The 224,236-nt window shown below is 67.7% G+C and carries 206 protein-coding genes, 6 tRNA genes, 3 rRNA genes and 9 pseudogenes (1 of these 224 cut by a window edge); 145 read left to right on the forward strand and 79 right to left on the reverse strand.

What is annotated here, in order from left to right; all coding sequences use genetic code 11:
• Both CSW62_RS00005 and CSW62_RS00010 read left to right on the forward strand, forming a co-directional pair.
• Positions 1-375, forward strand: a pseudogene (locus tag CSW62_RS00005) (tryptophan--tRNA ligase); the annotation flags it as partial.
• A gap of 47 nt (positions 376-422) precedes the next feature.
• A complete protein-coding gene (locus CSW62_RS00010; RefSeq protein ID WP_233206580.1) occupies positions 423-809 on the forward strand; it encodes a universal stress protein in 387 nt (128 codons plus the stop codon).
• Between the two features lie 156 nt (positions 810-965).
• Here CSW62_RS00010 and CSW62_RS00015 read toward each other — a convergent pair whose 3' ends face one another.
• The gene (locus tag CSW62_RS00015; protein ID WP_099575198.1) at positions 966-2,234 is read right to left on the reverse strand and encodes a cytochrome P450; all 1,269 of its coding nucleotides are present in this window, start codon (positions 2,232-2,234) and stop codon (positions 966-968) included.
• 145 nt (positions 2,235-2,379) lie between these two features.
• Here CSW62_RS00015 and CSW62_RS00020 point away from each other — a divergent pair, with 145 nt between their 5' ends.
• From CSW62_RS00020 to trmB, 14 genes and pseudogenes are all read left to right on the forward strand, one after another.
• Positions 2,380-2,958, forward strand: a complete 579-nt coding sequence (locus tag CSW62_RS00020; RefSeq protein ID WP_099575199.1) for a NifU family protein — start codon at positions 2,380-2,382, stop codon at positions 2,956-2,958.
• A gap of 80 nt (positions 2,959-3,038) precedes the next feature.
• Complete coding sequence (locus CSW62_RS00025; RefSeq protein ID WP_099575200.1) at positions 3,039-3,626, forward strand: malonic semialdehyde reductase; 588 nt, start codon at positions 3,039-3,041, stop codon at positions 3,624-3,626.
• Between the two features lie 75 nt (positions 3,627-3,701).
• A pseudogene (locus tag CSW62_RS00030) lies at positions 3,702-4,344 on the forward strand (DUF1131 family protein).
• 3 nt (positions 4,345-4,347) lie between these two features.
• Positions 4,348-4,993, forward strand: a pseudogene (gene tsaB / locus CSW62_RS00035) (tRNA (adenosine(37)-N6)-threonylcarbamoyltransferase complex dimerization subunit type 1 TsaB).
• Positions 4,990-5,442: a ribosomal protein S18-alanine N-acetyltransferase gene (gene rimI / locus CSW62_RS00040; protein WP_099575201.1), complete on the forward strand. Its 453-nt coding sequence runs from the start codon at positions 4,990-4,992 to the stop codon at positions 5,440-5,442. The pseudogene tsaB and the gene rimI overlap by 4 nt, the downstream one beginning before the upstream one ends.
• Before the next feature lie 43 nt (positions 5,443-5,485).
• On the forward strand, positions 5,486-5,893 hold the full coding sequence (locus CSW62_RS00045; protein WP_099575202.1) for a Fur family transcriptional regulator: 408 nt from the start codon (positions 5,486-5,488) through the stop codon (positions 5,891-5,893).
• Between the two features lie 63 nt (positions 5,894-5,956).
• Complete coding sequence (miaB, locus tag CSW62_RS00050) at positions 5,957-7,309, forward strand: tRNA (N6-isopentenyl adenosine(37)-C2)-methylthiotransferase MiaB (protein ID WP_099575203.1); 1,353 nt, start codon at positions 5,957-5,959, stop codon at positions 7,307-7,309.
• Positions 7,306-8,250 (forward strand): PhoH family protein, encoded by a 945-nt coding sequence (locus CSW62_RS00055; RefSeq protein WP_199170474.1) that lies wholly within the window; start codon positions 7,306-7,308, stop codon positions 8,248-8,250. The genes miaB and CSW62_RS00055 overlap by 4 nt, the downstream gene beginning before the upstream one ends.
• A gap of 36 nt (positions 8,251-8,286) precedes the next feature.
• Positions 8,287-8,754, forward strand: coding sequence for an rRNA maturation RNase YbeY (gene ybeY / locus CSW62_RS00060; RefSeq protein WP_199170695.1), 468 nt, complete (start codon positions 8,287-8,289; stop codon positions 8,752-8,754).
• An 8-nt stretch (positions 8,755-8,762) separates the two neighbouring features.
• Entirely contained in the window at positions 8,763-9,668 is a 906-nt protein-coding gene (locus CSW62_RS00065; RefSeq protein WP_099575206.1) for a hemolysin family protein, read from the forward strand.
• Positions 9,665-11,257, forward strand: a complete 1,593-nt coding sequence (gene lnt, locus CSW62_RS00070; protein WP_099575207.1) for an apolipoprotein N-acyltransferase — start codon at positions 9,665-9,667, stop codon at positions 11,255-11,257. Before CSW62_RS00065 ends, lnt begins: the two co-directional genes overlap by 4 nt.
• 34 nt (positions 11,258-11,291) lie before the next feature.
• A complete protein-coding gene (locus CSW62_RS00075) occupies positions 11,292-11,729 on the forward strand; it encodes a helix-turn-helix domain-containing protein (protein ID WP_099575208.1) in 438 nt (145 codons plus the stop codon).
• Between the two features lie 113 nt (positions 11,730-11,842).
• Positions 11,843-13,066, forward strand: coding sequence for a methionine adenosyltransferase (gene metK / locus CSW62_RS00080; RefSeq protein ID WP_099575209.1), 1,224 nt, complete (start codon positions 11,843-11,845; stop codon positions 13,064-13,066).
• A 202-nt stretch (positions 13,067-13,268) separates the two neighbouring features.
• On the forward strand, positions 13,269-13,949 hold the full coding sequence (gene trmB / locus CSW62_RS00085) for a tRNA (guanosine(46)-N7)-methyltransferase TrmB (protein WP_099575210.1): 681 nt from the start codon (positions 13,269-13,271) through the stop codon (positions 13,947-13,949).
• Here the strand turns inward: trmB and CSW62_RS00090 are convergent.
• The gene (locus CSW62_RS00090) at positions 13,939-14,349 is read right to left on the reverse strand and encodes a DUF5990 family protein (protein WP_099575211.1); all 411 of its coding nucleotides are present in this window, start codon (positions 14,347-14,349) and stop codon (positions 13,939-13,941) included. The two genes, trmB and CSW62_RS00090, sit on opposite strands and share 11 nt — an antisense overlap.
• 67 nt (positions 14,350-14,416) lie before the next feature.
• Entirely contained in the window at positions 14,417-14,950 is a 534-nt protein-coding gene (gene ppa, locus CSW62_RS00095; protein WP_013077233.1) for an inorganic diphosphatase, read from the reverse strand.
• A 249-nt stretch (positions 14,951-15,199) separates the two neighbouring features.
• Here ppa and rimP point away from each other — a divergent pair, with 249 nt between their 5' ends.
• The 8 genes from rimP to CSW62_RS00135 all read left to right on the forward strand — a co-directional run bounded on the left by rimP (position 15,200) and on the right by CSW62_RS00135 (position 24,096).
• A complete protein-coding gene (gene rimP / locus CSW62_RS00100) occupies positions 15,200-15,775 on the forward strand; it encodes a ribosome maturation factor RimP (protein ID WP_099575212.1) in 576 nt (191 codons plus the stop codon).
• Positions 15,776-15,777: 2 nt separating this feature from the next.
• Positions 15,778-17,466, forward strand: a complete 1,689-nt coding sequence (nusA, locus tag CSW62_RS00105) for a transcription termination factor NusA (RefSeq protein ID WP_099575213.1) — start codon at positions 15,778-15,780, stop codon at positions 17,464-17,466.
• A 98-nt stretch (positions 17,467-17,564) separates the two neighbouring features.
• Positions 17,565-18,212: an RNA-binding protein gene (locus tag CSW62_RS00110; RefSeq protein ID WP_099575214.1), complete on the forward strand. Its 648-nt coding sequence runs from the start codon at positions 17,565-17,567 to the stop codon at positions 18,210-18,212.
• A 295-nt stretch (positions 18,213-18,507) separates the two neighbouring features.
• The gene (infB, locus tag CSW62_RS00115) at positions 18,508-21,621 is read left to right on the forward strand and encodes a translation initiation factor IF-2 (protein WP_099575215.1); all 3,114 of its coding nucleotides are present in this window, start codon (positions 18,508-18,510) and stop codon (positions 21,619-21,621) included.
• Between the two features lie 116 nt (positions 21,622-21,737).
• Entirely contained in the window at positions 21,738-22,253 is a 516-nt protein-coding gene (locus tag CSW62_RS00120; protein ID WP_099575216.1) for a DUF2939 domain-containing protein, read from the forward strand.
• Positions 22,250-22,816 (forward strand): hypothetical protein, encoded by a 567-nt coding sequence (locus tag CSW62_RS00125; protein ID WP_099575217.1) that lies wholly within the window; start codon positions 22,250-22,252, stop codon positions 22,814-22,816. Before CSW62_RS00120 ends, CSW62_RS00125 begins: the two co-directional genes overlap by 4 nt.
• A 95-nt stretch (positions 22,817-22,911) precedes the next feature.
• Positions 22,912-23,268, forward strand: a complete 357-nt coding sequence (locus CSW62_RS00130; protein ID WP_099575218.1) for a YciI family protein — start codon at positions 22,912-22,914, stop codon at positions 23,266-23,268.
• 42 nt (positions 23,269-23,310) lie between these two features.
• The gene (locus tag CSW62_RS00135; RefSeq protein ID WP_099575219.1) at positions 23,311-24,096 is read left to right on the forward strand and encodes a dienelactone hydrolase family protein; all 786 of its coding nucleotides are present in this window, start codon (positions 23,311-23,313) and stop codon (positions 24,094-24,096) included.
• A 56-nt stretch (positions 24,097-24,152) separates the two neighbouring features.
• On the opposite strand, the gene CSW62_RS00140 is transcribed toward CSW62_RS00135, so the two are convergent.
• The gene (locus CSW62_RS00140) at positions 24,153-24,536 is read right to left on the reverse strand and encodes a DUF2237 family protein (RefSeq protein ID WP_099575220.1); all 384 of its coding nucleotides are present in this window, start codon (positions 24,534-24,536) and stop codon (positions 24,153-24,155) included.
• Positions 24,537-24,655: 119 nt separating this feature from the next.
• On the opposite strand from CSW62_RS00140, the gene CSW62_RS00145 reads away from it, so the two are divergent.
• Positions 24,656-25,552 carry a CoA ester lyase gene (locus CSW62_RS00145; protein ID WP_255408318.1) on the forward strand — a complete coding sequence of 299 codons (897 nt, stop codon included), beginning with the start codon at positions 24,656-24,658 and terminating at the stop codon, positions 25,550-25,552.
• 10 nt (positions 25,553-25,562) lie between these two features.
• Positions 25,563-26,567, forward strand: coding sequence for a hypothetical protein (locus CSW62_RS00150; protein WP_199170476.1), 1,005 nt, complete (start codon positions 25,563-25,565; stop codon positions 26,565-26,567).
• On the opposite strand, the gene CSW62_RS00155 is transcribed toward CSW62_RS00150, so the two are convergent.
• Both CSW62_RS00155 and CSW62_RS00160 read right to left on the reverse strand, forming a co-directional pair.
• Complete coding sequence (locus CSW62_RS00155) at positions 26,564-26,989, reverse strand: HIT domain-containing protein (RefSeq protein ID WP_099575222.1); 426 nt, start codon at positions 26,987-26,989, stop codon at positions 26,564-26,566. The genes CSW62_RS00150 and CSW62_RS00155 overlap by 4 nt on opposite strands.
• Positions 26,982-28,028 carry a MaoC family dehydratase gene (locus CSW62_RS00160; RefSeq protein ID WP_099575223.1) on the reverse strand — a complete coding sequence of 349 codons (1,047 nt, stop codon included), beginning with the start codon at positions 28,026-28,028 and terminating at the stop codon, positions 26,982-26,984. Before CSW62_RS00160 ends, CSW62_RS00155 begins: the two co-directional genes overlap by 8 nt.
• 135 nt (positions 28,029-28,163) lie before the next feature.
• Between CSW62_RS00160 and mdh the strand changes: the two genes are divergently transcribed.
• Positions 28,164-29,126 (forward strand): malate dehydrogenase, encoded by a 963-nt coding sequence (gene mdh, locus CSW62_RS00165; protein WP_099575224.1) that lies wholly within the window; start codon positions 28,164-28,166, stop codon positions 29,124-29,126.
• Between the two features lie 65 nt (positions 29,127-29,191).
• On the opposite strand, the gene CSW62_RS00170 is transcribed toward mdh, so the two are convergent.
• Positions 29,192-29,623, reverse strand: a complete 432-nt coding sequence (locus CSW62_RS00170) for a CBS domain-containing protein (protein ID WP_099575225.1) — start codon at positions 29,621-29,623, stop codon at positions 29,192-29,194.
• 120 nt (positions 29,624-29,743) lie between these two features.
• Between CSW62_RS00170 and CSW62_RS00175 the strand changes: the two genes are divergently transcribed.
• The 5 genes from CSW62_RS00175 (at position 29,744) to CSW62_RS00195 (ending at position 33,777) form a co-directional block, all read left to right on the forward strand.
• Positions 29,744-30,250 (forward strand): DUF1993 family protein, encoded by a 507-nt coding sequence (locus CSW62_RS00175; protein WP_099575226.1) that lies wholly within the window; start codon positions 29,744-29,746, stop codon positions 30,248-30,250.
• Positions 30,251-30,476: 226 nt separating this feature from the next.
• Positions 30,477-32,003, forward strand: a complete 1,527-nt coding sequence (gene ffh, locus CSW62_RS00180; protein WP_099575227.1) for a signal recognition particle protein — start codon at positions 30,477-30,479, stop codon at positions 32,001-32,003.
• Positions 32,004-32,027: 24 nt separating this feature from the next.
• Entirely contained in the window at positions 32,028-32,552 is a 525-nt protein-coding gene (rpsP, locus tag CSW62_RS00185) for a 30S ribosomal protein S16 (protein ID WP_099575228.1), read from the forward strand.
• A 56-nt stretch (positions 32,553-32,608) separates the two neighbouring features.
• A complete protein-coding gene (gene rimM, locus CSW62_RS00190; RefSeq protein ID WP_099575229.1) occupies positions 32,609-33,190 on the forward strand; it encodes a ribosome maturation factor RimM in 582 nt (193 codons plus the stop codon).
• A 23-nt stretch (positions 33,191-33,213) separates the two neighbouring features.
• Positions 33,214-33,777, forward strand: coding sequence for an NUDIX hydrolase (locus tag CSW62_RS00195; RefSeq protein WP_099575230.1), 564 nt, complete (start codon positions 33,214-33,216; stop codon positions 33,775-33,777).
• Positions 33,778-33,780: 3 nt separating this feature from the next.
• Here CSW62_RS00195 and CSW62_RS00200 read toward each other — a convergent pair whose 3' ends face one another.
• Positions 33,781-34,635: an acyl-CoA thioesterase II gene (locus CSW62_RS00200; RefSeq protein ID WP_099575231.1), complete on the reverse strand. Its 855-nt coding sequence runs from the start codon at positions 34,633-34,635 to the stop codon at positions 33,781-33,783.
• Positions 34,636-34,716: 81 nt separating this feature from the next.
• On the opposite strand from CSW62_RS00200, the gene CSW62_RS00205 reads away from it, so the two are divergent.
• Positions 34,717-35,637 carry a histone deacetylase gene (locus tag CSW62_RS00205; RefSeq protein WP_099575232.1) on the forward strand — a complete coding sequence of 307 codons (921 nt, stop codon included), beginning with the start codon at positions 34,717-34,719 and terminating at the stop codon, positions 35,635-35,637.
• 72 nt (positions 35,638-35,709) lie between these two features.
• Here CSW62_RS00205 and CSW62_RS00210 read toward each other — a convergent pair whose 3' ends face one another.
• From CSW62_RS00210 to CSW62_RS00220, 3 genes are all read right to left on the reverse strand, one after another.
• Positions 35,710-35,808: a hypothetical protein gene (locus CSW62_RS00210; RefSeq protein WP_099575233.1), complete on the reverse strand. Its 99-nt coding sequence runs from the start codon at positions 35,806-35,808 to the stop codon at positions 35,710-35,712.
• Between the two features lie 219 nt (positions 35,809-36,027).
• Positions 36,028-36,447 carry a PaaI family thioesterase gene (locus tag CSW62_RS00215; protein ID WP_099575234.1) on the reverse strand — a complete coding sequence of 140 codons (420 nt, stop codon included), beginning with the start codon at positions 36,445-36,447 and terminating at the stop codon, positions 36,028-36,030.
• Positions 36,444-36,944, reverse strand: a complete 501-nt coding sequence (locus tag CSW62_RS00220; protein ID WP_099575235.1) for a PaaI family thioesterase — start codon at positions 36,942-36,944, stop codon at positions 36,444-36,446. Before CSW62_RS00220 ends, CSW62_RS00215 begins: the two co-directional genes overlap by 4 nt.
• A gap of 25 nt (positions 36,945-36,969) precedes the next feature.
• Between CSW62_RS00220 and CSW62_RS00225 the strand changes: the two genes are divergently transcribed.
• The gene (locus tag CSW62_RS00225) at positions 36,970-37,998 is read left to right on the forward strand and encodes a ligase-associated DNA damage response exonuclease (RefSeq protein WP_099575236.1); all 1,029 of its coding nucleotides are present in this window, start codon (positions 36,970-36,972) and stop codon (positions 37,996-37,998) included.
• Here the strand turns inward: CSW62_RS00225 and CSW62_RS00230 are convergent.
• Positions 37,974-39,146 (reverse strand): citrate synthase family protein, encoded by a 1,173-nt coding sequence (locus CSW62_RS00230; protein WP_099575237.1) that lies wholly within the window; start codon positions 39,144-39,146, stop codon positions 37,974-37,976. The two genes, CSW62_RS00225 and CSW62_RS00230, sit on opposite strands and share 25 nt — an antisense overlap.
• Positions 39,147-39,222: 76 nt before the next feature.
• Here CSW62_RS00230 and CSW62_RS00235 point away from each other — a divergent pair, with 76 nt between their 5' ends.
• The 5 genes from CSW62_RS00235 to queG all read left to right on the forward strand — a co-directional run bounded on the left by CSW62_RS00235 (position 39,223) and on the right by queG (position 44,695).
• Positions 39,223-40,308, forward strand: a complete 1,086-nt coding sequence (locus tag CSW62_RS00235) for a citrate synthase/methylcitrate synthase (RefSeq protein WP_099575238.1) — start codon at positions 39,223-39,225, stop codon at positions 40,306-40,308.
• A 64-nt stretch (positions 40,309-40,372) separates the two neighbouring features.
• Positions 40,373-41,302 carry a cation diffusion facilitator family transporter gene (locus CSW62_RS00240; RefSeq protein WP_099575239.1) on the forward strand — a complete coding sequence of 310 codons (930 nt, stop codon included), beginning with the start codon at positions 40,373-40,375 and terminating at the stop codon, positions 41,300-41,302.
• Positions 41,303-41,335: 33 nt separating this feature from the next.
• Positions 41,336-42,787, forward strand: a complete 1,452-nt coding sequence (gene rfaE1, locus CSW62_RS00245) for a D-glycero-beta-D-manno-heptose-7-phosphate kinase (RefSeq protein WP_099575240.1) — start codon at positions 41,336-41,338, stop codon at positions 42,785-42,787.
• A 125-nt stretch (positions 42,788-42,912) separates the two neighbouring features.
• Positions 42,913-43,599, forward strand: coding sequence for an FtsZ-binding protein FzlA (gene fzlA, locus CSW62_RS00250; RefSeq protein WP_099575241.1), 687 nt, complete (start codon positions 42,913-42,915; stop codon positions 43,597-43,599).
• Positions 43,580-44,695, forward strand: coding sequence for a tRNA epoxyqueuosine(34) reductase QueG (gene queG, locus CSW62_RS00255; protein WP_099575242.1), 1,116 nt, complete (start codon positions 43,580-43,582; stop codon positions 44,693-44,695). The genes fzlA and queG overlap by 20 nt, the downstream gene beginning before the upstream one ends.
• 4 nt (positions 44,696-44,699) lie before the next feature.
• Here the strand turns inward: queG and CSW62_RS00260 are convergent, their stop codons facing one another.
• Positions 44,700-45,569: a UTP--glucose-1-phosphate uridylyltransferase gene (locus tag CSW62_RS00260; RefSeq protein WP_099575243.1), complete on the reverse strand. Its 870-nt coding sequence runs from the start codon at positions 45,567-45,569 to the stop codon at positions 44,700-44,702.
• A 161-nt stretch (positions 45,570-45,730) separates the two neighbouring features.
• Between CSW62_RS00260 and CSW62_RS00265 the strand changes: the two genes are divergently transcribed.
• Entirely contained in the window at positions 45,731-46,228 is a 498-nt protein-coding gene (locus CSW62_RS00265; protein WP_199170477.1) for an FKBP-type peptidyl-prolyl cis-trans isomerase, read from the forward strand.
• Positions 46,229-46,234: 6 nt separating this feature from the next.
• On the opposite strand, the gene CSW62_RS00270 is transcribed toward CSW62_RS00265, so the two are convergent.
• The 3 genes from CSW62_RS00270 to rfbC all read right to left on the reverse strand — a co-directional run bounded on the left by CSW62_RS00270 (position 46,235) and on the right by rfbC (position 49,143).
• Positions 46,235-47,437, reverse strand: a complete 1,203-nt coding sequence (locus CSW62_RS00270; protein WP_099575245.1) for a threonine ammonia-lyase — start codon at positions 47,435-47,437, stop codon at positions 46,235-46,237.
• Between the two features lie 87 nt (positions 47,438-47,524).
• A complete protein-coding gene (locus CSW62_RS00275; protein WP_199170478.1) occupies positions 47,525-48,436 on the reverse strand; it encodes an alpha/beta fold hydrolase in 912 nt (303 codons plus the stop codon).
• A gap of 149 nt (positions 48,437-48,585) precedes the next feature.
• Complete coding sequence (rfbC, locus tag CSW62_RS00280; protein ID WP_099575247.1) at positions 48,586-49,143, reverse strand: dTDP-4-dehydrorhamnose 3,5-epimerase; 558 nt, start codon at positions 49,141-49,143, stop codon at positions 48,586-48,588.
• Between the two features lie 37 nt (positions 49,144-49,180).
• Here rfbC and CSW62_RS00285 point away from each other — a divergent pair, with 37 nt between their 5' ends.
• Entirely contained in the window at positions 49,181-50,221 is a 1,041-nt protein-coding gene (locus CSW62_RS00285) for a glycosyltransferase family 2 protein (RefSeq protein WP_099575248.1), read from the forward strand.
• Here CSW62_RS00285 and argE read toward each other — a convergent pair.
• A complete protein-coding gene (gene argE / locus CSW62_RS00290) occupies positions 50,218-51,393 on the reverse strand; it encodes an acetylornithine deacetylase (protein WP_099575249.1) in 1,176 nt (391 codons plus the stop codon). The two genes, CSW62_RS00285 and argE, sit on opposite strands and share 4 nt — an antisense overlap.
• A 98-nt stretch (positions 51,394-51,491) precedes the next feature.
• On the opposite strand from argE, the gene CSW62_RS00295 reads away from it, so the two are divergent.
• The 6 genes from CSW62_RS00295 (at position 51,492) to CSW62_RS00320 (ending at position 57,567) form a co-directional block, all read left to right on the forward strand.
• On the forward strand, positions 51,492-52,127 hold the full coding sequence (locus CSW62_RS00295) for a glutathione S-transferase N-terminal domain-containing protein (RefSeq protein WP_099575250.1): 636 nt from the start codon (positions 51,492-51,494) through the stop codon (positions 52,125-52,127).
• Between the two features lie 90 nt (positions 52,128-52,217).
• Positions 52,218-53,075 (forward strand): formyltetrahydrofolate deformylase, encoded by an 858-nt coding sequence (gene purU, locus CSW62_RS00300; protein ID WP_099575251.1) that lies wholly within the window; start codon positions 52,218-52,220, stop codon positions 53,073-53,075.
• A 154-nt stretch (positions 53,076-53,229) separates the two neighbouring features.
• A complete protein-coding gene (gene rfbB / locus CSW62_RS00305) occupies positions 53,230-54,297 on the forward strand; it encodes a dTDP-glucose 4,6-dehydratase (RefSeq protein WP_099575252.1) in 1,068 nt (355 codons plus the stop codon).
• Positions 54,297-55,157, forward strand: a complete 861-nt coding sequence (gene rfbD / locus CSW62_RS00310) for a dTDP-4-dehydrorhamnose reductase (RefSeq protein WP_099575253.1) — start codon at positions 54,297-54,299, stop codon at positions 55,155-55,157. The genes rfbB and rfbD (CSW62_RS00310) overlap by 1 nt, the downstream gene beginning before the upstream one ends.
• Before the next feature lie 124 nt (positions 55,158-55,281).
• On the forward strand, positions 55,282-56,166 hold the full coding sequence (rfbA, locus tag CSW62_RS00315; RefSeq protein ID WP_099575254.1) for a glucose-1-phosphate thymidylyltransferase RfbA: 885 nt from the start codon (positions 55,282-55,284) through the stop codon (positions 56,164-56,166).
• Between the two features lie 108 nt (positions 56,167-56,274).
• Entirely contained in the window at positions 56,275-57,567 is a 1,293-nt protein-coding gene (locus tag CSW62_RS00320; RefSeq protein ID WP_199170479.1) for a serine hydrolase, read from the forward strand.
• A 20-nt stretch (positions 57,568-57,587) separates the two neighbouring features.
• Here the strand turns inward: CSW62_RS00320 and CSW62_RS00325 are convergent, their stop codons facing one another.
• Entirely contained in the window at positions 57,588-58,022 is a 435-nt protein-coding gene (locus CSW62_RS00325; protein ID WP_099575255.1) for a COG3650 family protein, read from the reverse strand.
• A 47-nt stretch (positions 58,023-58,069) separates the two neighbouring features.
• On the opposite strand from CSW62_RS00325, the gene CSW62_RS00330 reads away from it, so the two are divergent.
• The 4 genes from CSW62_RS00330 to CSW62_RS00345 all read left to right on the forward strand — a co-directional run bounded on the left by CSW62_RS00330 (position 58,070) and on the right by CSW62_RS00345 (position 61,939).
• The gene (locus CSW62_RS00330; protein ID WP_099575256.1) at positions 58,070-59,194 is read left to right on the forward strand and encodes a DNA cytosine methyltransferase; all 1,125 of its coding nucleotides are present in this window, start codon (positions 58,070-58,072) and stop codon (positions 59,192-59,194) included.
• A 72-nt stretch (positions 59,195-59,266) separates the two neighbouring features.
• Positions 59,267-60,253, forward strand: coding sequence for a cysteine synthase A (gene cysK / locus CSW62_RS00335; RefSeq protein WP_099575257.1), 987 nt, complete (start codon positions 59,267-59,269; stop codon positions 60,251-60,253).
• Positions 60,254-60,261: 8 nt separating this feature from the next.
• Positions 60,262-61,473, forward strand: a complete 1,212-nt coding sequence (locus CSW62_RS00340) for an NAD(P)/FAD-dependent oxidoreductase (protein WP_099575258.1) — start codon at positions 60,262-60,264, stop codon at positions 61,471-61,473.
• A 10-nt stretch (positions 61,474-61,483) separates the two neighbouring features.
• Complete coding sequence (locus CSW62_RS00345) at positions 61,484-61,939, forward strand: very short patch repair endonuclease (protein WP_099575259.1); 456 nt, start codon at positions 61,484-61,486, stop codon at positions 61,937-61,939.
• On the opposite strand, the gene CSW62_RS00350 is transcribed toward CSW62_RS00345, so the two are convergent.
• The 3 genes from CSW62_RS00350 to CSW62_RS00360 form a co-directional block, all read right to left on the reverse strand.
• The gene (locus tag CSW62_RS00350) at positions 61,876-63,654 is read right to left on the reverse strand and encodes an ATP-binding protein (protein ID WP_099575260.1); all 1,779 of its coding nucleotides are present in this window, start codon (positions 63,652-63,654) and stop codon (positions 61,876-61,878) included. The two genes, CSW62_RS00345 and CSW62_RS00350, sit on opposite strands and share 64 nt — an antisense overlap.
• A gap of 187 nt (positions 63,655-63,841) precedes the next feature.
• Positions 63,842-64,135, reverse strand: coding sequence for a DUF167 domain-containing protein (locus CSW62_RS00355; protein ID WP_099575261.1), 294 nt, complete (start codon positions 64,133-64,135; stop codon positions 63,842-63,844).
• Positions 64,122-64,436 carry a YggT family protein gene (locus CSW62_RS00360; RefSeq protein ID WP_099575262.1) on the reverse strand — a complete coding sequence of 105 codons (315 nt, stop codon included), beginning with the start codon at positions 64,434-64,436 and terminating at the stop codon, positions 64,122-64,124. The genes CSW62_RS00355 and CSW62_RS00360 overlap by 14 nt, the downstream gene beginning before the upstream one ends.
• A 112-nt stretch (positions 64,437-64,548) precedes the next feature.
• On the opposite strand from CSW62_RS00360, the gene CSW62_RS00365 reads away from it, so the two are divergent.
• Together CSW62_RS00365 and CSW62_RS00370 are read left to right on the forward strand one after the other, a co-directional pair.
• A tRNA-Ala gene (locus tag CSW62_RS00365) sits at positions 64,549-64,624 on the forward strand.
• A 182-nt stretch (positions 64,625-64,806) separates the two neighbouring features.
• Complete coding sequence (locus CSW62_RS00370; protein WP_099575263.1) at positions 64,807-66,006, forward strand: carbohydrate porin; 1,200 nt, start codon at positions 64,807-64,809, stop codon at positions 66,004-66,006.
• An 18-nt stretch (positions 66,007-66,024) separates the two neighbouring features.
• Here the strand turns inward: CSW62_RS00370 and tkt are convergent, their stop codons facing one another.
• Positions 66,025-67,986: a transketolase gene (gene tkt / locus CSW62_RS00375; RefSeq protein ID WP_099575264.1), complete on the reverse strand. Its 1,962-nt coding sequence runs from the start codon at positions 67,984-67,986 to the stop codon at positions 66,025-66,027.
• A gap of 188 nt (positions 67,987-68,174) precedes the next feature.
• On the opposite strand from tkt, the gene CSW62_RS00380 reads away from it, so the two are divergent.
• Both CSW62_RS00380 and CSW62_RS00385 read left to right on the forward strand, forming a co-directional pair.
• Positions 68,175-70,214, forward strand: coding sequence for an NAD(+) synthase (locus tag CSW62_RS00380; protein WP_099575265.1), 2,040 nt, complete (start codon positions 68,175-68,177; stop codon positions 70,212-70,214).
• 91 nt (positions 70,215-70,305) lie between these two features.
• Positions 70,306-71,616, forward strand: a complete 1,311-nt coding sequence (locus tag CSW62_RS00385; RefSeq protein WP_099575266.1) for a mannose-1-phosphate guanylyltransferase/mannose-6-phosphate isomerase — start codon at positions 70,306-70,308, stop codon at positions 71,614-71,616.
• Here the strand turns inward: CSW62_RS00385 and CSW62_RS00390 are convergent, their stop codons facing one another.
• A complete protein-coding gene (locus CSW62_RS00390; protein WP_099575267.1) occupies positions 71,617-72,777 on the reverse strand; it encodes an AGE family epimerase/isomerase in 1,161 nt (386 codons plus the stop codon). It lies immediately after the preceding gene.
• Between the two features lie 97 nt (positions 72,778-72,874).
• On the opposite strand from CSW62_RS00390, the gene CSW62_RS00395 reads away from it, so the two are divergent.
• From CSW62_RS00395 to CSW62_RS00410, 4 genes are all read left to right on the forward strand, one after another.
• Entirely contained in the window at positions 72,875-73,420 is a 546-nt protein-coding gene (locus CSW62_RS00395) for an HAD-IIIA family hydrolase (RefSeq protein ID WP_199170480.1), read from the forward strand.
• Positions 73,417-74,292, forward strand: coding sequence for a dTDP-4-dehydrorhamnose reductase (rfbD, locus tag CSW62_RS00400; RefSeq protein ID WP_099575269.1), 876 nt, complete (start codon positions 73,417-73,419; stop codon positions 74,290-74,292). Before CSW62_RS00395 ends, rfbD (CSW62_RS00400) begins: the two co-directional genes overlap by 4 nt.
• Positions 74,293-74,369: 77 nt before the next feature.
• The gene (fsa, locus tag CSW62_RS00405) at positions 74,370-75,023 is read left to right on the forward strand and encodes a fructose-6-phosphate aldolase (protein ID WP_099575270.1); all 654 of its coding nucleotides are present in this window, start codon (positions 74,370-74,372) and stop codon (positions 75,021-75,023) included.
• A gap of 147 nt (positions 75,024-75,170) precedes the next feature.
• Positions 75,171-75,404, forward strand: coding sequence for a hypothetical protein (locus CSW62_RS00410; protein WP_099575271.1), 234 nt, complete (start codon positions 75,171-75,173; stop codon positions 75,402-75,404).
• Positions 75,405-75,406: 2 nt separating this feature from the next.
• Here the strand turns inward: CSW62_RS00410 and CSW62_RS00415 are convergent, their stop codons facing one another.
• Positions 75,407-75,643, reverse strand: coding sequence for a hypothetical protein (locus tag CSW62_RS00415; protein ID WP_143324316.1), 237 nt, complete (start codon positions 75,641-75,643; stop codon positions 75,407-75,409).
• Positions 75,640-76,074, reverse strand: coding sequence for a MarR family winged helix-turn-helix transcriptional regulator (locus tag CSW62_RS00420; protein WP_099575273.1), 435 nt, complete (start codon positions 76,072-76,074; stop codon positions 75,640-75,642). The genes CSW62_RS00415 and CSW62_RS00420 overlap by 4 nt, the downstream gene beginning before the upstream one ends.
• A gap of 139 nt (positions 76,075-76,213) precedes the next feature.
• Here CSW62_RS00420 and CSW62_RS00425 point away from each other — a divergent pair, with 139 nt between their 5' ends.
• The 3 genes and pseudogenes from CSW62_RS00425 (at position 76,214) to CSW62_RS00430 (ending at position 78,913) form a co-directional block, all read left to right on the forward strand.
• Complete coding sequence (locus tag CSW62_RS00425) at positions 76,214-77,623, forward strand: cystathionine beta-synthase (protein WP_099575274.1); 1,410 nt, start codon at positions 76,214-76,216, stop codon at positions 77,621-77,623.
• A pseudogene (locus CSW62_RS27345) lies at positions 77,620-77,723 on the forward strand (hypothetical protein); the annotation flags it as partial. The gene CSW62_RS00425 and the pseudogene CSW62_RS27345, both read left to right, overlap by 4 nt.
• A gap of 14 nt (positions 77,724-77,737) precedes the next feature.
• Positions 77,738-78,913 (forward strand): PLP-dependent aspartate aminotransferase family protein, encoded by a 1,176-nt coding sequence (locus tag CSW62_RS00430; protein ID WP_099575275.1) that lies wholly within the window; start codon positions 77,738-77,740, stop codon positions 78,911-78,913.
• On the opposite strand, the gene CSW62_RS00435 is transcribed toward CSW62_RS00430, so the two are convergent.
• Positions 78,843-79,832 (reverse strand): mechanosensitive ion channel family protein, encoded by a 990-nt coding sequence (locus tag CSW62_RS00435; protein ID WP_099575276.1) that lies wholly within the window; start codon positions 79,830-79,832, stop codon positions 78,843-78,845. The two genes, CSW62_RS00430 and CSW62_RS00435, sit on opposite strands and share 71 nt — an antisense overlap.
• A 144-nt stretch (positions 79,833-79,976) precedes the next feature.
• Here CSW62_RS00435 and CSW62_RS00440 point away from each other — a divergent pair, with 144 nt between their 5' ends.
• Positions 79,977-81,137: a DegT/DnrJ/EryC1/StrS aminotransferase family protein gene (locus CSW62_RS00440; protein WP_099575277.1), complete on the forward strand. Its 1,161-nt coding sequence runs from the start codon at positions 79,977-79,979 to the stop codon at positions 81,135-81,137.
• An 11-nt stretch (positions 81,138-81,148) separates the two neighbouring features.
• Here the strand turns inward: CSW62_RS00440 and CSW62_RS00445 are convergent, their stop codons facing one another.
• Positions 81,149-82,333, reverse strand: coding sequence for an MFS transporter (locus tag CSW62_RS00445; protein ID WP_199170481.1), 1,185 nt, complete (start codon positions 82,331-82,333; stop codon positions 81,149-81,151).
• A 210-nt stretch (positions 82,334-82,543) separates the two neighbouring features.
• Between CSW62_RS00445 and CSW62_RS00450 the strand changes: the two genes are divergently transcribed.
• A complete protein-coding gene (locus CSW62_RS00450; protein WP_233206581.1) occupies positions 82,544-83,794 on the forward strand; it encodes a multidrug effflux MFS transporter in 1,251 nt (416 codons plus the stop codon).
• On the opposite strand, the gene CSW62_RS00455 is transcribed toward CSW62_RS00450, so the two are convergent.
• The 3 genes from CSW62_RS00455 to CSW62_RS00465 are packed head-to-tail and all read right to left on the reverse strand — an operon-like array spanning position 83,791 to position 87,971.
• Positions 83,791-85,563 carry an ATP-binding protein gene (locus tag CSW62_RS00455; protein ID WP_099575278.1) on the reverse strand — a complete coding sequence of 591 codons (1,773 nt, stop codon included), beginning with the start codon at positions 85,561-85,563 and terminating at the stop codon, positions 83,791-83,793. The genes CSW62_RS00450 and CSW62_RS00455 overlap by 4 nt on opposite strands.
• A gap of 58 nt (positions 85,564-85,621) precedes the next feature.
• Positions 85,622-87,235 (reverse strand): cisplatin damage response ATP-dependent DNA ligase, encoded by a 1,614-nt coding sequence (locus CSW62_RS00460; RefSeq protein ID WP_099575279.1) that lies wholly within the window; start codon positions 87,233-87,235, stop codon positions 85,622-85,624.
• A 19-nt stretch (positions 87,236-87,254) separates the two neighbouring features.
• Positions 87,255-87,971: a hypothetical protein gene (locus tag CSW62_RS00465; protein WP_099575280.1), complete on the reverse strand. Its 717-nt coding sequence runs from the start codon at positions 87,969-87,971 to the stop codon at positions 87,255-87,257.
• Between the two features lie 103 nt (positions 87,972-88,074).
• On the opposite strand from CSW62_RS00465, the gene CSW62_RS00470 reads away from it, so the two are divergent.
• Positions 88,075-88,509, forward strand: coding sequence for a PaaI family thioesterase (locus tag CSW62_RS00470; RefSeq protein WP_369827405.1), 435 nt, complete (start codon positions 88,075-88,077; stop codon positions 88,507-88,509).
• On the opposite strand, the gene gltB is transcribed toward CSW62_RS00470, so the two are convergent.
• Together gltB and CSW62_RS00480 are read right to left on the reverse strand one after the other, a co-directional pair.
• Positions 88,506-93,029, reverse strand: a complete 4,524-nt coding sequence (gene gltB / locus CSW62_RS00475) for a glutamate synthase large subunit (RefSeq protein ID WP_099575282.1) — start codon at positions 93,027-93,029, stop codon at positions 88,506-88,508. The two genes, CSW62_RS00470 and gltB, sit on opposite strands and share 4 nt — an antisense overlap.
• A gap of 18 nt (positions 93,030-93,047) precedes the next feature.
• Entirely contained in the window at positions 93,048-94,496 is a 1,449-nt protein-coding gene (locus CSW62_RS00480) for an NAD(P)-dependent oxidoreductase (RefSeq protein ID WP_099575283.1), read from the reverse strand.
• Between the two features lie 244 nt (positions 94,497-94,740).
• Here CSW62_RS00480 and CSW62_RS00485 point away from each other — a divergent pair, with 244 nt between their 5' ends.
• Positions 94,741-95,544, forward strand: coding sequence for an undecaprenyl-diphosphate phosphatase (locus tag CSW62_RS00485; protein ID WP_099575284.1), 804 nt, complete (start codon positions 94,741-94,743; stop codon positions 95,542-95,544).
• Between the two features lie 79 nt (positions 95,545-95,623).
• Here CSW62_RS00485 and CSW62_RS00490 read toward each other — a convergent pair whose 3' ends face one another.
• On the reverse strand, positions 95,624-96,583 hold the full coding sequence (locus tag CSW62_RS00490; protein ID WP_099582115.1) for a complex I NDUFA9 subunit family protein: 960 nt from the start codon (positions 96,581-96,583) through the stop codon (positions 95,624-95,626).
• A 168-nt stretch (positions 96,584-96,751) separates the two neighbouring features.
• Here CSW62_RS00490 and CSW62_RS00495 point away from each other — a divergent pair.
• From CSW62_RS00495 to ptsN, 9 genes are all read left to right on the forward strand, one after another.
• Positions 96,752-96,838, forward strand: a tRNA-Leu gene (locus tag CSW62_RS00495).
• A 156-nt stretch (positions 96,839-96,994) separates the two neighbouring features.
• Positions 96,995-97,612 carry a ribonuclease D gene (locus tag CSW62_RS00500; protein ID WP_099575285.1) on the forward strand — a complete coding sequence of 206 codons (618 nt, stop codon included), beginning with the start codon at positions 96,995-96,997 and terminating at the stop codon, positions 97,610-97,612.
• Positions 97,579-98,241, forward strand: coding sequence for an LPS export ABC transporter periplasmic protein LptC (gene lptC / locus CSW62_RS00505; RefSeq protein WP_099575286.1), 663 nt, complete (start codon positions 97,579-97,581; stop codon positions 98,239-98,241). Before CSW62_RS00500 ends, lptC begins: the two co-directional genes overlap by 34 nt.
• Positions 98,242-98,303: 62 nt before the next feature.
• Complete coding sequence (locus CSW62_RS00510) at positions 98,304-98,876, forward strand: LptA/OstA family protein (RefSeq protein ID WP_199170482.1); 573 nt, start codon at positions 98,304-98,306, stop codon at positions 98,874-98,876.
• Positions 98,877-98,888: 12 nt separating this feature from the next.
• Positions 98,889-99,647 (forward strand): LPS export ABC transporter ATP-binding protein, encoded by a 759-nt coding sequence (lptB, locus tag CSW62_RS00515; protein WP_099575288.1) that lies wholly within the window; start codon positions 98,889-98,891, stop codon positions 99,645-99,647.
• A gap of 221 nt (positions 99,648-99,868) precedes the next feature.
• Positions 99,869-101,368, forward strand: coding sequence for an RNA polymerase factor sigma-54 (gene rpoN / locus CSW62_RS00520; protein ID WP_099575289.1), 1,500 nt, complete (start codon positions 99,869-99,871; stop codon positions 101,366-101,368).
• A 37-nt stretch (positions 101,369-101,405) separates the two neighbouring features.
• Positions 101,406-102,017 carry an exopolysaccharide biosynthesis protein gene (locus tag CSW62_RS00525; protein WP_099575290.1) on the forward strand — a complete coding sequence of 204 codons (612 nt, stop codon included), beginning with the start codon at positions 101,406-101,408 and terminating at the stop codon, positions 102,015-102,017.
• A 63-nt stretch (positions 102,018-102,080) separates the two neighbouring features.
• Positions 102,081-102,713 (forward strand): ribosome hibernation-promoting factor, HPF/YfiA family, encoded by a 633-nt coding sequence (gene hpf / locus CSW62_RS00530; RefSeq protein WP_099575291.1) that lies wholly within the window; start codon positions 102,081-102,083, stop codon positions 102,711-102,713.
• An 86-nt stretch (positions 102,714-102,799) separates the two neighbouring features.
• Positions 102,800-103,264, forward strand: coding sequence for a PTS IIA-like nitrogen regulatory protein PtsN (gene ptsN / locus CSW62_RS00535; RefSeq protein ID WP_099575292.1), 465 nt, complete (start codon positions 102,800-102,802; stop codon positions 103,262-103,264).
• Between the two features lie 46 nt (positions 103,265-103,310).
• Here ptsN and CSW62_RS00540 read toward each other — a convergent pair whose 3' ends face one another.
• From CSW62_RS00540 to CSW62_RS00555, 4 genes are all read right to left on the reverse strand, one after another.
• Positions 103,311-103,580, reverse strand: a complete 270-nt coding sequence (locus CSW62_RS00540; RefSeq protein WP_099575293.1) for a DUF1150 family protein — start codon at positions 103,578-103,580, stop codon at positions 103,311-103,313.
• An 83-nt stretch (positions 103,581-103,663) separates the two neighbouring features.
• Complete coding sequence (locus CSW62_RS00545; protein WP_099582116.1) at positions 103,664-104,092, reverse strand: Hsp20 family protein; 429 nt, start codon at positions 104,090-104,092, stop codon at positions 103,664-103,666.
• Positions 104,093-104,276: 184 nt separating this feature from the next.
• A tRNA-Ala gene (locus CSW62_RS00550) sits at positions 104,277-104,352 on the reverse strand.
• 231 nt (positions 104,353-104,583) lie between these two features.
• Positions 104,584-105,048, reverse strand: coding sequence for a TIGR02300 family protein (locus CSW62_RS00555; protein WP_099575294.1), 465 nt, complete (start codon positions 105,046-105,048; stop codon positions 104,584-104,586).
• A gap of 117 nt (positions 105,049-105,165) precedes the next feature.
• Between CSW62_RS00555 and aroA the strand changes: the two genes are divergently transcribed.
• The 6 genes from aroA to mscL all read left to right on the forward strand — a co-directional run bounded on the left by aroA (position 105,166) and on the right by mscL (position 112,065).
• Positions 105,166-106,497 (forward strand): 3-phosphoshikimate 1-carboxyvinyltransferase, encoded by a 1,332-nt coding sequence (gene aroA, locus CSW62_RS00560; RefSeq protein WP_099575295.1) that lies wholly within the window; start codon positions 105,166-105,168, stop codon positions 106,495-106,497.
• Between the two features lie 4 nt (positions 106,498-106,501).
• Positions 106,502-107,134: a (d)CMP kinase gene (cmk, locus tag CSW62_RS00565; protein ID WP_099575296.1), complete on the forward strand. Its 633-nt coding sequence runs from the start codon at positions 106,502-106,504 to the stop codon at positions 107,132-107,134.
• Between the two features lie 159 nt (positions 107,135-107,293).
• Positions 107,294-109,003: a 30S ribosomal protein S1 gene (gene rpsA / locus CSW62_RS00570; RefSeq protein WP_099575297.1), complete on the forward strand. Its 1,710-nt coding sequence runs from the start codon at positions 107,294-107,296 to the stop codon at positions 109,001-109,003.
• A gap of 135 nt (positions 109,004-109,138) precedes the next feature.
• A complete protein-coding gene (locus CSW62_RS00575) occupies positions 109,139-111,094 on the forward strand; it encodes a DUF3857 domain-containing protein (RefSeq protein ID WP_099575298.1) in 1,956 nt (651 codons plus the stop codon).
• A 175-nt stretch (positions 111,095-111,269) separates the two neighbouring features.
• Complete coding sequence (locus CSW62_RS00580; RefSeq protein ID WP_010921415.1) at positions 111,270-111,560, forward strand: integration host factor subunit beta; 291 nt, start codon at positions 111,270-111,272, stop codon at positions 111,558-111,560.
• An 82-nt stretch (positions 111,561-111,642) separates the two neighbouring features.
• The gene (mscL, locus tag CSW62_RS00585) at positions 111,643-112,065 is read left to right on the forward strand and encodes a large-conductance mechanosensitive channel protein MscL (protein ID WP_099575299.1); all 423 of its coding nucleotides are present in this window, start codon (positions 111,643-111,645) and stop codon (positions 112,063-112,065) included.
• Here mscL and CSW62_RS00590 read toward each other — a convergent pair.
• Together CSW62_RS00590 and CSW62_RS00595 are read right to left on the reverse strand one after the other, a co-directional pair.
• A complete protein-coding gene (locus CSW62_RS00590) occupies positions 112,055-113,287 on the reverse strand; it encodes an NAD(P)/FAD-dependent oxidoreductase (RefSeq protein WP_099575300.1) in 1,233 nt (410 codons plus the stop codon). The genes mscL and CSW62_RS00590 overlap by 11 nt on opposite strands.
• 33 nt (positions 113,288-113,320) lie before the next feature.
• On the reverse strand, positions 113,321-116,188 hold the full coding sequence (locus CSW62_RS00595) for a pitrilysin family protein (RefSeq protein ID WP_099575301.1): 2,868 nt from the start codon (positions 116,186-116,188) through the stop codon (positions 113,321-113,323).
• 196 nt (positions 116,189-116,384) lie between these two features.
• On the opposite strand from CSW62_RS00595, the gene CSW62_RS00600 reads away from it, so the two are divergent.
• The 3 genes from CSW62_RS00600 (at position 116,385) to CSW62_RS00610 (ending at position 121,068) form a co-directional block, all read left to right on the forward strand.
• Positions 116,385-116,939, forward strand: a complete 555-nt coding sequence (locus CSW62_RS00600; protein WP_099575302.1) for a biliverdin-producing heme oxygenase — start codon at positions 116,385-116,387, stop codon at positions 116,937-116,939.
• Positions 116,926-119,442, forward strand: a complete 2,517-nt coding sequence (locus CSW62_RS00605; RefSeq protein WP_233206582.1) for an HWE histidine kinase domain-containing protein — start codon at positions 116,926-116,928, stop codon at positions 119,440-119,442. The genes CSW62_RS00600 and CSW62_RS00605 overlap by 14 nt, the downstream gene beginning before the upstream one ends.
• A 120-nt stretch (positions 119,443-119,562) precedes the next feature.
• Positions 119,563-121,068, forward strand: a complete 1,506-nt coding sequence (locus CSW62_RS00610) for a serine hydrolase (RefSeq protein WP_099575304.1) — start codon at positions 119,563-119,565, stop codon at positions 121,066-121,068.
• Positions 121,069-121,086: 18 nt separating this feature from the next.
• On the opposite strand, the gene CSW62_RS00615 is transcribed toward CSW62_RS00610, so the two are convergent.
• The 3 genes from CSW62_RS00615 to acs are packed head-to-tail and all read right to left on the reverse strand — an operon-like array spanning position 121,087 to position 124,049.
• Positions 121,087-121,506 carry a thiol-disulfide oxidoreductase DCC family protein gene (locus CSW62_RS00615; protein WP_099575305.1) on the reverse strand — a complete coding sequence of 140 codons (420 nt, stop codon included), beginning with the start codon at positions 121,504-121,506 and terminating at the stop codon, positions 121,087-121,089.
• The gene (locus tag CSW62_RS00620; RefSeq protein WP_099575306.1) at positions 121,503-122,075 is read right to left on the reverse strand and encodes an SRPBCC family protein; all 573 of its coding nucleotides are present in this window, start codon (positions 122,073-122,075) and stop codon (positions 121,503-121,505) included. The genes CSW62_RS00615 and CSW62_RS00620 overlap by 4 nt, the downstream gene beginning before the upstream one ends.
• Before the next feature lie 33 nt (positions 122,076-122,108).
• On the reverse strand, positions 122,109-124,049 hold the full coding sequence (gene acs / locus CSW62_RS00625; protein WP_099575307.1) for an acetate--CoA ligase: 1,941 nt from the start codon (positions 124,047-124,049) through the stop codon (positions 122,109-122,111).
• 130 nt (positions 124,050-124,179) lie between these two features.
• Here acs and CSW62_RS00630 point away from each other — a divergent pair, with 130 nt between their 5' ends.
• Positions 124,180-124,935, forward strand: a complete 756-nt coding sequence (locus tag CSW62_RS00630; protein WP_099575308.1) for a creatininase family protein — start codon at positions 124,180-124,182, stop codon at positions 124,933-124,935.
• Here CSW62_RS00630 and CSW62_RS00635 read toward each other — a convergent pair.
• Positions 124,932-126,025, reverse strand: a pseudogene (locus tag CSW62_RS00635) (XdhC family protein). The gene CSW62_RS00630 and the pseudogene CSW62_RS00635 sit on opposite strands and share 4 nt — an antisense overlap.
• Between CSW62_RS00635 and CSW62_RS00640 the strand changes: the two are divergent.
• Positions 126,018-126,896, forward strand: coding sequence for a bifunctional regulator KidO (locus CSW62_RS00640; protein ID WP_099582117.1), 879 nt, complete (start codon positions 126,018-126,020; stop codon positions 126,894-126,896). The pseudogene CSW62_RS00635 and the gene CSW62_RS00640 overlap by 8 nt on opposite strands.
• A gap of 166 nt (positions 126,897-127,062) precedes the next feature.
• Positions 127,063-127,767, forward strand: coding sequence for a glycosyltransferase family protein (locus tag CSW62_RS00645; protein WP_099575310.1), 705 nt, complete (start codon positions 127,063-127,065; stop codon positions 127,765-127,767).
• 149 nt (positions 127,768-127,916) lie between these two features.
• On the opposite strand, the gene ald is transcribed toward CSW62_RS00645, so the two are convergent.
• Positions 127,917-129,029, reverse strand: coding sequence for an alanine dehydrogenase (ald, locus tag CSW62_RS00650; RefSeq protein WP_099575311.1), 1,113 nt, complete (start codon positions 129,027-129,029; stop codon positions 127,917-127,919).
• 119 nt (positions 129,030-129,148) lie between these two features.
• Between ald and CSW62_RS00655 the strand changes: the two genes are divergently transcribed.
• From CSW62_RS00655 to pbpC, 4 genes are all read left to right on the forward strand, one after another.
• On the forward strand, positions 129,149-129,622 hold the full coding sequence (locus CSW62_RS00655) for an Lrp/AsnC family transcriptional regulator (RefSeq protein ID WP_099575312.1): 474 nt from the start codon (positions 129,149-129,151) through the stop codon (positions 129,620-129,622).
• 79 nt (positions 129,623-129,701) lie between these two features.
• Positions 129,702-130,532 (forward strand): carbonic anhydrase, encoded by an 831-nt coding sequence (locus CSW62_RS00660; protein ID WP_099575313.1) that lies wholly within the window; start codon positions 129,702-129,704, stop codon positions 130,530-130,532.
• 116 nt (positions 130,533-130,648) lie between these two features.
• Positions 130,649-135,715, forward strand: coding sequence for an alpha-2-macroglobulin (locus tag CSW62_RS00665; RefSeq protein WP_099575314.1), 5,067 nt, complete (start codon positions 130,649-130,651; stop codon positions 135,713-135,715).
• Positions 135,716-135,797: 82 nt separating this feature from the next.
• The gene (gene pbpC, locus CSW62_RS00670; protein WP_233206583.1) at positions 135,798-137,894 is read left to right on the forward strand and encodes a penicillin-binding protein 1C; all 2,097 of its coding nucleotides are present in this window, start codon (positions 135,798-135,800) and stop codon (positions 137,892-137,894) included.
• Here pbpC and CSW62_RS00675 read toward each other — a convergent pair.
• From CSW62_RS00675 to CSW62_RS00685, 3 genes and pseudogenes are all read right to left on the reverse strand, one after another.
• Positions 137,891-138,575 (reverse strand): annotated as a pseudogene (locus CSW62_RS00675) (carbonic anhydrase). The gene pbpC and the pseudogene CSW62_RS00675 sit on opposite strands and share 4 nt — an antisense overlap.
• Positions 138,576-139,208: a maleylacetoacetate isomerase gene (gene maiA / locus CSW62_RS00680; RefSeq protein WP_099575316.1), complete on the reverse strand. Its 633-nt coding sequence runs from the start codon at positions 139,206-139,208 to the stop codon at positions 138,576-138,578.
• Between the two features lie 9 nt (positions 139,209-139,217).
• Entirely contained in the window at positions 139,218-139,898 is a 681-nt protein-coding gene (locus CSW62_RS00685; RefSeq protein WP_099575317.1) for a fumarylacetoacetate hydrolase family protein, read from the reverse strand.
• A 206-nt stretch (positions 139,899-140,104) separates the two neighbouring features.
• Here CSW62_RS00685 and CSW62_RS00690 point away from each other — a divergent pair, with 206 nt between their 5' ends.
• Genes CSW62_RS00690 through CSW62_RS00700 form a run of 3 tightly spaced genes read left to right on the forward strand, consistent with a single transcriptional unit; the run spans position 140,105 to position 145,004 of the window.
• Positions 140,105-140,983, forward strand: coding sequence for an ABC transporter ATP-binding protein (locus CSW62_RS00690; protein ID WP_099575318.1), 879 nt, complete (start codon positions 140,105-140,107; stop codon positions 140,981-140,983).
• A 14-nt stretch (positions 140,984-140,997) separates the two neighbouring features.
• Entirely contained in the window at positions 140,998-144,582 is a 3,585-nt protein-coding gene (locus CSW62_RS00695; RefSeq protein ID WP_099575319.1) for a M1 family metallopeptidase, read from the forward strand.
• Entirely contained in the window at positions 144,579-145,004 is a 426-nt protein-coding gene (locus tag CSW62_RS00700) for a PaaI family thioesterase (RefSeq protein ID WP_099575320.1), read from the forward strand. The genes CSW62_RS00695 and CSW62_RS00700 overlap by 4 nt, the downstream gene beginning before the upstream one ends.
• Positions 145,005-145,007: 3 nt before the next feature.
• Here the strand turns inward: CSW62_RS00700 and CSW62_RS00705 are convergent, their stop codons facing one another.
• Positions 145,008-145,634, reverse strand: coding sequence for a DUF4142 domain-containing protein (locus tag CSW62_RS00705; RefSeq protein WP_099575321.1), 627 nt, complete (start codon positions 145,632-145,634; stop codon positions 145,008-145,010).
• A 124-nt stretch (positions 145,635-145,758) separates the two neighbouring features.
• On the opposite strand from CSW62_RS00705, the gene CSW62_RS00710 reads away from it, so the two are divergent.
• Positions 145,759-146,955, forward strand: a complete 1,197-nt coding sequence (locus CSW62_RS00710) for a CaiB/BaiF CoA-transferase family protein (protein WP_099575322.1) — start codon at positions 145,759-145,761, stop codon at positions 146,953-146,955.
• A gap of 111 nt (positions 146,956-147,066) precedes the next feature.
• Here CSW62_RS00710 and CSW62_RS00715 read toward each other — a convergent pair whose 3' ends face one another.
• The gene (locus tag CSW62_RS00715) at positions 147,067-148,902 is read right to left on the reverse strand and encodes an HWE histidine kinase domain-containing protein (RefSeq protein WP_099575323.1); all 1,836 of its coding nucleotides are present in this window, start codon (positions 148,900-148,902) and stop codon (positions 147,067-147,069) included.
• A 202-nt stretch (positions 148,903-149,104) separates the two neighbouring features.
• On the opposite strand from CSW62_RS00715, the gene CSW62_RS00720 reads away from it, so the two are divergent.
• The 4 genes from CSW62_RS00720 to CSW62_RS00735 all read left to right on the forward strand — a co-directional run bounded on the left by CSW62_RS00720 (position 149,105) and on the right by CSW62_RS00735 (position 150,992).
• Positions 149,105-149,446, forward strand: a complete 342-nt coding sequence (locus tag CSW62_RS00720) for a hypothetical protein (protein ID WP_099582119.1) — start codon at positions 149,105-149,107, stop codon at positions 149,444-149,446.
• Positions 149,443-149,844, forward strand: coding sequence for a hypothetical protein (locus tag CSW62_RS00725; RefSeq protein ID WP_099575324.1), 402 nt, complete (start codon positions 149,443-149,445; stop codon positions 149,842-149,844). Before CSW62_RS00720 ends, CSW62_RS00725 begins: the two co-directional genes overlap by 4 nt.
• Before the next feature lie 233 nt (positions 149,845-150,077).
• Positions 150,078-150,698, forward strand: a complete 621-nt coding sequence (locus CSW62_RS00730) for a superoxide dismutase (protein WP_099575325.1) — start codon at positions 150,078-150,080, stop codon at positions 150,696-150,698.
• Positions 150,699-150,812: 114 nt separating this feature from the next.
• Entirely contained in the window at positions 150,813-150,992 is a 180-nt protein-coding gene (locus CSW62_RS00735; RefSeq protein WP_099575326.1) for a DUF1328 domain-containing protein, read from the forward strand.
• Between the two features lie 33 nt (positions 150,993-151,025).
• Here CSW62_RS00735 and CSW62_RS00740 read toward each other — a convergent pair whose 3' ends face one another.
• On the reverse strand, positions 151,026-151,835 hold the full coding sequence (locus CSW62_RS00740) for a metallophosphoesterase (protein ID WP_099575327.1): 810 nt from the start codon (positions 151,833-151,835) through the stop codon (positions 151,026-151,028).
• Positions 151,832-152,695, reverse strand: a complete 864-nt coding sequence (locus CSW62_RS00745) for a diacylglycerol kinase family protein (protein ID WP_199170483.1) — start codon at positions 152,693-152,695, stop codon at positions 151,832-151,834. Before CSW62_RS00745 ends, CSW62_RS00740 begins: the two co-directional genes overlap by 4 nt.
• 136 nt (positions 152,696-152,831) lie before the next feature.
• Here CSW62_RS00745 and CSW62_RS00750 point away from each other — a divergent pair, with 136 nt between their 5' ends.
• The 5 genes from CSW62_RS00750 (at position 152,832) to CSW62_RS00770 (ending at position 156,166) form a co-directional block, all read left to right on the forward strand.
• Complete coding sequence (locus CSW62_RS00750; protein WP_099575329.1) at positions 152,832-153,176, forward strand: glycine zipper domain-containing protein; 345 nt, start codon at positions 152,832-152,834, stop codon at positions 153,174-153,176.
• 90 nt (positions 153,177-153,266) lie between these two features.
• The gene (locus CSW62_RS00755) at positions 153,267-153,743 is read left to right on the forward strand and encodes an OmpA family protein (RefSeq protein WP_099575330.1); all 477 of its coding nucleotides are present in this window, start codon (positions 153,267-153,269) and stop codon (positions 153,741-153,743) included.
• Between the two features lie 326 nt (positions 153,744-154,069).
• Positions 154,070-154,258, forward strand: a complete 189-nt coding sequence (locus CSW62_RS00760; RefSeq protein WP_099582120.1) for a hypothetical protein — start codon at positions 154,070-154,072, stop codon at positions 154,256-154,258.
• Between the two features lie 14 nt (positions 154,259-154,272).
• On the forward strand, positions 154,273-154,536 hold the full coding sequence (locus CSW62_RS00765) for a hypothetical protein (RefSeq protein WP_099575331.1): 264 nt from the start codon (positions 154,273-154,275) through the stop codon (positions 154,534-154,536).
• Positions 154,537-155,005: 469 nt separating this feature from the next.
• On the forward strand, positions 155,006-156,166 hold the full coding sequence (locus CSW62_RS00770; RefSeq protein WP_143324317.1) for a glycosyltransferase: 1,161 nt from the start codon (positions 155,006-155,008) through the stop codon (positions 156,164-156,166).
• A 165-nt stretch (positions 156,167-156,331) separates the two neighbouring features.
• On the opposite strand, the gene CSW62_RS00775 is transcribed toward CSW62_RS00770, so the two are convergent.
• Positions 156,332-157,132, reverse strand: a complete 801-nt coding sequence (locus CSW62_RS00775; protein WP_099575333.1) for a response regulator — start codon at positions 157,130-157,132, stop codon at positions 156,332-156,334.
• Between the two features lie 234 nt (positions 157,133-157,366).
• Here CSW62_RS00775 and CSW62_RS00780 point away from each other — a divergent pair, with 234 nt between their 5' ends.
• From CSW62_RS00780 to CSW62_RS00800, 5 genes are all read left to right on the forward strand, one after another.
• Positions 157,367-157,552 (forward strand): NepR family anti-sigma factor, encoded by a 186-nt coding sequence (locus tag CSW62_RS00780; protein WP_199170696.1) that lies wholly within the window; start codon positions 157,367-157,369, stop codon positions 157,550-157,552.
• 2 nt (positions 157,553-157,554) lie between these two features.
• Positions 157,555-158,160 (forward strand): sigma-70 family RNA polymerase sigma factor, encoded by a 606-nt coding sequence (locus CSW62_RS00785; RefSeq protein WP_099575335.1) that lies wholly within the window; start codon positions 157,555-157,557, stop codon positions 158,158-158,160.
• Positions 158,157-159,851 carry a sensor histidine kinase gene (locus CSW62_RS00790; RefSeq protein WP_099575336.1) on the forward strand — a complete coding sequence of 565 codons (1,695 nt, stop codon included), beginning with the start codon at positions 158,157-158,159 and terminating at the stop codon, positions 159,849-159,851. Before CSW62_RS00785 ends, CSW62_RS00790 begins: the two co-directional genes overlap by 4 nt.
• A 92-nt stretch (positions 159,852-159,943) precedes the next feature.
• Positions 159,944-160,078, forward strand: a complete 135-nt coding sequence (locus CSW62_RS00795) for an entericidin A/B family lipoprotein (RefSeq protein WP_099575337.1) — start codon at positions 159,944-159,946, stop codon at positions 160,076-160,078.
• A gap of 158 nt (positions 160,079-160,236) precedes the next feature.
• Positions 160,237-161,358: a hypothetical protein gene (locus tag CSW62_RS00800; RefSeq protein WP_099575338.1), complete on the forward strand. Its 1,122-nt coding sequence runs from the start codon at positions 160,237-160,239 to the stop codon at positions 161,356-161,358.
• Here the strand turns inward: CSW62_RS00800 and CSW62_RS00805 are convergent.
• The 3 genes from CSW62_RS00805 to chpT form a co-directional block, all read right to left on the reverse strand.
• Positions 161,316-162,149, reverse strand: coding sequence for a protein-glutamate O-methyltransferase CheR (locus CSW62_RS00805; RefSeq protein WP_099575339.1), 834 nt, complete (start codon positions 162,147-162,149; stop codon positions 161,316-161,318). The genes CSW62_RS00800 and CSW62_RS00805 overlap by 43 nt on opposite strands.
• On the reverse strand, positions 162,146-162,523 hold the full coding sequence (locus CSW62_RS00810) for a response regulator (RefSeq protein ID WP_199170484.1): 378 nt from the start codon (positions 162,521-162,523) through the stop codon (positions 162,146-162,148). Before CSW62_RS00810 ends, CSW62_RS00805 begins: the two co-directional genes overlap by 4 nt.
• A 106-nt stretch (positions 162,524-162,629) precedes the next feature.
• A complete protein-coding gene (gene chpT / locus CSW62_RS00815) occupies positions 162,630-163,319 on the reverse strand; it encodes a histidine phosphotransferase ChpT (protein WP_099575341.1) in 690 nt (229 codons plus the stop codon).
• A gap of 64 nt (positions 163,320-163,383) precedes the next feature.
• Between chpT and CSW62_RS00820 the strand changes: the two genes are divergently transcribed.
• Both CSW62_RS00820 and cysQ read left to right on the forward strand, forming a co-directional pair.
• Entirely contained in the window at positions 163,384-163,569 is a 186-nt protein-coding gene (locus tag CSW62_RS00820; protein WP_099575342.1) for a DUF3553 domain-containing protein, read from the forward strand.
• 2 nt (positions 163,570-163,571) lie between these two features.
• Positions 163,572-164,354: a 3'(2'),5'-bisphosphate nucleotidase CysQ gene (gene cysQ, locus CSW62_RS00825; protein WP_099575343.1), complete on the forward strand. Its 783-nt coding sequence runs from the start codon at positions 163,572-163,574 to the stop codon at positions 164,352-164,354.
• Here the strand turns inward: cysQ and CSW62_RS00830 are convergent.
• From CSW62_RS00830 to dapB, 7 genes are all read right to left on the reverse strand, one after another.
• Complete coding sequence (locus tag CSW62_RS00830; protein WP_099575344.1) at positions 164,351-165,223, reverse strand: DMT family transporter; 873 nt, start codon at positions 165,221-165,223, stop codon at positions 164,351-164,353. The two genes, cysQ and CSW62_RS00830, sit on opposite strands and share 4 nt — an antisense overlap.
• Before the next feature lie 32 nt (positions 165,224-165,255).
• Positions 165,256-165,573, reverse strand: coding sequence for a type II toxin-antitoxin system RelE/ParE family toxin (locus CSW62_RS00835; protein WP_199170485.1), 318 nt, complete (start codon positions 165,571-165,573; stop codon positions 165,256-165,258).
• Positions 165,533-165,784: a type II toxin-antitoxin system ParD family antitoxin gene (locus tag CSW62_RS00840; RefSeq protein WP_099575346.1), complete on the reverse strand. Its 252-nt coding sequence runs from the start codon at positions 165,782-165,784 to the stop codon at positions 165,533-165,535. Before CSW62_RS00840 ends, CSW62_RS00835 begins: the two co-directional genes overlap by 41 nt.
• A 104-nt stretch (positions 165,785-165,888) precedes the next feature.
• Positions 165,889-166,245 (reverse strand): YdbL family protein, encoded by a 357-nt coding sequence (locus CSW62_RS00845; RefSeq protein WP_099575347.1) that lies wholly within the window; start codon positions 166,243-166,245, stop codon positions 165,889-165,891.
• A 14-nt stretch (positions 166,246-166,259) separates the two neighbouring features.
• On the reverse strand, positions 166,260-166,445 hold the full coding sequence (locus tag CSW62_RS00850; protein ID WP_099575348.1) for a YnbE family lipoprotein: 186 nt from the start codon (positions 166,443-166,445) through the stop codon (positions 166,260-166,262).
• A gap of 35 nt (positions 166,446-166,480) precedes the next feature.
• On the reverse strand, positions 166,481-169,729 hold the full coding sequence (locus CSW62_RS00855; RefSeq protein ID WP_099575349.1) for a YdbH domain-containing protein: 3,249 nt from the start codon (positions 169,727-169,729) through the stop codon (positions 166,481-166,483).
• Between the two features lie 52 nt (positions 169,730-169,781).
• On the reverse strand, positions 169,782-170,570 hold the full coding sequence (gene dapB, locus CSW62_RS00860) for a 4-hydroxy-tetrahydrodipicolinate reductase (protein WP_099575350.1): 789 nt from the start codon (positions 170,568-170,570) through the stop codon (positions 169,782-169,784).
• Positions 170,571-170,823: 253 nt separating this feature from the next.
• Between dapB and CSW62_RS00865 the strand changes: the two genes are divergently transcribed.
• From CSW62_RS00865 to CSW62_RS00900, 7 genes are all read left to right on the forward strand, one after another.
• Positions 170,824-173,109: an NADP-dependent malic enzyme gene (locus tag CSW62_RS00865; protein WP_099575351.1), complete on the forward strand. Its 2,286-nt coding sequence runs from the start codon at positions 170,824-170,826 to the stop codon at positions 173,107-173,109.
• A 913-nt stretch (positions 173,110-174,022) separates the two neighbouring features.
• On the forward strand, positions 174,023-174,682 hold the full coding sequence (locus tag CSW62_RS00875) for a phosphoribosylanthranilate isomerase (RefSeq protein WP_099575352.1): 660 nt from the start codon (positions 174,023-174,025) through the stop codon (positions 174,680-174,682).
• 22 nt (positions 174,683-174,704) lie between these two features.
• The gene (gene trpB, locus CSW62_RS00880; protein ID WP_099575353.1) at positions 174,705-175,925 is read left to right on the forward strand and encodes a tryptophan synthase subunit beta; all 1,221 of its coding nucleotides are present in this window, start codon (positions 174,705-174,707) and stop codon (positions 175,923-175,925) included.
• A gap of 160 nt (positions 175,926-176,085) precedes the next feature.
• Positions 176,086-176,913: a tryptophan synthase subunit alpha gene (trpA, locus tag CSW62_RS00885; protein WP_099575354.1), complete on the forward strand. Its 828-nt coding sequence runs from the start codon at positions 176,086-176,088 to the stop codon at positions 176,911-176,913.
• A gap of 12 nt (positions 176,914-176,925) precedes the next feature.
• On the forward strand, positions 176,926-177,849 hold the full coding sequence (locus CSW62_RS00890; protein ID WP_099575355.1) for an acetyl-CoA carboxylase carboxyltransferase subunit beta: 924 nt from the start codon (positions 176,926-176,928) through the stop codon (positions 177,847-177,849).
• 6 nt (positions 177,850-177,855) lie between these two features.
• A complete protein-coding gene (locus CSW62_RS00895) occupies positions 177,856-179,172 on the forward strand; it encodes a folylpolyglutamate synthase/dihydrofolate synthase family protein (RefSeq protein WP_099575356.1) in 1,317 nt (438 codons plus the stop codon).
• A gap of 86 nt (positions 179,173-179,258) precedes the next feature.
• Positions 179,259-179,366 (forward strand): hypothetical protein, encoded by a 108-nt coding sequence (locus CSW62_RS00900; protein WP_082009057.1) that lies wholly within the window; start codon positions 179,259-179,261, stop codon positions 179,364-179,366.
• A gap of 66 nt (positions 179,367-179,432) precedes the next feature.
• Here CSW62_RS00900 and trxA read toward each other — a convergent pair whose 3' ends face one another.
• The 6 genes from trxA to tsaE all read right to left on the reverse strand — a co-directional run bounded on the left by trxA (position 179,433) and on the right by tsaE (position 188,607).
• On the reverse strand, positions 179,433-179,765 hold the full coding sequence (trxA, locus tag CSW62_RS00905; protein ID WP_099575357.1) for a thioredoxin: 333 nt from the start codon (positions 179,763-179,765) through the stop codon (positions 179,433-179,435).
• Between the two features lie 120 nt (positions 179,766-179,885).
• Complete coding sequence (gene addA, locus CSW62_RS00910) at positions 179,886-183,353, reverse strand: double-strand break repair helicase AddA (RefSeq protein ID WP_099575358.1); 3,468 nt, start codon at positions 183,351-183,353, stop codon at positions 179,886-179,888.
• A complete protein-coding gene (gene addB, locus CSW62_RS00915) occupies positions 183,350-186,337 on the reverse strand; it encodes a double-strand break repair protein AddB (RefSeq protein WP_099575359.1) in 2,988 nt (995 codons plus the stop codon). The genes addA and addB overlap by 4 nt, the downstream gene beginning before the upstream one ends.
• Positions 186,334-187,071, reverse strand: a complete 738-nt coding sequence (murU, locus tag CSW62_RS00920) for an N-acetylmuramate alpha-1-phosphate uridylyltransferase MurU (protein ID WP_099575360.1) — start codon at positions 187,069-187,071, stop codon at positions 186,334-186,336. Before murU ends, addB begins: the two co-directional genes overlap by 4 nt.
• Positions 187,068-188,177, reverse strand: coding sequence for an N-acetylmuramate/N-acetylglucosamine kinase AmgK (gene amgK, locus CSW62_RS00925; protein WP_099575361.1), 1,110 nt, complete (start codon positions 188,175-188,177; stop codon positions 187,068-187,070). The genes murU and amgK overlap by 4 nt, the downstream gene beginning before the upstream one ends.
• Complete coding sequence (gene tsaE, locus CSW62_RS00930) at positions 188,161-188,607, reverse strand: tRNA (adenosine(37)-N6)-threonylcarbamoyltransferase complex ATPase subunit type 1 TsaE (RefSeq protein WP_099575362.1); 447 nt, start codon at positions 188,605-188,607, stop codon at positions 188,161-188,163. The genes amgK and tsaE overlap by 17 nt, the downstream gene beginning before the upstream one ends.
• An 87-nt stretch (positions 188,608-188,694) precedes the next feature.
• Here tsaE and zapE point away from each other — a divergent pair, with 87 nt between their 5' ends.
• Positions 188,695-189,813: a cell division protein ZapE gene (gene zapE, locus CSW62_RS00935; RefSeq protein WP_099575363.1), complete on the forward strand. Its 1,119-nt coding sequence runs from the start codon at positions 188,695-188,697 to the stop codon at positions 189,811-189,813.
• Between the two features lie 9 nt (positions 189,814-189,822).
• Complete coding sequence (locus tag CSW62_RS00940; RefSeq protein WP_099575364.1) at positions 189,823-190,407, forward strand: NUDIX domain-containing protein; 585 nt, start codon at positions 189,823-189,825, stop codon at positions 190,405-190,407.
• 21 nt (positions 190,408-190,428) lie between these two features.
• Here the strand turns inward: CSW62_RS00940 and CSW62_RS00945 are convergent, their stop codons facing one another.
• On the reverse strand, positions 190,429-191,868 hold the full coding sequence (locus CSW62_RS00945) for a sensor histidine kinase (protein WP_233206584.1): 1,440 nt from the start codon (positions 191,866-191,868) through the stop codon (positions 190,429-190,431).
• Between the two features lie 176 nt (positions 191,869-192,044).
• On the opposite strand from CSW62_RS00945, the gene sdhC reads away from it, so the two are divergent.
• From sdhC to CSW62_RS01015, 13 genes are all read left to right on the forward strand, one after another.
• Positions 192,045-192,452: a succinate dehydrogenase, cytochrome b556 subunit gene (sdhC, locus tag CSW62_RS00950; RefSeq protein ID WP_099575365.1), complete on the forward strand. Its 408-nt coding sequence runs from the start codon at positions 192,045-192,047 to the stop codon at positions 192,450-192,452.
• A 3-nt stretch (positions 192,453-192,455) separates the two neighbouring features.
• Positions 192,456-192,875, forward strand: a complete 420-nt coding sequence (gene sdhD / locus CSW62_RS00955; protein WP_099575366.1) for a succinate dehydrogenase, hydrophobic membrane anchor protein — start codon at positions 192,456-192,458, stop codon at positions 192,873-192,875.
• Entirely contained in the window at positions 192,875-194,662 is a 1,788-nt protein-coding gene (sdhA, locus tag CSW62_RS00960) for a succinate dehydrogenase flavoprotein subunit (protein ID WP_099575367.1), read from the forward strand. Before sdhD ends, sdhA begins: the two co-directional genes overlap by 1 nt.
• A 7-nt stretch (positions 194,663-194,669) precedes the next feature.
• On the forward strand, positions 194,670-195,452 hold the full coding sequence (locus tag CSW62_RS00965; protein ID WP_099575368.1) for a succinate dehydrogenase iron-sulfur subunit: 783 nt from the start codon (positions 194,670-194,672) through the stop codon (positions 195,450-195,452).
• A 203-nt stretch (positions 195,453-195,655) separates the two neighbouring features.
• A complete protein-coding gene (locus CSW62_RS00970) occupies positions 195,656-196,894 on the forward strand; it encodes an NAD(P)/FAD-dependent oxidoreductase (protein ID WP_099575369.1) in 1,239 nt (412 codons plus the stop codon).
• A 41-nt stretch (positions 196,895-196,935) separates the two neighbouring features.
• Entirely contained in the window at positions 196,936-197,256 is a 321-nt protein-coding gene (locus CSW62_RS00975; protein ID WP_099575370.1) for a 2Fe-2S iron-sulfur cluster-binding protein, read from the forward strand.
• Between the two features lie 980 nt (positions 197,257-198,236).
• Positions 198,237-199,722 (forward strand): 16S ribosomal RNA (locus CSW62_RS00985).
• Positions 199,723-199,909: 187 nt separating this feature from the next.
• Positions 199,910-199,986, forward strand: a tRNA-Ile gene (locus CSW62_RS00990).
• Between the two features lie 67 nt (positions 199,987-200,053).
• A tRNA-Ala gene (locus CSW62_RS00995) sits at positions 200,054-200,129 on the forward strand.
• Between the two features lie 252 nt (positions 200,130-200,381).
• A 23S ribosomal RNA gene (locus tag CSW62_RS01000) occupies positions 200,382-203,169 on the forward strand.
• A gap of 115 nt (positions 203,170-203,284) precedes the next feature.
• Positions 203,285-203,399: ribosomal RNA gene (gene rrf / locus CSW62_RS01005) — 5S ribosomal RNA — on the forward strand.
• Together the 16S, 23S and 5S rRNA genes with 3 tRNA genes alongside form the textbook arrangement of a ribosomal RNA operon.
• Before the next feature lie 62 nt (positions 203,400-203,461).
• Positions 203,462-203,538 (forward strand) — tRNA-Met (locus CSW62_RS01010).
• Between the two features lie 257 nt (positions 203,539-203,795).
• Positions 203,796-204,020, forward strand: a complete 225-nt coding sequence (locus CSW62_RS01015; RefSeq protein ID WP_099575371.1) for a hypothetical protein — start codon at positions 203,796-203,798, stop codon at positions 204,018-204,020.
• On the opposite strand, the gene CSW62_RS01020 is transcribed toward CSW62_RS01015, so the two are convergent.
• On the reverse strand, positions 204,021-206,042 hold the full coding sequence (locus tag CSW62_RS01020; RefSeq protein ID WP_099575372.1) for a phytase: 2,022 nt from the start codon (positions 206,040-206,042) through the stop codon (positions 204,021-204,023).
• A 92-nt stretch (positions 206,043-206,134) separates the two neighbouring features.
• Positions 206,135-207,616: an inorganic triphosphatase gene (locus CSW62_RS01025; RefSeq protein WP_099575373.1), complete on the reverse strand. Its 1,482-nt coding sequence runs from the start codon at positions 207,614-207,616 to the stop codon at positions 206,135-206,137.
• Between the two features lie 114 nt (positions 207,617-207,730).
• Here CSW62_RS01025 and bioB point away from each other — a divergent pair, with 114 nt between their 5' ends.
• The gene (bioB, locus tag CSW62_RS01030) at positions 207,731-208,774 is read left to right on the forward strand and encodes a biotin synthase BioB (protein ID WP_099575374.1); all 1,044 of its coding nucleotides are present in this window, start codon (positions 207,731-207,733) and stop codon (positions 208,772-208,774) included.
• A 3-nt stretch (positions 208,775-208,777) separates the two neighbouring features.
• Here the strand turns inward: bioB and CSW62_RS26295 are convergent, their stop codons facing one another.
• The 3 genes and pseudogenes from CSW62_RS26295 to CSW62_RS01045 form a co-directional block, all read right to left on the reverse strand.
• Complete coding sequence (locus CSW62_RS26295) at positions 208,778-209,044, reverse strand: hypothetical protein (protein ID WP_158235377.1); 267 nt, start codon at positions 209,042-209,044, stop codon at positions 208,778-208,780.
• A gap of 1,048 nt (positions 209,045-210,092) precedes the next feature.
• Positions 210,093-210,188 (reverse strand): annotated as a pseudogene (locus CSW62_RS26710) (hypothetical protein); the annotation flags it as partial.
• A 113-nt stretch (positions 210,189-210,301) separates the two neighbouring features.
• Positions 210,302-212,002 (reverse strand): hypothetical protein, encoded by a 1,701-nt coding sequence (locus CSW62_RS01045; protein WP_099575375.1) that lies wholly within the window; start codon positions 212,000-212,002, stop codon positions 210,302-210,304.
• A 221-nt stretch (positions 212,003-212,223) separates the two neighbouring features.
• Between CSW62_RS01045 and CSW62_RS01050 the strand changes: the two genes are divergently transcribed.
• The 6 genes and pseudogenes from CSW62_RS01050 to CSW62_RS26715 form a co-directional block, all read left to right on the forward strand.
• Positions 212,224-212,943: a response regulator transcription factor gene (locus CSW62_RS01050; RefSeq protein ID WP_099575376.1), complete on the forward strand. Its 720-nt coding sequence runs from the start codon at positions 212,224-212,226 to the stop codon at positions 212,941-212,943.
• Positions 212,918-214,537: an ATP-binding protein gene (locus CSW62_RS01055; protein ID WP_099575377.1), complete on the forward strand. Its 1,620-nt coding sequence runs from the start codon at positions 212,918-212,920 to the stop codon at positions 214,535-214,537. Before CSW62_RS01050 ends, CSW62_RS01055 begins: the two co-directional genes overlap by 26 nt.
• 35 nt (positions 214,538-214,572) lie before the next feature.
• Complete coding sequence (locus CSW62_RS01060) at positions 214,573-215,004, forward strand: HPr kinase/phosphorylase (protein ID WP_099582122.1); 432 nt, start codon at positions 214,573-214,575, stop codon at positions 215,002-215,004.
• Between the two features lie 75 nt (positions 215,005-215,079).
• Positions 215,080-215,487, forward strand: a complete 408-nt coding sequence (locus CSW62_RS01065; RefSeq protein ID WP_099575378.1) for a PTS sugar transporter subunit IIA — start codon at positions 215,080-215,082, stop codon at positions 215,485-215,487.
• Between the two features lie 3 nt (positions 215,488-215,490).
• Complete coding sequence (locus CSW62_RS01070) at positions 215,491-215,760, forward strand: HPr family phosphocarrier protein (protein ID WP_099575379.1); 270 nt, start codon at positions 215,491-215,493, stop codon at positions 215,758-215,760.
• 24 nt (positions 215,761-215,784) lie between these two features.
• A pseudogene (locus CSW62_RS26715) lies at positions 215,785-215,949 on the forward strand (hypothetical protein); the annotation flags it as partial.
• 357 nt (positions 215,950-216,306) lie between these two features.
• Here the strand turns inward: CSW62_RS26715 and CSW62_RS01080 are convergent.
• The gene (locus CSW62_RS01080) at positions 216,307-217,407 is read right to left on the reverse strand and encodes a DUF5694 domain-containing protein (protein WP_099575381.1); all 1,101 of its coding nucleotides are present in this window, start codon (positions 217,405-217,407) and stop codon (positions 216,307-216,309) included.
• Between the two features lie 135 nt (positions 217,408-217,542).
• On the opposite strand from CSW62_RS01080, the gene CSW62_RS01085 reads away from it, so the two are divergent.
• A complete protein-coding gene (locus CSW62_RS01085; RefSeq protein ID WP_099575382.1) occupies positions 217,543-217,854 on the forward strand; it encodes an EthD family reductase in 312 nt (103 codons plus the stop codon).
• Positions 217,855-217,980: 126 nt separating this feature from the next.
• On the opposite strand, the gene pseC is transcribed toward CSW62_RS01085, so the two are convergent.
• Positions 217,981-219,138 (reverse strand): UDP-4-amino-4,6-dideoxy-N-acetyl-beta-L-altrosamine transaminase, encoded by a 1,158-nt coding sequence (pseC, locus tag CSW62_RS01090; protein WP_099575383.1) that lies wholly within the window; start codon positions 219,136-219,138, stop codon positions 217,981-217,983.
• A complete protein-coding gene (gene pseB, locus CSW62_RS01095) occupies positions 219,135-220,175 on the reverse strand; it encodes a UDP-N-acetylglucosamine 4,6-dehydratase (inverting) (RefSeq protein WP_099575384.1) in 1,041 nt (346 codons plus the stop codon). Before pseB ends, pseC begins: the two co-directional genes overlap by 4 nt.
• 117 nt (positions 220,176-220,292) lie before the next feature.
• Here pseB and CSW62_RS01100 point away from each other — a divergent pair, with 117 nt between their 5' ends.
• The gene (locus CSW62_RS01100; protein ID WP_099575385.1) at positions 220,293-220,712 is read left to right on the forward strand and encodes a hypothetical protein; all 420 of its coding nucleotides are present in this window, start codon (positions 220,293-220,295) and stop codon (positions 220,710-220,712) included.
• Positions 220,713-220,761: 49 nt separating this feature from the next.
• Here CSW62_RS01100 and tadA read toward each other — a convergent pair whose 3' ends face one another.
• Positions 220,762-221,247 carry a tRNA adenosine(34) deaminase TadA gene (gene tadA / locus CSW62_RS01105; protein ID WP_099575386.1) on the reverse strand — a complete coding sequence of 162 codons (486 nt, stop codon included), beginning with the start codon at positions 221,245-221,247 and terminating at the stop codon, positions 220,762-220,764.
• Positions 221,248-221,300: 53 nt separating this feature from the next.
• Between tadA and CSW62_RS01110 the strand changes: the two genes are divergently transcribed.
• On the forward strand, positions 221,301-222,560 hold the full coding sequence (locus CSW62_RS01110; RefSeq protein WP_099575387.1) for a pseudouridine synthase: 1,260 nt from the start codon (positions 221,301-221,303) through the stop codon (positions 222,558-222,560).
• A gap of 24 nt (positions 222,561-222,584) precedes the next feature.
• A pseudogene (locus CSW62_RS26720) lies at positions 222,585-222,723 on the forward strand (hypothetical protein); the annotation flags it as partial.
• Between the two features lie 7 nt (positions 222,724-222,730).
• On the opposite strand, the gene CSW62_RS01115 reads toward CSW62_RS26720, so the two are convergent.
• Positions 222,731-223,696, reverse strand: coding sequence for a CPBP family intramembrane glutamic endopeptidase (locus tag CSW62_RS01115; protein WP_233206585.1), 966 nt, complete (start codon positions 223,694-223,696; stop codon positions 222,731-222,733).
• 143 nt (positions 223,697-223,839) lie between these two features.
• On the opposite strand from CSW62_RS01115, the gene CSW62_RS01120 reads away from it, so the two are divergent.
• Positions 223,840-224,236, forward strand: partial view of a TMEM175 family protein gene (locus CSW62_RS01120; protein WP_099575389.1) — the 5' portion only. 230 nt of this gene lie beyond the right edge of the window; 397 of the gene's 627 nt are visible here — the first part of the coding sequence; the start codon lies at positions 223,840-223,842; the stop codon falls past the right edge of the window.

Consider the following 224,236-nt stretch of genomic DNA (forward strand, 5'->3'; position numbering starts at 1 on the left):
ACCGATGACGCCGACACAATCGCCGGCAAGATCAAGAAGGCCCGCACCGACCCGGAGCCGCTGCCCGAGACCCTTGAAGAGCTGACCGCCCGCGCCGAGGCCGACAACCTGGTCGGCATCTTCGCGGCCCTGGCCGGCAAGACCAAGGCCGAGGTGCTGGCCGAATACGCCGGCAAGGGCTTCGGGACCTTCAAGCCTGCCCTGGCCGAGCTGGCGGTCGAGAAGCTGGCCCCGGTCGGCGACAAGATGCGCGGCCTGCTGGGCGATCCGGCGGTGCTGGACGCGATCCTGGCCAAGGGCGCGGCCAAGGCCTCCGAGGCCGCCGCCCCGACCCTGGCCGAGGTCAAGAAGCTGGTCGGCTTCTGGGGGGCTTGAGATTCCGGGGGCTTGAGGTTGGCGGTGAAGCGGCGTTCTGTCTGGCCATGACCGACGCCGCTTCATCTAGTCGCCGCAAGTTCCTCGTCGTCGCCGATGACTCGCCGGAGTTCGCGGCGGCGCTGAAATACGCCTGCCGCCGCGCCCGCTCGACCAACGGTCATGTGGCGCTGCTGAAGGTGATTTCGCCCGCCGAGTTCGAGCACTGGAGCGGCGTGCGCGAGGAGATCGAACGCCAGGAGCGCGAGGAGGCCGAGGCTTTGCTGCAGAGCCTCGCCGGTCAGGTGGTCGCCGCCACCGGCCTGCCGCCCGAGTTCATCATCAAGCACGCCGACAGCGTCCGCACGGCCCTGAAGCAGGTCATCGCCGCCGATCCGGCCATCAAGATCCTGATCCTGGCGACCTCGACGGCCGGCCGTGGCCCGGCCCGCTGATCTCCGCCATCGCCAAGGACGGCGTCGGCTTCGCGGGCCGCAAGCTGCCGGTGACCGTCGTGCCGGGGGACCTCACCGACGCCGAGATCGAGGCGTTAGCGTGACGCCTCCCGCCAAAGTGGCCGCCGGTTTGGCGTCAGGAGGCGTCAAAACAGATCAGTTGCGCTCCGGGATCCGGACCATCATCCGCTCATAGCCCTTCACGAAGGTCGAATAGACCCGCTTGGGCTCCTCCAGAACCTCGATCCGGGGGAAGCGCTTGAGGATCTCTTCCCAGACGATCTTCAGCTGCATCTCGGCCAGGCGGTTGCCGACGCAGCGGTGGATGCCGAAGCCGAACGACAGGTGGCGGCGGGCCTGGGGCCGGTCGATGATGAAGGCGTCGGCGTTCTCGATCACCGTGTCGTCGCGGTTGCCCGAGACGTACCACATGACGACCTTGTCGCCCTTCTTGATGGTCTTGCCCGACAGCTCGAAGTCTTCCAGCGCCGTGCGGCGCATGTGGGCCAGCGGGGTCTGCCAGCGGATGATCTCCGAGACCATGTTGGGGATCAGGGTCGGGTCGGCGCGCAGCTTGGCTTCTTCCTGCGGGTTCTTCGACAGGGCGTAGAGGCCGCCGGTCAGCGAGTTGCGTGTGGTGTCATTGCCGCCGACGATCAGCAGGATGACATTGCCCAGATACTCCATCGGCGGCATGTCGCGGGTGGCCTCGCCGTGGGCCAGCATCGAGATCAGGTCGTTGCCCGGCTCGGTCTGGTTGACCCGCTCGTTCCACAGATTGGTGAAGTAGCCCAGGCACTCCAGCAGTTCGGCGCGGCGGGCGTCCTCGCTCTCGATGATGCCGCTCTCGGGCGAGGCGGTGGCGACGTCCGACCAGCGGGTCAGCTTGCGGCGCTCTTCCCAGGGGAAGTCGAACAGGGTGGCCAGCATCTGGGTGGTCAGTTCGATCGAAACCCTGTCGACCCAGTCGAACGGCTCGTCGATCGGCAGCGTATCCAGGATCTGGCAGACCCGTTCGCGGATGACGCCTTCAAGGCGGCCCAGGTTCTGCGGCGAGACGATCGGGCTGACCGTCTTGCGCTGGATGTCGTGCTTGGGCTGGTCCATGGCGATGAACATCGGCAGGACGAAGTCCTCGTCGAAGTTCCGGATCGTGATGCCGCCCAGGTGCGCGTCCGACGAGAAGACCTGGTGCGTCGTGTCGACGGTCATGATGTCGTTGTAGCGGGTGATCGACCAGTAGGGACCGGTCTCCTCGTCGCCTTTCGACCAGTGGACCGGGTCTTCTTTCCGAAGCCGCTCGAAATAGGGCCACATGGCGTCGGCCTGGAACAGGGCCGGGCTGGCCACGTGGATGTCTTCCAGGGGCATCGCGTAGGCTTCAGCCCGCGCGGCTTCCTTCAGGTCAACCGAACCATCGCTCATCTTCAGGATCCTCCGCGGACCATTGTTATGCCGCCATACCGCCAGAAAATGACGCCTGTGTCACTTTTAAAATTCGCCGGTCTACCGTCTTGTGAACGCGGCGGCCGGTCTTGCGTCACGAGGCCGCGAGGTCCATTTCAGGGCCATGTTCATTCAGACCGAAACCACCCCGAACCCCGAGGTCCTGAAGTTCCTGCCCGGCCGCGAAGTGCTAGGCGAGGGCGCGCGGGAGTTCCGCACCCCGGAAGAGGGCGACGTCTCGCCGCTGGCCAAGGCCCTGTTCGAACTCGGCGACGTTTCGCGGGTGTTCTTAGGTCCCGATTTCCTGACCGTCACCAAGGGCGAGGACGCCCAGTGGCCTCACCTGAAGGCGCCGATCCTGGCGGCCATCATGGACCACTTCACCAGCGGCCGGCCGGTGATGCTGGACCAGGCCTCCGGCGCCGAGGGCGGCCACGACGAAGACGGTGTCTATGACGAGGACACGGCGCAGATCGTCGCCGAGATCAAGGAACTGCTCGACACCCGCATCCGTCCGGCCGTGGCCCAGGACGGCGGCGACATCGTCTTCTCCCGTTTCGAGCCGCAGACGGGCGTGGTCTGGCTGCACATGCGCGGCGCCTGCTCGGGCTGCCCGTCCTCGTCGGCGACCCTGAAGGCCGGCGTCGAGAACATGCTCAAGCACTATGTGCCGGAAGTGACGCGGGTCGAGCAGACGCTCTGAAGCGCGAAGGGTTGATCCCGTCGCGCGGGCGGCTATATCGTAACCCATAGAGTTACAGATAGCCTTCCGAAGGATCCATCATGGCCAAGATCGACGACGGCGCGCTCGCCCAGCTGTTCACCGAAGCCCGCACCCGCAACGGCTGGGACCCGACCCCACTGCCGGAAGAGACCCTGCACGCGTTGTACGACTTGGTGAAGTTTGGCCCGACGGCCGCCAACGCCAGCCCGGCCCGGTTCTATTTCCTGACCTCGCCGGAAGCCAAGGCGCGCCTGGCCAAGCTCGCGTCGGGCTCGAACGCGCCTAAGATCCTGCAGGCGCCGGTGACGGTGATCGTCGGCTACGACCTCGATTTTCCGGAAACCCTGCCCAAGCTGTTCCCGCACGCCCCGGGCGCCAAGGACTGGTTCAGCGACGTGACGGCCCGCGAATGGGGCGCGCTGCGCAACAGCTCGCTGCAGGGCGGCTACCTGATCCTCGGCGCTCGAGCCCTTGGCCTGGACGCTGGTCCGATGTCGGGCTTCGACAATGCCGGTGTCGACGCCGAGTTCTTCGCGGGCACGAACATCAAGAGCAACTTCATCGTCTCGATCGGCCACGGTACGGACGAGGGCCTGTTCCCACGCAACCCGCGCCTGACCTTCGACGAGGCGGCGAAGATTCTCTGACTTTAAGTGACAGCCTCTGTCGGCTTTGCCGACAGGTTGGGTGACGGCGGAGGGGCATCGAGCTAAAACGCCCGGATGACCCTCCGCCACACTCTCCTCGCCCTCCCGCTCGTGCTGCTCGCCGCCTGCGGGCCGGCCAAGAAGGACGAGGCCGCCACGGCGCCCGCCGCAGAGACTGGCGCGAAAGCTCCCGTCCACGTCGCCATCGCGCCCTATGTCGGCGGCCCGCTGAAGATCAGCAACGACGGCGTCGGTCCGATCAATGGCTCGGTCGCCTTCGACCTGGCCACGCTGAAGGTGCTGTTCCCGAAGGCCAAGGTCGACAGCGCCTTCCTGCACTTCGGCGAGGGTCCGCCTCAGCCGATCATCAATGTCGAGCAGGACAACGTCCCCTTTGGCCGAGATCGGCAAGAACGATGAGGCCGAGATCGCCTATGTCCGCGTCGAGGCCGGCGACGCTCGCGGCCCCAAGGACGAACAGCTGCTGGCAAAGTGGGCCGATCTCGGCTTCGCCGTCGACCAGTGCCGCGCCGGCGAGGGTCGCGAGATCAACCAGACCATCTGCGTGCGCCCCGAGGCCCCGAACGTCTCCTACGTGTTCGGCGTCCCCGGCTATACGGGCAAGACCGTTCCGCCCGAGGCGACCCTGAAGGCAAAGGGCCAGTTGAACAGCTTGATCTGGCGTCCGGCCGAGGGCGCGGTCGTCGGCGCCGGCTGATCCATGATCCTGTCGATCGACACCTGCCTCGGCGCCAGTTCGGTCGCCGTGCTGGACGGCGAGCGCGTGCTGGCCGTGCGGAGCGAAGCCATGACCCGCGGCCACCAGGAGCGCATCGGCGTCCTGGCGCGGGAAGCCGCCGCCGATGCGGGTGTGGCCTTTACCGACCTCACCCGCATCGGCGTTACGGTTGGTCCCGGCTCATTCACCGGCCTGCGCGTCGGCCTTGCCTTCGCCAAGGGCCTGGCCACGGCGCTGTCGATCCCGTGCGTCGGGGTCAATACGCTGGAGAGCCTGGCCTACGGGACCAAGGGCTTCGTCGCGGCCGTGATCGATGCGCGGATGAGCCAAGTCTATATCCAGGGCTTCGCCGACGGCGTTTCACTGATGGCCCCGGACGCCCTGGGCCTCGGCGAAGCCGCGGCACGGCTGGCCGAACTCTATTCCGGCGGACCGGCGACCTTGATCGGGTCTGGCGCGCCGCTGCTGTCCGACGCGCTGGGCCACGCGACCGTCCTGACGCCTGTCTCCCGATCCGGTCGCCGTCGCCCGCCTGGCCGCCGCCAAGCTCGCTCCGACCCATTCGCCACGTCCGCTTTATCTGCGCGCGCCCTATGCGACGCTGCCCACGGCTCAAGCCGAAGCATGAACCTGCGTCCCGTTGGGCCCGAGGCCTCTTTCGATCTGGCCGATATCCACGACAAGGCCTTCGACCGGCCCTGGACGGCGCTGGAGTTCGACGACCTGCTGAAATCCCCGGGCGCGTTCGCGGTGCTGGGCGAGGCTGGCGAACCGGCCGAGGCCAAGGGCTTCATCCTGTGCCGCTCGATCGCCGGCGAGGCCGAGATCCTGACCATCGCCGTCGATCCGGCCGCCCGCCGTCGCGGCTGGGGCGCCGCACTGGTGGAAATCGCCGCCGGAATCGCCGCCGAGACCGGGTCCGAGGCCATGTTCCTGGAGGTCGCCGCCGACAATCTGGCGGCCATCGCCCTCTACCAGACGACCGGTTTCGCCAAGGTCGGCCTGCGCAAGGGCTATTATCCCCATCCAGATGGGGCCAAGGACGCGCTTGTCATGCGGCGAGCGCTTAACACTTAAGGGCCGACCGCCTATCTTGCCGCGACTCAGACGGAGCTCCGCCGTGGATCGACTCGAAAAGACCTGTATCGAAAAAGGCATGCGCATGACGGACCAGCGCCGCGTGATCGCGCGCGTGCTGTCGTCGGCCGACGACCATCCGGACGTCGAGGAGCTGCACCGCCGGGCCCACGCCATCGATCCGCACATCTCGATCGCCACGGTGTACCGCACCGTCCGCCTGTTCGAGGAAAGCGGCATCATCGAGCGCCACGACTTCCGTGACGGCCGCTCGCGTTATGAAGAGACGCCCGACCATCACCACGACCACCTGATCGACATGAAGACCGGCAAGGTCGTCGAGTTCGTGGACGAGGAGATCGAGGCGCTTCAGAACGCGATCGCCCGCAAGCTCGGCTACAAGCTGATCGACCACCGTCTGGAGCTCTACGGCATTCCGCTCGAGGACTGAGCGGTCGCGGGTGTGACCCTGACGAACTTGCGCCCGGGGCCGCGTGACCCCATAACCTCGCGCATGAGCGAGACCCCGCAAAAGCGCCTCTATATCAAGACCTACGGCTGTCAGATGAACGTCTATGACAGCGAGCGCATGGCCGATGTCCTGCGCCCGCTGGGCTATGGCGTGGTCGATGATCCGGAAGGCGCGGACCTGGTGGTGCTGAACACCTGCCACATCCGCGAGAAGGCGACCGAGAAGGTCTATTCCGAGCTCGGCTACATCAAGCAGATGAAGGATCGCAAGGCGCAGGACGGTGGTCGCATGACCATCGCCGTGGCCGGCTGCGTGGCCCAGGCCGAGGGCAAGGAGATCATGCATCGCCAGAAGGCGGTCGATCTGGTCGTCGGTCCGCAGGCCTATCACCAGCTGCCGGAGCTTATCGCCCGCGCCCACCGCGCGACCGGTGAGCGCCTGGCCGCCGACTTCGCCGCCGACGAGAAGTTCGACGCCCTCCCGGCCGAGCGCCACGTGACCGGGGTCACCGCGTTCCTGACCGTGCAGGAAGGCTGCGACAAGTTCTGCACCTTCTGCGTGGTGCCCTATACGCGCGGCGGCGAGTGGTCGCGGCCTGTTAACGACATTGTCGAGGAGGCCAAGCAATTGGCCGGCAAGGGCGTGCGCGAGGTCACTCTGCTGGGCCAGAACGTCAACGCTTATGATGGCGACGGCTCTACCTTGGCCAAGCTGGTGCGCGAGCTGGCCAAGATCGATGGTCTTGACCGCATCCGCTACACGACCAGCCACCCGCGCGACATGGGCGAGGACCTGATCGAGGCTCACGGCGAGCTGCCGGAGTTGATGCCCTACCTCCACCTGCCGGTGCAGGCGGGATCGGACAAGATCCTCAAGGCCATGAACCGCGATCACACGGCCGAGAGCTATGTGAAGCTGATCGAGAAGATCCGCGCCGCGCGACCGGACATCGCCATGAGCGGCGACTTCATCGTCGGCTTCCCCGGCGAGCGCGACGGCGATTTCGAAAAGACGCTTGAGCTGGTCCGCGAGGTCGGCTTCGCCTCGGCCTTCTCGTTCAAATATTCGCGCCGCCCGGGCACGCCAGCCTCGGCCATGCCCGGCCAGGTCGACGAGGCGGTCAAGGCCGAGCGCCTGGAGCGCCTGAACCAGCTGCTGGACGAGCAGCAGCGCGCCTTCAACGCCAGCCAGGTGGGCAAGGTCATGCCGGTGCTGTTCGAGAAGTCGGGCCGCCACCCTGGCCAGATCGTGGGTCGCAGCCCATATCTGCAAGCCGTGCATGCCGAGGGCCCTGAAAGCCTGATCGGCATGATCGTGCCTGTCCGCATCGAGAGCGCCGCCAAGATGAGCTTGGGTGGTGTGCTCGAAACCCAGTCCGCTTTGGAGACCGCTTGAGCCGTACGCCTGAGTTCATGCCGCTGTCCGACGACGCCGTCGTCGCCGTTACCGGCCCGTCGGGCCGTCACGCCGCCCTGATCGAAGACGCCTTCAAGGTGCTGATCGAGACCCCAGGCGGTGGCGTAACCATTACCGGCGACGCGCGCGGCCGCACCGGCGCCAAGCGGGTGCTGCAGACCCTGGCCGCTCGCGCCGACGCTGGCGAAGAGGTGGTCGAGGCCGACGCGCGCATCGCCATCGGCTCGGCGCATGAGACGGGCGGCCAGGCTTCGCCCCGCGCGGTGCGCAAGGGTAGCGTCTCGCCCAAGACCAAGGGCCAGGCGCGGTACATGGAGGCCATGGCCACCTACCCGCTGAGCTTTGGCCTGGGTCCCGCCGGGACGGGCAAGACCTTCCTGGCCGTGGCCCACGGCGCCGGCATGCTGATGCGCGGCGAGGTCGATCGCCTGATCGTTACCCGCCCCGCCGTCGAGGCGGGCGAAAAGCTGGGCTTCCTGCCGGGCGACCTGAACGAGAAGGTCGACCCCTACATGGCCCCGGTCTGGGAGGCCCTGACCGACATCATGGGCGCGGACCAGCTGCGTCGCCGCCGCGAGAAGCTGGAGATCGAGGTCGCCCCGATCGCCTTCATGCGCGGCCGCACCCTGGCCCACGCTTTCGTCATCGTCGACGAGGCCCAGAACTGCTCGCGCCTGCAGATGAAGATGGTCCTGACCCGCATCGGCGAGGGGGCCCGCATGGTGGTCACCGGCGACCCGACCCAGGTCGACCTGCTGAATCCTCGCGATTCGGGCCTGGCCCATGCCGTCTCGATCCTGGAAGGGGTCGAGGGCGTGTCGGTGTCGCGCTTCACCTCGGCCGACGTCGTGCGCCATCCGCTGGTCGAGCGGATCGTGAAAGCCTATGACGCCGACGCGGCCCAAAGCACGCCCCGGTAAGTGAGTACGCTCCTCTAAATGACCATCACCGTCGACATCGAGATCGAAGACGAGGCCTGGACCAGGGCGGAGCCGGATACCGAGGCCCTGGTCTGGCGCGCGGCCCAGGCTGTGCTCGACGCGCACGAGGACATCGAGGGCCAGGGGATCGTGATCCTGCTGACCGATGATGACAGCGTTCAGGCCCTAAACCGCGACTTCCGCCAGAAGGACTATGCGACCAACGTCCTGTCCTTCCCCTCGCCCCAAAATCCGGAAGCCAATCCCGAGGGCCAGATCGGCGACATCGCCCTGGCCTATGGCGTCTGCGCGCGCGAAGCGGCCGAACAAGGCAAGTCTCTGGCCCACCACCTGCAACATCTGGTGGCGCACAGCGTGCTTCATCTCCTAGGATATGACCACGAGAACGACGAAGAGGCGGAAGCCATGGAATCGTTCGAGCGCGAAATCCTGGCGGGTCTGGACGTTCCGGACCCTTATGCCGGCGATGAAGAGGGGCGCTGACAAGGGCCATGCCCAGCGACGAGCCTAGTCAACAGCCCGCCGGTCCGGTTCGCAGAAGCCGGGGCGTGCGGGCGTTTTTCCGGCGTATGCGCCGACAGCTGACCGGCGGCGAGCCCGCGCGGCCGCCCGAGCCGCCGCCCGTGACCGGCGCCGTCGACATCGTCGACCAGGCCGAGGCCTTCCAGACCCTGCGGGTCGCCGACGTCATGACCCCGCGCGCCGACATCGTTTCGGTCGAGCTGTCGACCCCGTTCGAGACGGTGGTCGCCCAGTTCGCCGAGGCCGAGCACTCGCGGATGCCGATTTATCGCGAGACGCTCGACGATCCCGTCGGCGTCGTCCACGTCAAGGACATCTTCCGACTGCTCTCCGACGAGGCCAAGCGGCCGGCGGCGGGCGATCTGGTGCTGAACAAGCTGCGCCGTGACGCGTTGTACGTGCCCGCTTCGATGAAGGCCGCCGACCTGCTGCTCCGCATGCGCACCAGCCGTATCCACATGGCCCTGGTCATCGACGAGTTCGGCGGCACCGACGGTCTGGTCTCGATGGAGGACCTGATCGAGGCGGTGGTCGGCGAGATCGACGACGAGCACGACGACGCGGCCGCCGTCGCGATCGTGGCGCGTCCGGGCGGGGTGTTCGACGCCGACGCCCGCGCGCCGCTGGAAGAACTGGAAGCCGCCCTCGGCCGCGAACTGGCCCCCTCCGACATGGAGGAGGACATCGACACCGTCGCCGGCCTGGTCGTGGCGTTGGCCGGCCGCGTGCCGCAACGGGGCGAGGTCATCGCCCATCCGGACGGCTATGAGTTCGAGGTGGTTGAGGCCGACCCGCGCCGGGTGCGCCGGGTGCGCGTACGCGGCGGTTCGTCGCCGCAGACCGCGCCGGTCGCCGAGGATGTCTCTGCTTCGTGACCGCCTGGAAGGACTTCCGAGCGACGGCCTGGAGCGGCCCGGTCCTGGCGCTGCTCGCGGGCCTGGCCGCCGCTCTGGCCCACCCGCCGTTCGGCTTGCTGCCGGGATTGCTGGGTTACTCCGGGCTGCTCTTCCTTTTGGACGACGCCAACCCTGCCAAGCCGTTGCGCTCGGCCTTCTGGCGCGGCTGGCTGGCCGGGGTGGGCTATTTCGCCCTGAGCACCTGGTGGATCGCCGAAGCCTTCATGGTCGACGCCGCAAACCAGGGCTGGATGGCCCCGTTCGCGGTGGCGGCCATGGCCGGGGGTCTGGCGCTGTTCTGGGGCCTTGCGGCGCTGCTCTACCGCTGGGTCCGACCGGCTAGCGCCTGGCGGGTCCTGACCTTCGCCGGCGCCTTCGCGGCGCTGGAGTGGGCGCGCGGCCACGTGCTGACCGGCTTTCCCTGGAACCTGCCGGGCGAGACCTGGCGGGCGGGCTCCTGGCCGTCCCAGGCGGCCGCCCTGGTCGGCGCCTACGGCCTTACCTGGATCACCCTGGCCATCGCCGCCGCCCCTGCCGTGTGGCGCGAGGGCAAGGCGGGGAAGGTCGCGCTGGGCGCCGCCGTCGCCGGCCTCGTCGCGCTCTATGCCTACGGTGCGGTGGTCCAGTCGCGGCCGCTGGCCAAGGGGCCGCCGACGACCGTGCGGATCGTTCAGGCCGACATCCAGCAGGACGCCAAGTGGGACGCCGTCCGCTTCTCGCAGATCGTGCAGTCGTACGTTTCGCTGACCGCGACGCCCTACCAGGACAGGCCCGCGGACATCGTGATCTGGCCCGAGGGCGCCCTGCCGGCGGCGACCAACGACTATCTCGCGCCGGGGACCTGGGTCCGCCAGGCGATCGTCGACAGCCTTCAGCCCGGCCAACTGCTGCTGATCGGCGGCTACCGTTACGAAGGTCCGGTCCAGGCGCCGGTCTATTACAACAGCCTTATCGCCCTGCGCCGCACGGCCACGGACATCGAGGTGGTCGGGGTCTATGACAAGCATCGGCTGGTGCCGTTCGGCGAATACCTGCCGGCGGAGAAGTTCCTCACCCTCATCGGCTTCAAGAGCCTAGCGCATCTGGGCGACGGCTTCGCCACCGGTCCGCGCCCGGCCCCGCTGCGCATCGGGCCCGACCTGCTGGTCCAGCCTCTGATCTGCTACGAGAGCCTGTTTCCGGGCTTGGCCAAGCGCGATCCGAACGTCCGGGTTTTGATCAATGTGTCGAACGACGCCTGGTTCGGCGTGACGTCCGGGCCCTTGCAGCACCTCAATCTGGCTAGCTATCGCGCCATCGAAAGCGCCAAGCCTATCCTGCGCGCAACCCCCACCGGAGTAAGCGCTGTCATCAACGCGCGTGGTCGAATCGTCCCGGGGACCCGGCTCGATTTAGGCAAAAGCGGCGTCGTCGACGCGCAAATACCGGGGATGGGTGAGGTTACACCCTTCGACAACTTGGGGAATCTCGCGTTTCTTGCGCTTCTACTGATATCTGCGGTTGTGTCAGTTCGCTTTCGAGCAGGTGAGTCCTTTTCCTCTATTGCGCGCGTGAAAGACTTAGGCTGAATTAAAACCGCAATTTCAGCTATCAAGCGTGGGTATGAGCGACCTGCCGCACACCGAGCGCCACCCCAATCCCATCGACCTGCACGTCGGGGCCCGCATACGCATGCGCCGAAAGATCCTCGGCGTCAGCCAGGAGCGATTGGCCGAAGACCTGGGGCTGACCTTTCAGCAGGTCCAGAAATATGAGCGCGGGGCCAACCGGGTCAGCGCCAGCAAGCTCTACGAGATCGCCAGGAGCCTGCAGTCGTCCGTGGCCTATTTCTTCGAAGGTCTTGCCGACACCGCCAGCGAGGGCATGGCCGAGGGCGGCGAGCTTTTCGTCCACGATTTCCTGATGACGTCCGAAGGCCTGGAACTGGCCAGCCTGTTTCCCCGGATCACCAAGCCGAAAGTGCGTCGACGGATCCTGGAGCTGGTCCGCTCTATGGCCGAGGAAGCGGAAGCCGACGAAGCCGACAACGACGAGGGCTAAGTCTCTCAAGCTCCGCTTGATCGCATAAACATATCTTTATATGGTTCCTGTCTAACTGACGCCGTACCGGGCGCCTGTCCGCGTGCGCGGAATTTCATGACCGGAGCTGTCTCTTGAGCCGTTCGTCCTACATTTTCACCAGCGAGAGCGTCTCCGAAGGTCACCCCGACAAGGTCGCCGACCGTATCAGCGACACCGTCGTCGACGCCTTCCTGACCGCCGATTCCGAGGCGCGCGTCGCCTGCGAGACCCTGGTGACGACCAACCGCATCGTCCTGGCCGGCGAGGTTCGCGCCGGTAAGCCGGACGGCGACAAGAAGGCCAACAAGGAACTGACCAAGGACATCCTCGCCTCGCTCGAGCCCAAGGTTCGCGCGGCGATCAAGGATATCGGCTACGAGCAAAAGGGCTTCCACTGGCAGAAGGCGAAGTACTCGAACTTCCTGCACGGCCAGTCGGCGCACATCGCCCAGGGCGTGGACGCCACCGAAAAGAAGGACGAGGGCGCCGGCGACCAGGGCATCATGTTCGGCTATGCCAGCACCGAGACCCCGGAGCTGATGCCGGCCACCCTGCAATACAGCCATAACGTGCTGAAGCGCTTGGCCGAGCTGCGTCACAGCGGCGAGCTCTCGGAGCTGGAGCCGGACGCCAAGAGCCAGGTGACCTTGGAATATGATGGCGCCGGCCGTCCCGTGCGCGTCGTCTCGATCGTCGTGAGCCATCAGCACAAGAAGAAGATCGACGGCAAGGCCGCGACCTCCAAGCGCGTGCTGGACCTGATCAAGCCGCACATCCTGCCGGTCTTCCCGGACGGCCTGATCACCAAGAAGACCCAATGGCTGGTCAATCCGACGGGCCGCTTCGAGATCGGTGGTCCGGACGGCGACGCCGGCGTCACCGGCCGCAAGATCATCGTCGACACCTACGGCGGCGCGGCCCCGCACGGCGGCGGCGCGTTCTCGGGCAAGGATCCGACCAAGGTCGACCGCTCGGCCGCTTATGCCTGCCGCTACCTGGCCAAGAACGTCGTGGCCTCGGGCCTGGCCGACCGCTGCACCATCCAGATCGCCTATGCGATCGGCGTGGCTCAGCCCGTCTCGTTCCACGTCGATCTGCACGGCACCGGCAAGGTCGATCCGGCGATCCTGGAAAAGGTCCTGCCGCAGCTGATCGGCGGCGCCACCCCGCGCGCCATCCGCGAACACCTGCAGCTGAACCGTCCGATCTACGCCCGCACCGCCGCCTACGGCCACTTTGGCCGCACGCCGGACAACGAAGGCGGCTTCTCGTGGGAGAAGACCGACCTCGTGGGCGAGCTGAAGGGCCTGGCGTAAGCCAGACCCTCGACCTTCCTTGACGCGGGCTCCGATCCAACCGGGTCGGAGCCCGTTTTCATTTCGCCTTCAAAGCTCTGGAGGCTGTCCGTTTCGGATGAAAGTCCGAAACGGACAAACAGGCTCCATTTCAAACATTTAGAGCGTGGCCGGGCGTCGAAACCGCTTACACTTTCGGCTGCCACGCTCTAAGACGCCGCCCATGACCTCCGCTCCCATCCCTCACGGACCGCTGCGCTCGTTCGGCCGCATTAAGGCGCGCCCGGTGAAGCCGCGCCAGCAGGTCCTGCTCGACACCCTGCTGCCCGAGATCGCCGTGCCGCAAGGCCCGTTCCAGCCGCTGGACCTGATGCCGGAGGCCAAGAGCGTGTGGCTGGAGATCGGCTTCGGCGGCGGAGAGCACATGGCCGCCCAGGCGGGCCGCGCGCCCGAGACGCTGGTCATCGGCGCAGAGCCGTTCGTCAACGGCGTGGCCAGCGCTGTGCGTCACGTCGAAGAGCAGGCGCTGAAGAACGTCCGCATCCATGAGGGCGACGCTCGCGACGTGGTCGACTGGCTGCCCGACGCCTGCCTTGACCGGGTCTTCATCATGTTCCCCGACCCCTGGCACAAGGCGCGTCACAACAAGCGCCGCCTGATCCAGCCCGAGTTCGTCGCCAAACTGGCGCGCGTCATGAAGCCGGGCGCGGCCCTGCGCTTCGCCACCGACTGGGCCGACTACGGCGAGTGGACGACCGAGCGCGTGCTGGCCGATCCGAACTTCCGCTTCGCCGACGCCAACGCCGATCGCAACGCGATCCCGGCGGACCACGTGACCACGCGCTACGAGGAAAAGAAGCTGGGCGACTGCGCGCCGGTGTTCCTGGACTTCCTCAGGACGTAGCGCGCGCCCACGTCTTGAGCAGGGGCACAGTGGCGCAGGCTGGCCCGCCGTCCTTGGCGCGGCCGGCGATGGTCGCCTCAACCACGTCACCCGCGACAAGGTCGGCTGGCAGGTCGTGCAGGTAGATCTTGATCCGCCGCTGCCACTCTGTCTGGCAGTCGCCCGCCGCGCGGCCCGAGGCGATGTAGACGAACCGTCCCCGGCCGTCGGTCCGCACGAAGCCGCCGCCGGGGCGAAGGCCCTGCGGCGTCGAGGTCAGGGTGATCGGAATGTCGAAGGAGAGGTCGCCCTCTGACCTCACCGGATCGACCGGGTGGTTCTTGGCGTCCTGCTTGGAAAAGACCACGCCAGGCGGTGGGTCGGCCAGGATGATCCGCAAGGTGAGATCGATCCTGGCCATCGGAAGCCTTCCCTATCTGATCGGCACGATCAGATAGGACAAAAAGGCTGACCAAGAAAAGAGGACCCTAGTAGGTCTCGTTGTAGCGCTTGATCGCGGTGCGGATGATGTCGGCGGTCTCTTCGATATCGGCCCAGCCGCTGATCTTGGTCGATTTGCCCTTTTCCAGATCCTTGTAGTGCTGGAAGAAGTGGGCGATCTGCTCGGTCAGGATGGTCGGCAGGTCGCGCCAGCTGGACACGCCCGTGTAGAACGGGTGCAGCTTGTCGACCGGCACGGCCAGGATCTTTTCGTCCGAGCCGGCCTCGTCGACCATCATCAGGGTGCCGATCGGACGACAGCGGATGATCGCGCCCGGCACCACGGGGGTCGGGCCCACAACCATGATGTCGGCCGGGTCGCCGTCATCGGCCAGGGTGTGCGGGATGAACCCGTAGTTGGCCGGATAGAACATCGCGGTGTGCAGGAAGCGGTCGACCATCAGGGCGCCGCTTTCCTTGTCGATCTCGTACTTCACCGGCTCGCCGCCCTGCGGGATCTCGATGATGGCGTTGAGGTCGTAAGGCGGGTTGGCGCCGGTCGGGATCTTGGAGAGGTCCATTGTGACTCTTCGTCTTATGAGGTCCGCGGGGAGGCGGCCTGCGCGGGGGTCTCTATAGGCTAAAATTGCTGCGGCGCGGAAGGGGCGTGCGCCGATGGAGTCGACAAGGTTTTTCAATTCGCCTATAAAGCGCCCTACATCGTCCGTTAGCGCTAGATGGCGCTTTCGAGCGGCGGCCGAAAGGCTGCCGCTTTTTGTTTGACCGAATGGGAGCTTGGCTTCCGCCGGTCGTATCGAGTTGAGAAGAACGTGCGCGGTAAGACGCAAGAAGACCGTGATCTGATCGATATGCTCGATCCCGTGGCCGAAACCCTTGGCTACGAGATCGTCCGGCTGCGCCTGATGGGCGGCGCCGAGCAGCGTCGCCTGCAGATCATGGCCGAACATCCGCTGCAGGAAGACGGCAGCGGTGGCGACATGAATGTCGAGGATTGCGCGAAGCTCTCGCGCGGCATTTCCGAAATTCTCGACGCCGCCGACCCGATCACCGGCGAATATACGCTGGAGGTCTCCAGCCCCGGCATCGACAGGCCGCTGACCCGCCTGAAGGACTTCAACGACTATGCCGGCCTCGAGGCTCGCATCGAACTCGACCGCGTCGCCGAGGGCCGCAAGCGCTTCAAGGGCGAGCTGGCCGGGATCGAGGACGATCAGGTCGGCCTGAACATCGAGGGCGAGGACGACGTCACCGTGTACTTCCCCTTCGCCTGGATCATCGACGCCAAGCTCGTCATGACCGACACCCTGATGGAGCGGGGCGCAAAGCAGCGCGCCGCCCGCATCCAATCCGACAACGACGACCTGTCCGAAAGTGAAGAGGACTGACCATGGCCATCGGCATCTCCGCCAACCGGCTCGAACTTCTGCAGATCGCCGACGCGGTCGCGCGTGAAAAAAGTATCGAGAAGGAAGTCGTCATCGAGGCCATCGAGGACGCCCTGCAGAAGGCCGCCCGCGCCCGGTACGGCGCTGAGCACGACATCCGCGTCAAGATCGACCCGCGTACGGGCGAAATGACGCAGAAGCGCGTGATCGAAGTCGTCGCCGACGACACCGAGCTCGAAGGCGAGATCGGCAAGGTCCAGCTGTCGATCGCCAAGCGCACCTGGCGCGACGCCGAGATCGGCAAGATCTACGAAGAAAACCTGCCGCCGTTCGAGATCGGTCGCGTCCAGACCCAGATGGCCCGTCAGGTCGTCATGCATAAGGTCCGCGAAGCCGAGCGCGAGCGTCAGCACGAAGAGTACAAGGATCGCGTCGGCGAGATCGTCAACGGCAGCGTCAAGCGCGTCGAATACGGCAACGTCATCGTCGACCTGGGCCGTGGCGAAGGCATCATGCGCCGCGACCAGTCGATCCCGCGCGAGAACTTCAACGTCGGCGACCGCATCCGCGCCTACATCTACGACGTCCGTCGCGAGACCAAGGGCCCGCAGATCATGCTGAGCCGCGCGCACGGCGGCTTCATGGCCAAGCTGTTCGCCCAGGAAGTGCCGGAAGTCTACGACGGCGTCATCGAGATCCGCGCCGTGGCCCGTGACCCGGGTTCGCGCGCCAAGATGGCCGTCATCTCGAACGACAGCTCGATCGACCCCGTTGGCGCCTGCGTCGGCATGCGCGGTTCGCGCGTGCAGGCGGTCGTGGCCGAGCTGCAGGGCGAGAAGATCGACATCATCCAGTGGTCGGAAGACGAGGCCACCTTCATCGTCAACGGCCTGGCGCCGGCGGAAGTCTCCAAGGTCGTCATGGACGAGGAAGACGAGCGCGTCGAAGTCGTGGTGCCGGACGAGCAGCTGTCGCTGGCCATCGGCCGTCGCGGCCAGAACGTCCGTCTGGCGTCGCAGCTGACCGGTTGGCAGATCGACATCATGACCGAAAGCCAGGAGAGCGAGCGCCGCCAGCGCGAGTTCGCCGAGCGCACGACCCTGTTCCAGGAAGCCCTGGACGTCGACGAGGTCATCGCCCAGCTGCTGGTCACCGAAGGCTTCGCCGCGGTGGAAGACGTCGCGTTCGTCGAGCCGCACGAGATCGCCTCGATCGAGGGCTTCGACGAGGAAACCGCCGAGGAGCTGCAAGCCCGCGCTCGCGAATTCCTCGACAAGGAAGCCGCCGCCCTGGACGCCAAGCGTCTGGAGCTGGGTGTCACCGACGAGGTCCTGGCCATCGAGGGCGTGACCCTGGCCATGTCCGTTGCTCTGGGCGAAGGCGATGTGAAGACGGTTGAAGACCTCGCGGGTCTGGTGCCGGACGACATGCGCGGCTGGTTCGAGACCAAGAACGGCGAGCGCGTCCGCGAGCCGGGCATCCTGGAGACCTTCAACCTGTCGCCGGAAGACGCCGAGGCGCTGATCATGCGCGCCCGCATCGTCATGGGCTGGGTCGAGGCGCCGCCGGAACCGGAATACGAGCCGGAATACGAGGCGGAAGCCGAGCATGAGGGCGAGGTCGAGGCTGAGGGCGAAACCGTCGCCGAGGCCGCCGCGACCGAAGAGCCCGCCGCCGAAGAAGAGGCGTAAGCCTTTCCGAGCGTGGAACGACGGCCTCGCGGAGCGATCCGCGGGGCCGTTGGCCATTCCGGAGCGCGGCGTTCGCCTCGCTCCCAGCAAAAGACAAGATGACCGAGATCGACCCCAAGACCCACGCCGAAGCCAATCGTCTGCGCAAGGACATCGTCCTGGGCGAGGCGACGGACGAAGCGCGCCTGGTCCGCTTCGTGGCGGGGCCGGATGGCGTGGTTGTTCCGGATGTCGCGCGCAAGTTGCCGGGACGCGGGATTTGGGTCGCGGCCGATCGGGACTCGATCACGACCGCCGCCAAGAAGGGCCTGTTCTCGCGGGCCGCCAAGACAAAGCTGACCGCGCCGGCCGATCTGGCCGACCAGGTCGAGGCGCTGCTGGCCAAGCGGATCCTCGACGCCCTGGGTCTTGCGCGGAAGGCCGGGACCATTATCTCAGGCTACGAAAAGGTGGTCGCGGCCCTGGGGACGGGCAACGTCGCCTGGCTGATCGAGGCGTCCGACAGCGCCGAGGACGGTCGCCGAAAAATTCAAAACGCCGCTCGCAAGGCCCCGAAGCCTCCCCGTTTGCTGGGCGCCTTCAATTCAGATGAATTGGGTTTGGCCTTGGGCGGGGAGAATGTGATACACACCGCACTCCTTGCTGGGCGCGGCGCCGAACGTTGGACATTGGATGTCGAGCGTTTGTCAGGTTTCCGCCCGCTTTTGCCTCCCGAATGGTCGGCGAACGGACGTGAGGACGGCTAGGGGCCTTCCCGCCTTCGGCGGATAAGAAGGTCACTGGACTAAGAGGGTGAGCCTTTTCACCCTGGTCGGGCAGCCGACCGGGACGGGCTCTAGAGCTTTTGCATCCCACTGGATCCGCTTCAGTGCGATGGAAAAGCTCTAGAATCTTAGACGTTGGGCGCGGCTATTCGGGTCGCGTTCGTGGGTGAAGGGTCGGGAAACGCGCTTGCTTCGGCAGGTACGTCCAGGCCCCTTTCTCACATGGAAAATGCGGTTTTTTAGCCAGGTACCGCCTGGCGGAAGTACAAGCGAGCGCATGAGCGACGAGAACGAAAACGGCCGACCCGGCGGACGAACCCCCATCACCCTGAAGCCCCGCCAGGGCTCGGTGAGCGCCGGGGTCGTGAAGCAAAGCTTCAGCCACGGCCGGACCAAGACGGTGGTGGTCGAAACCAAGCGCACGCGTCCGCATGCGTCCGCGTCGGGCAATCTCGCCGCGCCGTCTTCGGCTGAGCGTCGTCATGACGCGCCGCCGCCGCGCCCGCAGCAATCGCAAGGCGGCCACGCCCCGTCGGGCGGCGGTTCGGCCGGTGGTCTGTCGCAGGAAGAACTGCGCGCTCGCCAGCGCGTCGTCGACGCCGCGCGTGAAAACCAGGCTCGTCAGGCCGCCGACCAGGCCGCCGAGGCCGCTCGAGCTCGCGCCGCTCAGGAAGCCGCTCAGCGCGAAGCCGCCGCCAAGGCCGCGGCAGAGCGCGCCGCTGCGGCGCCGGCTCCCGCTCCCGTTCAGGCGCCGGTCGCTCAGGCCCCCGTCGCTCAAGCCCCCGTCGCTCAGGCGCCGGCTCCGGTCGCGCCCGCCGCGCCGGTGACGCCGCCGCCGGCCGCGCCCGTCCAACGTCCCGTGGCCCAGGCTCCGGCCGCGCCGCGCGCCGAGGCTCCGCGTCATGAAGGTCCTCGCCAAGAGGGCCCGCGTCACGAGGGGCCCCGTGCTGCGTCGTCTCCCGGCCAGACCCGCAGCTACGAACCCAGCCGCGAGCGCCGCGACGATCGTCCGAGCACGACGACCTATCGTCCGGCCCCGCAAGGCGACCGCCCGTTCAACCAGCGCGCCCCGCGTCCCGACGCCGGCGCCAACTTCGGTCAACGCGCCCCGCGTCCCGAGGGTGACCGTCCGCGCGGTCCGCGTCCCGAAGGCGATCGTCCGCAAGGTGATCGCGGCGGCTACCGTGGCGACCGCCCGCAGGGTGATCGTCCGCAAGGCGACCGTCCGCAGCAGACCGTCCGCTACTCGGCCCTGGCCCCGCGCCCGGCGCCCGGCGCCCGCACGGGTCCCGGCGGCCCGCCGCGCGGTCCGCGTCCGGGTGTGCCCGCTCAGGCTCCGGCCACGCCGGAAATCCAACGCGCCATGCGTTCGGCCCCGCGTCCCGGTGGCGAAGTCAGCCGCCGTCCGGACGAGGATGACGATCGCCGCAAGGCCGCGAACGCGCCCAACAAGGCCGTCTCGCGCGTCAAGGGCGCTCCGCAGCGCCGCGAAGGCCGCCTGACCATCCAGGCCGTGGCCGGTGATGGGGACTCCGCCGACCGCATGCGTTCGCTGGCCTCGGTTCGCCGGGCTCGTGAACGTGAAAAGGAAAAGCGTCGCGGCGGCGTCGCCGAACAGACCCGCGTCGCGCGTGAAGTCGTCATTCCCGACGTCATCACCGTGCAGGAGCTGTCCAACCGGATGGCCGTGCGCGGCGTCGAGATCATCAAGTTCCTGATGCGTCAGGGCGTGATGCTGAAGATCAACGACGTCATCGACAACGACACCGCCGAGCTGGTGGCGACCGAATTCGGTCACACCGTGCGCCGCGTGTCGGAAGCCGACGTCGAAGAAGGCTTCATCGGCGCCGAGGACATCGACGATCACCTGGAAGCGCGCCCCCCGGTCGTCACGATCATGGGTCACGTCGACCACGGCAAGACCAGCCTGCTCGACGCCCTGCGTTCGACCGACGTGGCCGCCGGCGAACACGGCGGCATCACCCAGCACATCGGCGCCTATCAGGTTCGCCTGAAGGACGGCCAGCGCGTGACGTTCCTCGACACGCCCGGCCACGCCGCCTTCTCTGCGATGCGCGCCCGCGGCGCCAACATCACCGACCTCGTCGTGCTGGTGGTGGCGGGTGACGATGGCGTGATGCCCCAGACGATCGAGGCGATCAAACACGCCAAGGCCGCCAACGTGCCGATCATCGTCGCCGTCAACAAGATGGACAAGCCGGGCTCGGATCCGACCCGCGTGGTCAACGAGCTGCTGCAGCACGAGATCGTCGTCGAAAGCCTGGGTGGCGACACCCAGATCATCGAGGTCTCGGCCAAGGCGCGCACGGGTCTCGACGACCTGCTCGACGCCATCCTGCTGCAGGCCGAAGTGCTGGACCTGAAGGCCAACCCCGACCGCACCGCCGATGGCGTGGTGATCGAGGCCAAGCTGGACAAGGGTCGCGGCGCGGTTTCGACCGTCCTGGTCAATCGCGGTACGCTGAAGCGTGGCGACATCGTCGTCGCCGGCGCCCAGTTCGGTCGGGTTCGCGCCCTGCTGAACGAGCGCAACGAGCAGCTGACCGAAGCCGGTCCGGCCACCCCGGTCGAGATCCTGGGCCTGGACGGCGTCCCCTCGCCCGGCGAAGCCTTCGCCGTGGTCGAGAACGAAGCCCGCGCCCGTGAGCTGACCGAGTACCGCATCCGCCAGAAGCGCGAGAAGTCGATGGCCCCCGTGGGCGCCGGCGCCTCGATGGCCGACATGATGGCCAAGCTGCAGGACAAGAAGCTGAAAGAACTGCCGCTGGTCATCAAGGCCGACGTGCAGGGTTCGGCCGAAGCGATCATCGGTTCGCTGGACAAGATGTCGACCGACGAGGTCCGTGCGCGGATCATTCTGTCGGGCGCTGGCGCGATCAGCGAAAGCGACGTCATGCTGGCCAAGGGCGCCGGCGCGCCGGTCATCGGCTTCAACGTCCGCGCCTCGGCGCAGGCGCGAGCCCTGGCCGAACGCGAAGGGGTCGAGATCCGCTACTACGCGATCATCTACGACCTGCTGGACGACATCAAAGGCGTGCTCTCGGGCATGCTGGCCCCGATCCAGCGCGAAACCTTCCTCGGCAACGCCGAGGTCCTGCAGGCCTTCGACATCTCGAAGATCGGCAAGGTCGCCGGCTGTCGGGTCACCGAGGGCGTGGTCCGCAAGGGCGCCAAGGTCCGGATCATCCGCAACGACATCGTCGTTCTGGAACTGGGCACCCTGGCGACGCTCAAGCGCTTCAAGGACGAGGTCAACGAGGTTCCGTCCGGCCAGGAATGCGGCATGCTGTTCGCCGGCTTCCAGGACATCAAGGTCGGCGACACCATCGAGTGCTTCACCGTCGAAGAGATCAAGCGCCAGCTCGACTAGGGCTGATCGCGAGATCGGAAATTCGAAGGGCGCGGATCGCAAGGTCCGCGCCCTTTGTCTTTTGGGCGCTTAAAGCCAGACTGGAAATCGCCCCAATCCGGCGCTACCCATTTCGCATGCGCATCAAGATCCTCCTCGCCCTGACCGCTGTAGCCGCTGGCTTGAGCGCCTGCGCGACCGTGAACCGTCTCGACGCCGGCGGCGACGTGCACGACCTGCTGGTCGCCATTCGCGACAACGACCGGGCGACCTTCGAGGCCCATGTCGATCGCCGGGCGCTGAAGGCCCAGATCGAGGCGCGGCTTATGGACGAGGCGCGTCAGCGCGGCGGGCAGAGCAGCGGCGTCATGGCCCTGGCCGCCCTGGCGGCGGGTCCGCTGGCCGACGCGGCCGGCGAGGCGCTGATCCGGCCCGAGACCTTCCACGCCGCCGCCAACTACTATGGCTACACCCCTGACCGGCCTATCCCGGGCCGGGTGGCCATCGCCGGCGCGCTGCGTCCTGTTGGCGACGGCCGGGTCTGCGCGGCCAAGAAGGACGGTCCCTGCCTGCTGACCTTCACCCAGGAAGGGGCGACCTGGCGCCTGACGAGCTTCGACGCCGAAGCCGCGAACCTGCATCTGAAACGATGAGGTCAGCCGTCTGGGGGGGTGTCGCCCTAGCCTTGCTGTCGACCTCCGCCGCTTCCGCCGAAACGCGGCTGTTCTCGTACGATCCGATCTCGGCCGACGCCAAGCGGCTGACCGGCGCCGGCGTGACCATCCTGTTCAACCAGGGCTTCATGGGCGCCAGCCGTCCGATCAAGGTGCTGGCCACCGGCGTGCCGGCCGAGGCGCGGCTAAAGGACGGCCGCCAGAAGGACCTCGGTCCGGGCGGGCTCAAAGCCATGGAGGGCGTCGACGCAGAGGCCTCGCTCTACGAGGTCGACGCCTCGGCGGCACAGGGCAAGATCTATGTCCGCGCCTTCTGCCCCGGTTCTACGCGGCTGTGGCTGTCGTTCAGCACCATCGCCCTGCGCCGCGACCTGCGGATCCAGGCGTTCGGCGACGATCCGAAAACGGAGGGCAAGGCCAGGCTCTGCGGAACTCTGGACTTCTCGTATCGCGGCGAGTGGCGCCTGCCGCGTGGCCGTAACGGACCGGACCCGATGTCGGACTGGACCGACAGTCCACAGCATCCCGACACAACCAACTAGGCGATCGTTCAAGAATTTGGCCGCCGCATGTCGCAACAAGAGAGGCTGGCGCGTCTTTAGGATGAGGCCGGCGATTTTCCGGCGGGAGACGCGCGATGCGATTCATGGTGCTGCTGAAGGTCGAAACCGACGTCGGGCCGGAGCTGGGCCAGGCCATGCGCGACTATGACGCGGAACTGGTCAGGGCCGGCGTGGCTGACAGGGCGCGTCTGTCCGCTCGCGGCGCGCGTATGGAGGCCGACGCTTCGGCGGAAGGTCGAACCCTGGCGGGGTTTTGGGTCTTCGATGTCGCCTCACGCGAGGACGCCGCCGCCTGGGTGCGCCGCTGCCCCGCCCCCGCCGATGGTTCGGCCGAGATCGAGATCCGACTGCTGTTTGAGCCCGGCGATCTCTCCGAGCGCCCTGAGCAGGGCGTCCCCCGGCCCGCCTGGAAGCGGGCCATGGCCTTCTGACCCCCGCCGGGATAGCCTTTTCAAAACAAAGAGGGGGCGGACATGGCTGACGATGTACTGGCGGGGTTCGAGCGCTTCGACTTCGACGACGGGCGCTGGACGCGCGAGGTCTACAAGATCGGTTCCGGGCCGGCCGTAATCGTCATCCACGAGGTGCCGGGTCTGCATCCGGGCGTTCTGGCCTTCGCCCGTGACCTGGCCGCCTCGGGCCTGACCGCCTACTGCCCGAGCCTCTTCGGTAAACCCGCCAAACCGGTCACGCGCGGCTATGCGATCGGAACCATCCTCAAGAACATCTGCGTCCGGCGCGAGTTCAGCGTCTGGAAGGACGGCCGCTCGAGCCCGATCGTCGACTGGCTGCGCGCCCTGGCCCGCAAGGCGCACGAAGACTGCGGCGGCAAGGGCGTCGGCGCGGTCGGCATGTGCTTCACCGGCGGCTTTGCCCTGGCGATGATGACCGAGCCGGTCGTGGTGGCGCCCGTGCTGTCTCAGCCATCCCTGCCGCTGAAGGACAAGGGCGGCCTGGACTGCTCGGCCTCGGAGCTGGCCTGCGCCAAGCGGCGGTTCAAGGACGAGGATCTGTCGCTGCTCGCTCTGCGCTTTTCCGCCGACAAGCTGGTGCCCGACGCCCGTATCGCGCGGCTGAAGGCCGAGTTCGGCGACAAGGTCGAGGTCGTCGAGCTGGCCGACGCGGACGCCGCGCCGGGCGTGCCCATGGCCCCGCACTCGGTCCTGACCCTGCACCTGCACCGCTCGGTTCCCGACAGCGGCAGCATGAAGGCCCGGGACAAGGTGATCGCGTTCTTCAAGGAAAGGACGGGGGCTTAGCCTCTTTCACCCTGTTCAGAGCGGCTTGCCGAGTGAAGCGGCGGCGCGTTGCGCCCTCAAGCCACCGCGTGATCCTTCAACACCCCCAGGGTCACCACCGCCAGCATCTCCTCGTGGGTGGCGCTCAGCACGACCTGGGGGGCCATGCCGGCGTCGAGGGCTTCCTTCCAGCGGCCGGCGCACAGGCACCAGCGGTCGCCGGCCTTGAGGCCTGGAAAGGCCAGTTCGGGGCGCGGCGTGGAGAGGTCGTTGCCCTGGGCCTTGGAGAAGGCGAGAAAGTCGTCGGTCAGCACCACGCAGACGGTGTGCAGGCCAAGGTCATGCGGGCCGGTTTCGCAGCAGCCGTTGCGGTAGAAGCCAGTCACCGGGTCCAGCGAACAGGGGACGAGCTCGCCGCCCATGACGTTCTTGGCGCTGGTGTCGTATCGGGTGGTGCTCATGGGGTGATCCTAAACCCGTCGGGGGCGGCGCCAAGGGCGTTCTCCGTCAGGGAAGGCTTTTGCCGCGGCGCAGCGCTGCTAGGGTCGTCGCCAAGACCAGACAGAGCCGGGGAGTTTCCGTGACCGACACCGCCATCCGCCCGCGCCGCAGCGCGCTCTACATGCCGGCCTCCAACCCAAAGGCCGTCGAGAAGGCCCGGACCCTGGACGCCGACGTGATCATCCTCGACCTGGAGGACGCGGTCGCCCCGGAGATGAAGCCGGCGGCGCGCGAGGCGGCCGTGGCGGCGGTCAAGGCCGGCGGCTTCGGCGCGCGAGAGGTGGTCATCCGGGTGAACGGCATCGACACCCCCTGGGGCACCGAGGACCTGCGGGCCGCCGCCGAGGCCGGACCGGACGCGGTCTTGGTCCCCAAGGTCAATGACGCGGCGGATGTGCGCCTCTACGACCAGCACCTAAACGCCGCCCCGCCCGCGACCCGGCTGTGGACGATGATCGAGACCGCCAAGGCCGCCTTCCACCTGTGGGACATCGCCGGCGCGATGCATGGTACGCGGCTATCGACCTGGGTCATGGGCGTCAACGACTTCGCCAAGGAGATGCGGGCCCGCCAGACGCCGGACCGCGCGCCGTTCCTGCCGCTGCTGACCCTGTCGGTGGCGGCGGCGCGGGCCCATGGCCTGACCATCCTGGACGGCGTGCACAACGACATCGAGGATCTCGCGGCGCTGGAGGCGGTCTGCCTCCAGGGCGTCGACTTCGGCTTCGACGGCAAGACCCTGATCCATCCCAAGCACCTGGAAATCTGCAACAGGGTGTTCTCGCCCTCGCAGGACGACATCGCCTGGAGCCAGGCCGTGATCGCCGCCTTCAACGCGCCCGAAAATGCTGGCAAAGGGGCGTTGCGGGTCGACGGCAAGATGGCCGAACGCTTGCATCTGACGCAGGCGCAGCGTCTTGTCGCGGTGGCGCAGGCCATCGCGGGACGCGGGGCAGACGCCGAAATGGGGCGCTAGAAGGTTTCGTATGCGGGCTCGGGCTATCGTTCTTTCCGTCGTCTTGCTGGCCAGCCCCGCGTTGGCGCAACAGGCCCCGACGACGGCGCCGCCCGCCGGCTATGTGCCGACCTTCGGGACCCAGGCCGCGCCGCCGAACGCGCCCGCGCCCGTCGTTCCCGCGCCCGCCCTGGATTCCTCGCAGATCCCGCAGGCCCTCGATCCGATGGCCGACCTGATCTCGCAGAGCGGCCAGGCGGTCGACGAAGAGACCGCCGAGACCGCCGCCAACAAGCCGGCCACGAAGCACCGGGCCGCCATCCTGCCGATCCCGCCGCCGGAGCCCGAGGCGCCGACCGGCGGCGAGCTGACCAAGGCCCAGGTCTACGAACTGCGGGTCAAGGGCTCGATCGCGGCTGCCCAGAATCTGCAAGGCCCCCTGGACGGCGGCTGGCGGATCGTCGGCAACGACGGCGGCCAGCTCTATGCCCTTCAGATCGTCGACAAGGCCGGCGGGTATGGCGAACTGGAAGGCGCCTGGCGCGATGTCCGCCGTCAGGGGGCCGTCGGCTCGACGGGGCTGATCGACGACCTGCGCCGCGACGGCGGCGACGTCGTCGTCCGCTTCAGCCCCAGGGGCGGCCAGTCCACGACCTTGACCCTGCGTCCGTCCGGCTATGAGCGATGGTCGGGCGAACTGGTCGAGAACGGCGCGACCCAGGCGGTCAGCGCCGAACACATTCTTCCGCAGGCCCCCCCCGGCTATGAAGGTCAGGGGCGCGGACCCTATGTCTGGCCGCCGCGCGTGGTCGCCCGTGCGCCGGCGCCGGTCGCCGCCGCGCCGGCCTGCTCGACGCGGGGCAAGAAGGGCAAGGCGCTGAAGGCCGCCAAGGCCAAGTGCGCGGTCGCGGCCAAGAAGGGCGGCAAGGCTTCGGCCCTCAAAAAGGGCAAGGGCTCCAAGGCCAAGGCGACGACCGGGAAGAAGGGCAAGGCGACGGCCGCCAAGAAGGGTTCGGCCAAGAAGAAGAAACGCTAGGCCTTCAGGGTTTCGCGCGCTGCGGCGATCGCCGCCGCCAAGGCCTCGGTCGCATAGGCGACGGCCGGGCTGTGGCCCCAGACGGGACCCGGCCAGGCCGGATCGTCCTTTCGACGACCCACGACGTGGACGTGCAACTGGGCCGTGACATTGCCCAGCGCCCCGACGTTCAGCTTGTCGACCGAGAGGCCCAGCGCCGCACCGGCTGCGCGGACGGCCATCCCGGCCAGGACGATCTCCGCCATCAGCTGCATCCGGTCAGCCGCACCCAGGTTCTCGATCTCCCGCAGGCCCGGCCGACGGGGAATGAGGACCAGCCAGGGGTAGCGGGCGTCGTCTTGCAGACGGACTTCGCACAGCGGCAGGTCGGCGACCTTGTGCGAGGTGGCGACGAAGGCGGGGTCGAGATTGAAATCAGCCACGCTTGGGAACCGCCGCCCAGTAGTCGAAGTCGAGAATGACGGCCGGATTGTACGTCCCCTCGCCATCCTTGTCGGGGAAGTCGTCGCAAGGCCGGTCCTTGGTCGCCACCAGCCGCAGGCGCAGCGCGCCGACGCTGCCGAGATCGGCCTTGTCCAGCACCTCGCTCCAGGCGAACACTGTGCCGCCGGCGAAGAATGGGGCCACGTGCCGGCCGCCATTGATCGCCAGGATCAGGCCGGCGTTCTGCAGCCCGTTGAACGACAGCGCCTTGGCGGTCGAGATCACCACGCCGCCATAGATCAGACGCTTGCCAGACGGATCCTTGGCCCGCTCGAACTGGTTGAAATGGACCTTGGCGGTGTTCTGCCAGAGGCGGGTGGCCATCTGGTGCTCGGCTTCCTCGACCGCCATGCCGTCGACATGGTCGATCTTCTCGCCGATCGCGTAGTCCTCGAAGGCGTGCGGCGCGCCAGCCAGAGCGAAGTCATAGGACGAGAAGTCCAGGCCGTCGGGCGCCGTCAGATCCGCCGGGGCCACCGCCGCCGACAGGGTCGGGACGGCCTGCTCGGCAATCTCGGCGTCCGGGTCGCGCTTTCGCACCATCACCCAGCGCACATAGCTCAGCACCGCCTCGCCGCGCTGGTTCGTGCCCGTGGTCCGGACATAGACGACGCCGGTCTTGCGATTGGAGTTTTCCTTCAGCCCGATCACATCCGAGACGGCGCTGAGGGTGTCGCCCGGAAACACCGGCGCCAGGAAACGGCCCTCGGCATAGCCCAGGTTGGCGACGGCGTTCAGGCTGATGTCCGGCACGGTCTTGCCGAACACCACGTGGAAGGCGATCAGCGGGTCGACGGGGGCGGACATAAGGCCGCAGGCCCGGGCGAATTCGTCCGACGAGAACAACGAGAAGCGTGGGCCGTAAAGCGCCGTGTACAGCGCGACGTCGCCCGCCGTGACCGTCCGGGGCGTGGCGTGGACCAGCCTCTGGCCCAGCCGGAAGTCCTCGAAGAAATGGCCTGGATCGGTCTTGCTCATCCCCGGTGCTCCTTATCGTTGTTCAGCCATCTTTGCCGCAGTGCAGCGAAACCGGAAAGAGGGCTTGAGGCCGAGCCGCGACGGGTCTAGACCGCGCCCCGACATCCTACTGTCCACAGCCTTGATGGAGACCCCATGGCTCGCGCGAAGATCGCCCTTATCGGCGCCGGCATGATCGGCGGCACCCTGGCCCACATCGCCGCTCGCGAAGAGCTGGGCGACGTGATCCTGTTCGACATCGCTGAAGGCACCCCGCAGGGCAAGGCGCTGGATATCGCCGAAGCCTCGGCCGTGTTCGGCAAGGACGTGACCCTGAAGGGCGCCAACGCCTACGAGGACATCGCCGGCGCCGACGTCTGCATCGTGACCGCCGGCGTGCCGCGCAAGCCGGGCATGAGCCGCGACGACCTGCTGGGCATCAACCTGAAGGTCATGAAGGCCGTCGGCGAAGGCATCAAGGCCCACGCCCCGAACGCCTTCGTCATCTGCATCACCAACCCGCTCGACGCCATGGTCTGGGCCCTGCAGCAGTTCTCGGGCCTGCCGAAGGAAAAGGTCATCGGCATGGCCGGCGTCCTCGACTCGGCCCGCTTCGCCTACTTCCTGGCCGAAGCCACCGGCGTCTCGGTCGAAGACATCCACGCCTGGACCCTGGGCGGCCACGGCGACGACATGGTGCCGATGGTCCGTCACTCGACGGTCGGCGGCCTGCCGCTGCCGGAACTGGTCAAGCAAGGCTGGCTGACCCAAGAAAAGCTGGACGCCATCGTCGAGCGCACCCGCAAGGGCGGCGGCGAGATTGTCGCCCTGCTGAAGACCGGCTCGGCCTTCTACGCCCCGGCGGAATCGGCGATCGCCATGGCGACGTCGTACTTGAAGGACAAGAAGCGCGTCCTGCCGTGCGCCACCTACCTGACCGGCCAGTACGGCCTGGACGGTCTCTATGTCGGCGTGCCGGTCGTCATCGGCGCCGGCGGCGCGGAGAAGATCGTCGAGTTCGAAACCAACGAAGCCGAAAAGGCGATGTTCGCCGCTTCGGTCGCCTCGGTTAAGGGCCTGATGGAAGCCTGCAAGGCCATCGACAGCTCGCTGGTCTAAGTCTTCAGACCCAGCTGAATACGAGAAGGGCGGCTCCTCGCGGGGCCGCCCTTTTTCTTTGACGCCTAGTGGGCCGCCTCGCCGCCTTCCTGGGAGATCTCCTCCAGGGTCTTGCCGACCTGCTTGGCGCCGTAGTCCTTGGCCACGTCGCCCAGCGACAGGATGCCGGTCAGGGCGCCGGCGTCGTTCAACACCACCAGGCGGCGGACCTGATTGGTAGCCATCTTGGCGGTGGCGTCGGCCAGGACGTCGTCCTCCTTCACACTCAGCACTTCACCGTCCGACATGGCGTCCGAAATCGGGCTGTCGAAGCTGCGGCCTTCGGCGACCACCCGCAGGACGATGTCACGGTCTGTGACAACTCCCACCACCTTGCCGTCCTCGACCACCGGAACGACCCCGCTCTCGACCTTGGCCATCGTCTGGGCCACCTGGCGGATGGTGTCGGTGGGACGGGCGACTGAGACCTGGCTGGTCATGGCGTCGCTGACTTTCATGGGGGAACCTCGTGGGTTGGAATGGCGAGGCTGTAAAACCCTTAGCCTCTGCCAACCGTTCCGCTTTCGGTTGTCACCGGGCGGGCCTATCTAGGCGTTTCTGTCTTCCCGGAGCTTCCCATGTCGATCTCGATCCATCAGGCCAGCGTGCCCGTGTTCATCCAGGGCCTGAAGGGTCTGAAGGGCGTACTGACCAAGGCCGCCGCCCTGGTCGAAGCCAAGAAGTGGGATCCGGACGCCCTGCTGAAGGCGCGACTCTATCCCGACATGTTCCCGCTGATCCGCCAGGTGCAGATCGCCACCGACTTCGCCAAGGGCGGCGCCGCGCGCCTGGCCGCCGTCGAGGTTCCGGCCTGGGACGACGTCGAGACCAGCTTCGAAGGGCTGATCGCCCGCGTCGACCGCGCCATCGCCTATGTTGAAGGCCTGGACCCGGCCGCGTTCGAAGGCGGTGACGACCGTGACGTCCAGCTGGTCCGCCGGGGCGAGACCTACACCTTCAAGGGCCTGGACTATCTGCAGGCCCAGGCGATGCCGAACTTCTTCTTCCACATCACCACCGCCTACGCGATCTTGCGCCACAACGGCGTCGAGGTCGGCAAGCGCGACTTCCTCGGCACGGCCTGATCCTCGGATCCGTGAGGGCGGCTCGCGAAGGGCCGCCCCCTTTGACTCTTCCGCCTTTTCTGTGCATAAGCCCCGGCTTCCGGCGCTTTATCAGCAGCGCCTCCACCGTCACGACCCCGGCCTGTTAGCGCAGGATCCATCCGGACGAGGACGGCGAGGACCCCCATCGACGTGATCGTCCGTGGGGGCTGATCGCGTTTGGTCTCGTACTTAACCAGGGTTCGACATGTTCGACGGCCTTACAGAGCGACTTTCCGACGTCTTCGAACGTCTTGGCGGTCGCGGCGTGCTGTCCGAAAAGGACATCGACGAGGCGCTGCGCGAAGTCCGCGTCGCCCTGCTCGAGGCCGACGTCGCCCTGCCGGTCGTCAAGGACTTCATCAGCAAGGCCAAGGAACTGGCCGCTGGCGAAGCGGTCATCCGTTCGGTCAAGCCGGCCGACCAGGTGGTCAAGATCGTCTATGACGGTCTGGTCGACATGCTGGGCGGGGAAGTCCCGACGGGCTTGAACCTGGCGCTGAACCCGCCGTCGGTGATCCTGATGGCCGGCCTGCAGGGCTCGGGCAAGACCACCACCACCGGCAAGCTGGCCCTGCGCCTGTCCAAGACCGAGCGCAAGAAGGTGCTGGTCGCCTCGCTCGACACCCGTCGCCCAGCCGCCATGGAGCAGCTGGCGACCCTGGCCAAGCAGGTCGAGGTCGAAAGCCTGCCGATCGTCCCCGGCCAGAGCGCCCAGGACATCGCCAAGCGCGCGATGAGCGCCGCCAAGCTGGGCGGCTATGACGTCCTGATCCTCGACACCGCCGGCCGCACCACGCTGGACGAGGCGATGATGAGCGAAGCGGCGGACATCGCCCGCATCGCCCAGCCGTCCGAGACCATCCTGGTCGCCGACAGCCTGACCGGCCAGGACGCCGTGCGCACCGCCAAGGCGTTCCACGAGCGCCTGCCGCTGACGGGCCTGATCCTGACCCGCGCCGACGGCGATGGCCGCGGCGGCGCGGCGCTGTCGATGCGCCACGTCACCGGCCTGCCGATCAAGTTCCTCGGCGCCGGCGAAAAGCTTGATGCGCTGGACGTGTTCGACGCCCGCCGCGTCGCCGGCCGGATCCTCGGCCAAGGCGACGTCGTGGCCCTGGTCGAGAAGGCCGCGGCCGACCTCGACCATGCCGAGGCCGAGCGCATGGCCAAGAAGCTGGCCAAGGGCAAATTCGACCTGGACGACCTGGCGGCGCAGCTGCGGCAGATGCAGAAGCTGGGCGGCATGGAAGGCATCATGGGCCTGCTGCCGGGCGTCCAGAAGGTCAAGAAGCAGATTTCCGAGAGCGGGATCGACGACAGCATCTTCCGTCGTCAGCAGGCGATCATCGGCTCGATGACCAAGGAAGAGCGCAAGAAGCCCGACATCCTGGCCGCCTCGCGCAAGCGGCGCATCGCGGCCGGTTCGGGCGTCGACGTCGCCGAGGTCAACCGCCTGCTCAAGCAGCACCGCCAGATGGCTGACATGTTCAAGGCCATGTCCAAGGACGGCGGCAAGGGCATGGCCCGCATGGCCCAGATGATGGGCGGCGGCGACATGGCGCGCATGAAGAACATGGGCGGCGGCAAACTTGCCGCTCCCGATCCCAACGCAGCGGGGGGCCAAGGCCTCTCGGGGCTGCCCGGTCTGCCGGGCCTCGGGGGCGGCGGCGACGCCAAGCCCAACCCTCTCTCCGGCCTGGGCCTGCCCGGCTTCAACCCGTTCAAGAAATAGAACTTTAGACCAAGGACTACCGAAATGCTGAAGATCCGTCTCGCCCGTGGCGGCGCCAAGAAGCGTCCGTACTACTCGATCGTCATCGCCGACAGCCACTCGCCGCGCGATGGCCGTTTCATCGAGAAGGTGGGCACCTACAACCCGCTCCTCAAGAAGGACGACGCCAACCGCGTCACCCTGAAGGTCGAGTCGATCCAGGAATGGCTCAAGAAGGGCGCCCAGCCGACCGACCGCGTCGCGCGCTTCCTGGCCGCCCAAGGCCTGACCACCTGGGCCCACGGCAACAACCCGCAAAAGGGCGAGCCGGGCAAGAAGGCCAAGGAACGCACCGCCGAGCGCGCCCAGCGCGACGAAGAGCGCAAGCAAGCCGAGATCGACGCCAAGGCTGCCGCCGAAGCCGAGAAGGCCGCCGCCGCTGAAGCCGCCGCCGCTGCTGCTGCTGAAGCCGCCGCTGCTCCGGCCGTGGAAGAAGCCCCGGCCGCTGAAGCCGCTGCTGAAGAGGCTCCGGCCGCTGAAGCTCCGGCTGAAGAAGCCTCGGAAGGCTAATCAGGGTTCCAGCGCCGTCGTCTCTTTCGAGGCGGCGGCGCGACTCTGTCCAGACCATGGCTGCATCTCCTGACGATCCGCTGATCCTGGTCGGCCGCGTGGCCGGCGCCTTCGGCGTGCGCGGCGAGGTGCGGATCGCGACCTATACCGAAGAGCCGATGAGCATCGCGGCCTTCAAGGCGCTGAAGCGCCAGGACGGCTCGCCCGCCCTGACCATCGCCTCGGCCCGCAAGACCAAGGATGGTGTCGTCTGCCGCTGTCCGGGTGTCGAGACCAAGGAAGCCGCCGACGCCCTGCGCGGCCTTCGTCTCTACGTCCCGCGCTCGGCCCTGCCGCAGCCCGACGAGGACGAGTTCTACCTGACCGACCTGGTGGGCCTGTCGGTCCGCCATATCCAGACCGACGTCCTGCTGGGCCGCGTGAAGAGCGTCCAGAACTTTGGCGCCGGCGACATTCTTGAGATTGCGCCCGACCTGGGCGGTCCGACCTGGTACCTGCCGTTCACGCGGGCGGCCGTGCCCGAGGTGAAGATCGCCGAAGGCTTGATCCTGGCCGACCCGCCCGCCCTGGTCGGCGAGCCGGAAGGGCCTGAGGAAAAGGGCCCGGACGAAGACGAAGAGCTGGGCGACCGCGACTGATCTTTCGCCAGGAGGCCTTAGCGATGTCGGACGGAAAATGGCGGGTCACCGCCTCGCGCTACATCCACAAGGACCGCTGGATCAGCCTGCGCGCGGACGACTGCGTGACCGAAGAGGGCGCGGTGGTCGCGCCTTACTATGTGCTGGAGTATCGCGACTGGGTCGAACTGGTCGCTTTGGACGCCGACAACAATGTCTTGCTGGTTCGCCAGTATCGACACGGCCTTGGCGACATTTCCATCGAGTTGCCGGCTGGCGGCATGGACCCTGGCGAGACCGATCCGGTCGCTGCGGCGGCGCGCGAGCTGCTTGAAGAAACCGGCTGTACGGGCACGTTCATCCTGGTCGGGGAAAGCCGACCCAACGCCGGCACCCACAGCAACCGCACCCACATCGTCCTGGCCCGAGACGTGGTCCGTGTCGCTGAGCCCAAGGACGACCCGGCTGAGCGCATCGAAACCCTCTGGGTCTCGGCGGCCGAGGCCATCCGCATGGCCCTGGCCGGCGAACTCACCGTCGGCATGCAGACCGGCGCCTTGCTTCGCGGTCTCGCGGCCGCTGGCGTGGCGCGGATCGAGCCGATCTAGAGCCTATTTCCGAACCCGCATCAGGCATTCCTGGGCCACCGAGGCCAGAAGCTTGCCGTCCTGACTGAACATCTGGCCGCGCACCAGGCCGCGCCCTTGTGAAGCGTTGGGGCTATCCTGGGCGAACAGGGTCCAGCCGTTGAAGTCGAACGGGCGGTGGAACCACATGGCGTGGTCCAGGCTGGCTGCCTGCAGGCCCGGCGTCGTCCAGATCAGGCCGTGCGGGCGCAGGGCGCTTTCCATGAAGGCCATGTCCGAGGCGTAGGCCAGGGCGGCCTGCTGCATCTTCACATCGTCGCCCAGCGGGGCCTTGGCCCGCATCCAGACGTTCTTGGTGCCGGACTTCTTCACCGGCGCGACCGGGTTCTGCTGGTCGACCCAGCGGATGTCGACCGGACGCGGCTTGCCGACCATGGCCAGCATCTTGGGATGGATCTGGTCGCCCAGGCTCCTCAGGAACTCGACCTCGGTGGGCAGGCTCTCGGGATCGGGCGCGTCGGGCATGTCCGACTGGTGCTCGAAGCCGTCTTCCGGGGTCTGGAACGAAGCCGCCAAGTTGAAGATCTGCTCGCCGTGCTGGATGGCGGCGACGCGGCGGGTGGTGAAGGTGCCGCCATCGCGGGCCCGCTCGACTTCGTAGAGCACGGGCGCGTTCACGTCGCCGGGCCTGATGAAATAGGCGTGCAGCGAGTGGCAGATCCGGTCCGGCACGGTCTTGTAGGCGGCCAGCAAGGCCTGGGCGATCACCAGGCCGCCAAAGATGCGCGGGAAGCCGTCGTTCGGGCTGACGCCGCGAAACAGGTTCACCTCGATTGGTTCGAGGTCGAGGATATCGGCGAGGTTCTCGGTCGTCTGCATGGTGCAGTGCGATATTCCTGTCGGAGCATCACGGCAAGACGTCACCTTGCGTCAGGCCGTCGCGGTCACCATCGTGAGGCGATGCGCCCAGTCCCGCCCGTGATCCATCACCCCGCCTTCCGCGCCGAGATGCCGGCGGGGCATCGCTTCCCGATGGACAAGTTCTCGCGCCTGGCCAGCGTGCTGGAGGCCGAGGGCGTTCCGGGTCCTGACGGCTTCGTGCAGCCCGAGTTCGTCGACGTCGAGACCCTGCTGCTGGCCCATACGGAAGACTATGTCCGGGGCGTGATCGAGCTGTGCCTGCCGCCCGACGTGGTCCGGCGGATCGGCATGCCCAATACCGACAGCGTCGCGACCCGGGCCAGGGCGGCGACCGGGGGCACTCTGCTGGCCGCGCGACTGGCGCTAGCGCAGGGAATCGCCTGCAATACGGCAGGCGGCAGCCATCACGCCTCTGCCGAGAGCGGCGCGGGGTTCTGCGTGTTCAACGACGTGGCGGTGGCGGCCCGGCGGTTGCTGGCCGAAGGCGCGATCGGCCAGGCTCTGGTCGTCGACCTCGACGTCCATCAGGGCGATGGCACGGCGCGGATCTTCGAGGGCGATCCCAGCGTCTTCACGCTGTCGATGCATGCCGAGAAGAACTTCCCGCATCGCAAGGCCGTGAGCGATCTCGACGTCGAACTGGCCGACGGGACCGGCGACGCGGCCTATCTGGAAAAGCTGGGGGAGATCCTGCCGGCGCTGCTGGACAGCGTCCGGCCGGACATCGTCTTCTTCAATGCGGGAGTCGATCCGCACACGGACGACAAGCTGGGCCGCCTGTCGCTGACCGACGAGGGTCTGGGGCGACGGGAGGCCTATGTCCTGGGCGCTTGTCTTTCTCTTGAGATCCCCGTGGTCGGGGTCATCGGCGGCGGCTACGACGCGGATATCGATCGTCTGGCGGCTCGCCACGCCATCCTGCATCGGACGGCAAAATCTCTTTATTCTTCGATAGCTTAGTCGTTCGTTCTGTCGCCATCTCCGTCGAGGCGGCCCTTGCGGGCGGCCCGACGGAGGCTACGCGGCGATCACTTAGAAGCTCGAAGCGAGCGAACCGGCGATGATGACGAGCGGCAGAACCGCGAGAACGAGCGAGGCGAAACCGGCGACGGCGTTGGTCTTCATGGTCATGGTCTTGATCCCTGTTTTTCTGTTGCCCGGCGCCCGTTGGCGTCCGGTGATCAGGGATATAGGCGCGGACCCTCGTTAATGCACGTTACTCATGCTTCATGACGCCGATTTAAGAAACTTTGTCGCACCTAACCCGCATTACAGAGGATTAATGTGGTCGTGGAATTTAGTTTCCTGGGAAACATTCTCCTTTGAGACCATCATTCCGGTCCCTGACGATTAATCATCGCTGGGCGCGACCAGGAAGAGGCCCCGCATCGTCGCGATCGGCGCGGAGCGCGTCTCTTGCCAGGCCTCGACATGGACGTTGGCGATGCGGCGGCCCAGCTTCTTGATGCTGGCGCGGGCATAGGTGGTCAGAGGCCGGCCCGAGCGCAGATATTCGATCGAGACGTCGATCGTGCGCGGCTGGCGCTTCATCGGCGCGGCGACCGACAGCTGGGCCAGGGCCGTCATCTCCATAAAGGCGCCCAGCACCCCGCCATGGATGGCTGGCAGCATCGGATTGCCGACGATGTGTTGGGCGAACGGCAGGATGGCGGTCATCTCGTCGCCGGCCAGTTCGGCCTTGATCCCCAGGAAGCGGGCATAGGGGATGGAGTCCAGCATCGAGACCAGACGCGTATCGATATCGCTCATTGGCCGGCGCTCCCGGTCTTGGCCCGCGTTTCGCGCGGCGGTTTGAGGTTGGCGCCCGGCTTCTTGCCGGCGTTGCTGTCCAGCATGAAGGTCGCCTGGCCCGTGGCCACGGGATCCTCGAGATCGCGGTCATAGGCCACGGCGCGGACGAAGGCGACCGAACGGGTCAGCTTGTAGCAGTGGGCGCGGGCCATGACGTCCAGGCCCGGCTCTGCGGCCCGCATGTAGTCGATCCGCAAGTCCAGTGTGGCGATCGAGGTGAAGGTTTCCATGGCCGCGTGCACGGCTTGGCCGCTGGCGTGGTCCAGCAGGGTGGTGACCACGCCGCCGGCGATAACCCCCGTCTCCGGATCGCCGACGATCTCGGGTCGGTACGGGACCTTCAGTATGGCGACGGAATCGCCGATCTCCAGGGTGGTGAAGCCCAGCGCCTTGGCCTGCGGGCTGCCCTCGTTCATCGCCGCGGCGATGAGTTTTGTCTGCTCGTGATCGCTCATGCGGATAGGCTTAGCGCTTCAGGCGTTGTCATATCCAGACGTGATCAAGCCCGAAGACCTTCTCTGTCCCCGGCCGGACGGCCTCTACTGCCCGCCGGGAGACTTCTATATCGACCCCGTCCGCCCCGTGGACCGGGCCGTGATCACCCATGGCCACGCCGATCACGCCCGGGCCGGTCACGGGACGGTGGCCGCCACGCCAGAGACCCTGGCGATCATGGCCACACGCTATGGCGAGGACTTCACAGCGCGTCGCCAGGCTGTTCCGTATGGCGAGACGATCACGCACAACGGCGTCGAGGTGACCCTGGTCCCGGCCGGCCACGTGCTGGGTTCGGCCCAGGCGGTGGTGCGCTGGAAGGGCCTGACCATGGTGGTCTCCGGCGACTACAAGCGCCGCCGCGATCCGACCTGCGCCCGGTTCGAGCCGGTGCCCTGTGACGTGTTCATCACCGAGGCGACCTTCGGTCTGCCGGTGTTTCGCCATCCCGAAGACGCCGGCGAGATCCGTAGCCTGCTGGCCTCGGTCGAGCAGTTCCCCGAGCGCTGCCACATCGTCGGGGCCTACGCCCTGGGCAAGGCCCAGCGGGTGATCAAGCTGCTGCGCGAGGCCGGGTGGGAGAAAACAATCTTCGTCCATGGGGCGCTGGAGCGGCTGAACGCACTCTACGAAGCGCATGGTGTGGAGCTCGGCCCTTTGGCTCCTGCAACGTCGTCAGGCCCGAAGGACGCGTTCGCCGGCCAGATCATAATCGCTCCGCCCAGCGCCGTGGCCGACCGTTGGTCGCGACGGTTTCCAGATCCGGTCGACTGTTTCGCCTCGGGCTGGATGCGGGTGCGGGCCCGCGCGAGACAGCGGGGCGTCGAGCTGCCGCTGATTCTGTCGGACCATGCCGACTGGGACGAGCTGACGGCGACCTTGAGCGAGCTTTGGCCAGGCGAGGTCTGGATCACCCATGGCCGCGAGGAAGCGTTGGAGCGCTGGTGCGCGCTGGAAGGCCTTCCGGCCCGAGCCCTGCGGCTGGTCGGCTACGACGAGGAAGAGGGCGAATAGCCTTCCGGCGCCACGCCAACATAGCGCGCCCGAGGGCGGATCAGCCGCCCGGTCTGAAGTTGCTCGATCGCATGCGCCGCCCAGCCAGCGCTGCGGGCGGTCGCGAACAGGATGAACGGTGCGTCCGGCGGCAGCCTGAGTGTCCGGGCCAGGGTCACGAGGGCGAAGTCGATATTCGGCGCGAGACCGGTCGCGGTCTCGGTGGCCTCGCGTAGGTCGGCCAACAGGGGCGGGGGCTCTAAGGCCGCCAGCAATGCCGCTGCCCGAGGATCGCCGTCGGGATAGAGCGGATGGTCGAAGCCCGGCATCGACGCGCCGCGCGCCAGTCTCGCAGAGACGGCATGGGCCGCGTCCCGCCGCTCGGCTTCCTCGACAAAGGCCTCGACACGCGCGGCCATGCCGCCGTGCAGCGGTCCCGACAGCGCCGACAGGCCCGCCAGGCACGCCGCCGACAGCGAAGCGCCGGTAGAGGCCGCCACCCGCGCGGCGAAGGTCGAGGCGTTCAGCTCGTGATCGGCCAGCAGCACCAGCGTCCTTCGGACCAGATCGGCGCCGGTGGCGTCTAGCCCCCAGGCGGCGGCGAAGCGGGCATGGGCGGGGCCTTCACCAGTCAGGCCGGTCGCGGCGTCGACCACGGCCTCCAGAAGGTCGGCGGCTTCCATGGCCAGCGCGAGCGGCGCGCGGCCCCGGGCGGGCGGTTCGTGACCGGCGCGGGCGGCCAGGGTCAGGAACATCCTGCCCCGGGCGCTGTCGGCGAAGGGCGGCTCGGGCCGGCGGGAGGACTTCAGGGCCGCGCCGTGGCCGCCGCGCAGCAGCCGGCCGACATTCTCCAGCGTCAGGCCCTGCTCGGCCAGATGAACTGCGTCCTGGCCGCGATACCAGAGCCGGCCGCCGGCCACGGTGGTGATCGCCGAGGGTAGTACCGGCTCGCCCCAGGCGATGGCCTCGGCCGCGACATCGGCGGCGCGGCGGCCGCGCGCCTTCTTCTGGGCCAGGGCGGCGACGTCCGAGGCCCGATAGAGGCTGCGGCGCGGGTCTTGCGGATGGGCGGCGGCCTCGATCCGGCCCCGGCTGACATAGGCGTACAGCGTCTGCGGGCGAATCCCCAGTCGCTCCAGAACCTGATCCGCATCGAGCCAATCCGCCATATAGATTGATTATATTGATCAAGATTGACGATCAAGCGTGACAAGCGGCTTTCTGCGCTCCGAAAGGAGACCGCACATGTCCGATGGTCTTGAGGGCGTCATCGCCGCCCGCACCGTTTTGTCCGATGTCGACGGCGCCAAGGGCCGTCTGGTGATCCGGGGTTATGCCGTCGAGGATCTGTCGGGCCGCACACGCTACGAAGAGGCCGCCCACCTGCTGTTCGACGGCTTCTTCGAAGATGCGCCCAGTGATCTGGCCCCAGCCCTTGGCGAGGCCCGGGTCCGCGCCTTCGCCGAGGTCGCCGCTCTGGACGAGGGCCTGGCCCGCCGCGATCCTGTCGAGGCCATGCGCGCCCTGCTGGCCCGTTTGCCCGATGGCGACGACCTGCCGACCGCCCTGCTGCTGATCGCCGCCCCGGCGGTCTTCACCCCCGCCGTGCTGCGCGTCGCCAAGGGCGAGGCCCCGGTCGCGCCCGATCCGGCCCTGTCGCACGCCGCCGACATCCTGCGCATGACGCGCGGGACGCCCGCCACCGACGCCGAGGCGGCGGCGCTGGACGCCTATCTGGTCACGGTCTGCGACCACGGCCTCAACGCCTCGACCTTCGCCGCCCGGGTGGTGGCCTCGACCCGCGCCGGCCCGACCTCGGCGGTGCTGGCCGGGCTGTCGGCCTTGAAAGGCCCCCTGCACGGTGGCGCGCCGGGACCGGTGATCGAGATGCTGGACGAGATCGGAACGCCTGAGAACGCTCGTCCCTGGCTGGAGAAGGCCCTGGCGCGCGGCGACCGCTTGATGGGCTTCGGACATCGCATCTACCGCGTCCGCGACCCCCGCGCCGACGCCCTGAAGGCGGCCGTGCGCAAGCTGTCGGCGGCTTCTGGCGGGCTGCCTGGCCGTATCGCCTTCGCCGAGGCCGTCGAACAGGCGGCGCTCGCGATCCTGCGCGAACACAAGCCCGACCGGCCCCTGGACACCAATGTCGAGTTCTACACGGCGCTGCTGCTGGAGGCTCTGGGCCTGCCGCCGTCCAGCTTCACCTGTATCTTCGCCATGGGCCGCGTCGCCGGCTGGCTGGCGCACGCTCGCGAACAACTGGCGGGCGGACGGCTGATCCGGCCGCAGTCGATCTATGTGGGACCCGAGGTGCGCGCCGCCGCTTAGGGCGTCGCGCGCTCGCGAGTCGTTCGCGCTGGGGTGGGCGAGGCCGCCTTGCTAAGCTGTGGCCATGACGCTCTCCGCCACTTCACCCGAAACGCGCGCCGCCACTCGACGCGTGGCCCTCCTGTCGGTCGCGGTCGCGGCGGTCCTGATCCTGGTCAAGGCGATCGCCTGGCGAATGAGCGGTTCGGTGGCGATCCTGGCCTCGCTGTCGGACTCGGCGCTCGACCTCGTCGCCTCGCTGATCACGGTCTATGCGGTGCGTTACGCGGCAGAGCCGCCGGACGCCGAGCACCGCTTCGGCCATGGCAAGGCGGAAGCCTTTTCCAGCCTGATGCAGGGCGGCCTCGTCTTCGCGTCCGGCGCCCTGATCGGCCGGGAGGCGATCGACGCCCTGCTGCATCCGCGTCCGGTTCAGCATGGGCTGGCCGGCGTGGTGGTGATGATCGTCTCGATCGGCCTGACCCTGGCCCTGATCACGGCCCAGACCCGGGTGGTTAAGGCCAGCGGCTCGATCGCCATTTCCGGAGACCGGGCCCACTACGCCGCCGACCTCGCCTCCAACGCCGTCGCCCTGGTCGGCGTCGGCGCAGCGGCTTGGCTCGGCCTGGCCTGGATCGACTCAGCCGCGGGCCTGGTGGTGGCGCTTTGGCTGATCTGGGGGGCGATCGGCGTCTTCCGCGAAGCTTCGGCCCAGTTGATGGACAAGGAACTGCCCGAGACCGAACGCGAGCGGATCGTTCTCCTGGCCACCGCCGATCCGCGCATGCTGGGCGTCCACCAGCTGCGCACCCGGGCTTCGGGTCCGTATGTCCATATGCAGATGCATGCCGACCTGGCTGCCGACATCTCGCTGGCCGAGGCGCATACGATCATGGTCGCCGCCGAAAACAGGCTGCTCGAGGCCTTCCCATCGGCCGATATCATCATCCACCCCGACCCGAGGGGATTGGCCGAACGGCACGGCGGCCTGTTCGCCGATACGGTCGAGGGTTGAGTTCCTTGAGCCGGTGAGAGTACGGATCGCCGTATGAACGACACGCTCGCCCACCTCCCCCGCGCCTTCGCCGGCAAGACCGTGCTGGTCCTCGGTGACGTGATGCTGGACCGCTTCATCTACGGCGCGGTCGACCGCATCTCGCCCGAGGCGCCGGTGCCGGTGATCGCGGTCGAGAAGGAAACCGCCATGCTGGGCGGTGCGGGCAATGTCGCGCGCAATGTCGCCGCCCTGGGCGCCAAGGCGGTGCTGATCGGCCTGGTCGGCCAGGACGACGCCGGCGCGGCCCTGCGCGGCATGATCGACGTCGAGCCGGGGCTGGAGGCTGCGCTGGTATCCGACGCCCAACGGCGCACGACCGAGAAGGTCCGCTACATCTCGGGTTCGCATCAGATGCTGCGCGTCGACCGCGAGGATCGCGGTCCGGGTGACGGCGCGGCGCTGCTGGCGGCGTTCACGGCGCGCCTGGCCTCGGCCGATGTCGTGGTGCTGTCCGACTACGCCAAGGGCGTGCTGACCGCCGAGGTGGTGCGCGGGGCGATCGATGCCGCTCGCGCGGCCGGCAAGCCGGTGATCGTCGATCCCAAGAGCCGCGACTTCGCCCGCTATGACGGCGCGACCCTGATCAAGCCCAACCGCAAGGAGGCTGCCGAGGCGACCGGCATCTTCGATAATTCGGACGAGGCGTCGGAAGACGCCGGCGCGGCGATCTTGGCCATGGCGCCGGCCCTGGAGGCGGCCCTGATCACCCGCGGCGGCGCGGGCATGACGCTATCGGTGCGCGGCCAACCTCACCTGCACCTGCCGGCCACGGCGGTCGAGGTGTTCGACGTGTCCGGCGCCGGCGACACCGTGGCCGCGACCCTGGCCCTGGCCGTGGCGGCGGGAGCGAGCCTGGCCGACGCCGCGCGCCTGGCCAACCTGGCCGGCGGCCTTGTCGTGGCCAAGCTGGGCACCGACGTCGTCACCGCCGCCGAGCTGACCGCCGTCGCCAGTTCCGCCCAGGGCGAGCCGGGCGAGATCAAGATCGCCGACCGCGACGACGCCCGGCAGATCGTCGAGGGATGGCGAGCGCGGGGCCTGAAGGTCGGCTTCACCAACGGCTGCTTTGATCTGCTGCATCCCGGCCACGTCTCGCTGCTCAGCCAGGCCAAGGCCGCCTGCGACCGGCTGATCGTCGGCCTCAATACCGACGCCTCGGTCTCCAAGCTGAAGGGTCCGAGCCGGCCGGTGCAGAAGGAGCAGGGGCGCGCCACGGTGCTGGCGTCCCTGTCGTCGGTCGACCTGGTGGTGCTGTTCGGCGAGGAGACGCCCCTGGCGTTGATCGAGGCCTTCCGCCCCGACGTGCTGGTCAAGGGCGCCGACTACACGGTCGAGACCGTCGTGGGCTCGGACGTGGTGCTCGGCTACGGCGGCAAGGTTGTCCTGGCCGAGCTCAAACAGGGCCAGAGCACGACGAACCTGATTGCTCGGATGAACAGCTGAACGGCCTGTCGATCAGCAAAAGCGCCGCACAAAGGCCTGCTTTTCTTGGGTAAACCCCGTTCAGCAATCTCTTGTTAAGCAAAACGGCGCATCGCTCTTTCGATGCAGCCTGAGCGTACCTGGGCATGAGCGTCGAACGCACCCTACACCATTTCCCCCTCGACCCCGCCTCGCGACAGGTGCGTCTGGCGCTGGGCGAGAAGCGGCTGCCGTTCGTCGAGATCCAGGTCCGCTATTGGGAGATGCCACCGGAGTTCACCTCGCTGAACCCCTCGGGCATGCCGCCGGTGCTGGTCGAGACCCGCCACCAGCGCAACCTCGTCGTCTGCGAAACCCGCGCCATCCTCGAACACATCGAGGAGACGGAAACCGAGCCGCCGCTGCTGGGCCGTGATCCGAGCGAGCGCGCCGAGGCGCGCCGACTGCTGCAATGGTTCGACCGCAAGTTCGACAACGAGGTCAACGGCTTCCTGCTGCACGAGAAGATGGAGAAGCGGCTGCTGCGCATGGGCGCGCCGGATCTGGCCGCCCTGCGCCAGGGTCGCGAAGCGCTGCGCATGCACCTCGGCTATATCGACGGCCTGTTGCAGACCCGCGACTGGCTGGCCGGTCGCCGCATGAGCCTGGCCGACTTCGCCGCCGCCGCCCACCTGTCGGTGATCGACTATTTCGGCGACGTGCCGTGGAAAGACTTCTCCACGGCCAAGACCTGGTACATGAAGCTTAAGTCGAGGCCGGCCTTCCGTCCGATCCTGGCCGACCGCTGGCCCGGCCTCGCGCCGGCCGCGCACTATGACGATCTCGACTTCTGAGCCCTCACCGCAAGCGATCAAGGACGAGATCCGCGCCGAGGCCCTGAGTCTCGGCTTCTCGGCCTGCGGCTTCGCCGATGCTTCGGCGGCCTGGCCTAACGGCGAATGGCTGAAGGCCTTCGTCGAGGCCGAGCGCCACGGCGACATGGGCTGGATGGAAGAGACGCTGGAGCGGCGCTCGCACCCCACCGCCATGTGGACCGAGGCCAGATCGGCGGTGGTGCTGGGCGTCAACTACGGCCCCGACATCGACCCGCTGCAGCAGCTGGCGCGCGCCGACCATGCCGCCATCTCGGTCTACGCCCAGGGCGACGACTATCACGATGTCATCAAGAAGCGGCTCAAGCTGCTGGCCGGCTGGATGCATCGCCGGTTCGGAAACGACGTGAAGGTCTTCGTCGACACCGCCCCTTTGATGGAAAAGCCACTGGCGCAGCGGGCTGGCCTGGGCTGGCAAGGCAAGCACACCAATCTCGTCTCGCGCCAGTTCGGCTCGTGGCTGTTCCTGGGCAGCGTGCTGACCACACTCGACCTGCCGCCGGATGAGGCCGAGGTCGATCACTGCGGCCGGTGCAGCGCCTGCCTGGACATCTGCCCGACCAAGGCCTTTCCCGCGCCGCGCCAGCTGGATGCGCGGCGGTGCATCTCGTACCTGACCATCGAGCTCGCCGGTCCGATCCCGGCGGAGTTCCGACCGGCGATGGGCAACCGGATCTATGGCTGCGACGACTGCCTGGCGGTCTGCCCGTGGAACAAGTTCGCGTCGCTGTCGAGCGAGGCCAAGCTTCAGGCCCGCCAGGAACTGCGCCAGCCGACCCTGGCCGAACTGGCGGTGCTGGACGACGCGGCGTTCCGGGCGCTGTTCTCGAAAAACCCGATCAAGCGGATCGGTCGCGACCGCTTCGTTCGCAACGTTCTCTACGCGATCGGCAACAGCGGCGATGCGGGCCTGATGGCGGTGGTCGAGCCGCTTCTGGCCGATCCCGCCCCCGTGGTGCGCGGCGCGGCCGTCTGGGCCGCGCGGCGACTGCTCGGCGACGCCTCGGCGCTCAAGCGCGCCGAGGAGGATGCCGAGGTTCTGGCCGAGTGGGCCTGAAGGCCTACTTCAGCAGGTCTTCGATGGCGGCGCGGGCGGCGGCGCCCAGCTCCGGATTGGCCAGGGCCAGGGCGACATTGGCCCGCAGCAGGCCGATCTTGTCGCCGCAGTCATAGGTGACGCCGTCATATTCCAGGGCGTGGAAGTCCTGGGTGGTCAGCAGCTTCAGCATCGAGTCGGTCAGCTGGATCTCGTTGCCGGCGCCCTTCTCCTGGCTGGCCAGCAGATCGAAGATCTCGGGCTGCAGGATGTAGCGGCCGCTGATGAACAGGTTCGAGGGCTCAGTGCCTTTCGGCGGCTTTTCGACCATGCCGGTCATGCGGTTCAGGCGGCCGTCCTGGCCGTCCAGCGCGACGATGCCGTACTGGTGGGCCTGGCCCTCGGGGCAGGGCTCGACCACGACGATATTGCCGCCGACCTGGTCATAGGCCTCGATGGCCTGGGCCAGGGCCGAGGTCTGGGCGTGCATGACCATGTCGGGCAGCATGACCGCGAAGGGCTCGTCGCCGATGATGTCGCGGGCGCACCACACCGCGTGGCCCAGGCCCAGCGGGGCCATCTGGCGCACGAAGCTCATCTCGCCCGGCTTGGGCAGCTCGCCCAGCAGTTCGTTGAGCAGGTCGGTCTTGCCCTTTGCGGCCAGGGCGGCTTCCAGCTCGACCTGGTGGTCGAAATAGTCCTCGATCGCGCCCTTGTTGCGGCCGGTCACGAAGACGAAGTGCTCGATGCCCGCCGCGCGGCCTTCGGCGACGATGTAGGACAGGATCGGCCGGTCGACGACGTTCAGCAGTTCCTTCGGCGTGGTCTTCGTGCCGGGCAGCACGCGGGTGCCAAAGCCTGCGACGGGAAGGACGGCTTTACGAACGGGTTTCATGAGCGGCTCGTCTGATGTTCGGGAGGCCGTTCTAAGAGGGCCTGCCGGTGAAAGCCACCACTGTTCCGTGAAATCAACGCCCGCGCCCGCCAATGCTTGCGCGGAGATGGAATCCCGGGCGGTCCGTGCTAGCTGGACGGCCTGAACGTTTGAGGTCTCCCATGCATCGCCGCGCTCTTCTCGTCACCCTCGCCGCCGCCGGTCTGGTTCTGACCGCCTGCGGGCCCAGCAAGAAGGCGCAGGAAAACCTCTCTATCGCCGACGCCTTCATGGCCAAGAACGCCAAGGAGCCGGGCGTCGTCACCCTGCCGCAAGGCCTGCAATACAAGGTGGTGCGTGACGGTCCCCAGGGCGGCCTGCACCCGACGCAAGCCGACGAGGTCAAGGTCCACTACGAGGGCAAGCTGCTGGACGGCACGGTGTTCGACAGCAGCTACGAGCGCGGCGTGCCGGCGGTGTTCCCGCTGGACGGCCTGGTGCCGGCCTGGGTCATCGCCCTGCAGCGCATGAAGGCGGGCGACGAGTGGATCCTCTACGTGCCGCCGGCCCTGGGCTACGGCGCGCAGGACAAGGGGCCGATCCCGGGCAACAGCGTGATGATCTTCAAGATCGAGCTGCTGGACGTGAACCGGCTGGGCCCGGGCAAGCCGAAGGAATAGGCGGCCTTAGACCACCCGTGGCGGGTAGCCGCTCTCGCGCAGGGCGTTCATGACGTCCTGGGTGTGCTGGGCGTCGCGGGTCTCGATGGTGATGTCGAATTCCGCGCCCTTGGCCGGCACGTCGAGGGCCAGGCGGTTGTGGTTGACCTCGATGATATTGGCGCCCATCGCGCCGATCACGCTGGCCACGGTCGACAGCAGGCCGGGACGGTCGTCGCCGATGATCCGCAGGCTGATCAGCCGCTGGGCGCGGACCAGTTCGCGGGTCAGCACCGAGGCGAGCAGGCGGGTGTCGATATTGCCGCCGCACAGGATCAGGCCGCACTTCTTGCCCCGGAAGCGTTCCGGATAGGCCAGCAGGGCCGCCAGCGAGGCGGCGCCGGCGCCCTCGGCGATGGTCTTCTCGACGTTGCAGTAGAGCGCCACGGCCTGTTCGATATACGGCTCTTCCAGCAGCAGCACGTCGTCGATCAGCGGGCGGGCGACGCCATAGGTCAGGTCGCCGACCGTCTTGACCGCCACGCCCTCGGCGATCGTCTGGCCGCCGCAGTGGGCGGTGATGCCGCGCATCTTGGCGGTGAAGGACGGATACATGGCCGGCTCGCAGCCGATGATGTGGATGTCGGACTTCAGCGCCTTGGCCGCCGTCGCCACGCCGCTGATCAGGCCGCCGCCGCCGATCGGCACGGGCAGCACTTCCAGGTCCGGCGCGTCCTCCAGCATCTCCAGGGCGATGGTGCCCTGGCCGGCCATGATGTCGTAGTCGTCGAACGGGTGGACGAAGGTCAGGCCCTGCTCGTCGCGCAGCTTGCGGGCGTGGGCGTTGGCGTCGTCATAGGTCTCGCCCTCGATGATCACCGTCGCGCCGAAGTCGCGGGTGTGCTGCACCTTCACGAACGGCGTGGTGCGGGGCATCACGATGGTGACCGGCACGCCGAGGCGGGCGCCGTGATAGGCCAGGCCCTGGGCATGGTTGCCGGCGCTGGCCGCGATGACGCCCTTGGCCTTCTCGGCGTCCGACAGCAGCATCAGCTTGTTGAGCGCGCCACGCTCCTTGTAGGCGGCGGTGAACTGCAGGTTCTCGAACTTCACCCAGACCTCTGCGCCGGTGATCTTCGACAGGGTCTTGGAGTGGCGGCACGGCGTGCGCTCGATCTGACCCTTCAGGCGGCCGGCGGCGGCTTGGATGGCGGCGAGGTCGAGGGTCATCGGTTCAGCACTCTGTCGCGGCGAAGAACGGGCCGTGGCGGGCGTCTAACACGGCCAAGCCGCCAAAACACCCCTTGGGGGCGTCTCTTAAGGCGCTTCGCCCAGCAGGTTTTCTATCGCCGCCCAGGCTTCCGGCTCGGTCAGCATCGGGGCGTGACCGACGCCGGGAACCTCGGCATAGGCCATGGTCGGCGCGGCGGCGCGCATGCGCTCGGCGATGGCGGGGTCGATCAGGTCCGAGATTCCGCCGCGCACCAGCAGCAGGGAACGGTCCTTCGCCAGAGCCCGGAACAGCGGATACATGTCGGGCGGGGCCAGGGCCGCGCCGCCCTCGCTCTGGGATTTGGCCGCCGCTTCCGCCGCCGCCTTGATCGGCGCGGCGATGTCGGGGTCGTAGGCCAGGACGTAGTCGCCGTCCTTTTCATCAAAAAGGCGACGGGCGAAGACTTCCCAGTCCTCGGCGGCGTAGGCGGGGAAAGCGGCCTCGTTGATCGCCTTGGCGTAGGCGACGGCGTCGTCCCAGGTCTCGAACCGGCTGGCCATGCCGGTGTAGCCGGCGATGCGGGCCAAGCCGACGGGCGACAGCTCAGGACCGACATCGTTCAGCACGGCGGCGGCGATGGCCTCCGGCTTCAGCGAGGTCAGCACCATGGTGATCAACCCGCCCATGCTGGTGCCGACGAACACCGCCTTCTCGATCCCGGCCGCGGCCAGCAGCGACAGGACGTCGGCGGCGTAGGTCCCCGGGTGGTAGTTCATCGGGTTCGGATCGTGCGCCGACAGGCCCCGGCCGCGCACGTCGACCGCCAGGACCCGGCGGCCGGTGGCGGCGATCCTGGGCGCCAGCGCCTCGAAGTCGCGGGCGTTGCGGGTCAGGCCGTGGATGCAGATCACCGGCAGCTTCCGGATCTCGCCGCCAGAAACGCCCATTGGAGCGTAGTCCCGTGCGTGCAGCGGCAGGCCTTCGTGCGAGGTCCAGAAGAAGTCGGTGAAGGTCATTTCCATACTCCGATTTCCCCGGCGAAGGCCGGGGCCCAGATCGAACCCACCAGACTTGGCGGATGCGGTCGAGGCTGATGGCGCGAAAACCCCAAACTCTCAGGATGGATCTAGGCCCCGGCCTTCGCCGGGGAGATCGGGTTTTAGGGTTAATAGGTGAACGGCGACTCTACTTCCGCCAGCAGTGGCGCGGCGTTGTCGCGATCGTTGGCGGTGATCTCGGAGGCGGGCACCGGCCAGTCGACGCCGATGACCGGGTCGCTCCAGCGCACCGCGCCCTCGGCCGCTGGGGCGTAGTAGCCGGTGACCTTGTAGAGCACCTCGCAGGCGTCGGTCAGGGTGACGTAGCCATGGGCGAAGCCCTTGGGCACCAGCAGTTGCTGACGGTTCTCGGCCGACAGCTCGGCCCCGACCCACTGGCCGTAGGTCGGCGAGCCTTTGCGGATATCCACCGCCACGTCGAAGATCGACCCGACCACGCAGCGCAGCAGCTTGTCCTGGGCGTGGGGGGGCTTCTGATAGTGCAGGCCGCGCTGGATGCCGCGCGTGGTGGAGCGGACATGGTTGTCCTGGACGAACGCGGCCCTAAATCCTGCCTCCTCCAGCGCCGACTGGCGGAAGGTCTCGGAAAACCAGCCACGCTCATCGCCATGGCGCGCGGGCGTGATAAGCAGCACTTCGGGGATCGCCAGTGGCGTGATCTTCATGACGCGTATTTTGCCTTGAGAAACGAACCGGCCACCGATGCCGCCTGAAAACCCGAAAAACAAGCCAGCGAACGAAAACAAGACCGGCCCGCTCGTAAGCGTGATCATCGTCTCCTACCAGAGCGGCCCGACCCTGGAGCCGTGCCTGGACAGGCTGGCGGCGCAGACCTTCCGCGACTTCGAGACGATCCTGATCGACAACGCCTCGACCGACGGCGCGCCGCAGGCGGCGGCCAAGGCCCACCCGTGGGTCGATTTCGTCGAGGCCGGCGCCAATCTGGGCTTCGCGGCCGGCAACAACTTCGCGGTCCGGCGCGCCAAGGGGCGCTGGCTGGTCCTGCTCAATCCCGACGCCTATGCCGAGCCCGAGTGGCTGGCCGAATTGATGGCCGGCGCCCTTCGCCACCCGACCGTGAAGAGTTTCGCCTCGCTGCAGCTATCGGCCGATCGCCCGGGCCTGCTGGATGGGGCGGGCGACAATGTCACCAGCGCGGGCATACCGTTCCGAGGGGGGTATGGCCGCAAGGAACCAACGGTTCTACCCGAGGGCGAGGTGTTCTCGGCCTGCGGCGCGGCCATGCTGATTGAGCGCGAACTGTTCCTCGCGGTCGGCGGCTTCGACGAGCGCTACTTCTGCTACTGCGAGGACGTCGACCTGGGATACCGCCTGCGCCTCTACGACTATCCGACCCTGCTGCTGCCCAAGGCCAAGGTCGCCCACGTCGGTTCGGCCAGCACGGGCGTGCGGTCGGACTTCTCGATCTTCCACGGCTCGCGCAACCGGATCTGGACCTTCGTCAAGAACACGCCCGGCTGGCTGTTCCCGGTCACCCTGCCGCTGCATGTGGCGGTGACGGCGGGCCTGCTGCTGCTGCACTGGCGTCGCGGCGACGTGGCGCCGGCCATCCGGGGCATCAAGGCGGCGCTGAAGCGCGAGGACCTGGATCAGGTCTTGGCGGACCGCCGGGCGATCCAGGCCAAGCGCAAGGCCTCGCCCGGCGCGATCCTGCGGGTGATGTCGATCGACCCGGCCGCGTTCATCGGCCGGCGGTTCGTCATTCGGAAGTGGCGCGGCTAGACCGAAAGGTCCTCGATCAGCCGACGCATGAAGGCCGCGCCGCGCTGCATCTGGCTGATCTCGACATATTCGTTGGGCTGGTGGGCCTGGTCGATCGAGCCGGGGCCGCAGATCACCGTCGAGAAGCCCGCGCCCTGGAACTGTCCCGCCTCGGCGGCATAGGGAACGACCCGGGCCGGACCGTTGTCGCCGGCCAGCTTGCGGGCGAAGGCCTCGGCGACGCCGTTCTCTTCCGGGGCGAAGGCCGGGGTCAGGGAGCGGCGCTCGACCTTGACGCCGCCTTCGGGGGCCTTGGCCTTGATCTCGGCGTCCAGGGCCTGCGCCGCGGCGAAGAAGTCGGCTAGGATCGCCATCGGCTCTAGATTGGCCGGGGTGCGCAGGTCGAAGACGAACACGCACTCGCGGGCCAGGATGTTGACGGCCGTGCCGCCGTTGACTTGGCCGACGGTCAGGGTCGCGCCCTTCGGAGTGAACAGCGAGTTCGGGTCGGCCTCGCGCTCCAGCTTTTCGGAGAGCTCGACCAGCTTCGCCATCAGCTTGATCGCCGCCATGTTGGCCGAGACGCCCAGGTGGGTGAGGCTGGAATGGCCTTCGCGGCCGGTCACGGTGACGATGAAGCTGGCTATGCCCTTGTGGGCGCGGACGGCGACCATGTCGGTGGGCTCGCCGACCACGACCAGAGCGGGGCGGGGCAGGTCGTTGGCGATGACCTCGATCATGTCCGGCGCGCCCAGGCAGCCGACCTCCTCGTCATAGGAGAAGGCCAGGTGGACGGGTTTGCTCAGCGTCGCCTGGGCCAGGTCCGGCGCGGCGGCCAGGGCCAGGGCCAGGAAGCCCTTCATGTCGCAGGTTCCCCGGCCGTAGAGCCGCCCCTCGCGCTCGGTCAGCACCCAGGGATCGCTGGACCACGGCTGGCCGTCGACGGGGACGACGTCGGTATGGCCGGACAGGACGATTCCGCCCTCGACCGCCGGCCCGATGCTCGCCAAAAGATTGGACTTGGTCCCGTCGGCGTTCGGAACCCGGCGGGTTGGGATATCCAGGCGGGCCAGGTACTGCTCGACCCACTGGATCAGTTCCAGGTTCGAGCGGCGCGAGGTGGTGTCGAACGCCACCAGCTTGGCCAGGATGTCGACGGCGCGTTCTGACAAGACTTCGGATGAGGAAACCATAATAGGAGCCTAGACCGCTTCCCTCGCGCCGCCCACCCGCGCGCGGCAAGATCGCGGTCCTGGGCGTTGTTGCCCCTAAAGCCCGCAGGAGACGCCCCATGATCGATCTCTACACCTGGACCACGCCCAACGGCCGCAAGGCCTCGATCATGCTGGAGGAGGTGGGTCTACCCTACCGGGTCCATCCGGTGAACATCGGCAAGGACGAGCAGTTCAACCCGAAGTTTCTGGCCATCTCGCCCAACAACAAGATCCCGGCCATCGTCGATCACGACGCGAGCGGTGGCCCGCAGACGGTGTTCGAAAGCGGCGCGATCCTGGTCTATCTGGCCGAGAAGACCGGCAAGCTGCTGGCGCCGGAAGGTCCGGAACGCTGGGCGGCCCTGGAATGGACCTTCTGGCAGGTGGGCGGCCTGGGTCCGATGGCCGGCCAATACAACTATTTCGCCCTCCGCGCCGAGGATAAGCTCCCCGCCGCGATCAACCGCTTCGGCGACGAGGTCGTGCGCCTTCTGGGCGTGATGGATCGGCGGCTCAACGACCACCCCTGGCTCGCCGGCGAGCACTATTCGATCGCCGACATCGCAAGCTATGCCTGGACCAAGGCCATTCTCGGCGCGCTGGCCAAGGCCGAGCCTGATCGCGAACCTGGCGTTCCCGCCGTGGAAGCCTGGGTGCAGGCGGTGGGCGGTCGCCCGGCCGTCCAGCGCGGCATGGATGTGCCACAGGTCTAGGAAAACGCCGGCCGCGCCGGAAAAAACGACCTCACCTGATGCGTTCAGCCGCTTTTCTTCGGCGATGGGGTTCTCTAGAGGGAGCGGACCATGATCCTGACCCTCTCCTGCCCCGACCAGCGCGGCATCGTCGCCAAGGTGTCCGCCTTCCTCTTCGAGCGCGGCTGCAACATCCTCGACGCCCAGCAGTTCGACGACCAGGAGACCGGTCATTTCTTCATGCGCGTGGTGTTCGACGCCGATGGCGCGGCCAAAAATCCAGAGGACCGCGCCGAGCTGCGCGACGCGTTCGTGGCCGTGGCTGACGCTTTCAAGATGAAGTGGACGTTGCGCGACCGCACCGAGCGCTATCGCGTGCTGCTGCTGGCCAGCAAGTTCGACCACTGCCTGGCCGACCTCGTCTATCGCTGGCGGATCGGCGAGCTGCCGATGGACATCGCCGGGGTCGTTTCCAACCACCCGGCGCAGACCTACGAGCACATCGACCTTTCGGGTCTGCCCTTCCACCACCTGCCCGTGACCAAGGAAACCAAGTTCGAGCAGGAAGCCGAACTCTGGAAGCTGATCCAGGAAACCCAGACCGACATCGTGGTGCTGGCCCGCTACATGCAGGTGCTGTCGGACGGCCTGTCGGCCAAGCTGCAGGGCCGCTGCATCAACATTCACCACTCGTTCCTGCCGGGCTTCAAGGGCGCCAAGCCCTATCACCAGGCCCATGCGCGCGGCGTGAAGCTGATCGGCGCCTCGGCCCACTATGTGACCGGCGACCTCGACGAAGGCCCGATCATCGAGCAGGACGTCGAGCGCATCAGCCATCGCGACACCCCGGAAGACCTTGTCCGCAAGGGCCGAGACATCGAGCGCCGGGTTCTCGCGCGCGCCTTGCGCTATCGCCTGGAGGACCGGGTGCTGCTGAACGGTCGCAAGACGGTGGTGTTCACCGACTAAGGATCGAATACCCACGTTCTGGGGCTGGCTGTTGCGCGTACACTAAAAACTGGAGTACGGGGCGTGCTCCGTATTTAACATTTGGCGCATGATGGCCGCCGAAACCGGCAGCCACTTTCGGCTATCATGCTCTAGGGCTCGAGCTTTCCAGCGCATGTCGCAGCAAAATCTTCGCGTGATGGTCACCGGCGGGTCAGGCTTCATCGGCTCGGCTGTGTGCCGTTATCTGGCCGGCCAGAACGACGTCGCGATCCTCAACTACGACAAGCTGACCTATGCGGCCTCGCCCGCCAGCCTGGCCATGCTGGACGGCAAGGCCGACTATCAGTTCGTGCAGGGCGACGTGGCCGACGCGGCGTCCGTCTCGGCCACGATCAAGGCCTTCCGCCCCAACGTGGTCATGCACCTGGCCGCCGAGAGCCATGTCGATCGCTCGATCACCGGACCCGGCGACTTCGTCCAGACCAACATCGTCGGCACGTACGTGATGCTGCAGGCGGCCCTGGAGCACTGGCAGGGCCTTGAGGGCGCCGAGAAGGCCGCCTTCCGCTTCCACCACATCTCGACCGACGAAGTGTTCGGCAGCCTGGGCGTTGATGGCCTGTTCAGCGAAACCACGGCCTACGATCCGCGCTCGCCCTATTCGGCCTCCAAGGCCTCGTCCGACCATCTGGCCCGCGCCTGGCATCACACCTACGGCCTGCCGGTGGTGGTCTCGAACTGCTCGAACAACTACGGACCCTATCATTTCCCCGAGAAGCTGATCCCGCTGGTGACGCTGAACGCCCTGGAGGGCAAGCCGCTGCCGGTTTACGGCAAGGGCGACAATGTCCGCGACTGGCTGCACGTCGAGGACCATGCCCGCGCCCTGCATCTGATCGCCACGCGGGGCGTCCCCGGCGAGAGCTACAATGTCGGCGGCCGCAACGAGCGGACCAACCTTCAGGTGGTCGAGGCGATCTGCGACGTGCTTGACGAACTGCGCCCGATCGCTGGCCAGCGCCGCCGCGACCTGATCACCTTCGTCACCGACCGCCCGGGCCACGACGCCCGCTACGCGATCGACGCCACCAAGCTGGAGACCGAGCTGGGCTGGCGGGCGCAGGAGACCTTCGAGACCGGCCTGCGCAAGACCATCCAGTGGTACCTCGACAACGAGGCCTGGTGGGCGCCGCTGCGCGCGCGCTATGCCGGCCAGCGCCTCGGACTGAAGACCGCCTGATGCGTATCGCCCTCTTCGGCGCCAACGGCCAGCTGGGGTCTGACCTCGCGGCGCTCGCGGCCCAGCGCGGCCTGAACCTGACGCCCGTGACTCGCGCCCAGGTCGACGCCGCCGATCCGTCGGCCAGCTTCGACGGCCTCGACTTCGACGTCGCCATCAACTGCGTGGCCGTCACCCGCGTCGACGACTGCGAGAAGGACCCGGCTCCCGCCGTGGCGGTCAACGCCCACTTCGCGGGCCGTCTGGCCAAGGCTTGCGCGTCCAGAGGTGCGCGGCTGGTGCAGGTCTCCACCGACTATGTCTATGGCGGCCAGTGTGAGCGCGAGCCCCTCGGCGAAGGCGTCGGCCGGGCGCCGGTCAACGTCTATGGCGCGACCAAGGCCCTGGGCGAGGATCTGGCCCGGCTGGAGCACGACGACGTCCTCGTCGCCCGCGTCGCCTCGCTGTTCGGCGTGGCCGGGGCCAGCGGCAAGGGCGGCAATTTCGTCGAGACCATGCTGCGCCTGGCCAAGGAGAAGGGCCGCCTGACCGTCGTCGCCGACCAGGTGATGTCGCCGACCGCCAGCCTCGACGCCGGCGAGGCCATCCTGGACCTGATCGCGGCCAAGGCCCCGGCGGGCGACTATCACGTGGTCAATTCGGGGACCGCCTCATGGTGCGCGTTCGCGGAAGCGATCATCGCCAAGGCCGGTGTCGCCGCCGAGGTCGCGCCAATTCCGACTAGCCAATTCCCGACCCCCGCGCGCCGGCCGCCCTATAGCGCGCTGTCGAACGCCAAGCTGGTCGCCGCGATCGGTCGTCCGATGCCCGACTGGACGCGGGCCCTGGACCGCTACCTCGCGGCCAAGGGGCATGTTTGAGGCCGGTTCGGTCAAAATTTCTTCGAAATCATCGCGTTGAAACCGCAAACCCTGAAACTAGGGGCTCACGCCACGGCGCGTTCCGCTCTAGGTTTCCGCCGTCAGGACTGAAGAAGAAGACGTAATGAAGGGCATTATCCTCGCGGGCGGATCGGGCACGCGCCTCCATCCCGTGACCATGGCGATCAGCAAGCAGCTGCTGCCCGTCTTCGACAAACCCATGATCTACTATCCGCTGTCGGTGCTGATGATGGCCGGCGTGCGCGATGTGCTGATCATCTCGACCCCGCGCGACCTGCCGCTGTTCGAGGGGCTGCTGGGTGACGGCGCCAAGTGGGGGATCAACATCACCTACGCCGAACAGGCCAATCCGAACGGCTTGGCCGAGGCCTATCGCATCGGCGCGGACTTTGTCGGCAATCAGCCGTCCGTGTTGGTGCTGGGCGACAACCTGTTCTACGGCGCGGGCCTTACCCGCATTCTGGAGGGGGCCAAGGAGCGCTCGAAGACCGGGGCCAGCGTCTTCGCCTATTTCGTCAACGATCCGCAGCGCTACGGCGTCGTCGAGTTCGACGCTACGGGCAAGGCCGTCTCGATCGAGGAAAAGCCGGAAAAGCCCCGCTCCAACTGGGCGGTGACCGGTCTCTATATGTACGATCACCGCGTCGTCGACTTCGCCCGCGACCTGAAGCCGTCGGCGCGCGGCGAGCTGGAGATCACCGACATCAACCGGCTCTATCTGGAAGCCGGAGACCTGTCGGTCGAACGCATGGGCCGGGGCTTCGCCTGGCTGGACACCGGCACCCACGACAGCCTGCTGGAGGCCTCGGAGTTCGTGCGCACGCTGGAGCACCGCCAGGGCCTGAAGATCGGTTGCGTGGAAGAGGTGGCCTATCAGAACGGCTGGATCTCGACCGAGCAGTTGATGGGCCTGGCCCACGACCTGGCCAAGTCGCCCTACGGCGCCTACCTGAAGCTGGTCGCCACCCAGGAGCGGGACCTGACCTGATCAGGGGCCGCGTCTACGACTACGACACGCTGGAAAAGCGGCCCGACGTCAGCGACAGTCCCCGTCATCATGGCCAACGCTGTCATGAGAAGCGTTCGGGGAGGCCACGTGTCCAAGAAGATCATCCTCGCCGTCATCGCGGCGACGCTGCTGGCCGTTCCGGCCGCGCCCGCCCTGGCTCGCCCGGCGTCGGCGGTTGAAGCTACGGCTCCGGTCAAGATCGAGCATCTTAAGATAAACGGGACCAGGATCGACGCGGCCCTGAAGGCCATGGTCGACAGCGGTCGGGCCGTGGGCGTCTCGGCCCTGGTCTGGCAGGACGGCCAGGAACGCTATTTCGGCGCCGCCGGCATGGCCGACCGCGAGGCGAGCAAGCCGATGCGCCGCGATACGCTGGTGCAGATCTTCTCGATGACCAAGCCGGTCACCGGCGTGGCGCTGATGCAGCTGTGGGAGCAGGGCAAGTTCGGCCTGGACGACCCGCTGTCGCGCTACCTGCCCGAATTCACCGACATGAAGGTGATGGACGCCCAGGGCAATGTCGTCCCGGCTAACCGACCGATCCTGATCCGCGATGTCCTGCGCCACACGGCCGGCTTCTCGTATGGCGGGCGCGGCCTTCCCGCCGACAAGGTCTATCAGACCGTCGATCCGCTGAACCTGAAGAACGATCTCGCCGAATTCAGCCGCCGCCTGGCCACCGTCCCGCTGCTCTACCAGCCGGGCGCGCAGTGGAGCTACAGCGCCGCCGTCGACGTCCAGGCCCGCCTGGTCGAGGTGTTGAGCGGCCAGCCCTACGAGGCCTACGCCAAGGCCCACATCCTCGACCCTTTGGGCATGACGCAGACCGGCTGGACTCAGCCCGAGGCCGCCTTCGCGCGGCTGGCCGCCACCTATAACAAGGGCGCCGATGGCAAGCTGGCCCGGCAGGACGACGCCGAAACCCGCAAGCTGAACTTCGACCCCAGCCGCCGCCTGACCATGGGCGGGGCGGGCCTCGTGGCCCCGATCGACGACTACGCCCGCTTCTCGCGCATGCTGCTGGGCGGCGGGACGCTGGACGGGGTGCGGATCCTCAAGCCCTCGACCGTCCGGCTGATGGGAACCGATCACCTGGACGCCCGCGTCACCGAGACCTGGTGGCTGCCCAGCAAGGGCTCGGTCGGCTTCGGCCTCGACTTCGCGGTCCGCAAGAGCCAGCCCAAGACGGCCGAGGAAAACCGCGGCGCGGTCGGCGAGTTCTTCTGGGACGGCCGGGAGACGACGCTGTTCTGGGTCGATCCGGCCAATAAGTTGACGGCCGTGTTCTTTGTCCAGACCTACCCGTTCGACGCCAGCCTGCACCGCGATTTCCGCGCGGCGGTCTATGGGCCGGGCTATCTGGGGCCCAAGGGAGACTGAAGAGCCCGTCGCGCGTCAACCTAGGGCCGGGGCTGAGCCGCCAGGTCCTGGGTCTTGGCGGCGCAGCCCCGCAGGGTTTCGCCGTCGATCCACACTTCTGCCGAATAGCCGTAGCGGCGATCGGACATGCCGTCCTTGCAATCGCCGGGCGTCAGGCGCAGGACGAGGCGTTGCTCGCCGACCGTCCCGTCCCAGACGCCCTGGTCGCCGTCGGCTCGCACGCCGGGATTGGCGGTGGCGACCTCCGGGTGGTCCGGACGGGCCAGGGTCATGCTGGCGGCCCGGATCTTGAGGCTCCAGAAGGGCTCGGTCCCGACCGCGTCGAAGTCGCCACCATAGTCCGGCCCGACCGTCACCGGCGCGTCGGCCGGCGGGGGCGCGTCCTCGTTCGAGCCCAGCGGCGCGTCGCAGGCGGTGAGGACGAAAAGGGCGGCGATCAGGACGGCGGTGCGCATGTCTCTGGCTATCCCGGCTAGGCCTGGAAAGGCTAGACTCTGCGTCGATGAATCGGAACGCTCGTCCCTCCTTCCTTGAATTCTTCGCCGGCGGCGGCATGGCCCGCCTTGGTCTGGGCGAAGGCTGGGCATGCGCCTTCGCCAACGACTTCGACGCGGTGAAGGCGGCGACCTATCGCGCCAACTTTCCGGACGCCGAAGGGCACTTCCACGAGGGCGACGTGTTCGCCCTGAGCGCCGACCTTTTGCCGACCACCGATCTGGCCTGGGCCTCCAGTCCCTGCCAGGACTTCAGTCTGGCGGGCGCGCGCGCGGGTCTGTCGGGCGGCAAGTCTTCGGCATTCTTCGGCTTCTGGACCCTGATGAAGGCCCTGTCGGCGCAGGGCCGCGCCCCGCCGGCGATCGTCATCGAGAACGTGGTCGGCCTGCTGACCTCGCACCATGGCGACGACTTCACCGCCCTGTGCGGGGTGCTCTCGGAAGAGGGCTACCGCTTCGGGGCGCTGGAGATCGACGCCGGCGCCTTCGTCCCGCAGTCGCGGCCGCGCGTCTTCGTGGTCGCCACCCGCCTGCCGACCGCAGCGCTGGAAGGCTCCAGCGCCTTCCACACCCGCGCCGTGCGCGAAGCGGCGGCGCGCCTGCCCGAGGACCTGCAGGCCCACTGGATCTGGTGGGGCGTCCCGTCGCCGCCGTCCCGCAACACCGACCTGGCCGTCGTGCTCGAGCCTGATGTCGCCGTGACCTGGAACCCGCCGGAGCGCACCGAGGCCCTGCTGGCCCTGATGGCTGACAGCCATCGTCAGGCGGTCGAGACGCGGCGCAAGGCGGGCGGCCGTTCGGTCGGCGCTGTGTTTCGCCGAATGCGCGGTGGCGAACAGCGCGCCGAGGTTCGGTTCGACGGTCTGGCGGGCTGCCTGCGTACGCCGCGGGGCGGCTCCTCTCGCCAGACACTGCTGGTCATCGAGAACGGTGAGGTCCGCTCGCGCCTGGTCAGCCCGCGCGAGGGCGCGCGCCTGATGGGGCTGCCGGACAGCTACGCCTTGCCGCGCTCGCAGACGGCGGGCTTGCAGGTGATTGGCGACGGTGTGGCGGTCCCGGTGGTCCGCTGGCTGGCCGAAAGCCTGTTGGAGCCGCTGCTCGATAGCAAAACTGCAAGCCTCGCCGCGGAATGACCCGCTGACAGTCCCCGCCTCGGGGGCTAGGGTGCGGCCCGCTTCCCGCAACCTAAGGCTCTGGGTTCTCAGATGGACGACGCTTCCTCCCTCTACGACGCCGTGCGTTTCAAGCGCGCTGGTCGCGGCAAGATCTATGACTCGATCATCGACACCATCGGCGACACGCCGCTGATCCGGCTGCCGCGCCTGTCGGCCGAGCTGAAGCCCAAGGGCGAGGTGCTGGCCAAGCTGGAGTTCTTCAACCCGATCGCTTCGGTCAAGGACCGCATCGGCGCGGCGATGATCGAGGCCCTTGAGTTCCAGGGCATACTGAAGCCTGGCGCGACGATCATCGAGCCGACCTCGGGCAATACCGGCATCGCCCTGGCCTTCGTGGCCGCCGCCAAGGGCTACAAGCTGATCCTGGTCATGCCCGAGAGCATGTCGATCGAGCGCCGCAAGATGCTGCTGCTGCTGGGCGCCAAGCTGGAATTGACCCCGGCGGAGAAGGGCATGCGCGGCGCTGTCGGCCGCGCCCAGGAACTCGTCGAGGCCACGCCCGGCGCGGTCATGCCCCAACAGTTCGAGAACGGCGCCAATCCGCTGGTCCACCGTGTGTCGACCGCCGAGGAAATCTGGAACGACACCAACGGCGCCGTCGACGCGGTGGTCTCCGGTGTCGGGACCGGCGGTACGATTACCGGCGTCGGCCAGGTGCTGAAGGCCCGCAAGCCGTCGCTGAAGATGGTCGCAGTCGAGCCGGAAGCCTCGGCCGTGCTGTCGGGCGGCGCGCCTGGTCCGCACAAGATCCAGGGCATCGGCGCTGGCTTCGTGCCGGGCATCCTGGATCGCGGCGTGATCGACGACATCGTCCAGGTCAGCAATGACGACGCCTTCGCCATGGCGCGCCGCGCGGCCAACACCGAGGGACTGCCGGTCGGCATCAGCTCGGGCGCGGCCCTGACGGCGGCCTTCGACCTGGCCCTGCGCGACGACTATGCCGGCAAGGTCATCGTGGCGATCATCCCCAGCTTCGCCGAACGCTACCTGTCCACGGCCCTGTTCGAGGGGCTCTGAGCCCCGCAGTGGGCGCGTCACTGCGCATCGGCGTCGTCGGGTGCGGCGTCGGCGGCATGGCCGCCGCGCTGGCCCTGGCGCGACGGGGCCACGCGGTGACCCTGCTGGAAGCCTTCGCCGCGCCCCGCCCCGTGGGTTCGGGCCTGCTGCTTCAGCCTACGGGCTTGGCGGCGCTGAAGGCGTTGGGTCTCGATGACGCGATCCGCGCCGCCGGGGCTCGCGTCGACCGGCTCGAGGGCAAGGACACGCGCAACCGCCGGGTCATGGACCTCGACTACGGCGACTGGCGAGCCGGCGCTCATGGGGTCGGCATCCATCGCGCGGTGCTGTTCGACACCCTGCATGATCAGCTGGCGCCGGCCGGTGTCGAGGTCGTCACCGATGCGCGCATTGTCCGGATTGAGGACCCGTCGCGACCGACCCTGCATGACCACAACGGCCGCGCCTTCGGGCCGTTTGACCTGGCCATTGTCGGCGACGGCTCGGCCTCGACCTTGCGGACCGCCGTGCGGCCCGGCGCACGCGCGCCGATCTATCCTTGGGGCGCGGTCTGGACCAACGCCAGCGACCCCGAAGGCCGCTTCGCCAACGCCCTGCGTCAGGTCTATCACCGCGCCGAGGTGATGACCGGGGTCCTTCCCGTCGGCCGAGGCGGCGCGGGCGAGACCGCTCAGGTCAGCCTGTTCTGGTCCGTGCCGGTCGCGGACATGGACGCCTTCCTGGCCGCCGACTTCGAGACCTGGCGGCGCGACCGCCTCGGGTCGCTGTGGCCCGAGGCCGCCGCCCTGCTCGACGGTCGAGCCGGCTGGGAAGGCTTTTCCCGCGCCGTCTATCGCGACGTGTCGGTTGGGCGCTGGAACCGCGAGGCCTGCGTGCTGATCGGCGACGCCGCCCACGGCACCAGCCCGCAACTGGGGCAGGGCGCCAATCTGGCCCTCGTCGACGCCGTCGAACTGGCCGCGCGCCTCGACCGCGACCACCGCCCGACCGCCGTGGCGGTCCGCGCCTGGCAGGACGACCGGCGGCGCCACACCGGGGTTTATCAACTGGTCTCCAAGGCGCTGACGCCGCTCTTCCAGGCCCATGGCGCGTTCTGGCCCGCGATCAGAGACCGGTTCTTCACGCCGATGTCGCGGTGGCCGGGCCTCAAGCAGCTCGGGGTGCTGCTGCTGACCGGGACCCTGCGGCTGGGCCGCTTTTCGCCCGAGACGCGGCCATGAGCGCCTCGGCATGACCACCGACGTCTACGATCAGGCCAAGCGCTCGGCCGTCATGGCGCGGGTAAAGAGCAAGAACACCAAGCCCGAAAAGGCCCTGCGTCGCATCCTGACGGGTCTGGGCGCCCGCTATCGCCTGCATCGCAAGGACCTGCCGGGAAATCCTGACCTTGTGATGCCGGGGCGCAAGCTGGCGATCTTCGTCCATGGCTGCTTCTGGCACGGGCATGACTGCGCGCGAGGCGCGCGGGTCCCCAAGGCCAATCGCGACTACTGGCTGGCCAAGGTGGCGCGCAACGTCGCCCGCGACGCGCGGTCGGTCGAGGCGCTGGGGGCGGCCGGCTGGCGGGTCGAGGTGGTCTGGGAGTGCGCCTTCAAGGACGAGGCGGCGCTGACCGCGCGGCTTCAGGCCCTGCTGGCCTCGACGTCGACGTCTTCGGGTGACGCGATCGCGTCCGCCAGGACCTGAGCCAGGGCGCTGAACAACTCGGCGGGGTCGATCGGCTTGGCGACGTGGGCGTTCATGCCGGCGGCGGCGCAGGCCTCCCAGTCCTTGGGCGTGGCCGAAGCCGTGACGGCGATCACCGGGATGTCGCGGTTGGGGCCATCGCGGGACCGCAGGATCTTCGTGGCTTCCCGGCCGTCCATCCCGGGCATGTAGAGGTCCATCAGCACCGCATCGAACACTTCCGAACGGAGGCGTTCGAGGGCCTCCTCGCCGGACTCCGTCAGCGTGGCGTCGACGCCGAACGGCTCCAGGACCAGTTCGATGGCCCGGCGGTTGACGACGTGATCGTCGACGACCAGCACCCGCAAGCCGGTGATCGAGCGGCTCTCGTCATCGGCGCGCGGCGTCTCGGCCGTTTCAAGCATCGCGATCAGGGTGAAGCGTGCGCCCTCACCCCCATCGCCTGGCTTGGAGGCGTTCGCGGCCGTCAGGTCGCCGCCCATCAGGCGGGCCAGTTCGCGGCTGATCGCAAGGCCCAGGCCCGAGCCGCCATACTGGCGGACGACGGTCGCGTTCAGCTGGTCGAACGGCGTGAAAAGGCGCGGCAGCGCGGCGTCGGGGATGCCGGGACCGGTGTCATGGACCGTGATCGACAGCTGGATCTGATCGCCGACGGGCTGGGCGTCGAGCAAGACGGTGACGTGGCCGCGCTCGGTGAACTTGATGGCGTTGCTGAGCAGGTTGTTCAGGACCTGCTTCAGCCGCATGGCGTCGCCGGCGGTCCAGCGCGGCAGGCTGGCCGCTCCCGTCACCCGCAGGCGCAGCCCTTTGCGGGCCGCTTCGGGGCGCCAGAAGCGCAGGGTGTCGGACAGGGCCTGGCGCAGGTTGAAGGCGCTCTTTTCCACCGACATGCGGCCGGCTTCCAGGCGCGAGAAGTCCAGCAGATCGTTCAGCAGGGTGCGCATCAACCCGCCCGCGTCGGCGATCAGCTGGGCGTGGACCTTGGAACTGGCCTCGGGGACCTCGCTGTGCAGGCGCGCGGCCCCGGCCAGGATGGCGCTGATCGGGGTGCGCAGCTCGTGACTGATCATCGCCACGAAGGCGGACTTCGCGGCCACGGCCTCCTCGGCCTCGTGGCGGCGGCGCTCGGCCTCGGCCTTGGCGTCAGCCTCGGCCTTCAGGGCCGCGTCAAGGGTTCGGCTGGCCACGGCGACCGAGGCGATCATCAAGATCGCCCCAAACCACAGCACATCCGCGAGATTGGCGCCCGGATTGGCCGCCTTGGCCACGAACGGGACGACCAGCAGATAGAGCACGTGGGGCGTGGAGGCCATCAGGGTGGCCGAGCGATTGCCGGCGTTGATCACCACCACGTTCAGCAGTGCGCCCGCCAGCAACATGCCGCCCAGGGTCGGCGCGAAACGGATGTGCGATGAAAACAGCACGATCGACAGGGCGCCGAACGCCGTCGAGGTGATGGCTGGGGCCACGAAGGCGGCCAGGCGACGCCAGGTCGCGACAGGGGCGTCCGGATCGATCATCGAGGGGCGGCGCACCCAGAGCCCGATCGCGCAGCAGAGCAGGTAGGCCAGAGCCCACAGCCAGCCCCAGGTCGTATGCAGATAGACCTGCATCACCACGGCGATGACGACCGTCGCCACCACGCGCAGATACGTGTCCGCAAGCCGCGAAGCGGTGACGCGCGCTACGTCTCCCTGCACTTCCATCGTCGACATGGACGCCCGCACCCCTGAGGGATTCCCCGATCCCCTTCACAACCAAGGCTAGGCGCGAAGGACTAAAGGGAAATAAAAAATCCCCGGCTCGTCAACGGCTTGGTCCGCGCACGGCCTTGGGCAATATTTTGCGCCAGGCGTTCGGCATGCGCGCTTCTCGGGTAATTTTTTCCTTTTTGGAGTCGAATTAAGGGCGCGGGCCGAAAGCCTCCTCAAGGTTGGCGCCGGTGACGCCGTCAAGTTCCAACCTCTTGACGCGGGCGGTCTCCCCGGCGACCAGCCGAACGGCCGATCGCGGGATCTTGAGGGTCTTGGCCAGGAAGACCAAAAGAGCGGCGTTGGCCGCGCCGTCGACCGGCGGGCTGGAGACGCGCACCTTCAGATAGGGCCGCCCGTCGCCGTCCAGCGCCCAGCCGTCCACCGCGTCGCGACCGCCGCGCGGGGTCAACCGAACGGCCACGATTTCCTTAGCCAAGGAGATTCAGCAGCGTGCCTTGCAGGGCCGGCATGATGAACAGCTGGATGCCGCGCAGCAGCAGCAGCACGACGATCGGGCTGATGTCGACGCCGCCGATCGACGGAATGATCCGGCGGAAAGGCGCGAGAATCGGGTCGGTGACGCGGTCCAGGAAGGTCGCCACGTTGTAGACGAACTGGTTGCGCCGATTGATCACATCGAAGGCGAACAGCCAGCTCAGGATCGCCGAGATGACGATCGCCCACCACAGCAGGTCGAGCAGGGCGTTGATGATGAAGAAGACGAGATTGATGATCGGCGCCATGGGATTTCCGTCTGATGCCTCAGCTTCTTGCCGCGCCCGGAGGTTGCTGGCAAGGCGTGGTGATAACCCCGCTTGACGTTCGCGCTCAGGGGCCGTATCTCCGCCGCTCCTTGGGGCCGTAGCTCAGATGGTAGAGCGCCTCGTTCGCAATGAGGAGGTCAGGGGTTCGATTCCCCTCGGCTCCACCAAGGACCTTCCCTAGAAATCTCCATCCATGTCGATCGGCCGCCACGGTCGATCTCCGCACGTTCTTGCCTTTGAGCTTTGGCGGCGTGCGACGACACGCCACAGGCCCGGTTTACCGGATGGCGCCCCCTCCCGAGCGATCACGGTCATGCCCGATCGAACGTCGGGGCAGCCGGGGGCAAGGATGCGCCAATCTCAGGCCAATAGGGCGAAGACCAACCGGGCCGCCAGTCGTTTGGCGGTCGCCGCGTTCCTGATCGCCGCCGGGGGCCTGGCCGCCCCTGCCGCGCACGCCGAGGACCGCGCCTTCAAGCTCAGCGGCGCCTATACAGGCGATATCGCGGGCACGGTGAGCGGAGGGCTCGCCAAGCGCCGCCGCGTGCTGGACGACCTGCAAGTCTTCGGCGACCTCGACCTCGACAAGGCCGTCGGCTGGAAGGGCGCGAGCGCCCACTTCGAGCTGCTGAACAACAGCGGCGGCATGCCGAACGAGGATGCAGGTACGCTGCAGGGCGTCGACAATATCGAGGTCACGCGCCACCGCGCCCGCCTCTTCGAGGCCTGGGTCGAACAGGGCTTTGGGGACAAGGGCTCCATTCGCGCCGGCCTCTACGACCTCAACAGCGAATTCTATGCCAACGACAGCGCCGGCATGCTGCTGGCGCCGGCCTTCGGCATCGGCTCGGAACTGGCGGCCACGGGCCCGAACGGCCCGTCGATCTTCCCGTCCACGTCCCTGGCCGTGCGCTTGCGCTGGACGCCCGACGCGCACGTCTACGCCCAAGCCGCAGCGCTCAACGCCAATGCCGGCGTGCTGGGTGACCCGGGCGGGATCAAGACCTCGCTCGATAACGGCCTGCTGCTGATCGCCGAGGCCGGCTGGCAGGGTCGGGGCAAGGTGGCGTTCGGCGCGTGGCGCTATACCGACAAGCAGGACGACATCCGTTTCCTGGCCCCGTCGGGCGATCCCGCCCCGGCGACGGCGCACGGCGCCTATGTGCTGCTGGAGCGCCGCCTGACCGGCGAGGCGGATGTTCGCAGGACGACCGCCTTCGCCCGCCTGGGCGTCTCCGACGGCGACACCACCGCATTTAGAGGCGGCTGGCAGGCGGGCATGCTGGTGGAGCACGTCTTCGAGAGCCGGCCCGATAGCGCCTTCTCGATCGGCGTCAACCAGGCGTTCCTGTCGGGCAAGTACCGCGACAACGCCATCGACGCCGGCCTGCGCCTGAGACGCGCGGAAAGCGCGATCGAAGTGACCTATGCGGATAAGATCGGGCCGGTCACCATCCAGCCCGACATCCAGTACTTGATGGATCCTGGCGCCGAAAGCGGTGTGGGCCACGCCTTGGTGGCGATCCTGCGGATCGGGGTGGAGTTCTAAACCCCACCCCTTCGGCGATCAGGCGCCGGCGGCTTCGGCGACGGCTTCGGCGGTGATGCCGAATTCCTTGTAGAGGCGCTCGAACGGGGCCGAGGCGCCGAAGCTCTTCATGCCGACGAACTTGCCGTCCTCGCCGATGAAGCGCTCCCAGCCCATCTTGATGCCGGCCTCGACGGCGACGCGCACCGGCGCCGTGCCGATGACGGAAGCCTGGTAGGCGGCGTCCTGCTTGTCGAACAGTTCCCAGCAGGGGGTCGAGACGACGCGGGTGGGCTTGCCGTTGGCCTGCAGGATGTCGCGCGCAGCGACGGCGACGCCAACCTCGGTGCCCGAGGCGAAGATCGTCACCTCGGCTTCGCCGCCCTCGGCCGCCAGCAGCTCATAGGCGCCCTTGGCCGACAGGTCGCCACCGCCGGTGCGGACGTGCGGAGTCTTCTGGCGCGACAGGGCCATGACCGAGGGGGTGCGCTGGTGTTGCAGGGCGACCTTCCAGCACTCGGCGGCTTCCACCGCGTCGGCCGGGCGGAAGACCAGCAGGTTCGGGATGGCGCGCAGGGACGCGACCTGTTCCACCGGCTGGTGGGTCGGACCGTCCTCGCCCAGGCCGATGGAGTCGTGGGTCATCACGTGGATGACGCGGGCTTCCATCAAAGCTCCAAGACGAATCGCCGCGCGGCTGTAGTCGGCGAAGGCCAGGAAGGTGCCCGAATACGGGATCACGCCGCCGTGCAGCGACATGCCATTCATGGCCGCGGCCATGCCGAACTCGCGCACGCCATAGTGGACGTAGCGGCCGGTGTATTCCGGCGCGTCGAAGGCGCCCATGCCCTTGACCAGGGTGTTGTTCGAGCCGGTCAGGTCGGCCGAGCCGCCGATCATGTCCGGGATCGCGGGGATCAGCTGGTCCAGGGCCGAGCCCGAGTGGACGCGGGTGGCGTTGACCGGCTTGGTCTCTACGGCCTTGGCGATGTGGGCGTCGAGCGCTTCGAAAGCGCTTTCCGGCAACTCGCCCGCCATGGCGCGCTTGAAGTCGCTGGCATTGATCGAAGCGGCCAGCTTGGCCTCCCAGGCCTTGCGGACCTTGGCGCCGCGACGGCCGACGCTCTTCCAGGCCGTGGCGATGTCGCCCGGCACGGTGAACGGCTCGGCGTCCCAGCCCATGGCGACGCGGGCGTCGCGGATCTGGTCGTCGAACAGGGTGTAGCCGTGGCTGTGGGGGTCGCCTTCTTTCGGACCCGCGCCCTTCGAGATCAGCGTCTTGCACGCGATCATGGTCGGGCGGTCCTGCTTGGTGGCCCAGCGCAGGGCGGCGGCGATCTTCGCATGATCGTGGCCGTCGACCACCTTCACGGCCCAGCCGGCGGCCTTGAAGCGGCCGACCTGGTCGCCGGTCTCGGCGATGGTCGCCTCGCCGTCGATGGTGGTGTTGTTGTCGTCGAACAGCACCGTCAGCTTGTTCAGCTTCAGGCGGCCGGCGATGCTGATGGCCTCGTGGCTGACGCCTTCCATCAGGCAGCCGTCGCCGGCAATCACCCAGGTGCGGTGGTCGACGAGCTCAGAGCCAAAGCGGCCGGCCAGATGGGCTTCGGCCATCGCCATGCCGACGGCGGTGGCCAGGCCCTGGCCCAGCGGACCGGTCGTGGTCTCGACGCCGGGGGTGTGATGCACTTCCGGGTGGCCGGGGGTCAGCGACCCCCACTGACGGAAGTTCTCGATCTCCTTCATCGTCACGGCCTTGAAGCCGGTCAGGTGAAGTAGGGAATAGAGCAGCATCGAGCCGTGACCTGCCGACAGCACGAAGCGGTCGCGGTCGTGCCAGTTCGGCTGAGACGCGTCGAACTTCAGGAACTTACCCCACAGGACGGTCGCGACGTCGGCCATGCCCATCGGCATGCCCTGGTGGCCGGACTTGGCCTTGTGCACGGCGTCCATGGAAAGGACGCGGATCGCGTCGGCCATCTTGATGGGCGAAACGGGCATGGGGGCTTCCGTCTTTTCTATGTTTTGCGGGGCTGCGCGAGGGGCGCACTCGCATGGGAACCCCCGGGGGTCAACCCGCGCGGGGCTTCTGGCGACATGTTGAGGACGCTATGCAACATCGTCCGGGGGCGTTATAGGTGAAGCCAGACTTATGCTCAATTTAAGCATAACCCTGAAAGGCCGGTTCCTTGGGTAGTCCGTCGTTCTTCTCGCCCTATCGCCACGGCTTCGTCCGCGTGGCCACCGCCGTTCCCAAGGTGAAACTGGCCGATCCGGCGGCCAATGCGCGGAGCGTGCTGGCCCTGGCCCGCGAGGCGCATGAGGCCGGCGTGGCGGTCATCGTGTTCCCCGAGCTTGGCCTGACTGGCTACACGATCGATGACCTGCTGCAGCAGGACGTGCTGCTGGACGCGGTCGAGACGGCCGTCGCGACCCTGGTAGAGGCCAGCGCCGACCTTGCGCCGATGATCGTGGTCGGCGCGCCGCTTCGAGACAACGCACGGCTCTACAACACCGCCGTGGCGATCCACGGCGGCAAGGTGCTGGGCGTCGTGCCCAAAAGCTTCCTGCCCAACTATCGCGAGTTCTACGAGCGCCGCTGGTTCACGCCGGGCGCCGGCGTGACGGGCAAGCTCCTGACCCTGGCCGGACACAGCGCGCCGTTCGGGACCGACGTCCTGTTCCACGGCGAGGGCGTGACGCCGTTCACCGTCGGCGTCGAGATCTGCGAGGATGTCTGGACGCCCACCCCGCCCAGCACCACCCAGGCCATGGCTGGGGCCGAGATCCTGCTGAACCTCTCGGCCAGCAATATCACCATCGGCAAGTCCGAGACGCGTCGCCTGCTCTGCGCCAGCCAGTCGTCGCGGATGATCGCGGCCTATGTCTATTCGGCGGCCGGGGCGGGCGAGAGTTCGACGGACCTGGCCTGGGACGGCCATGTCGACATACACGAGATGGGCGCCCTGCTGGCCCAGAGCCCGCGGTTCTCGACCGGCGCGGCCTGGACCTTCGCCGACATCGACGTCGACCGCCTGCGCCAGGAGCGGATGCGGGTCGGCAGCTTTGGCGACGCCATGGCGCTGAGCCCGCCCAAGGTCCCGTTCCGGACGGTGGGCTTCGCCTTCCAGCCGCCGCCCGGTGACTTGGCCCTGGCCCGCCCGATCGAGCGCTTTCCGTTCACGCCGTCGGATCCCGCCAAGCTGCGCGAGAACTGCTACGAGGCCTATAATATCCAAGTCCAGGGGCTGGCCCGGCGGCTGGAGGCTTCGGGGCTCAAGAAGCTGGTCATCGGCATCTCCGGCGGCCTCGACTCGACCCAGGCCCTGCTGGTGGCGGCCAAGGCGGTCGACCAACTGGGACTGCCGCGCGCCAACATCCTGGCCTACACCCTGCCGGGCTTCGCCACCTCGGATCGCACCAAGGACAATGCCTGGGCGCTGATGCGGGCCATGGGCGTCACCGCCGCCGAGCTCGATATCCGTCCGGCCGCGACCCAGATGCTGAAGGACCTCGACCACCCGTTCGGGCGCGGCGAGGCGGTCTACGACGTGACCTTCGAAAACGTGCAGGCGGGCCTACGGACGGACTACCTCTTCCGCCTGGCAAACCATAACGCGGCGCTCGTGGTCGGGACCGGCGATCTGTCCGAGTTGGCCTTGGGCTGGTGCACCTACGGCGTTGGCGACCACATGAGCCACTACAATCCCAATTGCGGGGCGGCCAAGACGCTGATCCAGCACCTGATCCGCTTCGTGGCCCATTCCGGCGACGTCGACGCGGCCACCACGGCGCTGCTGGAGGACATACTGGCCACCGAGATCTCGCCGGAACTGGTGCCGGGCGAGAAGGCTCAGGCCACCGAAAGCTTTGTCGGGCCGTACGCCCTGCAGGATTTCAACCTCTACTACATGACGCGCTACGGCATGGCGCCGTCCAAGATCGCCTTCCTGGCCTGGACCGCCTGGCATGACGCGGAAAAGGGCGGCTGGCCCGTCGGCCTGCCGGACGACGCGAGGCGCGCCTACGACCTGGCCGAGATCAAGCGCTGGCTGGAGCTTTTCCTGAAGCGGTTCTTCGCCAACCAGTTCAAGCGCTCGGCCGTACCCAACGGACCGAAGATTTCGTCGGGCGGCGCCCTCTCGCCGCGCGGCGACTGGCGGATGCCGTCCGATGTCACCGCAGACGCATGGTTGGCGGAACTGCACGCGGGGACGCCAAGCGGATGAAAACTCTTCGTTCCGCTGCGCTTTGCCTTTAAACACCCTTCGCAATAAGGCCCTATCAGGGGTCAAAGACTATGACGCGGTGGGGTTTATCTTGGCTTCGATCTATCCGGTGATCCTGTGCGGCGGCTCAGGCACGCGGCTTTGGCCCGCGTCGCGCAGCGATCAGCCCAAGCAGTTCCTGAAGCTGGTCGGCGACCTTTCCTCCTTTCAGGAAACCGTGCTGCGGGTGAAGGACATTCCCGGCGTCGCCGAGATCGTCATTGTCACCGGCGAGGCGATGATCGGCTTCGTCTCTGAGCAGACCGCAGAGATCGGCGTCCTCGTCACCATCCTGGTCGAACCCGAGGCCCGCGACAGCGCCCCCGCCGTGGCCGCGGCCGCCGCCTATGTAGAAGGCCAGGACCCGGACGGCGTCGTGCTGATGCTAGCCGCCGACCACCACATCGCCCAGCCTGAGATCTTCCGGGACGCCGCCGTCACCGCCGCCAAGGCGGCCGAGCAGGATCTGATCGTCACCTTCGGCGTGCAGCCCACCGTGCCGGCCACGGGCTTCGGCTACATCCGCCCGGGCGCGCCGCTGCTGGACGGCTCCGTTAATGCGGTGGCGGCCTTCGTCGAGAAGCCCGACCAGGCGACCGCCGAGCGCTATCTGCTGGAAGGCTATCTCTGGAACAGCGGCAACTTCGCGTTCAAGGCCTCTACCCTGCTGGCGGAGTTCGAGGCCTTCGAGCCGTCGGTCGCCGCCGCCGCCAAGGCCTGCGTCGCCCTGCTCAAGCTGGACGCGAGCCTCGGCCGCCTGGACCGTGAGACCTTCGCCCAGGCCAAGAAGATCTCGCTCGACTACGCGGTTATGGAGCACACCCAGAAGGCCGCCGTCGTGCCGGCCGCCTTCGCCTGGTCGGACCTGGGCGCCTGGGACGCGATCTGGGAGGCGTCGATCCGGGACCATGACGGCAACGCCCAGGACGGCGATGTCGACCTGCACGGCGCCACGAACGTCCTGGTCCGCACTACGGGACCCTATGTCGGCGTCATCGGCGTCAGCGACATCGTCGTGGTGGTCGAGGCCGACGCGGTTCTCGTCTGCCACCGCAAGGACAGCCAGGCGGTGAAGACCCTGGTCGACGGCCTGAAGGCCAAGGGGCGCTCGATCGCCTCACGCAAGAGCGCGGCTCCGAACGGGACGGAGACCCTGGTCTCGACCGACGGTTTCGACGTCGAGCTGCGCCGCGTCCCCGGAGGCGATGTGGTGGCCTTGCCGGCCTCGACCGTGCAGGTGCTGGAAGGCGCGCTGGAGATGGACGGCGACGTCTACGCCGCCGGCGCCCTGATCCCCCTGGACGCCGAGGCGCGGGCGCGCGCCATCGGCGCGGTGACTCTGCTGGTCACGAAGCCGCGCTAGTTAGGCCTGGGCCGCGCTGACCGCCCGGTCGAACTCCGCGATAGCGCAAGTGATGTGATAGAACGAGCTGGCGGGCGCCGGCTCCTCCACGAAGGTCTCGTCGGCCTGGTATTTGTCGCGCCACAGGCCTGGAACCGGCGTGCGGAGATAGGTCATCAGGCCTTCAGCGCCGGCGGCGGCCATGTCCCACCAGCGGGCCTCGCCGGTGATCTGGGCGGCCAGCACAGAGGCTTTGATGCGCTCGGTCTGGGGCCAGAGGCGAGCGCTGTTGTCGTGGATCGAGTAGTCGTCCAGCAAAGCGTTGACCGCCACCCCGCGCGCCAGGTCGACGCCATGGGCCTCGCCAGCCTCGATCATCTTCAGGGCGGCGACGATCGCATCGTCGCGGTCCGCCAGCCTACCCCAGCGCAGCAGTAGCCAGCCCCATTCGAACTGATGGCCCGGCTCGCAGATACGGCCCTCGACGCCGGGCGCGGGGTTCCAGTCGAGATCGAAGAACTCGCGGATCTGACCGCTCTCCGCGTGGGTAAACTTGGTCAGCGCCAGACCGCCGATCTCGTCGGCCAAGGCGCGCCAGGACGGATCGTCGTCGACCTCGTTCCAGGCCAGCATGGCCTCGAACAGATGCATGTGCGGGTTGGACTGCAGCGGCGTGGTCGGCGGATTGCTCAGGTGGAATCCGGCCAGCGGATGCTTACGCTCGGCGCGGAGCTTCTCGAGCAGGTGGACGGCGATCGCCTTGGTCTCTGCCTTACGATCCGGCAGCGCCTTGGCCACGGCCGCCAGGGCGAACAGAGCGAAAGCCTGGTCGTAAAGATCAGCGGTGTCGTCCAGGCTCTCGCCGTTCGGACCGATCAGGGCGCGGAACAGGCCGTCGGGCCGGCGGTAGGCTTTCAGATAGAAGGCCAGGCCATGGGCGACCGCCTCGCGCCAAGGGCCTGTCCAGCCCAGCTCGCCGGCCAGGGCATAGGAAAAGATCTGCCGGGGCAGCACGCGGCCGCGGCGCGGGCCGTCCACCGGCTGGCCGTCGAGATCGATCTTCTCGAAGAAGCCGCCCTTTACATGGTCGGCGCCGGTCTCCCACCACAGCGGATAGGCGGCCTCCAGCGCCCAGGTCTTCAGGCGGTCGCGCAGGCGGGCGGCGTCGGCGAAGGCGGTCATCGAGAGCTCCAGAGGATCCCTTCTTCTAGGGAGCTTGCGCGACGAGGCCAAGACGGAGACGTGGTGTTTCGCCGCCGCTCGGAGTAGTGCTCGCGCCATGACCAGCCCTGCCGCCCTCCCTCCCCTGAAGGCCGTGTTCCTGGATCGGGACGGCGTGCTGAACGTCGACCACGGCTATGTCCACGACCCTGCCAAGCTTGACTGGATCGACGGCGCCCGCGAGGCGGTGGCGGCGATGACCCAGGCGGGGCTCAAGGTGCTGGTGGTGACCAACCAGTCGGGCATCGGTCGCGGCTATTTCGACCAGACGCAGATGGACCGGTTCCATGCCGCCATGCAGGACCAACTGGCCGAGCGAGGCGGTCGGATCGACGCCTTCTATCACTCGCCGTTCCACGAGACGGCCGTCGTCGAAGAATATCGGGTGGCCGACCACCCGGACCGCAAGCCCAATCCCGGCATGATCCTGCGCGGCCTGGCCGACTGGGCTCTCGCGCCGGACGAGGCGGTGATCATCGGCGACCGTCATATCGACGTTGAGGCCGGAGCCCGTGCGGGCCTGCCGGGCTATCTGTTCAAGGGCGGCAATCTGAGAACCTTCGTCGGCCAGGTGTTGGGCGACCGGGTTCCCGCCCTGAAATGAAGATCCTGCAGTTCGGCCGAACGGGTCAGGTGGCCACGGCGGTTCAGGTCGCCGCCCACGGGCGAGCAGACATCGTCGCCCTCTCCCGCGCCGACTGCGATCTCGAAAATCCCGAGGCCGTCCGCGCCGCGATCCTGGCCGCCGACTGCGACCTCGTGCTCAACGCCGCCGCCTTCACCCAGGTCGACCCCGCCGAGGCCCGGCCCGACGAGGCCTTCGCGGTCAACGCCACGGCGCCCGGCGTCATGGCCGCCGCCTGCGCCGAGCGGGGCCTGCCGTTCGTGCATCTGTCGACCGACGCGGTGTTCGACGGCCTGACCGATCGCCCCTATGTCGAGACCGATGAGGCCAGGCCGATCAATGTCTACGGCCGTTCAAAGCTGGCCGGCGAGCGGGCGGTGCTGGCCTATCCCCGGACGACGGTGCTGCGGATCTCGTGGGTCTTTTCCAGGTATGGCCGAAACTATGTGAGCTTCATGCTGCGCTTGGCGCGTGAGCGCGAGGTGCTGAAGATCGTCGCCGACCAGTTCGGCTCGCCGACCGACGGTGAGGCCCTGGCCGATTTCCTGGTCGCGACCGCGCCGCGCTGGGCGAAGGCGCCCGCCGAGGACCCGGCGTTCGGTCTGTTCCACTTCGCCAATCCCGGCGAGGCCAGCCGTTTCGACTTCGCCCAGGCCGCGATCGACCGCGATCCTCACGCCAGGGCGCGCCTGGAGCGCACGAGCCAAGCCGCGTTCGCCGAGCCGGCCCCGCGTCCGCCGCGCTCGCCGCTGGACACGGGCAAGCTCCAGGCGGTGTTCGGCTTCACGCCCGAGCCTTGGCGGAGCGCTGTCGAGCGGACCGCCGATCGGCTGGTCGCGACCGGTTTCTAGGCGTGGATGCTGGCGCCGGCGGCCCCATCGCGATAAACCCACGCCCAACTTCTCCATAAAATACAGCGCGAGCGACCATGCAGATCTTCCTCGACAGCACCGACACCAAGGTGATCGCCGACCTGGCCTCGACCGGCCTGATCGACGGCGTGACCACCAACCCGACCTTGATAGCCAAGTCGGGCCGCCCGATGCTGGAAGTGATCGCCGAGATCTGTGACATCGTCCCGGGTCCGATCAGCGCCGAAGTGGCCGCGACCACGGCCGACGCCATGATCGCCGAAGGCCAGAAGCTGGCCAAGATCGCCCCGAACGTGGTGGTCAAGATCCCGCTGACCCGCGACGGCCTGATCGCCTGCGCCGCCTTCGCCGACGAAGAGATCAAGACCAACGTCACCCTTTGCTTCTCGGCGACCCAGGCCCTGCTGGCCGCCAAGGCCGGCGCGACCTACATCTCGCCGTTCATCGGTCGTCTGGACGACTACGGCTTCGACGGCATGGACCTGATCCGCGACATCCGCGCGATCTATGACAACTACGGCTACGAGACCGAGATCCTGGCCGCCTCGGTTCGCAACGCCGCCCACGTCAAGGAAGCCGCCATCATCGGCGCCGACGTCGTGACCATCCCGCCGGCGGTGTTCGCCGAGCTATACAAGCACCCGCTGACGGACAAGGGCCTGGAACAGTTCCTGAAGGACTGGGCCTCGACCGGCCAATCGATCCTCTAGGGACTATCCTGTGAGCGCTTTCCCGGGCGGGGTTTCACTCGCCCGGGAGGCGATCAAGTGATCACAGTTTATTTCGCAGGAGCGAAGTTGGTTCGCAAATGCGAACTCGTGCGTTAAGTCTTGGTCCGTCCACAGAGGGCCACGCACATGGTTCCGACCGTCGCTGAGACCGAAGTCCGCCTGGCCGGTCCCGAAGAGGCCGACCGCTTCTCGCGATTCCTCCACGGGTTCCTGTCGGCCAACGACTTTCCCTTCGTCATCGTTCACGACGCGCCCGAGTTCCTGGGTCAGCGGCGGCGGGTGGTGTTCGAGGACGCCCATCTCTCCCGAAAATTCGCCAGCGAGTGGCTGAACCAGCGCGGCGCCGTCGGGACCGCCTGAACCTAGGCCTGAAGGCGCGCTCGCACGTCCGGGTGGTCCTTCCACGCCGGCATCTTCGACATGTAGGCGATGGTCTCGGTTTCGGCCTGGGCGCGCGGGCTGCCGCGCCGCTCCTGCCATTGCACCATGCGCTCGAAGCGGGTCGGGAAGTCCTGCAGGGCGCCGCTCTCGTCGACGCAGTACTGGCAATAGGGACCGGACTCGATCGGCATGCCGCAGCTTTCGCAAGCGTGGCTCATGGGCGGGCTCCTCTCAGTTGGGCGGCGAACGCCCGGAAATGATCGATCAGCGCCTGGCGCTGCTGGGGTGACAGATGGGCGCCGGCGGCGGCCAGCACGTCGAGATCGAGGACGTTGCGACTCTCGATCAGGGCGGCCTGGCCGGCGTCGGTCAGCCAGATCAGGCTGCGGCGGGCGTCGGCCGGATCGCGGTCGCGGGTCAGCAGGCCCTTCTCGACCAGATGGTCGACCATCTCGGTCAGGGTGCTGGGCGCGCGGTCGACATGGCGGGCCAGCTCGCCGGCGGTCAGCGGCCCGGCGGCGGCCAGGTGATCCAGCAGCGCCACGGTCTCGGGCGACAGCCGTTCGCGCTTGTCGCGCACGCGGCGGACGGCGGCCCGGTAGGTCGCGCGGAACAGATCCTCGAACTCGGCGGCGAAGGCGTTGGTCATGGAACGAGGCTAAAAGGGGTACGATCCTTCGTAAATCCCGAACGAACCCCCTATATCCGACGGCCCTGGCCCTCTTCCCTTCGTTCGAAAAACAGGCCTAGCTGGGGGAAATCGTTTCACCAGGCTGCGGAGCTGCGCCATGAACGACCTCAAATCGGGCCATCCCCAAATGGGACTGCCCCCTATTGCCGGTTCCGCCCTGGACCTGATCGGCCGCACGCCCATGGTCGAGGTCAAGCATCTCGACACCGGCCCCTGCCGGCTGTTCCTGAAGCTCGAGAACCAGAATCCCGGCGGTTCGATCAAGGACCGCGTCGCCCGCTCGATGATCGAGGCGGCGGAAGCCGACGGCCGGCTGAAGCCCGGCGGCACCATCATCGAGGCCACGGCCGGCAATACCGGTCTCGGCCTGGCGCAGGTCGCCACGATGAAGGGCTACAAGCTGATCCTGATCGTCCCCGACAAGATGGCGCGGGAGAAGATCCTGCACCTGCGGGCCATGGGCGTGGACGTGCGCCTGACGCGCAGCGACGTCGGCAAAGGCCACCCCGAATACTACCAGGACATCGCCCAGACCCTGGCCCAGTCGATCCCTGGGTCGCTTTACGCCAACCAGTTCGAGAACCCGGCCAACCCGCTGGCGCACGAGACCACCACCGCGCCCGAGATGCTGACCCAGATGGAGGGCGATATCGACGCCATCGTTGTCGGGGTGGGCTCGGGCGGCACGCTCACCGGCATCGGCCGCTACATGAAGGCCCACTCGCCGAAGACCAGGATGGTGCTGGCCGACCCCGTGGGCTCGATCCTGCGCGACTATGTCGAGACCGGGACCTTCGGCGAGGCCGGCAGCTGGATCGTCGAGGGCATTGGCGAGGACTTCATCCCCGACAACGCCCAGATGGATCTGGTCTCCCAGGCCTATTCGATCAGCGACCGCGAGAGCGTCGACACCGCCCGCCTGCTGCTCAAGAAGGAAGGCCTCCTGGCCGGCTCCTCCTCGGGCTGCCTGCTGGCCGCCGCGCTGCGCTATTGCCGCGAGCAGACCGAACCCAAGCGCGTCGTGACCTTCGTCTGCGACACGGGCGGCAAGTACCTGACCAAGATGTTCAACGACTTCTGGCTGGCGGCGCATGGCTTCGACGGTCGCGAGCTGCACGGTGACCTGCGCGACCTGATCGCCAAGCGCTACGCCGAGGGCGGGGTGATCGCCATCGGACCCGACGACACGCTGCTGACCGCCTACAATCGCATGCGCTCGTCCGACATCAGCCAACTTCCGGTGGTCGATCACGGCAAGCTGGTCGGCATCCTCGACGAAAGCGACGTCCTGGCCGCGGTCGAGGCGGGCGACGAGGCCCCTCGCTTCAAGACCCTGGTCGGCGTGGCCATGACCCGCGCGGTCAACACCCTGCAGGCCCATCAAAGCGTCGATGACCTGCCCGAGGTGTTCGATCGCGACGAGGTGGCCCTTGTGGTCGACGGGGAGGAGTTCCTAGGTGTCATCACCCGCGTCGACCTGATCAATCACCTGCGCCTGAGCGCCTGACGCTCCGGCGCACCAACCTCGTCCTTCGACAAGCTCAGGATGAGGTTGTTGAATGACATGCAGTAGACCTCACCCTGAGCCTGTCGAAGGGCGAGGGCGGCCCAAGGACTTTCCATGACCGACACCCCCGGCAAGAACCGCCTGGACTTCGCCACGCGGACCATCCACGGCGGCCAATTCCCCGACCCGACGACCGGCGCGGTGATGGTGCCAATCTACGCCACCTCAACCTACGTCCAGTCGAGTCCCGGTGAGCACAAGGGCTTCGAGTACAGCCGCAGCCACAACCCGACCCGCTTCGCCTTCGAGCGCAGCGTCGCCGACCTTGAGAGCGGCGCGGCGGGCTTCGCCTTCGCCTCGGGCCTGGCGGCGGCCTCGACGATCCTGGAGACGCTCGACAGCGGCGCGCACGTGATCGCCAGCGACGACCTCTACGGCGGTTCGTTCCGGCTGTTCGACAAGGTGCGCAAGCGCTCGGCCGGCCTGACCTTCAGCTTCGTCGACATGGCGGACCTGGCGGCCGTCGAGGCGGCTATCACCCCGGCGACGCGGATGATCTGGGTGGAAACCCCAACCAACCCGATGCTGCGCCTGGCCGACCTCGCGGCCATCGCGGCCCTGGCCAAGACACACAACCTCGTCACCGTCGCCGACAACACCTTCGCCAGCCCCTTCATTCAGCGGCCGCTGGAGCTGGGCTTCGACATCGTCATGCACTCGGCCACCAAGTACCTGAACGGGCACTCAGACGTGGTCGCGGGCGTGGCGGTGGTCGGCGACAATGCCGAGCTCGCCGACAAGATGAAGTTCCTGCAGAACGCCGTCGGGTCGGTCCTGGGACCGTTCGACAGCTTCCTGGCGCTGCGTGGGGTCAAAACCCTGGCCCTGCGCATGCAGCGCGCCTGCGACAGCGCGCTCGAGATCGCCCGGTGGCTGGAGCAGCACCCGGCCATTGAGCGGGTCATCTATCCGGGTCTGGAAAGCCACCCGCAGCACGACCTGGCGAAGCGCCAGATGATCGGCGGCTTCGGCGGCATCATCTCGGCCGAGCTCAAGGGCGGTCTGGCGCCCGCGCGTCGGATGCTGGAGCGCACGCAACTGTTCACCCTCGCCGAGAGCCTGGGTGGGGTCGAGAGCCTGATCGAGCATCCGGCGATCATGACCCACGCCTCGATCCCGGCCGATCAGCGCGCGACCCTGGGCATTTCGGACGGGCTGATCAGGCTTTCGGTGGGGATTGAGTCTTGCCGGGACCTGATTTCCGACCTCGACGCGGCTTTATCAGGCTGAGCAGGTGATGATGTTCGCCCTCGCCCGGCATGGCGGGTGAGGGGTCCTTGGCCTTGGTCGGGCGCGGCGGCGGCAGGTCGTCGCGGGCGGGGTCCTCGGCCAGCAGGTGGGCGGCCAGCATCAGGTCGGTCTTGACCGGGCCGAAGTCGGCCGCTGCCGTCCAGACGCGGATCGCGGCCTGTGCGAAGGCTTCCGACAGGTCGACGACCTCGATCATCACCGCCGGGTCCTTGCGGATGCGCGGGTCGCTCTCGGCCCGTTCGCGCAGGCGCTTGAGGACCATGACGAGATCCGTCTTCAGCGGGACCTTGAACAGCACATCCGCCCGCCGGCTGCGGTGGGCCGAGTAGTTCAGGATCACGTCGCCGAAGACCTTGCTGTTGGGGATGATCACCTTGACGTTGTCGGGGGTGGCGATTTCGGTGAACAGCAGGTCCAGCGACTTGACCGTGCCGTTGCGGGTCGAGGTCTCGATGACGTCCCCGACCTTGTAGGGGCGGAACAGCAGGATCATCACCCCGGCCGCCACGTTCGAAAGCGCGCCCTGCAAGGCCAGGCCGATGGCCAGGGACGCCGCGCCCAGCACCGCGATGATCGAGGTCGCCTGCACGCCTAATTGCTGCAGCACCGCCACCAGACCGACGGCGATCACCGCATAGCGCACCAGCGAGGCGCCGAAGCTCTCCAGCGTCGGATCGGGATTGTTCCGATGCACGCGGCCGAGGCCCCGGCGAACAACGCCCGCGGCCCAGCCCGCCACCCAGAAGGTGACCAGCAGGATCAGGGCGGCGACCACCAGGTTCACCGCCAGCTTGCCCAGCCAGTCCAGGAAATGTCCGAACATGGTCTCGTCGGCCTTCACGTTGGCGAGCGACGGCAGGGACGTATCCGCCGGGATGATACTGGGCTTGGTCTTCATGGAGTTCTCGATAGGCGCCCCCGCCGTGTTCGGTCAACGACAAGGCGCGCCGACGGTTCCGCTTGATCGCCCTTGTGGCGAGGAAACAGTCGGTTACATCAATTGGCTCGAAATCGCCGTGAACCGACACTAGAGGCTGCGCCCATGAGCATGCCCTTCATCGACCTCGCCGCGCAGCAGCGCCGGATTCGCGACAAGATCGACGCCGCCATCGCCAAGGTGCTGGACAGCGGCGCCTATGTCATGGGCCCGCAGGTTCGAGAGTTGGAGGCCAAGCTTGCCGAATTCGGCCAGGCCAAGCTGGCCCTGTCCTGCGCCAACGGCACTGACGCCATCGCCCTGCCGCTGATGGCCTGGGGTGTGGGCCCGGGCGACGCGGTGTTCTGCCCGTCCTTCACCTTCGCCGCGACGCCGGAAGTCGTGCCGTGGGTCGACGCCACCCCGGTGTTCGTCGACGTGCTGCCCGACACCTACAATCTCGATCCGGCCAAGCTCGAAGCCGCCATCGCCGGCGTGAAGGCCGAGGGCAAGCTGGTCCCCAAGGTGGTGATCGCCGTCGACCTGTTCGGCCAGCCCGCCGACTATCCGGCGATCAAGGCCATCTGCGATCGCGAAGGCCTTAAGCTCATCGCCGACAGCGCCCAGGGCTTTGGCTGCACCCTGAACGGCCAGCATCCGCTGCACTGGGCCGATGTGGCCACCACCAGCTTCTTCCCGGCCAAGCCGCTGGGCTGCTATGGCGACGGCGGGGCGGTGCTGACCAACGACGCCCGCCTGTGGGACCTGATGGACAGCTACCGCGTCCACGGCAAGGCGGTCGGTCCGGACCTCGAGGGCAAGACCTTCGACCACGACCCCAAATATCTGAACCCCCGCATCGGCATGAACTCGCGCCTCGACACGATCCAGGCGGCGATCCTGATCGAGAAGCTGGCCATCTTCGCCGAGGAGATCGCCCTGCGTCAGGTCGTGGCCGACCGCTATGCCGAGGGCCTGAAGGGCGCGGTGCTGTCGACCCCGGCGGTGATCGACGGCGGCGTCTCGGTCTGGGCCCAGTACGTGATCGAGCACGCCAACCGCGATGGCCTGGCAGCCCACCTGAAGACGCAAGGCGTGCCGACGGCGGTCTACTATCCGGTCCCCATGCACGTGCAGGCGCCGTACGCGGCCTTCCCGCGCGGCGCGGGCGGCCTGCCGGTGACGGAGGCCAAGGCCGAAACCGTGCTGGCCCTGCCGATGCACCCCTATCTGGGCGAAGCCGACCAGCAAAAGATCATCGACGCCATCCGCGCCTTCAACGGCTAGGCCGAGGTCGCTTAAGCCGCCTTCAGAGCCCGGCGACGCAGCAGATTCACCGCCTGCAGCGCCGTCGCCGCGGCGGTCAGGGCCATGCCCATGGCGCAGACGCCCGTCCAGCCCATCGATGTCCAAAGGGTCACGGCGACGGCCGAGCCGATCGCGCCGCCCACGAACATGCCGCCCATGAAGACGGTGTTCAGGCGAGCCCGGGCCTCGGGCCTCAGGGCGTAGACGATGTGCTGGTTGGAGACGAGGGCGCTCTGGATCGCGAAGTCCAGCAGGATCACCCCGACGATCAAGCCCGCGATCCCGCCCCAAAGGCCGAAGATCAGCCACGAAACCAGGGCTAGGGCCGCCCCCAGCATGACGACCGGCCGCGGGCCGCGCTTGTCGGCGATGCGTCCGGCGATCGGCGCGGCCAGGATGCCGACGGCCCCGATCACGCCGAACAGGCCGGCGATGTCCGAGCCCAGGTGGAAGTCCTGCAGATGCAGGGCCAGCACCGTCCAGAAGGCGGTGAAGGTGGCGAACAACAGGGCCTGGGTGGCGACGGCCAGCCGCAGCGAACCGAACTCACGCCACAACTTCTCCAGCGAGATCAGCAGGCGCCCGTAGGAGAGGTCCGACTCCGGGTGGCTGCGCGGCAGCTTCAGGGCCATCCAGCCGCCGGCCGCCAGGGCCACCGGCGCGGCCAGCCAGAACATCATCCGCCAGCCGTAGTGAGCGCCGACGAAGCCGGCCAGGGTTCGGCTCAGCAGGATGCCGCACAGTAGGCCGGCCATCACCGTGCCGACCGTCGCGCCGCGCTTCTCGGGCGGGGCCAGGTGGGCGGCGAACGGCACGATCTGCTGGGCCACCGTGGCGGCCGCGCCCAGCAGCAGCGAGGTCAGGATCATCAGTCCTGCGGTCGGGGCCAGGGCCGTGGCGACAAGGGCTAGGGCCAGCACCAGGAACTGCACCACGATCAGCCGTCGCCGCTCGACCAGATCGCCCAGCGGCACCAGCAGGAAGAGGCCCGCCGCGTAGCCCGCCTGGGTCGCGGTTGGGATCATCGCCGTGACGCCGCTGGGCAGGTCCTTCAGCATCAGGCCCAGCATCGGCTGGTTGTAGTAGAGGTTGGCGACCGCCAGGCCGGTGGCCGCCGCCATGGCCAGGGTCAGGCCGCGGGTCAGGACGCCGTCAGCGGGTTTGTCGTGGGTCATCGGAGCTCCGGGAGCGCAGCGCCAGGCGCGCTCGAACAAGACATTCGCGGGGCCTGATATAAGGGCGGGTGCGGCGGCTCACGACCTATATCAAGGGATGAGGCGCCGACCGCAGGTTGGCGCGATAGACTAGGGGGCCTATATCCGCCCGATACGTTTCGCCGGGTCCTGTCCGATCATGAGCGGGGCGACAGCCCCAGGGACAATCCGATGTCAGACACCGCGCCGTCGCCGCACCCCGGCATGGGCTTTGGCCAGTTCGTCGCCCTGATCGCGGCGATGATGGCGACCAACGCCCTGGCCATCGACTCGATGCTGCCGGCCCTGCCGCACATCGGCGAGGCGCTGGGTATCCAGGACCCCAACGCCCGCCAGTGGGTGATCACGTCCTATCTGCTCGGCTTCGGCGTTGCGCAACTGGCCTACGGCTCGCTCGCGGACCGCTATGGCCGCAAGCCGGTGCTGATGGTCGGGCTGACGCTCTACACGCTCTTCGCGGCCCTCTGCGCGTTCTCAACCTCCTTCGAGATGCTGCTGATCGCACGGTTCCTGACCGGCCTGGGCGCGGCCTCGACGCGGGTGCTCTCGGTGTCGATCGTCCGCGACTGCTACGCCGGCCGCCAGATGGCGCGGGTGATGTCCCTGGCCTTCATCGTCTTCCTGGCCACCCCGATCATCGCCCCGTCGCTGGGCCAGGCGATCATGCTGTTCGCCTCATGGCGCTGGATCTTCGGCGTCCTGTCGATCTTCGGCCTGATCGTCATGGCCTGGGCGGCGATCAAGCTGCCCGAGACCCAGCATCCGGAAGACCGCATCCCGATCTCGGTGGCCGGCGTCACCTCGGCCTTCAAGGTCGCCCTGACCGACCGCATCGCCATGGGCTACACGATCGCCGCCGCCCTGGTGCTGAGCGGCCTGTTCGGCTTCCTCAACTCGGCCCAGCAGGTGTTCGCCGAGGTGCTGGGCGCGGGCGACATCTTCCCGCTGATCTTCGCCGCCATCGCCGGGACCATGGCGGTCTCGTCGCTGTTGAATTCGCGGATCGTCGAGAAGCTGGGCATGCGCAAGGTCTCGCACTGGGCGCTGATCGGCTTCATCGTCTTCGCCGGCGCCCACGCCGTGATCGCCATCACCGGCCACGAAACTCTGTTGAGCTTCTCCCTGATGCAGGCCGCGATGATGTTCTGCTTCGGTCTGGTGATGTCGAACTTCGGGGCCATCGCCATGGAACCGCTGGGCCATGTCGCGGGGGCCGCCGCCTCGATCCAGGGCTTCATCACCACGATCGGTGGGGCGCTGTTCGGCTTTCTCATTGGGCAGATGTTCGACGGCACGACGGTGCCGTTGACCCTGGGCTTCATGGGTTTCGGTCTGGCGGGTCTGGTGACCGTGCTGGCCACCGAAAGGGGCAAGCTGTTCCAGACCGGCGCACCGGCCCCCGCCCAGGCCGCCGTTCACTAGCTCAGGCGGCTTGCTTCGGCCAATTCCGGGGGCTTGGCGCGGTCCAGCGCCGCGTAGAGCGCCCTGATGTCCAGGGGCTTGGCCAGCCAGTCCGTCATGCCGGCGTCGTGGCAGGCCTGGACCTCGTCGTCGGCCACGCCGGCGCTGAAGCCGATCACTGGCGTGTCGTGGTTCAGGCCGCGGCCGGCTCGCAGGCGACGCGTGGCCTCGCGACCGTCCATCCCCGGCATGTTAACGTCCATCAGCACGACGTCGAAGGCCTGGGCCTCCAGATGCCTCAGCGCCTCCAGCCCGTCCGAGGCGGTGGTCAGGTCGACGCCAAAGGGCTCGAGCACCAGGGCCAGGGTCCGGCGATTGACCTCGTGGTCGTCGACGGCGAGGATTCGCAAGGTCCCGATGTCCGGCGCCGCGCGCTCGGGCTGAGCGGCGGGACGAGGGGTGTCCTGTTCCTGGCCGGCGGGCAGGACCAGAACGAGGCGAAAGATCGCGCCGCGTTCAGGACCGGCGCGAGCATCCAGCTCGCCGCCCATCAGCCGCGCCAGCTGGCGACTGACGGCCAAACCCAGGCCCGTGCCGCCATAGGTCCGCGCGGTCTCCTGCGAGGCCTGAGCGTAGGGGGTGAACAGCCGACTCATGGCGTCGTCGGCTATGCCGGGGCCATTGTCCTGGACCTCGATCGTCATCCGCACCCGGCCGTCCTCGGACGGTTCGGCGCAAAGTCGCAATTCGATGACGCCGTTCTCGGTGAACTTCACGGCGTTGGACAGCAGATTGTTGAGGATCTGCCGCAGACGGAAAGGGTCGCCGCGCACCCAGGCCGACGGCTGCTCGCCGGGCGGCTCGCGCAGGACAAGGCCTTTGGCGCGGGCGTTGGCGCTCCAGAAGCGGGTCGCGTCGCGGATCGCGCCCAGGGCGTCGAAGTCGCGATCCTCCAGGCTCATGGCCCGGGCCTCGATCTTGGCCTGGTCCAGCATGTCGGTCAGCAGCCCGGTCATCAGATGGCCGGCATCGACGATCAGCTCGGCCGTGGCGTGAGTCTGCGCCGGGTTGGTTCCCGCGCGGATCATGTGCGCTCCGGCCAGGATCGCCGACAGCGGCGTGCGCAGCTCGTGGCTGACGATGGCGGCCATGGCGGCGCGCTCCGACAGGGCCTCCTCCGTCTGAACCCGGCGGCGGTCGGCCTCTTCGCGGGCGGCGACCACGGCGCGGCGGTCGTTGTGCATGCGGCCCCAGATCGTGTGGACGGCCAGCATGAAAAAGCCGACGCAGACCGCCAGGATGGTCACCTGTTCGTGGGCGGACCCCCAGGCCAGGGCTGGCATGGCCGCCATGCTGAGCGCATACGGCGTCGCCCCCAGATAGAACAGCGGCCGGCTGTCGACGCCCGAGGCGACATTGTTCAGCGCCCCGCCGACCAGGACCATCAGGGCCAGCGCCATCAGCGGCGGCTGTCCGCTCTGCCAGAAGATCAGCACCGCGCCAGCGTGGACCGTGGCCATCGCCACCATGGCCACCAGCATCAGCAGGATCCGCGCTTCCACATGGCGTTCGGGAAAGCGGCCCTTGGCGAATGGACGCACGGCGACGAACTCCAGCGCCTGAACCGAAAGGCTGGCGACCAGCCACAGCGGGATCAGGTCGTCGCGGCCAATCAAGCTCAGCGCCCAGCTCAGCAGCCCGGTCAGGCCGATGCGGGAATAGACCTGGCGATAGCGCTCGGTGGCGTTGACCCGCAGATGGGGCAGCAGGGACGCGAGAAAGGGGGACATCGGCGTACTCCTTGCAAACTTGCGTAGGGGTACATGGCAAACGAGAGGTGAACGCCGATCACGGTTCCAGCATGGCTTCCAGTGTTTTGAGTTCATCGGCCTCTCGCGAAGGCTTGTCCCATCGGATGCGGTTGATGCGCGGGAAGCGCATGGCGACGCCCGACTTGTGCCGGGTCGAGCGTTGCAGGCCCTCGAAGGCGACCTCGAACACCAGGCCGTGCTCCAGGTCGGCCCGCACCGAACGCACCGGCCCGAAACGCTCGATGGTGTGGTCGCGGACGAACTTGTCGATCAGCTTCAGCTCCTCGTCGGTGAAGCCGAAATAGGCCTTGCCGACCGGGGTCAGGGCGCGGCGGCCCTCTTCGTCCTCGCGCCAGACGCCGAAGGTGTAGTCGGAATAGAAGCTGGAGCGCTTGCCGTGGCCGCGCTGGGCGTACATCAGCACCGCGTCGATCAGGTGCGGGTCGCGCTTCCACTTGAACCAGGGCCCCTTGGGCCGGCCCGGCTCGTAGACGCTGTCGCGGCGCTTCAGCATCAGGCCTTCAGAGAGGCGTGCGTCGCCCTCGGGCGGATCCAGGCGCAGGGCGGCCAACTGTTCCCAGGTCTCGAAGGGCTGGAGAGGCGACAGGTCGATGCGGGGCGTCGTCAGCCGCGCCACGAACGCCTCCAGTCGCGCCCTGCGCTCGACGAAGGGCAGGGACCGCACATCCTCCTCGCCGTCCATCATCAGGTCATAGGCGCGGATGCCGGCCGGGAAGCTGGCCAGCTGCTTGCTGTCCACCGTCTTCCGGTTCAGCCGCTGCTGCAGCTCGCCGAACGGCGCCAGGGCGCCGTCGCGCAGAACCAGAAGCTCGCCGTCGATCGCGCCTTCGAAGTCCAGCGCCTCCACCACATCGGGAAAGCTGGCCGAGATGTCGTCGCCGGTGCGGGTATAAAGCCGCCGTTCGCCGCGCTCGCTGACCGCCTGGACACGGATGCCGTCCCACTTCCATTCAGCCACGTAGGCGGCGGGGTCCAGCTTGGCGAAGTCGACGGCCTCGTCGATCGGCTGGGCCAGCATCACCGGCCGGAAACGTCCCGGCGCGTCGGGCGACGGGCGCTCGGAGCGGCCTTCCAGCCAGGCGAAGAGGTCGCCATAGGGCGGGCTCATCGCGTGCCAGACCTCCTCGATCTCGCCGATCTCGACGCCGCCGAAATTGGCGCAGGCCTGCTTGGCCAGGCGCGAGGACACCCCGACCCGCAGGCCGCCGGTCATCAGCTTCAGCAGCGCCCAGCGGCCGTCTGGATCCAGGGCGTCCAGCCAGCCCTCGATCAGGCGCTGGACCTCCGGGCGGGAGGCCGAGTGCAGGGCTTCAATGACCTCGGACAGTTCCGGCGGCCGGTTGGCGCCCGGGCGCGTCGGCCAGACCAGGGCGACGGTCTCGGCCAGGTCCCCGACATAGTCGTAGGACCAGGCGAACAGCTGGGCGTCCATCCGCGCCTCGACCGCCTTGCGGATGAACGCCGGCTTGGCGGCGTTGAACGACAGCGCTCCGGTCAGCGCCGCCAGGGCATAGCCGCGATCGGGGTCCGGCGTCTGGCGCAGATGGTCGGCGATCAGGGTCAGCTTGGCGTTGCGCGAGCTGGTCAGGGACAGCCGGTCGAGCAGGTGGGCGAAGGCGCGCATGGACATGGAACGCAGTTCGCTTCTTTTAGCTCGCTCGAGTTTCGTCCAGCTGGCCCAGGATCATGATCTTCTGCCAGATCTTGCGCCCCAGGTCCGAGGCCAGGGTCTCGATATCGTTGACGGCCGCGATGATGACCGGGTCGTCGCTCTCGCCGGCATAGAGGGCGGCCAGCTTGGCGGTCAGGGCCAGCATCTCGGCGCAGTAGTCGAGATAGCGCGAGAGCTGAAAGCTGGTCATGTCGCGCTTGGGCGAGTGGCGGGTCGCCGGACCCAGGATCACGGTCGGATCCTTGGTCAGCTGATGCATGTCGATGACGTGGCAGAACGAGCGCAGCTCGTGCAGGGCTTTCTGGACTCGCTGCTGTTTCCAGCGCCGCTCCAGCGAGGCCAGGAACCAGGCCGCCGCGCCGGAGAGCAAGGCGAGATTGGCCGCCGACTCCAGGCCTTGGGCCAGGCCGAAGCCTTCCTTGGCGCGAACGACCGCGCTCCAGTCCAGGCGCCAGGCAAGCATGATCTCCAGGGCGATCCCGCCCAGGACGATCAGGGTCACCATCAGACGCAGGACCAGATAGGGCCGGGAGATCCGGCGCGCGTGGGCCGCCGTGCGCTGGCCGGTTTCGCTGAGACGGCCGCAGACCTCAGCCAAGCCCGAAGCCGGGAAGCGTTCGGCCACGCGGGCGTAGAGGTTGTCGAGCGTCTCGACCACCTTGCTCGCGTCCAGCTTCTGACGATCCCTGGCCATGCCGCGCCATAGCGCAGGTTCATGACCGCTCGCGCAAGGGGAGGAACGGTGTTAGATTAAAACAATCGTTTGAATTCGCGTCAGGAAAGCAAAGAAGGCGATCATGGACGACACGATTCCCGAGGGCTTCGGCCCTCATGTCCGCAAGAGCCCGCTGACCGATCCCTGGGAGCCGCTCTATGCCCGCCAGGCCTCGGACCGGCTGGTGCTGGGTGTCCGCGTGCGGCCAGAGCACTGCAATTCGCGGAACATGCCGCACGGCGGCTTCCTGGCGGCGCTGGCCGACAACGCCATGGGACTGTCGCTGGGCGTGAACCTGGCCGCCGCGCGACAGCCGGTGGGCGGTCTCGTGACCGTGTCGCTGACCGTGGACTATCTGGGCTCGGCCAAACTCGGGCAGTGGCTCGCGTTCGACACCGACTTCGTCAAGCTGGGTCGCTCGATCTGCTTCGCCGAGGCGACGGTGCGCGCGGACGGGGCTCCCATCGCGCGCGCCCGTGCAACCTTCAAGGTGCTTGAGGCTAAAGCCACCGCTTAAGCCCGTTCGTGCACCGCTTCCTCGGCCGCCAGCGGCTGGGGCAGGCGGCTGATCATTTCCTTCGGGCAGACCTGCCAGAACTGATCCCGCACCCGGTCCCAGTCACGCAGCAAAGCGGCCGCGAACACCGAGTCCGTCTCGCGGGCGTGCTCGGCGATCAGCGAGCGCAGCACGCCCTCCCAATAGGGCGAGGCCAGGCGCTGCACGACAATGCTGTCGGGGTTGATATTATCCTCGAAGCGGTCGTGCTGGTCGAGCACGAAAGCCATGCCGCCGGTCATGCCCGCGCCGAAGTTGCCGCCCGTCGGACCCAGGATCACCACCTGGCCGCCGGTCATGTACTCGCAGCCGTTGGCGCCGCAGCCCTCGACCACCGTGGTGGCGCCCGAGTTGCGGACCGCGAAGCGCTCGCCCGCCTGGCCCGCCGCGAACAGCCGGCCCGAGGTGGCGCCGAACAGCACGGTGTTGCCGATCAGGGTGTTGGTCTCCGGCGCCGCCAGGCCGCGCGCGGGCTTGATGACGATCGTCGCGCCCGACAGGCCCTTGCCGACATAGTCGTTGGCCTCGCCGGTCAGCTCGATGCGCAGGCCTTGGACGGCGAAGGCGCCCAGGCTCTGGCCGGCCGAGCCCTTGAGCTGTACGGTCAGGTGACCCGCAGGCAGGCCCTTCATCCCGAACTTGCGGACGATGTGGCTGGAGGTGCGCGTGCCGATGGTGCGGGCGGTGCTGCGGACCGTGTAGGTCAGCTGCATCTTCTCGCCGCGTTCCAGCAGCGGCGCGGCGTCGCGGACGATCTGGGCGTCCAGCGTGTCCGGCACCGCATTGCGCCCGACGACCGTGTTGTAGGGCTTGTTCGCGCCCGGATCGGCGCGGACCAGCAGCGGGTTCAGGTCGAGGTCGTCGAGGTGCTCGCCGCCGCGGCTGACCTGCGCCAGCAGATCGGTGCGGCCGACGATTTCCTGGAGGCTCCTAAAGCCCAGGCCCGCCAGGATCTCGCGCACTTCTTCAGCGACGAACGTGAAGAGGTTGATGACCTTGTCGGGCGTGCCGGTGAACTTGGCGCGCAGGGCCTCGTCCTGGGTGCAGACGCCCACCGGGCAGGTGTTGGAGTGGCACTGGCGCACCATGATGCAGCCCATCGCCACCAGCGAGGCGGTGCCGATGCCGAACTCTTCGGCGCCCATCATCGCGGCGATGACGATGTCGCGACCCGTGCGCATGCCGCCGTCGGCCCGCAGAACGACGGAGTGGCGCAGGTTGTTCAGCGTCAGCACCTGGTTGGCTTCCGACAGGCCCATCTCCCACGGACCGCCGGCATATTTCACCGAGGTCTGGGGCGAGGCGCCCGTGCCGCCGACGCCGCCGGCCACCAGGATCACGTCGGCCTTGGCCTTGGCCACGCCGGCGGCGATGGCGCCGATGCCGGTGGCCGCGACCAGCTTGACCGTGACCCGGGCGACCGGGTTGATCTGCTTCAGGTCGTAGATGAGCTGGGCCAGGTCCTCGATCGAATAGATGTCATGGTGCGGCGGCGGGCTGATCAGCATCACACCAGGCGTCGCGTGACGCAGGCGGGCGATCATCTCGGTGACCTTGAAGCCGGGCAGCTGACCGCCCTCGCCGGGCTTGGCGCCCTGGGCGACCTTGATCTCCAGCTCGACGCACTGGTTCAGATATTCTGCGGTGACGCCGAACCGGCCCGAGGCCACCTGCTTGATGGCGCTGTTGGGGTTGTCGCCGTTCGGCAGCGGCTTGTAGCGCGCGCTGTCCTCGCCGCCTTCGCCCGAGACCGACTTGGCCCCGATGCGGTTCATGGCGATGTTCAGGGCGCCGTGGGCTTCTGGGCCGAGGGCCCCGAGGCTCATGCCGGGCGTGACGAAGCGCTTGCGGATCTCGTTGACGCTCTCGACGTCGTCGGTCGAGATCGGGTTGCGGTCCGAGCGCCAGTCCAACAGGTCGCGCAGCTGGATCGGCTTCTGCGTCCGCAGACCGTTCGACCAGCGGCGATAGAGCTCGTAGTCGCCGGTGTCGCAGGCCGTCTGCAGGGTGTGCATCAGGCGGGCTTCGAAGGCGTGGGCCTCGCCCGAGCGGCGCGCCTTGTAGAGGCCGCCGACCGGCAGGGTGACGGCGGTCTCGCCCCAGGCCTTGCGGTGCAGCTCGACCGTCTTGCTCTCGATGCCGGCGAAACCGATGCCCGAGATGCGCGAGGGCATGCCGGGGAAGAACTCGGCGGCCAGGGCGCGCGACAGGCCGACGGCTTCGAAGTTGTAGCCGCCGCGATACGAGCTGATGACGCTGATGCCCATCTTGGAGATGATCTTCAGCAAACCAGCCTCGATGGCCGTCTTGAAGTTGATGCAGACGTCGCGCAGCGACTTTTCGCCTAGCAGACCGCGCTCCAGGCGATCCTGGAAGCTCTCCTGCGCGAGATAGGCGTTGACCGCCGTCGCCCCGACCCCGACCAGCACCGCGAAATAGTGGGTGTCCAGGCACTCGGCCGAGCGGACGATGATCGAGACGTAGCTGCGCAGGCCTTTGCCGACCAGATGGGCGTGGACGCCGCCGGTGGCCAGGATCATCGGCAGGGCGACGCGGTCCTCGGCGCTGGCCTCGTCGGTCAGGACGATGGCGCCGCAGCCGCGCAGCACGGCGTCCTCGGCCTCGGCGCGGATACGGTCGAGATTGGCGCGCAGGGCGTCGCCGGCCCGGGCCTCGGCGGCCGGCAGGGGCATGGTGCAGTCGATGACCGCGACGTTCTTCTCGCCCAGCAGGCCGTGGATCCGCTCGTACATGCCGGTGGTCAGCACGGGGCTTTCCAGCACGTAGACATCCGCTTGCGCGGCGTCCTGGGCCAGGATGTTGCCGAGGTTCTTGAAGCGGGTCTTCAGGCTCATCACGCCGGTCTCCCGCAGGGGGTCGATCGGCGGGTTGGTCACCTGGCTGAAGTTCTGGCGGAAGTAGTGCGACAGCGGACGGTACTTCTCCGACAGCACCGCCAGCGGCGTGTCGTCGCCCATCGAGCCGACGGCTTCCTTGCCCTCCTCGACCATGGGGGCCAGGACCATTTCCAGGTCTTCCAGGCTGTAGCCGGCGGCGGCCTGGCGACGGGTCAGCTCTTCACGGCCGTACTTGCGCGGCTCGGGGCCTGGGCCGATCTGCTTTTCGAGATCGACCATGTTGCCCAGCCACTCGGTGTAGGGGTGGCGTTCGGCCAGCTCGTCGATGATCTCGTTCTCGCCGTACAGCCGGCCCTCAGCGAGGTCGATGGCGATCATCCGGCCCGGCGAGATGGCCAGCTTGCGGGTGATGCGCGCTTCCTCGACGCCGCACATGCCGGCTTCCGAGCCCATGATCACCAGGCCGTCGTCGGTATAGGCCACGCGCAGCGGGCGCAGGCCCGAGCGGTCCTTGCCGGCCACGACCCAGCGGCCGTCGGTGGCGCACAGGGCGGCCGGACCGTCCCAAGGCTCCATCACGGCGTTGCAGTAGGAGTAGAGCGCCTTGTGGGCGTCCTTCATCTTCGGGTTAGCGGCTTCCGGCACCAGCAGGGCCTTGGCCATCGGCGCGTCACGGCCGGCGCGCACCAGCACCTCGAAGGTGTTGTCGAGGTTGGCGCTGTCGGAGCCGCCCGGCTGGATCACCGGCTTCACGTCGTCCCCGAACTCGCCGAAGGCCTGGGCGGCCATCTTGATCTCGTGGGACTTCATCCAGTTGACGTTGCCCTTGATCGTATTGATCTCGCCGTTGTGGGCGAGCATCCGGAAGGGCTGGGCCAGGCGCCATTGCGGGAAGGTGTTGGTCGAATAGCGCTGGTGGAAGATCGCCACGGCGGCGGCGAAGCGCTCGTCCTTCAGGTCGGGATAGAACTCGTCGATGTGCTCGGCGAGGAACATGCCCTTGTAGATCAGCGACTTGGCCGACAGCGAGCAGATGTAGAAGTCGCTGATGTTCTGGGCGTGGACGCGCTTTTCGATGCGCTTGCGGCACAGGAACAAGGCGCGCTCCAGCGCCTCGCCTTCCAGGCCGGCCGGACCGGCCAGCATGATCTGCTCGATTTCCGGACGGGTGGCGTTGGCCTTTTCGCCGATCACCGAGGTGTCGACCGGCACCTGGCGCCAGCCATAGATGTAGAAGCCGAAACGCAGGGCCTCGGCCTCGACGATCGTGCGGCAGGCCTCCTGGGCGCCGAGATCGGTGCGCGGCAGGAAGATCTGGCCGACGCCGATCGGGCCCGAGCGCAGGGCGTGGCCCGTGCGGCGCACCTGGTCGATGAAGAAGTCCTGCGGGACGCTGACCAGCACGCCGGCGCCGTCGCCGGTCTTACCATCGGCGTCGATGGCGCCGCGGTGCCAGAGGGCCTTCAGGGCCTTGATCGCCAGTTCGACGACTTCGCGGCGCGGCTTGCCGTCGATGGCGCAGACCAGGCCCACGCCGCACGCGTCGCGCTCGGTCGAGGGGTCATAGGCGTGGCCGTCGATGAGGGCCTGGCGGTTCTTCAGATAGAGGTCCATCTCGCTCATGGTTCTAGATCCTCTCTCTTATTCCGCCGCGATCAGCGCGGGCGCGCCGACCTTGGCCAACAGGTAACGGTGGATGGCGTCGGCAGCGTCGCGGCCGTCCTTGATCGCCCAGACGACCAGCGAGGCGCCGCGGACGATGTCGCCGGCGGCGAACACGCCGTCCAGATTGGTCATCTGGTTGCGGACGTCGGCCTTGACCGTGCCCCAGCGGGTGACCTTCAGGTCCGGCGCCGACCAGGCCTCGGGCAGGTTCTCCGGCTCGAAGCCGAGGGCCTTCAGCACGAGCTGGGCCGGACGGTCGAAGTCGCCGCCGGGGATCTCCTCAGGGCTCTGGCGACCCGAGGCGTCCGGCGCGCCCAGGCGCATGCGGATGGCGCGCACGCCGGTGACGGCTTCGGCTTCGCCAGACAGGGCGCGCGGGGCGGCCAGCCATTCGAAGGTGACGCCTTCTTCCTCGGCGTTGGAAACCTCGCGCATCGAGCCGGGCATGTTGGCCTTGTCGCGGCGATAGAGGCAGGTGACCGAGTTGGCGCCCTGGCGAATGGCGGTGCGGACGCAGTCCATGGCGGTGTCGCCGCCGCCGACCACGACCACGTCCTTGCCTTCTGCGTTCAGCTCGCCGGAGTCGTAGGCCGGCACGCTGTCGCCCAGGCCCACGCGGTTGGAGGCGATCAGATAGTCCAGTGCGGGGGCGACGCCCTTGCTGCCGCCGCCCGGGACGGTCAGGTCGCGCGCGGCATAGACGCCGACGGCGATCAGCACCGCGTCGTGCTTCTCGCGCAGGTCCTCGAGCGTGGCGTCCTTGCCGACCTCGAAGCCAAGCTTGAAGTCGACGCCGCCGTCGGCCAGGCGCTGGGTGCGACGCTCGACGACGTCCTTCTCCAGCTTGAAGCCGGGGATGCCATAGATCAGCAGGCCGCCGGCGCGGTCGTGGCGGTCATAGACGGTGACGTCGTAGCCGGCCTCGCGCAGCTTCTCGGCGGCGGCCAACCCCGCAGGTCCAGCGCCGATCACGCCGACCGACTGGCCGCGGGCTTCGCCAGCGACGAGCGGCTTCACCCAGCCCATCTCCCAGGCCTTGTCGGTGAGGTAGCGTTCGACCGAGCCGATCGTCACGGTGCCGTGACCTGATTGCTCGATAACGCAATTGCCTTCGCACAGGCGGTCCTGGGGGCAGATCCTGCCGCAGACTTCCGGCATGGAATTGGTCGCCTGCGACAGGGCGTAGGCTTCTTCCAGGCGGCCCTCGGCCGTCATTCGCAGCCAGTCGGGGATGTTGTTGTGCAGCGGGCAGTGGGTCTGACAGAACGGCACGCCGCACTGCGAACAACGCGAGGCCTGTTCGGTGGCCTTCGCGTCGATGAAGTCGGCGTAGATCTCGTGGAAGTCGCCCGAACGTTCCGCAGCCGCGCGCTTTTCAGGCGTGGTGCGGGCCACCGTCGTGAATTTCAGCATGCGTTCGGCCATGCGACTTCCCTCGTCTCTCTCCCAATGGCGTCATTGGCGGGAGAAAAATTGCTCTCGCGGGCCTAATACGGACTCTTTCGGGCAAGAAGAATGTCATGGTCAAATAAGTAGACCTATATATCCGTGTTGAGGGTGGGGTCTTTGAGATCGACTCGCAAAGCGCCTCCAAACTAGTCCACTTTGTGGATTTACGACCTATTTACCGTGTCGGGCGCAGGCCAGTACGGGGTTTTGGAGCCGAACGATGCCTGACTGGTTGAGCGCGATCATTCTGGGTCTGGTCGAGGGGCTGACGGAGTTCATTCCCGTCTCCTCGACGGGCCATCTGTTGCTGGCCAAGGAAGCCATGGGACTGAAGGACCCGTCCTGGGACACCTTCATAGTCCTGATCCAGCTGGGCGCGATCCTGGCGGTGGTCGCCCTCTACTTCCAGAAGCTGTGGGGTGTGCTGATCGGCCTGCCGACCAGGCCGGAGGCGCGCCGCTTCGCGCTCAGCGTCATCGTCGCGGTGATCCCGGCCTTCGTGGCGGGCTTGGCTCTGCACGACGTGATCAAGAAATTCCTGTTCGAGAGCCCGCTGATCATCTGCTGGTCGCTGTTGATTGGCGGGATCATCCTGCTGTTCATCGACAGAAAGGCGCCGCCGGCCGTCGATCACGACGCCATGAACCTGCCGCTGCACAAGGTGCTGATCGTCGGCCTGTTCCAGTGCCTGTCGCTGATCCCGGGCGTCTCGCGTTCGGGCTCAACCATCGTCGGCTCCATGCTGTTCGGCATCGAGCGCCGGGCCGCGGCCGAGTTCAGCTTCTTCATGGCCATCCCGATCATGGTCGGGGCCTTCGCCCTGGACGTCTACAAGAACCGCGACGCTCTGGACGCCGGCCATATCGGCATCGTCGGGATCGGCTTCGTGGTGTCTTTCCTGTCGGGCCTGGTGGTCGTGAAGTACATGCTCGACTTCATCGGCAAGCGCGGCTTCGCCCCGTTCGCCTGGTGGCGGATCGTGGTCGGGATCGGCGGCCTCGCGGTGCTCTACCTGCGCCCCTGAGGCGGCGACAAAGCGAACAAGGAAAAGGGCGGGCGCCTCGCGGCGTCCGCCCTTTGTCGTTTTTATTGGGCGTGAAGCCCTAGAACGCGCCCGCCGGGGTCTCGGCGTACTGGCCGCCCTTGCGGTAGCGGTAGAGGTAGGTCGGGACCACGGCCTCGACGCTCGTGCCGACCACGCCGGCTTCGGCCAGGCCCGGCAGGCCGTTCTGAGCGACGTTGTCGGTCTTCAGCATCTCGACCTGATCGCTGGTCAGCGGCGGCGGCAGGACGCCCGCGACGAGGTCGCCTAGCGACCCGATCAGCCCGGCGATGGGCCAGGGCACGGGGATCAGCGGGCGATTGCGCCCGGTCTCGGTGAGGATCAGCTCGAGGACCTGGCGCATCGTGTAGACCGTTGGCCCGCCCAGTTCGTAGGTCACGCCGGCGGCGGCCGGGCTGGCGACCGTCTTGGCGATCACGGCGGCGACGTCACCGACGAACACGGGCTGGAAGCGCGTTTCGCCGCCGACCAGCGGCATCACCGGCGCCAGGGTCGCCATCTGCGCGAAGCGGTTGAAGAAGTCGTCCTCGGGGCCGAACACGATGGAGGGGCGCACGATGGTCGCGCTCGGGAAGGCCTCGCGCACGGCAGCCTCGCCTTCGCCTTTCGAGCGGGCGTACTTGGCGCTGGCGTTCACGTCGGCGCCGATGGCGCTGACATGGACAAGTCGCGTCACGCCGGCCTTCGCGGCGGCCTCGGCGACGTTGCGCGCGCCCATCGTGTGGACGGACAGGAACTTCTGGCGACCGCTCTCGAAGAGCACGCCGACCAAGTTCACGCAGCCCTCGGCGCCGTCCAGCGCGCGGGCGACCGAAGCCGGGTTGCGGACATTGGCCTGGACCACTTCGATCTGGCCGACGTCACCCAGCATCCGCATCTTGTAGGCGAGGTTGGGCTGGCGCACGGCCACCCGAACGCGATGGCCCGCCTTGGCGAGCGCCCGCACGACCTGGCCGCCCACGAAACCGGAGCCGCCGAACACCGTGACCAGACCTTGCATCTTCATTCCTCGTCGCATGCGATGACTCTACCGCGATACCGGGGGAATTAGACGACTGAGCGCGGCTTCGCAATGAAATCGCGACTTATCGATTTTTGTCTGTTGACGGCGTCAGAAGCTTTCCCTAAACGTCCCGGCCTCGCAGCGACCTACCCGGTTGCGCAGCGGGCCCAGGTGGCGGAATTGGTAGACGCGCTGGCTTCAGGTGCCAGTGACCGAAAGGTCGTGGAGGTTCGAGTCCTCTCCTGGGCACCACCCCTTAACTGAGCTTCTTTCGGGAAGCAGGGGTGGCGCCAAAAAATCCTCCGGGATGCTAATTCGTTCATCGTGAGTATAAGTGTCGCGCGTTCCACTCGGACGCGTGGTTGAACGCGCTCGCGCGGGCGCGATGTGATCGCCGGAGTTTGAGACTTGGCTAATTTCGTTCACGAGGGCGACCTGCCCGATGGCGTCTTCGCCGGCGACAGCGTCATCGCCATTGATTCGGAGACCATGGGCCTGCGCCTGGGTCGCGACCCGCTGTGCGTTGTCCAGCTGTCGTCGGGCGACGGCGACGCGCACGTGGTGCGCCTGAATCGCTCGACCTACGACTGCCCGAATCTGAAGGCCCTGCTGACCGATCCGGCCGTGCTGAAGCTTTTTCACTTTGGCCGCTTTGATATCGCCATGTTCGAACTCCATCTGGGTGTGGTGACCGCGCCCGTCTACTGCACCAAGATCGCCTCGAAGCTGGCTCGCACCTACACCGACCGCCACGGCCTGAAGGACGTGACGCGCGAGTTGCTGGGCGTCGAACTGTCGAAGGTGCAGCAGTCTTCGGACTGGGGCGCGCCCTCGCTGAGCGCCGACCAGGTGGCCTACGCCGCCTCGGACGTGCTGCACCTGCACGCCCTGCGCCTGAAGCTGAACGCCATGCTCGAGCGCGAAGGCCGCATGGCCCTGGCGCAACACGCCTTCGACTATCTCCCCCACCGCGCCTCGCTCGACCTGGCCGGCTGGGAGGAGATGGACATCTTCGCCCACAGCTGACGGACACGATGCACCCGACCGCGGTCATGACCGGACGAACGATGAGCGCCGACCTCGCGCGCTGGCGTCGCCGCTCGCGCCGCGTTCTGGCCGCGCGCATCCTCCTGCCGGCCGCGATCGCGGGTCTGCTGCTGATCGTCGCCTCGCAGGTTGGTTGGCGCACCTACATGTCGGCCACCCATCCGCCGACGGAGGCCAAGACCGAGATCCGCCTGATCACGCCGCGCTTCTATGGTCAGTCGACCGATGGCCGCAGCTTCATGATCACCGCGCGCTCGGCGATTCGCGACGACAACGACCCACGCCGCATCATCCTGGACGAGCCGGCCCTGACCCTGGACCTGGGCTCGCCGACGCCGACGCGGATGACCGCCAAGCACGGCGTCTATCGCCAGGACAATTTCGGCCTGAACCTGAAGGACGACGTCCGCCTGGACGACGGCACCGGTTACCGCTTCGCGTCCGAGGAGTCGTTCGTCGACACCAGGAGCGGCGACGTCACCGGCGAGACGACAATGAACGGCGAAGGCCCTAGTGGGCAGGTGCAATCCAACGCCTACTCCGTATATGACAAGGGCGATCGCGTCATCTTCCGGGGTGGGGTTCGCGCCCGGTTCGAACGGCAGTAAAGAAGATCAATGGCGCAGGTTCGCTCAAAGGGCGGACCGCGACGGATGAGGACATGGTTCTGATGAAGCGACGGACGGCGGCGGCGGTGACGACCGCGTTGATCCTTGGTGGGCTTGGGGCCGGCGGTGGCGCCTACGCCCAGGATTCGAGCGCGCCGGTCGATGTTTCCGCCGACAATCAGGAAACGATCAACAGCAAGTGCATCACGATCTTCACGGGAAACGTGGAGATCCTGCAGAACCGCTCGCGGCTGCGCGCCCAGAAGGTGACCATCTACAGCGCCCGCAAGGCCGGGACGACCGCTGATGGGGCCAATGCCTGCGGCGCGGCCCAGCGCATGGAAGCCGAGGGCAGCGTCTACATGGTCAGCGACACGCAGACCGCCCGCGGCGACCGCGCCGTCTATACCTTCGACAACAACATCGCGATCGTCACCGGCGACGTGGTGCTGGTGAAGGGCAAGGATGTGGCGCGCGGCGACAAGCTGACGGTCAACACCAAGACCAACGACGCCAAGCTGGAATCGACCCCCTCGAACAAGGCCTCGCAGCGCCGCGTCCGTGCGGTGTTCTACCAGGACGACAAGAAGAACGACGCGCCGGCCGCGCCCGCCCAGCCCGCCGCGCAGCGCTAGGATCCGCGTTTCATGACCCTGACCGCCAACGACATGGATGGCCTGTTCGTCGACTCCGTAGGCAAGTCGTTCGGTGACCGTCCGGTCGTCAAGAACGTCTCCCTGCGCCTCAAGCGCGGCGAAGTCGCCGGCCTGCTGGGTCCGAACGGCGCCGGCAAGACGACCTGCTTCTACATGGTCACGGGTCTGATCGCCGCCGACTACGGCGCGATCTATCTGGACGGTGAGAACATCACCGCCCAGCCGATGTTCCAGCGCGCCCGCCTTGGCGTCGGCTACCTGCCGCAGGAAGCCTCGATCTTCCGGGGCATGACGGTCGAGCAGAACGTCATGGCCGTGGTCGAGATGCGCCAGAAGGACCCGCGCAAGGCGCGCGAGCAGGTCACCAACATCCTGGAAGAGCTGCGCATCACCCATATCCGCAAGTCGCCGGCCGTCGCCCTGTCGGGCGGTGAGCGCCGCCGTGTGGAAATCGCCCGTGCGCTGGCCTCCGAACCGTCTTTCATGCTGCTGGACGAGCCGTTCGCTGGCATCGACCCGCTGGCCATCGCCGACATCCGCGAGGTGATCGGCTACCTCAAGGGTCGCGGCATCGGCATCCTGATCACCGACCACAATGTGCGCGAGACGCTGGACATCATCGACCGCGCCTCGATCATCCACGCCGGTGAGGTTCTGTTCGAAGGCTCGCCGCGCGAGATCGTCGAGAACCCGGAAGTCAAGCGCGTCTATCTGGGCGACAGCTTCAGCGAGCCGCGCCTCGGAGATTAAAAAAGACGGGGCGATCGAGGTGCGCGGGGGCCGGTGAACGGTGTCCGCGTTACGCCTGCACGCCCCCATCAAGCCCTTGGCCCGTAAGGGTTAATGCCTCTGGCACGATATTTTCCGAGACGGAACGTCGCACCGGCCCAAGAATTGCAGGCGTTGGCGACCCGTTAACCAAACAGGCCCTTCAATGGCGATCGAAGTTTTCGATTTGTCAGGAGGGCGCATTGGCGCTCAGCCACCGCCTCGAGATCCGCCAGGGTCAGGGCCTTGTCATCACCCCGCAACTGCAGCAGGCCATCAAGCTGCTGCAGCTGTCGAACATCGAGCTCGACGCCTTCGTCGAGGCGGAGCTGGAGCGTAACCCGCTCCTGCAACGCGATGAGGGCGATCACGAGCCGGCGGGCGAGGTCGAGGCCGTCCGCGACGCCAGCCTGACCCATGTCGACGCCGTGGCCGACACGACGGCCGGCCGCGAGATGGACACCCCTAACGAGGATGTCTCGCCCGGCGAACGCGCCACGGGCGATGGCGCCGAAGCCGGCGCCGAACATGCCGGCGGCCAGATCGACTGGTCGCGCGCCGGCGGCGGCGGCTCCTTCGAGGGCGACGACAACTACGAACGGGCCCTGACCGACATCCCGACCCTGGCCGCCCATCTGCGCGGGCAGCTGGTCCAGGCCGCGCTGTCGCCGTCCCGCAACGCCATCGCCGAGATCCTGATCGACGCCGTGGACGAGGGCGGCTACCTGCGCCTCGACGTCAGCGAGCTGGCCGAGCGCCTGGGCTGCGCGCTGGAGATGGTCGAGGCGACCCTGACGACCCTGCAGGGCTTCGAGCCCGTCGGCGTCTTCGCCCGCGACGTCCGCGAATGCCTGGCGCTGCAGCTGAAAGACCAGAACCGCTACGACCCCGCCATGGCCGCCCTGCTCGACAATCTTGAGCTGCTGGCCAAGCGCGACCTTGCCGCGCTGCGCCGTCTCTGCGGCGTGGACGAGGAAGACCTGCGCGAGATGGTCGCCGAGATCCGTTCGCTGAACCCGCGTCCCGGCGCGGCCTTCCACAGCGAGCCGGCCGAGACCCTGGTGCCCGACGTCATGGTCCGCGAGGGCCTGGGCGGCATGTGGCACGTCGAACTGAACACCGACACCCTGCCGCGCGTGCTGGTTGACCAGCGCTACCACGCCCGCGTGGCCAAGGGCGCGCGCACGGATCAGGAGAAGACCTTCGTCTCGGACTGCATGGCGACGGCCAACTGGCTGGTGAAGAGCCTGGACCAGCGCGCCAAGACCATCCTGAAGGTGTCCAGCGAGATCGTCCGCCAGCAGGACGGCTTCCTGGCGTTTGGCGTCGAGCACCTGCGCCCGCTGAACCTGAAGACCGTCGCTGACGCCATCGGCATGCACGAGAGCACGGTCAGCCGCGTCACCTCGAACAAGTACATCGCTACCCCGCGCGGCGTGTTCGAGCTGAAATTCTTCTTCACCTCGGCCATCCAGTCGTCTGAAGGCGGTGAGGCCCACTCGGCCGCCAGCGTCCGCCACAAGATCAAGGGCCTGGTCGACGCCGAGAAGACCGAGGCCGACGTCCACTCCGACGACGCCATCGTCGAGATTCTCAAGGCCGCCGGGGTCGACATCGCCCGCCGGACCGTGGCCAAGTATCGCGAGGCCATGCGGATCCCGTCGTCGGTGGAGCGTCGCCGTCAGATGAAGGAAGCGGTCTAGCCCCCTTCCGCGTTTGTTGTCGGCTGGAAGGGTTGGAATGCACGAGAAGTCGCTTGCGGACGTGATCGAAGGGTTTGGCGAGGACGTCAGGCCCGTCCTGACCGTGGGCGAGATGCTGGAGGCGTTCGACAGCCGCGCCTTCGGGGCGATGCTGCTGGTCTTTGGCCTGCTGAACACCTTGCCGCTGCCGCCGGGATCCTCGACCCTGCTGTCCCTGCCAATCCTGTTCCTGGCCCCGCAGATCGCCATGGGCGCCGACACGCCATGGCTACCCCGGGGGCTGATGGAGAAGCCGCTGAAGCGCGACGACCTGCGCGGGCTCTTCCGTCGCCTGGCGCCGATCGTGCGCAGCATGGAGCTGATCACCCGTCCGCGCCTGCGACCGATGTTCGCACCTTTAGGCGAGCGGGCGATCGGCGTGGTCTGCACCTTGCTGGCCCTGGTGCTGGTTTTGCCCATCCCGCTAGGCAACCTGGCGCCGGGCGCGACCGTCGCCGTCCTGGCGCTGGCGCTGCTGCAGCGCGACGGATTTCTAGCCCTGCTGGGCTATGCGATGGCCCTCGGTAGCGGGGCGCTTCTGTTCGTCAGCGCGCACGTTGTCGTGATGGCCGTGCGCAAGCTCCTGAGCGTCTTTTCAGGGCTCGTCTGAGGTCGTTCACAGACCTTTGAGGCGCCGCTTGACACCTGTCCGCGACAGGCGCGTTGTAGTCGGATGCAAGTCCAAGTCTCCGGCAAGCATGTCGACGTTGGTGAGGCTCTGCGAGTGCGAGTCTCCGACGAAATCGCTCTGAGCATTGGTAAATACTTCGACCGAGGCGGTAACGCCGAAGTTGTGGTCAGCAAGGAAGGCTATGCTTTCCGTGTCGATTGCTCGGTAAAACTGGCGTCTGGCCAGCAGCTCATCAGTCATGGATCGGGGGGCGACGCGCACGCCGCGTTCGACGCCGCGCTATCCAAGATCGACACCCGCATCAGGCGGTACAAGCGGCGGCTGAAGAGCCACTCGCCGGCGGCGACGGCCAAGCAGGTCGAGAACGCCTCCATGTACGTCCTTCGGGCCCCTGAGGTCGACGAGGGCGAAGAGCACGACTGGGATGTGGAGGCTGACCACCCGACGGGCGCGCCCGCGGCGATGGTCATCGCGGAAACCCAGGCCGCGGTGAAGACAATGACCGTTTCCATGGCTGTCATGGAACTGGACTTGACCGCATACCCGGCAATCGTGTTTAGGAACGCCGCCCACGGCGGGTTGTCCGTGGTCTATCGGCGTCCAGACGGGAATATCGGCTGGATCGACCCCGAACGCACGAAGTCGCCGAACGGGCACGGGTCAACCGCGAGCTAACCAGATCCTTCACGGTCTGGCGCCGTCGCGGCGAACCCGCGGCGACGGCGCCAAGGCGGTCGGTATCTAGCGAGCTTGTGACGTCCATGACCATTGGCGATCTTCTCGACCCTGGGGCGGTGGCGTTGCGCGCCGGCGCGCCCGGCAAGCGCCAGGCGCTTTCCCTGGTCGCCGATGTCGCCGCTCGCGTGCTGGGTGTCGACGCTCACAAAACACTTGAAGGCTTGATGGACCGCGAAGCCGCTGGCTCGACCGGCGTCGGCGAAGGTGTGGCCATTCCGCATGCGCGCGTGGATGGCCTGGACCGCGTTCGCGCAGTCGTGGTGCGCCTGGACACTCCCGTGGCCTTCGACGCCCTGGACGACAAGCCTGTCGATCTCCTGGTGGCCCTGTTCGCCCCCCGCGACGCCAACGCCCAGCATCTGCGGGCCCTGGCCCGGGTGGCGCGGATGATGCGTCAGCCCGAAACCCGGGCGGCGTTGCGCCAAGCGCGCTCGGCCGACGCCATCCACGTGCTGCTGACACACGAAGCGACCAGCACGGCGGCGTGATCCGGGGGCTCCGCCGGAGCCCCCTCTTCTGGAAATCGGTAAGAGTCTAGTGGACCGAGACCGGCGCCAGCTCGTGGGCGAGGGCGGCGGCGATCGCCGTGTCGCGATCGATCATCACCGCCAGGCGGGCGCCGTCGGCGCGGCACACGGCGTACAGGGTCTGGTCGGGCGCCAGATTGAAGTCCTCGACGCCTTCGGGGACGTCGGCGAGGATTTCGGCCGCCTTGATCGGCCGGACATAGACGAGGTCAGGGGCGCCAAGGGCCGCGAACGCTTCGCTCGAGAAGAGCGGGTTGTGGTGGGTGTTAGGCGTCATGGTGACCACCTCCTTGATTAGGGAACGCGCCTTTCTCCAGCCGGTTCAGAGCCAATGCTGGAGGGGCGTGTTGCGCGCGGCTTTCAGCCCGCGCTGCGAATAGGAATTTTCTTGACCAGGCGCTCGGGCTCGGGGCGCGCCAGATCGATGTGCAGCAGGCCGTGCTCCAGGGTCGCGGCGGTCACCTCCATGCCCTCGGCGAGGACGAAGGTGCGTACGAAGCCCCGTGCGGCGATCCCGCGGTGCAGGAAGGCGCGCTCGGCCTCGCCACGGCTGTCGGCGCTGTCGCGCTTGCCGGCGACGACCAGCTGGCCGCCCTCGACGGTCACCTGCAGCTGGTCGGGCGAGAAGCCCGCCACGGCCAGGGTAATGCGCACGCCGCCATTATCGGCCTGCTCGACATTGTAGGGCGGATAGCTTTCCGAGGCGGCCTTGGCGGCGCGCTCGATCAGGTCCCGGGTGTGCTCGAAGCCCAGCAGGAAGGGGCTGTCGAACATGATCATTCGGTTCATCGCGAAGTCCTCGCTCAAGCGACTTCGTTCGCGGAGATAAGCCCGAGGACCGGCGCCGATCCCCACGACACGGCTTTAGATGTGGAGGCCGCGAGCGATCACTTCAAGAGGTCGGGGCGGGAGGGGCCGGCTGAACTCAGACCCAGAAATGGACAAGGCCCGGACGTTTCCGTCCGGGCCTTGATGGTGGAGCTAAGCGGAGTCGAACCGCTGACCTCTTGAATGCCATTCAAGCGCTCTACCAGCTGAGCTATAGCCCCAAATTTTTCTTCGAGAACCTCGCGGTAACTCTCGGAAATCCTTGGTCTCTTCGGCGTTTCGACTTGCGTCGCCCTCCGAAGAGGCGCGGAAACTAGTCCGGGATTTTTTTGGGATCAAGCCTCTTCTCGAACTTTTTTCGAGAAAAATGTCGCACCCCTGAAAACCCCTGTGGATAGGCGGTTTCGCCTGTCGCGAACCGCCTATCCAAGCAGAGAGACTAACCCGATGGGTTAGTCGTCGGCGCCTTCGCCGGGAAGGCCTTCGATCTCGTCGTCGAGATTGTCGTCGTCGTCCTCGTCCTCCAGGAACGGAACGTCGTCGGCCTCGTCTTCGGCGAGATCCTCGTCCTCGGCGAAGTCGACGCCCAGGTCGTCACCGCCCGCGGGGGTGGCGCCGGGCTCGACGTCTTCGTCGTCGGTCTCGATGACGTCCGGCTCGACCTTGTCGATTTCGGGCGTTTCATCGACCTCGTCCTCGAAGCCGTCCTCGTCCTTGGGAGCGGGGGCGGGCTTCTCGTCCTCGGCGTCATAGTCCGGGGTGATCGAGCGAGCACGGACGCGGCGCGACTTCAGCGCCTCTTCCGGGTCGAACGACTCGCCGCACTTGGGACACACGGCCGGACGACGGCCGAGATCGTAGAATTTGGATTGGCAGTTGGGGCAAATTTGTTTTGCGCCCAATTCGGGATTGGCCAAGTGGCGACCCTTTGATCCGGATGGGAAAAGCGGCCGGTCACTTGCCATGACGAGAGCCCGCTGTCAAAAGCAATCCCCTTCGCGAAAACCACCAAGTACCAAGGAGCCGGTCTCGGCATGTCGTCGGCTGGATTGAAGAGCGCGCCCGCAGGCGCTCTGCGAGGGATCGTGCGGGCCCCGGGTGACAAGTCCATTTCGCACCGATCGATGATCCTGGGCGCGCTGGCGTCGGGCACCACGACGGTCGAGGGACTGCTGGAAGGCGACGATGTTCTCGCCACCGCCCGCGCCATGCGGGCCTTCGGCGCGCGCGTCGAGCAGGAGGGCGTCGGCCGCTGGCGCATCGAGGGCAAGGGCGGCTTCGAGGAGCCGGCCGACGTCATCGACTGCGGCAACGCCGGCACCGGCGTGCGGTTGATCATGGGCGCGGCGGCGGGTTTCGCCCTTTGCGCCACCTTCACTGGCGACAGCTCGCTGCGTAGCCGCCCGATGAGCCGGGTCCTGGATCCCCTGGCCCGCATGGGCGCGACCTGGATGGGACGCGACCGGGGCCGCCTGCCGCTGACGCTCAAGGGCGGCAATCTGCGCGGCCTGAACTACACTCTGCCGATGGCTTCGGCCCAGGTGAAGTCGGCTGTGCTGCTGGCTGGCCTGCACGCCGAGGGCGGCGTCGAGGTGATCGAACCTGAAGCCACCCGCGACCATACCGAGCGTATGCTGCGCGCCTTCGGGGCCGAGGTGATCGTCGAGGACCGGGTCGTCGGCGAGAAGACCATCCGCCATATCCGCCTGCCGGAAGGCCAGAAGCTGACCGGCGCGCATGTCGCCGTTCCGGGCGACCCCTCGTCGGCGGCCTTCCCGCTGGTGGCCGGCCTGCTGGTTCCAGGCTCGGAAGTGACCGTCGAGGGCGTGATGCTCAACGACCTGCGCACCGGTCTCTTCACAACCTTGCAGGAAATGGGCGCCGATCTTGTGATCTCGAACCAGCGCGTGGCCAGCGGCGAGGATGTCGGCGACATCACCGCCCGCTACTCCAAGCTCAAGGGCGTGGTCGTCCCGCCCGAGCGCGCGCCGTCGATGATCGACGAATATCCGATCCTGGCGATCGCCGCCGCCTTCGCCGAAGGCGAGACGGTGATGCGCGGCGTGGGCGAGATGCGCGTCAAGGAAAGCGATCGCATCGCGCTGACCGCCAACGGCCTGAAGGCCTGCGGCGTCCAGGTGGCGGAGGAGCCGGAGGGGTTCATCGTCACGGGGACGGGCCAACCGCCGAAGGGTGGCGCGACCGTGGTTACTCACGGCGACCACCGGATCGCCATGAGCCACCTGATCCTCGGCATGGCCGCCCAGGAGGGCGTCGCGGTCGACGAGCCCGGCATGATCGCCACCAGCTTCCCGGGCTTCGCCGACCTGATGCGTGGCCTCGGCGCGACGCTGACGGAAGCTTAGGGCCGTGGGTTTCATCATCGCCGTCGACGGGCCGGCCGCCTCGGGCAAGGGCACGATCGCCGCGCGCCTGGCGGCCGCCTACGGCCTGCCCATGCTCGACACCGGCCTGCTGTACCGCGCCGTCGGCGTCCGGATCCTGGCCTCCGGCGGCGATCTCGACGATCCGGTCTCGGCCGAGGCCTGCGCCCGGGGCCTGGAGCTCTCCGAACTGGAGAAGCCGGAGGTGCGCACCCGCGCCGCCGGCGAGGCCGCCAGCCGCTGCGCGGTGCATCCCGGCGTGCGCTCGGCCCTGTTCGACCTGCAGCGCGCCTTCGCGACGCAAGACGCCGGCGCGGTGATCGACGGCCGCGACATCGGCACGGTGATCGCCCCCGAGGCGCCCGCCAAGCTCTATGTGACCGCCAGCCCGGAAGTCCGCGCCGACCGGCGCTGGAAACAGCTGGTCGGCCAGGGCGAAAGCGTCACCTTCGACGAGGTCCTGGCGGATATCCGCAAGCGCGACGAACGCGACGGCGGCCGCAAGGACGCGCCGATGACGCAAGCCGTGGACGCCGTCTTGCTCGATACGTCGGAAATGACTATAGAGCAGGCCTTCGATGCGGCCCGCCGTATCGTCGAGGACGCGCGCGCCCGCTAGAGCCCTGCTCTACCAGGCAAATCCACCGCCGACCTCGCCGCGATAGAGAGAACATCGCGGGATCCGCAGACAACCCACTTCATCCGGAATCCCGAGAACCGCTTTCTCCAGCGGCGCTCATCACAGGGCTTCCCCCAACCTACGAGACTAAACATCAGCATGGCTGACGATATGAGCTTCAACCCGACGCGCGACGATTTCGAAGCGCTGCTGAACGATTCCATGGGCGGCCGCGACTTCGCGGAAGGCACCGTCGTCAAGGGTATCGTTGTCGGGATCGAAAAGGACTTCGCCATCATCGACGTCGGTCTGAAGACCGAAGGTCGCGTCCAGCTGAAGGAATTCGGCGTCGACGAAAACGGCAAGGCGATCATCAAGGTTGGCGACAACGTCGAAGTCTTCCTGGAACGCCTGGAAAACGCCCTCGGCGAAGCGGTCATCAGCCGCGAAAAGGCCAAGCGCGAAGAAGCCTGGACCCGTCTGGAAGGCGTCTACGCCCGCAACGAACCCGTCATGGGCGCCATCGTCGGCCGCGTGAAGGGTGGCTTCACCGTCGACCTGGGCGGCGCTTCGGCCTTCCTGCCGGGCTCGCAAGTCGACATCCGTCCGGTCCGCGACGTCGGTCCGCTGATGGGCAAGGAACAGCCCTTCGCCATCCTCAAGATGGACCGTCCGCGCGGCAACATCGTCGTCTCGCGTCGCGCCATCCTGGAAGAAGCCCGCGCCGAGCAGCGCACCGAACTGGTGTCGCAGCTGCAAGAAGGTGAAATCCGCGAAGGCGTCGTCAAGAACATCACCGACTACGGTGCGTTCGTCGACCTGGGCGGCATCGACGGCCTGCTGCACGTCACCGACATGAGCTGGAAGCGCGTCAACCACCCGAGCCAAGTGCTCGCCGTGGGCGACACCGTGAAGGTCCAGATCGTCAAGATCAACCCGGACACCCAGCGCATCAGCCTCGGCATGAAGCAGCTGCAGTCGGATCCGTGGGATGGCGTTGAAGCCAAGTACCCGGTCGGCGCGAAGTTCACGGGCCGCATCACCAACATCACTGACTACGGCGCGTTTGTTGAGCTGGAAGCCGGCGTTGAAGGCCTGGTCCACGTCTCGGAAATGTCCTGGACCAAGAAGAACGTCCACCCCGGCAAGATCGTCTCGACCTCGCAGGAAGTCGACGTGGTCGTGCTGGACGTCGATCCGTCCAAGCGCCGCGTGTCGCTGGGCCTGAAGCAGGCCCTGGCCAACCCGTGGGAAGCTTTCCTGGAAGCGCACCCGGTCGGCTCGTCGGTCGAAGGCGAAGTCAAGAACGCGACCGAATTCGGTCTGTTCGTCGGCCTCGACAACGACATCGACGGCATGGTGCACCTGTCGGACATCGACTGGAGCGTCCCGGGCGAAGAAGCCATGGCCCGCTACAAGAAGGGCGACCTGGTCAAGGCGAAGGTTCTCGACGTCGACGTCGAGAAGGAACGCATCTCGCTGGGCATCAAGCAGCTGGCTGGCGACCCGATGTCGGGCGACACCTACCGCAAGAACCAGACCGTGACCGTGACCGTTACGGAAGTCACCACGGGCGGCATCGAAGTGCGCTTCGGTGAAGACGACGCGCCGATGTCGGCCTTCATCCGCAAGTCGGACCTCTCGCGCGACCGTCAAGAACAGCGCCCCGAGCGCTTCGCTGTGGGCGACCGCATCGACGCTCAGATCACCAACGTGGACAAGGCCGCGCGCCGTGTCTCGATGTCGATCAAGTCGCTGGAAATGGCCGAAGAGAAGGAAGCCATCGAGCAATTCGGCTCGTCGGACTCCGGCGCTTCGCTGGGCGACATCCTGGGCGCCGCTCTGCGTGAGCGCGCTTCCAAGGAATAGTCTTCTTCCCCTCGTGGGATGAGACCGGCGGCGGCGGGAGCAATCCCGCCGCCGTTTTCTTTTGTGTAAAAGCCTGCCACAGATGCCTCAGGTTGAGTGCTTCGGGGGTGTGGCGTGCTTCAGCGTTGGGCGGCGATGGCCGCGGTTTCTGTCCTGGCCCCCCTTGGCGCGGGATGGGCAAGCGCGGCGCGCGCAGACGACAAGCCCGCCTATGGTCCGCCGGCCGCGTGGGTGCAGGTGGCCGAGGTCCCAGCTTCGCCCGGCGACGCCCAGGCGCCGGCCATCCAGGCGGTGCTGGACGACAACCAGGCCCTGCTCGGCAAGGACGGTCTCTACAGCTACAACCGCCGCATCGTTCGGATCACCAAGCCCGAGGGGCTTTCATCGGGTTCGCGCACGATCACCTGGCAGCCCGACCGCGATAAGGTCACCCTGCATGGCCTGGCGATCATCCGCGACGGACAGCGCATCGACCTGCTGAAGAACGGCGAGGACGTGCTGGTTCTGCGCCGCGAGAAGGACCTGGAGCGGGCCATGCTGGACGGTCGGATGACCGCCACGATCCAGATCAAGGACCTGCGGGTCGGCGACTTGGTCGACTGGTCGGCCAGCGTCGAGCGTCGCGACCCGATCCTGGGCCCCCGCGTCAGCGCCTTCGAGCGTATGGGCTGGCCCGGCGCGGCCGGCCGCTATCGCGTGCGCATGCTCTGGGCCGATGGAACGCCGCTGGTCTGGAAGACCACGGCGGGTTTCCCTGATCCGAAGATCGGCAAGGCGGGCGACCTGAACGAGCTGTTGGTCGATCAGACGAGCGCGCTCGCGCCCAAGCCGCCAGCTGCCGCGCCCTACCGTTTCCAGCGGGTCGGCGAGCTGCAGGCCACCACCTATCGTGGCTGGAGCGACGTCGTCGCGCCGATGGCGCCGCTTTACGCCGCGGCCATGACGCTGAAGCCGGACTCGCCGCTGAAGGCCGAGATCGCCGCTATCGCCGCCGCCAGTCCCGACCCCAAGGTCCGCGCCTTCAAGGCGCTTCAGCTGGTCGAGGACAAGACCCGCTACCTGCTGCTGGCCATGGGCGACGGCGGCTACAAGCCGGCCAGCGCCGACGAGACCTGGGCGCGCCGGTTCGGCGACTGCAAGGGCAAGACCGCCCTGCTGCTCGCCATACTGAAAGGCCTGAACATTCAGGCCGAGCCGGTCGTGGTCCTGGCCAGTCCGGCCGCCGACGGCATGGATCAGCGCGTGCCCTCGGCCAGTCAGTTCAACCACGTGCTGGTCCGCGCCACCATCGACGGCAAGGCCTACTGGCTGGACGGCACGCGCTCCGGCGACCGCGGCGGCTTGCAGACCCTGGCCGCGCCGCCGTTCCTGTGGGGCCTGCCGATCAAGGCGTCGGGCGCGGCCCTTGAGCCGATCGTCCAGTCGTCTCCGACCCGGCCCGAACTGGACGTGACCATCCGCTTCGACGCCTCGGCCGGGCTCGACAAACCGGCCAAGTCGACGGTCGTGATGACGATGCGCGGCGACGCGGCGCGGTCCATGGCCCGGGCGATCGAGAGCGCCCCGCGCGCCGACATCGAGCGCGGCTTCCGCCAGAGCTTTTCGTCGACGAACAGCTGGATGAAGATCGCCACCTTCGACTGGGCGGTGGCCGACGACGGCGCGGTCAGCCTGACCATCGCCGGCGACGCCGACATGGAGTGGCGGCTGAACGACGATGTCGGTCTGATGGAGTGGCGCCTGCCGGTGTCCGGCGCGGGCAAGGCCGCGCAGTTCCCGCGCCGCGAGCCGGGTCCCAATGCCGACGCCCCGTTCGCCACGCCGTTCCCGGCGTTCAAGAAGGCCCTGGTCGAGGTGACGCTGCCCGGCGGCGGGACGGGCTTCACCGTCAAGGGGCCGGTCTACAACGGCAAGGTCGCCAATACCGACGTGGTCCGCGTGTCGGAGATGCAGGGCGGCAAGGCCCATTTCTTCGAGTCCGACCAGAGCCTGGGCCGCGAACTGCCCTTCGATCAGGCCGAGGAGGCCAACAGGGCGCGCCGCCGGCTGGCCGAGCAGGCCCTGATCATCCGCGCGCCGAAGGGTTCATGAGCCCGCTTCATGGCGGGCGGCGGACGCCGAAGCCGCTCGCGCTTTCGGCTGCGACCCGCTTGGCCATTAACCGAACCTCGTTCGAGAATCTCACGCAACCCCTTGAAGACTCAGCCATCGTTGGGCAAAGGTCCGCTCGCGCCTTTCTCCTCCCAAGGGCGTTCCGGGGATATCGATGATCAAGTCCGAACTCATCGCCAGGCTCGCGAATGAAAATCCGCACCTGACGCAGAAGGATGTCGAACGCGTCGTCGGCGTGATCCTGGAACGCATGATCGGCGCGCTAGAGGATGGCGGCCGTGTCGAACTGCGGGGCTTCGGGGCTCTGTCGGTCCGCTCGCGTCCCGCCCGCACCGGCCGCAATCCGCGCACCGGCGAGGCGGTGGACGTCCGCGCCAAGCACGTGCCGTTCTTCAAGAGCGGCAAGGAGCTGCGCGCCCGCCTGAACGCGGACGGCGACGAATAACAACAATCGTGACCCGGGGTTGACCCCGAATGGCGAACGCCTTCAGCCTTCGCGCCTTGTTTGACGCAGCGAAGGATCTGTCATGAGCGTGGTCAAGGAATTCCGCGAGTTCATCGCGCGGGGCAACGTCATCGACCTGGCCGTCGGTGTGATCATCGGCGCGGCGTTCAACGGCATCGTCAAGAGCCTGGTCGACCAGGTGATCATGCCGCCGATCGGCCTCCTGACCGGCGGGCTCGACTTCTCGAAGCTGGAGTGGGTGCTGCGCCCCGAGGATCCGGCCACCGAAGCGGTCGAGAAGGTCTCGATCATGTACGGCGCCTTCATCAACACCCTGATCCAGTTCTTCATCGTCGCGTTCGTGGTGTTCCTGCTGGTCAAGGTGGTCAACGGCATTCGCCGCGCGGACGCCGAGCAGCCCGCGCCCAGCGCGCCGCCGGCCCCGACTCCCGAAGAAAAGCTGCTGACCGAAATCCGCGACCTGCTGGCCAAGCCTAAGGCTTGAGGCTCTCGATAGCCGCCCCGGCCGCCGCCTGGCCCGTCTGCCAGGCGCCGTGGGCGGTGGAGAAGAAGTTGGGGCTGCAGGCCTCGCCCGCGAAGAAAAGGCGCTGATCGACCGGCGCGGCCAGCGCCGCCCGCGCGCGGGCATGGCCGGGCAGGGCGTGGGAATAGGAGCCGCCGGCGAAAGGGTCGGCGGCCCAGTGAGTCTCGGCGATCACGTGCACCTTCGACTGGATGTGGCCGCCATAGACGCCGACCAGCCCGTCGACCGCGAAGGCCGCCGCCGCGCCGGGCCCCTGGCCCTCCAGCGCGCGGGCGTGGGCCCCGCCCAGGAACACCTCGATCATTGGCTTGTGTAGCGGCCGTAGATGGTAGGCTCCGGTCGCCGTGGTGTTCGGGTCGGAATAGAGCTGGGTCTCCGGCGGGAACATCTCCGGCTCGTCAAGCTTCAGGAACACCTTGTCGGCCAGGCCCAGCGGCAGGCCGGCGGCGGCGTCCAGCTTGTCGGGCAGGGCGGGCATGAAGCGCAGGGCGCCCGTGGCGAGGATCGCGGTGGGCACGCAGAGGATGACGGCCCTGGCCGAGACCGTCCCCAGCGCCGTCTCCAATTCCACCCGCGGTCCGTCGTGACGGATCATCGAGACGGGGCAGGACAGCCGCGTGGGCAAGCCGCCCCCCAGCCGCGAGATGGCTGTCCCGTATCCCTCGGCCACCCGCCAATTGACCTCGGTATCCTCATAGGCGGCGTAGTCGTGCAGCGAGACCTGATCGAACTCCGCGCCGTTGTAGAAGGCGCTGAAGGCGTTCAGCAGCGGGGTCCAGCGGCTGTCTGGATCCAACAGGTCGGACGCTGGCCGGTCCGGTCCGCCGTCCTGGGCCGCCGCCTCGATCCGCGCGTCCAGGGCCTGGAACGCCTCGCCGAACGCGGCGCGCTCCTCCCGGCTGAAGATCGGGCTGTCGGCGATATTGGCCCAGGGCGGCGGGGTCTTGTCCAAGGTCAGGCCCAGGGCCGCGACCTTGGCGACCAGCGGGTTCACGTCGGCCGAGTGCAGCCACTCGCAACCGAGGTCGATGGGGCCGAGGGCGCTGTGGATCGTGTGGGCGCGCCCCCCGAGGCGGTCGCGGGCCTCCAGCAGGACGCCTTTGAGGCCGCTGGCGGCCACGGCCTCAGCGGCGGCCAGACCGGCGGCGCCGGCGCCCACGATCGCGATGTCGACCTCGTCCATGAGACCTCAATCGGATCGTGGGCCTTCGTGTTCCTACTTTTGCAGGCTCGGCGCGTCGAGGTCCAGCTTGTCGGCCGGGATCACCGTGGCGTTCGGCGCGGCCTTGGCCAAGGCCTCGCCCATGGCCTTGGCGTCGCCGGCGACGATGACGCTCATCTGGGCCGGATCCAGCTTGGCCTTGGCGAAGGCCTGGACCTCTTCCGGGGTGACGGCCTCGACCTTGGCGGCGTAGCTCTGGATCTCGGTCAGCGGCACGCCGTAGACGGCATAGTTGCCCAGGATGTTGGCCAGCCCTTCCGAGGTGCCGAGGTCCCGCCCGAAATTGCCGACCAGCACCGATTTGCGCGCGGCCAGCTCGCCGGCCGAGGCCGGTTCGGCGCCCAGGCGGGTCAGCTCGGCGCGGGTCAAGGTGATGACCTCGCCGGCCGACGGGTTCTTGGTCTGCACCCGGGCCGAGAAACCGCCGAAGCGGCCCTGCGGCGTCAGACTGGAGCCGGCGCCGTAGGACAGGCCGCGCTTGATGCGGATCTCCTGGTTAAGACGCGAGCTGAAGCCGACGCCCAGCACCGTGTTGGCGACCACGCCCTGGTAGTAGTTCGGATCGGCGCGGGTGATCGCCGGCTTGGCCAGCACCACGGCGGCCTGGCCGGTGCCGGGCAGGTCGATGACGACATTGCGCGGCGTGTAGCCGGTCGGCGAGGCCGGCGGGACCGGCGGCGAGGTCGCGGGCTTCTTCCAGCCGCCGAACGCCTTCTCGGCGAGGGCGAAGCCGGCCTCGGGCGTCAGGTTGCCCGTCAGCACCAGCACCGCATTGTCCGGACGCCAGTAGGCGGCGTGGGTCTTGGCCAGATCCGTGCGCTTGATCTTCGGCAACGAGCCGGGCGTGCCGCCGGCCACGTGGCCATAGGCCGAGCCGGCATAGAGCACCGGGGCGGTGGCGAAGGCCGCGAGGGTGCCTGGACGCTGGAACGAGACCGACAGGCCGTCCAGGGTCTCGGTGCGGACGCGGTCCAGCTCTAGCGCCGAGAAGGCCGGGTGCTCGGCGACGTCGGCCATGATGGCCATGGCCGGGGCGGCGTTGTTGGCCGTGACGCTGAGGGTCAGCGAGGCGGCTTCCCAGCCCGAGCCGGCTTCCAGATTGGCGCCCAGGGCCTCGGTCTCGCGGGCGACCTGGGTGGCCGAGCGCGTGGTGGTGCCCTCGGTCAGCAGTTCGGAGGTCAGGCTGGAGGCGCCGGCCAGGCCGGCCGGATCGGAGCTGGCCCCGCCCTTGACGGTCAGGTCGGCGGTGATCAGCGGCAGGTCGCTGGACTTGGCGACGATGACCCGCAGGCCGTTGGCCAGGGTCTTCTCGGCCGGGCTGGGCATCACGGCCGGCACCGGCGCGCCGATGGCCGGCGGCTTCTGGCGCTCGCCTTCGGGCGCGAGCGTGGTGACCGCGCCATCGAACTTGACCGAGGCGACCTTGGGGATCGGCGGCGTGGCGTCCTTTTCGCCGGCGGGCCGGTCCTTTTCCGGCAGGTAGCGGATCACCGTGCGGCGGTCGTCGGCCAGGTATTTCCTCGCCACGCGCTGGATGTCGGCGGCGGTGACAGCCTGCAGCTTGGCGAGGCTGGTGTTGGCGGTCGCCGGATCGCCCTCGGTTTCGAGCGCGTAGCCGATCGCGAAGCCGCGGCCGTCGATCTCCTCGCGCTTGCGGACGGCGTCGGCCAGCAGGCCAGCCTTGGCCTCGGCCAGTTCGGCGGGGGTGACCAGGCCGTCGCGGGCGCGAGCGACCTGGGCGCGCAGGGCCGCTTCGCCCTGGGCGACCGTCTTGCCGCCCGCCATCACCGCGCCGACGTAGAACAGACCGGGCTGGGCGTTGTTCGGGGCGGCGGAGAACACCGACTGGGCGATCTTCTGATCGTAGACCAGGCTGTCATAGAGCCGCGAGGACTTGCCGGCCGATAGCACCGCGTCCAGCACGGTCAGGGCGGGCGTGTCCTTGTCGGCGGCGGCCGGGGCCAGCCAGGTGATGGCCAGGGCCGGCAGCGGCACGTTGGGGCCGTAGGTGTTGACGCTCCTGGGACCCGTGCGGGCCGGCTCGACCACCGTGACCTTCGGGATCGTCCCGGCCGGAGTCTTCAGCGGGCCGAAATACTGGTCGATCATCGCGTCCAGCTTGGCCTGATCGAAATTGCCGACGACGATCAGGGCCGCGTTGTCCGGCCGATAATAGGTGGCGTGGAAAGCCCGCACGTCGTCGACCGTCGCCGCGTCCAGCTCCTCGATCGAGCCGATGCCCGGGCGCTGATACGGGTGGGCAGTGAACGACTGCTGCGGGATCGATAGCGCGAAGAACCGCCCATAGGGGTCGGCCAGCACGCGTTGGCGCAGCTCTTCCTTCACGACGTCGCGCTCGGAGGCGAAGACCGCCTCGTCGATGACCAGCGACTTCAGGCGGTCGCTCTCGGCCCAGAGCAGGCGCTCCAGGTGGTTAGCCGGCGCGACCTCGTAATAGTTGGTGAAATCGTCCCAGGTGGAGGCGTTGTTGAAGCCGCCCACGTCCTCGGTCAGGCGGTCCAGCGTCTCGCTGGGCATGTTGCGTGTGGCCTTGAACATCAGGTGTTCGAACAGGTGCGCGAAGCCCGAGCGGCCGCGCGGATCATCCTTGGAGCCAACGCCGTACCAGACCTGCACCGAGACGTTCGGGGTCGTCGCATCGCGCGAGGTGTAGACCTTCAGGCCATTGGGCAGCACGCGCTGCTGGTAGACGATCGGCGGGACCTTGATCGCGGAAGCGACGGGCGCGGCGACGGCGGCCTTCGGCTTGGCCTTGGCCTGGGCGGCGGCGTGGGCCAGCGGCGACAGCGCCGTGGTGGAAAGGGCCGCGGCCACGAGGGCCAGCTTTGCGGTGCGGATCATGCGCGAAGGTCTCCTGAACAGTCCGCGGCGACCCTAGCATCGCGTCCGACGCGGTAAACCTTACTGTACTGTCATGCGGGCGGAACCAAGCGGCGCCGTCAGTGTTAGGCATAGCTGTGTCGCTCCCGTCCGCCTGAAGGGTTCGATCCGCGCGGGGGACCCTTTGGCTGACAGTTTGCTTCGCGACCGCCTTCGGATGGCCACGTCCGAGCGCCACGCCGCCCTGGACGCCCAGGTCGCGGCCTGGCGCATCGAGACGCCGGCAGGCTACGGCGCGTTCCTGTCGGCGTCGGCCATGGCCATCACGCCGCTGGAACTGGCCTTGGAACGGGCCGGCGTCGCCGGATGGCTGCCGGATTGGAGCCAGCGTGTCCGCCGCACCGCCCTGTCCCGCGACCTGGCCGCGCTCGGCCTGGAAGCTCCGCCGTTCGCTTCGGCCATGGTTCCCTCGCCGGATTTCGGGGCCGGCCTGCTCTACGTGCTCGAGGGGTCGCGCCTCGGCGCCCGTTTCCTGGCTCGCCAGGTCGCCGCCGGCGGCCACGGCCTGCCGCTGGCCTATCTGACCCAAGGCGAGGGCGACGGCCTCTGGCGTTCGTTTCTGGCCTGGCTGGAGACGCCGAATGTCGGGACGCAGACAGACGCGTGCGAGGACGGCGCGCGATATGGGTTCCAGTGCTTCTCGGACGCGTTCGAGACGATAGCCCCCTCGGGAGCCCCGAATGTCCGCACCGGCGCCCATGTCCGGGTTTGACGTCGATCTGACCAACTGCGACCGGGAGCCCATCCACATCCTGGGCTCGGTGCAGCCGTTCGGCTTCCTGCTGGCGGTCAACTCCGACTGGGTGGTGGTCCACGCCTCGACTACCAGCCTGCGCTATCTCGGCCTCGCGCCCGACGAACTCGTCGGCAAGCCGCTGACCCAGGTGCTGAGCGGCCACGCCATCCACAATATCCGCGGTCGCCTGCAGATCATGCGCGGCGCCGACGCCATCGAGCGGATGTTCGGCCAGCCGCTGGCCGACGGCGGCGAGGACTTCGACCTCGCCCTGCACTATTCCGGCCGCCTGCTGATCGTCGAGGGCGAGCCCAGCCAGGCCGACGCCCTGATCGAGGCGGCCTCGGCCGTGCGCTCGATGACCGCGCGTATCGCCGCACGCCCAACCTTCGAGGAATTCTGCCACGAGGCCGCTCGCCAGGTTCGCGCCCTGACCGAGTTCGACCGGGTGATGGTCTACCGCTTCGCCCATGATGGCGCGGGCGAGGTGATCGCCGAGTCGGTGCGGCCGGGCATCGGCTCGTTCCTGGGTCAGCGCTATCCGGCCTCGGACATCCCCGTGCAGGCCCGCGCCCTCTATGAGCGCAGCTGGCTGCGGATCATCGCCGACGTCGACGCCGAGGTTTCGCCGATCATCCCGCCGACCAGTCCGGCGGGCGAGCCCGTCGACCTGTCGATGAGCATGTTGCGCGCCGTCTCGCCGATCCACATCGAATATCTGCGCAACATGGGCGTGGCGGCCTCGCTGTCGATCTCCATCCTGCGCGACGGCAAGCTGTGGGGCCTGTTCGCCTGCCACCACTACGCGCCCAAGCACATCAGCTATGAGCGCCGCACGGCTGCGGAACTGTTCGGCCAGCTGTTCTCCCTGACCCTGGAGAGCCGCGAGCGCGAGATCGAGACCCGGCGCTTGGCCGAGGCGCGCAATCTGCACGACCGGATGATGAGCGCCGTGGTCGCCGCGCCCCAGGGCGCCGACAGCTTGATCCCGTTCCTCGATGACCTGTGCCGGCTGGTCGGCTGCGATGGCCTGGCCCTGTGGCTCGAGGGGCGGCTGACCCTGCGCGACTCCACGCCCGACGCCAGCGACGTCCACACCCTGTTGCGGGTGCTGCGCGACAAGGACACCCATTCGGTCTTCACGACCAACGAGATCGCCAGCCTGCTGCCCTCGGCGGCCGCCTGGTCGGCGAAGGCGGCCGGCATGATGGCCGTGCCGCTGTCGCGCGCGCCGCGCGACTACCTGATCTTCTTCCGCAAGGAGGAGGCCAAGACCCTGGTCTGGGCCGGCAAGCCCGCCAAGTTGCTTCAGGTCGGCCCGCTCGGCGACCGCCTGACCCCGCGCAAGAGCTTCGAGGCCTGGGAAGAGACCGTGCGCGGCCAGAGCCGGCCGTGGACGCCGGTCGAGCGCTCGCTGGCCGAAAGCCTGCGCACCAGCCTGCTGGAGATCGTCTTCCGCCTGACCGATCTCGCCGACGAGGAGCGCCAGCGCGCCAACCAGCGCCAGGAACTCTTGATCGCCGAGTTGAACCACCGAGTGCGCAACATCCTGGGCCTGATCCGCGGCCTGATCAGCCAGAGCCGCTCCGGCGTCGCCACCGTCGAGGAATTCGCCGAGGTGGTCGGCGGCCGCGTCCAGGCCCTGGCCCGCGCCCACGACCAGATCACCCGCCATCAGTGGGGACCGGGCGCGCTCAGCGACCTGATCACCGCGGAAGCCGAGGCCTATCTATCGAGCAAGGCCGAGCGTGTGCGCCTCAAGGGCGCGCCGATCGCCCTGGCCCCGGACGCCTTCTCGATCCTGTCCCTGGTCATCCACGAACTGATGACCAACTCGGCCAAGTACGGGGCCCTGTGCGACCAGCGCGGCCACGTGGCCATCGACTGGATGCGCGACGGCAAGGGCGACCTGATCATCGACTGGCGCGAGCGTGACGGCCCGCTGGTCAAGCCGCCCACGCGCCGGGGTTTTGGCTCGACCATCATCGAGCACTCGATCCCGCACGACCTGAACGGCGAGGTGGCGCTGGATTACCGGCCCGAGGGCTTCCAGGCCCGCATCCGCATCCCCGGCCGTTATGTTTCGACCGAGGGCGTGACCGCGATCGTGACCCAGCCGCGCCGCGCCGACACGCCGGTGCGCGCGCCGGAGCGGATGCTGGTGCTCGAGGACAATATGATCATCGCGCTGGATCTCGAGGACATGCTGGCGCGCCTGGGCGTCAAGCACGTCATCGTGGCCTCCAGCGTCTCCCAGGCCTTCGAGGCTCTGAACGACGAGAAGCCGCCGTTCGCGATCCTGGACGTCAATCTGGGCCAGGAGACCAGCTTCCCGGTCGCCGAGGCCCTCCAGGACGCCGGCGTGCCCTTCGCCTTCGGCACCGGCTTCGGCGACAGCGCCGCCTTCCCGGACCGGTTCAAGGAAACGCCGGTGCTGCAGAAGCCGTATAGCGCCGAGAGCGTGGCGGCGTTGTTCTAGGGCGACGGAACTTCCAGAAAAAATCGGCCGCGTCTGCCTCCAAACGGCGCGGCTCGAGCCTCTAGACAGAGGAGGCGCTTTCCGAGGTCGGTCAGCATGCTCCTTGGTCGCGGAGCCTGCATGACCCTTTTGAGAGTGTTGACGGTCGCCTTCTGCGCAGGCGCGGTTCTATGCGGCCCGGTAGCCTCCGCCGCGCCGCTTCCCGGTCCTGAGGCCAGGGATATCGACGCCTTCACGCGCAAGGCCCTGGCGCGGATCGGCGTCGTTCCCGGCCTCTCCATGGCCGTGGTCGACGGCAAGGCGCCAGTGATCACCGGCGGGTTCGGGGTCGCCAATGTCGAGACCGGCGTCGCGGTCGACGCCAACACCCGCTTCTATGTCGCTTCGGCCACCAAGTCGTTCACCGCCCTGGCGATCGCGGCCATGGCCGCGCGGGGTGAGGTCAACCTGGACGCGTCCTTGGCGGATTGGTCCGGTCCCACGAAACTCCCGCCCGCCATCGCCCAGTCCGTCACCTTGACCGATCTGCTCAGCCATAGATCCGGCGTCGAGAACGACCCGATCGCCTTCCGCGCGGCGATGTCCGGCGATCAGTCGCCAAAGCTGATGCAAGCGCTCCTGGCCGAGACCGTGAAGAGCGCCGATACCCCCCAAGGTACGTTTCGCTACACCAACACCGGCTACAATCTCGCCACCACCCTGATCGAGCAGCGTTTCGGCCGCGACTGGCGCGCCCTGGTCAGCAACGAAGTCCTGGTCCCGGCGGGCATGTCCCAGACCACGGCGTGGATGTCGCGCGCGCGGAAGGGCGGCGTGGTCGCGGTGGGCCATGTGCCCGGCCCTGACGGCGCCTCGTCGCCCAGTCCGCTGCAGAAGACCGACGCCACCATGCAGTCGGCGGGCGGCCTGATGTCCAGCGCCAACGATATGGCCCGCTGGCTGGAGCTCCAGATCAACGATGGCGTGCTGGACGGTCGGCGCGTGTTCCCCGCCGGGCTGGTGGACTCGACGCACCGCCCGCGCGTCGCCCAGAAGGCGGTGTTCGGTCCCTACAGCCGCGACGGCTATGGCCTGGGATGGCAGACGGGGCGCTATGGCGAAGACGTCCTGATCCATCACTTCGGCAATTTCGCCGGTTCGCGGACCCACGTCTCCTTCATGCCTGGGCGCCGGCTGGGCGTGGCGATCATGGCCAACGAGGATTTCATGGCCGGAGAACTGGTCGATCTGCTCGCCGACTATGTCTACGACCGCTTCGCCGGACGCCCCGACCTGGAGGCCCACTATGACGCCGAGCTGGCCGCCCTGACGGCGCGCCGCGACAAGCGTCTGGCGGGCCTGTCGGCGAGCCGCGCCGAGCGCGCGGCGCGGCCCTGGCCGCTTTCGCGGCCGATCAGCGCCTATGTCGGGACCTATGTCGATCCGGCCCTGGGCCGAATGGAGATCTCGGAGGCGGACGGCCGCATGAAGGTCCGGATCGGCGTCATGTCGGCCCTGGCCGAGGCCTTCACCAAGCCGGAGACCGTCCGCGTGGAGCTTTCGCCGTTTCAAGGTGAAGCGATCGCGTTCGATGGGCCCGACCGCCTGGTCTTCGAAGGGCGAACCTTCGTCCGGGAGGCTCGCTAAGGTCAGCTTCGCAGCTGATCAGGCGCTGTCCTCCAGGTTCAGCACGAACCGCCCGCGCTGTTCCGGCGTCGGGACCATGCAGCGGTCCCTCCTGCCGATCAGCCGGTAGCAGTTCCTGGCGATCCAGTCATAGGCCGCGTCGGCCGGGCCGCGCGGCAGGTGGTCGACGACGGCCAGCCAGCGCCAGGGCGCGCGCAACCGGCGCAGCAGGGCGGCGATGGCGGCGGTCTTGGTCAGGGCTCGGCCATGGTCGAGGAACAGGAAGCTCTCGGGCGAATCGGGATCCAGGCCGTGCCGGGCGGCCAGCACCCGGCCCAGCGGCGACTGGATGGGGGTGAAGCGGATCGCGCCTTCGCGGTCCAGGCGCAGCACCGTCCGGACGGTCCCGTTGCAGAGCGCACAGACACCGTCGAACAGCATCAGGCCGTCTTCGTTCATCGTCCCTCGCACTCGCGCCGCAAGGCCTTGAGCGACTGTGGCACGTCGCGGCGCATCATGCCGCTGACCATGCCGGCCGGCACGGCGAAGGGGGCGGTGGCCCACATGTCGTAGGTGACGCGGGTGCGCAGGCCGCCGTCCAGCGGTTCCAGCCGCCAGGCGCCGTCGCAGGCCCGGATGTCGCCGCCGATGCAGGTGAAGCGGATCAGCCGGTCAGGCTCAAGGGTCACGCGCGAGGTCGAGTGCATCGTCGGCAGGAAGAAGCCCCACCGGACCGTGTGCTCGCGGATCTCGGTCCCGTCGGAGCCTCGCGAGACGACGCGGCAGCGCTTGACGCCCGGACTCATGCGGGCGGCCCGGTCGCAGTCCAGGATGATGCGGAAAACCACGCTGGGCGGGGCGTCGATGTCGACGGTGGCGCGGACCATGCCGCGTCCCTGACCGTCGGCGCGGGCTTCGACCGCGATGCCGTCGCCCTTCGTCTCCCACTCGGAGTCGGCCGCCTCAGCCTTGGAGAGGGCGGGACCCGCCAGGGCGATCAGGAGAGCGAAAGGAACGAACCGGCGCATTGTGCTGACGCTAACGCGCCGGTGTGGCTTTCGTCAGGCGCCCGCCCTGTTTTTCACCAGGTCATCGACGACGGAGGGGTCGGCCAGCGTGGAGGTGTCGCCCAGGCTCCCTAGTTCGTTCTCGGCGATCTTGCGCAGGATGCGGCGCATGATCTTGCCCGAGCGGGTCTTGGGCAGGCCGGGGGCCCACTGGATGACGTCGGGCGCGGCGAACGGGCCGATCTCGTGGCGGACCCACAGGACCAGAGCCTTGCGCAGGTCCTCGGTCGGCTCGACCCCGGCGTTGAGGGTGACATAGGCATAGACGCCCTGGCCCTTGATGTCGTGCGGGCAGCCGACCACGGCGGCCTCGGCGACGGTCTCGTGGGCGACCAGGGCGCTCTCGATCTCGGCGGTGCCCAGGCGGTGGCCCGAGACGTTGATCACGTCGTCGACCCGGCCGGTGATCCAGTAGTAGCCGTCGGCGTCTCGCCGGCAGCCGTCGCCGGTGAAGTACTTGCCGGGATAGGTCGAGAAATAGGTCTCGAAGAAGCGCTGGTGGTCGCCATAGACCGTGCGCATCATGCCCGGCCAGCTGTCGGTGATCACAAGATTGCCCTCGGTCGCGCCGTCCAGCACGCCCCCCTCCGCATCCACCAGCTGCGGCTTGACGCCGGGCAGGGGCTTGGAGGCCGAACCCGGCTTCAGGTCGGTGGCCCCTGGCAGGGGGGTGATCAGCATGCCGCCGGTCTCGGTCTGCCACCAGGTGTCGACGATCGGCAGCTTCTCCTTGCCGACCACGCGGTGGTACCAGAGCCAGGCTTCCGGATTGATCGGCTCGCCGACGCTGCCCAGCAGGCGCAGGGACGACAGGTCGTTCCTGGTCACGTGCTCGTCGCCCTCGCGCATCAGGGCGCGCAGGGCCGTGGGGGCGGTGTAGAAGATCTCGACCCTGTGCTTGTCGATCACCTCCCAGAACCGGCTGGGGGTGGGATAGTTGGGCACGCCCTCGAAGATCAGGCTGGTCCCGCCATTGGCCAGCGGGCCGTAGACGACATAGCTGTGGCCGGTGACCCAGCCGACGTCGGCGGTGCACCAGAACACTTCACCCGCACGATAGTCGAACACCGCCCAGAAGGTCCAAGAGGCCCAGGCGAGGTACCCGCCCGTGGTGTGCAGCACGCCCTTCGGCTTTCCCGTCGAGCCCGAGGTGTAGAGGATGAACAGCGGATCCTCGGCGTTCATCGGCTCGGGCGGGCAGTCGGCCGACACCGCCTCGCGCACGTCCTGCCAGACGATGTCGCGGTTCTTGACCAGAGGCACGTCGGCGCCGGTCCAGCGGACCATCAGCACCTTGCCCACCCAGGGGCAGTGCTTGAGCGCCTCGTCGATGTTGGCCTTCAGCGGGATGCGCTTGCCGCCGCGCTTGCCCTCGTCGGCGGTGATCACGAAGTGCGAGGCGCAGTCCTGGATGCGGCCGGCGATGCTGTCGGGCGAGAAGCCGCCGAACACCACCGAGTGCACCGCGCCGATCCGGGCGCAGGCCAGCATGGCCACCGCCGCGATCGGGATCATCGGCAGGTAGATCGTCACCCGATCGCCCTTCTGGACGCCCTGCACCTTGAGGACGTTGGCCATGCGGCAAACCTCCTCGTGCAGCTGGCCATAGGTCAGGGTGTCGGAGGTCCCCGGCTCGTCGCCCTCGAAGATCAGGGCGACGTCGTCCTTGCGGGTCGGCAGGTGGCGGTCGAGGCAGTTGGCCGAGACGTTGAGGACGCCGTCCTCGTACCAGCGGATGCGGAAATCGTCCTTGTCGAACGAGACGTCCTTGATCCGGGTCGGAGCCTTGATCCAGTCCAGCCGGGCGGCGATGTCGCGCCAGTAGCCCTCCGGATCGGCCTCGACCCGGGCGAGCGCGGCGTCATAGGCGGCCGCATCGATATGCGCCGACTTCGCCAGGGCTTCTGGAACCGGGAAAACCTGTCCGTCGCTCACGCCGTCTACTCCCTTATCTCGTTGCCGCGGAGTTATGCGCAGGGGGGCGTTGCGCGCAAGAAGACCACTGCGGTTTCTTGCGCCGACGCAAGGCGGGGTCCAATTGAGGAGCGCCTGTTAGGAGTTTCCCATGCTGCTCGCCCTGTCCACCTGGTCCGAGATCGAGACCCGCCTGAAGACCAGCACGAGCGTGGTGGTGCCGATTGGCTCCAACGAGCAGCACGGGCCGACGGGCCTGCTGGGCACCGACTGGCTGTGCCCGGAGATCATCGCCCACGAGGCCAGCAAGCGGGCCGGCGACAGGATCCTGGTGGCCCCGACCTTCAATATCGGCATGGCCCAGCATCACCTGGCCTTCCCGGGGACCATCTTCCTGCGGCCCTCGACCTTCATCGCGGCGATCGGCGACTGGGTGCGGTCGCTGGGCGCGCACGGCTTCACGCGGATCTACTTCCTGAACGGCCACGGTGGCAATGTCGCCTCGATCGAGGCGGCGTTCTCGGAGATCTATGCCGACTACAGCTTCCGCCAGCAGCGGGCGCCGTTCGCCCTGAAGCTGAAGAACTGGTGGGACCTGGCCGGCGTCAACGCCCTGGCCAATCGCCAATTCCCCGTCGGCCACGGCTCGCACGCCACGCCGTCCGAGATCGCCGTGACCCAGTGGGCCTATCCCGAGACGATCAAGACGACGGCCTATGAGCCGAAGATCGCGCCGTCCGGTCCGATCCGCGAGGCGTTGGATTTCCGCGCCCGCTACGCCGACGGCCGCATGGGCTCGGACCCGGCCCAGGCCACGCCCGAAAAGGGCGGCGAGCTGGTCGACATGGCGGCCAACGCCCTGCTGGAGGACATCGCCGCGTTCGGGGCCGAGAAGGCGCCGGGTTAAGCCTCGACCGTCCGTCGCGCCAGGGCCGGCTGGCCGTGGCGCGTGGCCATGATCTCGCCGATCACCGCCACGGCGACCTCGAACGGGGCCTTGCCGCCCAGGTCCAGGCCGATCGGAGCGCGAAGCTTGGCCAGGTCGCGGTCGGTCAGGCCCGAGGCCTTCAGCCGCTCCAGCCGCTCCGGCAGCCGCCGCCGCGCGCCCAGCAGGCCGACATAGGGCGCGGGCGAGGGCAGGGCGGCCATCAGGGCGTCGTGGTCGATCTCCATGTCGTGGCCGCAGACGGCGACGGCCGTCCAGGCGTCGAGACCGATGCCGGCCAGCGCCGCCTGAGGGCTCTCGCGGCTATAGGCGACCCCGGCCAGGGGCGGCGGCGCGGCGGGACCCTTGGGGCGGACCAGGAACGTCTCGAAGCCCGACTGCGCCCCCAGGCTGGCCACCGCAAGCGCGGTCGGATCGCCGCCCAGCACCACCAGGCGCGGCGGCGGCTCGTAGGCCCGCTCGTACGCGCCCGGCCACGCGGCCTGCGGTTCCTCTACGCACAGCCGCTTCAAGCCGTCGGTGACCCAGAAGGCGGGAGCCCGAGCCTGGGCCAGGTCCAGCAGGGTTCGAACAGCGGGGTCGTTGGTTTCGATCTTCTCGACCAGGATCTCGATGCGGGCGCCGCACAGCAGGCGGATGTCGGGCCAGGGGCTGCCTTCGCCATAAACGAGGCGGCGCGGCTGGCCGTCAGCCAGACAGGCCTCGGCGTGAACCTCGACATCGGCCTCGATGCAGCCGCCCGACAAAAAACCCGAAACAATTTTTTCGCCGAACACCATCTGGGCGCCGACCGGACGCGGTCCGCCGCCGCCCAGGGCGATGATTGTGGCCAGGGCCGCAGGCCCTCGGCAAAGCGCCGCCGCCAAGGCGGGACGGGCGTCGTCGGCCATGCCGTGCATGGGCCAGGGGGAGGGGGCGGCGTCGTCTGAGCGGTCGGTCGTCATCCGGGCGACTTTAACCCCTCGGCAAGGTTCCAGAAACCGGATGTTCAAACCTTGGCGCGTACCGTCGCGGTCTGTTGTTGTGTTTCCGCACGGATGGCGATGTCCATTTCGGTCTCAAAACTTGGTTTGGCTGCGGCCCAGTTCGGTCTCGACGGCGGAAGCTCGTCGGCGCCGCGTGGACGTTCGCCTGAAGCCGAAGCACGCGACATTCTCAATATCGCCGCTCGCGCCCGCCTGTCGGTGCTGGACGCCTCGGGTCTGTTCGGCCGCGCCGAGACCCTGTTGGGCGACCTGATCCCGCGACCGGTGCCGTTCCGCGTCTGCCTGTCCACGGCCCGCGCCGATCGCGGTCCCGACCATGTCGAGACTGAGGCCCGCGCCGCCCTGCGCCGCATCGGCGTCGAGCGCGCCGATTCGATCATCGTCCATTCGCCCTCGGAGCTGTTCGGCCCGCACGGCGCGGCCCTGTGGGACCGCCTGCATCGCCTGAAGGACCAGGGCCTGTTCGCCAAGGTCGGCATCGCCGCCCACGCCACCGACGATCCGGTCGGCGTTGCCCGCCGCTTCAAGCCCGACATCCTGCAAGCGCCAGCCAGCCTGCTCGACCAGCGCCTGCTGGCCGACGGCTCGCTGCAACGCATCGCCGGCATGGGCGTCGAGGTGCACCTGCGCTCGATCTTCCTGAACGGCCTGCTGTTCCTGCCGCCCGACCGCGTTCCGGCCCAGCTGAAGGGCGCCTCGGGTCGCCTGTCGCGCGTGCGCCGGATGATCGCCGAGGGCCGCTCGGATCCGCTTCAGGCCGCCCTGGGCTTCGCCCTGTCGCGACCCGAAGGCTCGGCCGTGCTGGTCGGCGTCAACTCGGCCGCCGAATTGTCGGCCGTCGTGGCCGCCGCCTCGAGCCCGCCGCCCGACCTGGACTGGGACGAGATGGCGATCGACGATCCCGTCGCGCTCGACCCGCGACGTTGGGTCGCCTGACGCACACCCGGAATCAATCTGGACAATAGGCGCTGCTGGGCGTCGCGCGTATTCGCGCGCGTCGTTCGGCTTCGATTAAGGCTGCCGATTAATCCCCTGTAAGTTTCTGATTCATCGGGGTTTTATGAATCCGGTCTAGCTTCCTCTCAACGAAGGGAGACGCGTCATGATCCTCGCTGTCCTGCAGGCCCGCATGGGTTCTTCCCGGTTGCCGGGCAAGTCGATGGCCACCCTGCGGGGCGAGCCGATGATCGTGCGCCAGCTGGAACGCCTGCGCGGCGCGCGCTGCCTCTCCAAGATCATCGTGGCCACCAGCAACGAGACGGTCGACGACGCCCTGGCCGGATTCCTGGTTTCGCGCGGCCACACCGTCCATCGCGGGGCCGGCGCCGATATCCTGGCCAGTATCGCCCGCTGCGCCGAGGCGATCAGTTCGGTCAGCCACGTGGTGCGCGTGAAGGGCGACGCGCCGTTCATGGATCCGGGCGTCATCGATGACGCCGTCCGCATGGCCTTGGCCAGCGGCGCTGACTACACCTCCAACCGCGTGCATCGCACCTACCCGGCCGGTCTCGAGGTCGAGGTGATCACCGCCAGCGCGCTGCACGCCGCTGCGGCCGAGGCGCGCGATCCGACGGCCCGCATCTCGCCGACCGCCGCCATCCGCAACCAGCCCCAGCGCTGGAGCCAGGCCCACCTGAAGGCGCCGCGCGACTGGTCGCGCCTGGACTGGCGGGTCAAGACCGCCGCCGACCTGGCCTTCGCCCGCTCGGTCTACGACGCCCTGCACCCGGTCGACCCGGAGTTCCGCATGACCGACGTGCTGGACATGGTCGAGAGCCGCCTGGACATCGCCCGCTTCGCGGCCTGACTTGAATTCCGATCTTCCCGGCGAAAGCCGGGGCCTAGATGCAAGAACGCCCGCGGTCCGGTCAGGATCGCGGGCGTCTTTGCATGCGCCTCACAGTCCCATGATCTGGGTCCCGGCCTTCGCCGGGAAGATCGGGTGTGGGGTTTGACCTACTTCCAAGCGCCGTAGGGATCGACCGACGCCTTGCCCAGCGCTTCGGCCACGGCGGGGTGGGTCAGTTCACCGTTCAGGACGTTGAGGCCGCGCGCCAGGTGGACGTTGGTCTTCAGCGCGTCCAGGCCCTTGTCGGCCAAGGCCAGGCCGAACGGGAGCGTCGCGTTGCCCAGCGCTTCCGACGAGGTGCGCGGGGCCGCGCCCGGCATGTTGGCCACGCAGTAGTGGACGACGCCATCGACCGTATAGGTCGGTTCGGCGTGGGTGGTCGGCTTGCTGGTCTCGAAGCAGCCGCCCTGGTCAATCGACACGTCGACCAGCACCGAGCCCGGCTTCATCTGCTTAAGGTGCTCGCGACGCACCAGTTTCGGCGCGGCCGCGCCGGCGGTCAGCACCGCGCCGATGATCACGTCGGCCTTGAGGATCTCTTCCTCGACGGCGGCGAAGGTCGAGTAGCGGGTCAGGATCCGGCCCTGATAGAGGTCGTCCAGCTCGCGCATCCGGGGGATCGAGCGTTCCAGCACGACGACCTCGGCGCCCAGGCCGGCGGCCATGCGGGCGGCGTTGCTGCCGACGACGCCGCCGCCCAGCACGACGACGCGGGCCGGCGGCACGCCGGGCACGCCGCAGAGCAGCAGGCCCATGCCGCCATTGTGCTTCAGCAGGGTCTCGGCCGCCGAGAACACGGCGATCCGGCCGGCCACTTCCGACATCGGGGCCAGCAGCGGCAGGCCGCCCTTGGCGTCGGTGACGGTCTCGTAGGCGATCGCCGCGCAGCCGCTGTTCAGCAGCCCCTCGGTCTGGGCCGGATCCGGCGCCAGGTGCAGGTAGGTGAAGAGGATGTGACGCGGTTCGAGCTTTTCCCACTCGACCTTCTGCGGTTCCTTGACCTTCACGATCATGTCCGCGCCGGCGAAGACCGCCGCGGCGTCGGGGGCGATGGTCGCGCCCGCCTTGATGTAGACGTCGTCGGCATAGCCGGCGCCGAGGCCGGCGCCCGACTGGACGAGGACGGTGTGGCCGTGGCCGACATATTCACGGACGGCCGTGGGGGTCAGGCCCACCCGGTGTTCGCCCGGTTTGATCTCGGAAGGGACGCCTACGCGCATGATGCTTTCCTCCAAAAGCGATTTGACCCGGTTTACGCCTCCGACCCTGCAGGTTCCTTGGGTATTTCGTGCGACACAAAACGTGTTATGCAGGAATCCTGCGCAATAGGGGCGTTCTGGTGAAGAAACCTCCCGTGAACCTCGACGGCTTCGACCGGAAGCTTCTACGCCTGCTGCAACGGCGGGGCCGCGCCAGCTATGTGGAAATGGGCGAGGCGGTGAATCTTTCCGAGTCCGCGTGCTTGCGTCGCGTACGAGCGCTGGAGGAGGCGGGGGTCATCGGGCGTTATGCGGCGGTGATTGACGAGCGCGCCGTGGGCCTGCCGCTCAGCGTCTTCGTCACCGTGACCCTGTCGTCCCAGGCGGAAGCCGCGCTGAGCGCCTTCGAGAAGGCCATCGCCAATGTCCGCGAGGTGGCGGAGTGCTACCTGATGACGGGCGGTTCGGACTACCTGCTGCGGCTGGTGGTGCGTGACGTCGATGACCTGGAGCGGGTCCACGCCCAGGAGCTGACCCGGATCCCGGGTGTGGTGCGTGTCAGCAGCAGTATCGCCATGCGGACCGTCGTCAAGCGCGTCGAACTGCCGCTGTAGGACGCCGCTCTGCCGTTAATCCCGGTTAACCGAAAGCGGCTAAGCTCCCCGCCGACATCAAACCGCGTCGGGGGACGAAATGGTTTCGAGACGACTTCTGCTGGGCGCGCTCGCGGGCCTGGCCGCGCCCGCCCTGGCTTTCGCCGAGGGTGACGGGCCTTCGCCGAACCTGTTGACCAAGAAGGGCCGCCGGACCTCCAGCGCCCTAAAGCACCAGGCCACGGACAAGGCCGCGCTGGACAGGGCCATGGCCAGCGTCAAGCCGCTGGAGGCCGAGCCGGCTCACGCCCCGGCCGGCCACGCCGAACCCGCGCAGGAGGTCGCGCCCGACGAGGCGCTGGGTCGCCTGAAGCACGGCAACGCCATCTTCGCTCGGGGCGGCGCCAATCTGATGCTGCCGACCCTGGCGCGCGTGGCCGAGCTGTCCAAGGGGCAGAAGCCGTTCGCGGTGGTGATCGGCTGCGCCGACAGCCGCACCGCGCCGGAACTGATCTTCGACTGCAATCTTGGCGAGCTGTTCGTCGTCCGGGTCGCCGGCTCGACGGTCGGCCGCGAGGGGCTGGGCTCGATCGTCTACGCCGTCGAGCACCTGGGCGCGCCGCTGATCGTCGTGCTGGGCCACACCAAGTGCGGCGCGGTCGGCGCGGCGGTCGACGTCGCCAAGAAGCACGCCGACCTGCACGGGGCGCTGTACGAGATGGTGCTGCCGATCATCCCGGCCGTTCTGGAGGCCGACGAAACCCACCCGGCCGACCTGCAAGACGCCGCCATCCGCCGCAATGTCCGCGACATCGCCGGCCGCCTGAAGGTCGCCGACGGCGTCCTGGCCGAGCGGATCGAGGAGGGGCGACTGAAAGTTGTCTCGGCCTGCTACGACCTGGGGACGGGCGTGGTGAGCTTCGACGCCTGATCCAGGCGCGGCAAGCTTAAGCATTCACCGTAACACTGTCATTCGACTGCCGTTGACCCCTGGTCGCGCTTAGGTTCAATTCGCCTCGAGCCAGCGCTAATCAGGGGAAGACACGGATGTCGACGGACGAGACGCCGCCGGAAGGCGGCCCCGACATCCAAGGCGCCCCGCGAAACACCTGGCGTGACCGCTGGGATGGGTTCCGCCAGACGGTTTCAGACCGATGGCCCTCGGCCCTCAAGGGCCCGGTGGCGATCGCCGTGGCCGGGGCGCTGGTCGTCGGCTTCGGCGGCGGGTTCGCGGTCGGCAAGGCCGGCATGTTCTTCGGCGGCGGCAAGACGGCGAGCGCTACGGCCGTCAAGGGCGAGGCCTGGTCGCTGTTCGGCAAGCCGCGCGGCGCCAACGCACCGCGTCGCGGTATCCCCAAGCCTGATGGTTTCGCGGTCTGGCAGACCCGCGTCGACAGCAGCGGTCCCGATCCGCTGGCCTGTATCCGCATGAGCAAGGACCTGGATCCGTCCAAGTCCTATGCCGACTTCGTGCTGGTCTCGCCGGACCTAGGCCGCCAGCCCTCGGTGCGGGTCAAGGGCGACGAGCTGTGCCTGGGCGGCGTCGGTTTCACCGATCACCGAATCACCCTGCTCAAGGGCCTGCCCGCCAAGGGCGGCGACACGCTCACGGCCAACGCCGATGTCGACTTCACCTTTGGCGAGAAGCCGCCCTATGTCGGCTTCGCCGGCGACGGCGTGATCCTGCCGCGCGAGGAGTCGGACGGCGTCGGCATCGAGACGATCAACGTCCAGGCCCTGGCCATCGAGGTCTGGCGCGTGCCGGACCGCAACCTGGTCCGCAAGTCGATCACCGCCCCGGATCCGACCGGCGAAGGCGATTGGGCCGGCGACTACGGCGAGGATTCTGTCGGCGACGACGGCCGCCAGGTCTGGAAAGGCACGATTCAGGTCGCTGGCGGCGCGACCGGCCAGAAGGCCACCACCGTCTTCCCGCTGGGCGCGGTGCTGAAGGAGATGAAGGCCGGCGCCTTCGTCATCAAGGCGCGCGACGCCTCGGGCGGCCGCGATCCCGACGACAGCGAGAACAATCCGGCCCAGGCTCGCCGCTGGATCGTGTTCACCGACATGGCCCTGCTGGCCTATGACGGCTCGGAATCCCTCGACGTTGTGGTCCGCTCGCTGAAGAGCGCCAAGACCCTGGCGGGCGTGACCGTCAACCTGGTCGCCGCCGACGGCGAGCCGCTGGCCGAGGCCAAGAGCGACGCCGACGGCCGGGTGCGTTTCCTGCGTCCGCTGCTGAAGGGCCAGGGCGCCGAACGCGCCAAGATGGTCATGGCCTATGGGCCGCAGGGCGATCTGGCCGTGCTGGATCTCGACCGCTCGCCGGTCGACCTGTCCAAGCAGGGTGTCGGCGGCCGTACCGAAGGCGGCGTCGACGGGCGCAGCGTGGCGGCCGACATCGACGGCTATCTCTATGCCGACCGCGGCATCTACCGGCCCGGCGAGACCGTCCACCTGACCGCCATGGTCCGCGACCGGATGGCCAAGGCCGTCTCCGACCGTAAGGGCGAGGTGATCGTCAAGCGGCCCTCGGGCGTCGAGTTCAAGCGCTATCCGTTCAGCCAGGCCAATGTCGGCGCCGTGCTGGCCGATATCGCCTTGCCGCGATCCGCCCCGCGCGGCCGCTGGACCGCCGAACTGCACATCGAGGGCATCGAGACCGCGACCGGGTCCTTGAGCTTCTCGGTCGAGGACTTCGCGCCGCAACGCCTGGCGGTGACCGCCACGGGCCAGGACTCCGTCGCCGTCGGCGCGGGCGAGGCCCGCAAGGTCGACGTGTCGGCCCGCTTCCTCTACGGCGCGCCGGGCGCTGGCCTGCAGACCCAGGGCGAAGCCCGCCTGCGCGCCGATACCGACCCGTTCCCGGCCTACAAAGGCTATGAATGGGGCGACCAGTCCAAGCCGTTCGACGAGAAGTATCTCGACCTCGGCTCGACCGTCACCGATGGCGAAGGCCGCGCGATCCTGTCGGTGGCCACCACCGACGCCGGCGACACCGCCCAGCCGCTGGTGGCCTCGGTCACCGCTTCGGTGTTCGAGCCCGGCGGCCGTCCGGTCCGCGAGGGGCTGGAGCTGAAGGTGCGTCCGAAGGCGATCTACTACGGCGTCAAGGTCGACCAGGGCGAGGCCGGCAAGGGCGATCCGCCCGTCAGCCTCGACATCATCGCCGTCAACGCCGCCGGCCAGCGTATCGGCGCGACCGCCACCTACACCCTGGTGGCCGAGCGCTGGGACTATGACTGGTTCCAGCAGAACGGCCGCTGGCAGTGGCGGCGCAGCAGCCGCGACGCCATCGTGGCCAAGGCGCAGGTCAATATCGGCGCTGGTTCGCCGGCCAAGTTCACCCGCCGCCTCGGCTGGGGCGACTACCGCCTCGAGGTCGAGGGCGCGGACGGCGCCAGGACCGTCACGCGGTTCTCGGCGGGCTGGGGCGCTCCGGCGCGCGAAGGCGAGGCGCCGGACGTGGTCCGCGTGTCGGCTGGAACACAGACCTACAGCCAGGGCGACACGGTCGAGATCACGCTGAAGCCGCCCTATGCGGGCGAAGCCCAGATCGCGGTCGCCACCGATCGCCTGATCGACCTCAAGACCGTTTCGGTTGGTGAGAACGGCACCACTGTACGCCTGAAGACCTCGGCCGCCTGGGGCGGCGGGGCCTATGTGATGGTCAGCGTCATCCAGCCGCGCGACCCGGTCGCCTCGCCCAAGCCGCGTCGCGCGCTGGGCCTCGTTTATGTCCCGATCGATCCCAAGAACCGCAAGCTGACGGTCGACCTCGGCACGCCGACCAAGATCGACAGCAAGGCGCCGGTCGAGATCCCGGTGAAGGTGTCGGGCCTGGGCTTTGGCCAGAAGGCCAAGGTCACCATCGCTGCGGTGGACGAGGGCATCCTGCGCCTGACCCACCAGGACAGCCCCGACCCGGTGAAGTGGTACTTCGGCAAGCGCGCCCTGACCCTGAACTACCGCGACGACTACGGCCGCCTGCTCGACCCGAACCTGGGCGCGCCGGCGAACGTGAACTTCGGCGGCGACGAGGTCGGCGGCGAGGGCCTGACCACCACGCCGATCAAGACCGTGGCCCTGTGGTCCGGCATCGTGGAGACCGGTCTCGACGGCAAGGCGGTGATCAAGCTGCCGGCCGCCGACTTCAATGGCGAGCTGCGCATTCAGGCGGTGGCCTGGACCGACACCGCCGTCGGCTCGGCCTCCAAGCCTCTGACCGTGCGCCAGCCGGTGGTGGCCGACCTGAACCTGCCGCGCTTCCTGGCGCCGGGCGACCAGGCCTACGCCACGCTGGAGCTGCACAATGTCGAGGGCAAGCCCGGCGCCTACACCGCCGAGGCGTTCTCGACCAACGGGCTGAAGGTCGCCTTCAAGAAGGTGTTCCAGCTGATCCTGGGCCAGCGCATCGCCGAGAAGATCCCCTTCCTGGCGCCGGATGTCACTGGCATCGGCAAGATCGGCTTCAAGGTCGCCGGCCCGGGCTTTACGACCCAGAAGGACTATCCGATCCAGACCCGCCTGGGCTGGGGCGATATCGTCCGCACGACGACCGAAGTCCAGAAGCCGGGCGAGAGCTTCACGCCCTCGTACCAACTGCTGTCGGGCCTGGCGGCGGGCGACGTGACGATGCAGGTCAGCTACTCGCCGATCCGGGGTTTCGACCCCTCGGCGATCGCCGTGGCGCTGCAGCGCTATCCGTACGGCTGCACCGAGCAACTGGTCTCGACGGCCTATCCGCTGCTCTACGCCCAGACCTTCTCCAATGATCCGAAGCTGAAGCGCACGCCGGCGGCCCTGGCCGGCGCGGTGGGCAAGCTGCTGGATCGCCAGACCCTGGACGGCGCCTTCGGCCTGTGGCGGGTCGGCGACGGCGAGGCGGATCCGTGGCTCGGCGCCTATGTCGTCGACTTCCTGCTGGAGGCCAAGGCCCAAGGCGTGGCCGTGCCGGACAACGCCATCGACAAGGCGGTCGGCGCCATGCGTCAGGTCAGCCGGCCCGAGGGCTTCTCGTCGGTCGCCTACCGCATGGAATATCCGGGCTGGTGGGCGAGCAACGAGGACGCCTCGAAGAAGGCTACGGAGCGCATGCGCCGCCGCGCCTCGGCCTACGCCCTCTATGTGATGGCCAAGGCCGGCAAGGGCGATCTGGCCCGCCTGCGCTGGTGGCATGACGTGCAGATGAAGGACGAGGCCCAGCCGATCGCCAAGGCCTATGTGGCGGCCGGTCTGGCCCGGATGGGCGACAACGCCCGCGCCCGCTCGGCGATGCGCCAGGCGGTGTCGAGCCTCGGCTACAAGGACGAGCAGGACTGGTACCAGACGCCGCTGCGCGACACGGCCGTGTTGACCGCACTGGCCGCCGAGTCCGGCATGATGGACGTCGCCCGCCAGCTGCAAGGCCGGCTGGAGAACGTCAGCAAGGATCCGGACGCCCTGAACACCCAGGAGCAGGCGGCGCTGCTGCACGCGGCCAACGCCCTGATCCAGGCCTCGGGTCCGATGTCGATCAATGCGACGGGCGCCAACGCCTTGCCGCCCGCCGGCGGCGCGCCGCGCTGGGCGGTCGGCAAGCTGGCCGACGCCCACTTCGTCAACGCCGGCAAGGGCGCGATCTGGCGGACGGTCAGCGTTCGCGGCACGCCGGTCGCCGCGCCGGGCGCGAACGCGGACGGCCTGTCGGTGTCCAAGCGTCTGCTGTCGATGGGCGGCGGCGCGATCGATCCGGCGACCATTCGCCAAGGCGACCGGATCATCGTGCTGGTCTCTGGCCGCTCGATGCAGGCCCGCTCGACCGCCCTGGTGGTCGACGACGCCCTGCCGGCCGGCTTCGAGATCGAGACCACGCTGGGCGCCGACGACGCCCAGAACGGTCCTTTCAAGTTCCTCGGCGAGCTGACCGCCGCCGACGTCCAGGAAAGCCGCGACGACCGCTTCATCGCCGCGCTGGACCTGGAAGGGAACAAGAGCTTCGCCCTGGCCTATGTGGCCCGGGCCGTGACGCCGGGGAGCTTCTTCCTGCCCGGCGCCGTGGCCAAGGACATGTACCGCCCGGCGGTCAATGCGCGGTCGGAAGCCTCGCGCGCGACGATCGCGCCGGGGCCGTGATGATCGTGAGTTCTCCCTTCCCCCTGGATGGGGGAAGGGCGGGGTTGGGGGTGACAGCGCGTCAGGATAAGGCGCGTCGTTGATGCCGTCAGACTCCGTAGCCACCCCCACCCCCGACCCCTCCCCCATCCAGGGGGAGGGGAGGGTTCGGCTGATCACCAAGGTCCTCGTCGCTGTCCTCGCCGCCGAGGTCGTCCTCGCCACCCTCAGCGCCGTGTTCCCGCCGGACATGACGCGCGCGAAGCACTCCTCGCCGGTCACCCTGGACCGCCGCGGAGCCTGGCTGCGGGCCCTGCCGGTCGAGGACGGCCGCTGGCGGATCCGCGCCGACCTCTCGCGCACCGACCCGACCTTCCAGAAGCGTCTGATCCGCACCGAGGACGCGCGGTTCTGGTGGCACCTGGGCGTCGACCCGCTGTCGCTGGCGCGCGCCGTCGGCTCGGCGGTGGTGCATGGCCGGGTCAGTTCCGGCGCCTCGACCCTGACCATGCAGACCGCGCGCCTGCTGGAGCCGCGCCCGCGCAATCTGGGCTCGAAGCTGATCGAGATGGTCCGCGCCGTTCAGTTGGAGTCGCGGCTGTCCAAGCGCGAGATCCTGGCGCTTTACCTGACCCTGGCGCCCTATGGCGGCAACCTGGAGGGCGCGCGGGCGGCCAGCCTCAGCTATTTCGGCCACGAGCCGTCCAGCCTGACCGACGGCGAGCAGGCCCTGCTGATCGCCCTGCCGCAATCGCCCGAGGCGCGCCGTCCCGACCGTCGTCCCGACGCCGCCAAGGCTGCTAGGCGCGCCGTACTCAACAAGCTCATTCGGTCCCGCACGATCACGGAAGCCGCCGCCTTCGAGGCCGAGAACGAGCCCCTGCCGCGCCGCGCGCCGTTCCCGACCCTGGCCTGGCATGCGGCTGGCGAGCTGGCCCGCAACGCGCCGCAGGGCCAGGCCAGCGTGGTCTCGACCCTCGACGCCGACCTGCAGTCGCGGCTGGAGCCGATGGTCGCCGCCGTGGCGGGCGCGCAAGGTCCGGACGCCACCGCCGCCGTCCTGGTGGTCGAGATCAAGGGCCGCGCCGTCCGCGCCGCCGTTGGCTCGGCCGGCCGCGACCGGGCCGGCGGCTGGGTTGACATGACCCGCGCCCTGCGCTCGCCGGGCTCGGCCCTGAAGCCGTTCATCTACGCCATGGCCATGGACGACGGCCTGGTCGCGCCCGACACCCAGTTGCAGGACAACGCCACCCGCTTCGCCGACTACCAGCCCGAGAACTTCGACCGCGTGTTCCACGACAAGGTCACGGTGCGTGAGGCCCTGGCCCACTCGCTGAACGTCCCCGCCGTCGCCACCCTTGAGAAGCTGGGACCCGAGGCCTTCGCCGGCCGCATCGAGGCCGCCGGCGCGCATCTGGCGCGTCCCAAGGCGCAGCTGAAGGAGGCGGGCCTGGCCCTGGCGCTGGGCGGCGAAGGCATCACCTGGCGGGATCTCGTCATGCTCTATGCCGCGCTCGGCGACGGCGGCATCGCCAAGCCGCTGGCCTGGACCGAGGAGGAGGCCAAGGTCCGAGAGCGCTCGGCCGGCACGCGGATGGTTCGGCCGGAAGCTGCGCGGCAGGTGCTGGACATCCTGCGCGAGGCCCCGGCCCCGCGCGGCCGCGCGCCCTCGGCCTTGACCCGGGGCGGCCCGTCGATGGCCTTCAAGACCGGCACCTCCTACGGCTTCCGCGACGCGGTGGCGGCCGGGGTGGTCGGCGGCTATGCGATCCTGGTCTGGACGGGTCGGGCCGACGGGGGCGCGCGCGGCGGACTGACCGGGCGAGACGCGGCCTTGCCGCTGCTGTTCGATGTCGCCGACGCCATCGGAACCCAGTCCTCGGCCCCGCGCCCGATCGCGCCGAAGCTGGCGCCGCTGGCCTTGCAGAAACTTCGCGCCGCCGACGAAGGCCCGCGCCTGATCTTCCCGCCCGACGGGGCGTCGGTGCAGGTCGATGCGTTCAACGCCAAGGCGCGCGGCCTGGTGCTGGCCGCCGAGGGCGAGGGCCTGACCTGGTATGTGGAAGGCCGGCCGCTGGACCTGGATCCGGTCAGCGGCCGCGCGATCTGGAAGCCGGCCGCGCCGGGCTTCTACAAACTGTCGGTGGTCGACGCACAGGGCCGCAAGGCCCAGGCGCGGGTGCGGATCAGGGGCGGTTAGAGCCTGCCCGTTTTGGATGTCTTCATCCAAAACGGACAAGCAGGCTCGTCAGGAGCGGTTAGAGTCCGCCATCATCCGCTCATAGTCCGCCAGGCTGCGGATGCCGATGTTGAGATCGTTCACCAGGCCGTCGTGCAACGAATAGACCCAGCCGTGCACGGCCAGGTCCTGACCCCGGGCCCAGGCGTCCTGGACGAACACGTCGGCGGCCACGTTGCGGACCTGGCGGGCGACGTTCAGCTCGGTCAGGCGATCAAGCATGGCGCGCTTCTCGGGGATCGCCTCCAGCTCGTGCTTGTGTTCGGCGTGGACCTCGCGGATCGGGTGCAGCCAGTGGTCAACGAGGCCCCGGCGCTGGCCGTCGATGGCCGCCGCCACGCCGCCGCAGCCATAGTGGCCGACGACCATCACGTGCTTGACCTTCAGCACCTCGACCGCGAACTGCAGCACGGACAGGTAGTTGGCGTCCTGGGGCGGGGCCAGGTTGGCGACGTTGCGGTGGACGAACAGCTCGCCCGGATCCAGGCCGACGATCTCGTTGGCCGGCACGCGGCTGTCGCTGCAGCCGATCCATAGATATTCCGGGCTCTGCTGGCCTTCCAGGCGCTTGAAGAAGTCGGGGTCGACCTCCGTCTTGCGTTCCGACCAGGCGGCGTTGTTGGCTTTCAGGTCTTCAAGCATCTAACGCTCCGGATGGTGGTCGGGGTGAGCGGCTTCGATGGCCGGGTGCCTGGCCGCGCGGGCGGCGGCGGCGGCGATCGAAGGGAAGGGCGACAGGTCGACGTTGAAGCGGCCGGCATTGAACACCTGGGGCACCAGCAGGCAGTCGACCAGGCCGGGGGCGTCGCCATAGGCGAAGCCGCCCGAGTGCTTGGCGACCATCGGCTCCAGGGCCCGGAAGCCGTCGCTGATCCAGCGGGCCGCCCAGGCGTTGCGGTCGGTCTCGCCGATCTCCAGGGCGGTCAGCTGGCGCAGGATGCGCAGGTTGTTCAGAGGATGGATGTCGCAGGCGATGATCTCGGCCATGCCGCGAACGATGGCCCGCTCATAGGCGGTATGCGGCAAGAGGGCGGGCTCGGGCGACACCTCGTCCAGCCATTCCAGGATGGCCAGGCTCTGGGTCAGCGGCCGGCCGTCGACCTCCAGGGTCGGGACCAGTTCCTGAGCATTGAGCGCTCGATAGGCGTCCTCGTGATGGGCGTTGGCCACCAGGTCGACGGGGCGCAGGTCGTAGGCAAGGCCCTTCAGGTTCAGGCCGATGCGCACCCGATAGGGCGCGCTGGCGCGCTTGGCGCTGTGCAGGACCAGCTTCACTTAAAGCTCCTAGACGAGCGCGAATTCAAGGCGGCCGACGCCTTCGACCTCGCCGACGACCGTGTCGCCGCGCGCGATGGCCCCGACGCCTTCTGGGGTGCCGGTGAAGATCAGGTCGCCGGCGGCCAGGGTCCACAGTTCGCTGGCCTTGGCGATGACTTCGCCGACATTCCAGATCATGTCGCCGACCTCGCCGCGCTGGCGTTCCTGGCCATTGACCGACAGGGTGACGGCGGCCTCTGGCGGCGGAGTATCCATCACCCGGATGGCGGTGATCGGGGCGCTTTCGTCAAAGGCCTTGCCGGCCTCCCAGGGTTGGCCCTTGGCCTTGGCCGCGCCCTGCAGGTCGCGGCGGGTCAGGTCGACGCCGACCGCGTAGCCGAACACGGTCTCCATCGCCTGCTCGACCGAGAGATTGGCGCCGCCGCTCTTCAGGGCCACGACCAGTTCGATCTCGTGATGCAGGTCGCTGGTCGCCGGCGGATAGGCGATCTGGCCCTTCAGCGGCGCAACGGCGTCTGCGGGCTTGCTGAAGAAGAACGGCGGATCGCGGGTGTCGGCGCCCATCTCACGGGCGTGGGCGGCGTAGTTGCGGCCGACACAGAGGATCCGGCGGACCGGAAACACCGAATCCTGTCCCTCCACCGGGACCGTCGGGATGGCGTGCGGGGCAAAGGCATAGGTCGTCATGGCGCCTCGTTTAGACCCAAAAGCCGCTGGCCAAAACCCCTCCGCGGCTCAAACGGCCTCGGCCAGACCCAACAGCCGCAAAGTGGCCGCTGTCCAGAAATCCTGCGGTTGAAGTCTTGGCCTAAACGTTCTTTCACTTGCCCCCATCGTCGCCGTCGAGTCATGTCGCGAAGGGCTAGTGGGCGCGTTTATATTCGGGGGCCGTTATGCTGATCATCGAGAACCTGACCCATGTCTATGGCAACGGCGTCCGCGCCCTGGACGAGGTCAGCCTGACGATTCCGCGCGGCATGTACGGCCTGCTGGGCCCGAACGGCGCCGGCAAATCGACCCTGATGCGCACCATCGCCACCCTGCAGGCCCCGACCTCGGGCCATATCCGCTTCGGCGACATCGACGTGCTCAAGAACCCTGAAGAGCTGCGCAAGACGCTGGGCTACCTGCCGCAGGACTTCGGCGTCTATCCGCGGGTCTCGGCCTACGACATGCTCGACCACATGGCGGTGCTGAAGGGCATTGCCGGCGCCAAGGCGCGCAAGGAGACGGTCGAGAACCTGCTGAACCAGGTCAATCTGTGGAATGTCCGCAAGAAGGCCATCGCCGGGTTCTCGGGCGGCATGCGCCAGCGCTTCGGCATCGCCCAGGCCCTGATCGGTGATCCGCGCCTGATCATCGTCGACGAGCCCACGGCCGGCCTCGACCCTGAGGAGCGCAACCGCTTCCTGAACCTGCTGGCCGAGATCGGCGAGAACGTGGTGGTGATCCTGTCGACGCACATCGTCGAGGACGTCTCCGACCTCTGCCCGGCCATGGCCATCATCTGCGACGGCCGCATCGTCACCGAGGGCGCTCCAGCCGACCTCGTGTCCAAGCTGAAGGGGCGGATCTGGAAGAAGATCATCGACAAGACCGAGCTGGAGGCCGCCAAGGCCCAGTACAAGGTCATCTCCACGCGCCTGCTGGCCGGCCGCACGGTCATCCACATCCTGTCGGAGGATAATCCGGGCAATGGCTTCACGCCGGTCGAGGGCGGGCTGGAGGATGTCTACTTCTCCACCCTCTCGACCACCCGGCGGGCGGCCTGACGGGAGGCGGCGGCATGTTTCGCAAGATCGCGGGCTTCGAGCTCCGCTACCAACTGAAGTCGCCCGTCTTCTGGGTGGTCGCGGTCATCTTCTTCCTGATGACCTTCGGGGCGGCGACGATCGACCAGATCCGCATCGGCGGCGGCGGAAACATCCACAAGAACGCCCCGTTCGCGATCGCCCAGACCCACCTGATCTTGTCGATCTTCTACATGTTCGTGACCACGGCCTTCGTGGCCAATGTGGTGGTGCGGGACGACGAGACGGGCTTCGGGCCGATCCTGCGCTCCACGCGGATCCGCAAGTTCGACTATCTCTACGGCCGTTTCACAGGCGCCTTCCTGGCGGCGGCGATCTCGTTCCTGGCCGTGCCGCTGGCGATCTTCATCGGCTCGTTCATGCCGTGGATCGACCCCGAGCGTCTGGGGCCCAACGTCCTGCAGGCCTATCTGTTCGCCTATTTCGGCCTGGCCCTGCCGTCGATCCTTCTGACCGCGTCGCTGTTCTTCGCCCTGGCCACCATCACCCGCTCGATGATGTGGACCTATGTCGGCGTGGTCGCCTTCATGGTTCTGTGGATCATCGCCAACATCGCGCTGGACAAGCCCGAGTTCGAGAAGATCGCCGCCTATTGGGAGCCGCTCGGCACCGCCGCCTACGGCCTGGCGACCAAGTACTGGACGGCCAGCGAGCGCAACACGGTGATCCCGCCATTGGCCGGAGCGCTGCTGTTCAACCGCGTGCTCGTGGTCGTGCTGTCGGCGGGCTTCCTGACGCTGGCCTACAGTCTGTTCCGCTTCCAGTCAGCCGACCTCTCCGGTCAGCGGAAGGTCAAGAAGGGCAAGGCCGAGGTCGACGCCGCCCCAGTCCTGACCAACGGTCGGTTGCCGCAACCGAAGTTCGACCGCTCCACGGCCTGGGCGCAACTCGTGGTCCGCACGCGGCTCGACATGGGCCAGGTGTTCAAGAGCCCGGCCTATTTCGTGCTGCTGTTCCTGGGCCTGGCCAACGCCATGGGCGCCCTGTGGTTCGCCACCGACGCCGGTCGCTACGGTGGGGTGATCTATCCGGTCACCCGGGTGCTGCTGTCGCCGCTTCTGGGCTCGTTCGGCCTGATCCCGATGATCATCGCCATCTATTATTCCGGCGAGCTGGTCTGGCGCGAGCGCGAGCGCAAGACGCACGAGATCATTGACGCCACCCCCGTGCCCGACTGGGCCTTCGTGGCCCCCAAGACCCTGGCCATCGCGCTCGTCCTGGTCTCGACCCTGCTGGTCAGCGTGTTCGCGGCCATCCTCAGCCAGGTCTTCCACGGCTATTTCAAGCTGGAGCTCGACAAGTACCTGATCTGGTACGTGCTGCCGCAGGCGGTGGACTGGATCCTGCTGGCCGTGCTGGCGGTGTTCCTGCAGGCGATCAGCCCGCACAAGTTCATCGGCTGGGGCCTGATGGTGATCTACCTTGTCACCACGATCACGTTCGTGAACCTGGGCTTTGAGCACAAGCTCTACAATTACGGCTCGACCACCGACACGCCGTTCTCGGACATGAATGGCCTGGGCAAGTTCTGGATCGGAGCCTGGTGGCTGCGGGCCTATTGGACGGCCTTCGCGGTGGTGCTGCTGGTGCTGGCCTATGGCCTGTGGCGGCGCGGGACCGAAAGCCGCCTCCTGCCGCGTCTGCGCCGACTGCCCGTTCGCCTGAACGGCGGGGCCGGCCTGCTGCTGGGCGGCGCCCTGGTCGCCTTCGTGGGCCTGGGGGCGTTCATCTACGTCAACACCAATGTCTGGAACGACTACCGGACCAGGATCGGCAACGAGAAGTGGCAGGCCGACTACGAAAAGACCCTGCTGCCGTTCGAGAACACGCCGCAGCCCAAGATCGTCGCCATGACCCTGGACGTCGACCTGAAGCCGCACGAACCCAGCCTGGAAACCAAGGGCTCGTACGTCATCGAGAACAAGACGGGCGCGCCGTTGAAGGAGATCCACGTCCGCTTCGACCGTGACCTGTCGGTCAAGGGGCTGTCGATCGAGGGCGCCCGACCCAAGAAGACCTTCGAGCGCTTCAACTATCGCATCTTCGCCTTCGACACGCCGATGGCGTCGGGCGAGCGGCGCAAGATGAGCTTCATCACCCTGCGCGCGCAGCGGGGCTTCCCCAACAGCGGCCAGGAAAGCCGGGTCGTCGACAACGGGACCTTCGTCAACAACCTGGAGATCGCGCCAATCCTGGGCATGGGCCGCGACAGCCTGCTGCAGGACCGCGCCAAGCGCCGCAAGTACGGCCTGCCGCCCGAGCAGCGCATGGCCAAGCTGGGGGATGTCCCGTCCCGCCAGTTCAACGGCCTGCGCAAGGACGCCGACTTCGTCAGCTCGGACATCACCGTCACCACCGAGGCCGACCAGACCCCGATCGCGCCGGGCTACAAGATTTCGGACACGGTGAAGAACGGTCGCCGGGTGGCCCGCTTCGTCACCGAGGCGCCGATCCTGCCGTTCGTCTCGATCCAGTCGGCGCGCTACAGGGTGGCCGAGGAGACCTACAAGGGCGTGCAGCTGGCGGTTTATTACGACGCTCAGCACAGCTGGAACATCGAGCGGATGAAGACCGCGATGAAGCGGTCTCTGGACTATATGGGCGCCAATTTCAGCCCCTATCAATTCCGCCAGCTGCGCTTCCAGGAGTTCCCGGACTACGCCCAGTTCGCCCAGTCGTTCGCCAATACGATCCCGTGGTCCGAGGGGATGTTCTTCATCTCCGACTATCGCGACCCGACCAAGATCGACATGGTCACCTATGTCGGGGCCCACGAGATCGGCCACCAGTGGTGGGCCCACCAGGTGATCGGCGCCGACCAGCAGGGCGGGGCGATGCTGTCGGAGACCTTCGCCCAGTACGCGGCGCTGATGGTGATGAAGCACACCTACGGCGAGCCGCAGATCCGCAAGTTCCTGAAGTTCGAGCTGGACAGCTATCTGCGCGCGCGTGGCGGCGACGTGATCGACGAGCAGCCGCTCTACAAGGTCGAGAACCAGCCCTACGTCTACTATCGCAAGGGCTCGCTGGTCATGTACCGGCTGCAGAGCGAGATCGGCGAGGAGACGGTCAACCGCGCCCTGCGCAAGCTGATCGCCGACCACGCCTTCAAGGGCGCGCCCTATCCGATCACCACCGACTTCCTGACCGCGCTCCGCGCCGAGGCCCCGGCCGACAAGCAGGCCTTGATCACCGACCTGTTCGAGAAGATCACGCTCTACGATCTGAAGACCAAGAGCGCGGCGGTGAAGAAGCGGGCGGACGGCAGGTTCGACGTGACGATCACGGTCGACGCCCAGAAGAAGTACGCCGACGGCAAGGGCAAGGAGACCAACGCAGCTCTCAACGAGACCATGGATATCGGCCTGTTCACGGCCAAGCCGGGCGACAAGGGTTTCGACGCCAAGAACGTGGTGGCCTATGAGCGCCGGCCGATCCGCTCCGGCGTCCAGACCTTCACCTTCGTCACGGAGACGGCGCCGAAGTTCGCGGGCATTGACCCGTACAACACGGTGATCGACCGCAACGGCGACGACAACACGCTGCCGGTCGGCAAGTGAGCGAAGGGGCTATCAAGCTGGATGCGGGCGCGCTGAACGCGTTCCTGCGCTCCGCCTTTCCGGAGACGGACCCCGACCACATGCCTTCCGTGCTGGAGGCCGAGCCGGGACGGGTGTTGCTGAAGCTGCCGTATCAGACCCGGCAGCTGCGGCCGGGCGGGGTGATCTCTGGACCGACCTTGATGACGCTGGCGGATACGGCGGCCTATGCCTTGATCCTGGCGCACATCGGCGAGGTGGCCATGGCGGTGACCACCTCGCTCAACATTCACTTCCTGAGGGGTTGCCAGCCCGGCGATCTCTACGCCGAGGGGACCATGCTCAAGCTCGGCCGCCGCATTGCGACGGCCGATGTCCTGATGTGGACGGAAGGGCGCGAGCGGGCCGCCGCCAAGGCGACGGTCGCCTACGCCATTCCCTGAGCGTTACTGACGGGCCTTGGCGACGTCCTCGCCGGTGTCGAAGCCCTTCTTCAGGCCCTCGGCCATGTTCAGGTGCTCCTGGACCTTCGGAGCCGTGGCGGCGGCGAAGGCCTTGATGGCCGGGGTGTCGCCGTCCTGAGCGTAGCGCTGCAGCAGGTTCAGGGCCGACTGGTGAGCGTCGACCTGGCTGTCGGCGTACTTCTTGTCGAAGTCCTTGGCGTCGGCCTTGGTCAGGTCGTCGATCTTGCCCTGGGCGTCTTCCGACAGCATGGTCGGCAGGGTGATGGTCGCGCCCGAGGCGGCGATGGCGGACTTCAGCTCGGTGCTGGTGGCCATGTGGGCCTTTTCCATCGCGGCGGCGAACTTCTTGACCGACGGGTTGGTCGAGCGCGTGGCGGCCAGCTTGGCGGCGGCGATCTCGAACATGTCGCTATCGGCGGCCTTCATGGCGAAGACGTCGGCCTTGGTCTCGTCCGACGGGGTCGGGACGGTGGCCGCCGGGTTGGCGTCCGGGGTCGCGGCCTGTTCGGCCGGGGTGGCGGCGCCCTTGGTCTCTTCGGCCTTCTGACCGCAGGCGGCCAGGCTGAGGGCGGCGATGGCGGCGGCGCCGAACATGATATGACGGTTCATGGCTCTGTCTTTCCCTGTGTGTTTTTCTTAGAGGTTCGTGGACAGGCGCCGCGTGCGGCGTCGTGTGATCAACAAAACTTCACGGGGCCGTGAACGGTTCCGGCAAGGGTGAGGGAAGAATCGGATGACGCAGGGTCCGCTGGCCGGATTGCGGGTGATCGAGATGGGCTCGCTGATCGCCGGGCCGTTCTGCGGTCAGGTGCTGGGCGACTTCGGGGCCGAGGTCATCAAGCTGGAGGATCCCAAGGTCGGCGACCCGATGCGCCAGTGGGGGCGCTCCAAGCCCCAGGGCCTGTCGCCCTGGTGGCCGGTGATCGGCCGCAACAAGAAGTCCGTCACCGTCGATCTGCGTACGGACGGAGGCCGCGACATCGCGCGCGCGTTGATCGCCAAGGCCGATGTGGTGGTCGAGAACTTCCGCCCCGGCACGCTGGAAAAGTGGGGCATGGGCTATGACCAACTGGCGAAGACCAATCCGGGACTGGTGATGGCGCGGGTGTCGGGCTTCGGCCAGACCGGGCCCTATTCAAGCCGCGCCGGCTACGCCCTGGTCGGCGAGGCCATGGGGGGACTGCGCCACATCACCGGCGAACCGGACCGGCCGCCGGCCCGGGCCGGGATCTCGATCGGCGACAGCCTTTCGGGCCTCAACGCCGCGCTCGGGGTGATGATGGCCCTCCATGCCCGTCAAAGCACGGGCAAGGGCCAGGTGGTCGACGTGGCCATCTATGAGAGCGTGCTGACGGTGATGGAGAACCTGATCACCGAATACGACCTGACCGGCTATGTCCGTGAGCGCTCGGGGGCGGTGCTGCCCGGCATCGCGCCGTCGAACGTCTACCCGACCAAGAGCGGCGAACTGGTCCTGATCGGCGCCAACCAGGACACCCTGTTCAGGCGGCTGTGCGACCTGATGGGCCGGCCGGACCTGGCCGACGATGTGCGCTATCGCGACCACGCCGCCCGCGGCGCGCACCAGGCCGAACTCGACGCCCGCATCGCCGCCTGGACCGCCGACCAGGAGATCGACGACCTGCTGCCGAAGCTGGAGGCGGCGGGCCTGGCCACCGGCCGGATCTATCGCGCGCCGGACATGATCGAGGATCCCCAGTTCGTCGCGCGCGGATCGATCGTGACGACGCCGCATCCGGTGTTCGGCCAGATCAAGATGCAGAACGCTTTCCCGAAGCTGACGGAAACGCCGGGCGGGGTGCGATGGACCGGGCCGACCCTGGGCGAGCACACGGAGGCGGTGTTGGCGGAAGTGGTGGGGATGAGTGGGGAGACGGTCGAGGGACTGCGGAAGCGGGGCGTGATCTGAGGGTCCGTCCTCGCCCTTCGACACGCTCAGGGTGAGGACTACTGTCGGGGCGGTTCAGTAGAAACCTCATCCTGAGCTTGTCGAAGGACGAGGTGTCGGTCCCGCTGATGATCAAGCCCGCCCCGTGACCCCCGCCACGGCCCGCGCGATCTGGTGGACGTTGTACGGCTTGCGCACGATCGGGGCGTCGAACCCCATCGGCGCGGCCTTGTCCGCATAGCCCGTGGCGAACACGAACGGCCGGCCCATGGAGCGCAGGATCTCGGCGACCGGGGCCACCGACTGGCCGTTGAGGTCGGCGTCCAGGACCGCGACGTCGAAGTCCATCTCGACCATCGACAGGGCCTCGCTGAGTTCGGCCGCGCAGCCGACCACCACGACGCCGGCGTCCTCGAGGCCCGCTTCCAGCTCCAGGGCCAGCAGCAGGGAGTCCTCGACGATCAGCACCTTCAGGCCGGCGATGGCGCCCGGGCGAACGGTCTCGTCGGCGGCGACCACGGTCTCGACGATGCGTTCGGGAGCGACCTCAGCCGGTTCGACCGGCGGGGCGTCGGCCAGGGCCTCGGCCGCGCCCTGGATCATGGCGGTGACGCCGCTGGACCGGTAGTTGATCTTGGCCGAGCCGCCCAGTTCGCGACCGGCGACGTCCTCGATCAGGGTCGCGCCAAAGCCCTTGGTGGTCGGCGCGACAGCCGGCGGGCCGCCGGTCTCCAGCCACTCCAGGGCGAAGCCGCCCTCGGGCGTGCGCCGCCAGACCACCTCGACCTTGCCGTTCTCGCTGGATAGCGAGCCGTAGCGCATCGCGTTGACCGCCAGTTCATGCAGCGCCAGCGACAGGGCGGAGGCCGCGCGCGGGGTCAGGAACAGCTCCGGCCCGTCCCAGCGCGTCTGGGTCGGGGCCAGGCCGCCCAGCTCGGCTGCGGCGATCCGCGCCAGGGTCGCGCCGCGCCAGCGGGCGGCGGTCAGCAGATCGTGGGCCGAACTCATCGACTTCAGTCGCGCGGCGAAGGTCTTGAGGAAAACATCCAACGAGGCCGACTTGCGCGCCGACTGGGCCGCCACCGACTGGACGACCGCCAGCAGGTTCTTGATGCGGTGGTCCAGTTCGGCGACGAGGTTCTCGCGCTGATCTTCTTCGGCCCGGCGCTCGGTGATGTCCTGGACGACGCCGATCAGATAGGCCGGCTCGCCGTCGGCGTCGCGCAGGATGACGCCCGAGCCCTGGTTCCAGATCTCGCGGCCGTCGGGACCGTTAGGGCGGCGGTATTCGGCCTCGTAACGATCGGCTTCCGCCAGCTGTTCGTCGATCGATTCCTTCAGCCAGGCCTGGTCGTCGGGATGCAGGAACCGGTACAGGGCCTGGCCGTTCTCGGCCGGGATCTCGCCGGGCTCGATGTCCGAGATCTTGGCCAGCCGAGGGCTGATCTTGAAGACGTCGCGTTTGATGTCCCACTCGAACTCGCCGAGGCTGGCGGCCGAGATGGCCAGGTTCAGGCGCTCGGCTTCCAGGTTGAGGGCGCGACAGCGAACGGTCAGGACTTCCGTGGCCAGCGCGGCCAGATCTTCCAGCGCCTGGAGATCCTCGTCAGAAGCCGGGCCGTTCAGGCCAGGGCCTTCGACGACGAGCGCGCCCAGCGCCTGGCCTTGATCGTTGCGGATCGGCACGCCCAGCGCCACGGGTCCGTTGGCGGCGATCACCTGGCCGGCCAGGTCGCCAGCGCGCGGACTTTCGGGGCTCGCATAGCCGACATAGGCCTTGCGCCAGACCCGATCCTTGTCGACCAGCGCGATGGCGGCCTTGGGCGCGTCGAACAGCCGGGCTGCCAGACGCACGAGGCGCAGGAACCGAGGCTCGTTGACCGCGCTATCCAGGATGTCCAAGGCTCTCAAGGCGTTGAGCCGGGCGGCTTCCTGGCGGTCGTCGCTGACGATGGGGGCGTCCTCCATGATTCGACCTTAGACTCGCTTCGCCTCTGGCGCGAGCGCCTTTGGAGGCTTCTTGAGGGCGTTGAAGACGCGTTCCACAGGGGATTCCACTGTGGTGAAGCTTTAGCCCTTGCGCTAACGTGGAACCCCGACGTCGAGCAGGCGTTGACGAGGCGCAGCTTCAGCGCCCCCGGTCGGTCGCCGTCGCGAACAGGAGATGATCATGCCCAGTCCCGCCGCCGCCAAAGAAGCCGATAAGGCCAAGTCGGCCACGCTCGAGGCCGTTGAACACGCCGAGCGCAGCTTCGCCCACGCCGCCGACGCCGCCCGCGTCTCGCTGACCGAAGCCGCCAAGCGCGTCGAGAAGTCGGTCGCTGAAGGCTTTGAAACCCTGCGCGCCCAGAGCCGCACCTATACCGACACCGCCGGCCAGCAGATCGAGGACGCCCAACGCTATGCGTCGGAGCGTATCCGTGAGCGCCCGATCACCGCCACCCTCGCCGGTCTCGGCGTCGGCGTGCTGATCGGCCTGCTCCTCTCCGGCGGCCGTAGCAGCAACCGGTGATCTTCGAAAAGACCCTGATGACGCTGGCCGCGGCCGCGGCGATCGCCGCCGCCGCCGCGGTGGCCGTCGTGTCCGCCGCCTTCGCGATCTACGCGGTGCTGGTTCCGCTGGTCTCGGCGGCCGGCGCGGCCGCGATCGTGGCGGCCGTCGCCGCCCTGATCGTGGCCATCGCCGGCATGCTCGCGGCCCGCAAGGTCGAAGGTCGTCATCACAATCAAGGTCAGCAGCCCGCGCAGCAGGGTTTCGACATGACCAGCAGGGTCATCGAGATCGTGCGCGACAAGCCGCTGATGTCGATCGGCATCGGTCTGGCCGCCGGGATCTTCGCCCTGAAGAACCCGACCCTGACCGCCTCGCTGGCCAAGGCCTTCCTGGATCCGAAGCCACCGCAGCGCTGATCGCGCCAACAAAGTTCAAGACCGACGCCACCGGATCCGTTCGGTGGCGTTTGTCTTGCGAGGTTGTTCTTCCAGATTCCCGAAAGCCCTAAGTTTTCAAGGGAATCTATCTCGAAAATTTGAGTGCGCCGTGGCGGCTTTGCACGGTGAAACGGCTTACGCTTTGCCCTGGCGCGCTCTAGATGCTTCCCGCGCGTTCCCTCCTCCCTGGAACGCCTTCCCATGGAGTGAACATGACGTACAAGCTGCCGGACCTGCCCTACGCGTACGACGCGCTGGAGCCGACGATCTCCGCCAACACCCTCCATTTCCACCATGACAAGCACCACGCGGCCTATGTGACCGCGCTGAACGGCCTGCTGAACGGCGACGACAAGGGTTCGCTGGAAGCGGTGATCAAGGGCGCCGGTCCGGGTAAGGTGTTCAACAACGCCGCCCAGGCCTGGAACCACGCCTTCTTCTGGGACGGCCTCTCGCCGACCAAGACCGCCCCGGGCGCCGATCTGGCCGCCGCCATCGACTCCACCTTCGGCGGCCTGGACGCCCTGAAGGAAAAGTTCGTCGCCGAAGGCATCGGCCACTTCGGCTCGGGCTGGGTGTGGCTGGTCTCGGACGCCTCGGGCGCCCTGAAGATCATCTCGACCCACGACGCCGAAAGCCCGGTCACCCAGGACCTGACGGCCCTGCTGGTCGCCGATGTCTGGGAGCACGCCTACTATCTGGACTACCAGAACCTGCGGAAGGGCTTCCTGGAAGCCGTGTTCGACAACCTGCTCAACTGGACCCTGGCCGACAGCCAGTACGCCGCGGCCAAGTCGGGCCAGCAGGGCTGGGCCTATCCGGCTCCGGAATAGGGTCCAGATTTCCGGAACGCCCGGGAGTCGGGTGCGTTGTTTCGAAGCGAGGCCGTGGGCTTCGATCGAGACAAACGCCCCGGCTCGAAAGGCCGGGCTCATCCGGAGAGACCCATGCTGAACTGGGCCGTGACCTTCCTGGTGGTCGCCCTGATCGCCGCCCTTCTGGGCTTCACCGGCATCGCCGGGACCGCGATCGGGATCGCCAAGATCCTGTTCTACGTCTTCCTTGTCCTGTTCCTGGTGTCGCTGGTCAGCCACCTCTTCCGCGGCGGTCGCGGCGCGCCACGCTAGGTAGCACCGAGACGAACGGCGGAACGGCGCGGCTCAGGCCGCGCCGTTTTCGTTTGGGCTTCTGCGATCGCAGGCCCAGGTGCGCCAGGCGTTGAACTTGCCGTGCTCATAGGCCAGGGCCTGTACGCGCACGCAGCCCGGCTCGACCTCGATGACGTTGAAGCCCGGCGCGGCGCCCCGTTCGCGGTGCGAGAGGGTGCCCGAGCCGATCGCCTGGGTCTTGCCGTCGCCGAACGGGACAGCGGTGACGAACGGCAGGTGGATGTGGCCCGACAGGATGACGTCGGCGCCCGCCTGGACGAAGTGGTTGGCCGCGTCGACCCCGCCGTGGACCTTGGCGGTCATCGGCCCGCCCAGCACCTCCATCAGCGGATGGTGGCAGACCACCACCCTGAGATCGCCGGCCGGCGCTGCCTCCAGCTCGCGGACGACGCGGCGGATCTGGCCGCGCGACACCGCGCCCTTCGACCAGTTCCATCGCACCTGGGCCGCGCGGGCCGTGTTCAGCGAGGAGACGGTGACGCCCGGCGCGCGCCAGGCCGCGCCGTCCTCGTCGCCGAACCGATCCTTGAACCGCCCCCAGGTGCGGGTGAAGCGCTCGAACAGCTCGCGCGGTCCGACGAAGGGGGTGTCGTGATTGCCGGGCACCACGATCATCGGATCGGGCAGGCGCTTCAGCCATGCGGCGGCGGCGTCGAACTCTGGGGTCTTGCCGTCCAGGGTCAGATCGCCGGCCACCACCACGAGGTCGGGCCGGGCGTCTCGGATCCACGCGGTCGCCGCCTCGACGGCTTCCTTGTTCTCGCCGCCGAAATGGATGTCGGAGAGCTGAACCAGCCTCATTCAGCGGTCTCGTCCGGCGGCACCAGGGCGCGGAAGGCCTTCGGGCGGAAGCGGATCGACACCTCGGGATCGAACCGCGCCGGCTCGCCGTCCAGGATCGCCGGGATGCGGCCGTGGGCCCGGATCTTGCCGGTGCGGCAGCGGCCGGCGTTTACCGACGGGTCGTCACGCCAATGGCCCAGGGCGGCGTTGAACCCCAGGCGGAAGACGTCGAGCGCGCTGGACGGATCGAGGGCCGTGGCCTCCAGGGCCCGCTCGTCGGCGTCCAGGGCGGTCGAGACCAGGGGACACATCAGGGTCAGGGCCTCGGTCTTGATCTCGGGGCGGCCGTCCAGCGAGACGCGCAGGCGGCCGGAGAAGGCGCGGCGGAAGGCGCGGCGGGCGCGGGCGATGGCGATGCTGAACTTGCCTTCGCGGGCGGCCTCCCGCGCTGTGGCCCACAGGGCCGGGCTGCCCAGGATGGCGGCGACGAAGAACAGGCGTCCGCCGACCTCGCCGCCGGAAATGGTTCGCGCCTCGCCGCTCTCCAGGCAGGCCTTCATCGCCGTCTGCCAGTCGCGGTCGCCATAGAGCGCGCGCGGCAGCATGTTCATGGTGCCGCCAGGCAGGGGAGCGATCAGCGGACCATCCGGTCCGGCCATCTCCGCCGCCGCGCGTGCCGTGCCGTCGCCGGCGATGACCAGGATCGCATCCGGCGCGCTGTCGATCGCCTTCCGCAGACAATCGACCAGTTCGCCCGGCTGCGGCGCGTGGACGACGCCGGAAACGCCGTATTCAGCCAACAGCCGCTCGGCGATCTGCGGCGCGTCCGGACCGACCGATCCGGATGCGATATTGGCGATGACCTCAATGCGCTTCACGCGCTGCCCCTTCACGTCAAAACTCGCCGAGGCAACGGGCGTCCGCGCGTTATGGTTCCGCTTGTAAACGGAACCGCCGCCCCCCGGGAGTCGTTTGCTCGACACGGGTACAGGCAGCTCGGAGCGGAGAGCCAAGATGAAGATGACCATGATCGCCCTGATGGGCGTGGGCGTGCTCGCCTCGGCGTGCACCTCGACGGGCAATGTGGAGCGCAACGCCGCCGGCGGCGCCGCCATCGGCGCCCTGGCGGGCGCGGTGATCGGCAACAATGTCGGCAGCGGCAGCGCTGGCACCGGCGCCCTGGTCGGCGCGGCGCTCGGCGGCACGGTGGGCGCCGTCAAGGGTTGCAAGGAGGATGGCGGCTGCGGTTCGACCAACGCCAACCGTCGCCAATATTATGACGAGCGCGCGGGTCGCTATTACTACTACGACTCCCGCAGCGGTCGTTATTACTGGGAAGATGGCGCGCCCCGCTACTAAGCTAGGCGACAGGCCACGACGTCCAGGGAAAGGCGATCGGCTCAGCCGGTCGCCTTTCGTGTGTTCGCAGGTTCGAGGAGGAGGGTTCGAATGAAGACGACAAAGATCACCTATGCCGTGCAGGCCATCAGCGTGGCGGGCGTAGTCCTGGCCCTGGCCGGTTGCGCCAGCTCCGAAGGACCATGGCGTACGCTGCGCAAGCCCGTGGCCGCCGCGCCGCCGGCCTGCGTCGACTTCCAGTCCTCGGTCTATTTCGAGCAGGACAGCGCCGAGCTGACCAAGGAGGCCCGCATGCTGCTCGACACCGCGCGGACCCAGGCGCGCGGCTGTGCGGTCAAGTCCGTGCGGGTGACCGGTCTGGCCGACGCCGTAGGGACCTCGGCCGCCAACCTGACCCTGTCCAAGCGCCGGGCCGACACCGTGACCTCGGCCCTGGCCAAGGCCGGCTTCGGCAAGGTCGAGATCGACACCGCCGCCGTGGGCGACGCCGGATCCGTGGCGGCCTCGGGCGCATCGGCGCCGCTGCGCCGCCGGGCGGATATCCTGTTCGATCTGGAGAGCAAGTAGGCGAACAGCGAGCGGGCCGGTCACGCCGGCTCGCTTGGACCCGGGAGCAAAGACCCAGACGAAGGAAAGGCGGGCCGGGTGTCCCGGTCCGCCGAAGTTCGCATCAACAAAGGGGGGTGCGAAGGCGGCAGGCTGACTATCGCCAGCCTCAAGTCGGGGGGGCGTCGCCGCCTTCGCAAAGATAAAACGACGTCTCGCACCAACGGTTCCCGGCGCGCGTGATTTTTTCGCGGATGGCCGGGAGGGCGAAATCAGGGAACGGCGGTGGACGGGACACGTTGAGGTTCCAAGCGGACATGCGGTCCGCCGGGGCAGGGAGCAACGTCGTGATCCGGACCTATCAAGCCGAGCATGGCGGCATGGTTTTTGTCTCGACGCTCACCCAGCGTCAAAAACGGGTGCGCTCGCGGATCATTGCGATGGTCGTGATCGTGGCGATCGGAGCCTCCGCCGGGACGGTGCAGGCCTTCAACGCTCGCGACCGCGCGGACGCCGCCCGAACCTGGACGCCATAAGGAGGTATGACATCATGCCCGCCGACATTCATCCCGACGTCGCGCCCGAAACGCACGGCCCACGCGTTAACGCCACTCGCGCCCGTCAGGGCCGCTGGGGCCGTCACATCTTCTGGGTGCTGGTGATCTCCACCGTGCTCGCCGCCCTGGCCCTGTTCGGCGCCTGGAGCTTCCGGGCTCAAGATCTCGCCGCAGTCGAGGCTAACAACGGCGCCAAGACCCCGGCCGAGGCGCAGCGCTACGACACCCAGCAGTCGCCAGCGCGTCAGAAGCCTTAGCGACCGACGCACCGCCCCTCTCCCTCTGGGAGAAGCGGCCGCCGAAGGCGGTCGGGGTCAGGGGTTGAAGACATAAGCCGCCGCGACAGCCTGGCCGCTGTCGCGGCGGTTTTCGTTTGTCCTAGCGTCCCGGCGCCTCGCACCACTCCCTTCCGCAAGGAGAAAAAAGCCCCTCCGAGAAACGGCGCGCCTTCAGAGAGCCGTTTCTCGGGGGGGGGAGGCCCTGGTTAGACCGCATGTTCGGGTCGATGGGCCGACACCTGCGCCACTCACGGGCCAATCCTTCGGCGCGTAAACAGTTCATTTCGTCCGAAATCTGGAGGCGCGCATGGATGTCGAACCCACTCGAAGCTGCCCAAATCCGTGGCAATCATCAGAAATTGTGGTCAACCCCCGCATCCCCGCAAGAATTGCGTCGCTGAAGGTTCAATGCTCTTTGTGGCGCTAGAATCTCCAGGGGGCTTGGCTAGTGAAGACTCTGATATTCTCGAAAATTCCGATAGCGCCGGCCTTTGGCGGAAATCGTCAGCGCATAAAAACTCTGGTCGAGGAGCTGATGAAGGATCACGAGGTGCATTTTGCGCTCCTTCCGTCCCGACAGATGCGCGACTTCGACCTGGACGCTCATCGCCAAATTGTTGGACCACAGAATTTCTGCTTGGTACAACGAAGCCTAGCCATGACGCTTATGTTCAACCTTAGAATCCTTTCCAGGAAAGTCCTTTCAAAAGTTCTTCCAAGAAAGTTGTCCGACAACGTAGATTACGTATTCGACGAATCGCTACGATCTGGTTGTAAAGATATCATATTAAGGCTCAATCCTGAAATTGTTGTTGTCGAATACGTGCATTTTTCCAGCCTATTCGACTTAGTACCTGATAGCGCTTATCGAATAATAGACACCCACGACGCGTTCTGGCACGAATTCACGCCAGCTGCCGAGGCGAAAGGACTAAGTCGCGCCGATCTTGTCATCGCAATACAGGATAGAGAAGCTGAACATTTCCGGGATTTACTTTCTGTGGCTGGTGATAAAACCAAAGTCACAACAGTAAGTCATATAGTGGGCCAAAGGGAGCGGGTAGACCTATCTTCGTCATCAGGTGCCACTTTTCTGGGTTCTAGCTTTGAAGCAAATAATGAATCACTAGCTGCTTTAATTGAGAACGTGATGCCGATCGTTATGACGAAAATTCCTGATTTTAAGTTGCATGTTATCGGTGATGTCGGATCATCTGTTCCAGACTATCCATTTGTAGTAAAACATGGGCGGGTTAAGTCTCTAACTACAGCCATGGCATTGGCTCCCATACTGGCCAACTACATAGTCAAAGGTACCGGCATAAAAATCAAACTCCTCGAGGCGATGGCGATGGGGGTGCCTTGTGTAAGCACCGCGCTCGGCGCGGACGGGCTGCCGCCGGAATACGCTGAGGGGGTATCCATCGCTAGCGACGACGCTAGTTATGCAGCGGAATTGGTTTCACTTTTCGAAGATCATTCACGCCGTAAGCGGATGGGAGACGCTGGGCTCGGGGCCATTGGTCGGTGGGATGCGAAACAGAGGAAGGCGCTTAAGGATGCAATCTCCAGCCAACACCACCGGCAGGCGCGTAGTTTGGCTGGATAAGATATGCCGGCCGACCGAAGGCCCACGATTTTGAGCTCCTGAGGTTTTACGCGCCAGCCGAGCCAGCGTTTCTCGCCACGAGAACGCGATAGGGGTCCAATGACCCCAAAGAAAAACGGCCCCCTTTCGGAGAGCCGTTTCTCGGGTGGTTGGAAGAAACCCTTATCAGGCTGCCTTGGCGGTCCGACGCGGGTGGAAGAACAGCGCCTGGCCGATCGCCGCCTTCACCGTTTCCGGCTGGAAGGGCTTGGTGATCAGGAAGGTCGGTTCCGGGCGCTCGCCGGTCAGCAGGCGCTCAGGGAAGGCGGTAATGAAGATCACCGGCACGTCCATGCGGCCCAGGATGTCCTTGACCGCGTCGATGCCCGACGAGCCGTCGGCCAGCTGGATGTCGGCCAGGACGAGGCCCGGGGTGCGGCGGGCGACCGCTTCGAGCGCTTCGCCGCGGGTGGCGGCGATGTCGGTGACCTGGTGGCCCAGTTCCTTGACCAGGGCCTCGATGTCGGCGGCGATGACCGGCTCGTCCTCAATGATCAGGACGTCTGTGGCCAGTTCGGCGTCGATCTCGGCCTGGGCGTCGGAGATCAGGCGTTCGACCTCGCCGAAGTCGCAGTCCAGGATCTGGGCGGCTTCCGACGGTGTGAAGCCCTCGAGCGCGGTGAGCAGGAAAGCCTGCCGCGAACGGGGCGCGATGCGCATCAGACGCTGGGCGGCGTCGTCGCCGGCGGTCAGGCCTTCATCGCGGCGGGCTTCCAGCTGGGCGCCGGAGCTGAGCCAGATGGCGTGGAACACGCGATACAGCGCCACGCGCGGCGAAAGCTCGCCGTCCAGCGATCGTTCCCCGGCGGCCAGCGCCTCGAGCGCCACGCGGACGTAGTGATCGCCGGTGGACTGATCGCCGGTAAGGGCGCGGGCGTAGCGGCGAATATAGGGCAGATGCGGCGCCAGCCGAGCTAGAAGACTCATGACCCCTCCCGATGCGGTGTCTTCGAAAACATACCAACGAACGGCAAAGCTAGGCCGTTCCGTCGATGGTCGATAACGCCTCCCCCAACTGAGCGGTTCCGTCCGTCGAGGATATTTGACATCTTAAGCTCAAGCTTATGGAACCGGGCACGGAAAACCACGTTGTCGTCTGGCGGAAAGACATTCGGCCAAAGGGGGCGGACGCCGATGCAAATGCAGTTCGGTGTCGAGGACATGATCGAACACGTACCCATGGAAGACAAACGCAAGAGCGCTGCGGCGCTGGATGAAGCGCGTCTGCGCCAGCAGGCCATCGGCGTGAAGCTGCGTCAGATGTTCGATGAGGTCGTCAACGAGGCTGTGCCTGACGAATTCCTCGAAATCCTCCGCAGGGCCGAGCCTCCGAAGGGAGAGCGCTGAGCATGAGCGAACCGCAAGTCGGCCGCTCGCCGCCCGACCCCGTCCGGGACAACCTGTTCAAACGCGAACTGGTCACCCTGATTCCGCATCTGCGCGCCTTCGCCCGCACCCTGACCGGCGACCCCACCGCGGCCGACGATCTGGCGCAGGACGCGATGATGAAGGCCTGGGACGCGCGCGCCAGCTTCCAGCTGGGCACCAACATGAAGGCCTGGACCTTCATGATCCTGCGCAACCAGTTCTATTCGGAAAAACGCCGCAGCTGGCGCCAGAGCCAGCTGGACCAGGAAGCCGCCGAGCGGACCCTGGTGGCGGTCGACGACCCGGAGGCGCCCGTCGCCCTGGACGAACTGCGCCTGGGCCTGGGCATGCTTCCGGCCGAGCAGCGCGAAGCCCTGATCCTGGTCGGGGCCGGCGGTTTCGCCTATGAAGAGGCCGCCGAGATCTGCGGATGCGCCGTGGGTACCGTTAAGAGCCGGGTCAGCCGCGCCCGCCGGGCGTTGCAGGCCATCCTCGAAGCGGGGGCCTATGATCGTGACGGCGCATCGGCGGGTGACGCCATGCATGCGATCCTCGCCGACGCGGAGCGGTTGAGCTCCCTGCGGTGAAGACCTTCGCCGGCCGCGCCGGGCAGGCTGCAACCTCCATTCGAGTCCGCCTGGCCTTCGCGCTGTGCGTGGCTCTGTTGCCCGTGCTAATCATCGGCGGCGCGCAGTCGATCTTCGCCTTCCGGGCAGAGGCCGACTCGCGTCGTCAGAGCCTGGAACTGGCTGCGGGACAGAGCGCCGCCAATGCGCGCGCCCGCATCGAGGCCGCCGGGGTGCTGCTGCAGACCCTGGGTCCCGGCTCGCTCGGGCTGGAATGCGCTCAGCGACTGGCCGATGTGCGCGCCCGCCTGCCGGGCTACGCCAACCTGATCCGCTTCGACTCGCGCGGCCGCGTGGCCTGCGCGGCCGCCACCACGCCGTTCGACACTGAGCGAGGGCAAAGGCCCTGGTTCCAGGAACTGCGCGACGGCGCGAGCATGGTCGTGGCCTCGGATCCGGGTGCGGTCTACGCCAACGAGCCGGCGGTGCTGGCCGCCGTCCGCGCCGGCGCGCCCGACAAGTTCGAAGGCGCGATGGCCGCCGTCCTGAACCTGCGCGACCTGAAGGTCGGCACGGTCAACCGCTTCATGCCCAACGGCGCCGAGGTGGCCCTGGCCGATTCGAACGGCGCGATCTTCGCCGCCACCGATCCTGCGGCCTTCTCGACGCCGCCGCGCGGCTGGCGCGAGCGCGCGGCCAAGAGCGGGGCGGCCATCTGGAGCCACGAGGACGCGGCGCATCACGAGCGCACCTATTCGGCCGCCCCCCTGGTCAATGACGATGTCTTCGTCGTGCTGTCGGCCCCCGCGCCGGGCCTGGTGTCCTGGGCGTGGATCAACCCGATATCGCGTCTGCTGCTGCCTTTGCTGGCCTTCTTCCTGGCCCTGGGCGCGGTGCTGATCGTCGCCGAGCGGGAGGTGATCCGCTGGATCGTCTACCTGCAGCGCGTGGCGGCGATCTATGCTCGTGGCCGCTTCACCGTCCGGCCGCTGCAGGCCGAACGCGCGCCGCCAGAGATCCGCGAGCTGGCCGCCACCCTCGACGCCATGGCCGGCGGCATCGTCGCCCGCGACGCCTCGCTGCTGGACAGCCTGGCCGACAAGGACGCGCTGATGCGCGAGATCCATCACCGGGTGAAGAACAACCTGCAGATCATCACGTCGCTGCTGAACATGCAGCAGCGGGCGCTGGCCGATCCGGCGGCCAAGGCGGCGATGAACGACACCCGCCAGCGGATCACCGCCCTGGCCCAGATCTATCGCGCCCTCTACCAGGGACCCGACCTCAAGCGCGTGGACCTGCGGCCGTTCCTGGAAGAGCTGACCGCCCAGCTGCTGGCCAACGACATGTCGACCTCGTCGCTGGTGAGGACCGAAGTCCACGCCGATCCGCTGGTCATCGACCCCGATCGTCTGGCCCCGATCGCCCTGTTCGCCGTCGAAGCCATCACCAACGCCCAGAAACACGCCTTCGGTCCGAACGGCGGCATGCTGGCGGTGGGCTTCCATGTGCGCGGCGAAGAGGCGGAACTCTCGATCAGCGATGATGGTCCGGGCGCGCCCGACAGCGTCGGCGGCGGGGTCGGCCGCACCCTGATGACCGCCTTCGCCCGTCAGCTGCGGGGCAAGGTGGCGTTCGAAAGCCACACCCCGCGCGGATTGACGGTGCGCCTCACCTTCCCGACCCCTGAGGCGGTGATTCACGTAACCTAGGCCGGAACCGAGCTTCGCTGCTGGCGTTCTTGAGGGGCAATCGTTTCAACGCCCCTTTTCCATCCCCTCGGGGGCGAACATCGGAGAAGACCATGCGTAAGCTCGTGATTATCGCCGCCGCCCTCGCGTCCCTGTCGGTCGCGGCCTGCAACACCGTCGAAGGCGCCGGCAAGGACGTCTCGTCGGCCGGTAAGGCGGTCAGCGACACGGCCAAGGACGTCAAGTAACGCGTCCTACCCAACGATCTAGCGAAAGGCCCGCCGGTTCAGCCGGCGGGCCTTTTTCTTGAGGCGCTACATTATTGCGATGATGCAACCTTAAGCAGTCTCGCCGATATCTCTCTGAAAAGATCGCAAGTCACGCTCAAGCCCTGCGAGGGGCCTGCTTGCCGTCACACACCAAGACCGTCTTCGTGCACAGCGGCTGGCGCTGCTCCAGCACTTATGTGTGGAGCCGTTTCCGGGCGCTGCCCGGTGTGCGCGCCTATTACGAGCCCTGGCACGAGCAGCTGGCGCGGCTCACGGCCAACACCATCGACGTTGAGACGCCCGACAACAGCGGCCTGCGCCATCCGGGCGGGGCGGATCCCTACCTCAGGGAATTCGAGGTCGTTCTCGATCCGGCCGATGGGGTGAGGCGCTTCCAGCCTGGCTTCGCGCTGGACCGTTTCTGGATCGAGCCCGAGGCCAGCGACCTGGCTCAGCAGGCCTATGTCGAGGAACTGGTCGGCGCGGCGCGGGCGCGGGGCGAGACGCCGATCCTGGCCTGCTGCCGCACCCTGGGCCGCGTGGGCTGGCTGAAGCGCCGGTTCGGCGGCTTCCACGTCGCGCTGATCCGCGATCCGGTGCAGCAGTGGCTGTCGTTCTATTCGCTGCGCAAGCGGCCCCGCCCGACCTATTTCGAGCTCTGCCACTATGTGCTGCTCTCCGAGATGGCCGGCTGCGCCGAGGTCTCGCGCACCCTGCTGGGTCATGACTTCGATGCGGCTGGAACGCTGGACGCGCGCATCGCCGCCGTCCGCCGGCGCCTGAAGCGCGCGCCGGCCAGCGTCTCGTTCCAGGCCTTCCTGGCGGTGTGGCTGCGTTCTTACCTCAAGGCGCTGCCGGAAGCCGACCTGGTGGTCGATGTGGACCGCCTGGCCCGCGATCAGGCCTATGCGCGTCGGGTCGAGGCGGCGATCGAAGCGGGCTGTGGCCTGAGGCCCGACTTCTCCGATTGCCGCGCCCCGGCGCCGCACGGCATCGCCCCGCCGGTCGCCTGGCGCAAGGCCGCCCGCGAGGTGGTGGACCTGATGGACCTGCACGGCGCGATCGTCGGTCCCGAGGCGCCGCCGATCCTGTTCCGCAAGCTCGCGCCGGCCTTCGCGGCGGTGACGCCGGGGCCGGTGGGCGGGATGACCAAGCTGGGAGAGGCCTTGGGTGGTCTGATGGGCGGGGCGATGGTCGCCCGCGCGCCGGCCAAGGCTTATGCTGCGGCGGCGACCCGCACCGACGGATCGCGCAGATAGATCCCCGTTCCGCCCGGCGCGGCGGTCAGCACGTCGTCGAACTCCGAGGCGTCGTCTTCCGGATCCAGGACCAGCACGCCGTCGGTCGGCAGCAGGCTGACCAGGGCCTGGACCACCTTGGCCCGAAGCGAAGCGTCCATGTTCCGCAGCACGCCGCGCAGCAGGATGACGTCGAAGCGACCCATGACCGACAGGTCGGCCAGCAGGTTGATCCGCTTCCAGCGCACCATCTGGCGGATGCGCGGCGAGATCGCCCAGGTGTCGTCCTGGTTCTCGAAATACTTGACCAGCATCCGGATCGGCAGGCCGCGCTGGACCTCGAACTGGGTGTAGATCCCGGCCTGGGCCTTCTCCAGCGATCGTTCGGAGAGGTCGGAGCCGAAGAACTCGAACCGCGTTCCGGTCGCCAGGCCGGAGGCTTCATTGGCGGCGATGGCCAGCGAGTAGACCTCCTGGCCGGTGGCGCAGGCCGCGCTCCAGATGCGGATCGGCGTATCGGGGCGGCGACGCGACAGGGCGGGCAGGACCTCGTGGCGCAACTGGGCGAACGCCTCGCGGCCGCGGAAGAAGGTGGTGTCGCTGCGGCACAGGGCCTCGACCACGGCCCAGATCAGCCGGTCCTCGCGCTTGGCGCGCAGGGCCGCGATCAGCGCCTCGATCGAATCGTAGCCTTCGCGTCGCGCCAGCGGCGAGAGGCGGCTCTCCACGAGATAAGGCTTTTCGGTTTCGACCCGCACGCCGGCGCGGGCGCGGCCCAGGGCCGCCAGAAGGTCCATGTCCTCGGGCGTCACAGCAGGCCGGCCTCGGCGAACTTCGCCTCGATGATGTCGCCGTCGAACGGTTTCATGATGTACTCGTCCGCCCCAGCCTCGATGGCGGCGCGGATGTGGTCGGGACTGTTCTCGACCGTGCAGAAGACGACCTTGGGCGCGGTCCCGCCGGGCTCGCTGCGCAGCTGGCGCAGGAAGTCGATGCCGTTCATCACCGGCATGTTCCAATCGAGCAGCACCGCGTCGGGCATGGCCGCGCGGCACCACGCCAGGGCCTCCATGCCATCGGCGGCCTCGGCGATCTCGAAGCCGATGTCCTCGAGGACTCGGCGGGCGACCTTGCGGATCACCCGGCTGTCGTCGACCACCAGACAGGTCTTCACGGCATGCTCCAATTCAGGGCGCCATCGTGCGAGCGGTCTGGTTAAGGAGCGGTTTGCCTAAACCCGGATCGGGGTGCGGCAAATGTAACTTTTATGCCGCAGCTTGCGCTTGAGAACCCTAGGCGGGGACCCACGCCGCGATGCTGGCGCGCTCCTCGCCCAGTTCGACCGCGATCTGGCCGCCGGCCGCGCGGACCAGGGCGTTCAGATACGCCGCCTGAACCCACGGACCGCCCAGGCCCTCGGCCAGCGGCTCGCCCTTGAGGCCGGCCAGGACCTCCGGACGCAGGCGGGCGCGGGGACCCACCGAGTCGGCGATGATGGAGAAGCGGCCGTCGGCGGCGACGGCCTTGACCGTGGCCACGCCGCCGGCGGGTAGCGCGCTGGCGGCGATCTGGGCGATGTTGAGGATGGCGCGCGACGAGGGCTTGTTCATCGCCTGCGGCTCAATCTGCCAGTCCAGGGTCGGGCGGACGTGGGCGAAGACGCCCTGGGCCAGCTTTTCCAGCTCGCGCGAGTCGAAGTTCTCGGCCGAGGCCGAGGCGCCGAACGCCACGCGGGTGAACTGCAGCAGGTCGGCCAGCTTGCGGGCCGACGAGGCGATCAGGCCCATGGCGTCGTCGCGCATGTCCTGGGCGGACGGATCGTCCAGCAGATCCAGGCCCGAGACGATGGCGCTGGCCGGGCTGATGAAGTCATGGCACAGGCGCGCGGCCAGCATGGCGGCGAAGTCGGGGCCTTGGACATCCGCTTCGGGCGTCACGGCAGCCGGGGCCACGAGGGGGGTCTCTGGGACGATGTCGGTCATGGCGGCGGACTTTGCCGTGATTTGAGGCTTTGGCAAACCGGGGCCGCCGCTCTAAACGAAGCCCGTGGTTGATCCGTTTCTAGAGCCTGGCGTCTTGGTGCGCCATCCCGGCCAGCCCGATTGGGGTCTGGGGCAGGTTCAGTCCGTGATCGGACACCGCGTGACCGTCAATTTCGAAGAGGCCGGCAAGCAGACCATCGACGCCAATCGCGTGCGTCTGGTCTTCGTCGGCGACGACCCTCGGGGATAAGAATGACTGAGAACCTGGCGGACTGGGGCCGCGCCCTGGCCAAGATCACCGAAGAGGCCGCGGTGGTCATCCTGCCGTTCTGGCGCACCGAGCTGGCCGTGGTCCAGAAGGCCGACGAGAGCCCGGTCACCGAGGCCGACCGCGCCGGCGAGCGCCTGATCCTGCAGCGCTTGGCCGAGCTCTATCCGGACGTGCCCGTGATCTCCGAGGAATACGCCAGCGAGTTCGGCACGCCGGACGCCGTGGGGCCGCGCTTCTTCCTGGTCGATCCGGTCGACGGCACCAAGGCCTTCGTGCGCGGCGATCCCAACTTCACGGTCAATATCGGCCTGATCGACAACGGCGTCCCGGTCGCCGGCGCCGTCTGCGCCCCGGCCACCGGCGAGGTCTGGTTCACGACGGCCCAGGGCGCGGCCAAGCGCGCGAGCCCGGACGGCGCCGAGACCCCGGCTCGCGTGCGTCCTTGGCCCGCAGGCGAGGCTTTGGGCCTGGTCAGCCACACCATGCGCGAGGAGAAGGCCGCCGAACTGGCCGCCCAGTACGGTTTCGACCTGCGCGCCCCGATGGATAGCTCGATCAAGATGTGCCGCATCGCCGAGGGCGCGGCCGACATCTATCCCCGCCATGGCCCGACCTCGGAATGGGACACCGCCGCGGCCCACGCGGTGGTGGTGGCCGCCGGCGGGACCTTCACCCAGCCCGACGGCTCGCCCTTCCTCTATGGCAAGGCCGACCAGGGCTTCCGCAACGGCTGGTTCGTGGTGCGCGGCGGGTCCGTCGCTTAAGGAACGTCTTCGGCCACCGCGTCGCCGGGCGTCGTCATGATCGTCCCGGCCGAGGCCGCGACGATGGCGGCGATGGCCAGCCACTGGGTCACGGCCAGGTGCTCGTGCAGGATCACCAAGCCCGCCAGCGCCCCGGCCGCCGGCTCCAGGCTCAGCATCACGCCGAAGCTGCGCTTGGGGATGGCGCGCAGGGCGATCATCTCCAGCGAATAGGGAATGGCGCTGGACATCACCGCCGCCACCAGGCCAAGGCCGATCAGCTTGGGCTGGAGGAGCGTGACCCCCGCCGAGGCGACGCCGATCGGCACGACAATCAGGGCCGCGGCCGCCATGCCCAGCGCCACCGAGCGCCCGGCGTGCAGGTGGCCGGTCCGCTTGCCCAGGATGATGTAGAGCGCCCACATCACCGCCGCGACGCAGGCGAAGCCGACCCCGACAGGATCCAGCGGCTTGGCGCCCGGATCGATCGGCAGCAGCAGCGCCAGGCCCAGCACGGCCAGGCCGATCCAGACGAAGTGGATCAGCTTGCGCGAGCTGGCGACCGAGACCGCCAGCGGTCCGATGAACTCGATGGCCACGGCCACGCCCAGCGGCACGGTGCGGATGGCCATGTAGAAGCTGAGGTTCAGCACGCCCATCACCGCGCCGTACAGCGCGACCCGGCCCAGATCGGCGCGCGAGATCGGATGCCTCCAGGGCCGCCAGACCAGCATCAGGATCAGTGCCGCGAACCCGACCCGATAGGCGCTGGTCCCCTGCGCGCCGACGATCGGAAACAGACCCTTGGCCAGCGACGTGCCGACGCACAAGGTGACGATCGCCCCGATCAGGGCCGCATAGGGCAGGAGTAGGGGACGGGCGGCGGACATTGGCCGCTTTTAGGGGGCGCTGTCGGCAGGCGCTAGCGCTGCCGGATCCAATCTTCGCTCGCATGGCGCACGCGCTGGATAAGGATATCCCGGCCGTCGAGCCGATAGATAATGATGTGACTTCGATAGGAATGGACGCGCGATAGACCCTTCAGTTCGGTACGTTCCACCGCGGCGAACGGGAAATCCGACAGGAAATTGAAGATTTGCTCCAGGCCCTCATGATAGCGCTCGGCTTGGTCGACTCCGAACATCTCAACGCCTGTCACGTAGATCTGGGTGACGTCGTCCTCCGCCTTGAGGCTAAGCCTATAGGCCATGCCGCCCGCCGGCCTTTTGGCGCGCCGCATCCAGGATTTCGCTCATCGACTTGGTGCTGACGCCGCCAGCCTCGGCTTCGTCGATAAGCCGCTGCATCGTCGCGATCTTGTCGGCGCGTTCCTGATCTCGGCGGATCAAGTCGCGCACATAGTCGCTGGCGTTGCTGTAGCGACCGGTCTCAGCCTGTTCTTCAACCCACAGCTTCATGGCGTCGGGAAGAGATACGTTCATCGTCGCCATGGCTCACCTCCAGAGTGAGAATGGCACTCTTTGGCAAAGATTGCCATTCGAAAAGGGCGCGAGCGAAGGCGCTAGGTGGCCAGGCCGCCTAGCGCCAGTCATCGTTACTTCTTCACCCAGCCGCCATCCAGCGGCTTCCAGTATTGGCCCGGCGCCAGGCGGCTGTAGAGCTGCTTGGCGGTGGCCTGGCCGGCGGCGTCCTGGGTCACGCCGGTCTTGGCGGCGATGTCCTTGTAGGCGGCGGCGCGGCCGGTGTTGATCTCGGCGACCGAGGCGCGCAGGCCGGCGTCGCCGCCGGACACGATGCCCAGATAGCCGTCGGCCTGCTCGCCGACCGTGCCAGCGGCCTTGGCGGCGTCCACGGCGGCCTTGGCGGCGGCCGATTGGGCCATGGCCATGTTGGCGCCGGCGGCGGTCATCGCCAGGCCCAGGGCCAGAACCGTCATCGTCTTGCGGATCATGTCGGCTCTCCTTCTTAGAACAGGTTGGGGTTTTGCTGGATCAGCGACTGGACTTCCTTGTCCAGCCGCACGCGCACGTCGGCGTCCAGCTTGGCGTAGATATTGATCGGGTCGACCTTCACGCGGACGGTGGGCGTGCAGGCGGCCGCGCCGAGCGCTCCCGTCGCGGCGAGGGCTAGCAAGAGGGCGCGCGTCTTCATGCGTGAAGTCTCCAGTTCGTCTTCAGATTGGCGGGTCAAGGTTGAACCGCACCTGAACGGGGTTGGGCCGCCTCATCTTCGGGAGCGAATGAACGGCGCCAGGCCGCCAGAAGCTCGTCGAAGTTCAGCGACGTGTCGAGCGTCAGGTCGACCGGCGTCTTGGCCGGCAGGGCGATGCGCTTGTCGAAGGCCCGGCCACGCAGCAGGTCCAGGATCCCGACCCGGGCCTTCTCGGCGATCTTCGGGTCGTGCTCACCCTTGATGTGGAAGAGGATGCCCAGGCGGCCCTTGTCGGTGCTGTTGACGCCGGCTTCGAGCTGCTCGAAGGCCAGGTTCTCCATGGCCTGATAGGCGAAGTCCTGGATCGCGTTGACCTGCGCCGGCTGAGCCGGTGGCGCGCCGGGGCTGTCGGCCGGGCTGGCCTGGACGCCTGTCAGGGCCGCGCGGGCTAGTTCGATCCGCCCTGGCTGGATGGCGTGGATCTTCCCGTCCTGGAAGCGCAGGCCTTCAGGGCCGAAGGTGAACGGCAGGCGGCCGTCGACCACGGCCACGACCTTGACCTTGTCGGCCAGGGACGAGGCGGCGATGACTTCGCCCAGGTCGAGATGCTCGATGACGATGGTCCCGCTGAGGGTCTTGTCTAGGCCCAGGGGCACGTCGATCGGCTCGATCGAGATCCTGCCCTTGGCGGCCTCGAACGTGGCCTTGGAGACCTTGAGGCTGTCGGCGGCCAGCTGGAACTCGGACTCCACGGCGGTGAGCGGCACGATGGAGTCGATCTTGGCGATCTTCAGGGTCTGGCGCGGGGCGGTGGTCAGGGGCGCCAGGCTGTCGAAGTCGACGGCGCCGTCCAGGGTGGCGACCAGGCCGATCGGGCTGGTGAAGTCGATCTTGCTGGCGACCAGGCGGCCACGGCTGGTCGCGCCCGTGGCGTTCCAGGCGAAGACGCCGGTGAAGCTGGCCGGGCCCTGCGCGTTCTTGGCGAAGGCGGCCATCGGCGACAGGTCGGCCGGTTGCAGTCCACCCTTGGCGAAGGTCAGTTTCGAGGCGTCGATATCGGCCTGGCCAATGCCAGTCGCCACCACGTGGCGCAGGCGGATCTCGCCCAGCGGCGCGCCGACCGGCGTCGTGGCCTGGAAGCTTCCGTTCCATAGGCCGCCTGACAGCGTCAGGTCACCCTTCGCCAAGATGGGATTGAAGCGGCGTTCCGGCGCGGCGTCGGTTACGGCGGCGCTGGCGACCTGGACGGTGGCGCGCTCGAAGCCGCCGGCTCCCCCCAGGCTCGCCTCGCCCTTGATGCCTTGCAGCTTGGCCTGGGCGAGCGCCAGTTCACCCTCGGCGTCCTGGAAGCGGACGGCGGCGTTCCAGCCGTTGGCCCCAGCCGTGACCAGCGGAGCCTTGGCGGGGCAGAGCGCGCCCTTGATCGCGGTGACCGGGGCGTCGCCGAGGGCATAGGCCTTGGCGGTGATCGGCGCGCACTTGGGCATGGTCAAGGTGAAGCGGCCGTCGGCGATCCGCGCCTGGCCGGCGATGAGACCGGTGACGCCCTGGACCGGCGGCAGGTCGAAGTCCTCGGTGGCGATGGTCAGTGGCGAGGCCATGACACCGCCCGAGGCGCGCCAGTCGCCGGCTGTAATCCGCACGGTCGGCAGGCGACCGCCGGAGAGCGAGGCCTGCAGCGCGCCCCGCGCCCCGTCCGGGCCGGCGTCCAGCAGCAGGCCTTTCGGTGCGGCGGCGGTCAGGACGACGCCGTTGGGCGCGGCCAGGCGCGCCTCGCGGGGCAGGGTGACCTTGGTGTGCGCGCCGCTGATCTCCAGGCCGACGGCGGGCAAGGCGAGGTCGAAGGTCCGCAGGGCCTGGCTCAGCGGCTTGCCGTACTCCGGGTTGGGGATCAGGGCCGCCAGGCGGTCGGCGTCGGGTCCTGAGATGGCGCTGCGACCGCCGGCCGAACCGTTCAGAGTCAGGAACAGGCCCTTGGCGCTCTGGTCGATGCGGCCGCTGGCATTCAGGCGCGCCGCAGCCAGGGCCAGCGCGCCGGCGGTCAGGCGGTCGGCGCCGGCCTCGATCTTCAGCGGGCCGTTGACGCTGGCGCCGTTGGTGTCGGCGACGAGGCCCAGAGCGTCGGAGGTCGCGCGAGCGTGCAGAGCGCGGACAGCGGTTCCGGCCGCCACCGCCTCGCCGGCCCGGAGATCCGCGCTGGTGGTCCCGCGCAAGGTCAGGCGGCCGTCTTGTCTGCCGCCGGCGATGCGGGACAGATCGAGGGCCAGGCTGGCGTCGCGGGCGTCCGCCGACGGGGCCGACAAGCGCTCGCCGCGCAGGGCCGCCCGGCCTCGGCCCAGGAAAGCGAAGCTGTCCAGCCCGCCGTCCAGGCGTCCGGTCAGGGAGAGGTCGCCGGTCACGACCTGGCCCTGGACGTCGCCGAAGCGGCCGTCCTCGGCGCGCAGGATCAGCCGCGCTTCCAGCGGGCCGCTGGCCGTCATCTTCGCCAGGTCCGGATAGGGCAGGTCGGCGGTCAGCTTGGCGGTGGTCGCGGCCAGGTCGGCGGCCGGCGCTTCCAGGCTGTTGAGGGCCATCGAGACGTCGATCGTCAGCCGGTCGCCACGTTTGCGGGCCGAGACGGTTGCGCCCTTGGCGTCGATGGCCAGGTCGCGGACGGCGTAGCGCAGCGGCGCCAGGCGGCCGTCGAACCGCAGCAGCTGGCCATCGTCCAGGCTGGCGTCGCCGGTGAGACGGGCCCGGCCGCCTGGGGTGACGAGATCGAGCCGCGCGTCCTCGACCAGCACGGCGGGGCCCGGGACGTTCGGTGTCTTCGGTGACTTCAGGAAGTCGTCGATCAGCGGCTGCAGGGCGCCGAACCGCACCTGGCCCTTGTCGTCGATGCTGGCCAGCACGCGTGGACGGACCAGCCGCACGGCCTTGGTCTGGATGCCGAACGCCTCGCCGGTCCAGGGCGCGGAGAGGTCGTAGGCGACCTCCAGCCGGTCGGCGGCGAAGACGGGGTTATCGCGCGAACCCAGGCGGACCTTGCCGCTGAAGCCGGTGGCGTCCAGGTCGTCCAGCTCAACGGCGGCCTCGATGCCGTGGTCGCGCAGCCAGGCCTCGGCCAGCTCGCGACTGATCTCGCGCCGACCGGACCAGACGACCAAGCCGGTGGCGATCAGGGCCAGCATCGACAGCGACACGGCTTCCAGGCCCAGATCGAGCAGGCGCGCGCGATCCCCCATTTTCCGGGATGCCTTGCGGGAGGTCTTGCTGGTTTCGGGAGCGGTCGCGGGGTCGGCCATCAGGTCCTGTAGTCTAGATCCCTAAGAAGCCCCCCGGCTAAGCTTTAGATCCCTACTTCGAAAAGCCCAGCACGTCCTGCATGTCGTACAGGCCCGGCGGCTTGCCCTTGACCCACACGGCGGCGGCGATGGCCCCGCGCGCGAACAGGCCCCGGTCGATGGCCGAGTGCGACAGGGTCAGGCTCTCGGATTCGCCCGCGAAGATCACACTGTGCTCGCCGATGATGCCGCCGCCGCGCACGACCGAGAAGCCGATCGCGCCCGCCTTGCGCGCGCCGGTGACGCCGTCCCGGCCCCGGTCGGCGACCTGGCCAAGGCCGACGTTGCGCCCCTCGGCGGCGGCCTCGCCCAGCATCAGGGCCGTGCCCGAGGGGGCGTCGATCTTGCGCTTGTGGTGGGCCTCGAAGACCTCGATGTCCCAGTCTTCGGCCGGCAGGGCGGCGGCGGCCTGGCGCACCAGGCCCATCAGCATGTTGACGCCCAGCGAATAGTTGCCCGAGCGGACGATAGGGATCTTGGTCGCGGCGGCGTCGATGCGGGCCAGCTGTTCGTCGGAGAAGCCCGTCGAGCCGATGATCAGGGCCGGCCCGCCCCCATTCTTCTCAAACAAGACGGCGGCTTCTTCGGCCAGCAGCACCGAGGCTTCCGGCAAGGTGAAGTCGATCACCGCCTCGGCGGTCGCCAGGGCCTCCTGGCGCGAGACCAGGTCGGCGCCATCCACGCCCGGGCGCTCGAAGCGCGCGGCGACGATCGCGTCGGCGCGGCCTTCCAGGGCTTTGCTCACAGCCTGGCCCATGCGGCCGTTGGCGCCGGCGATCGCGATCTTCACGGGCTGGGACAAATCGGGCTCCAGTACAAAATGTACCTGGGGCAAATCACCCAATCCGCCCCCTCGGGTCAACCTCTCCTGGCCTTCCCAAGCGTCACCGCGCTTGACGCAAGGCCAATCCCAACAAGCGTTTGCTGGGATTTTCGCGTCCTTCCCCGGTTGTGACCCTCGGCGCCCGTCGCTACGGTGATCCCACATAAGGGCGTGTTCGCATTGATCGGCGCGCCCCTTCTTCAACTTGCGCAGCAGGAATGGGAAACGCCGGATGAGCGACGCGGAACGCAAGACCTTCACGGATGAGGAGGCCTTGGCCTTCCACCGTTACCCCCAGCCGGGCAAGCTGGAGGTGACCCCGACCAAGCCGATGGCGACCCAGCGCGATCTGTCGCTGGCCTATTCGCCCGGCGTCGCCGTGCCGGTCCACGCCATCGCCGCCGATCCGGACATGGCCTACGAATACACCTCCAAGGGCAACATGGTCGCCGTGATCAGCAACGGCACCGCCATTCTGGGCCTGGGTGATCTCGGCGCGCTGGCCTCGAAGCCGGTGATGGAAGGCAAGGCCGTCCTCTTCAAGCGCTTCGGCGACGTCGACAGCATCGACATCGAGATCAGCTCCAAGGATCCCGACGAGATCATCACGGTGGTCAAGAACATCGGGATCTCGTTCGGCGGCATCAATCTGGAGGACATCAAGAGCCCTGAGTGCTTCCGCATCGAGACCGAGCTGCAGGACCTGCTCGACATCCCGGTGTTCCATGACGACCAGCACGGCACGGCGATCATCTGCGCCGCCGGCCTGATCAACGCCTGCCACATCACCGGCAAGAAGCTGGAGGACGTGAAGGTCGTGCTGAACGGCCCCGGCGCGGCGGGCATCGCCTCGCTGGAGCTGATCAAGGCCATGGGCGTCCACCCGGCCAACGTCATCGCGGTCGACAGCAAGGGCGTGCTCTACGAGGGCCGCACCGAGGGCATGAACCAGTGGAAGAGCGCCCACGCGGTCAAGACCGACAAGCGCACCCTGGCTGAAGCCGTCGCCGGCGCCGACGTACTGCTGGGGCTTTCGGCGAAGGGCGCCTTCACGCCCGAGATGATCGCCAGCATGGCGCCCAACCCGGTCATCTTCGCTATGGCCAATCCCGATCCTGAGATCACGCCCGAAGAGGTGCACGCCGTCCGCCCCGACGCGATCATGGGCACGGGCCGCAGCGACTATCCCAACCAGGTCAATAACGTCCTGGGCTTTCCCTACATCTTCCGCGGCGCCCTGGACGTGCGCGCCCGTCGCGTCAATCACGAGATGAAGATCGCCTGCGCCCAGGCCCTGGCCATGCTGGCGCGCGAGGATGTGCCCGACGAGGTCGCCGCCGCCTATCACGGCCGCCAGCTGAAGTTCGGCCCGCAATACATCATCCCCTCGGCCTTCGACCCGCGCCTGATCTGGTACGTGCCGCCGTTCGTGGCCCAGGCGGCCATGGACACGGGCGTGGCCCGCAAGCCGATCGCCGACATGGACGCCTATCGCGCCGGCCTTGCCCAGCGCCTGGATCCGACCGCCGGCTTCCTGCAGAAGATTTCCGGCGCGGTGCTGGCCAATCCCAAGCGCATCGTCTTCGCCGAGGGCGAGGATCCCAGCGTCATCCGCGCCGCCTACGCCTACCAGACTGGCGGCTACGGCAAGGCCATCCTGTGCGGCCGCGAGAACCTGGTGCACGAGAACATGAAGCTGGTCGGCCTCGATCCCGAGACCGTCGGGCTGGAGATCGTCAACGCCCGCCTGTCCGACCGCAATCCGGACTATGTCGACGCGCTCTATCACCGCCTGCAGCGCCAGGGTTACCTGAAGCGCGACGTCCAGCGCCTGATCAACCAGGACCGCAACAGCTTCGCCGCCTCGATGGTCACCCTGGGCGAGGCCGACGGCATGGTCACCGGCGTCACCCGCAGCTTCGACCAGGCCCTGGAAGAGGTGCTGCGCGTCGTCGACCCCGCGCCGGGCGGCCGGATCATGGGCATGTCGGTGGTGCTGGCCAAGGGCCGCACGATCTTCGTGGCCGACACCAACGTCACCGAGCTGCCGGAGGCCGAGGAGCTGGTCGAGATCGCCTGCGAGGCCGCCCGCGCGGTCAAGCGCCTGGGCTTCAAGCCGCGCGTCGCCTTCATGAGCTATTCGACCTTCGGCAACCCGATGGGCCTGCGCTCGGAGAAGGTGCGCGAGGCCGTGGCCATGCTCGACGAGATGGACGTCGAGTTCGAATACGAGGGCGAAATGCCGCCGGAACTGGCGCTGGATCCTGAAAAGCGCGCCAACTATCCGTTCATGCGCCTGACCGACAGCGCCAATATCCTGGTCATGCCGGCCATCCACGCCGCCTCGATCTCGACCAAGCTGGTGCAGTCGCTGGGCGGGGCCACGGTGATCGGGCCGGTGCTGCTGGGCCTGTCCAAGTCGATCCAGATCGCGCCGCTGTCGGCCTCGGTGTCCAAGATCCTGAACATGGCGATGATGGCGGCCTACGACACGCCGGAGGAGGATACGGCGGCGTAAGCTTGGCCTGACAACCTCCGCGACAGGGCGTCGCACGGTCTACCGCCCGCGCCCAGCGCCCCCATCTTGGTATTGTCGGCGGCAGTAAGCCGACGCGTAAGCCCTCCGGCCGGTGTCCACCCCTTGCGACGCCGGCCGGCCCTTACGCGACAGCGCCCCCGGTCGCGGGAGGGTTCACGGGGATTGAGCCCGCTCCATCCCCGGCGTTCGCTCCGCCGAACCCCACGAAATCAACCGCTTCTCACTTTTTCGCGCCCCTGGATCATCGGCGTTCAACACCGCCGCATACTCAGAGCTGTCCCCGTCGCGGGGGAGGGCGTTTGGATCCGGCCCAAGACGGCGGCGGGGGTAGGTTGAGCGGGGCCGCTGGCGGTTCCCGGCGGAGCCTTCACGCCACGTCGCTTACTCTTTAGGAGCGCACGCGGGTGACGGAGCCGTCCGGGGCCAAGCCATCAGCGGAGCGACAGGGCGGGGATCGTACAAGCCGCCTATCGTGGATCGTCGGGGTCGAGACGGATGTAGCCGATCGACTTGGTCCGCGCCCGTCCGGGGGCTAGTGGGGTCCCGAGCTGAAATACGCTCACGCCCCCCATCCTCACGGGCAAGAACAGCCTGGCGGAGCGGTCTGCGAGCCGAAACACAACAAACCATTACGGTCCCCGGGTTCGCCCGGCCGCTCCGTCGCCTCCCCAACCCACTCGCAGCCGCATGGCGCGAGGTCGATCAGTCACGTTCCCTCCCCCTTGATGGGGGAGGGGCAGGGGTGGGGGTGACCACGGCGGTCGATGCCGCGCATGGCGTCCAGCTCAGCAGTCACCCCCATCCCCCACCCTTCCCCCATCCAGGGGGAAGGGGGCCTTCATCAGAATCCCTGGGCTTGCCTCTTTCCTTCCCCGGACGTAACTCCCGCCCGATGAGCATTTCCGCCCTTGGGGCCAAGATCTGCGGACTGTCGACGCCCGAGACGGTGAAGGCCGCCTTCGACGGGGGGGCGGCGTTCCTGGGGTTCGTCTTCTTCGACAAGAGCCCGCGCAACCTCGCGCCCGAGACCGCCGCGCGGCTGGTCGAGCCAGTTCGCGGGCGCGGCGTGAAGAGCGTCGCGGTGACGGTCGATCCCGACGACGCCCTGATCGAGCGCCTGATGGCCACCATGCGCCCCGACCTGATCCAGGTGCACGGCAAGGAGACGCCCTCGCGGGTCCGCGAGATCGCCGCCCGGAGCGGCGTCGGCGTCATCAAGGCCTTCTCGGTGTCGTCTTCCGCCGATGTCGACCAGGCGAGCGCTTTCGACAGCGTCGCCGAGCACCTGATGTTCGACGCCAAGCCCGTCGAAGGCTCCGTTTTGCCAGGCGGCACGGGCGCCCGGTTCGACTGGGGACTGCTGGAAGGCCGGCGCTTTTCGCGGCCGCATTTCCTCGCCGGCGGCCTGGATCCGTGGAACGTGGCGGAGGCGATCAAGGTCTCCGGAACCCCGATCGTGGACGTTTCTTCTGGCGTGGAGCGCGGTCCGGGCCTAAAGGACCCGGCTCTGATCACGGCGTTTCTTGACGCCGTCAAACGCGCCCAAGACTGAAAAGCCCAGCTCGGAAGCTCTCGTGAACGCTCCTTCAAAGCCCAACGACTATTCGGCCTATCCCGACGCCAACGGCCGCTTCGGCGACTTCGGCGGCCGCTACGTGGCCGAGACCCTGATGCCGCTGGTGCTGGAACTGGGCGAGGCCTACGCCGCCGCCAAGGCTGATCCGAAGTTCCAGGCCGAGCTGACCAGCTTCAACACCCACTATGCCGGCCGGCCCAGCCCGCTCTATTTCGCCGAGCGGCTGACCGAGCACTTCGGCGGGGCCAAGATCTATTTCAAGCGCGACGAGCTGAACCACACCGGCTCGCACAAGATCAACAACGCCCTGGGCCAGATCCTGCTGGCCATGCGGATGGGCAAGACCCGGATCATCGCCGAGACCGGCGCCGGCCAGCACGGCGTGGCCACCGCCACCGTCTGCGCCCGCTTTGGCCTGCCATGCGTCGTCTATATGGGCGCCACCGACGTCGAACGTCAGAAGCCCAACGTCTTCCGCATGAACCTGCTGGGCGCTGAAGTGCGTCCCGTGACCTCGGGCACCGGCACCCTGAAGGACGCCATGAACGAGGCGATGCGCGATTGGGTCACCAACGTGCACGACACCTATTACCTGATCGGCACGGCGGCTGGCCCGCACCCCTATCCGGTGATGGTCCGCGACTTCCAGAGCGTGATCGGGACCGAAGCGCGCGAGCAGATCCTGGAAATGGAAGGCCGTCTCCCCGACGCGGTGGTCGCCTGCATCGGCGGCGGCTCCAACGCCATCGGCCTGTTCCATCCGTTCCTGGGCGACGAGGGCGTGCGCCTGATCGGCGTCGAGGCGGCCGGCCACGGCGTCTCCACCGACAAGCACGCGGCCTCCCTGACCGGCGGCCGCCCCGGCGTGCTGCACGGCAACCGCACCTACTTGCTGCAGGACGACGACGGCCAGATCATCGACGCACACTCGATCTCGGCCGGCCTGGACTATCCCGGCATCGGCCCCGAGCACTCGTTCCTGCACGAGATCGGCCGCGCCGAATATGTCTCGACCACCGACGACGAGGCCCTGGCGGCCTTCCAGCTGTGCTCGACCCTCGAAGGCATCATTCCGGCGCTGGAACCGGCCCACGCCCTGGCCCGGGTCGGCGAGATCGCCCAGGAACTGGGCAAGGGCAAGATCGTGGTGATGAATCTCTGCGGTCGCGGCGACAAGGACATCTTCACGGTGGCCGAAGCGCTGGGGCGCTCCATTTGATCGGCGATTGTTTTAAGCTCCCTTCCCCCTTGATGGGGGAAGGGTCGGGGATGGGGGTGCTCGCACGGCGTTGGCTGGCGAGGCCGTGCGGCTTTGACGGCCGCATCACCCCCACCCAACCCTCCCCCATCGAGGGGGAGGGCTCGGGGAACGAGAATCCATGACCAAAGACCGTATCGACCGTCGCTTCGCGGCGCTGAAGGCCGAGAACCGCGCCGGTTTCGTGACCTATGTCATGGCCGGCGATCCCGACGCCGCAACCACCTTGAGCGTGCTCAAGGGCCTGCCGGGCGCCGGCGCTGATCTGATCGAACTGGGCTTTCCCTTCTCGGATCCGATGGCCGAGGGCCCGACCATCCAGCGCGCCGCCCAGCGCGGCCTGAAGTCGGGCATGACCCTGCAGGGGACGCTGGACCTGGTCGCCGCCTTCCGCGCGGGCGACGCCGACACCCCGATCATCCTGATGGGCTATCTGAACCCGGTGCTGAACCGAGGCTTCGAAAGCTTCGCCGCTGCGGCCGCCAAGGCCGGCGTCGATGGCCTGATCATCGTCGATTGCCCGCCCGAGGAAGCTGACCCGCTGTCGGACGCCCTGGAGGCCGAAGGCATCGCCCTGATCCGCCTGGCGGCCCCGACCACCGACGATGCGCGCCTGCCGATGGTCATCCGTCGCACCTCGGGCTTCGTCTATTACGTCTCGGTCGCCGGCGTGACCGGGGTGAAGTCGGCCGACGCCGCCGACGTGGCCCCGGCCGTCGAGCGGCTGCGCAAGGCCTCGGGCCTGCCGGTCGCGGTGGGCTTTGGCATCCGCACGCCCGAGCAGGCCGCTGCCGTCGCCCGCGTGGCCGATGCCGCCGTGGTGGGCTCGGCGCTGGTCGACGAAATCGAGTCGGCGGCCAAGTTGAACGAAAACGTGACCGAGAAGGTTCTTCTCAAGGCGTCGGAGCTGGCTAAGGCTGTGCGTTCGGCGCGAGTCGGGACGAAGTGAGGCTCTAAGGCTATGGCTATGGCTGAACCCCAGGACCCGAAAAAGGGCGAGAAAAAAGTGGCGACTGACCGCCGAGGCGGCTGGCTGTCGCGGATCGCACCGGGTGTGCGCGGCGCGTTCGCCAAGCGCGAGACGCCCGAGAACCTCTGGGTCAAGTGCCCCGACACGGGCGAGATGATCTTCCGCTCCGACCTGGAGGCGGCCCTGTGGGTCACGCCGGCCGGTCGCCACATGCGGATCGGGCCGGAAGCCCGCTTCAAGTTCACCTTCGACGACGGCCAGTACGAGGCGCTGCCGACCCCGGCGGTCCCTGAAGATCCGCTGAAGTTCTCGGACGGCAAGCCCTACAAGGATCGCCTGATCGCGGCCCGCAAGGCCACCGGCGAGCCGGACGCCATGGCCATCGGCTACGGCAAGGTCGCCGGCGTCGACGCCGTGGTGCTGGTCCAGGACTTCGCCTTCATGGGCGGTTCGCTGGGCATGGCCGCGGGCGAGGGCTTCATCGCCGCCGCCAAGGCCGCCCTAGAGCGCCAGGTCCCGATGATCGCCTTCACCGCCGCCGGCGGCGCCCGCATGCAGGAAGGCGCGCTGTCGCTGATGCAGATGGCCCGCACGACCCTGGCGATCAACGAGCTGAAGGACGCGGCCCTGCCCTACGTCGTGGTCCTCACCGACCCGACCACCGGCGGCGTCACCGCCTCCTACGCCATGCTCGGCGATATCCACCTGGCCGAGCCGGGCGCCCTGATCGGCTTCGCCGGTCCGCGCGTCATCGAGCAGACCATCCGCGAGACCCTGCCGCCGGGCTTCCAACGCTCGGAATATCTGGTCGAAAAGGGCATGGTCGACCGCGTCACCCACCGCAAGGACCTGCCGCAGGTGCTGGGCTCGGTGCTGGGAACCCTGATGATGGGCCGCAACCGCAAGGCGGCTTAAGCCGCCTTGGCCGAGCATCTCCGCGCTCACGACGCCGCGCTCGAGCGGCTCAAGGGGCTGCATCCCAAGCTGATCGACCTGTCGCTGGACCGGATGCGGCGACTGTGCGCGGCTCTGGGCGATCCACAGGACCGCCTGCCGCCGGTCATCCACGTAGCCGGCACCAACGGCAAGGGCTCGACGGTCGCCTATCTGCGGGCCATGGCCGAGGCGGCGGGGCTCAAGGTCCACGTCTTCACCTCGCCGCACCTGGTCCGCTTCGCCGAGCGCATCCGCCTAGCCGGAACCCTGATCACCGACGACCACCTGGCCGACGTGCTGGACCGCGTCGAGGCGGCCAATGCCGGCCTGCCGATCACCTTCTTTGAGATCACCACGGCCGCCGCCTTCGTGGCCTTCGCCGAGGTCCCGGCCGATCTGTGCATCGTCGAGGTCGGTCTCGGCGGGATCCTGGACGCCACCAACGTCATCCAGAAGCCAGCGGTCTGCGTCATCGCACCGATCGACATCGACCATCGCGAATTCCTGGGCGACACCATCGCCAAGATCGCGGTCGAAAAGGCGGGGATCATCAAGCCGGATGCGGCGGTCGTCTCGGCCCGCCAGCAGGGCGACGCCGAGGACGTGCTGGAGACCACCGCCGCCCTGGCCGGCGTCGAGCTGACCTTGATGGGCCGCGACTTCGACGCCTGGAACGAGCGCGGCCGGCTGCTGGTCCAGATGCAAGACCGCTTGCTGGACCTGCCGGCGCCGTCCTTGCCGGGCGACCACCAGTTCGCCAATGCCGGCCTCGCCGTCGCCGCCATGCTGGCCCTGGGCGATCCGCGCATCGACGAGGCGGCCATGGGGCGCGGGATCGCCGGCGCGATCTGGCCGGCCCGCTTCCAGCGCCTGACCGCCGGGCCTCTGGCCGAGCGCGCCAAGGCGGCCGGGGCCGACCTCTGGCTGGACGGCGGCCACAATCCGCACGCCGGCCGCGCCGTCTCCCGCGCCGTCGCGGATCTCGCCGCCCGCGACGGCCGGCCGGTGGCGCTGATCTCGGGCCTGCTGGCCAACAAGGACGCGACCGGATTCTTCGGCCCCTTCCGGGGCGTGGCGGCCAAGGTCTTCACCGTCACCTTCGAAGGCTCCGCCGCTGCCAGCGCCGCCGACACGGCCGCCGCCGCCGAACTGGCCGGCCTGCGGGCCTGCGCCTGCGATTCGGTCGAGGACGCGCTGGACCGGGCCCTCAAGCTGGAACCGACGCCCCACGTGCTGATCTGTGGCTCGCTCTATCTGGCCGGCGAAGTGCTGGCGATGAGCCCAGAGACTTGGCCGACCTAAACGCGTAAGGCTGAACCCACGCCGATAGGGCGGCGCGGCCCGCTGGACATCCTCGGCGAGCGCACCCGTCCTGGCAGGAACCGCCAATGGCCAAGGGTCAGAAGAAGTCGAACAAGGAAGTCCGCAAACCGAAGGCCGAAAAGAAAGCCCCTCCGGTCTCGGTCTCGCCGTTCATCGTGACGCCCAAGAAGTAGGCCGACACGAAAAACGCCCGCCCCGGAGACCGGAGCGGGCGTCTTCAATTCAGGCCTGGAAGCCGCTTAGGCCGGTTGAACGCCAGCTTCGTTCAGCCATTCCAGGATCTTCTGCTTGGGCATGGCGCCGACCTTCATCGAGGTCATCTGGCCATCGCGGAACAGCATCATGGTCGGAATGCCGCGGACGCCGTAGCGCGACGGGGTCGTCGGGCTGTCCTCGATATTGACCTTGGCGACCGTGACGACGTCGGCCAGCTCTTCCGAGATCTGCTCCAGGGCCGGGGCGATCTGCTTACACGGACCGCACCACTCGGCCCAGAAGTCCACCAGCACGGGCTTGCTGGCCTTCAGGACGTCGGCTTCGAAGGTGGCGTCAGTCACCACAACGGTGCTCATGGCTTGCTCCAGTCTGGCGTCACGCGGTCGGCGCGGAGGACGCGATAAGGGTCGAATGCCCGGATTCGTTCCGAGCGCTTGCAGCAGATGTAGGAGGACGGGGCGCGTCCGGCAACGGCCTTAGGTCAGTCGGGCCAGAGCCTGGGTCATCACCTTTTCTGGAACCGGCATCAGTTTGGGACCGTCCGTCCAGACCAGGGCCGCTTCAACGGCCCGTCCGGGGAACACCTCTCGCAGCACGGCGGCATAGACGGCCATCTGCGCCAGATAGGCCGGATCGGCGTCCTCGATCTGGTCGGGAGACGGGCGATTGGTCTTGTAGTCGACGACCAGGACGCGGCCTTCGTCGACCACCAGCCGGTCGACGCGGCCCGAGACGGCGAGGCCCTTGGGCAAGTAAGCGCTGGTCCCGGCCAAGGCGACCTCGGCGCGAGAGCCGGGGCCGAACACGGCGGAAAAGCGCGCATCGTCCAACACGCCGAACGCGGCGGCCGCCATCTCCTCGCGCTGCGCTTCGGTCAGGTCGCGTTCGGCGGCCAGCAGGCGCTTGGCCGCGTCCGCCCGCCGGTCCGGCGCGACGTCGGGCAGCAGCTGCAGCAGCTTGTGGACGATCTCGCCCCGGCGATAGCGGCCCAGACCCGAGACGCGGGCCAAAGGCGACGGGGCCGGGACGCGGGCATTGTCCTCGATCCGCGACGGCGCGGCATAGCGGGCGGCGGCAGGCTCCGGCGGCGCGTCGACCTTGATCCAGGCCGGCGCGGACGCCGAATCGCGGACGACTTCCTCGACACGCGGCGCTGGGACGGGATCGGGACCGTAGCGCAGGAAGGCTGCCTCATCCTCGCCGACGGTTCGCACATCCGGGGCGATGTCGGCATGGCCGAAGGCGGCGCGGGCGGCGGCGTACCAGCCGCCGACCTTGTCGTCCTTGGTCCGGGCGTCGATGCGGCCGCATAGGATCAGCCGGTCACGGGCTCGGGTCAGGGCCACGTACAGCAGGCGCAAGGCCTCCTGGCTTTCCTTGTCCTCGCGCAGCTTGCGGGCCTTGGCCGAGGCGTCGCAGTCCCCCTTGCCGCTGGCGCACCACAGCAGGCCGCCGTCCTCGGTGACCAGCAGCGGCGAGCCGCCGGCCCCGCGCTTCACCGTGGTCTCGGGCAGGAAGACGATCGGGGCTTCCAGGCCCTTGGAGCCGTGGGCGGTCATCACCCGCACCTCGCGCCGGGCGCCTTCCATCTCGCGCTTGACGACGATGTCCAGCGCCGCGAAATCGGCGACCAGGGCCTCGAGGTCGCGGACGCCGCGCTGCTCGGCCTCCATCACCTGGGCCAGGAACTCGTCTAGCGCCTCTTCGGCCTCGGCCCCCAGGCGGGTCAGCACCTTGGCGCGGTGAGAGCGGCCGGTCGCGTCGGCCAAGCCCAGCCAGCCGGCGAAGAACTCGAACGGTTGCCGCTTGCGGCCTTCCGTAAGCGCCCAGTCCAGCACGGTGCGCGCCGCCGCCCACTCGGGGCGCTCGTCGGCGCGACGGCGCAGTTCGGACCACAGCGTCGCCCGACGGCCTTTGGCCAGGGCGTAGACGTCCTCGTCGGTCAGGCCGCAGAACGGCGACTTGAGCAGCGCCGCCAGGGTCAGGTCGTCATCCGGGAACAGGATGAACCGGCCCAGGGCCAGCAGATCCTCGAAGGCGATGTGGCTGGACAGCGACAGCCGGTCGGCCCCGGCCACCGGCACGCCGCGCCGCTTCAGGGCCCGGATGATCTCCTCGAACAGCACCTTGCGGCGGCGGACGAGGACGAGAATGTCGCCGGCGTGGGCGGCGCGATGGCGGCTGATCTCCTTGTCGAAGACGGCGTCGCCTCGGGCTAGGATCGCGGCGGTCTCCGTGGCGATGGCCTCGGCCAGGCGGCGATTGGCGCTGCGTTCGCCTTCCGAATCGACCGGCGCCTCCCAGGCCTCGCGCTCCTCGCCCGGAAGTTCGCGGGTCAGGGGCCACAGATCGACGCAGCCCGGATGGCCGTGGCGGAAAAGCTCGTGGCGAACTAAGTCCTGGCCCACCGGCGGCGGCACGCCCTCGCGGGTCTCGGGATCGGAGAACAGGGCGTCGACGAAGCTCAGCACCTCGCGTGTCGAGCGATACGACACCGTCAGCGGCACGCCCTTGCCAACGGCGCCAACGGCCTCAATGCGGGTGATGTAGCCCTGGGTCTCTTCCAGCAGCCGCGTGGGATCGGCGCCCTGGAACGAATAGATCGACTGCTTCTCGTCGCCGACCACGAACAGGGTCCGTTCGGCCCGGCGGCCGCTCCAGCCCTCCGAGGTCTCGCCAACGAAGAAGTCGGCTGTCAGGGCGCTGAGGATTTCCCACTGCTCCGGCGCAGTGTCCTGGGCCTCGTCCAGCAGGATGTGATCGATGCCGCCGTCCAGCTTGTAGAGCACCCAGGCGGCCTCGACCTTTTCGGTCAGCAGCACGCGGGTCTTGTCGATCAGGTCGGTGAAGTCCAGCGCGCCCCGGGCGTCCTTCTCGATCCGGTGCGAGGTCACGTACAGCACCGCCAGCCGCAGGGCGCCCTCGGTATCCTCGGCCACCTTGGCGGCGCGGACCCGTTCGCGGGCGGCCTCCAGCTTCGCTTGTTCGAGGACCAGGGCTTCGCGCAGATCGGGACGGGTCTTCAGGCCCGAGGTCTTGCCCGGCCAGGTCGCAGGCGTGCCCTCTCCGCCCTCAGTGAACAGGGCGCGGAGCGCAAGTTCCAGCGTGGCGTCCGGATCGCGGGCGACGGCCGCCAGCGCCTCGGCATATTTGGCGTCCTGCTTGCCGCCGCCGTCGAACAGCACCGTCGCGACAGCGCGCCAGGCGCCGAGATCCAGCCGCGCCATCGCTTGAGCCGCCAGGTCAGCGGCCGAGGTCGGCTCGTCAAAGCCGCAGCGTTCCCAAGCGTCGGCCACGGCTTCCTGAAGTCCGCCGCAGCGCGCGACATAGGCCATGATCTGGCCGCGCCGCGCTTCGAAGCCGGCGAACATGTTCTCGAAGCTCTGGAAGTCCAGCGCCACCGAGAAGCGTGCATAGGCTTCAGCGAAAACATCGTCGTGCGTATCCACCCAATGCGCCGTGGCCCGGCGGGCGGCGCGGGCGATGGCGGCGCCGGCCTGGTCGTCCATCACGGTGAAGCCGGGCGAGACGCCAGCCTCCAGGGGAAAGCGCCGCAGCAGCTTCTCGCAGAAGGCGTGGATGGTCTGGATCTTGAGGCCGCCGGGCGTCTCCAGCGCTTGGGCGAACAGGGCGCGGGCCTCGGAGAGGCGCTTGGCGTCATAGGTCGCTTCGGCTTCGCCGACCAACTTGATCAGCTCGGCCCGCAGGTCGGCGTCGCTGGTCACCGACCATTTGCCCAGGCGCTCGAACAGGCGGCGCTGCATTTCGGCGGCGGCGGCCTTGGTATAGGTCACGCACAGGATCGCCTCGGGCTTGACCTTGGCCAGCAGCAGGCGCGCGACCCGGTCGATCAGGGTCTTGGTCTTGCCCGAACCGGCATTGGCCGTGACGAAGGCCGAGATCGTCGGGTCGGCGGCGATGCGCTGATAGTCTGGACCGCTCATTCGCCGTCCCCGTCATCGCCGCTGGTCGACCATTCGAACACCCGCGCCAGGTGGGCGTAGTCGCCAGGATGCTCCTTGACGAACTGCGGCGCGACTCGGGAACGGTAGGGCTCGTCCGGATCGTCGTAGCGGGCGATCAGGGTCGAGAGGCCTTCCAGCGCCTTGGTCGCGGCGGCGCTGCTCTCCTCGCCGGCCAGGGCCCGGACCTGCTCTTCGCCCGCCGGACGTCTTCCGGTCACGCGGACATAGGTCAGGTCGCCCGGCGTCGGCTTGCCCAGGTCCGGGAAGCCGCCGTTCATCAGGATCGCCGCCGTCAGGGTCAGTTGCGGCGAGAAGCCGGTGTCGACCTGCTTCTGCGACGGGGCGGCGCCGGTCTTGTAGTCGAGAATGTGGGCGGTCCCATCGGCGGTCGGCTCGATCCGGTCGGCCTTGGCGGTCAGGGTGAAGGGGCGGCCGTTGATGCTGAGCGACAGCTCGCCAGCCGCCTCGACCACCACCTTGCGGGCCGTGGTGCGGCGATGGCGCTCCCAGTCGGCGACCCACAGGGCGGCCTCGCGGGCCAGGGCCTTTTCGCGGGCCAGGGCGGTCGGCGGCATGCCGGCCTTGACCAGGGCGTCGATATAGAAGCGCTCGAACACGCCGGCGGCCTCGAGCGGCACTGCGTCGGGATAGGTCTCGGCGAAGGTCTCGAACGCCGCGTGGATGGCGGTGCCCCGGGCGCGGGCTTCGACCGGCTCGTCTGGACGCTCCAGCGGATAGAGCTTGAGGATGTCACGCGCCCAGACGGCGTACGGGTCGCGGGTCAGGGCCTCGACGCGGGTGACGGCCATCTTGCGCGGACGATCCTCGACCGGGGGCGTCGGCGCGGGGCGGCCGATCGGCGCGTAGGGATCGGGGGCGTCGAGGGCGCGGACCCAATCCAGCACATCGTCGCGCCGGGGCAGAGCCAGACCCGCGCCGGCGGCCAGGGTCTTCAGGCGCCACAGCCAGCGCGACTCGACGGCCGGGGCGCCGCCGCGTCGTTCGCAGTGGACCAGCACCACGTCCGGCGCGCTGGCGGCCTGGGCGAAGTCGTGGGCGGTCAGGCCGATCTTGCGCTCGGGCGGCGGCAGGCCTAGGCGCGAGCGCATCGGTCGAGACAGGAACGGATCGATCGGCGCGCCCTGCGGCCAGACGCCTTCCTCCAGCCCGGCCAGCACCAGGCGATCGGCACGAACCAGGCGGGCCTCGATGGCGCCCAGGATCCTCAGGCGGGGATGTGTGGCGCCGCCGACCCGGACGGTCTCCTCGTTGACCAGCCGGTCGAGGATGTCGGCGAAGGCCTGGGGCGAGGCGTCGGGCAGGGGCTCGCCATCCTGGATCAGGGCGGCCATCAGCGCGCCCAGGCACTCGCCCGCGCCGCCCGCCCACAGGCGATTGACCGCGATCAGGCCTTCCAGCGCCTCGACCAGGGCCTGGGCGGCCCGGCAGGGCGGCGCGAAGCCGTCCACATAAGGCGCGGCGGCGTGGTCGACGGCGGCCAGGACCCGGTCGCAGAGCGCGAGAGCGTCCGGCGCGTCCTTCAGCCTGCCGCGCAGAACCTCTTTCGAACCCGGCGCAGCGCCGCGCAGCCCCTTGCGTTCCAGCATAGCGGCGGCGGGCGCTTCGTCCTCGCCCAACACCAGTGGATGCTTGGCGAAGGCCAGCAGACGGACGGGGTTCAGCGGCTCTTGGACCAGGCGCGCCAGGTGCAGGGCCAGGATCGCCGAGCCGGCGGCGGCCAGCGGCGCGCCGGCCGAACTGTCGGGGATGACGCCCCAGCGCTGCAGGCGGGTCATCACCCGGCGGGCTAGGGTCTGGTCGGGCGTGACCAGGGCGGCGGTCTTGTCCGGCGTCTCCAGCGCTTCGCGCAGCAGCAAGGCGCAGGCCCCGGCGGCCTCCTCCTCGGCGCGGGCGGCAATGACCGAGAAGCCCGTCAGGCCCTCGGCGACGGGGTCGAGATCCGGGGCCTCGGCGCGCAGGGCGGCGATCTGGGCCAGCCAGTCGGCGGTGGCCTCGGCGGGGCGCAGGGCCTCGTTGACGATCCGCCGTCGCCAGCGGCCGCGGCTGTCGACATCGGGAACCCAGGCGCGGACGTCAGAGCGGTCGACGCCAGCGCGATCCAGCAGCCGCTTCATCGCGCCTTGCGGATGCTGCTCGCCCTGGGAGCCCTCGATCTGGCTCCAGGCGCTGTCGGCCAGATCCTCGTCCAGACCCGGCAGCACCACGGCGCCCTTGGGGGCGGCGGCGATGACCCGGAGCAAATCTGCGGTGGCGGGCGCGGTGCCGGTCGAACCGGCGGCGACCAGCACCTCGGTCGGCGGGTTCTCGGCCCATTGCTTTTCCAGGGCCCGCAGCAACTTCACCCGACGCTCCGAGACGTCGATCAGGCCCAGCGCCTCCAGCCGCTTGGGCCAGGCGGTCAGCACGCCCATCAAGAAGCGGGCCGAGACCTGCCAGTGCTGGGCCAGGTCGCCCTCGGCCAGGCCGTCCAGCTTGTCGGCGAACGGGACCTCCTCGATCTGGCAGCTGTCGAGAAAGTCTGACAGAGCTTTGGCCAGTTCCAGGGCCTGGACCGGGCCAGGCTTGAACGACAGCTTGTCGCCATGGTCGACGACCAGCCGCGCCAGCTCGAACCTACGGCGACGCGAGGAAATGGCCGGCGGGAAGTCGAGCGACAGCTCACCGGGTTCGAAGGGCGGCTCGCCTTCGTCCAGGTCGCCCAGCGGCCGGATCTGCGGCAGCAGCAGCGCCCGCCCCCCGCCGACAGCCAGAAAGGCGTCGGCCAGCGCTCTGGCCCCACGTCGGGTCGGAGTCAGGACGGTGGCGCGGGGCAGGGCCTCTGGACCCAGCGGCTCCAGCGTGTTCAGCAGGCCGCGCGCCAGATCGTCGACGAACGGCCGGTGCGCGGGAATCGAGAACCAGCGCGGCCCCGGTCTGTCGAAGAAGGGGGCCGGTCTGCTCATCCCTCGGCCAGACTTCCTTGGGAGAGTTTCGCTTCGGCCGCCAGCTTGGCGTCGGGATCGCCGACATGCATCCAGAGGCCATCAGGCGCGACGCCGTGGACGCGGTGATCGGCGGCCAGGCGTTTCCACAGCGGCAGCAACGAGAAGGGACCCTCGGGGCCATCGGCGGTGATCGCCGGCTTGCAGATATGGACGCCGACATAGACCAGCGGCGCGATCTCGCCGGGGTTCTTGAAGCGGACGACGCCGCCGTCAAGGAACACGTCGCCGGTGTCGTGAAACCCCAGCGACGCGGAGGTCGAGGCCAGCATCAGGCAGACGTCCATCGTCTCAGGGTTCCAGGCGGCGGCCACGGCGTCGATCGCCGGGCCGGCGTGCTCGATCCAGACGGAGTCGATATTGGCCACGAAGACGGGACCTTCACCCAGCAGCGGCAAGGCGTGCTTGATGCCGCCGCCCGTCTCCAGGGCCTGAGGCCGTTCGTCGGAGATGACGATCTTCGGGCCAACCCCCTTGGCCTGGCGGGCCTTCAGGTGGGCTTCGACCAGGTCGGCGAAATAGTGGACATTGACCACCGCGGTCTCGACCCCGGCGGCGGCCAGGCGGTCCAGCATGTGATCGATCAGCGCCTTGCCATGCACCTCGACCAGAGCCTTGGGCTGATCGTTGGTCAGGGGGCGCATGCGGGTGCCGAGGCCGGCGGCCAGCACCATGGCGACTTTCGGAACGGTCATCGGCGGGCCTCGGCGGGAACGTACTGGTCGAACCAGGCCTTGAGGTCCGCTAGCGCCGGATCGGCGAAGCAAACCTCCAGATAGACCCAAAGGCGCGGGATGAAGTCGGCGTAACGGGGCTTGCCGTCGCGGGTCACCAGGCGGGCGAAGATTCCCAGGATCCGGATGATGTTGAGCGCGCCCAGCGCGTGATAGTCGGCCAGGAAGGCGGTGCGGTCGAGTTCCGGCCGCGCGGCCAGATAACGCTCCAGGCTAGCGGTCTCGCGCTCAGGCGAGACGGTGCGGCGCGCGTCGTGCAGCAGCATCGACAGGTCCCAAGCCGGATGGGCCAGCACCGCGTCCTGGAAATCGAGCAGGCCGACCCGGGCCGCGCCCTGGCGCTCTGGCAGCCAGATCAGGTTCTCGGCGTGATAGTCGCGGTGGCAGAAGACGGTCGCGCCGGCCTCGCCCGTGTTGCGGATCGGCGCCCAGATGGCTTCCCATTCTGCCAGAGCCGCCTCGTCGAAGGTCAGGTCGCGGAACTTGGGCTGCCACTCGATGAAGATGTCGTGGGCAGTCTTCAGCGCGAGATCGTCATAGGTCAGCAGCGGCCAGGTCGAGCCGCCGAAGCTCAGAACGTCCGGTGTCGGCGCGGCGTGCAAGGCCAGCAGGCCGTCGATGGCGGCGTCATAGAGCGGGGCCTCGTCGATCCCGGTCTCGATCAGGCGCGCGTAAAGGTCGTCGCCCAAGTCTTCCAGGACGGCCAGGCCAATCGCGGGATTGGCGGCCAAAACCTTCGGCGCCGACAGGCCTTGCGCGTTCAACCAGCCTGCGCAGGCGACGAAGGCGTCCACCCGGCCGGCGGCCAGGCGGGCCAGGGCGTTGTACCCGAGCGCGGCGCGTTCTTCGGGCGTAGCGCCCGGCGGGCAGGGCGCGGTCTCGACGGACGGCGGCTGGTCCATGAAGATGAAGCTGGATCCGTCCTCGTCTGCGTTCTTGGCGCGGTGCAGGCGCTCATATGACCGCGTCGAGGCGTCGCCGCCCAGGCTCTCGCGGCGGACGTCGCCGAAGCCGTGGGTTTTCAGGAACGCGGCCTTCGCCACTTCTCTCTCAGAACTCAAGATCACGTCCCTCGAAATCGCCGTGCCGTGTGATGGCGGCGCGCCGCGCGTCGCCGTCGAGGGCGATGTCTATATCGAGCCGAGTCGCGGGCAAACGCCCTTTGAGCCGTTGGGGCCATTCGATCAGGGCGACGCCGCCGTCCAGGGCTTCGTCCAGGCCGATCTCATAGGCCTCATCGGGGTCCGACAGACGGTAGAGATCGAAGTGGGCCAGGGGGAAGCCGGCCGTCTCGTAGAACTGCACCAGGGTGAAGGTCGGGCTGGGCACCTCTTCGTCCGGCGTGGTCAGGGCGCGGATCAGGGCGCGGGCCAGGGTCGACTTGCCGGCGCCTAGCGGGCCGGTCAGGCAGAGGGCGTCGCCGGGTCTCAGGGTAGCGGCCAGGGCCCGGCCCAGCGCCTGAGTCGCGGCTTCGTCGGGCAGGTGGAGGATATTCATCCCCCTCCCATAGCGCTTCGCTCCGTCGATGTTGAGAGGCGCAAGGCCCTTCCCCCCGCGCCGCTCTCGCGCTAACCGCACTCCTCGATGCCGACATCTCTACGCACCGCCTATCGCGAGCGCCTGGCCCAGGGCGACATCCGGCCCGACGTGGCCCAGGCCGCGGCCGTGGAAGCCCTGTCCCGGCTGGAAGCCGATCTCGACAACGCCGGCGAGCCCGGCTTCTCGCTGTTCGGCCGCAAGCCCAAGAGCCAGCGCGGCGTCTACCTCTGGGGGCCGGTCGGGCGCGGGAAGTCCATGCTGATGGACCTGTTCTTCGACAGCGCCCCGATCACCAAGAAGCGCCGCATCCACTTCCACGCCTTCATGGCCGAGGTCCACGCCGACATCGACGCCTGGCGCAAGGGCGACGCGGCGGCGCGCAAGGCGCGGTTCGGCCAGCACAAGGGCGATGACCCGATCGTCCCGACTGCCGATCTGATCGCCGCGAGCGCCCGCCTGCTGTGCTTTGACGAGCTGCAGGTCACCGACATCGCCGACGCCATGATCCTGGGCCGGCTGTTCGAGGCGCTGTTCGCGCGCGGCGTCACCCTTGTGGCCACCTCGAACCGTCCGCCAGACGACCTCTACAAGGACGGCCTCAACCGTCAGCTCTTCACGCCGTTCATCGCCATGCTGAAGGACGCCATGGACGTCGTGGCCGTGCGCGGGCCGGTCGACTTCCGTCTGGACCGCCTGCGGGCGGCCCGCACCTGGCTGGCCCCCAATGATAAAGCCAACCAGGCCGAGTTCGAGCAGCTGTGGACCGACATGCTGGACGGCGCGGCCGAGACGGGCGCGACCCTTGAGGTGCTGGGCAGGAAGATGCGTCTGCCGCGCGCCGCGGGCGGGATGCTGCGCTCGTCCTTCGCCAGCCTGTGCCAGCAGGCCCTGGGGCCGCAGGACTATCTGGCCGTCGCCGAGCGCTTCCACACGATCTTCCTGGAAGACGTGCCGCGCCTGACGCCGGCCCGGCGCGACGCGGCCAAGCGCTTCAACACCCTGATCGATGCGCTCTACGAAGCCGACGCCAAGCTGGTGGCTCTGGCCGACGCCGAGCCCGAGGCGCTGTATCCCGAGGGCGATGGCGCGTTCGAGTTCGAGCGAACGGTCTCGCGCCTGCAGGAAATGCGCTCGGCCGACTATATGGCGCGCGTACGCGACTAGGAGAATATAATGAGCGTCAAGGACCGGATCCGGGTCAACGAGACCAGGCTGCTCTCCGACAACTGGTACGTCCTGAAGACCACAAGCTTCGACTGGAAGCGTCGCGACGGGACGTGGCAGACTCAGCATCGCGAGCACTACGACCGGGGCAATGGTGCGGTGCTGCTGCCTTACAATCTGGCCAACCGCACGGTGCTGCTGGTGAAGCAGTTCCGCTGGCCGGCCTTCGTCAACGGCTATGACGACCTGCTGATCGAGGCGGCCGCCGGACTGTTGGATGACGCCGAACCCGAGGTCCGCATCCGCGCCGAGGTCGAGGAGGAGCTGGGCTACCGCCTGGGCGAGGTGCGCAAGGTGTTCGAGGCCTTCATGAGCCCGGGCTCGGTGACCGAGATCCTGCATTTCTTCGTCGCCGAGTACGACGCAGCCATGCGGATCGGCGACGGCGGCGGCCATCCCGACGAGGGCGAGGACATCGAGGTGCTGGAGCCGAGCCTCGATGAGGCCCTGGCCATGATCGCCGACGGCCGCATTCGTGACGCCAAGACCATCATGCTGCTGCAGCACCTGGCCTTGACAGTGTTCAAGGCTTAACGGGGCCGCGCGTCCGGATAGCTAGCCGAAGTCCCGCGCAAGCGGCACGTCGAACCGGACAAACAGGCCGGCCGGGCTGTAGTCGGCCACGATCACGCCGCGGAGTTCGCCGGTAATGCTGCGCTCGATCAGGCGTGAGCCGAACCCGCGTCGGGTGGGCTGACGAGCGGGTGGGCCGTCGAGCTCGCGCCATTCGAAGACGAGCCGCTCGTCGTCGCGCACCGACCAGGCCAGCGCCAGTCGGCCGGCGTTCGACAGGGATCCGTACTTGGCGGCGTTGGTGGCCAGTTCGTGGAACACCATGCCCAGCGACAAGGCCACGCGGGCGGGCAGGTGGACGTCCGGGCCATCCATGACGATACGCTCGGGGCCATAGGGGCCCAGTTCCTGGATCAGGAGCTGGCGCAGGCCCGCGCCGGCCCACTGGCTGTCGGTCAGGGCGTTGTGCGTCTGGGAGAGGGCCAGCAGACGGGCTTCGAACGCGGCGGCGAAGGTCTCGGGCGTCGTCGCGCCGCGCAGGGTCTGCTGGGCGATGGCCTGCACCGTGGCCAAGGTGTTCTTCACGCGGTGGTTCAGCTCGTCCAGCAGCAGGCGCTGGCGTTCGTCGGCCTGGACTTGATCGGTCATGTCCACGCCTTCGACGAAGACGCCCGACGCCTTGCCGTCCGCCTCGATGATCGGCTGGTAGACAAAGTCGAGGTAGCGTTCCTCAAGGGCCGAGTGGGCGTTGCGTTGCAGAGCCACCTTCACGCGCCGGCCGACGAAGGCCTCGCGGGTCGTCAGTACGCGGTCAAGCAGATCGATGAAGCCCTGCTCGACGACTTCCGGAAGCGCGGTCCGCACCGGCAGGCCAGCAACCTCGCGAAGACCGATCAGCTGAGCGTAGGCGTTATTGACCAGGTCGAAGACGTGATCGGGGCCGTGCAGCACGGCCATGAAGCTGGGCGCCTGCATGAACAGGTTCCGCAGTTGCCGGCTCTGGGACTGAACGGTCTCGGCCCGCCGAAGCACTTCGTCGCCCAGCATGGTCGCAGACCGCGAGCCGAACGCCGCCTCCTTGAGGCGCTGGATCGCAGTGACGTCCTGGGTGTGCTGAAGGATGTAGCGTGTGGCGCCGGTCTCGTCGGGGATCGGCGTATGGGTGGCGCTCCAGATCCGCTCCTCGGCGCCGCCGCCCAGATGAGGCGGCCGTTCGATCGCATAGTGGATCAGCGGCAACTCGGTCACCTCTCCACGGTCTCGGGCGTGGGCCAGCGAGGCTTCGAGCTGCGCCCGCGTATCGCCCTCCGAAGGAAAGGCGTCGAAAACATTACGGCCCTCCAGCTCGTCCCAACGGCGTTGCACCGTGGCGAGATAGGCGGCGTTGGCGGCGACATAGCGAAGGTCTCTGTCGACCAACATGTAGGGAGAGGGGATACGGTCGAAGATCTCGCCGAAATCGATCGGACCGGTCGTGCGCACGCCCTACTTCCCCTTAAAGCGACGGATCATAACGCAACCTTGGCCTTAGGGGTTCCCTAACTTAACCGGAGTGGAGCTGAGAACGTTTCTCAACAGTGCCCGCTTTAATTGACACCCCCGCCCTCGCGCTTAAAAGCATCCCGCAACGCACAAAGGCTACTGGGGTTGGACCTCTCATGACCGACACGAGCCGGGGGCTGCCTGAGCGCCCGATGTCGCCGCACCTGCAGGTCTGGCGCTGGCATATCACCATGGCCTGCTCGATCCTGCACCGCGCCTGCATCGTCGGCCTGTGGGTCGGCGCCGTGATCCTGGCCGCCTGGGCCGCCGCCCTGGCCGCTGGTCCGGACGTCTATGCGGGCTTCCTGAGCATTCTGGGCTCGCCGATCGGCAAGCTGGTCTTGCTGGGCGAGACCTTCGCCGTGTTCTTCAACATCGCCTACACGATCCGCCAGACCTTCTGGGACACCGGCAAGGGCTTCGCCCCGCGCATCGCCGACATGACCGGCGCCATGGCGATCGCCTTCGCGGTCGTGGCGACGATCGTGACCTGGGTCATCGCCGGCGCGAACGGAGCGTTCTGAATCATGAGCAAGAACGACATCTTCCAGCCCATCCAGTTCCGCACCCCGCTGTCGCGCGCGCGCGGCATGGGCGCGTCGCGCCACGGCGTCAGCCACTTCATCACCGAGCGCGTCTCGGGCCTGGCCTTCGCGCCGCTCTCCATCTGGGGCGTATTCGGGGCCTTGAAGCTGATCGGCGCTGACCAGCACACGGCCGCGGCCTGGATCGGCCAGCCGCTGAACGCCGTGCTCCTGAGCCTGCTGCTGATCTCGGCTCTGATCCACCTGTCGAACGCGGTCCAGGTGGTGATCGAAGACTATATCCACCGCTTCACGAGCAAGTCGGCCCTGGTGATCGGCAATCTGTTCGTCTGTGTGCTGGCCGGCGCCGTGGGGGTCTTCTCGATCCTCAAGGTGGCCCTGACCGTGACCGGAGCCCATTGATGTCGGCCTACAAGTTCATCGACCACAAGTTTGACGTCGTCGTCGTCGGCGCCGGCGGTTCGGGTCTCCGCGCCGCCCTGGGCGCCGCGCAGGCGGGTCTGAAGACCGCCTGCATCACCAAGGTGTTCCCGACCCGCAGCCACACCGTGGCGGCGCAGGGCGGCATCTCGGCCTCGCTGGGCAATATGGGCCAGGACGACTGGCGCTGGCACATGTTCGACACCGTCAAGGGCTCGGACTGGCTGGGCGACCAAGACGCCATCGAGTACCTGACCCGCAACGCGCCCGCGGCGGTCTATGAGCTCGAGCACTGGGGCGTGCCCTTCTCGCGCACGGCCGACGGCAAGATCTATCAGCGCGCCTTCGGCGGCATGACCAAGAACTACGGCGAAGGCCCGATCCAGCGCACCTGCGCGGCGGCCGACCGCACCGGCCACGCCATGCTGCACACGATGTACGGCCAGTCCCTGGCCCACGACACCGAGTTCTTCATCGAGTACTTCGCTCTCGACCTGATCATGGACGACGGCGTCTGCCGCGGCGTGACGGCGTGGAAGCTCGACGACGGCACCCTGCACCGCTTCCAGGCCCAGACGGTGATCCTGGCCACGGGCGGTTACGGCCGCGCCTACTTCTCGGCCACCTCGGCTCACACCTGCACCGGCGACGGCAACGCCATGGCGCTGCGCGCCGGCCTGCCGCTGCAGGACATGGAGTTCGTGCAGTTCCACCCGACCGGCATCTACGGCGCCGGCTGCCTGATCACCGAGGGCGCGCGCGGCGAAGGCGGCTACCTGACCAACTCGGAAGGCGAGCGCTTCATGGAGCGCTACGCCCCGTCGGTGAAGGATCTCGCGCCTCGCGACATGGTCAGCCGTGCGATGACCATCGAAATCCGCGAAGGTCGCGGCGTGGGCCCGAACAAGGACCACATCTTCCTGCACCTGGATCACCTGGATCCGAAGATCCTGCACGAGCGCCTGCCCGGCATCTCCGAGACCGCCAAGGTCTTCGCCGGTGTCGACGTGACCAAGGCCCCGATCCCCGTGCTGCCGACCGTCCACTACAACATGGGCGGCATCCCGACGAACTATCACGGCGAAGTCGTCACCAAGTCGGGCGAAAACCCCGATCAGGTGATCCCGGGCCTGATGGCCGTGGGCGAGGCCGCCTGCGTGTCGGTGCACGGCGCCAACCGCCTGGGCTCCAACTCGCTGATCGACCTTGTGGTGTTCGGCCGCGCCGCGGCCCTGCGCTGCGCCGAGGTCCTGACCCCCGGCGCCAAGCAGCCGGAACTGAAGGACGCCTGGACCGACGGCCACCTGGCCCGCTTCGACCGCTTCCGCAACGCCTCGGGCTCGACCGGCACGGCCGAACTGCGTCTCGAGATGCAGAAGGCCATGCAGGAAGACGCGGCGGTGTTCCGCACGGGCGAAACCCTGGTCGGCGGCGCTCAACGCCTGGCGACGGTCTGGGACAAGGCCAAGGACATCAAGGTCAGCGATCGCGGTCTGGTGTGGAACACCGACCTGATGGAGACCCTGGAATTCGACAACCTGATCGGCCAGGCGGTCGTGACCGTGGCCGGCGCGGTCAACCGCACCGAAAGCCGCGGCGCCCACGCCCGCGAAGATTTCTCGAGCCGCGACGACGCCGAATGGATGAAGCACACCCTGGCCTGGCTCGATGTCGAGACCGGTAAGGTGAAGATCGATTACCGTCCGGTGCACAGCTACACGATGTCGGACGACATCGCCTACATCCCGCCGAAACAACGGGTCTACTGAGGGTACGATGGTCGAACTCGCACTCCCCAAGAACTCGCAGGTCAAGTCGGGCAAGCACTGGCCCGCACCGGCCGGCGCCAAGAAGGTCAAGACCTTCAAGATCTACCGCTACGATCCGGAAGCGGGCGGCAATCCGCGTTGGGACACCTACGACGTCGACGTCGATACCGTCGGCCCGATGGTTCTGGACGCCCTGCTCTATATCAAGAACACCATCGACCCGACCCTGGCCTTCCGCCGGTCGTGCCGGGAAGGCGTCTGCGGCTCGTGCTCGATGAACATCGGCGGCCGCAACACCCTGGCCTGCACCCACGGCTGGGCCGAGGTGCCGGGCAAGGCCGTGCAGATCAGCCCGCTGCCGCACATGCCGGTGGTCAAGGACCTGATCCCCGACCTGACGCTGTTCTATGCTCAGTATGCTTCGGTCGAGCCCTGGCTGCACACCGACACGCCCGAGCCGCAGACGGAGTGGAAGCAGTCGCCGGAAGACCGCGAGAAGCTCGACGGCCTCTACGAGTGCATCCTCTGCGCCTGCTGCTCGACCTCGTGCCCCAGCTACTGGTGGAACGGCGACAAGTATCTGGGCCCGGCGGCCCTGCTGCATGCCTATCGCTGGCTGATCGACAGCCGCGACGAAGCGACCGGCGACCGCCTCGACCAGCTTGAAGACCCCTTCAAGCTCTATCGCTGCCACACGATCATGAACTGCGCCCAGGTCTGCCCCAAGGGTCTGAACCCGGCCAAGGCCATCGCCGAGATCAAGAAGATGATGGTCGAGCGCGTCGTCTGACGGGATCTCCAACTCGGCAAACGCGGGGCGGCTTCGGAAACGGGCCGCCCATAGAGCCTGCCTTAGCAGGCTCTTTTTGTAAGGGGAGCGCGTCCGGGCGCGAAACCGCAGACACTTTCTCTGACGCGCTCTGTATCCGCCTCTATCATGGCGCTTGCCAATAGGTGACGCCGGCGTCATTTTTGACGAAAGGGAGGGCGTCGTTGAGCGCTGAAGCCAATCAGAACGCGTGCGTCGTCATCGTCGGCGCCGGTCATGCCGGCGGCTCGGCCGCGGCGTTCCTGCGTCAGTACGGTCACCAGGGCCGCATTGTGCTGATCGGGGACGAGCCGCTGCTGCCCTATCAGCGCCCGCCGCTTTCGAAAGCCTGGCTGAAAGGCGAGGCCGACGCCGACTCGCTCTCGCTGAAACCCGCCGACTGGTACGCTGACAACAATGTCTCCCTGCGCCTCGAAGGCGTGGCCGAGCGGATCAACCGTGCGGAAAAGACGGTCACCCTCGCCTCGGGCGAGGCCATCGCCTACGACTTCCTCATTCTGGCGACCGGCGCTCGCGCCCGGGCGCTGCCGGTTCCGGGCGCCGATCTGGCCGGCGTGCTGTCCCTCCGCACGGCGGCCGACGCTGAGCGGCTCAAGCACGCCCTGGGCCCGGACAAGCGCCTGGCCGTGATCGGCGGCGGCTATGTCGGCCTTGAGGCTGCGGCCTCGGCCCGGGCGCTCGGCGGCCACGCCATGGTCATCGAGCGTGAAAGCCGGGTGCTGGCTCGCGTCGCCTGCGAAACCCTATCGCTGTTCTTCCAGGATTATCACGGCAAGCATGGGGTAGTGTTCGAGCTGAACGCCGGCGTCGCCGGCTTCGAGGGCGAGAATGGCCACGTCACCGGCGTGAAGTTCTCCGATGGTCGCGTGGTCTCCTGCGACGTCGCCCTGGTCGGCGTCGGCGCGGTCCCGAATGACGAACTGGCCAAGGATGCGGGCCTGGCGACCGCCAATGGCGTGGTTGTCGACCTGGAAGCGCGTACCGAGGATCCGTCGATCTTCGCGATCGGCGACGTCACCCACCGCCCGCTCCCTCTTTATGAGCGGCAATTCCGCCTGGAGAGTGTTCCCAACGCGCTGGAGCAGGCCAAGCAGGCCGCCTCGGCGATTCTCGGACGTCCGGGTCCCGCGCCTGAAGTCCCATGGTTCTGGTCCGACCAGTATGATCTGAAGCTGCAGATCGCCGGCTTGCCGTTCGAGGCCGACCGCCAGATCGTGCGCGGCGACGTTGCCGCCGCCAAGTTCGCGGTCTTCCATTTGAAGGGCGACCTTCTGCAGGCCGTCGAGGCGGTCAATGCTCCGCCAGAGTTCATGGCCGGCAAGCAGCTGATCGCCAAACGCACGCCGGTCGACGCCGACAAGCTCGCCGATCCGTCGGTGTCCATGAAAGAGGTGGCGGCCTAAGGTCGCCCTATAGAGAGCCTTCCAGGGGTAACGGGAAACAGATGGCCAAGATCACCTATATTGAACACGACGGCACGGAACATGCGCTCGACGTGAAGTCGGGACTGACCGTCATGGAAGGCGCCGTGAAGAACAACGTGCCGGGCATCGACGCCGACTGTGGCGGCGCATGCGCCTGCGCCACCTGCCACGTCTATGTCGATCCGGTCTGGCTCGATAAGACCGGCGACAAGTCCGCCATGGAAGAGTCGATGCTGGACTTCGCCGAGAACGTCGAGCCCAACAGCCGCCTGTCCTGCCAGATCAAGGTGAGCGATGCGCTGGACGGCCTGGTCGTGCGCCTGCCGGAAAGCCAGCACTAGGATAGAGGCCTGGAGCCCGTCCCGGCGGGCCCCAGAGGGCGGCATTAATCACGGCGTCAAAAGAGCGCCGTTATATTGTCGCGAGGGGGTTGCCAGTCGTCTGGGTGGGGACTAGATCAACGCCTCGCTCGGAACGGCATCGCGACCGGACGACGCGGCTCCCGAAAGGGAGTTGCATCGGTTCAGACGCTTCGCTAAAAACCGCGCTCCAATCGACTCGATGACGGATCCGCAAGGGCGGCCACGGTGGCCCTGAGGATCCTTCTTTTGTCTTTTCGCTTCCCGGTTTCCGGTATTCGAAAAAGCCGAAAAGAGCTGGTTGACTTCGGAATGTCGCCTCCTTAGAAGCGCCGCTCCGACGCATCGCCGCCAAGACTTCGCAAGAAGTCAGCGGCGCGATGCAAGGTTAGACAAGTAATTGTTTCGAAGTTTCTTCGAAATTATCGCTTGACTGACTTGGGCAGCTTCGTTAGAAGCCGCCCTCCAAGAAATGCTAGAGAGTTCTTCGGGGCTTTTGAGTATTTCGGCCGGGATAGCTTCGAAGTTTTCTTCGAGAAATAGCTTGACTGGTTTCGGTGGTTTCTTTAGAAGCTGCCGGCTCTGCCGAAGACCTCCGGGTTGGTTGGCGGTGAGGTCGGAAAGTTTTGAAAAAAACGATTTGACACGGAATTCGAGGTTCGCTAGATAGCCGCCTCCGCCGACACCGGGCGCTAAACGGTGGGGCCGCTCCGGCGGTTCGGGTCTTTGACATTGTTGATTTGGAAAGAGAAACGCAGGCGGCGGCGCTCTGGCGATGGACTGAAAGGTTCATCTTCGACGCTGACAAATGCGGTCTCTTGAAGACACCATGAATATCATGGACTGGAAACTTCGGTTTTCAATTCATCGATGTGATTGGGAACTCGTCAAGATACTATGCAAACCAGATACCTGGTTCTGGGTTTTCCCCCGGGACTGGAAGTCTGATGTCAATGTCAACTCAACCTGAGAGTTTGATCCTGGCTCAGAGCGAACGCTGGCGGCAGGCCTAACACATGCAAGTCGAACGGATCCTTCGGGATTAGTGGCGGACGGGTGAGTAACACGTGGGAACGTGCCTTTTGGTTCGGAACAACTCAGGGAAACTTGAGCTAATACCGGATAAGCCCTTCGGGGGAAAGATTTATCGCCATTAGAGCGGCCCGCGTAGGATTAGCTAGTTGGTGGGGTAAAGGCCCACCAAGGCTACGATCCTTAGCTGGTCTGAGAGGATGATCAGCCACATTGGGACTGAGACACGGCCCAAACTCCTACGGGAGGCAGCAGTGGGGAATCTTGCGCAATGGGCGAAAGCCTGACGCAGCCATGCCGCGTGAATGATGAAGGTCTTAGGATTGTAAAATTCTTTCACCGGGGACGATAATGACGGTACCCGGAGAAGAAGCCCCGGCTAACTTCGTGCCAGCAGCCGCGGTAATACGAAGGGGGCTAGCGTTGCTCGGAATTACTGGGCGTAAAGGGAGCGTAGGCGGACTGTTTAGTCAGAGGTGAAAGCCCAGGGCTCAACCTTGGAATTGCCTTTGATACTGGCAGTCTTGAGTACGGAAGAGGTATGTGGAACTCCGAGTGTAGAGGTGAAATTCGTAGATATTCGGAAGAACACCAGTGGCGAAGGCGACATACTGGTCCGTTACTGACGCTGAGGCTCGAAAGCGTGGGGAGCAAACAGGATTAGATACCCTGGTAGTCCACGCCGTAAACGATGAGTGCTAGTTGTCGGCATGCATGCATGTCGGTGACGCAGCTAACGCATTAAGCACTCCGCCTGGGGAGTACGGTCGCAAGATTAAAACTCAAAGGAATTGACGGGGGCCCGCACAAGCGGTGGAGCATGTGGTTTAATTCGAAGCAACGCGCAGAACCTTACCACCTTTTGACATGCCCGGACCACCAGAGAGATCTGGCTTTCCCTTCGGGGACTGGGACACAGGTGCTGCATGGCTGTCGTCAGCTCGTGTCGTGAGATGTTGGGTTAAGTCCCGCAACGAGCGCAACCCTCGCGATTAGTTGCCATCAGGTTTGGCTGGGCACTCTAATCGTACTGCCGGAGTTAATCCGGAGGAAGGCGGGGATGACGTCAAGTCCTCATGGCCCTTACAAGGTGGGCTACACACGTGCTACAATGGCGACTACAGAGGGCTGCAATCCCGCGAGGGGGAGCCAATCCCTAAAAGTCGTCTCAGTTCGGATTGTTCTCTGCAACTCGAGAGCATGAAGTTGGAATCGCTAGTAATCGCGGATCAGCATGCCGCGGTGAATACGTTCCCGGGCCTTGTACACACCGCCCGTCACACCATGGGAGTTGGCTTTACCCGAAGGCGCTGCGCTAACTCGCAAGAGAGGCAGGCGACCACGGTAGGGTCAGCGACTGGGGTGAAGTCGTAACAAGGTAGCCGTAGGGGAACCTGCGGCTGGATCACCTCCTTTCTAAGGATGCTTCTCCAGCCTCTCACGAGGTTATTGAAGCTCCAATTAGTGCGCTAGACGCACACAAATGAGCGGATCGCCGCCGTCTTCGTTTCTCTTTCCACTTGTTCTGGACCGTCGAGGTTCAGGACACGATCGCGAGCCCTGGAGCGGGTCCTCATTTGAGGGTCTGATCTGAGCGGCCTATGGGCCCGTAGCTCAGTTGGTTAGAGCGCACGCTTGATAAGCGTGAGGTCATAAGTTCAAGTCTTATCGGGCCTACCACTCTTCCATCCTACGGATCCGCAACCGACCAGTTCCCCGCTGGGCAAGCAACTCACACCGAGTGTGAGGGGCCATAGCTCAGTTGGTAGAGCGCCTGCTTTGCAAGCAGGATGTCGTCGGTTCGAATCCGTCTGGCTCCACCATCTCCCTGTCATCGGACAGGTCGAGATATCGCGATCGAGGAATGATCAAGTTTGCGCTGGCTCTTAAGCCAGTTGCGAAATGACATTGTGAAGGCAGGGTTCCTCCGCCAACCGTAGCTCACCCCTGGGATACGGACCTGGTTTAAGGATGGACTTAAGAAGACATCATTGTCTGACTAAGGGTAGAGCTCATGCTCGATCTCTTCTCACGTGAGTGACAAGAGACGATTATGCATGGGTTTTGCTGAGAACGATCAAGCGCATAAGGGCTTCTGACGGATGCCTTGGCATTGAGAGGCGATGAAGGACGTGGCACGCTGCGATAAGAGCCGGGGAGGCGCGAGCACCCTTTGATCCGGCTATCTCCGAATGGGGAAACCCACCTTTATGGTCACCCAACTTAGTCTCGCCTTCGGGCGGGGCCAGGATTGGTTGATCAGAAGAGGTATAATGACCTGAATACATAGGGTTCATTAAGCAAACCCGGGGAACTGAAACATCTCAGTACCCGGAGGAAAGGACATCAACCGAGACTCCCGTAGTAGTGGCGAGCGAACCGGGACCAGGCCAGTGCTGTCGTGACATAAAGCTGAATGTGCTGGGAAGCACAGCCATAGTGGGTGATAGCCCCGTAAGCGTCAAATAGCGACAGACTCGAGTAGGGCGGGACACGTGAAATCCTGTCTGAACATGGGGGGACCACCCTCCAAGCCTAAGTACTCCTCAATGACCGATAGCGAACAAGTACCGTGAGGGAAAGGTGAAAAGCACCCCGACAAGGGGAGTGAAACAGATCCTGAAATCGGAAGCCTACAAGCAGTCGGAGCCACCGAGCGTGGTGACGGCGTACCTTTTGTATAATGGGTCAGCGACTTCATGTGCCGTGCAAGCTTAAGCCGTTAGGTGTAGGCGCAGCGAAAGCGAGTCTGAATAGGGCGAATAAGTACGTCGCATGACGACCCGAAACCAGGTGATCTATCCATGAGCAGGATGAAGGTAAGGTAACACTTACTGGAGGTCCGAACCGGTGAATGTTGAAAAATTCTCGGATGACTTGTGGATAGGGGTGAAAGGCCAATCAAACCTGGACATAGCTGGTTCTCCGCGAAAACTATTTAGGTAGTGCCTCGGACGTATTCCTTGGGGGTAGAGCACTGAATGGATGCGGGCGGCGCGAGCTGTACCAATTCTAATCAAACTCCGAATACCCAAGAGAACTATCCGGGAGACACACGGCGGGTGCTAACGTCCGTCGTGAAAAGGGAAACAACCCTAACCATCATCTAAGGCCCCCAAGTACTGGCTAAGTGGGAAACGATGTGGGTTTGCTTTGACAACCAGGATGTTGGCTTAGAAGCAGCCATCATTTAAAGAAAGCGTAACAGCTCACTGGTCAAGCGAACCTGCGCGGAAAATGTAACGGGGCTTAAGCCAGTCGCCGAAGGTATGGGTGTGCACTCTGTGCACGCGGTAGCGGAGCGTTCCGTAAGCCGATGAAGGTGAGGCGTGAGCCTTGCTGGAGGTATCGGAAGTGAGAATGCTGACATGAGTAGCGATAAAGAGGGTGAGAGACCCTCTCGCCGAAAGCCCAAGGGTTCCTGCGTAAAGCTAATCTGCGCAGGGTTAGTCGGCCCCTAAGGCGAGGCCGAAAGGCGTAGTCGATGGGAATCAGGTGAATATTCCTGAACCAGTTGGAAGTGACGGATCTGGTAAATTGTCGGGGCTTATTGGATTGCTCCCGGCAGTGAACAGGTCCCTGGAAATAACTCCAACGGAGACCGTACCCGAAACCGACACAGGTGGGCAGGTAGAGTATACCAAGGCGCTTGAGAGAACTGTGCTGAAGGAACTCGGCAAATTGCACGCGTAACTTCGGGATAAGCGTGACTCTCTTTTGGGCAACCAGATGAGAGTGGCACAAGCCAGGGGGTAGCGACTGTTTATCAAAAACACAGGGCTCTGCGAAGCCGCAAGGCGACGTATAGGGTCTGACGCCTGCCCGGTGCCTGAAGGTTAAAAGGAGGGGTGCAAGCTCTGAATTGAAGCCCAGGTAAACGGCGGCCGTAACTATAACGGTCCTAAGGTAGCGAAATTCCTTGTCGGGTAAGTTCCGACCTGCACGAATGGCGTAACGACTTCCCCACTGTCTCCAGCACAGGCTCAGCGAAATTGAATTCCCCGTGAAGATGCGGGGTTCCCGCGGTCAGACGGAAAGACCCTATGAACCTTTACTGCAGCTTCGCCTTGGCGTTAGCAACAACATGTGTAGGATAGGTGGGAGGCTATGAAACCGGGGCGCCAGTCTCGGTGGAGCCATCCTTGAAATACCACCCTTATTGTTGCTGACGTCTAACCGCGGCCCGTTATCCGGGTCCGGGACATGGCGTGGCGGGCAGTTTGACTGGGGCGGTCGCCTCCCAAAGTGTAACGGAGGCGCGCGATGGTGGGCTCAGACCGGTCGGAAATCGGTCGTCGAGTGCAATGGCATAAGCCCGCCTGACTGCGAGACTGACAAGTCGAGCAGAGACGAAAGTCGGCCATAGTGATCCGGTGGTCCTGCGTGGAAGGGCCATCGCTCAACGAATAAAAGGTACTCTAGGGATAACAGGCTGATTTTGCCCAAGAGTCCATATCGACGGCAAAGTTTGGCACCTCGATGTCGGCTCATCACATCCTGGGGCTGGAGCAGGTCCCAAGGGTTCGGCTGTTCGCCGATTAAAGTGGTACGTGAGCTGGGTTCAGAACGTCGTGAGACAGTTTGGTCCCTATCTGCCGTGGGTGTACGAGACTTGAGAGGATCTGTCCCTAGTACGAGAGGACCGGGATGGACACACCTCTGGTGGACCTGTCATGGCGCCAGCTGTGCAGCAGGGTAGCTAAGTGTGGAATAGATAACCGCTGAAAGCATCTAAGCGGGAAACTAACCTCAAAACAAGGTCTCGCTGAGAGCCGTGGAAGACCACCACGTTGATAGGCCGGGTGTGGAAGTGCGGCGACGCATGGAGCTTACCGGTACTAATAGCTCGATAGGCTTGATCGTTCTTCAGTCAAACCCATGCAATCGCATGGCTCTACTTCAGACACTGATGTCTTCTTCACAATCCTCACCCCAATGGGCTTAAACCCAACGGGATGAGCGATATCCTTTTCGCTGACCTGGTGGCTTTGCCGGGGGTTCCCCACCCGATCCCATTCCGAACTCGGTCGTTAAGTCCCCCTGGGCCAATGGTACTTCGTCTCAAGGCGCGGGAGAGTAGGTCGCCGCCAGGTCCGCCAAAAGGATATCGTCTTCAAGTCCACAAACCCTGCATCACAATCTCACAACACCCTGACGCGGGGTGGAGCAGCCCGGTAGCTCGTCAGGCTCATAACCTGAAGGTCACAGGTTCAAATCCTGTCCCCGCACCCAAGGCCTAGACCGCTATACCACCCACCCTGTCCGCGCGCGGATAGGGCTTTTTTGTATCTAAACGTGCAATCATAAGTGGCATAAACGCAACGCTCGCCTCTCTAGGGGGGGAAAGTGCTTCCCGTCTCGAGGACCGCATCGAGTGATGAGCAGTTTTTCTGACGAAGGAGCCAGAAGACGCCGATTCCGGGGCGGTCGCTGAGCGGCTTAACTGCAGGGCGCGGCGGCAAGCCGCGATCGAAGCCCTGGAGGCCCGGATGGATCTGCGCGAGGAAGTGGGCGAACGCGACCCGCCGGCCTGGGCGGCTGAGCCGATGGCCTGGGCTTCGTGTCTCGCTACGGCGATCCTACCGACAGCGGTGCTGGACGCCGTGTTCCGTACCCTGAAGACGCCGATGCCTGCCGAGGCGACCTTCGGCCTTTATCTCTGCGCGTTCACCCTGCTCGCCGGGACCGTCAAACCTTGGTTGGCGCGATCCTAGCTAGAGCTTCAGCTTCGCGGCGATGGCTGACCATGGCACGAGCTTGAAGTTCTGGTGCTCGGGCGGCGAGATGTTGCGGCCGTCCTGGGCGACGAAGGCCCCGGCCTCCAGGCCTGCGCCCAATGAGGCGCTGGTGACGTCCAGGCCGTCGGTCTCCGAGATGCCGTCGACGCCGTTGTCGCCATTGGCGGCGACCGCGAAGCCGCCGACATAGGCGTTTCCGTCCTCGCGGCGGAACACGGCGTAGCTGTTGTTGCCCTGGCTGGAGACGACCAGATAGCCCTTGCCGTCGGCTTGGGCATAGAGGCCGACGCCCTCGAGGTCGTCCTTCAGGGCCGCGTTGTCGGCGATCCTCACGACGGCTTTTCGGACCTGGCCGGCCTTGGCGTCGGCGCCGAGCCTCCAGAGCGCTACATCCTCCTCGGCGACATAGAGCGCGCCGATTTCGTCGTCGGCGACGCAGCCCTCGGTCTGGGTGTCGAACTTAAGGTCGCGGACGGCCTGGGCGGCGACCTTGCCCGCGGGCGTGGCGGTCAGCTTCCACTGGCGCACAAGGCCGTCGGGATCGCTGATGAACACAAAGGTCCCGCCCTTGCGGTCGCGATACATGCACAGACCGTAGGGGTCCGAGAGGCCGGTGGCCTCGACGCCTTCGGCGACACTGGTCAGCTGACGGGTCTCCGGATCGAGGGTGTAGAGCGCGATGGCCTTGTGGGTCCGGTCGCTGGCCGCGACCAGGGTCACGGTCCTGCCGCCCAGCTTGAAGCCGCCGCGCAGGTCGACATTGTTCATCTTGCCGTCGGCTAGATATTGCAAGCGCTTGCCGGACAGGTCGTAGACCAGCAGGCCGCCCTTCTTGTCGGTGGCGATGATGGCGCTTCGCGCCGGATCGGTAGGATGGACCCAGATGGCCGGATCGTCGGCGGCGTCGCCGTCGTGGCCGACCGGCTCGGTCTCCATGCTGGGATGGACGAGGGCGACCTTGCTGGGCGGGGTCGTCGGCGCGTCCTGGCCCGGCGAGAGGTTCAGCGCCGACGCGATGTCCTTCCACGAAATGATCTTGCTGTTGGCGCCGGCCTTGCGGTCGTCGGCGATCAGCAGGGCGCCGCCCGACAGGCCGGGGCCGACGGGCGCGCGGACCCCGAACAGGCCCGAGGGGCCCGCGATCGCCGCCGCGCCGTTCGCCTGGACCTTGAACGCGCCGAGGAAGCGGTCGCCCGCACCTCGATCATAGACATTGTAGTCGCCGGCGTCGGCATTGGCGGCGACCAGATAGTCGGAGCCCTTGCCGCCGTTGATCACCGCCAGGCCGCCGACCTCGCCGGCGATATGGCCAAGGCGGTTGATGTCGACGATGGTCGGGACCGGCTCGGCCTCCGGATCGGCGTCATAGCGCCAGATGCCGATGGCCTTCTGGGCGACATAGAGCGCGCCGCTGGCGTCGTCGGCGACGCAGTACTTGGCTTCGGACGACAGGCGCAGCGTGCGGATGACGCGACCGTCGATCTTGCCGTCGGCGGTCGCATAGAGCAGCCATTGGTCCAGCTGGCCTTCGCGGCCCATGGCGAAGGCGTAGAGCGCGCCGTCGCGGGCGCTGCGGTGCAGGCAGATCCCTTCGCCGGAATAGCCCAGCAGCAGCGGACGCGCGTCGATCGCCGTGGTTTCGCCGCTGGCGTAGTCGCGGCCAAACAGGCGCAGGCGGCCCGCCTGGCGGTCCAACACGGCCAGCAGGGCGCGCGGGCCGTCCTCGCGGGTGTCGGCCGCGTAGACCTCGCCGCCCGGGATGGCGGCGATGCGCTGCCCGTCCAGGCCATAGAGTTCGAGGCCCCCCAGCTTGGCGCTGGCCGCGATGACGCTGCGCGCTGGATCCTTCGGGTCGCGCAGCAGCGCCACGGCGTTGGCGCCGCCTTGGGTGGTTGGAGCCGTGGCGCCGCTGACGCCGACGCTGGGCGACGTCTGGGCCAGAGCCGGCGTCGCGGTCAGCAGGGCCAGCAGGCTGGCGGTCAGTGTCAGGCGGTTCATGGCGTCGGCCCCTCGTGCTCGGCGGCCTGCCCCCGCGACCCCGTTTCGTCCGGATACCGCACGTCGATGACAACGGCGTGAGGCTGCAGGTCTCACCAGAAAGGTTTGGCGTCCAGCAGCGCCTTCAGCGCCGCGCGGGCCGCGTCCAAGAGGGCGTCCTCGTCTTCGGCCAGGACCACACGCGAGACGTCGCGGGTCAGATCCGCGTCGCCCTGGGTCACCGTCTCGACCAGGGTCTGGCGGACGCTGCGGTCGTTGAGCGCGCCCAGGGTGTCCTGCACCGCCCGCGAGGCGTCGAGGAACCGCTCGACCCGCTTGGGATGGTCGGGAAACAGCGGGCTGAGATCCTCGGCCGCATAGCGCAGGGTCTTGCCCTTCAGGCGCAGGCGGTGGCGATCGTGGGCGTCGAGGTCGTCGAAATGCTTGGCCCGGGACTTCACCGGCTTGAGACGGTGATCCAGCACCTGGGCGGCGAAGGTGTCGGCGCGGCTGTCGCGCAATTCGGCCAGCTCCGGATCGTTCGTCCAGGCGCCGGTTTCGAGCCAGGCCGCCGCCTCCAACAGAACCTCGCGCGCCCGGCCGCTGGTCGCCGCGGCCTCCATGCGCAGATAGGCGTTGGCGCGGGCCGCGTTCAGGGCGCGCTCGAAGTCGTCGCGGCCAGCGAAGGCCGCGCCGCTTCCGGCCTCGTCCCAGACCTCGCCGATGAAGACGTCCAGGTCACGGGCCGCGTCGAACTCGGCCGCCAGCCAGTGCAGCCCCTCGTCCAGCAGCTGGGCGGCGGCGTCTTCGGCCAGGGGCTTGAAGATCTTCAGCAGCGCCCGCAGCCGGCGGGTGGCGACGCGGGCCTGATGGACGCCTTCCGGCTCGGGCCGCTCACGCAGCGATTCCAGCGCTGCGCAAAGATGGGCGAGATCCGCGTGGCCCAGGGCCTGAAGCGCCTGGCCGACCGTCGCGTGGTGGTCCAGCGTCGCGGCCTGGCGTCGGGGCGAGGCGGGCGCGTCGCCGGCGGCCAGGCCGTAGCCGCGCTCGGCCTTGCTGACCAGCGACAGCCGCAGCGGGACGTGCCGGGCGATGTCGCGGGCCAGGTCGAACAGGGCGCTGGCCGGGCCGCTCTTCAGCTCCAGCTCCAGTTCGCAGACCGCCGCCTGGCGGTCGCCAGCCAGCAGTTCGCCCTGGTCGAGGGCCGCCTCGATCACCGCGCCGCCGACCTCGACCAACCGCACGGTGCGCTCGACGCGGGTCGTGAACACCGGCGTCAGGGTTTGGCCGGCCAGCATGGACGCGGCGGGGGTGCGCGCCAGGGCGTCGCGGTCGGGCTCGGGTCCGGCGATCGGCTCTTCCCACTCGCCGCGCGAGAACACGCCGCCGGCTGAGGCCGATTTCAGGGTCTGCTTGCGGCCGCCCTCGCCGTCGCGCACCCGCAGGCCAAAGCCCGCCTTGCGCAGAGCGTGATCGGGTGTGTCGAAATAGGTGGCGTCCAGCTGTCGCACAGCGCCTTCGCCCCTCAGCTGCGCCAAGGCCTCGGGCGCCGCCTCCGGCGGGATCAGGAATTTCAGCTCGATCTCGCGACCCATGCCCTGACCAACTCCCGCGCGGCCCTTCGGCTCCCCTAAAGGGAAACGCCAAGCCGCTATGCCGCCTAGTCGACGTCTTGCCAAGTGTTTGGCGCGGGTCCAAACGTTCGCGCCATGAGTCAGATCAACGCTTCCCCCGTCTCCCCCCTGGCCCGCCACGACTGGACCCTCGCCGAGGTGGAGGCGCTGTTCGCGCGTCCGTTCATGGAACTGGTGTTCGACGCCGCGAGCGTCCACCGCGCGCATTTCGATCCCTCCGAGATGCAGCTGTCGCAGCTGCTGTCGGTCAAGACCGGCGGCTGCGCCGAGAACTGCGGCTATTGCAGCCAGTCGGCCCACTTCAAGACCGGTCTCAAGGCCGAGAAGCTGATGGCCGCCGACGACGTGGTGGCCAAGGCCCGCGCGGCCCGCGACGGCGGCGCCCAACGCTTCTGCATGGGCGCGGCCTGGCGCGAGCTGAAGGACCGCGACCTGCCCAAGCTGACTGAGATGATCGGCGAGGTGAAGGCGCTGGGCCTTGAGACCTGCGCCACCCTGGGCATGCTGACCGCCGACCAGGCCAAGGCGCTGAAGGGCGCGGGCCTGGACTACTACAACCACAACCTCGACACCGGTCCGGACTACTACAAGGACGTCGTCACCACGCGCACCTATCAGGAGCGCCTCGACACCCTGGCCCATGTCCGCGATGCCGGCATGAGCACCTGCTGCGGCGGCATCGTCGGCATGGGCGAGAGCCGCCGCGACCGCGCCGGCCTGCTGCACCAGCTGGCGACCCTGCCGGCTCATCCCGACAGCCTGCCGATCAACGGCCTGGTGCCGGTCAGCGGCACGCCGCTGGGCGACAAGGTCCTTTCGGAAGGCAAGGCGATCGACTCGATCGAGTTCGTCCGCACCATCGCCGTCGCCCGCATCGTCTGCCCGAAGTCCATGGTCCGCCTGTCGGCCGGCCGCGAGGGCATGAGCCGCGAACTGCAGGCCCTGTGCTTCATGGCCGGCGCCAACTCGATTTTCGTCGGCGGCAAGCTGCTGACCACCCCGCTGCCGGGCCAGGACGAGGACAGCCAGCTGTTCCAGGACCTGGACCTGCGGCCGATGGGTGGCGCGGTGCGGGTCGAGGCCCATCATCACGACCACGAGATCGTCGCGGCGGAGTAGGGCTCAGGCGCGGGGGTTCAGCAGAATATCGCGGCGCTGCTCTTCAAGTTCGCGTCGGATCTCCGCGGCCTCCGCCAGGTAGCGGGTCAGCACCCGTGGTGGATACTGGTGGGCCAGAGCCCGCATGTCGTGTTCGGCTTCGTTCAGCAACGTCGTGGCCTTGTCGATCATGGCCAGCCAGATGTCGTCGCTGTCGCGTACGCGGTGTTTGCGATGTCGCCCTTTGCCGAACATGCGCGCGTGACGGGCGAGGATCAGGGACTGGGTCATCAAGGACTTCTTCCAAGGGGTTCTCCTCCCCGTGACACGGGGAAGCATCCTCACGCGGCTAGCCGCTGAAGGTGTTGGGGAGGCGACGGAGCGGCCGGGCGAACCCGGGGACCGTAGGGTTTGTTTGTGTTTCGGCTCGCAGACCGCTCCGCCAGGCTGTTCTTGCCCGTGAGGATGGGGGGCGTGAGCGTATTTCAGCTCGGGACCCCATTTGCCCCCGGACGGGCGCGGACCAAGTCGATCGGCTACATCCGTCTCGACCCCGACGATCCACGATAGGCGGCTTGTACGATCACCGCCCTGTCGCTCCGCTGATGGCTTGAACCCCGGACGGCGCCGTCACCCACGTGCGCTCCTAAAGAGTAAGCGACGTGGCGTGATGGCTCCGCCGGGAACCGCCAGCGGCCCCGCTCAACCTACCCCCGCCGCCGTTTTGGGCCGGATCCAAACGCCCTCCCCCGCGACGGGGACAGCTCTGAGTATGCGGCGGTGTTGAACGCCGATGATCCAGGGGCGCGAAAAAGTGGGAAGGGATTGATTTCATGGGGTTCGGTTGAGCGAACGCCGGGGATAGAGCCCCGCCAATCCCCGCGAGGGCGCCATTTGAAACCCTCTCTCTTTGAGAGAGGGAGGGGCCCATCGCGCCGCGATGGGAGGGTGAGTGGTTACACCCTCAGCCGGCGTGCCGGTACGGAATCCCTAACAGCGCCAAGGTCGTCCACGGGCTTCGCCTACCCACTCACCCTCCCACGCCTGCGGCGCGGGCCCCTCCCTCTCTCCATGAGAGAGGGTTTCCGGTGCGCGACCTCTTCCCCTCGCCGCCATCCGACCCCCGAGGTCGGAGCCCCCCTTACATCTCACGGCGAGACGATCGCAGGGCTGATCAGGTCACTCAAGGATGGCTTCGCCACCGAGCGCGGCGACGCGCAGCGTCGTCCTTGACTGACCTGATCAGCCCTGCACGCTGCAGCCATCCAAGAGATTTAAGGATCGCGCCGCCCCAATTTCCGGTCCCGAGCCATAGGCGATCTTGAGCCCCTCTCCTTTAGGGAGAGGGAGGGGCCCGCCGCGAAGCGGTGGGAGGGTGAGGGGTTACGAGGCTTGACGGCGTGCCGGCACTCCGTCGAGCGCTGTAACCCCTCACCCCAGCCCTCTCCCTATGGGAGAGGGAGCATGTCCGAAAACCACCCTTAGCGGGCTTCGGAAATGTCCGCTCTCGGCTGAACGATCGGCCGAGGGCGAGGAGGCGACCGACCCCTACGCCGCGTGCGCCAGCAGGGTCTTGAGCAGGTCCATGGTCTGGGGCGAGCCGGCCAGCTGTTCGCGCGAGGATGGATCGCGGGCCAGTTTCAGGGCTTCGAAGCGGGCCTTGTCGGCGACTGGGCCCGTGGGACCGGCCTCGCCCATGGCCAGCTTGGCCAGCAGTTGCAGGCGGTGCGGCAGCGGCGCGGGGGCGCGGACCAGCATGGTCAGCAGGCGCGTGTCGGCCTCGATCAGCGCGCCGATCTCGCCTAGCTTGGCGCACAGTGGCTCGAAGTCCTCGCGCACCAGGCCCGAGCGGACCAGCTGGCGCTGAAGCCCGGCCAGGTTGCCGAGCTTGGCCACCGGCGAGTCCGGTCCCGCGCGCAGTTCCTTCTCGAAGCGCATGGCGCTGATATTGGCGTTCAGCCAGCGGCCGGCGTTGCGCTTGTTGACCGCGCCCATGACGTTCTCCGCCAGGCGGATCAGCATCTTGATCTCTTCGTAGGCCGAGCGGTCGCGGCCCAGCAGCGCCTCGATGAAGTCGCCGTTCAGCAGGGTCTTGGAGCGGGTCGTGAAGGCGTTCTGGATGTCCTCGGCCTGGAGGATGCGGCCGGCGGCGGCCGTCAGGCTCATGGCCAGGGCGCGCAGATATTCGATCTCGGCCTCGGCCTCGCTGGGCCGGAGGCGACGCACGCCGTTCAGCTCGGTCAGCACGCGCTCGGCGATGGCCTTGCGCACGCTGGGGAAGTTGTCGCCGGCCAGCCATTCGCCGAGGCGACGCGCGGTGCCCGACAGCTCCGGCATGACGGCGCGGACGCCGGCTTCGATCTTGATCAGGGCTTCCACGGCGAGGCCGCCGGTCAGGCGAGTCATGGCCGCCAGGGTGACGCCCAGGTCCTCGTTGGTGGTGTCCAGCAGGTCGGCCATGCCGGCGCGTGAGCCGATGATCTCGGCCAGGGGCTGCTCGATGGCCTGGAGCGCGGCGAAGCGGGCGCGGGGCTCCTCCGGGGCGGCGTCGGCAAGGTCCAGCAGACGGGCGATCTTGGCCGACCAGCTGACGGCCGGGGCGATCGAGGCGGCGACGCCGGCGCCCAGCAGGAAGGCGCGGTCCGGATCGGCGACCAGGCGCTCGGCGGCTTTCGCGAAGCCTTCCTTGTCGAGGTCCGGCAGGGTCCCCTTCTTGAAGGCCTTCATCAGGTTGGCGACGGTGCGCTCGACCAGGCCCTGGAAGTGGCGGATGACCTCGTGCACGGACTGGCCGCGCGCCTCGGCTTCCGGAATGGCGATCTTCTGCAGCGCGTGCTGCAGGTCGGTGCCGGACGCCTCGAGCTTCTCGACGAGATCGGGGCGGTGCAGCAGTTCGAACGGAGTGGCCTTGTGCCGGGCCAGGAAGCCTTCCAGCAGGCGGCCGATGCGATCGCGGGCGTGGGCGGTGTAGAGGTCGGCGGGCTGCACGCAGAGGGGGTCGCGGTCCTCGACCTCCTTCTTGGGCTTGCCGCCGTCGACCAGCCCCTTGGTGAAGATGGCGATCGACTTGTATTCGCCGGTGGCCTCGTCGAGCGTTTCCTTGCTGACGCGCACGGCGACGGCGCGGTTCTGGACGAGCACGTCCTCGGCCACCTGCAGCGCGTGCGCACGGTTTTCCGAGGCGATCTCCAGCGTCCACTGGGCCCCGACTTTCCGCCGGACAAACAACTCGTAATGGACTTGGCTCATGCCCGCCCCGCTTCAGGAGGCCTCACTATGGGTGTTCAGACCTTAAGGTGAGGTTGAGGGAACCCGCGCCCGACGCCGCTCCGCGCCGCAATCGCGCCTTCGTGGAGCCGCAAAGCCCAGGAAGAAGCAGGGAAAGCTTTACCGCGCCATGCGTTGAAGCCAGGACGTTCGACCGATAGGATCGATCGACGCAAGATAAGGCTAAGGACAAGAACGACCAGATGGCCGCCATCACGCTCATTGACGACGACGAAAACATCGTCGCCTCGGTCTCGCTGGCTCTCGAAAGCCACGGTCACGCGGTGAAGGCCTATTACGACGGGGTCGCCGGTCTCGAAGGCGTCGAGGCCAGCCCGCCGGACCTGGTCATCCTCGACGTGAAGATGCCGCGCATGGACGGCATGGAAGTGCTGCGCCGCCTGCGCCAGACGTCCGAGATCCCGGTGATCATGCTGACGTCGAAGGACGACGAGATCGACGAGATCCTTGGCTTCAACCTCGGCGCCGACGACTACATGCACAAGCCGTTCAGCCAGCGCCTGCTGCTGGAGCGGGTCAAGGCCGTGCTGCGCCGCGCCCGTCCGGACGACGAGGACCTGGCGCCCATGGCCGGCTCGGCCGCGGCGGCGGCGGGCTCCAAGGTCATGAAGCGCGGCAAGCTGACCCTCGACCCGGCCCGCCACGACAGCCTGTGGGACGGCCGTCCCGTGCGCCTGACCGTCACCGAGTTCCTGCTGCTGCAGGCCCTGGCCCAGCGTCCCGGCTTCGTGAAGAGCCGCGACAACCTGATGGACGCCGCCTACGACGATCAGGTCTATGTCGACGACCGCACGATCGACAGCCACATCAAGCGCATGCGCAAGAAGTTCCGTCAGGTCGATCCCGAGTTCGACTCCATCGAGACCCTGTACGGCGTTGGCTACCGTTACCGCGAGTCCTGAGCCCGCGAGCCCCGCTGAAGCCCCCAAGGCCAGACGACGTTTCGTCTGGCCGCGCGGGTCCAGGCTGGGCCGGCTGATCATCGTCCTCAACGTGCTGGCCCTGGCGATCGTGGTCGTCGGGGCCCTGGTGCTGAACGAACTGCGCAGCGGCCTGATCGCCGCCCGCGCCGACAGCCTGACCACCCAGGGCGAGCTGATCGCCAACGTCATCGACCAGACCGCCACGGTCGGCGAGCCGGAGCCGGCGCTCGACCCCTATGTCGCCAGCCAGCTGCTGCAGGTGCTGTTCATCCCGCGCAACCAGCGGGCCCGGCTGTTCGACGCCCACGGCAAGACGCTGGCCGATTCGTTCGTGGTCGCCGACCGCGTCGATTGGAAGGTGCTGCCGCCGGCCCGCAAGCCCGGCGACAAGGACGCCCCGCCGCACCTGACTCCCGCCGCCCAGGCCCGCGCGGACAAGGCCCGCAAGGCCCTGGCCAACGAGATCGCCCAGGCCATGAAGGGCCGGCCGGTGGCCGGAACCCGCGTGGCCGAGGACGGCGAGCGGGTGGTGTCGGTGTCGATCCCGATCCAGCATGTCCGCGCCGTGCTGGGGGTCCTGACCCTAGAGGCCGGCGACGTGGACGAGATCATCTCGGCCGAGCGCAAGGCCCTGCTGCCGTTCATCGTCGTGGCCATGGTCGCGATCGTGCTGTCCAGCGTTCTGCTGCACCGCCTGATTGCCGTGCCGGTGCTGCGCCTGGCCCGCGCCGCCGACCATGTTCGTCTTCAAGGAGCCAGGGCCATCTCCCTGCCCGACCTGTCCGAACGCCGCGACGAGCTGGGCGACCTGTCGCGCTCGCTGGAGGACATGACCCATTCGCTGTCCGAGCGCATGGACGCCATCGAGCGTTTCGCCGCCGACGTGGCCCACGAGATCAAGAATCCCCTGACCTCGATCCGCTCGGCCATCGAGACCCTGGACCTGGTCACCGACCCCGCCGCCCGGGCGCGGCTGCTGGCCATTCTGCAGAACGACGTCAACCGACTGGACCGCCTGGTCACCGACATCTCCAACGCCTCGCGCCTGGACGCGGAGCTGTCGCGTGAGCAGCCCAAGGCGATCGACCTTTCCAAGCTGCTTGCCGACGTCTCCAGTCTCTATGAAACCCAGCTGCGCCCGGGTCCGGCGCCGGGCAGCGTGCGGGTGCGGTTCGCGGCTGAAATTCCCCGCCCGATCCTGGTGCTGGCCCGTGAGACCCCGATCGGCCAGGTGTTTCGCAACCTGATCGACAACGCCCGCTCGTTCAGCCCGGACGACGGCGAGGTGCGAGTCTTCATGATCCGGCCGCGCGGCAAGTCGACCGTGGCCGTGATCGTCGACGACGACGGCCCGGGCATGCCGCCCGACAATCTGGAGACCATCTTCGAGCGCTTCTACACCTCGCGCCCCAAGGGGCGGGCGTTCGGCGGCAATTCGGGCCTGGGCCTGTCGATCGCCCGCCAGATCGTCGAGGCGCACGGCGGCCAGATCCACGCCGAGAACCGCAAGAACGAGGCCGGGGCCGTGATCGGCGCCCGCTTCGTGGTCGAACTGCCGGAAGTCCGGGAGTGATTCGGTTGGAGACCCCGCCGGGCGCGCCGTCCGAGATCCGTCACGCCGGCCTGATCGCCCGCCGCTGCGACGGCCTGTGGCGGGGCGCCCTGATCGAGGGGCCGTCGGGAATCGGCAAGAGCGACCTGGCCCTTCGCGCCCTGGACGCCGGCTTCCGGCTGGTCGCCGACGACCGGGTCGTGGTCTTCGCCGCCGGCGGGCGCGTCTACGGCAAGCCGCCGGAAACCCTGGCGGGCCTGATCGAGGTGCGCGGCCTGGGCGTGATCGACGCCGGCGCCTTGCCCTTCTGCCAGGTGGCGCTGGTCATTCGCTGCGTCGCCGACCCCGCCGCCGTCGAGCGCCTGCCCGATCCCCGCGCCGAGACGATCGCGGGCGTTTCCGTTCCCGTTTTCGACCTGTGGCCGCGAGAACCCGCCGCCCCGGCGAAAATGAGACGCATGATGCAGTCTCTTGGAGTCGCTCCCTAACGAGCGTATCAAGGCCGCCCGCGCGACGCTCTCCCGGTCGCCACGGGAATGGGGATCCCTGTTGAGATACAAGGCATGATCGGGCTCGTGATCGTGACGCACGGGCGTCTGGCGGAAGAGTTCATCTCCGCCATGGAGCATGTGGTCGGGCCGCAGGCCGCCGTGAAGGCGATCTGCATCGGCCCCGAAGACGACATGGAACGCCGCCGTTCCGACATTCTGAAAGCCTGCGCCGCGGTCGACACCGACGGCGACGGCGTCATCCTGCTGACCGACATGTTCGGCGGCACGCCCAGCAACCTGGCCATCTCGGTGATGGAGCAGACCAAGGCCGAGGTCATCGCCGGCCTGAACCTGCCCATGCTGATCAAGCTGGCCAGCGTGCGCCAGCGCGAGACCCTGCAAGCCTGCGTCGCCCACGCCCAGGAGGCTGGACGCAAGTACATCTCCGTGGCCTCCTACGTGCTCGCGGGGGAAAAGTAGGGAATGACGTCAAGAACGGTCGAGATCGTCAATGAGCGCGGCCTGCACGCCCGCGCCTCGGCCAAGTTCGTGAAGATGGCGTCCGGCTTCGACGCCGAAGTGACCGTCAGCCGCGACGGCTCGTCCGTCGACGCGAGATCCATCATGGGCCTGATGATGCTGGCCGCCGGCATCGGCTCGACCATCGACATCAGCGCGGAAGGCCCCGAAGCGGGGCCGGCGGTCGAAGCGCTGTGCGAGCTGGTGGCCAACCGGTTCGACGAGGAGCGGTAGGGGGCGGAGACGCCTTGCGCTCAAGTGACGTTCGCAGAGTCAGCAACGGGTGGTTTTCGGACATGCTCCCTCTCCCATAGGGAGAGGGCTGGGGTGAGGGGTTACAGCGCTCGACGGAGTGCCGGCACGCCGTCAAACCTCGTAACCCCTCACCCTCCCACCGCTTCGCGGCGGGCCCCTCCCTCTCCCTAAAGGAGAGGGGCTCAAGATCGCCTAAGGGTCGGGACCGGAAATTGGGGCGGCGCCCGAAACCGGATATGGCGACGATCCGCTCGGGGCGGCCCGCCCTTTGATCCTCACTAGGGGGCCGTCATCCCGCGCTTCATGCGCGGGACCCATGGTTCAGCTTTCGCGAGCGAGAACACCTTGCACCGCGCGTGCAGCGGACAGATGGGTCCCGCGAACACGTCGCGGGATGACGGATCGGAAGAGACTTCTCACCGAAAAGGAGAGGCCGCCGCTGTGCGGACGCTCCTGGCTCCCGGATAGCCTCTGCGAGGCTTCCGGGAGGACAAGAAGGTTCAGGTCACGGCTCGCCCCGTCACCTCACCGCAGCACCGCATCGGCGCTCACCAGCCGCACGTCGTGCATCTGGTTCAGATAGGCCTCGTAGTAGCCCTTGTGCGAGGCGCCGACGATGGCCAGCATCCGCATGCCAGGGTGCTGGCCCAGGACCTCGCGGATATTGCCGACCATGCGCAGGTTGCGGGTCTCCCAGTAGCCCAGATATTGCCGGCCGAAGCCCTGGGGCGAGGGCTCGACGAAGGTCGCGCCGAAGTCGCCCTTGTAAGCCATCAGTTGGGCGTTGGCGGTGTTGAAGGCGCGATAGAGATTCAGCAGGCCGTCCGGCTTGGCGAGGTCGGCGGTCAGGCGCTCGTTCTCGGCCCGTCGGGCGTGGCTGACGGGGTTGTCCCAGGCCTTCATGATCGCGGCTTCGAAGGCCTTCTGCTCGACCGGATCGCTGCTGTCGGGCGTGTCGGCCGAGTGGTCGTCGACGCTCCACAGGCGTTCATGACCCAGGCGCGCGGCCAGGACGGCGGAGATCAAGGTGGTCTCGTTGCGGCGGACCTGGGCCTTGGCGAGACCGGCGGCCAGGTCTTCGGTCAGGCCATCGCCGGCCTTCCGCTCTGCCTCGGGCAGCCGCAGCCATTGCACCAAGGCCGAGCCTTCCTCGCCCGCCGCCAGGAAGACGGCCGCCAGGTGACGGCGCTGAGCCGGCGTCGGCGCGGCCGGCCATGCGGCCAGCAGGCGGTCGGCTTCCACATTGGCTTTCGGCACGTCGAGGCCGGTGGCGGCCGCCGCGGCCGTGGTGTCGTCGCAATAGCGCTTCACCGTCTCCGTGTAGCGAGTCGGATTGCGGCGCAGGGCGTCGCACTGCAGGCCCGACAGGTCCTCGGTGGCGATGCCGGTCGGCTTCCAGGCGGCCAGGCGGTCGATCAGCGGCGACAGCAGCCCCATGTCGAAGGTCTTGGGCAGGCCCGACAGGTGCGTCGTGCCCAGCACCAGCACCTCGTTGGGCTTGCCGGCGGGCGGACCCTTCAGCGTCTCGGGATGGAAGGTGGGCTGATAGGTCTGCGCCTGGGCGGCGCCGGCGAGCAGGGCCAGCGCACAGGCGCTCACGGCGAGACGACAAACGATACGAAGCATAGGACCCCCTCAACTTTGTGACTAAAGCCTAGAGGCCCGAGGCGGTGCGAACAGAGGCGCCTGAACTTAATTTAATGATCTTGCCTCTTCCCCGACGGCGCCGCTTAGGCTGCCGCCATCATCCTGGAGATCGCCATGGTCGTGTTCACCGTTCTTTATCCCGCCGCGCCGGGCGCCAAGTTCGATCAGGCGTACTATGACGCCACCCACATCCCGCTGGTGCGCGAGGCCTTTACGCCTACCGGCCTGACCGATGTGCAGGTGCTGAAGGGCCTGCCCGGCCCGGACGGCTCGCCCGCGCCGTTCGTGGTGATCGTCAACCTCACCTTCCGCGACGCCGCGGCGCTGCAGGCCTCGCTGGGCGGCGCAAGGGCGCCTGAAGTGATGGGCGATGTGGCGAAGTTCACCGACATCACGCCGGTCACGCAGGTGAGCTTGCCGGTTTAGATCCTCCCCCGCGATGCGGGGAGGTGGCCCAGAGGGCCGGAGGGGGCAAGCTCGGCCTAAGCAGCGCTCGCCCCCTCAGTCGCTCTGCGACAGCTCCCCCGCATCGCGGGGGAGCAGCTTTCAGCCCTAGCCCAAGATCCCCGCCAGGGCGTCGACCACGCGCTCGACGTCGCCGTCGGTCATGGTCGGATACAGCGGCAGGGTCAGGCAGCGGGCGTACCAGGCGTCGGCCCCGGGCAGGTCCGCCAGGCCCTGGCGGTTCACGTAATAGGGCTGGCGGTGGACCGGGATGTAGTGGACCTGCGTGCCGATGCCGCCGGCCTTCAGGGTGTCGACCACGGTGCGGCGCGACAGGCCCTCGGCCTCGAAGTCGATCAGCACGGTCAGCAGGTGCAGGGCCGGATTCGAATAGGCCGGGCTCGCGGCCAGGCGCACGCGCGGCGTGCGTTCGGCCAGCAGCTTGGCGTACAGCGCGGTCAGCTCGCGCCGGCGGGCGACGAAGCGGTCCAGCTTGGTCAGCTGCGACAGGCCCAGGGCGCAGAGCACGTCCGGGATGCGGTAGTTGAAGCCCAGCTCCGGCATCTCGTACCACCAGGGATCGCCGCCGGGCTCGCGGACCATGCCGTGCGAGCGCAGCAGCCGGGCCTTGGCCGCCAGGGCCGGGTCGTTGGTGGTCAGCATGCCGCCTTCGCCGGTGGCGAGCGTCTTGACCGGATGGAAAGAGAAGCTGGCGAAGCTGGAGAAGGCGCCGTCGCCGACGGGGTGCGGGATCCCGCCGAACGTCGCGATGGAGCCCAGGGCGTGGGGTGCGTCCTCGACCAGCGCCGCGCCGGAGGCCGAGGCCATGGCCTTCAGCGCCGGCAGGTCGCAGACGTCGCCGCGCAGGTGGACGGGCAGCACGGCCTTGATCCGCTTGCCGGGGGCGCCGTTCAAGGCTTTGGCCAGGGTGTCCGGAGTCATCAGGCCGCTGTCGGGATCGACATCGGCGAACACCACCTCTGCCCCGACGTAGCGGGCGCAGTTGGCGGTGGCCAGGAAGGTGATCGACGGCGCGACGCAGACATCGCCTTCACCGACCCCCAGGGCCATCATCGCCAGGTGCAGGGTGGCCGTGCCGTTGGAGACGGCAATGGCGTGCTCGGCCCCGACCTTCTGGGCGAAGGCGGTCTCGAAGGCCTCGACCGTCGGGCCGGTGGTCAGGAAGTCGCCGCGCAGGGCCTCCGCGACGGCCGCGATGTCGTCGTCCTCGATCGTCTGCCGGCCGTAGGGGAGGAAGCCGCTCATCGCGCGGCCTTCTCCTCCAGCATGGCCAGCAGGCCTTCGGGGCTCAGCCAGTCATGGTTGTTGTCGCTGCTGTACGAGAATTCCTCAGCCACGCGCTGGGCGCCGTCCGCTTCCGAATAGGGCTGGCGGCCGAACTCGGCGAAGTTGGGCTCGATGGCGTAGCGATCCTCGAACTCGACGGTCGAGCGCGCGTCGTCGGCGCTGATCATGATCTCGTGCAGCTTTTCGCCCGGGCGGATGCCGACCACCTTCATGCCGGCGTCCGGCGACATCGCCTTGACCAGGTCCGGCATGGCCATGGAGGGGATCTTCGGCACGAAGATCTCGCCGCCGCGCATCATGGTCAGGGACGACAGCACGAAGTCGACGCCCTCGTTCAGAGTGATCCAGAAGCGGGTCATGCGCGGGTCGGTGACCGGCAGCTCGGTGACGCCCTGGCTCAGCAGGCGGCGATAGAGCGGCACCACGCTGCCGCGCGAGCCGACCACATTGCCGTACCGCACGACGCAGAACCGCGTGCCGATGTCGCCCGAAAGATTGTTGGCCGCCACGAAGGTCTTGTCCGAGGCCAGCTTGGTCGCGCCATAGAGGTTGGTCGGGTTGCAGGCCTTGTCGGTCGACAGGGCCACGACCTGCTTCACGGCGTTGTTCAGGCTGGCCCAGACCACGTTCTCGGCGCCCATGATGTTGGTGTGGATGCACTCGGACGGATTGTATTCGGCGGCCGGAACCTGCTTCAGGGCCGCGGCGTGGATGACGATGTCGACGCCGCGCAGGGCCAGGGTCAGGCGCTCGCGGTCACGCACGTCGCCGAGGAAGAAGCGCAGCTTGCCGTAGGTGGCCTCGTCGAACTGCTCGCGCATTTCGAGCTGCATGTCGCTCTGCTTCAATTCGTCGCGGGAATAGATGATGACCTTTCGCGGCGTGTAGCGGCGCAGGACGGTCTCGATGAAGCGACGGCCGAACGAGCCTGTGCCGCCGGTGACCAGGATCACCTTGCCGTCCAGATCGAGGGATTTGGGGGAAAAACGGCCCAAGGACTGCCTCCTGCGACGGTCGTCCGCGCCCCGGGCGTGCGACGACTCGTGGTTAACGTCCCTGTGTGCGCTCGCAGACGTAAAGAGGACGTCAACCCCGGCGGGTTACAAGGACGCATGCGCCGAAACAGCCTCCTTCCTCTCGCCCTGATCGCCGCTCTCGCCGGCGGCTCCCTGGCCGCGCCGAGCGTCGCCTTCGCTGGTCACGGCGGCGGCGAGGAGAAGAAGGCGCCGCCGACCTATTTCGCGCTGGACCCCATCAATGCGGTGGTCCTGCGCCGCGACGGCCGCCGGGGCGTGATGACCATCGAGACCGGCATCGAGGCCAAGGACGCCAAGCTGATGACGCGGGCCCAGGCCTCGACGCCGCGTCTGCGGGCGGCCTTCGCCCAGGTGCTGATGGTCTATGCCGCTGGCCTGCGCGGCGGCGCTCCGCCGGACCTCGACTATGTCGCGCGCGAGCTGCAGAAGGCCTGCGATCGGGTGGTGGGCCAGCCCGGCGCCAAGGTGCTGCTGGGCTCGACCCTGCTCAGCTAGGCTTTTCGGGCGCGTGACGGGCGCCAAAACCGGCGTCCACTTTTGGCTGTCACGCTTTGGATTTGCGCCTGGCGCGGAAGAACCCGCGCAGGAGGTCCGCGCTCTCCTCGGCCAGGACGCCGCCGGTCACCTCCGGCCGCCAGTGGCAGGTGGGTTGAGCGAAGAATCTTGGGCCATGGACCACGGCGCCGCCCTTGGGATCCTCGGCCCCGAAAACTACCCGCCCGATCCGGGCATGGCTGATCGCCCCGGCGCACATGGCGCAAGGCTCGAGGGTGACGACCAGGGTCAGGTCGGTGAGGCGGTAGTTCTCCAGCTTCGCCGCCGCCGCCCGCATCGCCGCGATTTCGGCGTGGGCCGTGGGGTCGTGGGCGGCGATCGGGCCGTTGCCGGCCGTGGCGATGACCTCGCCGGTCTTCGGATCCAGGATCACCGCGCCGACCGGCGTCTCGCCCGCCTCGGCCGCCGCGCGGGCGGCGTCCAGCGCCAGCCGCATCATGGCGTGGTCTTGATCCTCAGAAAGATCAGTGCGCATTAGCCTTCAAACGCCCATCGAGAGATGCGCCCAGCCCGAGAAGGACGCCGAAAATGACCAAGCCACACGATCCCCTGTACGAGCCTGAACTCGAGGGTCAAGACGGAGAACTCGACGGCGGTCCCGGCGAGCGGGTCGCCAAGGCCCTGGCGCGGGCCGGCGTGGCCTCGCGGCGCGAGGTCGAGCGGCTGATCGAGGCCGGGCGCGTGGCGATCAACGGCAAGGTGCTGACCACCCCGGCGATCAAGGTCCAGCCCGGCGACTTCCTCACCGTCGATGGCCAACTGGTGGCCGATCGCGAGCCGACGCGGATCTTCCGCTACCACAAGCCCACCGGGCTGATGACCACCCACAACGACCCCAAGGGCCGGCCGACGGTGTTCCAGTCGCTGCCCAAGGAGCTGCCGCGCCTGATCTCGGTCGGACGTCTCGACCTGAACTCCGAAGGCCTGCTGCTGCTGACCAATGACGGCGAGCTGTCGCGCGCCCTGGAGACGCCCAGCAACGCCTGGGTCCGCCGTTATCGCGCTCGCGCCTTCGGCGACACCACCCAGGCCAAGCTGGATGCGCTGAAGGACGGCATCACCGTCGAGGGCGTCAAGTACGGCTCGATCGAGGCCAAGATCGACAAGGCCCACGACAAGGCCGGCGGCGGCAAGAACATCTGGATCACGGTCAGCCTGTCGGAAGGCAAGAACCGCGAGGTCCGCAAGGTGCTGGAGGCCCTGGGCCTGAAGGTCAATCGCCTGATCCGCATGTCCTACGGCCCGTTCGCCCTGGGGCCGCTGGAAGCCGGCCAGATCGAGGAGGTCGGCCCCCGCGTGATCCGCGAGCTGATGGAAGGCATCGTCTCCGAGGAGAACATGCCGACCGGCGATCGTCCGAAGTTCAACGGCATCGCCGCCGCCGTGAAGGCCCCCGGCACGCCGGGCGGCGGCGACCTGCAGCGCCGAGGCGTGCCGCGCGCCGACCGGGCGGTGGTGCTCGACACGCCGCAAAAGTCCGAGAAGCCGGTCTACAAGGCCGGCTGGGCCAAGCCGAAGAAGAAGGTCTCGCCCCACGCCCCGGCCAAGGGCGCCAGCAAGGGCATCGCCGCGCCCAAGGCCAAGCGCGCGCCCAAGTCGATGGAGAGCAAGTTCATCGACATCGGCAAGCCCGCCGCGCGCGGCAAGCCGGCGGCCAAACCGGCTGAAGGCGCGGCGCGTCGCGTGTCTGAAAAGCCGGGCAAGGCGGCGCCGCGTCCGGGTGCGGCCAAACCCGCGCGGGGCGCTGGTCCCGCGCGCGGTCCGGCCCCGCGCGGTCCAAAGCGGTAGGGTCGATCAAGCGCGGGCCGCAACAGCGCCCCCTCCGTCTCGTCGCGTATCCGCGCCGATCCACCTCCCCCGCAAGCGGGGCAGGAGAGGCGCTTCCTTCTCCTCACCCGTGAAACGGGGGAGGTGGCGCGCTGCGGATACGCAGCGTGACGGAGGGGGCGCTCTAACGCCTAAGCCGCCGCCGGGCTCGAGCCGCCGGTCCAGCGGCGCAGGGCCGGCCAGCGCACCGACAGCTCGGCGACGCCGATGAAGCCGGCCAGCACCACCAGGGCGCTGGCGATCAGGCCGGCCTTGAACTCGTGCGGCGAGTCGGGGCGGGTGGTCATAGGCCGGATCAGCAGCAGGATCACGGCGTTGTTGGCCGCGTGGGCGCCGATGCCGAGCTCGATGCCGCCCAGCCGCAGCGCCATCCAGGTCAGGCCCGCCCCCATGGCCGCGCGGACCAGGAAGGCGTCGATGTTGGGGTCGAAATGGATGGCCGCGAACAGCAGGCCGTTCAGGATCATCAGCACGATGGGGTCGCGGACATAGGCCGCGCTCTGCTTCAGCAGCCAGCCGCGGAACACCAGCTCCTCGGCGGCCGAGGCCATGATCAGCAGGGCGATGGCCATGGTGGCGTAGAGGGTGCGGCCCACCAGGTTGGGCGACACCTTCCACAGCGGCGGATCCAGCGATTCGCCCAGGGCGGCGGCGACACCGGTGACGGCGATCATCACCACGCCGACCAGGACGAGGCCGCCCAGCAGAAGGCGCCAGCGCACCGGCTGGCCGCGATTGATATAGTCGGTGATGCGGCGGTGGTGGATGGCCCCGGCGGCGAACACGAAGCCGACCGCCGCACCCAGGTTCACCCCGGCCAGCACGGCCAGGAAGAACAGCGACTGCCGCGCCGTGGGCTCGGTCAGGTTCGGATCGGAAAAGATGCTGAACAGGTCGCCGGCCGCCGGGGCGCCGTCCAGGCCGCTGACGACCAGGAGGCCAATCAGGACAGAGGTGATCGCGCCCAGCAGGCCCGCCACGGCCCCGGCCAGCATGCCGACCGGCACGGCGAAGACCGTCCGCCACGGGTCGCGGTCATAGGGCGACAGGTCGGCCAGAAAGCGTGAACGCTTCACCGCCTCCATCAGCTCGCCCATGCGCATCGTCCGCTCGCCTCTCGCCACGCGTTGCTGGCTTCCGGGCCGACTAAGAGGGAAGGGTCGCGATCTTGTAAAGCCGGTGCTTGCGGCCGCGCGCGCGGGACGGCACACATCCGGTTACGGGTTGTAAGGGGGCAGGCATGAGCGACGGCGTTTCGGGCAAGGGCGACACGGGCGCGGCGCACCTGCATCGGCTGGTGCTGTTCTCGGACGCGGTCTTCGCGATCGCCATCACCCTGCTGGCCATCGAGATCCATCCGCCCGAGCACTGGCAGGGCGCGGCGGACCTTTTCACCCAGATGCGCGCCAAGCTCTTGGCCTATGCGGTCAGCTTCGCGGTGATCGGGGTCTGCTGGTTTAGCCACAGGCGGGTGTTCGCCCGTCTGGTCCGCGCCGACGGCGGGCTCGACTTCACGAACTTCCTGGTGCTGGGCCTGATCGCCCTGCTGCCGCTGGGCACCGAGCTGCTGTGGGAAAAGCACGGCGGACAGGCGCTGCCGATCTATGTCGGCCAGGTGGCGCTGATCGGCGTGGCCA

The sequence above is a fragment of the Caulobacter sp. FWC2 genome, assembly GCF_002742625.1.
Taxonomy (GTDB): Bacteria; Pseudomonadota; Alphaproteobacteria; order Caulobacterales; family Caulobacteraceae; genus Caulobacter.

Bases quoted from the DNA above. Each gene is read 5' to 3' on its own strand.
- nusA (WP_099575213.1), top strand. From the start codon at position 15,778: ATGGCCATCGGCATCTCCGCCAACCGGCTCGAACTTCTGCAGATCGCC.
- rfbD (WP_099575269.1), top strand. From the start codon at position 73,417: ATGAAGATCCTGCAGTTCGGCCGAACGGGTCAGGTGGCCACGGCGGTT.
- CSW62_RS00875 (WP_099575352.1), top strand. From the start codon at position 174,023: ATGAGCATTTCCGCCCTTGGGGCCAAGATCTGCGGACTGTCGACGCCC.
- CSW62_RS00325 (WP_099575255.1), bottom strand. From the start codon at position 58,022: ATGCGCACCGCCGTCCTGATCGCCGCCCTTTTCGTCCTCACCGCCTGC.
- CSW62_RS00065 (WP_099575206.1), top strand. From the start codon at position 8,763: ATGCCCAGCGACGAGCCTAGTCAACAGCCCGCCGGTCCGGTTCGCAGA.
- CSW62_RS00510 (WP_199170482.1), top strand. From the start codon at position 98,304: ATGAAGCGACGGACGGCGGCGGCGGTGACGACCGCGTTGATCCTTGGT.
- CSW62_RS00140 (WP_099575220.1), bottom strand. From the start codon at position 24,536: ATGAGCACCACCCGATACGACACCAGCGCCAAGAACGTCATGGGCGGC.
- CSW62_RS01015 (WP_099575371.1), top strand. From the start codon at position 203,796: ATGGATCTGCGCGAGGAAGTGGGCGAACGCGACCCGCCGGCCTGGGCG.
- CSW62_RS00835 (WP_199170485.1), bottom strand. From the start codon at position 165,573: ATGCGGCGCGCCAAAAGGCCGGCGGGCGGCATGGCCTATAGGCTTAGC.
- CSW62_RS00620 (WP_099575306.1), bottom strand. From the start codon at position 122,075: ATGCGCCGGTTCGTTCCTTTCGCTCTCCTGATCGCCCTGGCGGGTCCC.
- CSW62_RS00695 (WP_099575319.1), top strand. From the start codon at position 140,998: ATGTTTCGCAAGATCGCGGGCTTCGAGCTCCGCTACCAACTGAAGTCG.
- CSW62_RS00640 (WP_099582117.1), top strand. From the start codon at position 126,018: ATGTCCATTTCGGTCTCAAAACTTGGTTTGGCTGCGGCCCAGTTCGGT.
- CSW62_RS00010 (WP_233206580.1), top strand. From the start codon at position 423: ATGACCGACGCCGCTTCATCTAGTCGCCGCAAGTTCCTCGTCGTCGCC.
- mscL (WP_099575299.1), top strand. From the start codon at position 111,643: ATGAGCGTGGTCAAGGAATTCCGCGAGTTCATCGCGCGGGGCAACGTC.
- CSW62_RS01070 (WP_099575379.1), top strand. From the start codon at position 215,491: ATGACGTCAAGAACGGTCGAGATCGTCAATGAGCGCGGCCTGCACGCC.
- tsaE (WP_099575362.1), bottom strand. From the start codon at position 188,607: ATGAATATCCTCCACCTGCCCGACGAAGCCGCGACTCAGGCGCTGGGC.
- hpf (WP_099575291.1), top strand. From the start codon at position 102,081: ATGCAAGTCCAAGTCTCCGGCAAGCATGTCGACGTTGGTGAGGCTCTG.
- CSW62_RS00540 (WP_099575293.1), bottom strand. From the start codon at position 103,580: ATGACGCCTAACACCCACCACAACCCGCTCTTCTCGAGCGAAGCGTTC.
- CSW62_RS01020 (WP_099575372.1), bottom strand. From the start codon at position 206,042: ATGAACCGCCTGACACTGACCGCCAGCCTGCTGGCCCTGCTGACCGCG.
- CSW62_RS00160 (WP_099575223.1), bottom strand. From the start codon at position 28,028: ATGAGCAAGACCGATCCAGGCCATTTCTTCGAGGACTTCCGGCTGGGC.
- mdh (WP_099575224.1), top strand. From the start codon at position 28,164: ATGGCTCGCGCGAAGATCGCCCTTATCGGCGCCGGCATGATCGGCGGC.
- addB (WP_099575359.1), bottom strand. From the start codon at position 186,337: ATGAGCAGACCGGCCCCCTTCTTCGACAGACCGGGGCCGCGCTGGTTC.
- chpT (WP_099575341.1), bottom strand. From the start codon at position 163,319: ATGACCGACATCGTCCCAGAGACCCCCCTCGTGGCCCCGGCTGCCGTG.
- CSW62_RS00710 (WP_099575322.1), top strand. From the start codon at position 145,759: ATGACGCAGGGTCCGCTGGCCGGATTGCGGGTGATCGAGATGGGCTCG.
- CSW62_RS00360 (WP_099575262.1), bottom strand. From the start codon at position 64,436: ATGGCGCCGATCATCAATCTCGTCTTCTTCATCATCAACGCCCTGCTC.
- CSW62_RS00975 (WP_099575370.1), top strand. From the start codon at position 196,936: ATGGCCAAGATCACCTATATTGAACACGACGGCACGGAACATGCGCTC.
- CSW62_RS00600 (WP_099575302.1), top strand. From the start codon at position 116,385: ATGGCCACGTCCGAGCGCCACGCCGCCCTGGACGCCCAGGTCGCGGCC.
- cysK (WP_099575257.1), top strand. From the start codon at position 59,267: ATGGACGACGCTTCCTCCCTCTACGACGCCGTGCGTTTCAAGCGCGCT.
- CSW62_RS00120 (WP_099575216.1), top strand. From the start codon at position 21,738: ATGCGCATCAAGATCCTCCTCGCCCTGACCGCTGTAGCCGCTGGCTTG.
- trmB (WP_099575210.1), top strand. From the start codon at position 13,269: ATGACCTCCGCTCCCATCCCTCACGGACCGCTGCGCTCGTTCGGCCGC.
- CSW62_RS00075 (WP_099575208.1), top strand. From the start codon at position 11,292: ATGAGCGACCTGCCGCACACCGAGCGCCACCCCAATCCCATCGACCTG.
- CSW62_RS00440 (WP_099575277.1), top strand. From the start codon at position 79,977: ATGAGCATGCCCTTCATCGACCTCGCCGCGCAGCAGCGCCGGATTCGC.
- CSW62_RS00410 (WP_099575271.1), top strand. From the start codon at position 75,171: ATGGTTCCGACCGTCGCTGAGACCGAAGTCCGCCTGGCCGGTCCCGAA.
- CSW62_RS00205 (WP_099575232.1), top strand. From the start codon at position 34,717: ATGCGCCCAGTCCCGCCCGTGATCCATCACCCCGCCTTCCGCGCCGAG.
- CSW62_RS00110 (WP_099575214.1), top strand. From the start codon at position 17,565: ATGACCGAGATCGACCCCAAGACCCACGCCGAAGCCAATCGTCTGCGC.
- ffh (WP_099575227.1), top strand. From the start codon at position 30,477: ATGTTCGACGGCCTTACAGAGCGACTTTCCGACGTCTTCGAACGTCTT.
- CSW62_RS00465 (WP_099575280.1), bottom strand. From the start codon at position 87,971: ATGGCCAGGGATCGTCAGAAGCTGGACGCGAGCAAGGTGGTCGAGACG.
- CSW62_RS00395 (WP_199170480.1), top strand. From the start codon at position 72,875: ATGACCAGCCCTGCCGCCCTCCCTCCCCTGAAGGCCGTGTTCCTGGAT.
- CSW62_RS00645 (WP_099575310.1), top strand. From the start codon at position 127,063: ATGATCCTCGCTGTCCTGCAGGCCCGCATGGGTTCTTCCCGGTTGCCG.
- queG (WP_099575242.1), top strand. From the start codon at position 43,580: ATGACGATCTCGACTTCTGAGCCCTCACCGCAAGCGATCAAGGACGAG.
- CSW62_RS01050 (WP_099575376.1), top strand. From the start codon at position 212,224: ATGGCCGCCATCACGCTCATTGACGACGACGAAAACATCGTCGCCTCG.
- trxA (WP_099575357.1), bottom strand. From the start codon at position 179,765: ATGAGCACCGTTGTGGTGACTGACGCCACCTTCGAAGCCGACGTCCTG.
- rfbB (WP_099575252.1), top strand. From the start codon at position 53,230: ATGTCGCAGCAAAATCTTCGCGTGATGGTCACCGGCGGGTCAGGCTTC.
- CSW62_RS00285 (WP_099575248.1), top strand. From the start codon at position 49,181: ATGCCGCCTGAAAACCCGAAAAACAAGCCAGCGAACGAAAACAAGACC.
- rpsA (WP_099575297.1), top strand. From the start codon at position 107,294: ATGGCTGACGATATGAGCTTCAACCCGACGCGCGACGATTTCGAAGCG.
- CSW62_RS00015 (WP_099575198.1), bottom strand. From the start codon at position 2,234: ATGAGCGATGGTTCGGTTGACCTGAAGGAAGCCGCGCGGGCTGAAGCC.
- CSW62_RS01025 (WP_099575373.1), bottom strand. From the start codon at position 207,616: ATGGGTCGCGAGATCGAGCTGAAATTCCTGATCCCGCCGGAGGCGGCG.
- CSW62_RS00785 (WP_099575335.1), top strand. From the start codon at position 157,555: ATGAGCGAACCGCAAGTCGGCCGCTCGCCGCCCGACCCCGTCCGGGAC.
- CSW62_RS00630 (WP_099575308.1), top strand. From the start codon at position 124,180: ATGCTGCTCGCCCTGTCCACCTGGTCCGAGATCGAGACCCGCCTGAAG.
- CSW62_RS00195 (WP_099575230.1), top strand. From the start codon at position 33,214: ATGTCGGACGGAAAATGGCGGGTCACCGCCTCGCGCTACATCCACAAG.
- CSW62_RS00435 (WP_099575276.1), bottom strand. From the start codon at position 79,832: ATGAAGACCAAGCCCAGTATCATCCCGGCGGATACGTCCCTGCCGTCG.
- CSW62_RS00130 (WP_099575218.1), top strand. From the start codon at position 22,912: ATGCGATTCATGGTGCTGCTGAAGGTCGAAACCGACGTCGGGCCGGAG.
- sdhA (WP_099575367.1), top strand. From the start codon at position 192,875: ATGTCGGCCTACAAGTTCATCGACCACAAGTTTGACGTCGTCGTCGTC.
- CSW62_RS00755 (WP_099575330.1), top strand. From the start codon at position 153,267: ATGAAGACGACAAAGATCACCTATGCCGTGCAGGCCATCAGCGTGGCG.
- CSW62_RS00750 (WP_099575329.1), top strand. From the start codon at position 152,832: ATGAAGATGACCATGATCGCCCTGATGGGCGTGGGCGTGCTCGCCTCG.
- CSW62_RS00660 (WP_099575313.1), top strand. From the start codon at position 129,702: ATGGTTTCGAGACGACTTCTGCTGGGCGCGCTCGCGGGCCTGGCCGCG.
- CSW62_RS00455 (WP_099575278.1), bottom strand. From the start codon at position 85,563: ATGTCCCCCTTTCTCGCGTCCCTGCTGCCCCATCTGCGGGTCAACGCC.
- tadA (WP_099575386.1), bottom strand. From the start codon at position 221,247: ATGCGCACTGATCTTTCTGAGGATCAAGACCACGCCATGATGCGGCTG.
- CSW62_RS00740 (WP_099575327.1), bottom strand. From the start codon at position 151,835: ATGAGGCTGGTTCAGCTCTCCGACATCCATTTCGGCGGCGAGAACAAG.
- argE (WP_099575249.1), bottom strand. From the start codon at position 51,393: ATGGTTTCCTCATCCGAAGTCTTGTCAGAACGCGCCGTCGACATCCTG.
- CSW62_RS00900 (WP_082009057.1), top strand. From the start codon at position 179,259: ATGGCCAAGGGTCAGAAGAAGTCGAACAAGGAAGTCCGCAAACCGAAG.
- CSW62_RS01065 (WP_099575378.1), top strand. From the start codon at position 215,080: ATGATCGGGCTCGTGATCGTGACGCACGGGCGTCTGGCGGAAGAGTTC.
- cysQ (WP_099575343.1), top strand. From the start codon at position 163,572: ATGACTGAGAACCTGGCGGACTGGGGCCGCGCCCTGGCCAAGATCACC.
- CSW62_RS00170 (WP_099575225.1), bottom strand. From the start codon at position 29,623: ATGAAAGTCAGCGACGCCATGACCAGCCAGGTCTCAGTCGCCCGTCCC.
- CSW62_RS00595 (WP_099575301.1), bottom strand. From the start codon at position 116,188: ATGATCCGCACCGCAAAGCTGGCCCTCGTGGCCGCGGCCCTTTCCACC.
- CSW62_RS00940 (WP_099575364.1), top strand. From the start codon at position 189,823: ATGAGCGTCAAGGACCGGATCCGGGTCAACGAGACCAGGCTGCTCTCC.
- CSW62_RS00575 (WP_099575298.1), top strand. From the start codon at position 109,139: ATGGCCGCGGTTTCTGTCCTGGCCCCCCTTGGCGCGGGATGGGCAAGC.
- CSW62_RS00230 (WP_099575237.1), bottom strand. From the start codon at position 39,146: ATGGCGGATTGGCTCGATGCGGATCAGGTTCTGGAGCGACTGGGGATT.
- CSW62_RS00605 (WP_233206582.1), top strand. From the start codon at position 116,926: ATGTCCGGGTTTGACGTCGATCTGACCAACTGCGACCGGGAGCCCATC.
- gltB (WP_099575282.1), bottom strand. From the start codon at position 93,029: ATGAGCGAGATGGACCTCTATCTGAAGAACCGCCAGGCCCTCATCGAC.
- CSW62_RS00425 (WP_099575274.1), top strand. From the start codon at position 76,214: ATGAACGACCTCAAATCGGGCCATCCCCAAATGGGACTGCCCCCTATT.
- CSW62_RS00850 (WP_099575348.1), bottom strand. From the start codon at position 166,445: ATGAAGACGCGCGCCCTCTTGCTAGCCCTCGCCGCGACGGGAGCGCTC.
- CSW62_RS00370 (WP_099575263.1), top strand. From the start codon at position 64,807: ATGCGCCAATCTCAGGCCAATAGGGCGAAGACCAACCGGGCCGCCAGT.
- CSW62_RS00210 (WP_099575233.1), bottom strand. From the start codon at position 35,808: ATGACCATGAAGACCAACGCCGTCGCCGGTTTCGCCTCGCTCGTTCTC.
- CSW62_RS00765 (WP_099575331.1), top strand. From the start codon at position 154,273: ATGCCCGCCGACATTCATCCCGACGTCGCGCCCGAAACGCACGGCCCA.
- CSW62_RS00235 (WP_099575238.1), top strand. From the start codon at position 39,223: ATGTCCGATGGTCTTGAGGGCGTCATCGCCGCCCGCACCGTTTTGTCC.
- rfaE1 (WP_099575240.1), top strand. From the start codon at position 41,336: ATGAACGACACGCTCGCCCACCTCCCCCGCGCCTTCGCCGGCAAGACC.
- CSW62_RS00270 (WP_099575245.1), bottom strand. From the start codon at position 47,437: ATGACCCTCGACCTCGCCGCCATCCAAGCCGCCGCCGGCCGCCTGAAG.
- fzlA (WP_099575241.1), top strand. From the start codon at position 42,913: ATGAGCGTCGAACGCACCCTACACCATTTCCCCCTCGACCCCGCCTCG.
- CSW62_RS00890 (WP_099575355.1), top strand. From the start codon at position 176,926: ATGGCTATGGCTGAACCCCAGGACCCGAAAAAGGGCGAGAAAAAAGTG.
- CSW62_RS00730 (WP_099575325.1), top strand. From the start codon at position 150,078: ATGACGTACAAGCTGCCGGACCTGCCCTACGCGTACGACGCGCTGGAG.
- CSW62_RS00855 (WP_099575349.1), bottom strand. From the start codon at position 169,729: ATGGCCGACCCCGCGACCGCTCCCGAAACCAGCAAGACCTCCCGCAAG.
- fsa (WP_099575270.1), top strand. From the start codon at position 74,370: ATGCAGATCTTCCTCGACAGCACCGACACCAAGGTGATCGCCGACCTG.
- CSW62_RS00415 (WP_143324316.1), bottom strand. From the start codon at position 75,643: ATGAGCCACGCTTGCGAAAGCTGCGGCATGCCGATCGAGTCCGGTCCC.
- lptB (WP_099575288.1), top strand. From the start codon at position 98,889: ATGACCCTGACCGCCAACGACATGGATGGCCTGTTCGTCGACTCCGTA.
- CSW62_RS26295 (WP_158235377.1), bottom strand. From the start codon at position 209,044: ATGACCCAGTCCCTGATCCTCGCCCGTCACGCGCGCATGTTCGGCAAA.
- CSW62_RS00580 (WP_010921415.1), top strand. From the start codon at position 111,270: ATGATCAAGTCCGAACTCATCGCCAGGCTCGCGAATGAAAATCCGCAC.
- CSW62_RS00845 (WP_099575347.1), bottom strand. From the start codon at position 166,245: ATGATCCGCAAGACGATGACGGTTCTGGCCCTGGGCCTGGCGATGACC.
- CSW62_RS00735 (WP_099575326.1), top strand. From the start codon at position 150,813: ATGCTGAACTGGGCCGTGACCTTCCTGGTGGTCGCCCTGATCGCCGCC.
- CSW62_RS00150 (WP_199170476.1), top strand. From the start codon at position 25,563: ATGCGGGCTCGGGCTATCGTTCTTTCCGTCGTCTTGCTGGCCAGCCCC.
- CSW62_RS00175 (WP_099575226.1), top strand. From the start codon at position 29,744: ATGTCGATCTCGATCCATCAGGCCAGCGTGCCCGTGTTCATCCAGGGC.
- CSW62_RS00685 (WP_099575317.1), bottom strand. From the start codon at position 139,898: ATGACGACCTATGCCTTTGCCCCGCACGCCATCCCGACGGTCCCGGTG.
- CSW62_RS00720 (WP_099582119.1), top strand. From the start codon at position 149,105: ATGCCCAGTCCCGCCGCCGCCAAAGAAGCCGATAAGGCCAAGTCGGCC.
- CSW62_RS00705 (WP_099575321.1), bottom strand. From the start codon at position 145,634: ATGAACCGTCATATCATGTTCGGCGCCGCCGCCATCGCCGCCCTCAGC.
- CSW62_RS01100 (WP_099575385.1), top strand. From the start codon at position 220,293: ATGCGCCGAAACAGCCTCCTTCCTCTCGCCCTGATCGCCGCTCTCGCC.
- CSW62_RS00330 (WP_099575256.1), top strand. From the start codon at position 58,070: ATGAATCGGAACGCTCGTCCCTCCTTCCTTGAATTCTTCGCCGGCGGC.
- CSW62_RS00590 (WP_099575300.1), bottom strand. From the start codon at position 113,287: ATGGACGAGGTCGACATCGCGATCGTGGGCGCCGGCGCCGCCGGTCTG.
- CSW62_RS00265 (WP_199170477.1), top strand. From the start codon at position 45,731: ATGCATCGCCGCGCTCTTCTCGTCACCCTCGCCGCCGCCGGTCTGGTT.
- CSW62_RS00965 (WP_099575368.1), top strand. From the start codon at position 194,670: ATGGTCGAACTCGCACTCCCCAAGAACTCGCAGGTCAAGTCGGGCAAG.
- CSW62_RS00275 (WP_199170478.1), bottom strand. From the start codon at position 48,436: ATGACCTTCACCGACTTCTTCTGGACCTCGCACGAAGGCCTGCCGCTG.
- bioB (WP_099575374.1), top strand. From the start codon at position 207,731: ATGAGTCAGATCAACGCTTCCCCCGTCTCCCCCCTGGCCCGCCACGAC.
- CSW62_RS00525 (WP_099575290.1), top strand. From the start codon at position 101,406: ATGCACGAGAAGTCGCTTGCGGACGTGATCGAAGGGTTTGGCGAGGAC.
- CSW62_RS01085 (WP_099575382.1), top strand. From the start codon at position 217,543: ATGGTCGTGTTCACCGTTCTTTATCCCGCCGCGCCGGGCGCCAAGTTC.
- miaB (WP_099575203.1), top strand. From the start codon at position 5,957: ATGAGCGAGACCCCGCAAAAGCGCCTCTATATCAAGACCTACGGCTGT.
- infB (WP_099575215.1), top strand. From the start codon at position 18,508: ATGAGCGACGAGAACGAAAACGGCCGACCCGGCGGACGAACCCCCATC.
- CSW62_RS00200 (WP_099575231.1), bottom strand. From the start codon at position 34,635: ATGCAGACGACCGAGAACCTCGCCGATATCCTCGACCTCGAACCAATC.
- CSW62_RS00125 (WP_099575217.1), top strand. From the start codon at position 22,250: ATGAGGTCAGCCGTCTGGGGGGGTGTCGCCCTAGCCTTGCTGTCGACC.
- addA (WP_099575358.1), bottom strand. From the start codon at position 183,353: ATGAGCGGTCCAGACTATCAGCGCATCGCCGCCGACCCGACGATCTCG.
- CSW62_RS00775 (WP_099575333.1), bottom strand. From the start codon at position 157,132: ATGAGTCTTCTAGCTCGGCTGGCGCCGCATCTGCCCTATATTCGCCGC.
- CSW62_RS01045 (WP_099575375.1), bottom strand. From the start codon at position 212,002: ATGAGCCAAGTCCATTACGAGTTGTTTGTCCGGCGGAAAGTCGGGGCC.
- CSW62_RS00665 (WP_099575314.1), top strand. From the start codon at position 130,649: ATGTCGACGGACGAGACGCCGCCGGAAGGCGGCCCCGACATCCAAGGC.
- pbpC (WP_233206583.1), top strand. From the start codon at position 135,798: ATGCCGTCAGACTCCGTAGCCACCCCCACCCCCGACCCCTCCCCCATC.
- sdhC (WP_099575365.1), top strand. From the start codon at position 192,045: ATGACCGACACGAGCCGGGGGCTGCCTGAGCGCCCGATGTCGCCGCAC.
- CSW62_RS00690 (WP_099575318.1), top strand. From the start codon at position 140,105: ATGCTGATCATCGAGAACCTGACCCATGTCTATGGCAACGGCGTCCGC.
- CSW62_RS00020 (WP_099575199.1), top strand. From the start codon at position 2,380: ATGTTCATTCAGACCGAAACCACCCCGAACCCCGAGGTCCTGAAGTTC.
- CSW62_RS00490 (WP_099582115.1), bottom strand. From the start codon at position 96,583: ATGCAAGGTCTGGTCACGGTGTTCGGCGGCTCCGGTTTCGTGGGCGGC.
- CSW62_RS01115 (WP_233206585.1), bottom strand. From the start codon at position 223,696: ATGGGCGAGCTGATGGAGGCGGTGAAGCGTTCACGCTTTCTGGCCGAC.
- CSW62_RS00345 (WP_099575259.1), top strand. From the start codon at position 61,484: ATGACCACCGACGTCTACGATCAGGCCAAGCGCTCGGCCGTCATGGCG.
- rpsP (WP_099575228.1), top strand. From the start codon at position 32,028: ATGCTGAAGATCCGTCTCGCCCGTGGCGGCGCCAAGAAGCGTCCGTAC.
- rimM (WP_099575229.1), top strand. From the start codon at position 32,609: ATGGCTGCATCTCCTGACGATCCGCTGATCCTGGTCGGCCGCGTGGCC.
- zapE (WP_099575363.1), top strand. From the start codon at position 188,695: ATGCCGACATCTCTACGCACCGCCTATCGCGAGCGCCTGGCCCAGGGC.
- ppa (WP_013077233.1), bottom strand. From the start codon at position 14,950: ATGGACCTCTCCAAGATCCCGACCGGCGCCAACCCGCCTTACGACCTC.
- CSW62_RS00135 (WP_099575219.1), top strand. From the start codon at position 23,311: ATGGCTGACGATGTACTGGCGGGGTTCGAGCGCTTCGACTTCGACGAC.
- CSW62_RS00545 (WP_099582116.1), bottom strand. From the start codon at position 104,092: ATGAACCGAATGATCATGTTCGACAGCCCCTTCCTGCTGGGCTTCGAG.
- CSW62_RS00445 (WP_199170481.1), bottom strand. From the start codon at position 82,333: ATGACCCACGACAAACCCGCTGACGGCGTCCTGACCCGCGGCCTGACC.
- CSW62_RS00240 (WP_099575239.1), top strand. From the start codon at position 40,373: ATGACGCTCTCCGCCACTTCACCCGAAACGCGCGCCGCCACTCGACGC.
- CSW62_RS00615 (WP_099575305.1), bottom strand. From the start codon at position 121,506: ATGAACGAAGACGGCCTGATGCTGTTCGACGGTGTCTGTGCGCTCTGC.
- CSW62_RS00840 (WP_099575346.1), bottom strand. From the start codon at position 165,784: ATGGCGACGATGAACGTATCTCTTCCCGACGCCATGAAGCTGTGGGTT.
- CSW62_RS00430 (WP_099575275.1), top strand. From the start codon at position 77,738: ATGACCGACACCCCCGGCAAGAACCGCCTGGACTTCGCCACGCGGACC.
- murU (WP_099575360.1), bottom strand. From the start codon at position 187,071: ATGACCGTTCCGAAAGTCGCCATGGTGCTGGCCGCCGGCCTCGGCACC.
- CSW62_RS00220 (WP_099575235.1), bottom strand. From the start codon at position 36,944: ATGAGCGATCACGAGCAGACAAAACTCATCGCCGCGGCGATGAACGAG.
- CSW62_RS00485 (WP_099575284.1), top strand. From the start codon at position 94,741: ATGCCTGACTGGTTGAGCGCGATCATTCTGGGTCTGGTCGAGGGGCTG.
- CSW62_RS00090 (WP_099575211.1), bottom strand. From the start codon at position 14,349: ATGGCCAGGATCGATCTCACCTTGCGGATCATCCTGGCCGACCCACCG.
- CSW62_RS00470 (WP_369827405.1), top strand. From the start codon at position 88,075: ATGGACGACACGATTCCCGAGGGCTTCGGCCCTCATGTCCGCAAGAGC.
- CSW62_RS00780 (WP_199170696.1), top strand. From the start codon at position 157,367: ATGATCGAACACGTACCCATGGAAGACAAACGCAAGAGCGCTGCGGCG.
- CSW62_RS00460 (WP_099575279.1), bottom strand. From the start codon at position 87,235: ATGTCCATGCGCGCCTTCGCCCACCTGCTCGACCGGCTGTCCCTGACC.
- CSW62_RS01080 (WP_099575381.1), bottom strand. From the start codon at position 217,407: ATGCTTCGTATCGTTTGTCGTCTCGCCGTGAGCGCCTGTGCGCTGGCC.
- CSW62_RS00215 (WP_099575234.1), bottom strand. From the start codon at position 36,447: ATGAGCGATATCGATACGCGTCTGGTCTCGATGCTGGACTCCATCCCC.
- rfbA (WP_099575254.1), top strand. From the start codon at position 55,282: ATGAAGGGCATTATCCTCGCGGGCGGATCGGGCACGCGCCTCCATCCC.
- CSW62_RS00715 (WP_099575323.1), bottom strand. From the start codon at position 148,902: ATGGAGGACGCCCCCATCGTCAGCGACGACCGCCAGGAAGCCGCCCGG.
- tkt (WP_099575264.1), bottom strand. From the start codon at position 67,986: ATGCCCGTTTCGCCCATCAAGATGGCCGACGCGATCCGCGTCCTTTCC.
- rimI (WP_099575201.1), top strand. From the start codon at position 4,990: ATGAACCTGCGTCCCGTTGGGCCCGAGGCCTCTTTCGATCTGGCCGAT.
- CSW62_RS00450 (WP_233206581.1), top strand. From the start codon at position 82,544: ATGTCAGACACCGCGCCGTCGCCGCACCCCGGCATGGGCTTTGGCCAG.
- CSW62_RS00390 (WP_099575267.1), bottom strand. From the start codon at position 72,777: ATGACCGCCTTCGCCGACGCCGCCCGCCTGCGCGACCGCCTGAAGACC.
- CSW62_RS00830 (WP_099575344.1), bottom strand. From the start codon at position 165,223: ATGTCCGCCGCCCGTCCCCTACTCCTGCCCTATGCGGCCCTGATCGGG.
- purU (WP_099575251.1), top strand. From the start codon at position 52,218: ATGATCCTGACCCTCTCCTGCCCCGACCAGCGCGGCATCGTCGCCAAG.
- rfbD (WP_099575253.1), top strand. From the start codon at position 54,297: ATGCGTATCGCCCTCTTCGGCGCCAACGGCCAGCTGGGGTCTGACCTC.
- aroA (WP_099575295.1), top strand. From the start codon at position 105,166: ATGTCGTCGGCTGGATTGAAGAGCGCGCCCGCAGGCGCTCTGCGAGGG.
- CSW62_RS00420 (WP_099575273.1), bottom strand. From the start codon at position 76,074: ATGACCAACGCCTTCGCCGCCGAGTTCGAGGATCTGTTCCGCGCGACC.
- CSW62_RS00260 (WP_099575243.1), bottom strand. From the start codon at position 45,569: ATGAAACCCGTTCGTAAAGCCGTCCTTCCCGTCGCAGGCTTTGGCACC.
- ptsN (WP_099575292.1), top strand. From the start codon at position 102,800: ATGACCATTGGCGATCTTCTCGACCCTGGGGCGGTGGCGTTGCGCGCC.
- rfbC (WP_099575247.1), bottom strand. From the start codon at position 49,143: ATGAAGATCACGCCACTGGCGATCCCCGAAGTGCTGCTTATCACGCCC.
- CSW62_RS00480 (WP_099575283.1), bottom strand. From the start codon at position 94,496: ATGGCCGAACGCATGCTGAAATTCACGACGGTGGCCCGCACCACGCCT.
- CSW62_RS00795 (WP_099575337.1), top strand. From the start codon at position 159,944: ATGCGTAAGCTCGTGATTATCGCCGCCGCCCTCGCGTCCCTGTCGGTC.
- pseC (WP_099575383.1), bottom strand. From the start codon at position 219,138: ATGAGCGGCTTCCTCCCCTACGGCCGGCAGACGATCGAGGACGACGAC.
- CSW62_RS00610 (WP_099575304.1), top strand. From the start codon at position 119,563: ATGACCCTTTTGAGAGTGTTGACGGTCGCCTTCTGCGCAGGCGCGGTT.
- CSW62_RS00350 (WP_099575260.1), bottom strand. From the start codon at position 63,654: ATGTCGACGATGGAAGTGCAGGGAGACGTAGCGCGCGTCACCGCTTCG.
- CSW62_RS01110 (WP_099575387.1), top strand. From the start codon at position 221,301: ATGACCAAGCCACACGATCCCCTGTACGAGCCTGAACTCGAGGGTCAA.
- CSW62_RS00295 (WP_099575250.1), top strand. From the start codon at position 51,492: ATGATCGATCTCTACACCTGGACCACGCCCAACGGCCGCAAGGCCTCG.
- CSW62_RS00025 (WP_099575200.1), top strand. From the start codon at position 3,039: ATGGCCAAGATCGACGACGGCGCGCTCGCCCAGCTGTTCACCGAAGCC.
- sdhD (WP_099575366.1), top strand. From the start codon at position 192,456: ATGAGCAAGAACGACATCTTCCAGCCCATCCAGTTCCGCACCCCGCTG.
- trpA (WP_099575354.1), top strand. From the start codon at position 176,086: ATGACCAAAGACCGTATCGACCGTCGCTTCGCGGCGCTGAAGGCCGAG.
- ald (WP_099575311.1), bottom strand. From the start codon at position 129,029: ATGCGCGTAGGCGTCCCTTCCGAGATCAAACCGGGCGAACACCGGGTG.
- CSW62_RS00865 (WP_099575351.1), top strand. From the start codon at position 170,824: ATGAGCGACGCGGAACGCAAGACCTTCACGGATGAGGAGGCCTTGGCC.